This is a genomic window from Streptomyces sp. NPDC001108, from assembly GCF_053598535.1.
Genome location: NZ_JBSFKL010000003.1, coordinates 281,389 through 512,074 on the forward strand (window position 1 = coordinate 281,389; position 230,686 = coordinate 512,074).

Genomic DNA, 230,686 nt, shown 5'->3' on the forward strand with positions numbered 1-230,686 from the left:
ACATCGGCACGTTCACCCCGGAGGGCACCTTCGACGCCGCGGCGGCCCGGCTCGGGCACCTCGCCGAACTGGGTGTCACCCATGTGTCGCTGATGCCGGTCTGCCCCTTCCCCGGCACCCACGGATGGGGGTACGACGGGGTGTCGCTCTGGGCCGTGCACGAGCCGTACGGCGGGCCGGAGGGGCTGAAGCGCTTCGTCGACGCGGCGCACGGCCTCGGGCTCGCGGTCCTCCTGGACGTGGTCCACAACCATCTGGGCCCGTCCGGCAATTATCTTCCGGCCTTCGGCCCGTACTTCACCGACACGCACCACACCCCGTGGGGTGCGGCGGTCAACCTCGACGCCCCCGGTTCCGACGAGGTGCGGGCGTATCTGCTGGGCAGCGCGCTCGCCTGGCTGCGCGACTACCGGCTCGACGGGCTCCGGCTCGACGCGGTGCACGCCCTGGCCGACGGACGGGCGCTGACCTATCTGGAGGAGCTGTCCGCGGCCGTGGACGCGCTCGCCGCCGAGCTGGGCCACCCCCTCCCGCTGATCGCCGAGTCCGACCGCAACGACCCCGGGGACACCGCCCCGCGCCCGCAGGGCGGCATCGGGCTGCACGCGCAGTGGAACGACGACTTCCACCACGCCCTGCACACCGCGCTGACCGGTGAGTCGCAGGGCTACTACGCGGACTTCGCGCGGGCCCCGCTGGCCGCCCTCGCCCACACCATGACCGGGGTGTTCTTCCACGACGGGACGTACTCCGCCTTCCGGGGCCGCACCCACGGGCGCCCCGTCGACACCGCCCGCACCCCCGCCCACCGCTTCGTCGGCTACGCCCAGACGCACGACCAGATCGGCAACCGGGCCCGGGGCGACCGGCTCGCCGCCGCCCTCTCCCCCGGGCTGCTGGCGTGCGCCGCGGCGCTCGTGCTGACCGGGCCGTTCACCCCGATGCTGTTCATGGGCGAGGAGTGGGGGGCGCGCACCCCCTGGCAGTACTTCACCGACCACACCGACCCGCGATTGGCCGAGGCGGTGCGCGAGGGACGGCGGCGGGAGTTCGCGGCGCACGGCTGGACGGCGGAGCAGGTGCCCGACCCGCAGGACCGGGCCACCCGGGACCGCTCCTGCCTGGACTGGGACGAGGCGGCCCGCGAGCCGCACGCCCGGCTGCACGCCTGGTACCGCGAGCTGATCGCGCTCCGCCGCGCCCTGCCCGACCTGCGCGACCCGGACCTGGCGTCGGTGCGCACCGCCCACGACGAGCGGGCGCGCTGGCTGCTGTACCGCAGGGGCGAGCTGCGGATCGCGGTCAACCTCGGCGGGGAGCCGGCCGACATCCCGCTGGGCGGCGGCCGGGGCCGGGTGGCCGCCGCCTGGGAGCCGGTGGCGGCCCCGGGCGGCGACGGGCTGCTGCGGCTGCCGCCGGAGTCGTGCGTCGTACTGGCCGACGGCTGACCGGGCGAACCGCTCCCCCAGAGCTGACCCGTCATCCCCGGCGGGCGGGCGGCCAGGGATGGCAGGACAGCCCCTACTCGACGACCGCCAGTTCCCGGGCGGTGGTGTTGAGGCGCCGGCCGCCGTCCTCGGTGACGGTCACGATGTCCTCGATCCGCACGCCGAACCGGCCCGGCAGGTAGATGCCCGGCTCCACCGAGAAGCACATCCCGGGCACCAGCGGCAGCTCCTCGCCCTCGATCATGTAGGGCGGTTCGTGGGTGGTGACGCCGATGCCGTGGCCGGTGCGGTGGATGAAGCGTTCGCCGTAGCCGAACTCGGTGATGACGGCGCGGGCGGCGCGATCGATCTCCTGGCAGGCGACGCCCGGCCGGACCGCGTCGCACCCCGCCCGCTGGGCCTCGCGGACGATGTCGTGGACCCGCTGCTCCTCGGCGGTGGGTTCGCCGACGTGGACGGTGCGGGAGGTGTCCGAGCCGTAACCGTGCTTGAGACCGCCGAAGTCGAGGACGACCATGTCGCCGTGCTCGATGGTGCGGTCGCCCGCCTCGTGGTGCGGGTTGGCGCCGTTGGGGCCGGAGCCGACGACCGTGAAGTCGACCTGGGAGTGGCCGAACCTCCTGAGCAGGTCGGCCAGTTCGGCGGCGATGTCGGTCTCCTTGCGGCCGGAGAACCGCACCTTGAGGATCTCTCCGTAGGTGGCGTCGGCGGCGGCCCCGGCGGCGGCGAGCCGCTCCAGCTCGTGGGCGTCCTTCACCGCGCGCAGCATCGGCAGGGCGTCGGTGAGCGAGACGTAGGAGCTGTCCGGCAGGGTGCGCTGGAGGCCGAGCAGATGCATCGCCCAGGCGTTGTCGCTGACCGCGAACCGGCCCCGCCCGTCGAGCAGCGGGGCGGCGACTGCGTACGGGTCCGTGCCGTCGGTCCAGTCGCGCAGGGTGAGGGCGGGGGCGCCGACGGCCGCCCCGGCGTCCGGGGCCTCCAGCGTCGGGACGACGAGCACCGGGTCCTGCCCGGCCCGGAGGACCAGCAGGGTGAGGCGTTCGGTGTTCACCGGCTGGTAGCCGGTGAGGTGGACGAGGTCGGGGCCGGGCGCGACGAGCACCCCGGCGAGCCCGGCCCCGGCGGCGGCGTCGGCCGCCCGCTCCATTCGGGCCCGGTAGTCGTCGGCGGTGAACGGTACGGGCTGGCTCTGGCTGGACATGCGGGGACCTACCTCCTGGCGCTACGGCACACGGCGTACAGCATCCTGCCCGTCCGGGCGGGCGGACGCGAGCGGACCGGGCCGCCGCCCGGCAGGCGCTCAGGCGCCCCTGCCTTCCAGGTAGGCGAGCACCGCCAGGACCCGGCGGTGCACCGTGCCGTCGTCGGGCTCCAGGCCGAGCTTGGCGAAGATCGAGCCGATGTGCTTGCTCACCGCCCGCTCCGTCACGACGAGTTCGGCGGCGATGGTGCCGTTCGCCTTGCCCTGGGCCATCAGCTCCAGCACCTCGCGTTCGCGCGGGGTGAGGCTGCGCAGCGGGGTGGCGGTCGATTTGCGGGTGAGGAGCTGGGTCACCACCTCGGGGTCGAGCGCGGTGCCCCCGGTCGCGACCCGGTCCAGGGCCTGGAGGAACTGGTCGACGCGGCCGATCCGGTCCTTCAGGAGGTAGCCGATGCCCTGGGCGCCCTGGGCGAGCAGTTCGGCGGCGTACGTCTCCTCGACGTACTGGGAGAGGACCAGGATCGGCAGTTCGGGCAGCTTCTCCCGGGCGGCGAGCGCGGCGCGCAGCCCCTCGTCGCGGAAGGTGGGCGGCAGCCGTACGTCGAGGACGGCGGCGTCCGGGCGGTGTTCCAGGAGGGCGGGCAGCACCTCGGGCCCGGTCGCGGCATCGGCCACCACCTCGTGGCCGGCACTCGTGAGCAGCAGGATCAGCCCCTCCCGCAGCAACGCGTTGTCCTCGGCGATCACGATCCGCACGGCAGCTCCACCTCGATCTCCGTCGGCCCCCCGACGGGGCTGCTGATGCGGGTGGTTCCGTCCAGGGCGGCGATCCGCCGCCGGATGCCGGCCAGCCCGCTGCCGGAACCGCCCAGGTGGGCGCCCCCGGTGGCGGGCCGCTCCGGTGTCGTGCCGTACCGTTCCGCCGCGCCGCCGCGCCCATTGTCGCCGATGGTCACGCGCAGGGTGCCGGGGGTGCGCCGCAGGCGCACGGTGGCGGCGGTCGCCCCGCTGTGCTTGCCGATGTTGGTGAGCGCCTCGGCGATGACGTAGTACGCGGCGGCCTCGATGGCGGCCGGGAGTCTGCGCCCGTCCTCGACCCCGTCCAGTTCGGCGGCGACCGGTACGCCCGCGTCGGCGGCCAGGGCCCGGACCGCGCCGCCCAGTCCCCGGTCGGTGAGGACCGGGGGGTGGATGCCGCGCACCACGTGGCGCAGTTCGGCGAGGGCGGCCTCCGCCCCGTCCTGCGCCTCGTCCAGCCGGACCCGGGCGGCGGCCGGGTCGTGGTCCAGGAGCTGCCGGGCCAGGCCGATGCGGAGGGACAGGGCGACGATCCGGGCCTGGGCGCCGTCGTGGAGGTCGCGTTCGATGCGGCGCAGTTCGGCGCCGTGCGCCTCGACCGCGCCCGCCCGGCTCTCGGTCAGCTGGGCGATCCGTTCGGCGAGCGCGCCCGACGGCGAGGTGGTCAGCAGCGACCGGGTCCAGCTCGCCGACAGGTCCGCGAGGACCCCGTGCCAGCGCAGCACCCAGCCGGTCCGCGGGGGCGGCGGGGTGCCGTACTCGTCGGCGCCCCGCCGGTCCAGCAGGTGCAGGACCGTCAGCCCTGCCCCGTCCACCAGCAGCCCCACCGGCCACAGCACCATCGCGAGATAGCCGAGGGCGTTGCCCATGAGGGCCTGGACGGGCAGCCAGAGGGCGTCGCGCCAGACGGTCGGGTCGGTGAGCACCCGCCGGACCCGTTCGGAGAGTTCGTCGCTGTCCAGCGGCGGATACGAGGTGGGGACGAACGCGAGGCCCAGCCGGGCCGCCGCCCGGCGCCGCTCCCACTCCGCGCACCGGCGCAGCACCTTGGCGGCCTCCGGCAGCGCGGGCAGCCCGATCAGCACGGCGGCGAAGATCATCACGGCCACCACCAGGAACGTCCCCACATAGGCGAGCAGCGCGACGCCGATCCCGATGCCCAGATAGCGCGAGGCGTCCCAGGAACGCCGGACGGCGGCGGCCAGCGGGGTGGCGGGGGAAGTGGCACTGCTCATGACATGCCAGGTTACGGGGGTCCGCGGTACGCCGGAGGGGTACCCGCTCCCCGGCCGTGGTGGAGCGGGCTGTACCCCCGTTCCGGGTATCCGCTCTCTCGTCCCACTCCGCCGCTGTTCCTAGCGTTGACGCAGGTCACAGGGTGTGCCGAGCGAAGGAGCCGGGGTAGTGGCGGAGACGATGACGGCGGTGCGGGGGGCCGCGCTGCGCCTGGAGGCGGTGAGCCGGCGCCATGGTGGGCCGGGCCGGGGGACGGTGGCGCTGGACGCGGTCAGCTGTGTGGTCCCGGCGGGGAGCTTCACCGCGGTGGTGGGCCCCTCGGGCTCGGGGAAGAGCACGTTCCTCCGGTGTGCGGCGGGGTTGGACCGGCCGACGTCGGGGACGGTGCGGATCGGGTCGACCGATCTCGGCCCGTTGTCGGAGGCGGCGCTGACCCGGTTCCGGCGGGACCGGATCGGGTTCGTCTTCCCATCGCACGCCCTGAATCTGGTGCCGTCGCTGAACGTCGAGGAGAACGTCGTGCTGCCGCTGGTGCTGGCGGGCGCCGGCCCGGCGGACGAGCGGGTGCTGGCCCGGGGACGGGAGCTGCTGGCCCGGGTCGGTCTGGCGGGGCGCGGCGGGCAGGACCCGGCGGCGTTCTCCGGCGGGGAGAAGCAACGGATCGCGGTGGCACGGGCGTTGGTGACCGCCCCCGAGGTGGTCTTCGCGGACGAGCCGACCGCCGCCCTGGACCCCGCGTCGGCGGAGCTGGTGCTCGGGCTGCTGGAGGACGCGGTGCGGATCGACGGCCGTACGGTCGTGATGGTCACCCATGACCCGGTGGCGGCGGCCCGGGCGGAGACCGTGCTGACCATGGACGGCGGCCGGCTGCGATGAGAGTGCGGGAGAAGGAGGCGGCCGGGGTTTCGGGGGCCGAGGCACGGGCCGGGATGCGGCGGGCCTCGGAGTTCCTCGCCCGGCGTTCGCTGGCGGCGCGGCGCCGGTCCTGGGCGCCGGTGTTCGCGGCGACGGCGGCGGCAGCCGCGCTGGTCGGCGCGTTCGCGCTGGTCGTGGGCGTACTGCTGGTGGTGGAGCCGCCGGTGGGACGGTACGCGGGGGCCGACGCGGTGGTGGTGGCCGAACAGCGGGTGACGTACACCGCGAAGCCGTGGGGCAGCGAGCCGAGGACGGTGACGACGTATCTGCCGGAACGGGTGCGGCTGGAGCGCTCCGTGGTCGCGCGGGCCGCCGCCACGCCCGGGGTGGCGCGGGCCGTCGCGGACGACACGGTCCCGGTGACGGCGGCCGGGTCGCGGGGCGCGGCCCCGGCACTCGGCCGTTCCTGGGCGGCCGCCGCGCTCGCCCCGTACCGGCTGACGGCGGGCCGCCCGCCCCGGTCGGACGCGGAGGTGGTCCTGGACGGGGCGCTGTCGGCGGCCACCGGGGGCCGGACCGGGGACCGGGTGACCCTCCAGACGGGCGGGGCGCCCCGAACGTACACCGTCAGCGGGATCGCCGACGGCGGCGGCCGGTCCGGGGGCTCCCCCGCCGCCTTCCTGACCGGACGCCACCTCACCGCCCTGGCCAGGCACCCGGGAACGGTCGACGCGGTCGGGGTGCTGGCGAGGCCTGGGGTGTCGTCGGACGCGTTGCGGGCGTCGCTGGAACGGGCCTGGGCGGGCCGGGACTCCGGCGCCCCGGCGGTCCGGGTGCTGACCGGTGCGGAGCGCGGGCGGGCCGGGCAGCCGGACGCGCTCGCCGCCCGGGACGAGCTGCTTCCGCTGCTCGCCTCGGTCACCGGGACGGTCTTCATGGTGGCGCTCCTGGTGATCGCCACCGCCATCGCCCAGGCGGTCCACCAGCGCTCCGGCGAACTGGCACTGCTGCGGGCGGTCGGGGCGACACCCCGTCAGCTGCGGTCGGCGGTGGGCCGCGAGGTGGGCCGGGTCGCCGTCGCGGCGGCGGTGGTGGGCGGTGTCGGGGCGATCCCGCTGGGGCTGTGGATGCGGTCGCTGCTGGCCACGGACGCACTGCCGTTGCCGGTGCCGTGGTGGCTGCCGCCGGTCGCGGCGGTGGTGGGCGGAGCGGTGGTCGCGCTCGCGGCCCGCCCGGTCGCGGTGCTCGCGGCCCGGTCCGGCACCTCGGCCCGGCCCGCCGCCGCGCCGGGTACGGCCGGGGCTTCGGAGCCGGGCGCGCCGGGGAAGGTCCGGACGGCCGCCGGGGCGGTGCTGGCGGTGTCGGGGCTGGGTGCGGCCGGGGCGGCCACGGCACAGGGCGGCCAGGCGGCCGCGGTGGCCGCCTCGGGGGCGGCGACCTCGCTGGTCGTCGCGGTGGCGCTGCTCGGGCCGTGGATCGCGCGCGGGGCGGTGCGGGTGGGCGGTCCGCCGGTGCGGTGGCTGGGCGGGGCGCCCGGGTTCCTGGCCGCGCGGTCGGCCGCGGCGCACCACCGTCGGCTGGGTGCGGCGCTCACCCCGATCGTGCTGGCCGTCGCGTTCGTCTGCGTCCAGCTGGCGGCGGGCGCGACGCTGGAACGGGCCGCCGACCGGCAGGCCGCCGCCGCGCTGCGGGCCGGTCTGGTGGTGACGAGCCCGGCCGCCGGGCTGCCGGACGGGGCGGTCCGGGCCGTATGCGAAACGCCGGGGGTGGTGGCGGCGACCGGGGTGCTGCGCTCCACCGTCGTCCTCGCCCATCAGGAACTGGGTGACCCGAAGATCGACCGGTTCCCGGTGCTCGGGGTGGCGGCGGACGGACTGTCCGGCACCCTCGACCCCGGGGTCGTCTCGGGCGACCTGGCGGACCTCACCGGCCGGGACACCGTGGCCGTCGGCACCGACCGGGCCGGGGACCTCGGCGTCGGCCCCGGCGACACCGTACGGCTCCGGCTCGGCGACGGCGCCCAGGTCCGGCTCCGGGTGGTGGCACTGTACGAACGGGCACTGGGGATCGGCGAGTTCCTGCTGCCGCGCGAGGCGCTGGCCGGCCATGTAGACGTCCCCCGCGACCGCTCGGTGCTGGTCCGCACGGCGGACGACACCCCCTCGGCCGCCACGGCCGCCGCGCTCCGGCGGGCGCTCGCCCCGTACACCGGGGTGACGGTCGGGACCGCGACCGCCGACGACGTCCGGATCGCCCCGCCGGTACCGGCCGGGGACGACGCGGTCACCGTGGTGGGGGTCTGGGTGATCGGCGGGTTCGCACTGTTCGCGGTGGTGAGCACGTTGTCCCTGATCACGGTGGGGCGCCGGGCCGAGCTCCGGCTGCTGCGGACCGCCGGGGCGGGGCGCGGACAGCTGCTCCGGACGCTGGTGCTGGAGACCGGGCTGGTGACGGTGGCCGGGCTGGTGGTCGGCACGGTGGTCGCGGCGGTCCCCCTGACAGCGTTCGCGGTGTCCGCGGCCGGTTCTCCCCCGTATCTGCCGCCGGCGGAGTACGGGCTGCTCGCCCTGGCCGTGACGGCCGCGGCGGCCGCGGGGACGCTCGGGCCCCTCCTGGTACGCCGACGGGGCTGAGGCGCGCCGTCCGGGGCGGCAACTCGACCGCCGTCGCAGCTCGCGGACGCACGACGGCGCCCGGCCCCGAACGGTTCGTTTCCGGGGTCGGGCGCCGTCGTGGCGACGATCGGAGCGGGTCGGCGTCCGATCAGACGACGCTGCCGGTCCAGTGCTTGACAGGCGCCTTCATCCCGGTACCGGTGCTGGTGAACAGCGAGGAGACCCGGCCGGTTCCGGAGGTGCCCCCGTCGTAGAAGATCGCGACATCGTCCCTGCCGTCCTTGTTGAAGTCCGCGTACACGACCGGGCTCTTCCCTGGCAGAGCGTGGACCTGCTGGACCTAGTCGACGATGTCGTCCAGACCTGTCTCCACAGCGCTGGAGCGCGTCTCGTCCGACCAGAGACAGCCGGCCTGCCACGACGCGCTGTGCACTGCGGCGAGTTCGACGCCGCCGTCCTTCTCGCGCGGCGCGGGGCCGCCGACGTCGCCCTCGCAGATGCTGCCGCCGTCCCGGTCGATGCCCACGGTGGTGGCGCCGACCTCCGTCACCGTGTCACGGGCCGGTGTGCAGCCGGTCGGACACCCAGATGTCCTCGCCGGATTCAGCGCCTTGTACAATGCCAAGGCCCATGTATGGGGGAGTTCTGATTTCGTGGGTTCCGTGGCCGGTATCGCTCTCACCATCGGCCTGGGGAGGTGTAGGCAGCCTGGCGGCCTCCCAGATGGTGCGCAACGTGGGGAAGGCCGCGATCAGGAGGTCCACGACACAGTTCCCTCTGTTTTGGGGCGGTTCACCGCATAACCGGCGACCGGCAGGGGGCGGCGATGACATCTCACCGCCTTTCCTATCAGTGAGGAAAAGCGAATGGCATTGCAGAATTCGCCGCTGTGGTGGCTCTTCTCGGCGGCCTGCGTCGCGATCTGGTTCGCTGTCGTACTTCCAGCCATGCCGACCAGGAACCACAGAATATTCGTCTCGCTCGGCCCACTGATAATATTCGCGGCGATCACGGGATACTGCGTTGAATTCGGTGAAGCCTTCACGGAAATTCTCCCCGTGTATTGCGGGCTGGTCCTCACGGTCCCCGTCGGGGTTCTGGGACACCGCAAGGCACTGCGCGACATGCTGAGCGATCCGGACGTGCCCTACGAAGAGGCGTCCGGCCCCTGGACCTTGCAGGGGACCGTCGCACTGGCGGTGTTTCTCGGGCTCTCCCTCTTCTATGTGAGCCGTTGACGCAGCCGGTTCGGTGAGTTGCCAGTCCCTCCGGGTCGAACGGGCCGACAAGATTCCGGGCACTCTGCCGCTGCCCGGCTCACGGCGACGCGGGCAGCGGCAGGGCCCCTTCCCGTACCGCGGCGGCGGCCAGGGCGTCGAGCACCGGGGCGATCAGCGGGTGGCCCGCCGCGCCCTGCCGTACCGCGGCGAAGACCCGGCGGGTCGGCGCGTTGCCCTCGACCGGGCGCACCACCACCCCGCCCAACTCCATCCCGAGCAGCGCGGAGCGCGGCACCAGGGCCACCCCGGCGCCCGCCCCGGCGAGCGCGACCACGGCCCGGAAGTCGTCCGAGGAGTGCTCCATCCTGGGCTGGAACCCGGCGAACTCGCAGGACAGGACCACCACGTCGTGACAGGGGTTGCCGGGGTACGGGCCGATCCAGGCGTCCTTCTCCAGGTCGGCGATGGCCACCTGGTCCCGGCCCGCCAGCGCGTGGCCGAGCGGCAGCACCGCGTCGAACGGCTCGGAGTAGAGCGGCACCCGGGTCAGCCGCCGGTCGTCGTCGCCGGGGGCGCCCCGGTACTCCACGGCCACCGCCACGTCGACCTGCCGGTCCAGGACCATCGGGACGCTCGCGTCGCCCTCCGCGTCCTGGACCCGGACCCGGATGCCGGGGGCGGTGCGGCCCAGCTCGGCGATGGCAGGGGCGAGGACGAGGCCGATGCCGGTGGCGAACGCGGCGACGGTGACCGTGCCGGCGTCCCCCGCGCTGTAGGCGGCCAGCTCCGCCTCGGCCCGCTCCAGCTGGGCGAGGACCGCGTTGGTGTGGGTGAGCAGGATCTCCCCGGCGGAGGTCAGCCGGGCGCCGCGCGCGCCCCGCTCGACCAGCCGGTGCCCGGTCTCCTGCTCCAGCGCGGCGAGCTGCTGGGAGACCGCGGAGGGGGTGAGGTAGAGCGCGGCGGCGGCCGCGGTCACCGTGCGGTGGTCGGCCACCGCACGGAGGACACGCAGCCGCCGTACATCGATCATGCACCCATTGTCCCAGGTCACGACGGATGCCCCGACCTGGACGGGGGCTACTCCCCCAGAGCGGCCCGCGCGTCGACGAAGGCGTCGACGGCCCGGTTCACGTCCTCGGTGGAGTGCGCCGCGGAGAGCTGGACGCGGATGCGGGCCGCGCCCTGCGGGACGACGGGGTACGAGAAGCCGATCACGTAGACCCCGCGCTCCAGGAGCAGTTCCGCCATCCGGCCCGCCTCAGCCGCGTCCCCGATCATGACTGGGGCGATGGCGTGGTCGCCGGGCAGGATGTCGAAGCCCTCGGCGGTCATCCGGGTGCGGAACAGCTCGGTGTTGGCGTTGAGCCGCTCGCGCAGGTCCCCGGCGCTCTCCAGCAGGTCGATGACCTTCAGCGAGGCCGCCGCGATGACCGGGGCGAGGGAGTTGGAGAAGAGGTACGGGCGGGAGCGCTGGCGCAGCAGGGCGACGATCTCGGCGCGGGCCGCGACGTAGCCGCCGGAGGCGCCGCCGAGCGCCTTGCCGAGGGTGCCGGTGATGATGTCGACCCGGTCCATCACGCCGTGCAGCTCGGGGGTGCCGCGGCCGCCGGGGCCGACGAAGCCCACGGCGTGCGAGTCGTCGACCATGACCATGGCGTCGTAGCGCTCGGCCAGATCGCAGATCTCGCGCAGCGGTGCGACGTATCCGTCCATGGAGAAGACGCCGTCGGTGACGACGAGCCGGCGGCGGGCGCCGGACGCCTCCTTGAGCTGGGTCTCCAGGTCGGCCATGTCACGGTTGGCGTAGCGGTACCGCTTGGCCTTGGAGAGGCGGATGCCGTCGATGATGGAGGCGTGGTTGAGGGCGTCGGAGATGACCGCGTCCTCCGGGCCGAGCAGGGTCTCGAAGACACCGCCGTTGGCGTCGAAGCAGGAGGAGTAGAGGATCGTGTCCTCCTGGCCGAGGAACGCGGAGAGGCGCTGCTCCAGCTCCTTGTGGACCTCCTGGGTGCCGCAGATGAAGCGGACCGAGGCCATGCCGTAGCCCCAGCGGTCCAGCGCCTCGTGGGCGGCGGCGATCACCTCGGGGTGGTCGGCTAGGCCCAGGTAGTTGTTGGCACAGAAGTTGAGCACCTCGCCGGGGCGGCCGCCCGCGGTGACGGCGACCGACGCGGACTGCGGGGTGCCGATGACGCGCTCGGGCTTGTGGAGACCGGCGGCCCGGATCTCGTCGAGGGTGGTGCGCAGGTCGTCGCGGACGGAGTCGAACATGAGGGGTGTCTCCCGGCTCGTGGGCTGGATACGGGTGGTCAGGAGGTCCAGTCGAGGATGACCTTGCCGCCGCGGCCGCTCGCCGCGTCGTCGAAGGCCGCCTCGAAGTCGCGGTAGCCGTACCGGCCGGTGATGACGGGGGCGAGGTCGAGGCCGCCCTCCAGCATGACGGACATGGCGTACCAGGTCTCGTACATCTCGCGGCCGTAGATGCCCTTGATGGTGATCATCGAGGTGACGATGCGGGACCAGTCGACGGCGAACTCCTCGGACGGCAGTCCCAGCATGGCGACCTTCCCGCCGTGCGTCAGGTTCGCGATCATGTCGCGCATCGCCTCGGGGCGGCCGGACATCTCCAGGCCGACGTCGAAGCCCTCGCGCAGTCCGAGCCGCTTCTGGCCGTCGGCGATGGTCTCCTCGGCGACGTTCAGGGCGAGGCTCACTCCGAGCTTGCGGGCCAGTTCGAGGCGGGCCTCGCTGACGTCGGTGATGACGACGTGGCGGGCGCCGGCGTGCCGGGCGACGGCGGCGGCCATGATGCCGATCGGTCCGGCGCCGGTGATCAGGACGTCCTCGCCGACCAGCGGGAAGGACAGCGCGGTGTGCACGGCGTTGCCGAACGGGTCGAAGATCGCGGCCACGTCGAGGTCGACGGGGGTGCGGTGCACCCAGACGTTGGACGCGGGCAGGGCGACGTACTCGGCGAAGGCGCCGTCCCGCCCGACGCCGAGGCCGAGCGTGGAGCGGCACAGGTGGCGGCGGCCGGCCAGGCAGTTGCGGCACTTGCCGCAGACGAGGTGGCCCTCGCCGCTGACCAGGTCGCCGACGGCGATGTCGACGACGTCCGCGCCGGTCGCGGCGACCTCGCCGACGAACTCGTGACCGAGGACGAGCGGGGTGCGGACGGCCTGCTGCGCCCAGCCGTCGTAGTTGCGGATGTGCAGGTCGGTTCCGCAGATGCCGGTGCGGAGCACCTTGATCAGTACGTCCGAGGGGCCGATCTCCGGCTCCGGCACGTCCATCAGCCAGAGTCCCGGCTCGGCCTTCTGCTTGACGAGTGCCTTCACGGCGGTGACTCCCTGTGCTGGTGCGGCGTTGAGCACCCCGGGCCGGGGGCATGCCTGAAGGAAGCCTGCGGCCCGGGGAAGACAATGGGGACGGGACACATGCGGCAGCGCGCGTCGATCGGCTGCCGCGCACCATCCTCGGCCGTCACGGAGAAATCTGCCGCACCCCGCGCCACAGGTCCATCGAGGTTTTCTTAAGCGCGCCCGAAGATCCGCTTCATGCCACGCGACCTCCACCCGTCCGGCCCATCCGGGTCCTCCTCGCCCTCGTCCGTCCGAACGGACCGCTCAGGCGTCGGCGAGGGGCGTACGGAGATAGCGGGCGCGGCCCTTCTCGATCCGGTGGAGGAAGAGGCCCGTCCGGTAGTCGACCGACCGGGTCGGGGCGAACTTCAGGGTGCGGCTGATGCCCTGGTGGGTGGTGAGGAAGAGGCGCTGGGTGATGCCCTCGCGCGGGACCCGGGTGGCGCTGGTGGTGCGGGCGGCGTCGGCGATCAGCCCGACCGCGTCGTACGCCTCGGCGGCCCAGGGGGCGGGGGCGGTGCCGAAGCGCTCGCGGTGGGCGGCGGTGAACGCCTTGGCCGCGGGCATCGCGGAGGGGTCGCTGTACGCCTCGGCGAACACCCAGCCCTCGGCGGCCTTCCCGGCCCCGTCGAGGAAGGCGGGCCCGAGGACCGGGCCGGTGGAGGCGCGGGCGCCGGTGAACCCCGCGGCGGCCAGGGCCACGGCGCAGCGGGCGCCCCGGGTGGGCGAGCTCCCGGCGAGGACCACGGTGTCCGCGCCCGCGTCGAGGACCGCGCGGGCCGCCGGGCCGAAGTCGTCGACGCCCCTCTTGACCTGGTGCACGGTCAACGCCGTGCTCCTGGGCGTGATCTCCGTGAGGATGCTTCCGATGGCCCAGGCGCCCGTGGGGTCGGCACCGTCCTCCACGACCACCATCCGCTTCGCCCGGCGGGTTCTGATCAGGTAGTCCGGGAGGCCGTTGGCCAGGCCGTCGTCCAGGACGCGGAGCAGGCAGAGGTTCCGGGTGGCGGTCGTGTCGACGGTGGTGGACCCGGCCGAGACGACGAGCTGGGCGAGGCCGGTGCGTTCGTAGCGCTGGACGACGGCCGCGTCGAGAACGTCGTGGGTGGGGCCGACGACGGCGAGCACGTCCGGGTCGGCGGCGATCCGGGCGGCGACGCGCAGCGCCCGGGTGGCGTCCCCGGCGTCGTCCTCGGTGCGCAGGGCCAAACGGAAGGGGGCGTCGGGGCGGGCGTTGTGGTCGTCGACGGCGAGCCTCATGCCGCGCTGGTGGGCGAGGCCGAGTGCCCGGCCGGGTCCGGTGAGGTCGGCGTGCAGGGCGACGGTGTGGGTGGGGACGGTACGAGGGGGTTTCCGGGCCCCGGTGCCGCGCCGTCGGTCCGCCGCCGTCCAGGCCGCGACCGTGCCACCCGCCAGCAGGACGGCCCCGGCCCCGGCGGTCAGCACGGTGCGCCGGGAGGGGCCGCGCGGGGCGGGTTCCCCGGCGGCGGTGGGCGGCTCGGGGGGCGGTTCCGGGGCGGGGATGTCGAGGGCTTCGGCCGAGCGGGCGGCGATCAGGGCGGAGAGGCCGGGCGGCGCCCAGGCGGCCGGGTCCTCGCCGGGCGGCGCGGCCAGCCGCCGGGCCGCTTCCCGGGCGGTGGGCCGGTCGGCCGGCTCCTTGGCGAGGCACGCCTCGACGAGCGGGCGCAGGGCGGGCGGCAGCCCGTCCAGGTCCGGTGGTTCGTGCACGGTGCGGAAGAGCACGGACGCGGCCCCGTCGTCCCCGAACGGGCGGCGCCCGGTCGCCGTGTACGCGAGGACGCAGCCCAGCGCGAAGAGGTCGCAGGCGGGTCCGGCCGGTCTCCCCGAAGCCTGTTCGGGGGCGAGGTAGCCGGGCGTGCCGATCAGCGCGTCCGGCTCGGTGAGGGTGGTGGCGCCCTCGTGCCGGGCGATGCCGAAGTCGATGAGCCGGGGCCCGTCCAGTGTGAGGAGCACATTGGCGGGTTTCACGTCGCGGTGGACGAGCCCGGCCGTGTGGACCGCGTCGAGCGCTTCGGCGAGCCGGGCCCCGAGCGCCCGTACCGTCGCGGGTGGGAGGCGGCCCTCGGCGGCGACGGCCTCGGCGAGCGAGGGGCCGGGCACGAACACGGTGGTGAGCCAGGGCTCGTGGGCCTCCGTGTCGGCGTCCGTCACCGGCACCGCCCAGCGGCCGTCGACCCGGCGGGCGGCCTCGGCCTCGCGCCGGAACCGGGCCCGGAAGCCGGGGTCGGCGGCGTGCTCGGCCCGGATCACCTTGACGGCGACGAGCTGCCCGCCGCCCGTGCGGGCCAGGTAGACGACGCCCATGCCGCCGGCGCCGAGCCGGGCCAGGAGCCGGTTGCCGCCGATGCTCCGGGGGTCTTCGGGGAGGAGCGGTCGCATGCCGGATCAGCTTGTCTTCGTGGGGGCCGGGCCCAGGTAGCGGAAGGCGCCGTCGCGGACGCCGTGGAGGTGGCCGTCGAAGTTCTTCAGCCGGAGTTCCTCTCCGAACGCGTAGGTGCGGGAGATGCCCCGGTACGTGGACGAGGCGATCTTCGCGACCAGCGCGGACCGGGCGGGCGGCCGGTTCTTCCGGGCGAGCGCGGTGACGGCTTCGAGGACCATCCGGGTCGCGTCGTACGCCTCGACGGCCCAGGGGGCGGGGCCGGTGCCGTACTTCGCGCGGTGGGCGGCGGCGAACTCCTTCACGGCGGGCGCGGTGGTGCCGATCCAGGGCGCGACGAACTCCCAGCCCTCGGCGGCGTCCCCGGCCTCCTTCAGGAAGCGGTCGCCGATGGCCGTGTGCATGGCCATGCGCGGGCCCCGGTAGGAGGTGGCGGCGAGCGCCCGCGCGGTGCGGGCGGCCCCGGCCGGGTCCCCGGCGTGGAAGAAGGCGTCGCTGCGGTGCGTGAGCATGTCGTCCACGACCGGGGCGAGGTCGCGGATTCCGGCGGGCACCACGCGCGGGTAGGTGGTGCCGTTCGTGGTGGTGGCGATGGCCTGGTTGAGGTAGAAGCCCGCCAGGTAGGCGGACTGGCCACCGGCCCGGTCGACGAGCACTCCGAGCCGTTGGACGTCGGGCCGGAGCACCAGCCGGTCGCGGATCGGGTAGGCGAGCGCGGGGTCGGGCGGGACGGCCTGGAAGAACGACCTCATCGACCGCACGGCGAAGGTGACCTGCTGGGAGGAGACGGTGACGATCGGCAGCAGCGCCTCGTCGTAGGTGCTGAGCACGGCGGTGGTGACGGGGTCGTCGGTGGGGCCGATGACGGCGAGCACGTCGCGGTCCCGGACGAACCGCTCGGCGGCCCGCTTGCCCTCGGCGGTCCGGCTCCGGTCGTCGGCGGCCTCCACCCGCAGCGCGAACGGCTTGTCCGTACGGGCGTTGAACCGGTCGACGGCGAGCCGCACCCCGCGTTCCTGGGCGCGGCCGATCGCCGCCCGGGGCCCGGACAGGTCGGCCTGTACGCCGATGGCCCAGGTGCGGGGGCCGCTCGCGCCGGAGGCCCCGGTGTCGTCGTCGCGCAACCATTCACGTACGGCGAGGACGCCGCCGCCCGCGACGGCCACCGCTCCGGCACCCGCGAGGAGGATCAGCCCGCGCCGGGACGGGGCGGGGGCGTCCGGGGTGTCGACGCGGGTGGCCTCGATGCCGGGCAGGGCGAGGATCTCGGCCGACCGTTCGGCGATCAGCCGTACGACGTCCTCGGGCAGCCAGTCGACCGAGCCGCCCGGGGCGTCCTCGGTGATCCGCCCGTCGAGCGCGGCGGCGGTGGGGCGGGCGGCCGGGTCCTTGGCGAGCAGATCGGCCAGCAGGGAACGGAGTTCGGGGTCGTCGATCCCGCCGAGGTCGGGTTCCTCGTGGACGGTCCGGTAGAGCAGGGCGTCCACGGCGCCGCTCCCGAACGGCGGCCGCCCGGTCGCGGCGTACGCGAGGAGGCAGCCCAGCGAGAAGACGTCACCGGCGGGCCCGACCGCCGAGGCACCCCGGGCGGCCTGTTCGGGGGCGAGGAAACCGGGCGTTCCCACCACCAGGTCGGCCGCCGTCAGCGCGGTGGCGTCGGTGACCCGGGCGACGCCGAAGTCGATGAGGCGGGGCCCGTCGGCGGCGAGGAGCACGTTGCCGGGTTTGACGTCGCGGTGGACGAGTCCCGCCGCGTGCACCGACGCCAGGGCGCGGGCCAGCAGCCGGCCGAGGACCCGGACGCTGCGGGCGGGCAGCGGGCCGCAGCGGGCGACCGTCTCGGAGAGGGCGGGTCCGGGGACGAACTCGGTGGCCAGCCAGGGCCGTTCCTCCTCCGTGCCGGAGCCGGTCACCTGGACCGCCCAGGGGCTGTCGACCCGGCGGGCGGCCCCGGCCTCGCGGCGGAACCGGAGCCGGAAGTCGGCGTCCCCGGCGTGTTCGGGAAGGATGACCTTGACGGCGGCCAGCGCGCCCCGGGCGTCACGGCCGAGGTAGACGACGCCCATGCCGCCGGCGCCGAGCCGCCCGAGCAGCCGGTGTCCGCCGATCCAGGACGGGTCCGAGGCCCGTAGCTCGTCCATGCCCCTCAGCCCTTCTTCGTGAGGGCGTCGCCCAGCCGGATGAGCATCGCGCTCTGTCCCCGCACCCCGATGTCCATGATCGTGCCCTGCGTCCACCCCTTGGCGCCCTTGGCGGTCACGGCGAAGGTGAACCGGAGGATCCGGTCCTGTTCCCAGAAGTACGGGTGGGGGCCGCCGAGTTCGCTGCTCCGGTACTGCCCGGACTCCATCAGCGTGTCGTCCGAGCTGTTCTGATTGCCCTCGCCCTGGGCCAAGGCGCTCGCGCCGAGTCCGCCGATGAACTCGCCCTGCCGGAGCTGCTGCGTGGGGCAGCGCATCGTCTCCTCCAGCGATTCGGCCATCTCCCACCGGGCGCCGTCGTCGGCGCGGTGGACGGTCATGATCGCGGCGAGCCGCAGCGTCCCCTTGTCCTTGGTCGCGGGTAACTCGAAGGAGCGGGTGAGGGTGGCGAGGATCCCGCGCCCCGGTGGCTGCTGCTGCCATACGCAGTCGGTGTCGAGTACCGGCCAGGTGTCGGGTCCGGACTCGTACGGGGTGCGGGCGACGACGCCGGGGCCGAATTCCTCGGGGCCGGCGATGACCTTCCGGATGAGGGCGAGGGCCGCTTTCCGGGTGGTGGGCAGGCGCGCCGGGTCGGCGTCGACGGCCGGCCCGTCCGTGGCATCGGGCGCCGCCTCCCCGGCGGCGGTCGCGGTGGCACCGGCGGCGGACGGGGACTTCTTCGCACCCCCACCTGCGCCGCCTCCTCCGCACGCGGTCACCAGCAGCAGCACCGCCAGCACCCCGTACCGGCGCCGTCCGCCCCGTCCGCGTCCCGGACCGCCGCGCACCACGATCGACCACCCCCGTATCCCCGAAGTCGCGTCGATCCTATGAGTACGGAAGGGGCGCGACCGGTTCCCGACGGATATGTCGTTCCGTCAAATCCCTTACGGGCGGGGGTCCTTGGCGAGACGGGCGTGCAGGTGCTCATCGTGGTACTCGCCGTCACCGAAGCGGTAGGACTCGCGGAGCACCCCTTCGAAGAGGTAGCCGCAGCGGTCGGCCACCCCGCAGGACGCCGCGTTGCCGACGGCATGGGCGATCTCGACCCGTCGGACGTCGGCGGTGTCGAAGCCCCAGTCCGTGATCGCGGTGACCGCCCGGGTGACGACGCCCCGGCCCCGGGCGGCGGGCAGCAGCAGATAGCCGATCATCGCGAGCCCGTCGGCGCGGTCGGCCCAGCGCAGGGTGGCGCTGCCGAGCACCGCGCCGTCCGTGGCGTCCAGGATGGCGAAGGAGGCGGCCGTGCCCTTCTCCCACCCGTCGTCGCGCGCCTCCACCCAGGTGCGGGCGGCGTCCCGGTCGGTCGCCCGGATGGGGTTCCAGAGGGCGACCATCGGATCGGCGGCGGCGGTCACCAGCGCGTCCAGCACGGCCTCCGATCCGGCGTCCGCCCGGGTCCAGGGGCGCAGCACCACGTCCCCGAGATCGAATGCGGTACGGACGAAGGTCTTGGGGTCGGCGGGGCTCTCGACGGGAGCGGCGTTGTCGGGGCTGTCGGGGCTGTCGGGGCTGTCGGAGGAAGGAGTGGCGTCGGGGAGCTCGGCGGGAACGGCGGAGGAGGCAGTCATGCCCCTCTTCCTACCGAACCATCACCCACCTGACCAGCGATTTTCCGGGGCGCCCACAGGTACGGCCACCGGCGGCGCGACACCGCGCCGCACACCGAAGTCGGCACCGGTGTGCGGCGTGGTGGTGGTCCCGCCGTGCGGGCGCGGGGCTCAGGAGAGCGCCAGCTCCGTCACGTTGTCCGCCTCAAGGACCCAGGTGGCGCTGAGGCCGCCCTCCTTCACCCGGGCGTCGCCGTCGCCCTTGAGGACGCCGATCCGCTTGCCGGAGAGGGCGATCTGGATGGCGTGGTCGTACACGTGCACCCAGGTGGCGCTGAGCCCGCCCTCCTTCACGTGCGCCGTGCCGTCGTCCTTGAGGACGCCGATGCGGTCGCCGGAGAGTTCGAGCTGGGTGACGTCGTCGGCCTCCCGCACCCAGGGGGCACTGAGCCCGCCCTCCTTGACCCAGGCGACCCCGTTGCCGACCAGGACACCGATGCGGTTGCCCGCCAGGTCGATGCCGATGGCGTTCTCCGACTCGCGCACCCAGGAGGCGCTGAGTCCGCCTTCCTTGACCCAGGCGACGCCGTCCCCGGTGATGACGCCGATCCGGTCGCCGGAGAGTTCGAGGTCCTTGACCTTGACGGACTCCTTGACCCAGGCGGCGGAGAGCCCGCCCTCCTTCACGTAGACCTCGCCGTTGTCCTTGAGGACGCCGATCCGCTTGCCGGAGAGGGCGATCCGCTTGACGTCGGTGGCCTCCTTGACCCAGGTGGCGCTGAGGCCCCCCTCCTTGACCCAGGCGACGCCGTCCCCGGTGACGACGCCGATCCGGTCGCCGGAGAGGGTGAGCTGCTTGATGCTCCCCGACTCCTTGACCCAGGCGGCGCTCAGCCCGCCCTCCTTCACCTCGGCGTCACCGTCGACCCGCAGGACGCCGATGCGGTTGCCGCCGTCCCCGGAGACCGTGCCGGGCACCGCACCGGCGGCCGTGGACGAACCGACGAGTCCGGTCGTCGCCAGGACGGCGGTGGCAGCCACGGCGGCGAGAGCATTGCGCTTCATTGGAGCAACTCCTCTGCTCGGATGGCCCCCTTGGGACCGACGAGCGGTGCCCTCGGGGAATGTGAACAATCCGAGACGATCAACGACTGCCGGACCCCGCCGGTACGTGCGCCATTGAGGTGAGCCGGGAGCGCGGGCCCGGCGGCGGTGCGCCGCCGGTGCCGCCGCTCCGCAGCCGGGCCCGCGCCGAACGGGTCAGCCGATGAACCGTACGGCGAGGAACAGCAGGGCGAGTGCGCCGCAGGCCACGGCGGCGATCTGCCAGGACCTCCGCCGCGAGGGGAGCAGGAGTACGTAGGGGGCCCGCGCGGTGGGGACGACGTAGTAGACGCGGTGCGGCTGCGCCGTGACGACGACGCGCGCGAGGGGCAGATAGCGCAGGTCGGCGCGGCGCGCGATCTCCTGGTCGCGCTTCACGAGCTTCGGACGCAGCTCCCGGCCGAGGAGCTTGGCCTGCCGGTCGGGCAGGGGCTTGTCGTCCGTCAGGTCCGTCCGGACCCAGGCGCCCTTCTCGCGCGCGCTCTGCCGGGCGAGGTAGGGGACTCCGAACTCGGGCAGCCTGACCTTGTCGGTGTCCGGACGCCGGGTGATGACGCCCTCCGTCCAGGTCACCGTCCGGCCCTTTCCCTCGCAGCGCCGGTGGGGCACCGTCCCGGCCCGGTCGCAGTCGGGGCAGGCCCGCAGCCCCGCGCCCCGGCAGGTCGGGCACTCCACCGCCCCACGCCCTCGGCACACTCCGCACGCGGCGCCCAGGGCTCCGCAGAGCCTGCACGTGACGCGCTCGTCCTGCTCCCGGGCGGCCCGGCCCTCCGGCGCGCCGGAGCGTTTGCCGGTGCCGTCGCAGCGCAGGCAGCTGTCGTTCCCCTTGCACCCGGTGCAGGGAGTGCGCGGCTCGCAGCGCAGGTCGCCCGCCCCCGAGCAGCGCGGGCACGCGACGGACCCGTTGCCGCAGTCGCAGGACCGGTCGTCGACCGACCCACGGCGGACCAGCCTGAAGGTCTTCTCCTGGGACGGGTCCTGCGGCGGCGGGACGTGGTGGGCGTCGATGGCGGTCTCGAACACCGGCCTGCCCGAGAGGTCCAGGGGCCCGGCGTGGAACCGCTCCTTCTCCGTGCGGCTCTCCACGCAGCGCACGATCTCGCCCTCCAGCAGGCAGTACCAGGTGATCTCGGCCGCGCCGGGCAGTGCGGCGGGAAACTCCTCACCCCGCCCCTTGGTCAACTCCCGCACCGCTCGCAGGACTTCCTCGTCACTCAGCACGTGCCTCTCCGATCCCTTCCACCAGGGCCGCACACCGCGGGCAGCGCAGCTCCGCAAGACCGTACCCACGACCCCACCGGACGGACACACCGAACGGAAAGGCCGCAGGACCGTTCGTACGGATCAGGCCAACACCCGCCCACCAAAGGTTGGTTAAGCAACCTCTTGACTATCCGGGAATCCGTTCCATAGTTAAGAACATGCCTAACCAACAGGTCGATCTGGACCGGGTCTTCCAGGCTCTGGCGGACGCCACCCGCCGGGACATGGTCCAACGCCTGGTCGGGGCCCCGGCCTCGGTCAGCGCGCTGGCCCGGCCCTACGCCATGTCGCTGCCCGCGGTGATGCAGCATCTCCAGGTGCTGGAGGAGTGCGGCCTGGTGCGCTCGGAGAAGGTCGGCCGGGTCCGCACCTGCCGTATCGAGCCGGCCGCGCTGCGCGCCGCGGAGGAGTGGCTCGCCGCCCGGCGCACCGTCTGGGAGCAGCGCCTGGACCGGCTCGGCGACCAGCTGGCCACCGACCCCGCAGCCGACAGCCCCGCCGGCCCCACCGTTCCCGCCGATCCCGCCGACTCCGTACAAGGGACGAGGACATGACCGAACACCGGACCACCCACTCCACCTTCAGCCTCGAACGCCACTACCCGGCCCCGCCCGCCCGTGTGTTCGCCGCCTGGTCCGACCCCCGGTCCAAGGCCGGCTGGTTCTCCGGCGCCGATGCCACGCACGAGCTGGACTTCCGGGTCGGCGGACGCGAGGTCAACCGGGCCCGCCGCGCCGACGGCCGGGAGCTGGTCTTCGAGTCGTGCTACCACGACATCGTCCCGGACCGGCGGCTCGTCTACACCTCCACCCTCAGCGTCGGCGACGAGCTCGCGACGGTGTCCCTGACCACGGTGGAGTTCCACCCCGAGGGCACCGGCACCCGCCTGGTCCTGACCGAGCAGGGCGCCTTCCTGGGCGGCGACGAGGAGCCGGACTGGCGCGAACGGGGAACCGCCACATGGCTCGACGCGTTGGGCACCTTCCTCCGGACCCACGGGCCCGCCGGGGCGGGAGCCGGAACCGGAACCGGAGCCGCGAGCACCCACGGAACACCGGACACACCCGACGGACCTGCGGAGGAAGCACCGTGACGATCCACCGGCTGCTCGCCCAGATGACCGTCACCGACCTGGACGCGGCGACCGCCTGGTACACCGCGCTGCTGGGGCGGGGGCCCGACGCCCGGCCGATGCGCGGCCTGATCGAGTGGCACCTGTCCGACACCTACGGCATCCAGGTCTGGGCCGAGCCCGACCGCGCCGGACACTCGACCGTGGTCCTGGACGAGTCCGATCTGGACGGACGCCTCACCCGGCTCGCGCACGCGGGCATCCGCCACGACGGACCCCGGACCACCGACACCTCGCGCGTCCTGACCCTCACCGACCCGGACGGCAACCGAACCGTATTCGTCGCCCCTCCCGCCCCCGGCGACCACTGATCCCCGGCCTACCGGCCGCACGCGGGCTCCGTGCCCCTCCCGCGCGCGGCCGCCCGTCACCGTTACTGGCGTGAGCCGCACCCCGGGCAGAACGCGGAGCCCTGGGGCACGGCGGCGTGGCACGAGGCGCACTGCGGGGTCTGGGCGAGCCGGTGGCCGCACCCGGGGCAGAAGGCGCCGCCATGGGTCTCGGCGCGGCACTGCGGGCAGACCAACTGCCGGGCCGCGCGGGTGTCGTAGCCCTGCCCGGCGTTCTGTCCGACGGCGTAGGCACTGTCCGAGACGGAGTCGTTGAGCCCCCGGCGGCGGGCGGCCTCCGCCTCGGCGGCGGTGTCGGGGGCGCACTGGAGGCAGAGCCCCAGCTCGGCGTTCCAGCACCGCCCGCAGTCGTACGAGGTGCAGCGGGGGCAGCGGTTGAAGTGCCCGTGGGCGTTGTCGATCGCCCGCCGGAACGCCGCGTCCCGCGAACTTCCCCAGGTCGCACCGGCGAGGCCGTCGGCCGCGTTGTTGATCGTGTTGGCGCCGCTGCCGAGCAGGCTGAAGGCGGCGCTGACGCCCTTGCCTATCCAGCCGGCCGCCTGGCCCGATCTGAACGGTTCGAAGGGTGAGCGCCAGGTGTCCGAACACCGCTGGCACCGGAACTCGAACTGGAAGCCCGCGCCGGTGCCGTGCTGCTGCGACAGGTCGCTGTAGTTGTTGCTGAAGTAGATTTCGTCGGCCACGTCTTGAACCTCTGAGCCCTCGCGTCGGTGGGTCGTCCTCAGAGGTCATGATGGCAACCGTCGATCGCGGTGGGACACCTGTCGGGTCATGGTTCGGTAAATGCGACCGGCCCGCGACCGCCGCCGGGTCCGCCCCCGGCCGGGACACCGGAGCCGACCGGGGGCGGCGGTCACACCGGCCCCCGTCCCCTACCGAACCTTCCGCACCCGCGTGGTCCCGGTGCTGAGAGGGGTGCCGTCGGCGCCGGTCGCCGTGACCTCCGGAACCGGGGCGCCGTGCTCGTCGACCAGGGTGGAGCGGGGCTCGCCGGGAGCGAAGGCGTGGCGTTCGCCCCACTGCCGCAGCGCGAGGACGACGAGGAAGAGGTCGTGCCCGGCATCGGTGAGCACGTACTCCTGACGACGGCCCGACGCCGCCGTGCGCTGGGCGAGGACTCCGTGAGCGGTGAGCTTGCGGAGGCGGTCGGTGAGGATGTTGCGGGCCACGCCGGTGCGCCGGTGGAACTCGGTGAACGAGCGGGCCCCGTCCATCGCGTCCCGGACGACGAGCAGGCTCCACCGGTCCCCGACGAGATCGAGCGCGCGGGCGACCGGACATTCGGGGTCGGTCCAGTCGGGCCGAGCCCCATCCGGCCCGCCGGCCCGGTCCGATTCCAGGCCCGGAGCGCGGTCCGGGTTCGCGGCAGGCGTACTGCTGGCGCGCGACATGACACCTCCCGTTTGGTTGCGAATCAAAACCATCATGCCGTACGGTCCGATCGGTTGCATTTCACTACCGATCGGGGTTGAGGCGTGATGGGCACAGGACGGCGCATGCTGTTGGCGCTGGTGTGCGGGGTCGCCGTGGCGAGCATCTACGCGGCGCAGCCGGTACTGGAACAGATGGGGCACGACCTGGGCGTTCCGGCGGAGCTCACCGGGTGGATCGTGGCGACCGGCCAGTTCGGTTATCTGGCCGGGCTGGTGCTGCTGGTTCCGCTCGGCGACGTGGTCGACCGGCGGCGGCTGATCGCCGCGCATCTGGCGGTCACGGCCGCGGGCCTGCTCCTGACGGCCTCGGCGTGGGGGGCCTGGCCGGCCTTCGCCGGGCTGGCGGTGTCGGGGCTGTTCGCGGTGGTGGTGCAGACCACGGTGGCGTACGCCGCGTCGGTCTCGTCACCCGCCGAACGCGGGCGCACCATCGGGACGGTGACGTCGGGCGTCGTCATCGGCATCCTGGGCGCCCGGGTGGTCACCGGGGCGCTGGCCCAGCTCTGGAGCTGGCGGTACGTGTACGTCGTGCTCGCGGCCCTGTCGCTCGGGCTCGCCGCGCTCGTCCTCGCCGTACTGCCGCCGGAGCGGCGCGGGCACCGGCCCACGGGGTACCGCCGGGCGGTCGGTTCGCTCGGCGGGCTGGTCCGGCAGCGCGTCTTCCTGACCCGGGGGCTCATCGCGTTCTTCCTGTTCGCCTCGTTCGGGACGCTGTGGAGCGGGCTCGCGCTGCCACTGGCGGGCGCGCCGTGGCAGTTGGGCGAGAGCCGGATCGGGCTGTTCGGCCTGGTGGGGCTCGTCGGCGCGCTCGGCGCGGCACGCGCGGGGCGGTGGGCGGACAGCGGGCGGGCGGGGCGGGTCACGGGGATCGCGCTCGCCCTGCTGATCGTCTCGTGGGCCGCGATCGGGCAGTTGGCGTGGACGCTGTGGCTGCCGGTCGTCGGGATCGTGCTTCTCGACTTCGCGGTCCAGGCCGTGCACGTGAGCAACCAGCATCTGCTCACCACCGCGCATCCGGACCGGATCAGCGGTGTCATCGGCAGCTACATGGTCTTCTACTCGCTCGGCTCCGCCCTCGGCGCCGCCGCGACCACCGCCGTCTTCACCGCCCACGGCTGGGCGGCGTCCAGCCTCCTCGGCGCCGGGTTCGCGGCCTGCGCCCTGGCCGTCTGGGCGGCCGACCGACGACGCCCCCTCGGGGAGCCGTCACCGGCCTCGGCGTGACCGGAACACACGAGTGGTACGCCGGGAGATCACCGCCCGCCGCCCACCACCGCGGCGGGCAGGTACGGGTCGATGTTGCGCCGGGCGCGCTCGACGTACTCCTCCTTCTCGCCGACCGGGGCGACGTAGTGCAGCGCGTCCCGGGCGGCCTCGTCGCCCTTGAGGCGGGCGATGATCCAGGCGGCGAGGTAGTGCGAGGCCAGGCAGCCACCGGCGGTCGCGATATTGCCCTCGGCGTGGAAGGGCTGGTCGAGCACTTCGACACCGGCGGCGACCACCCAGGGCCGGGTGGTCAGGTCGGTGCAGGCCGGGATGGAGCCGAGCAGACCGAGCCGGGCCAGCACGAGCGCGCCGGAGCACTGCGCCGCGACGAGTTGGCGCGAGGGGTCCAGTCCGCGCAGGACGTCCATGATCGCCGGGTCCTCGACGACCTCGCGGGTGGCGATGCCGCTGCCGACCACGACGGCGTCGGCGGCACACGCCTCCTCAAGGCTGGACATCTGCTCGACGACCACGCCGTTCATCGAGGTCACCTTCGGGCTCGGGGTGGCGAGGGTGACGCGCCAGTCGTCGGCCTTGACCCGGTTGAGCACTCCGAGCGCGATCAGGGAGTCGAGTTCGTTGTAGCCCTCGAAGGTGAGGATGGCGATGTGCACGGCGGCTGCCCTTCCTGGCGGACGGTTCCCGGATCGGACGGACCCCGGGGCGGGGGTGTGTCCCGAGCCCCGACCGTAGGGCCCCGCACGCAGGACAGTCGAAGAATTGTCCTGCATACAATCCGGCACATGACAGCTTCGCGGTACAAATCGCTGGTCGACGCGTTCGCCCGCGAGATCCGGGCCGGGCGGCTCGCCGCAGGGGCACGGTTGCCGACCCATCGCGCCCTCGCCGCCCGCGAGGGCATCGCCGTGGTGACCGCGACCCGGGTCTACGCGGAGCTGGAGGCCATGGGCCTGGTGAGCCGGGAGCAGGGCCGGGGCACGTTCGTCCGCGACATCGCGGTCCCCGCCGGTCACGGCATCGACCAGCAGGTGGTCGCCACGGACGCGGTCGACCTCAACTTCAACTACCCGTCGCTGCCCGGCCAGGCCGACCTCCTCCGGCAGGCGCTGCGCGAGGTGGCCACCTCCGGCGATCTCGAATCGCTGCTCCGCTACCAGCCGCACGCCGGGCGCCCCCAGGACAGGGCCTCGATCGCCCGGCATCTGGGGCGCCGTGGCATCACCACGGACGCGGACCGCGTCCTCCTCACCAACGGCGCGCAGCACGGCCTGGCCGTCACCGTCATGGCCGCGCTCGACGCGGGTGACGTCGTCGCGGTCGACGCCCTCACCTACCCGGGGTTCAAGGTGCTCGCCCACGCCCTCCGCCTCGACCTGGCGCCCGTCCCCGTCACCGCCGAAGGGCCGGATCTCGACGCCCTCGAAGAGCTGTGCGCGTCACGCCCGGTCCGCGCGGTGTACACCATGCCCACCCTGCACAACCCGCTGGGCTGGGTCATGCCGTCGCCGGACCGGGCCCGCCTGGCCGAGATCGCCCGGCGGTACGGTCCGCTGCTGATCGAGGACGCCTCGTACGCCTATCTGGTGGCGGACCCGCCACCGCCCCTGGCCGCGCTCGCCCCGGACGTCACGGTCCACGTCTCGGGGCTGTCCAAGAGCGTCGCCACCGGTCTCCGGGTCGGTTTCGTCGTGTCCCCGCCCGCCCTGGTGCCCGCGCTCGAACGCGCGATCCGGGCGACCACCTGGAACACCCCCGCCCTCACCACCGCGATCGTCGGCCGCTGGCTCGACGACGGCACGGTGGACCGCCTGGAGGCGCTGAAACGGGACGACGCCCGGACCCGCCAGGCCATCGCCCGGCGGGAGTTGGCCGGCCTCCCCCTCGTCGGCCACCCCTCGTCCTACTTCGTCTGGCTGCCGCTGCCCGACGACGCGCGCGCCGACCGCCTCACCGCCGCCCTCGCCCGTCAGCACATCTCGGTGTCCACGGCCGAACCGTTCACCACCTCGACGCACCCGCCCCAGGCGATCCGCCTCGCCCTGGGCTCGACCGATCCGGACAGCCTCCGGTCCACCCTGCGCACGGTGCGGCGCATGGCCGTCGAGGACGCCTTCGGCTGACCCGGCGGGCCGAGCCCGAGGGCGCCCCCGCGCCACCTCCTCAGTGCGCGACGTCCAGCTCCACGCGGACCGTCTTGCCCGGCTTCCGGTCCAGCACGGTCCAGCGGTCGGCGAGCGCGTCGACGAGGACGAGCCCCCGCCCACTGTCCGCGTCGACCGCCGGCGGGACCAACCCCACCGGCCCCGGAGGACGTTCCTCGCCCCGGGTGTCGCTGACCTCGATCCGCAGAACTCCCCGCGCGCCGCCGACCGCCGGGGAGTGGCGCAGCCTCAGTTCGAAACCCCGTCCGGCCACCCGGCCGTGGGTCGCCGCGTTGGCCGCGAGCTCGGCGACGATCAGTTCGGCCGCATCCGAAGCGTGACTGCGGTACGGGATGCCCCAGTCGTGCAGCACGTTCAAGGCGAGCCGGCGGGCGAGCCTCGCCCCGCGCGGCGTGGAGCTGAAGGGTTGCACGAACACACGTACGGTGATGGGGTGTTCGGAGTTGGCGAGTGCTTCCATGCCCCCACCCTGACCCCCGGCACCCCTCCGGACCAGCCACGGAACTCGTACGCTCCGTCAGCGTACGAGTACATACGGTGGACAGTAGGGGTAACGTTCCGTGACCATGGGCGAGTTGTCTGCCGGTAGCGGCACGGAGTACGACGAGCACGGAGGTGGCCGGGGCATGACGGACGGCATCGAAATGGCGGACGGGGCGGCGGGTACGGGTCCGGAGCCGGAGCTCTCCACGAGGTCGGGCTCCGAGCCCGAGCCCTCGGAGAGCCTGAGGATCTTCGGCACGGTGGTCAAGGGCTTCCGCAAGAGGGCCGGGCTGACCCAGGAGGAGTACGCGCCGATGGTGCGGTACTCGAAACCGACCGTCTCCTCCATCGAACAGGGCCGCAGATTCCCGCCGTTGCCCTATGTCGAGCGCTCCGAGAACCTGCTGGACGCACGCGGCATCATCAGGGCGGCCGCGGCCCAGCTGACCCGGCGGCCGGGCATCGCCAACTGGTTCCGGCAGTGGGCGATGCTGGAGACGGAGGCGATCAACCTCTACACGTACGAATGCCGCCTGATCCCGGGGCTGCTCCAGTCCGAGACGTACGCGCGGACGCTGTTCCTCAACCAGCTCCCGATGCTCGGAGAGGAGCAGATCGAACGGCAGTTGACGGCTCGGATGGAGCGTCAGCAACTGCTGCGCGAGCGGATCGGCACCAACTACTGCTTCATCCTCGAAGAGCACATCTTTCTGCGCCGCCTGGGCGGCACGCGGGTACTCCGGGAGGCGATCGACCATGTGCTCGACCTCGCCGAGCTGCGCAATGTGGAGATCCAGATCATCCCGCAGGCCCGCGAGAGCCACGCGGGCCTGGACGGACCGATCCAGCTGCTGGAGACGCCGGACCACAAGTGGTTCGGCTACGGCGAGGGACAGAAGTCCAGCCAGCTCCACGTCGACCCGTCGGTGGTCAGCGTGCTCCAGATGCGGTATGCCAAGATGCGATCACAGTCCCACACCCCCGAAGAATCCGTGGGTCTGCTGCGGCAGATGCGAGGAGCGCTATGAGCACCACCACCTCAGATCTTTCCTGGTTCAAGAGCAGCTACAGCGGCGGCGACGGCGACTCCTGCGTCGAAGTCGCGCTCGCCTGGCACAAGTCCAGCTACAGCGGCGGGTCCGGCGACGACTGCGTGGAGGTCGCCACCTGCCCCACCACCGTCCACGTCCGGGACTCCAAGGTCGAGCAGGGCCCCGAGCTCGCCCTGTCCCCCGCCGCTTGGACCGGCTTCGTGACGTACGCGACCGGAGCCGCGCTCGTCTGACGCACCATCGGCGCACCGTGCCGCGTACCGGACCTGTTCCGGTGCGCGGCACAGCCGTTCCCTGGTTCTCCTGGGGCGCGCGGAGGGGGCGTACGCCTTGATAGCGTCGCCCCCACGACTGCGGTTCGTGCTTCCCGCCGGGGTCGGTCGCCGTGCGCCTACGGTCCGCCCCTGGGGGCACGGGGAAGTCTGCGGCAAGGACGAAAAAAGGGCCCGACGCATGAGTCTCGCGCAGCTCCACTACACCTCTTCCCCTGCTGTTCCTTCCGCTCCTTCCGCAGACGACGGGGGCGGCAGCGGCGCACACTTCACCGCCGTCAGCGCCGGACTGCCCACGCCGGTACTGGCCGAGGCCGAACAGCTCCTCGGCTACGAGCCGCCCGCCGGCACCCCGCCCCGACCCAGCTCCGACCAACTCCGCTCCCTGCCCGAGGCGTTGAGCTTCAGCGTGCTGGTCGACGGCGGGCACCTGCTGGCCCGTACGGTCGCGTACACCGGTCCCGGGACAGTCGGTTCCGGGACCACTGGTTCCGGGTCAACCGGTTCCGGGGGCATCGGCTCCGGGGGCATCGGCTTCCACGCGCACGCGGTGCACCTCCCGGCCGGTACGCGACTGCCGGGCGGCGCGCTGCCGATCACCGCATGGCGTTCGCCGGGCTGGGCCTCCACCCCGCCCCGGGGCGGGGTCCCCGAGCGAATATCCGCGCTGCCCGCCTCCGCCGCCTCCGGACCGGAGGCGCTGAACGACTTCGCCGTCTCCCGGAGCCCCTGGCTCGCGGCGGTCTTCGCCGACCTGCGGCGGGTCTGCTCCGGCGGGCCGGACGCCGGGCGGCTGGTGCTGGTGGAGCGGCACAGTGCGGACGTGGCCCGGTGGATCGCCCTCGCCTCGGCCGTGCTGCCGCCGGACGACGCGCACCGGCTGACGTTCACGACGTACACCCGCCACCCGGCGCAGGCCCCGCACCAGGTCGTCGGCGTCCTGCCCGAGGACGCGCCGGGGAGCGGCGGTTCGCCGTCCCTGCTGGTGCACGACTGCGCCGGTGCCCGGCCCGCCGCGCCGGTGGACGACGCCTGGGCCGAGACCTGCGCCCGGATCTGGCGCAACCGCTCCCCCGAGCTGTTCCGGACGGCGGCCGAACTGCCCGGCGGCCCCTTCGCCGCCGGTCCGCTCGCCGTGACGGCGCTCTGCGCGGGCGTCCCCCTCGGATCGGCCGAACGGGCAGCGGCGGCGACCTGGGCGGCGGAACGGCCGTACGCACTCGACGAGGAACGCACCCACCGCCTCACCGACGCGCTGACCGACCCCGAAATCGACCGCACCCCGGCCGAACTCACCGCCGTGGCAAGCCTGTTGACCGCACTCGACGGCCGCGCCCCGGCCGGGGTGACGGCTTCCCTGGGCGCCCTGCTGGTGACGGAAGCGGTCTACGGGAACGGGCTCACCGTCACACCCCCGGGGCGCTCGGTCTTCACCGGGCCGGGCGGGGAACCCGTCGCGGCGGCCCTCGTCGAGGCGGTCGGCGACGACCTCCGCACCGAACTGGCCACCGGCGCGGCGCTCACCGCCCCGGCCGCAGCCCCCGGGCACGGCGTGGGCCGCACCGTGCAACTCCTGCGCATCGCCCGGCTGCTCGACGTCGACTGCGCCGACCTGCTCCCCGGGGTCGTACGCCGACTGGCGCGGGCGCTGCGGGACGGGGGCGCGGGCGACTGCGGGCAGGTGCTGCTGGACCTGCTGGACGAGCAGTTCGACATCCGCACCGCGCTCCTCGGCGAACTGGACCGGATCACCACGGAGCACCCGACCGCGACCGAACGGCTCCTCACCGAGGTCGCCCTGCCGTTCACCGGAGCCCAGGCCCTCCCCCACCTGCGGATGTGCGCGGCGGCGGCCGAGGCACGGACGCGCGGCGGCGACGACCGGGTCAAGGCGCTGAACTCCGTACTCCGCGCGGGTGGCATGTCCCCGTTCACCGAGCCGCTGGTGCTGCGTACGGCGATGGGGCTGGTCTGGGACGGGTCCGCACCCACGGCGGCCGAGGCCCGGCAACTCCTGGCCGCGAGCACCTCCGACGCCCACCGCACGGCCGGCACCTGGTCCGCGCTCGTCGCGGCGGCCCTCGGCGCCCCCGCCGACGACCCGGACGCCCCGGAACTGGCCCCGGACCTGCTGCGCGGCTTCCCCCAGGAGATCGACGCCCGCACCCGCCACGCCCTGCAACTCCTGGATTTCGCCCGCAACCTCCGGTCGGGGTCGGCGGACCCGGGCTGGACGGAGGAGGCGCTGCGCCTCTCCGCCGCAGCGGACCCGGTGGAACCCGGCGTACGGGAACAGGCATACGGTGCCCTGGCCGAGCGCCTACTCGCCCCGGACCGCCCCGAGGCCGAGCTGTACGCCTTCGTCCACACCGCGACCCCGGACCTCGTCGCAGCCTACGGCCGAGCCGCCCGCCGGCCCACGATCTCCGCCCGTCTGCGCTCCGAACCCGCCTACACCGCCGACTGCTTCACCGTCTGGACCTCCCACCCCCACGCGGGCGACGCCTGGACCACGACCAGAACGGCCCTCTTGGAGGAGGTGCTGCGCCCGGTCGTCCGCACCCTGCCCCCGGAAGAACTCGCGGCAGTCGAAGAGGCCGCCACCCACGCGGGCAGCACCCGCACAGCGGAAGCCTTCCGCTCCTGGAACAAGTCGACCGGCAGCCTCCGCAGGCGCATCGGCAACCGGATCGCGGCCCGGGTGCGGCGGGTTTCTTCCTGAGGACCGCCCCGAGGACGTCCTCCTTCGCCTCTTGGGGTCACCACGACGTGCACCGGCGCCCGACCGGCTCACCCGTTCACGAAGAAGCCCATGACCACCACGTTCGCCCCCCTGGGGATGGGGGCGCCACGCGAACCCGCTGTGACGTGGGGCACATATTCCTTTGTGATAGTTGCGCGATTCCCGGCTTTTGTTGATCTTGGCAAATTGGCTGCGGGCCCACAAAACTGTCGACCCGTCGCAGCCACGAGGCCCGGCATATCCGTGTGACCCAGGGGGGACACCAACATGAGGTTCGGCAAGGTAATCGGCAGAGCCGCCGCGGCGGCCACCGCGCTCATCGCACTCCAGACCGGCTTCGCGGGCAACGCCGGCGCGGCCACTCTCACCTACGACGGCCAGGACCCCATCGCCGCGGGGTGCGCCGGTGACGCGATCACCGCCAAGAAGGTCACGCTCACCACGGGAACCGACTGGTCGTTCGCGGAGCTGCGCTACAGCCCGTCCTGCCGGACCGCCTGGGGCCGGGTTCAGGTGGCACGCCTCACCGGCCTCGAATTCGGCTGGGCCTATGTGGAGCGCCAGAGCGACGGCAACTCGTACCGATGCGAATCGGTGTCCTGGAGCGCGACCCTCGGTTCGTACACCTGCTACACCCCCATGATCAACGACGCCGGTCAGCTCGCGCGGGCCTACGGCTACGCGAAGTGGAACGGACACGTCTTCAGCGGCGTGTCCGACTGGTACTGACGACACCCCCCGGGGCCTCACGGCAGTGCGGCCCCGGGTGACCGAACCCGACACTCCGTGACGGCCCGCCGATTCCCTTCGGCGGGCCGTCACGCGTGGGGCGGAGTCCACCGAACTCCTCGCCCGGTTCCGTGGCCCCTGTCGCCGCGCCCCACGTCTCCGCCCGGCCCATGGACCAGCCCCGGTCGTCCGTCGCCCGGAGCCGGAGCGAGATGGAGTTGATGCAGTACCGCTGGCCGGCGGCGGTCGGGTGGCCCCTCGCCCCAACCTGATTCGAGAAGGCCCCCGGCACCAGCCACCCCACATGCGCGGCGGGGACCACCAGTACAACGCGCTCGCCCTGTCCCCGACTGCCTGGTTGAGGGGACCACCCCCGCGTGCGCGGGGACCACCCCGAGCCGGTGGTCGAGCCGGAGTCGGTCCCGGGACCACCCCCGCGTGCGCGGGGACCACCGGCCGGGCGTGACCGGGCGGATCAAGGCCACGGGACCACCCCCGCGTGCGCGGGGACCACCGGGGACGTCTACCAGCCCTCCCGTGGCGGGTGGGGACCACCCCCGCGTGCGCGGGGACCACCGCCCGCGCGCTGAACCGCTCGACCGGCTGCGGGGACCACCCCCGCGTGCGCGGGGACCACTGAGCTACGCGGATGGCCCGTATGGCCGGTCCGGGACCACCCCCGCGTGCGCGGGGACCACAAGGCGTGGAACGCCTGGTGCGGGACGACCCCGGGACCACCCCCGCGTGCGCGGGGACCACGGTGATCTCGATGCCGGCCACCCCGTAGGCGCGGGACCACCCCCGCGTGCGCGGGGACCACGTGAGGGGCGTTGCGGGCGTACTCCCTGCGGAGGGACCACCCCCGCGTGCGCGGGGACCACCTTCAACGTGCTGATCCCGGTGCTGTGCGGGGCGGGACCACCCCCGCGTGCGCGGGGACCACCTTCAGTCGTCCGGCGCGGATCATCTTCGCTCGGGACCACCCCCGCGTGCGCGGGGACCACTGCTGCTCCAGCTGTTCCAGAGAGGTGTGGGAGGGACCACCCCCGCGTGCGCGGGGACCACCGTTGCGGTTGCGGACATGTCGTCCCCTTTGGGGGACCACCCCCGCGTGCGCGGGGACCACCAGTACAGTCCTTCTGGCGTGTTCCAGTCCGGGGGACCACCCCCGCGTGCGCGGGGACCACCAGTACAGTCCTTCTGGCGTGTTCCAGTCCGGGGGACCACCCCCGCGTGCGCGGGGACCACTTTCCTTCGAGCCAGACCGTGTGCCAGGCGCCGGGGACCACCCCCGCGTGCGCGGGGACCACGAGGTAGCACGGCGTTCTCCTCGGGGTTGGGAGGGACCACCCCCGCGTGCGCGGGGACCACTCGCCATCCCCCCTTGACCTGGAGGTCGATCATGGGACCACCCCCGCGTGCGCGGGGACCACTCTGCGGTGTCCGCGGTGAAGTAGCCACACCGGGGACCACCCCCGCGTGCGCGGGGACCACACGAAACCCCATGTCACCTGTCCGACCGGGCAGGGACCACCCCCGCGTGCGCGGGGACCACTTCGCGTGTCGTCAGGCGCTCGGCGTGCGCCAGGGACCACCCCCGCGTGCGCGGGGACCACACGATGTACCCGAGCTGCATTTCGCCATCGCTGGGACCACCCCCGCGTGCGCGGGGACCACAGCACGGCGGGACGAGCGCATGAAGCTCGCGCGGGACCACCCCCGCGTGCGCGGGGACCACACCCCGTCGTACGCCGGGAAGCCCTCGGGAACGGGACCACCCCCGCGTGCGCGGGGACCACCCCGACATGAAGGCGCTGCTCCGCTCCGCCGGGGGACCACCCCCGCGTGCGCGGGGACCACATCCCCGTACCCGCCTTTTCGAGCCCGCGCCAGGGACCACCCCCGCGTGCGCGGGGACCACGGCATCCGGGACGCTGGCACCGAGGTGGCGGTGGGACCACCCCCGCGTGCGCGGGGACCACATCCTGAACGACTTGCCCCGCGGGGCCGACGGGGGACCACCCCCGCGTGCGCGGGGACCACTACAGCCACCTGGGATCTCGCGGCATCACGCCGGGACCACCCCCGCGTGCGCGGGGACCACAACAAGCCGATGATCGTCGTGCCCAACCACCTGGGGACCACCCCCGCGTGCGCGGGGACCACCGAAGACGCCGACCAGTAAGGCACAGAGGGCCGGGACCACCCCCGCGTGCGCGGGGACCACGAGGGGTGGGACCAGTCCGAGCTCAAGGCCGCGGGACCACCCCCGCGTGCGCGGGGACCACATTCCGCGGATGAAATCAAGAATCCCTTTTCCGGGACCACCCCCGCGTGCGCGGGGACCACGGATGCATCGTCGGCAGCAGCGGCCGGGACTGGGGACCACCCCCGCGTGCGCGGGGACCACGTAGGGAACCTTGCCGCCGGAACGCTGGCGGAGGGACCACCCCCGCGTGCGCGGGGACCACGCCCTGGCCGTCGCCGCCGTGCTCGGCGTGTGGGGACCACCCCCGCGTGCGCGGGGACCACAGAACCTCGCCGGGCTCCAGGTCCTCCACAGGGGGACCACCCCCGCGTGCGCGGGGACCACTCGGCCGCGACCGACTCCGGCTTGTCGTCGCCGGGACCACCCCCGCGTGCGCGGGGACCACTCTTCGTGACCTGCGTCTTTATCCGGGCCAGGTGCTGTTTCCGTCCAACTTCACTGAGTCCGACATTCGTGATGTACACCCCATAACGACATTGAAGCGTTCAGTAAGACCACCTCAGAGCGGCCGCCCGCCCCACCCCCACCGGAGCAGACGGGCGGGCACCCGAGGCGCGCGTCAGGCGTCCGGCGTCAGGCGGAGCGAGATGGAGTTGATGCAGTACCGCTGGTCGGTGGGGGTCGGGTAGCCCTCGCCCTCGAAGACGTGGCCGAGGTGCGAGCCGCAGCGGGCGCAGCGGACCTCGGTGCGGACCATGCCGTGGCTGCGGTCCTGGATCAGTTCGACGGCGTCGGTGTCCTTCGGGTCGTAGAAGGACGGCCAGCCGCAGTGCGACTCGAACTTGGTGTCCGAGCGGAACAGCTCCGCGCCGCAGGCGCGGCAGGAGTAGACACCCTCGGTCTTGGTGTCGGTGTACTCACCGACGAAGGCGGGTTCGGTGCCGGCCTGGCGCAGCACGGCGTACTCGGCCGGGGACAGCTCGGCCCGCCACTGCTCGTCCGGCTTCTCGATCTCGTACGACACGTCGCTCCCTCAGCTCGTCAGGTGGTCCAGGATGCGCGGACCGAGGTCGGTGACGTCGCCCGCGCCCATGGTGAGAACGAGATCGCCGGGCTTCGCCATTCCCGCGATCGCGGCGGGGACCGCGTCCTTGTCGTGGACGGCGGTGACGTCGGCGCCGGCGGTGCGGGCGGCGTGGATGATCAGCTCGCTGGTGATGCCGGGGATCGGGTCCTCGCGGGCCGGGTAGATGTCCAGGACCACGGAGGCGTCGGCGAGGGCGAGGGCCTGCCCCATCTCCGTACCGAGCTCCTGGGTGCGGGAGAAGAGGTGCGGCTGGAAGACCACGAGGATGCGGGCGTCGGCCGCGGCGCCGCGCATCGCCTCCAGGTCGGCGGTCATCTCGGTGGGGTGGTGCGCGTACGAGTCGATGACCTGGATGCCCGACGCCTCGCCCTTGAGCTGGAGGCGGCGCTTGACGCCGGTGTACGTGCCGAGCGCCGAGGCCAGGTTGTGGGCGGGGATGCCGAGGGCGACGCCGGCGGCGAGGGCGGCGACGGCGTTGAGCGCGTAGTGGCGGCCGGGCACGGAGACCGTGAACGTGAGGAACTTCCCGTTCAGCAGGATCGTGACCTCGCTGGTCAGTCCGCGCGGGGTGATGCGGTGGACGCGTACGTCGGCGGATTCGGCCTCGCCGTAGGTGACGACGTTCAGCCCCTCGCGGCCGCGGACCCGCCCGGTCAGCTCGACGGCGCCGGGCTGGTCGGCGGAGATCACCAGCGTGCCGCCGGGGACGATCTTGGCGGTGAACGCCTCGAAGGACTCGTAGATCTCGTCCATCGAGGCGTAGTTCGCGTGGTGGTCCAGCTCGACGTTGAGGACGATCGCGACCTCGGGGTCGTACTTCTGGAAGCTGCGGTCGCTCTCGTCGGCCTCGGCGACGAAGATCGCGCCCTCGCCGTGGGTGGCGTTGGTGCCGGGCCCGGCGAGGTCGCCGCCGATCGCGTACGAGGGGGCGAGGTCCAGCCCGGTCAGGGCGACGGCCAGCATCGACGTGGTGGTCGTCTTGCCGTGCGTACCGGCCACCGCGATGGCGCGCAGGCCGTTCATCAGCGAGGCGAGCGCGTCGGAGCGGTGGACGACCGGGATCGACAGCTCGGCGGCGCGCACCAGCTCCGGGTTGTCGGCGCGGATGGCGCTGGAGACGACCACGCACGAGGCGTCGTCCGCCAGATGTGCGGCGGAGTGCCCGATGTGGACGGTCGCCCCCAGCGCCCGCAGCGCCTCGGCCGTACCCGATTCCTTGGCGTCGCTGCCCGCGACCTTGGCGCCGCGCTGGGCGAGGATCTTCGCGATGCCCGACATTCCGGCGCCGCCGATGCCGATGAAGTGCGGGCGTTCCATGGCGGCGGGGATACCGGGTGTCATGTGCGTCCTCCGGGAGCTGAGCGGGTTCTTTCGGTCGCGGGGAGGTACCACCCTCGACCGCCCGCCCAGCCTATTCGCTGTGCGCGAAGAGCTTGAGCACCGGGACGCCGACCTTGTGCCGGGCGCGGGAGGCCCAGTCCCGGTGGAAGAACTCCTCGACGTAGTGCGGCGCGGTCAGCACGATCACCTCGTCCGCCTCCGCGTCCTCGACCACGGACTTCAGCAGGTCGAGCGGATGGTCCTCGACGACCTGGCCGACCGCCTCGGAACCGGCCTGGCGCAGCGCCTCCAGCGACACTTCGAGTGCCAGTTCGGCGGACTGTCTGGCGTTCTCGCCCTCCGGTTCCTCGCTCTCCTGGGCGGCCGCCTTCAGTTCGCCCATCGCCAGGTCGTCGATGGCCCGCAGGAGCACGTCCGCCTGGTCACCGCGCGGCTGGAGAAGCACGACGAACGAGATCTGCTCCTCCCCGTGCAAAGTGGTGACGAAGTCGACGTCCTCCGAGGTGAGGGGCTTCTCGATCATCAAAACGCTGGTGAACACCACGGGCGCCCTTCTGCTTCAGTGACCGTCCCAGGTCACTGCTGAAACCATCCTTCCCCGTGCTGGCACGGGGGTTGCGGAGGTAATTGTGCCCACCGGAAGCCAACCGGAACGGCTAATTCCGCTCTTTTCAGCCCTGACGGTACCGGGTGAAGAGAAAACCGTCCTCTTCCAGCATGGATGCCAGGACGAATCGTTTCGGCACGGCGACGCCCGCACCGCCCGCGATCCGCTGCGCGTCCCCGGCGGTCAGCAGCGGCGCGAGCGTCAGGCAGAGCTCGTCCAGGACCCCGGCGGCCACGAACTGGCCCAGCAGCCTCGGGCCGCCCTCGGTCAGCAACCGGGCGTGCCCCCGGTCCGCCAGCTCCGCCACGGCCCTGGCGGGGTCCACCCGGGTGCCCTCCCCGGCGAAGACCACCTCGGCGCCCGCGGCGCGCGCCTGCTCGACGCGCTGGGCGGGGACCGCGGCGCCGGTCAGCAGCAGGGTCGGCACCAGCGGCTCGGTGAAGAGCGGCATCGAGAAGTCCAGGTCCAGGCTGCCGCTGACCACGGCGATCGCGGGCGCGGGCCCCTGGCCGGCGGCGGCCCGGCGGGCGGCGAACGCCTCGCGCGCCCGGGCGGGGCGGTAGCCCTCCAGGCGGACCGTCTCCGCGCCCACCACGATCGCGTCGGCCAGACCGCGCAGGGTTCCGAAGATCCGCATGTCGGCCGCGCAGGAGATCGGCTGCGAGCGGCCGTCGTGCTGGGCGGCCCCGTCGAGGGTGGACACCATGTTGGCGCGGAGCCAGGGGCCGTCCTGCTCCGGGTAGGCGTAGGCGTCGGCCAGGGCGTCCAGGCCCCACTCCCCCGAGGCGTCCGCTGCGGCCTCCTTCGGGGCCCCGCGGGACGGCACGGAGGAGGTGGCGGCGGGTGTCGGGTCGGTCACAGGGAACAGGCGTCGCATGCTCCGCAGTCTTCCACGCTGCCCGAACGCTTAAAGTGGAGAGTTGTGTCGTCCTCCACAGCCCTTCCCGGGCAGAGCCCCATATCCGAAACAGCTCCGCTGTCCCTGTGCGCCCGCGAGCCCCGCGTGCCGGCCGACCGGCTGGTCGCCGAGATGGTGCCGCCGCCGCGCTTCGACTCCGTACGCTTCGATACCTATGTGCCCGACCCGAACCAGCCGAGCCAGACGGAGGCGGTCCAGGTCCTGAGCGGCTTCGCGGCCGGGCTGGGCGGCGCGCACGCCTCCGGTGCGGGCAAGGCCGGAAGAGCGCGCAGCGCATCCTCTGGTGGGTGGTGGCGGGCGACGGGAGGGCGGTTCAGCCGTAAGCCCGCGACCGCGTCCGCCCCGCTCGGGGTGTACCTCGACGGCGGCTACGGCGTCGGCAAGACCCACCTGCTCGCCTCGCTCTGGCACGCCACGCCCGCCGAGCCCGCGCTGAAGGCGTTCGGCACGTTCGTGGAGCTGACCAACCTGGTCGGCGCGCTGGGCTTCCAGCAGACCGTGCAGACGCTGAGCGAGCACCGGCTCCTGTGCATCGACGAGTTCGAACTGGACGACCCGGGCGACACGGTACTGGTGTCCTCGCTGCTCAGCAGGCTGGTCGAGGCGGGGGTCGCGCTCGCCGCCACCTCCAACACGCTGCCCGGCAAGCTCGGCGAGGGCCGGTTCGCCGCCGCCGACTTCCTGCGGGAGATCCAGGGGCTGTCCGCCCACTTCCGCCCGCTGCGCATCGACGGCGAGGACTACCGCCACCGCGGCCTGCCCGAGGCCCCGCCCCCGTACTCCGAGGACCAGGTAACCCGCGCCGCGTACGCCACCCAGGGGGCCAGCCTGGACGACTTCCCCGGGCTGCTCGACCACCTCGCCCGGGTCCACCCGAGCCGCTACGGCGCGCTGACGGACGGGGTGCGGGCGGTCTGCCTCACCGAGGTCCAGCCGGTCCCCGACCAGTCGACCGCGCTGCGGCTCGTCGTCCTCGCCGACCGCCTGTACGACCGGGAGGTCCCGGTGCTCGCCTCCGGGGTGCCGTTCGACCGGCTGTTCAGTGACGACATGCTGAACGGCGGGTACCGGAAGAAGTACTTCCGGGCGATCTCCCGGCTGACGGCGCTGGCACGGGACGCGAAGGGCCTGGTGGGGCAGTAGGTTCGGGGGCGTACCACCGGGACGTCCACGGATGCCCCGGTGTTCCCGTACCGACCGCGCACATCGTTCGAAGGGATTCCGCATGGCTACCGTCCGACACGCCCACACGGTCTGGGAAGGCAACCTGACCGAGGGCAAGGGGGTCGTCACCCTCGACTCCTCCGGCATCGGCTCGTACGACGTCTCCTGGCCGTCCCGCGCCGAGCAGGCCAACGGGAAGACCTCGCCCGAGGAGCTCATCGCGGCGGCCCACTCCAGCTGCTTCTCGATGGCACTCTCCCACGGCCTGACCGGGGCCGGTACGCCGCCGACCCGGCTGGAGACCAAGGCCGACGTGACCTTCCAGCCCGGCACCGGCATCACCGGCATCCACCTCACCGTGGTGGGCGAGGTGCCCGGCCTCGACGAGTCGGCCTTCGTCGCGGCCGCCGAGGACGCCAAGGCGAACTGCCCGGTCAGCCAGGCGCTGTCCGGCACGTCGATCACGCTCTCCGCCTCGCTGGGCTGACGGCTCGCGGACGCCGCGGACGTCGGCGTCAGCACCTGGGCCGACGTCCGCGGCGGCCTCCGCGCCCGCGTCGGCGTCCCCGTCCGGGGTGCTGTCATGGGCGCGTCGGGCATTTTGGCGTCACAGCCGTCACCGGCATCACAGGAGTCACAGGGGCCACTCCCGGACCGGGACACGGTGACCCGCATGGTTTCCGCGCGGCGATGCGCGTGCTACACACATGCGGGTCACTTTTCCTGTCCGCCAGCAGGGAGTCACCTCATGTCATCAGAATCGTCACGCCCGGCCGACGCCACGACGCCGCGCCCGGCGACCAGCCGCCGCCAAGTCCTGGCCGGTACGGGTGCGGCCCTCGCCTCCGTCGCCTTCACGGGGGCGTTCTCCGAGCTCTTCGCGGGGACCGCCGCCGCCCGGGGCCACGCCGGGTACGGGCCGCTCGTGCCCGACCCCGACGGGCTGCTCGACCTTCCGAAGGGCTTCCGCTACCGGGTGCTGTCCCGGGAGGGCGGCCCGCTCCGCTCCGGCCAGGGACTCGTCCCCAGCAACCACGACGGGATGGCCGCCTTCGCGGGCCGCCACGGCCACGTCCACCTGGTCCGCAACCACGAGAACCGGGTCACCGCGCGCATCCCGGTCCCGGTCGTCGAGGGCCTCACCTACGACCCGATGGGCAAGGGCGGCTGTACGGCCCTGGAGCTGGACGGCCGCAACAACGTCCTGGGCGAGCGCGTCGCCATCGCCGGGACGGCGGTGAACTGCGCGGGCGGCCGGACCCCCTGGAACACCTGGCTGACCTGCGAGGAGACCGAGGACCGCGCGGGCACCAACGGCTACACCAAGGACCACGGCTTCATCTTCGAGGTGGACGGCGCCGACCCGCGCCGCACCGGGGCCGTCCCGCTCACCGCGATGGGCCGGTTCCAGCACGAGGCCGTCGCGATCGACCCGGGGAACGGGATCGTCTACGAGACGGAGGACGCCTTCGACAAGCCCTTCGGGCTCTTCTACCGCTTCCTCCCGAACAAGCCGCTCGGCGGCACCGGCTCGCTGCGGGCCGGCGGGCGGCTGGAGGCCATGCGGGTGCCGGGCGTCCCGGACCTCTCCCTCGTCCAGGAGACCGGGACGGCCTTCGAGGGCATCGAGTGGGTGCCCGTACCCGACCCGCTGGCGGACGGCACCCCGATCCGGTTCCAGGACTTCGGGCCCCGGGGCATCACGCACGCCCAGAAGCTGGAGGGCTGCTACTGGGGCGGCTCCTCGGTGTACTTCGTGTCCAGCTTCGCCCGCAGCGGCGAGGGCTCGGCCGCCGACCACCACGGCCAGGTGTGGCGGTACGAGCCGAAGCGCCGCCGCCTCACGCTCGTGATCGTCTTCGGCGCCGGGAAGGATGTGGACCTGCCCGGCGAGTCCCCGGACAACATCTGCCTCGCCCCGGACGGCGGGCTGATGGTGTGCGAGGACGGCGACGGCGCGCAGCACGTGTTCGGCCTGACGCGGGGCGGCGAGGTCTACGCGATGGCGCGCGGGCGGCAGAACATCGGTACGCCGGAGAAGCCCGAGTGGGGCGAGTTCGCCGGGGTCACCTTCGCCCCGGACGGCTCGACGATGTACGTGAACTGCTACACCCCGGGGACGACGTTCGCGGTGACGGGGCCCTGGCGGTGAACGACCGGCCGGGCGGGCGGTGATCCCGTTTTAGGGGCCGGGTCCACGGGCTGGTTCGACAGGCCGGTTCCGTGAACCAGTTCCACGGGCCGGTTCGACGGGCCGGGTGAATCCGGGGACGGTTCCGGACGCCGGGCGGCACCGTACGCACCGATTAGTCGGATAACTGGATAGTTTCCGCTGGTGACTGGTTACCGACGGAAAATGACAGCTCTTGCCATTCTCGGGATGCTGCTCGGCGGTCTCACCGGCTGCGGGGGCGGCGACGGCGCGTCCGTCATCGCCCCCGCGGCCACGGAGCGCTCCCCCGCGGCCACGGAGCGCTCCCCCGCGCCGGTCCGCTCGCCGTCGCACGCGGCCCCGGCCGCGCCGCCGACCCTGGCCCCCGGGCCGGGCGGGCTGACGCCGGTCTTCAGCCATGGCCCCCGGACCGGCGGGAAGGTGGTGGCGCTCTCCTTCGACGCCGACATGACGGCCGCCGAGGGGCCGCGCGCGGCGGCGGGCGAGCACTTCGACAACCCCGCGCTGATCGCGCTGCTCCGGGAACGGAAGGTGCCCGCGACGGTCTTCATGACGGGGCGCTGGGCCGAGGAGTACCCGGACCAGGCCCGGTCCATCGGCACCGATCCGCTCTTCGAGGTCGCCAACCACTCGTACAGCCACTACGCCTTCACGGCCCCCTGCTACGGGCTCCCCACGGTGGCGCGGCAGGACATGCGCGCCGATGTCGCGCGCGCCACCGCCGCGTTCCGGAAGGCCGGGTTGCGCGACACCGTGCCGTACTTCCGCTTCCCGGGCGGCTGCTACGACGGCACCGTGCTGCGGGCGCTCGCACCCGAGCGGATGACGGCGGTGCAGTGGGACGTGGTCGGCGGCGACGCCTTCGCGACGGACGCGGACGCGGTGGCCGCCCAGGTACTGGCCGGGGTACGGCCGGGCTCCCTGGTCGTCCTGCACTGCACCCGCAGCGCCGCACCGGCCACGGTGGAGGCGGTGCGCCAGGTCGTCCCCGAACTGCGCAGGCGCGGCTACCGCCTCGTGAAGGTCTCCGACCTGATTCGGGCGACGACGACGGCCTGAGCGGCCCCGAACCGCGCCCCGCGTATCAGGCCGCCGCCCTCGAGCAGGCGAGCGCCGCCACCGCGACGGCGAGGACGGTGGCCACAGCAGCACCCATGGCCCCCGAAGGCCGCAGGGCGTGTCCGGCGGATCACGCCCAACGTCGGCCCACACCGGACAGCCTCAGTTGGCCGTCGCCTTCTCGGGCTTGGCCTCGCTGGGCCGTACGATCACGAAGCCCTCGCCGTCCAGGCGCAGCTGCACGGCCTCGCCGGAGCCGCCCCGGATCATCGAGCCGAAGCTCTGCGAACGGTGCAGCGAGGTGGTCAGGTTGGCGCTCCAGCCGACCACCGCGTCGGTGTCGACGAAGACCGGCTGCTGGGGGCTGACGGGGATCACGATGGGGTGGCCCTCACACATCAGGCCGAGCTTTCCGTAGCCGGTGAAGACGCTGTTGAAGAGCCCGCCGCCGACCATCCCGGCACCCTTCACCGTCTTGATCTCGTAGGCGAGCGTGGGGTCGAAGCAGAGCACGTTGCGCCCGTTGATCGTGAGAACGTCGCCGTGCTCCATCTCCACGATGAAACAGTTGGCGGCCTCGTGCGCGAACCACGCCTCGCCCTGGCCCCGGACCGCCATCAGCGGCAGCCCCTCGCCGGTGACGGCGCGCTTGAGCAGGCCGCCTATGCCCTGGCTCTTGTGCTCGAACTGGAGATTGCCCCGGAAAGCGATCATCGCGCCCTGGCGGGCGTGCATCTCGCCGTTGACGGCGTACTTGATGGACTTGGCGTTCTGCAGGGTCATCCCCGGGGCCGTCGCCGGCTGTGCCATGTGCTCGGTGGAAAAGAGATCGCTCTTCATGCGGTGCATCCTCACCCGGAGACTCCGATTCCGCCAAGAGTCTTCTTTCCCGGGGCTGGCAGACTGGTACGGATGAGCAGCGAAGAATCCCCCGCATCCCCGTTCGTGTCCGAGACCACCCCTCGTGACGAGGCGCCGCAGTACGTGCTGCCGCTGGTCGTGCACATCGAGAAGACGGCTCCCCCGGCCCGGACCGACGCGCTGCGGACGGCCGCCCGCGCGGTGCTCGTGATGCTCTCCGACGAGCGCTCGGAGGGCGAGGGCGAGTGGGCGCGGGCGATGCGCGACTGGCAGGACGCCCGGATCCGGAAGGTGGTGCGGCGGGCGCGCGGCGCGGAGTGGCGCAAGGCGTCCGCGCTGCCCGGCATCACGGTCACCGGCGAGAGCGCCGAGGTGCGGGTCTTCCCGCCGGTGCCGCTGGACGGCTGGCCGAAGGAGCTGGCCAAGCTCCAGGTGTCGGGCACGGACCTGGACGACCCCGAGCCGCCCGCCGCCCCCGACCTCGGGGGCCCGGTGCTCTGGCTCAACCCGGAGCTGGACATGTCGGCGGGCAAGGCCATGGCGCAGGCCGGGCACGGGGCGCAGCTCGCCTGGTGGGAGCTGTCGGACACGGAGCGCAAGGCGTGGCGCGAGGCGGGCTTCCCGCTCTCGGTGGCCACCGCCGCGCCGGAGCGGTGGCGGGAACTGACGACCGGTGGGCTGCCGGTGGTGCGGGACGCCGGGTTCACCGAGATCGCCCCCGGTTCGTGCACGGTGGTCGCCGACCATCCGGCGCTGCGCCGGGGCTGAGCGGCCGGAAGCCGGTGTGCGTCCCCGGGCGGCGGGCACCTGCCCGCCGCCCGGCCGATCAAACGTGACATCAATCTGATTCCGGGCGCCGCATAGCCTTACCGGTGAACGAATACCCTTTCAGGATCATGGAGGCAGCGGCCCGTCCGCGCGGCCGCGCCGTGCCGGATGGGCCCTGATGAGAGGGGTCGTGATGTCCGGGAGACCCAGGGCGCTTCGTTCGGACCGTGCCGTGCCGTCGGGGGGCCGGTCCGGTGGCGTGGATCGTACGGCGGACGACGACGCGGCGGGGCGCGATGCCAGGGCGCAGGGGCCCGGCACGATCCGGCCGAGCGGTCCCGGCCGTCCGTCGCCGTACCAGGCCCTCGCGGCGGTCCGGGCCTTCGCCACCGGGTCGGGGAGCGGCCCCGCGCCGGGGATGTCGCGTCCGACCGCGCCGGTGCACGCGGCGCGCATCCAGCAGCGCGCCCGGCGTGAAGTGCTGTACTTCGACGCGCCTCCCTACTGGTCCGTGGACAACACGGTCCAGCTCGACCGGTTGTCGGACGGAGTCTCGTACCGCACGGTCTACGGCGAGCAGGCGATCGAGTACCCGGGGGCGATGACCCGCATCGACCAGTGCCTGGCGGCCGGGGAGCAGGCGCGGGTGACGGCGCGGCTCCCGATGAAGATGATGATCATCGACCGGGAGACCGCCTTCACATGCGCCTTCGGGGAGAACGACCCGGCGGGGAGCCCCGGCGGCCTCGTGATCGTGGACTCCGGGCCGTTGCTCGACGGTCTGGTCGAGCTGTTCGAGCGGGTCTGGGCCGACAGCGCCCCCTTCGACCACGGCACCCCGGAGCCCCGCGCCGAGCACGACGAACTGGACGCCGCGGAGAAGCGGTTGCTGACCCTGCTCCTCGGCGGGCTGACCGACGACGCCATCGCCCGGCACCTGGGCGTCGGCCGCCGCACCGTGCTGCGCCGCGCCCGTGGGCTGATGGACCGGGCCGGGGTCGCGACCCGGATGCAGCTCGGCTGGTACGCGGCCCGCCGGGGCTGGGTGGACGTGTCGTGCGGCACGCCGGACCCCGGGGCGGCGCGGGGATAGCGGCGGGCGCACCGGGTCCAGGACCAGCGCCGGAGGGGCGTCGGCGCGACGGTGCGGCCTCCGTTTCCCGGAGGCCCCGGCCTCGACAACTGGCGCACATGCGCCACGCATTGGCCTTCAGCACATGCTCCGACGGGCTATAGCCTCCGGGTGCGCCGCTCGTCCGGGCCCGCTTCCCTCCCGTTCCCCTCCCCTTGCTCCGCCCCGCCCTGCCCGGACTCCGGCGTGCGCTCCTTGCCCGTTCCGTTCCTTTCATCCGAGGAGAAGTACGTGCCGACACCCTCCAGCGGCATACGCACAAGACGGCTGATCGCCGTCACGGCGGTGCTCGCCACCGGCATGCTGATACCCGGGTTCAGTCCCGGGACAGCCGTCGGAGCACCCGCCGGCAGCAACCCCGCGGGCGGTCTTTCACCCAAGGCCGCGCAGCGGGCGAAGCCCTCCCTGGTCACCCTCATCACCGGGGACACCGTTTCCGTCACCAAGTCCGGCGGCCGCACCTCCGTGACCGTCACCCCGGCGCCCGGCAACGCGGCGACGTTCCAGACCGTCACCGACCCCGACGGCGACCTGTACGTGTACCCGACCGAGGCGCTGGCCCCGCTCGCCGCCCGCACCCTGGACCGGCGGCTGTTCAACGTCACCCGGCTGATCAGGGACGGGCACGGGGACGCCAAGGACAAGACGCTGCCCGTGATCGTCTCGTACGACGACAAGCCCTCCCGCACCGAGCTGGGCGCACGTGCGCGGAAGCTCCCCTCCGGCAAGCCGGGCGTCCTGCTGCGCCGGATGGGCATGGCCGCCGTCCACGTCGAGAAGACCGGGGCGGCCTCCTTCTGGAAGGCGGCCCGCCCCGACCGGGCCGCCGGGAAGCAGCGGACCGCCGCCGGTTCCCAGGTCGCCAAGATCTGGTACGACGCCCCCGCCAAGGTGACGCTGGACCAGAGCGTTCCGCAGATCCACGCACCCGAGGCCTGGGCCAAGGGGTACGACGGGACCGGCGTGAAGGTCGCGGTCCTGGACACCGGGGTCGACCTCGGCCACCCCGACGTCAAGGACCGGGTCGTCACGTCGAAGAGCTTCGTCGCCGGTGCCTCCACCGTGCAGGACGGCCACGGCCACGGCACCCATGTCGCGTCCACCGTCGCGGGCAGCGGCGCCGCCTCGGGCGGCCGGTACAAGGGGGTGGCCCCCGGGGCCGACCTGCTGATCGGCAAGGTCCTCGGCGACGACGGCTCGGGCCCGGATTCCGGCGTGATGGCGGGCATGGAGTGGGCGGTCGACCAGGGCGCCGACATCATCAGCATGAGCCTGGGCTCCGCCGGTGACGCCGAGGACGACCCGTCCACGGAGGCGGTCAACCGGCTGAGCGCCTCCAGCGACTCCCTGTTCGTGATCGCCGCCGGGAACGACGGCCCGGGAGAGTCGACCCTCGGCAGCCCCGGCGCCGCGGACGCGGCCCTGACCGTCGGCGCCGTCGACAAGTCCGACCGGATGGCGGAGTTCTCCAGCCGGGGCCCGCGCACCTGGGACCACGGCATCAAGCCCGACGTCACCGCGCCCGGCGTCGGCATCGTCGCCGCCCGCGCGGCCGGTACCGCCATGGGCAGTGTCGTCGACGACAACTACACGGCGGCGAACGGTACGTCGATGGCCACCCCGCACGTCGCGGGCGCCGCCGCCATCCTGGCGCAGCGGCACCCGGACTGGCCGGGCGAGCGGCTGAAGGCCACGCTGACCTCGCACACCGACCGGTCCGCCGACGCCACCGTCTTCGAGCAGGGCAGCGGCCGGGTGAACGTCGCCGCCTCCCTCGACGCCCGGCTCGACCTCTCCGGCCCGGTGGACTTCGGAATGACCTGGTACGAGGGCAAGGACGCCACGTACGAGAAGCGGACCCGCACCCTCACCGTCAGCAACCCCTCCGGCGCGGCCCAGACGGTGAAGCTCGCCGCCCGCCTCGCGCAGGGTTCCCCGGCCGACGGCTCGCTGACCTTCGGCCGGGACGAGGTGACCGTTCCGGCGGGCGGCAGCGTCGACGTCCCCGTCGTCCTCGACCCGAACCTCCTCGACGACGGCTCGTACACGGGTGAGGTCACCGCGACCGCCGCGGACGGCGCCACCGCCCACGCCGCCCTCGGCTTCGCCAAGGAGCCGCCGAGCTACGGCATGAACATCGAGCTCAAGGGCCGCGACGGCAAGACCCCCGACCGGGGCCTGGTCGTCGTCATGGGACTCGACAGCGCCTACTACGAGACGTTCCCCGTGAACAAGCTGGCCACCCTCCGGCTGCGCGTCCCCACCGGGCGGTACGCGGTCTTCGGCGGGATCACCACCGGCGACCTCGGCTACCGGGGCGGCTACGCCGACGCCCTGGACCTGTTCAGCCTGCCGGAGGTGACGGTCGCCGACGCACCGGTCACCACGACCGTCGACGCCACCCGGGCCGAGGACTTCCGGCTGGACGTCACCGGGGAGCGGCGGCCCCTCGAAGCCTCCACCTTCGCCTACCAGTTGCGGCGGACCGCCCCCGACGGACGCTCCTCGGGCGTCAGCGTGACCGGTGACGCCTCCCCCACCACCGGGCACTTCGGCGCGATCCCCGCGGCGAAGCCCCGTACGGGCACCCTGTCCTCGACCTTCTACCAGCGTGAACGGCAGCCGCTGTTCACCGCCGAGGCGACCGGCCCCAAGGGCTTCGCGCTGACCCTGCGGTCCCCCAGCAACCTCGCCCGCTTCGACGGCACCAGGAAGCTCCCGCTCGTCGACGTCGGCGGCGGCAGCCCCGAGGAGCTGGCCGGGAAGGACGTCCGCGGCAAGGCCGTGCTCGTGCACAACGACTTCCCCGTTGTCGCCGGTCCGCTGGCGGGTGAGCTGGAGGAGGCCGGCGCCGCCGCGGTGCTCGTCGCCCGGGTCACCGACCGCAGCGTCTTCACCGCGATCGGCGACGGGCTGAACATCCCGTTCGCCGGAATCACCCAGCGGGACGGGAAGGAGCTGGCCGCCCGGATCGCGGCGGGCGGGAAGAAGGCCGTCACCGTCACCCTGCACGGCCGGAAGGAGTCGGCCTACGCCTACTCCGGGCAGTGGACCTACGACGGCATCCCCGCCGACCTCCGCGCCACGGCCCGGCGCGGCGACTTCGCCTCCGTCACCAACGTCTTCCACGGGTACGGGGAGGAGCAGGCCACCGAGTACCTGCAGGACGTGTGGGGCCCGAAGGAGACGAACACCGTCTCGGTGCGGACGCCGGAGACCGTCTACCGGGGCCAGCGGCGTGAGGACTTCGTCTACGCGAAGGGCGGCCTGACCTACCAGCAGCACGTGGCCGTGCAGCGGTTCGGCGCCCAGATGCACGGACGGGTCGAGACCCCGCGGGCCGGAAGCTCCGTCGTGGAGGACTGGTTCGGTCCCGCCCTCCACGCGGCGCCGCTGGGCAGCTGGCCGTCGTGCAACTTCTGCAGCACCGACGCCGGTCTCGTCCCGCTGCCGGGCAGTGGCGCCGACTCCGACCCCGCGCACTACATGGACTGGGGTCCCATGCCCGCCATGGCCTTCTACCGCAACGGGAAGCCCATCGACGACGACGGTACGTGGACCATCAAGGGCAAGGCCGACTACCGGCTGGACATCGAGCTCCCCTTCGGCGAGACGGACGGGGACCAGTTCGGCACCTCGGGAACCGCCCGCGCCCAGTACTCGTTCACGGCGGACGCCCCGAGCGGTTTCTCCGAGGAGGCGTGCAAGGACTTCGTCGGCCAGGTCACGACGTGCGAGCCCCTGCCCGTCATCACCACCCACTACGGCATGACGGCCGACCTGCTCAACCGGGTCAAGGCGAACTCCGCCTACTCCTTCACCCTGGACGGCTACCGGGCCACGGGCTGGAAGGGCTCGACGAAGGTGGCCGGGGCGAAGGTCTCCGTCAGCTACGACGGCGGCAGGACCTGGAAGGCGGCCACCGTCACGCGCGAGGACGCGGACTCCTTCCGGGTCTCCTACCGGCACCCGAAGCTCGCCGCGACCAACGGGTACGTGACCGTCCGGGCCGAGCTGTGGGACGGAGCGGGCAGCCGCACGGTCGAGACCATCGAACGGGCATACCGCCTCAAGTAGAACAAGCAGGACAGAAGCGGGCGTCGCACCGGAATCCCCTCCGGTGCGGCGCCCGCCGCCGTCCGGCCGGAAGCCGGAACCTCAGACGAAGCTCTGAACGTCCCTCTGTTCGGATTCGCCGCCCCCGTCCGGGGCCATGAGCCCGGTACGAAATGCTGGACGCGCAGGCGGAGCCGGAAGGGGGCGGGCATGAAGCTGGGGATCGGGATCGGCTGGCGGCCGGAGATCGCGGACGCCGTGGAGGCGCTGCCCGGGATCGACTGGGTGGAGGCCGTGGCGGAGAACCTCTGCCCCGGCCATCTGCCGGATTCACTGGTACGGCTCCGGGAGCGCGGGGTCACGGTCGTGCCGCACGGGGTCTCGCTCGGGCTCGGCGGTGCCGAGCGGCCCGACCCGGGGCGCCTCGCCGACCTCGCCGCCCGCGCCGAACTGCTGGGCGCGCCGCTGGTGACCGAGCACATCGCCTTCGTACGGGCCGGGGGGCCGCGTGCCGGGGCGCCGGGGCTGGAGGCGGGCCATCTGCTGCCCGTGCCCCGGACCAGGGACGCGCTGGACGTGCTGTGCGAGAACGTGCGCATCGCGCAGGACGCGCTGCCGGTGCCGCTGGCCCTGGAGAACATCGCGGCGCTGGTCTCCTGGCCCGGCGAGGAGCTGACCGAGGGCCGGTTCCTGGCAGAGCTGGTCGAGCGCACCGGGGTCCGGCTCCTGATCGACGTCGCCAATCTGCACACCAACCACGTCAACCGGGGCGAGGACCCGGCCACCGCGCTCGACGAACTGCCGGTGGAGGCCATCGCGTACGTGCACGTGGCGGGCGGCGTGGAGAAGGACGGCGTCTGGCACGACACCCACGCGCACCCGGTGACTGCGCCGGTCCTGGACGTACTCGCCGAGCTGCGCTCCCGGGTCGACCCGCCGGGCGTCCTGCTGGAGCGCGACGACGCCTTCCCCCCGGCCGGGGAGCTGGCGGGCGAACTGGACCTGATCCGGGCCACCCTGGACCGGGCGGCCGGCCCCCCGCGCCGTGTCCCGGCGGCCCGTACACCCGCCCGGGCCGTCCCGGTCGAGCCCTCCGGGACGACCGCTTCGGAGACCGCCGGGGAGACCGCGGCCCGGGACCGGCTCGCCGCCGGCCAGCACGGGCTGCTCTCCGCGCTGGTCGCCGGCGGCCCCGTCCCGGCGGGCTTCGACCGGGAGCGGCTGGCGGTCCAGAGCCGCGCCCTGGCCGCCAAACGGGCCGGGGTCGTCGCCAAGGTGGCGCCCGAGCTGCCGGAGATCCTGGGCACCGGCTACCGGAGCGCCTTCCTGGCGTACGCCGCGGCCCGCCCGATGTCCGCCGGATACCGCCGGGACGCGCTGGACTTCGCCGAGTCCCTGCTGCTCGCGGACCTTCCCGCCGACGCCGCGGCCCGGCGGCGGCTGACCCACTGGTGGCAGGACCGGGCGGGCGCCCGTCCGCCCCGTCGTACCACTCTGCTGCTCCGCGCGGCCCGCGCGGCCCTGACCGGAAGGTGACCGGCGTGAACGCCCTGGCCCTGGCGATACAGATCGCCGTCCTGCTCTCCTCCGTCCTGCTCGTCACCGGGCTGGTCCGCGCCCGCCGCGGCGCCGCGCGCCCCGGCGGCCCCGTGCACGACCGCTACGAGGCGGCGTTCCTCGGCGGCGGTCCGGGCAGGGTGGTGGACACCGCGCTCACCGCGATGGCGACGGACGGGCGGCTCACCGTCGGCGGCCCCGGCATCGTCGCCGTCCAGCGCGACGAGTCCCGTGACCTGGTGGAGCGCGCCGTCCTCCAGGAGCTGGCGCAGGCACCCAACGGATCGCTGCACGGCCTGCGCACGGCGGTGATGCGGCATCCGGCGGTCCAGGAGATCGGCGACGGGCTCGCGGCCCGGGGGCTGCTGGTCGTGCCCGGCACGGGGCGGGGATGGCGGCGCTGGGGCCTCGCCCAGGGGCTGGTCTGCCTGCTGGCCGTCCCGCTGACCGTCGTGCTGACCGCCCAGGACGCCCTGAGCGACGAGCTGGCCCCGGCCGGCGCCGTACCGTTCCCCATCCGGGTGATCCCGGCGCTGCTCGTGGGCGTCGTCGTCGGCTTCGCCTGCGCCTCCCGCGCCCGGGGGCGCGTCACCCGGGCCGGGCAGCGGGCCGCCCGGGAGTACCGCACCGCGCACGCCCTCGTCCCCGACGCGGCCCTCCTGGTCGCCACGCAGGGACCGCGGGCCCTGCCCGACCCGGAGCTGCGGGCCCAGCTGACCACGGCGGCCCGGACGGACCCGCAGGGCCGGGCGCACGCGGCGGCCGTCGCGACCGGCGCCTCCGCGCTGCTGCTCGCCCCCGCCGTGTGGTGCGCCGGTGACTCCGGTTCCGGCGGCGGCTGCGGCAGCTCCGGCGACGGGGGCGGGGACAGCGGCGGGGACGGCGGCGGGTCCGGCTGCGGTGGCGGTGGCGGGGACAGCGGTTCCAGTTGCGGCGGCGGATCGAGCTGCGGCGGAGGCGGCGGGGACTGAGCGGTCGGGCGGTGCCGCGCGTCCGCATCATGGAAAAGGGCTTGGCATCCGCGTCCGCACCCCGTAGAAAGCGCCCATGGTCTGGGTTGTCCTCCTGCTGGTCGCGTGGGGCGCGGCGGTCGTTTCGTGCGTCCGGCTCTGTCTGGTCTCGGCCCGCGCGGGTCTGCTGTGGAGCACGTCCGAGGGGGCCGACGACACCGTCCCGGATCCCGGCACCGACCGTGAACTGACCCTGTACGAGACCGCGTTCCTTGCCGGGGGCCCGCACCGGGTGGTCGAACTGACCCTGGTCGCCATGCATCTGCGGCGCCGGCTGCTGCTCGCCCACACCGGCTGGGCGACCGTCGTCGACCCGGAGGGCCGGGACGAGATGGAGCGGACGGTGATACGGGCGATCGGGCCGCAGGGCCAGTCGCCGATACCGCCCCTGCGGCGCGCGGCGGCCGCCGCCGAGGCGGTGCGCGCCCTGGCCGACCGGCTCGTCGCCGCGGGGCTGGCGCTGCCCGGAGGCGCCGGAGGGGAGGTCGCCGCGGCGGTGCGGGCGGTGCGCGGGGCGGCGCTGCTGATCACGGCGATGGGCGCGGTGACGTTGTTGATGCCCGGTCAGGAGCACGGGCCGGGCGGGCCGGTGGTGTCGCTGCTCGTGTGGTTCGGGCTGCCGCTGGCTCTGACGGTGGGGTGCCTGGCCATAGCGCGGATGGAGATCCATCCGTACGACTCGTGGGCCTCACCGGCCGGTTGGCGGCTGCTGGCCGCGCACGGGGCGGCACGGGGCGGGGTCCTGGCGGCGCTCGCGGTGGACGGCGTGCGGGCCGTGGACGATCCGGCGCTGCGGGCCGCGCTCGGCGGCGGGGTGTCCCGGTAGCCGGGACGGGGTGGAAAGACGCCGGTGCGGCGCGCTGTCCGCGCGCCGCACCCGGAGCCGAACCCGGTGTCGCTGGAACGACGGGCGGCGCCGGAGCGCCGGTGCCCGCCTTCTGACCTTCCGGGTTGGGGTGGTCGTGCCCGCTCGCTACGCGAGCCCGGCCACCAGGTCTGCGACCGCCTTCCGGCGGCCGGTGAAGAACGGGACCTCCTCGCGGACGTGCATCCGCGCCTCGGAGCCCCGCAGATGGCGCATCAGGTCGACGATCCGGTGCAGTTCGTCCGCCTCGAAGGCGAGGACCCACTCGTAGTCGCCGAGCGAGAAGGAGGCGACGGTGTTGGCCCGGACGTCCGGGTAGCCGCGGGCCATCTTGCCGTGGTCGGCGAGCATCCGGCGGCGGTCCTCGTCGGGCAGCAGGTACCAGTCGTAGGAGCGGACGAAGGGGTAGACGCTGATGTAGTCGCGCGGCGTCTCGTCGGCGAGGAACGCCGGGATGTGCGACTTGTTGAACTCGGCGGGGCGGTGCAGCGCCATGTTCGACCAGACCGGCTCCAGCGCCCGGCCCAGCTTGGTGCGCCGGAAGAGGTTGTACGCGTCCTGCAGCTCGTCGGCGGTCTCGGCGTGCCACCAGATCATGACGTCGGCGTCGGCGCGCAGGCCGGAGAGGTCGTAGGTGCCGCGGACGGTGACGTCCTTGGCCGCGAGCTGGTCGAACAGCTCCTGGACCTCGTCGGCGTAGCCGGTCCGGTCCTCGGGCAGGGCGTCGCGCAGCTTGAAGACGGACCACAGCGTGTAGCGGATGACCTCGTTGAGGTCCTTGGCCTTCTTGCCGGCGTTGGCAATCTTCTCGGTCGCACTCATAGGGCTATTGTCCCGCCTCGCTCCCTGTGCCCTGAACCGGGGTCGGCGTGGCGATGATCTCTTCCGCGGTCCCTTCCGCCAGTTCGGTGACGATCTCGTCGGCGGCGCGGTGGGCGCTGGCGACGCAGGCCGGGATGCCGACCCCGTCGTAGACGGCTCCGCAGACCCGCAGGGCGGGCAGTTTCGCGACCTGTTCGCGGATCCGGGCGACCCGGGCGAGGTGGCCCACCGGGTACTGGGGCAGTCCGCCGATCCAGCGGGTGACCTCGGTGTCCACGGGCCTGACGGCCAGTCCGGTGGCCTCGGCGAGGTCGCGCAGCGACACGTCGACGAGTTCGTGGTCCTCGCGGTGGAGGTACTCCTCCTCGCCGTACCGGCCGACGGAGGTGCGCAGGACGAAGAGGTCGGGGGCGGCGTCGGCGACCCAGTTCCACTTGTGGGTGGAGAAGGTGGACGCCTTGATCGTGCGGCCGTCGACCGGGGGGACGAGGAAGCCGGAGCGGCCCGCCAGGGGCTCGGTGGCGGCGACGTCGGAGCGGCGGAAGGCCATGGTGACCAGCGCCATCGAGGCGTACTCGACCCCGGCCAGCTCGGCGGAGGCCGCCGGGGACTCGGCGGCGAGCAGGGTGGAGGCGGACCAGGCGGGGGCGGCGAGGACGACGCCGTCGGCGGCGATCGTGCGGTCCTCGGTGCGGACGGCCCAGCCGTCGGTGCCCCGGGTCAGGCCGAGGACCCGGGTGCGGGTGAGGATCTCCCCGCCGGCCGCCCGGACGGCGTCGGCGACCGCGCCGGGCAGGGTGCCGATGCCGCCCTCGATGCCCTGGAAGACCGGGCCGGTGAGCTGCCGGGCGGCGGCGCGTTCCTGGGCGCGGCGGACGCCGTCGAGCAGCGAGCCGCCCTCCCGGGCCACCTCGAAGAGCTGGGGTACGGCGGCCCGCATCGAGATCCGGTACGCGTCGCCCGCGTACACCCCGCCGAGCAGCGGTTCCACGAGCCGGTCGACGACCTCGCGGCCGAGCCGGTCGGCGACGTACGCGCCGACCGCGACGTCCTCGCCGACCGGGGTGGGGGCGAGGTCGCGCTCCCCGGCGATCCGGGCGAGGCCCTCGGGCGTGAGGAGTCCGGCGAGCGCCGAGGGGTCGCCGGGGACGCCCATCAGATGGCCCTTGGGCATGGGGCGCAGGGCGTCGCGCGTCCAGACCGAGGCGGTGGCCGTGGCGGGCGGCTGGAGGCGGTCGCCGAGCCCGACCTCGCGGGCCAGGCCGACCGCCTCGGGGCGGCGGGCGAGCATCGACTCGGCGCCCAGGTCGACCCGGGCCCCGGCGACCTCACCGGTCATCAGCTTCCCGCCGAGCCGCTCGGCGGCCTCCAGCAGGGTGACCCGCAGTCCGGCTCCCAGGAGGCGGTGGGCGGCGGCGAGACCGGCGATGCCTCCGCCGATGACGACGACGTGTCCGGTGCCCGGGTCCGCGCGGTGTGGTGAACGCTGCATGCCCCCACTCTCTCAAACGCGGCCCGGCGCCCGGCCGGGTCCCCCACGTCGTAGCGTGGGCCCGCGGGCACGGCCCGGATCACGGCGGAGGGAGAACCGGACATGGCGGCGGAGCGACTGGTGGTCATCGGCGGCGACGCGGCGGGCATGTCCGCCGCGTCGCAGGCCCGCAGGCTGAAGGGGCCCGGGGAGCTGGAGATCGTCGCCTTCGAGCGGGGCGGCTTCACCTCGTACTCCGCCTGCGGCATCCCGTACTGGGTGGGCGGCGACGTCGCGGGGCCGGACGCGCTGATCGCGCGTACCCCCGAGGAGCACCGGGCCCGCTCCATCGATCTGCGGATGCGCACCGAGGTCACCGGGGTCGATGTCGCCGGGCGGCGGGTGCGGGCGGTGGACCTGGGCAGCGGCGAGGCGTACTGGACGGGGTACGACCGGCTGGTGATCGCGACCGGGGCCCGTCCGGTGCGTCCGGCGCTGCCCGGGATGGACGCGCCGGGGGTGCACGGGGTGCAGACCCTGGACGACGGGCAGGGTCTGCTGGAGACGCTGGACCGGGCGCCGGGCGACCGGCGGGCGGTCGTCGTCGGGGCGGGCTACATCGGTGTGGAGATGGCGGAGGCGCTGTTGAAGCACGGTTTCGCGGTGACCGTGCTCAACCGGGGCGAGCAGCCGATGGCGACGCTCGACCCGGACATGGGGCGGCTGGTGCACGAGGCGATGGACGGTCTCGGCATCACCACGGTGAACCGGGCCGGGGTCACCGCGATCCGCACCGGCCCGGACGGGCGGGTCTCCGCGGTCGTGGCGGGCGGGACGGAGTATCCGGCGGACGTGGTGGTGCTCGGCATCGGGGTGGAGCCGGAGACGGAGCTGGCGCGGGCGGCGGGCCTCCCGCTGGGCCCGCACGGCGGGCTGCTGACGGACCTGTCGATGCGGGTGGTCGGCCGGGACGACATCTGGGCGGGCGGCGACTGCGTCGAGGTGCTCGACCTGGTGGCGGGCCGTACCCGGCACATCGCGCTGGGCACCCACGCCAACAAGCACGGCCAGGTCATCGGGTCCAACGTCGCGGGCGGCTACGGGACGTTCCCGGGGGTGGTCGGGACGGCGGTGAGCAAGGTGTGCGATCTGGAGATCGCCCGCACCGGTCTGCGGGAGAAGGACGCCCGCGCGGTGGGGCTGCGGTTCGTGACGGCGACGATCGAGTCGACGGGCCGGGCGGGGTACTACCCGGGGGCGCGGCCGATGACGGTGAAGATGCTCGCGGAGTACCGCACGGGGCGGCTGCTCGGGGTGCAGATCGTGGGCCGGGAAGGGGCGGCCAAGCGGGTGGACGTCGCGGCCGTGGCGCTCACGGCGGGGATGACGGTGGAGCAGCTCACCGCCCTGGACCTGGGGTACGCGCCGCCGTTCTCCCCGGTGTGGGACCCGGTGCTGGTGGCGGCCCGCAAGGCGGTGACGGCGGTGCGCCGGGCGGGCACCGCCTGAACGGCGGGGCCCGCGTCCGGCGGCGGGTCAGCGCTCGGTGCTGGTGTGGACGAAGTCGACGAGCCGGGTCAGCGCGTCCGGGTCCATCGACGGCATCACGCCGTGGCCCAGGTTGAAGATGTGGCCCTCCAGACCGGCGGCGGCGTCCAGCACCTCGCGGGTCTTGGCCTCCACGGCCTCGGTCGGCGCGAACAGCACGGCGGGGTCGAGGTTGCCCTGGAGCGCCTTGCCGGGGCCGACCCGGCGCGCGGCCTCGTCCAGCGGGACGCGCCAGTCGACGCCGACCACGTCCGCACCGGCCTCGCCGAGCAGGCCGAGGAGTTCGCCGGTGCCGACGCCGAAGTGGATGCGGGGGACGCCGTAGTCGGCGACCGCGTCGAAGACCTTCGCGGAGGCGGGGAGCACCGAGCGCCGGTAGTCGGCGGGGGACAGCGCGCCCACCCAGGAGTCGAAGAGCTGCACGGCCGAGGCGCCCGCCTCGATCTGCACCTTGAGGAAGGCGCCGGTGATCTCGGCGAGCCGGTCCAGCAGGTCGGCCCAGAGCTCCGGGTCGCCGTACATCAGGGCCTTGGTGTGCTCGTGGTTGCGGGACGGGCCGCCCTCCACGAGGTAGCTGGCCAGGGTGAACGGCGCCCCGGCGAAGCCGATGAGGGGGGTGGCGCCCAGCTCGGCGGTGAGCAGGCCGACGGCCTCGGTGACGTACGAGACGTCCTCGGGCGTCAGGTCGCGCAGCCGGGCCAGGTCGGCGCGGGTGCGGATCGGGTCGGCGATGACCGGGCCGACGCCGGGCTTGATGTCGAGGTCGATCCCGACGGCCTTGAGGGGGACGACGATGTCGCTGAAGTAGATCGCGGCGTCGACCTTGTGGCGGCGGACGGGCTGCATCGTGATCTCGGCGACCAGCTCCGGCATCGTGCAGGAGTCGAGCATCGGGATGCCCTCGCGGACCTTCAGGTACTCGGGGAGCGAGCGGCCCGCCTGGCGCATGAACCAGACCGGCGTGTGCGGGACCGGCTCGCGGCGGCACGCCTTCAGGAACGCCGACTCATGGGTGGCGGGGGTCTTCGGCTGCTGGCCCATGGGGCGATCGTTGGCACTCACACCAGGAATCTTCGCACGGCGGCCCCGGCGGCCGGGCACGTGTATGTGTCCCTCCCTGCGCGAAGCGCCTCTTCCGCCTACTCTTCCCCGCATGGCTCCGGCGCAGGGACACTTCTCCGATCGAACCGACGACGCTGACGGCAAGGACAGCGAGGAGGGCGGTTTCGTCCCGCCCGCGTTCCGGTCGGCGGTGGACGCCCTGCACGCGGCGCGGCTCCGCCCCGAGCTGGAGGTGGAACCGACCCGGCCGCCCCGGCGGCTGGCCCCGTTCGCGCACGCGCTGGAGGCGGCGGTCGTCGACGGCGAGGACGATCTGGCCGACGGCCGTCTGGTGCTGCTCCACGACCCGGCCGGGCACGATGCCTGGCAGGGCGCCTTCCGGCTGGTCACGCTGGTGCGGGCCGAGCTGGAGCCGGAGATGGCCGCCGATCCGCTGCTGCCCGAGGTGTGCTGGTCCTGGCTGACCGGTGCGCTGGAGGCGCGCGGCCTGTCGTACGGGGAGGCCGGGGGGACGGTGACCCGGGCGGGTTCGCACTACTTCGGCACGCTGGAGGCGCGGCGTCCGGCGACCCAGATCGAGATCCGGGCGTCCTGGACGCCGAGGGAGGGCCGGGGCGGGGTCCCGGACGCCGCCGCGCACCTGATGGCCTGGGGCGATCTGCTCTGCCAGATCGCCGGTCTGCCGCCCTCGGGGCCGGTGGACGCGGCGGTGGTGACGCTCCCCCAGCGGCGCGGCCCCCAGGTCTCCTGAAAGCCCGCACCCCCGAACCGCACAATCTTCCGAATGGCCGAAAACGGGCTGTGCCGGTCACCGCGCGTCACCCATGTCGCCCAGTCACCGGCACTTTTTTCGTACAATCGATCGTGCGCCCGATTTGCCCGAATTGTTACGCATCAAATCGCGATCATCCCCTAAAGGAGCAGGGTCCTGCTGCCGAAGAGGTCAATGACCCTTCAAGCACGGTTCGCCCCGGCCCACCACTGAGCCGGCCCGTCCCGCCACTCCCCAGGAGGCCTGGTGTCCGTTCTCCTAGAGCAGCCCGCAAGCCTGGTCGCCTACCGCCCGAACAAGCCGACGGCCATGGTCGTCGTGGCCGACCCGCGCGTCCGTTCCACCGTCACCCGCCATCTGTGGGCACTCGGAGTACGTGACGTCATCGAGGCGTCGTCCATCGCGGAGGCCCGTCCCCGCGTCGGCAACCCGCGCGACATCTGCGTAGCCGACGTCCACCTGCCCGACGGTTCCGGGCTGACCCTGCTGTCCGAGACCCGGGCGGCCGGCTGGCCGAACGGCCTCGCCCTGTCCGCCGCCGACGACATCGGCGCCGTCCGCAACGCCCTCGCGGGCGGCGTGAAGGGCTATGTCGTCACCGGAACACGAACCAATATCGGCCACCCCGCCCGCCCCGGCGTCGCGCCCATCGGCGCCAACGCCGCCCGTATGCACCGACGCCCGCCGGGCGCCCCCGGCCACCCCGGCGGCTACCGCGAACTGTCCGGCCGCGAGGTGGAGGTCCTCCGGCTGGTCGCCGAGGGCCAGTCCAACAAGGCCATCGGCGTCTCGATGGGCCTGTCCGCGCTCACCGTCAAGAGCCACCTCGCCCGGATCGCCCGCAAGCTCGGCACCGGCGACCGCGCGGGCATGGTCGCCGTCGCGCTGCGTACCGGGATCATCCACTGACACCCGCACCGGACCGCGCGCACGGCCACGGCCCGGCTGGTTTGTGCTCATCGGTGCCCGTCGGCGGAACGTTCCGTCGACGGGCTCCGTGCATACACGGATACCCTTGACACGTGACCGACGCCCAAGAGACCGCAGCAGACAGTTCACTGCGAACCACCGGGGGCGCTCCCCCGGACGACGTCGCCCCGGCGCCGATCCCCTTGCTCGAACCGCGCGAGGGCATTCCCCCGGTGGTGGCGTCCGAGGACGCGCTGGCCCGGGTGGTCGCCGCCTTCGCCCGCGGGTCGGGGCCGGTGGCCGTCGACGCCGAACGGGCCTCGGGTTACCGCTACGGCCAGCGCGCCTATCTGGTGCAGCTGCGCCGGGAGGGCGCCGGCAGTGCGCTGATCGACCCGGTCGGCTGCCCCGACCTGTCCGGACTCGGCGAGGTCCTGACCGGCAGCGAGTGGATCCTGCACGCCGCCACCCAGGACCTGCCGTGTCTGCGCGAGATAGGGATGACCCCCACCGGGCTCTTCGACACCGAGCTGGCCGGCCGGCTGGCCGGCTTCCCGCGCGTCGGCCTCGGCGCCATGGTGGAGAACGTGCTCGGCTTCTCCCTGGAGAAGGGGCACTCCGCCGTCGACTGGTCGACCCGTCCACTGCCCGACCCCTGGCTGCGCTACGCGGCGCTCGACGTCGAGCTGCTGATCGACCTGCGCGACGCCCTGGAGGACGAGCTCGACCGGCAGGGCAAGCTGGAGTGGGCGCGCGAGGAGTTCGACGCGATCGCCGCCGCCCCGCCCGCTCCCCCGCGCAAGGATCCCTGGCGCCGCACCTCCGGCATGCACAAGGTCCGCCGCCGCCGCCAGATGGCGGCGGTCCGGGAGCTGTGGACCGCGCGCGACCAGGTCGCCCGGCGGCGCGACGTCTCCCCGGGCAAGGTGCTGGGCGACGCCGCGATCATCGAGGCGGCCCTCGCGCTCCCGCCGAACGTCCAGGCCCTGACCGCGCTCCCCGGCTTCGGCCACCGCATGGGGCGGCGCCAGCTGGAGCAGTGGCAGGCGGCCGTCGACCGGGCCAAGGCGCTGCCGGAGTCCGAACTGCCGCAGCCCGGCCAGGCGCTCACCGGCCCGCCGCCGCCCCGCGCCTGGGCGGACAAGGACCCCGCGGCGGCGGCCCGGCTCTCGGCCGCCCGCACCGCGGTGTCGGAGCTCGCCGAGCGGCTGCACATGCCGCAGGAGAACCTGATCACCCCGGACACGGTGCGCCGGCTCTGCTGGGAGCCGCCCAAGCACCCGACGCCGGACGCGGTGGAGACCGCGCTCGCCGGGTACGGGGCGCGCCGCTGGCAGATCGAGCAGGTGGCCCCGCTGCTGCTGCGCGCGCTGTCGTCGGCCGCCTGAGCCGGCCGCACCGGGGGCGTAATCGCGCCAGGTTCCCGACCCTTACGCGCCCGAACGCCGGACGGACCGATTCCGGTCCGTCCGGCGTTCGGCGTTCCCCGGGCCGGGACCGGGGCCGGGACCGTGTGACCTTCGCCGCTCCCGGCGCAGGGGGTGGGCAGTCTGGTTACTCGCAAGTAGCATGTGGGGAGCAGCACGCTTCCGGGCGTGCCGCGCAGCAGTGCCATCCCGCACCCTGGAGGAGAGCCACCGTGCCTCGTACCATCCGGGACGTCGTCTTCGTCGACGGCGTCCGTACCCCGTTCGGCAAAGCGGGCCCGAAGGGCATCTACCACGAGACCCGCGCCGACGATCTCGTCGTGAAGGCCATCCGGGAGCTGCTGCGCCGCAACCCGGATCTGGACCCCGCGCGGATCGACGAGGTCGCCATCGCCGCGACCACCCAGATCGGTGACCAGGGTCTGACCCTGGGCCGCACGGCGGGCATCCTGGCGGGTCTGCCGCAGTCCGTGCCCGGCTACTCGATCGACCGCATGTGCGCGGGCGCCCTGACCGCCGTCACCACGACGGCCGGTTCGATCGCCTTCGGCGCGTACGACGTCGTGGTCGCCGGTGGTGTCGAGCACATGGGCCGCCACCCGATGGGCGAGGGCGTGGACCCGAACCCGCGCTTCGTCTCGGAGAAGCTGGTCGACGAGTCCGCCCTCTTCATGGGGATGACCGCGGAGAACCTGCACGACCGCTACCCGCAGATCACCAAGGCCCGCGCCGACGAGTACGCGGTGCGCTCGCAGGAGAAGGCCGCCAAGGCGTACGCCGACGGCAAGATCCAGCAGGACCTGGTGCCGATCTCGGTCCGCCGCACCAACGCCGAGGCCGGGGAGACCGGCTGGGGCCTGGTCACCGCCGACGAGCCGATGCGCCCGGGGACGACCCTGGAGTCGCTCGCCGGTCTGAAGACCCCGTTCCGTCCGCACGGCCGGGTCACCGCCGGTAACGCCGCCGGGCTCAACGACGGCGCCACCGCCTCGCTGCTCGCCGCCGAGGACGTCGCCCGCGAGCTGGGCCTCCCGGTCAAGATGCGGCTGGTCAGCTACGCCTTCGCCGGTGTCGAGCCGGAGGTCATGGGCTACGGCCCGATCCCCGCGACCGAGAAGGCCCTGGCCCAGGCCGGTCTGACGATCGACGACATCGGTCTGTTCGAGATCAACGAGGCGTTCGCCGTCCAGGTGCTCGCCTTCCTCGACCACTACGGCATCGCCGACGACGACCCGCGGGTCAACCAGTACGGCGGCGCCATCGCCTACGGTCACCCGCTGGCCTCCTCGGGCGTGCGTCTGATGACCCAGCTGGCCCGGCAGTTCGAGGAGCAGCCCGAGGTCCGCTACGGCATCACCACCATGTGCGTCGGCTTCGGCATGGGCGCGACGGTCGTCTGGGAGAACCCGAACTTCAACGGAGGCAACAAGTGAGCTCCACCGCTGAGCTTCTGAAGGGTGCGGCCGAGCTGTTCCCCGACGAGGTCGTCACCCAGGCGCACGTACGCCACCTGGACCTCCCGGCCGGTGCGGGCCGCTTCGCCCTCATCACGCTGGACAACGGCCTGGACCACACCAAGCCGACCACCTTCGGACCGCAGTCGCTGGCGAACCTGAACGCCGCGATCGACCAGGTCGAGAAGGAGGCCGCCGAGGGTGCGATCACCGGGGTCGGTATCACCGGCAAGCCGTTCATCTTCGCCGTCGGCGCCGACCTCAAGGGCGTCGAGCTGCTGAAGAACCACGACGACGCGCTGGCCATCGGCAAGGGCGGCCACGACGTGTTCCGCCGCCTGTCCGGCCTCGCGGTCCCGACGTTCGCGTACTACAACGGCGCGGCGATGGGCGGCGGGGTCGAGGTCGGGCTGCACTGCTCGTACCGGACCGTCTCCAAGGCGCTGCCCGCCTTCTCGCTGCCCGAGGTCTTCCTCGGTCTGGTCCCGGGCTGGGGCGGCTGCGCGCTGCTTCCCAACCTGATCGGTGCCGACCGCGCGGTCTCGGTCATCATCGAGAACTCGCTGAACCAGAACCGTCAGCTCAGGGGCAAGCAGGTCTTCGAGCTCGGCATCGCCGACGCGCTCTTCGAGGGCGCGGACTTCCTGGAGCGGTCGCTGGTCTGGACGGCGGACGTGCTGAACGGCACGGTCACCGTGGAGCGTCCCGAGGTCGACCGCGGCGAGGCCTGGGACGAGGCCGTCGCGCGCGGCCGGGCCATCGCCGACTCCAAGGTGCACGGTGCGGCCCCGGCCGCGTACCGCGCGCTGGAGATCATCGAGGCGGCCAAGGACGGCGACCTGGGCGCCGGCTTCGACGCCGAGGACCGGGCCCTCGCGGACCTGATCATGGGCGGCGAGCTGCGCTCGGGGATCTACTCCTTCAACCTGGTCCAGAAGCGCGCCAAGCGCCCGGCCGGTGCCCCGGACAAGAACCTGGCCCGCCCGGTCACCAAGGTCGGTGTCGTCGGTGCCGGTCTGATGGCCTCGCAGCTGGCGCTGCTCTTCCTGCGCCGCCTGGAGGTGCCGGTCGTGCTGACCGACATCGACCAGGAGCGGGTCGACAAGGGCGTGGGCTACGTCCACTCCGAGATCGAGAAGCTGCTCGGCAAGGGCCGGATCAACCAGGACAAGGCCAACCGCCTGAAGGCCCTGGTCACGGGCGTGCTGGACAAGGCGGAGGGTTTCTCCGACGCCGACTTCATCATCGAGGCCGTCTTCGAGGAGATCGGCGTCAAGCAGCAGGTGTTCGCGGAGGTCGAGGCGGTCGCCCCGGCGCACGCGATCCTCGCCACCAACACCTCCTCGCTCTCGGTCACCGAGATGGCGTCGAAGCTGAAGCACCCCGAGCGGGTCGTCGGCTTCCACTTCTTCAACCCGGTCGCGATCCTGCCGCTGCTGGAGATCGTCCGCGGCGAGCGGACCGACGACGCCTCGCTGGCCACGGCCTTCGGTGTGGCGCGGAAGCTGAAGAAGACCGCGGTGCTGGTGAAGGACGCCCCGGCGTTCGTCGTCAACCGCATCCTCACCCGCTTCATGGGCGAGATCCAGAACGTCATCGACGAGGGCACCCCGGTCGCCGTCGCCGAGCGGGCCGTCGAGCCGCTGGGTCTGCCGATGTCGCCGCTGGTGCTGCTGGAGCTGGTCGGCCCGGCCATCGGTCTGCATGTCTCGGAGACCCTGAACCGCGCCTTCCCGGACCGGTTCACCGTCTCGGAGAACCTCGCGGCCGTCGTCAAGGCCGGCAAGCGCGGCTTCTACGTCTACGACTCCGGGAAGCCGGAGCTGGACCCGGAGGTCGCCGCCCTCCTCAAGCAGGGCGACGTCGTCCTGTCCGAGGAGCAGGTGCGCGACCGGGTGCTGGACGCGGTGGCGCAGGAGATCGGTCTGATGCTGGACGAGGGCGTCGTCGCCGAGGCCCAGGACATCGACCTCTGCCTGATCACCGGCGCCGGCTGGCCCTTCCACCTGGGCGGCATCACGCCGTACCTGGACCGTGAGGGCGTCTCGGAGCGGGTGAACGGGAAGAAGTTCCTCGCGCAGGGCGTGGCCAGCGTTCCCGCGTAACCACCCTTCGCCGACGCGACGGCGGGCCGCACGGAGATCGTTCCGTGCGGCCCGTTCCGCTGTCCGGGGGCCGTCTCACCAGGCGGGGAGCGCCGGATAGTGCGCGCAGTCCGGGCCGCAGGAGGCGCGCGCGGACATCGAGGTGTGCAGCCAGCTGTCCTCGGGAACGCCGTGCACCTTCAGCTCCAGCCGTGCCGGGGGCGAGTGGATGGCGCTGAACACGGCGACGAACTCCACCTCGTAGGTGCCCGGCCGCCAGTCGTGGGGGTGGGTGACCCGCCAGCTCCCGTCGTCCTGGACCGGGGCCTCGGCGATCAGCCGCCCCTGCTCCAGCACCATGACCTTGTCGGTGCCGCGCGCGGCCGTGCCCGAGAACCGGGGGCGGGGGCCGCTCCAGGCACCCTTGCGCGGGCCGATCACCTCGGGCGCCGCCAGCCGGTCGACGACCTCGAACTCGGTCTCCGCCGCGGTGGACACCCCCGGGCCGACGAGGGCGACCGCGGTCACCTTGTGCCGCCCGGCGGGCCATCGCACGGCGCGCCGCCACTGCCACCCCCCGTCCCCGTCGGTGCGGGTGCCGCCGAGGTACTCCCCCTCCTCGAAGAGGAGTACGTAGTCGGCGCCCTCGGGAGCCGTGCCGGTCAGTTTGCGCGCGGCACCGACCGGTTCGCCGAAGGACGGTGACGTCACGGCCGGGGCGGCGGACGTCACGGGCGGGGAGGTCAGCGCGAGCTGCGGCTGCTGCACGGTGAACTCGGTCTGCACGGGCGGCAGTTGTCCGGGCGCCAGGCTCTGGACGTCCACCAGGCCGGGCGGCAGCCCCGGGACGGCGGCCAGTCCGGCCGCCACCAGCCGCGCCGCCTCCCGGGCCCCCTCGTGGTTGAAGTGCGAGGCGTCGACGATGCCCTTCGGGTGCGCCGGGTGCTCCCCCGGGTCCAGCCACCGGAACAGGCCCCGGGCCCGCGTGGGTCCCAGCTCGGTGAGGAGCCCGGTGGTGGCGGCGTTCATGTCTACGACCGGGCAGCCAGTCTCCGCCGCGGCCTCCAGGGTCAGCCGGGCGTATCCGTCGTGGCTGTCCACCACGGCGCCCCGGGCGTCGAAGACGCAGCGGGCCGCCGGGGTCACCAGGACCGGCACGGCTCCCTCGGCCCTCAGCGCCTCGACGTACAGCCGCAGGTACTCCTTGTACTCCCGCGGGCCGTGGTACCGGTTGAGCTGGTTGATCCGCTGCTCGACGTGACCGAAGGCGATGAGGACGAGGTCACCGGGGCCGACGAGGGTGAGCAGCGCGGCGAACCGGCCCGTGAAGTAGTCCCGCAGCGTCATGGCGTCGCGCGCGTAGTTGCGGATGTCGCAGTCGGGGCCCAGGAACTCCCCGAGGTACTGGCCCCAGCCCGCGAGCGGGGACTCCTCCTCGGTGCGGGAGGCGGCCACCGAGTTGCCGATGACGCAGATCTTTCGCATGGTCTCTTCTTCTCGTGTCCGTGGTCGGGTGGTCCGGGCCGGGGTCAGGCCGCGTGCCAGGGGCCGAACCCGGGGTCCGGCCAGGACGTGTCCTGCCTCGTCCAGTGCAGCCGTCCGTCCGTGCCGAACACGGCGACGACCGCCCGGCCGTGCGCGTCGGCGGCGACCGCCGGTGCCCCGGTCATGACGATCTCGTGGTGTTCCCAGTCGGGCGGCGCGGTGGTCCGCCCGTCCGTGGGGAGCACGGTCACCGCGGGCCTGCTCCGCTCGTCGCGGCGGGCGACGACCAGGAGGTCCCGCTCCGGGGTGAGCAGCCGGGCGGCGGCGACCGCCCCGGTGCCGCCGTCGTCGCTGAGCCGGTCCACCCGCTGCTCCCACGTCCCGTTGGGGCGCTGCCGGTGGCGCATCACCGCTCCGGAGTCCTCCTCCCGGTAGAACAGCGCGACACGGTTGCGGCCGACCTGTACGGGGGTGAGGCCGGAGGCCGGGCGCCAGCTCTCCGGCACCCCGGTGACCAGCTGGTCCTCCAGCTTGAACGGTCCGTAGACGGCCTCCTGCCGCCACCGCACCCCGCCGGTGCGGTTGGTGGCGTACATGTCGATGCGGCCGGTGGAGCGCGCCACCGCGGTCAGGGAGTCCTGCATCCAGCGCCCGCCGAGCACCTCCCAGCCGGTGAGCCCCTCCGGCGTCTCGCGGCGCATGCTGACGCCCACGGAGAAGTTCCGTACGAAGACATGGAGGTGACCGGCCGGGTCGACCACGGCGGCGGGGACTCCGGCCTCGCGGCACCGCCGCCAGTCCCCGGTGGCCTCGTCGGGGTTGCCGAGGGACTCCCAGGGCAGCACGGAACCGGTGTGCCCCTGGCGCCACATGCGGACCACGTCGACATCGGCCCGGCCCTCGGGGCCCTGGACGCGCCGCAGTCCGACGAGGTGGACGCCCCCGGTGCGGTCGGGGGCGACGGCGAGGCACGGCAGGAGGTCACCGCCCGGCAGCAGCAGCGGCCCCTCGAAGTGTCCGCCGCCCGCCTCGGTCTCCGTCCACACGGCGGCCTGGTCGCCGAGGACGGTGTACGCGGCGAGCCGGCCGTCGCCCTGCCGGTGCAGCCACTGGGTGCCCTGGGGGTAGCGGCTGCGGGTGCTCCAGCCGTAGCGGCGGATGTCGGCCCCGTCGCCGAGCTGGAGGTCGCCGCAGTGGCGGTGCGCGCACGGGTGGCCGTCGGCGCCCGCGTACACGTCGATCAGGGACTTCTTGAGCGCGTGGGAGCGTTCGCTGAGGTTGCTCGGCCAGTTCTTGTTGCCGTAGCCGGTGAAGTGCTCGGTCAGCGGCGGGCGGCTTCCGGCGCGCAGGTGGCGGCGGAGCGCCTCGCGGGCGAACTGGGCGGTGGCGGTGTGGTCGGCGTGGTCGCTGGAGGTGATGCCGCGGCCCTCGTCGTACGACTCGTGCAGCGGGTCCGGGTCCATGGTCCACAGCAGCGTGGGCCGGGCGTAGGAGAGGAGCTGGGTGAGCGCGGCGACGACGTCCTCGCGGCCGAGTTCCTGCGGCTGGTGCAGTGCGGACCCGGCGGCGAGGAGGGTGGGCTGGCGGGCGGCGCGCCCGTCCCACAGGCTGGTCAGCCGGGCCTGCGGCCGGTCCGCGGGGAAGCCGTGCGCGGTGTCCGCCATCCGCAGCCCCAGGAAGAAGAGCTGCACGTGCGGCGCCTGCTCCAGGTAGAACCGCTCGGCGGCCACGCCCGGAACGAGCTCGACCGGCTCCCGGGTCCAGGGGGCCTCCCGGTCGCCGAGGACCATGGTGGCGTAGGCGGCGCACAGACCGTTCTGACGGGCCTCCATGTAGCCGGCGAAGTCGACCGGGGCCTGGTCCCGCAGCGGGTCGCGGGTGTCCACGTTGCGTCCGTCGGCCTCACCGGCCGTGAGGTAGACGCTGGTGACGCGGTGGCCCGCGGCCAGCACCCGGTACAGGTCGGGGTTGACGAAGTAGAGGTCGTCGTCGGCGTGGGCGAACACCTGGAACAGGGAGGTGGAGCTCGCCTCGGGGGGCTGGGTCATGGTCGGTCGGTGCTCCGATCGGGCGCGGCGGGCGGACGGCGGGCGGCGTGGGGCGCGCTCACAGCGGCCACTGCGGCAGTTGTCCGGCGTGGAAGCGCTGGTTGCGCGGGGAGCCGGCCTCGAACTGGCTGGCGACCGGGAAGTACGAGGGCAGGAACGCCGCCAGGACGGCGTCCTGCTCGTCCTCGGTGACATCGCCGTCGTGGTAGTCGTTCAGGCAGAAGACGTCGTGCGGGCGGTTGAGCTGAAGGCGGGAGAGCCGCTGCTTGTGCTCGCTCAGTCCCACGTTGACGAAGCCGCAGTTGATGCTGCCCGGCGCCGAACGCTGGGTGTGGAAGCCGTAGTAGTGGTGCAGCGAGGAGGCGATCGCCAGGTCGGAGTGGCTGCGGAACCGGCCGGCGGCGGTCGCCGCGACGGCCTGCGGGTAGGAGCGTTCGATGTCGGCGAGGACGCTGCGGCGCAGCGGGTGCGGCGCGTGCAGGAAGGAGTGCGCGAGGAACTGCCCGAAGGTGTCGGCTATCAGGGCGCGGTTGTTCTTGGCGGCGCTCATGTTGAACTCGTCGGTGCCCTCGGTCGGCCCCATGGGCACGGTCGTGGGGGACATGAAGTGCTTGGCGACGCCGTTGCTGTGGAAGAACATGCCCGGCTGGAGCACCCGGCCGATGAACACGTCGTCGTTGAAGTACAGGAAGTGCTCGGACAGCCCGTCGATGCGGTGCAGCTGGCTCTCGATGGCGTGCGAGTTGTACGTGGGCAGCACCGACGGGTCGGCGAAGATCTCCCGGTGGTCGACGACGCGGACCCTCGGGTGGTCCAGGTCGAGCCAGTCCGGGACCTGCTGGTCGGTGACCAGGTGGATGGTGCGGATCCACGGGGCGTACATGTCGATGGAGCGCAGCGAGTAGCGCAGTTCGTCGCGGTCGCGGAAGCGGGCGGCGCTGCTCGCGGAGTCCTCGGTCTCCATGCCGAGGGCGCGCATCACCGCGTTCTTCCGCTCCAGCCAGGCGACGTCGCCGCCGTCGACCCAGGTGTACACGGCGTCGACGGGGAAGTCGACGTCCCCGTGGACGGTGCGGGCGTACGGCTCGATGGTGGGGTAGGTCCGTCCGCCGAGCACCGTGTGGGTCTGGTTCATGGTCCGGGTGGGCACCTTGTCGCCGACCACGGTGCGGACCGGGGAGACCATCATCCGTGGGTCCTCGGGGTCCTCCTCCCAGAAGTTGATCGTGCAGCCGTAGACCCCGGCGAGGCGGAGGGTGCGGGCGGGGCTGACGGTGTTCTGGTAGACGCGGACGGCCGGGCAGGCGGTCTGGGCGTGGCGTTCGGCGAAGGCGGCGAGGACCGTGGCGGTCGGGCTCTGGCGTTCGTTGAGCAGCGCCACGTAGACGGCGCTGCTGCCGTGGGTCGCGGTGAGCGCCTTGAGGACGAGCTCCCGGTTGGAGCTGTGGACGGCGACGGCGTGCCGGACGTTGGTGTCCCGGGTGACGAAGTACGGGATCCGGGCCTGTTCCAGGGCCGTGGCGACCAGCGCCAGGTTGTGCTGGACGACGTCCCAGGGCGATTCGGCGGTCATCCGGCGGCACAGCTGTCCGCCGTCGCGTACGAGGCCCCGGTCGGACCGGAGCAGCCGGTCCTCCAGGGCGCGCTGCTCCTTGGTGTCGACCGTGGTGGCGGGGGCCGGGGCGGCCGGGCGGAGGATTCCCTCCTGGCCGCTCATCAGGGAGTGCAGGGCCTGTCGCTCCGCCTTGCGGGCCTCGCGCTGTCCGGAGGCCCGTTCGCTCTCCAGTCCGGCGAAGACGTCCTCCCACATCGCGGTCACCACGGGCGGGGCGAGCCGGGCCACGGATTCGGCGGCCGCGCGCCCCATGCCGTGCCGCAGCGGGGCGTCCTCGATGAGCCGGATGAGCGCCCGGGCGGCGGCGTCGGTGTCGTTGGCCGGGACGAGGATGCCGGTCCGTCCGTCGAGGACGACCTCGCGGGGGCCGTTGGGGCAGTCGTAGGAGACGACGGGGACACCGGCGGCCTGGGCCTCGGTCAGCACGAGGGGGAACGCCTCGTTGCGGGAGGTCATCAGGGCGATGCTGGCCTTGGCCCATTCCTCGGCCAGGTGCGGGGAGTTGCCGTTGAGCTGGACGCTGTCGTGCAGGCCGAGCACGTCGATCTGGCGCCGCAGGGCGCCGCTGAGCGGGCCGTCGCCGAAGATGCGCAGGGTCCAGGTGGGGTGGTGGCGGGCCACGGTGTGCCAGATGGTGATGGCGTGGTCGATCTGCTTCTCGCCGACCAGCCGGCCCGCGATGACGACGGTCCGGGTCTCCAGGGTGGAGCGCGGCCGGAAGCCGCGCGGCAGGGCGTTGGGGACGACGTCGATGCGCGGTGCGCTGTGGCCGAGGGTCTCGGCGAACCAGTCGCGGGTGCGGTTGCTGAGTACGGCGAGGGCGTCCAGGCGGGAGGCGTAGCGCAGCAGCGGTTCGGCGCTGGGGCCGCGCAGTTCGGAGACCCGGTGCTCCTGGTGGAGCGTCATCACGTGCGGGGGCGCGAGCTGCACCGCGAGCGCCATGAGCGCCGGTGTGGTGGTGATGAGGAGATCGGTGTCGGTGTGCTGGAGCGCGTACTCGAGTTCCAGGTCGGTCAGCCGGTTGAAGGCCGCTTCCCAGGCGGGGTCCACCAGGGTGCTCGGCCGGTCGGCCACCTGCGCCCACGCCTCGTCGGCCAGGCCGGTGGGGCGGACCGGGACGGGGGTGGGCCCGGTCCGGTCGATGAGGTAGTCGACGCGGACGCGCTCGTCGATCGGGAAGAACAGCTCCGTCCGGGTCCTGAGGATGCTCAGGACCCGGACGTCGTGGTTGCCGGCGAGTTCGGCCGCCTGGTTGAACACGGCCCGTTCGGTGCCGCCGACGGCGTCCGCGGTGAGCAGGAGAAAGGTGATCTTCATGGGGTTCTCGGTTACGCGGCTTCCGTCATCGGGCTGCACTGGATGCGGAAGTTACCCGCGGGTGTGTAGCGGGGCAGTACGAGCATGGGGGGCCGGCCGGCCGGGGTGACCGCGGTCTGCCGGTAGGCGAAGACCCGTCCGGGGTTGCGTACGTCGTGCAGACGCCGTCCCAGTCGCATGTCGCGCAGGTTGTCCGAGCACAGGACCAGGTCCCACTGCTCGGCGCGGTCCCGGCGGGGCGCCATGAGGTGCAGCGGTGCGGTGACCTGCCACAGGCCTTCCGCGGTCCGGTCGATGTCGGCCTCCAGCCGGCGCCCGGAGGCGACGAACTCGGCCCAGGGGGCTTCGGGCTCCCCTCCGACCACGCGGAAGGCGACCTCGACGTGGCTGTGGCTGACCTGGACGCGCACCACCTCCGCCGAGGGCTGGGAGGGGCTGAACGTCACCCGGGCGTTCCCGGTGACGCTCCGGCCGAGCCGGTAGCGGGCCCCGGTCGCCGCGGACGCCTCCATGGGCCGGGTCGGGCCGCCGTACGGCACGGGGAGGTCGACGAGGAGCAGGGGCAGTGTGCGGCGCAGCCCCTGGGAGAGGCGGAGCCGGATCTTCCAGCGGCCGGGGGTCAGGGGAAGCCCGTGCACGTCCTGGCCGAGCAGGACCGCGGCGTCCATGGCGACGCCTCCGTCGTGGTCGGTGTAGACCCGGGCGTCGGTGGTGAACCTGCGGCCCCGGCGCCTGAGCTCGATCCGGGCGCCCTCGTCCGGGCGCACCCGGCGCGGCAGCCGGGCGTGCAGGTTGACGGTCTGTCCGTCGAGCACGGCGGCATAGCGGAGTACGGCGGCCCGGCCCTCGCGTCGCGGCAGGAAGACCCGGCGCAGCAGCACCGACCGGACGCGGGTGATCTGCCGGCCTGTCCGGCGGCGCAGGGCGCGCAGAGGTCGTCGGCGCTTCATCGGGCGGCTCCGTCGGCGAGGCCGTGGTGGGAGGGGCCCGCGTCCAGGCTCGGCCGGAGGACGCGGCGGTCGGTGAGCCGGGTGGGTGCGCTGGTCCCGGCGGGCAGCTCGTACCGGCTGGGTACGGGGAAGTAGTGCGCGAGGAAGGAGCGGACCATGCGGTCCTGGGCCTCGGGGTCGGGGTGGACGACGGTGTCGTTGAGGCAGAAGGTGTCGAAGTCGCGTCGGGCGAGCAGCGAGTTGAGCCGGCGGGGTGCCTGGTCGGCGGCGAGGTCGACGTAGACGTAGCGCAGGTTGCCGACGGTCGCCCGGCCGGTGTGGAAGCCGTAGTAGTGGTGCAGGGACGAGGTGATCGGGACGTCCTGGGGCGAGCGGAAGCGGGAGTGCTGGGTGCGGCGGTGCTCCTCCGCGTAGACCCGCTCGATGTCGGAGAGGACGCTGCGGCGCAGGGCGTGCGGGGTGTGCTTCATCTTCTGCGCGATCCGGGTGCCGAAGGACCGCTCGATGAGGTCCCTGCTGTTCTTGCCGGCCGCGTTCACCGGCAGGTCGCCGGGGCCCGCGGAGCCGGTCGGCACGAGCGCCTTGGACTGGAAGAACTTGCTGAGTCCGTTGGCGTGGAAGAAGTGTCCGGGGGTGAGCGGCCGGCCGAGGAACACGTCGTCGTTGAGGTACAGGAAGTGCTCGGACAGGCCGTCGATCCGGTGGAGCTGGCTCTCGATGGCGTGGGAGTTGAAGGTCGGCAGCGCGGCGGGGTCGGAGAAGATCTCCCGGTGGTCGACGACCTCCAGGCCCGGTACGTCGGTGTCGAGCCAGGCGGGCACCTGACCTGCGGTGACCAGGTAGACGTTGCGCACCCAGGGCGCGTACTGGTGCAGCGACCGCAGCGAGTAGCGCAGTTCGTCGCGGCTGGTGAACCGGGCGTCGTTGGCGGCCTGGTCGTGCAGGGCCGCGGCGGGGGCGCCGGGGCGTCCGGAGCGGGCGGAGTCCCGTTCCGCGGCCCACACCGGGTCGGAGTCGTCGACCCAGGTGTAGACGACGTCGATGGGGAAGAGGTGGTCGTCCGGCAGGGGCTGGGTGAACTCCGGCAGGGTCCGTGCGACCCCGGTGGTGTAGGCGCCGGGTACGAGGGCGAAGAGCGCCTGCGGGGCGGCCGGCCTCGGGGTGTCCGTCGGGACCTGGTCGACCACGCGGTTGGGGCGGGGGGCTTCGTAGTGGCCGTCGCGTTCCGCCCAGAACTCCAGGTCGCAGCCCTGGTCGATGCCGAAGACGAGGTGCTGCGTGGGGTCGGTGACGTACCAGGCGACCCGGAGGGCGTCGTGCTTGCGCAGCTGCCGCCAGGACCTGACGTCCTCGCCGGGGCGTACGCCCGACTCCGCCGTGGTGGCCGCGCCGATGTAGCCCGGGGCCTCCTCGAAGGCGAGCCGGAGCAGTTCCTCGACGGTCTCGCGGAGCGCGCCGGGCACCGCGACCGTCGGGACGTCCTTCGCGGTGCCGCGGATGCAGAAGTACTCGATGCCCTCGGCCTCCAGCACGGAGGTGAGGATGTGCAGATTGCGCGCCCGGGCCGCCCACGCCGTGGCGCCCTCGACGAGGAGGGCGCGCATGTGCCGGCCCCCGAGGCGGACCACCCGCTGCGCGTAGGCCGCGCTGTGCCGGGGGGTCCTGCGCCGGCCGCCCATCGCCCAGACGACCGTCGCCGACCGGACGGCGTCGACGGAGGTGAACGAGGACTTGACGGCGGAGCGCAGCGGGGCGGGCACTTTGCGGACGATGCCCCTGCGCGCGCCCATGGGTATGACGGACCGGTAGGCCGAGACCAACGATCCCGCCTCCGGATTGCCGGAACCGGCCACGAGGCATCCACCACCCACGCCACTGCGGCCCAGCGCCTGCCGCGGCCGGACACCACCTCGTGCCCGGACGACGAACGGAATGAGACCGAAAGCTGTCATTCACCATGCCGAACGTCTCGCCGGACGGTCGACCCCGCTCACCCACGAGCAAGTCACAGAACCTTCACATAAGGAAGCGATCAATGTCCAACCAAAAAAGCGCACATGTACGACAAAAAGGCGTGAGGAATCCCACCGGGAAATTCGTACAACCTTTTACGAGTCCACGGGAACGTCACATGAACGCGGGAAGGCGAACCGGTGTCGCCCGGCGCCCCCGGGCCCCGGCGGGGACGGCGCCGGATCAGATCCGGTGCCAGTGCGGCGGGAGCGTGAGCCCCGGCCCGTCCTCCTGCCGGGCGAGGGACACGCCCCCGTCCGGTTCGCACACGGCCACGACGACCCGGCCGTGCCCGTCGAGCGCGAGGGCGGGGTCGCCGGAGCACTCCTTGGTGGTGTCCGACCACCAGACACCACTCTGCTCCGCCTCGGTGCCGCAGACCCCGATCAGCAGGGTGCCGCCCGCCCCGCGCTGCGCGAGAACCGTGCAGTCGTAGCCGTCGAGCGGGGTGCGCAGCGCCACGACGGCGCCGTCCCCCGGCTGCCCGCCCGCCGCCAGCGGCCAGGCGCCCGCCCGGTGGGCGACGACCCCGGCCGTGTTCGCGTCGGTCCAGTAGTAGGTGAGGCGGTCGGGGGCCGTCTCCACCGCGGTCGCGGAACCCGCCAACGCGTAGAACTGCGCGGGCCGGGCGGCCGTCAGCGGGCCGTCCGGGGCGTCCTGACGCCACTGCTGCACCCCGCTGTCGCTGGGCGCGAAGACCTCCACGAGCCCGCCCGACGTCGCCGAGGCCACCACCTCCGCGGCGAGCCCGACGCCCTTGAGGTCCTGCCAGGCCCCCCACTTCCCGGTCTTTCCCTCGCGGCGCATCTGGAGTCCGCGCCCCGCGTTGCGCGCGAAGACGAAGACCGTTCCCTTCGCGTCGACGGCCCCGGCCGGCGCACCGGCCTTCAGGCCCTCCTCGCGGTCGCGGTGGAAGTTGCCCAGGGAACGCCACGCGGTGACGGGACGGCCGGTCTGGTACTGGACGGCGTGGACGAAGTCCACCTTCGGGCCGTCGGCACCGGTGCGCTCGCGCCGGCCGAGAAAGTGCACGTAGGAGTTGGCGCCCTGAACGACGGTCACGTCCGTCAGGCCCGCGACCGGCAGGAACTCCGGCCCGTCCCACCGGTCCCCGCCGGGGCTCCGCTGCGTCCAGCGCAGCAGACCGCCCTCCGTGCGGGCGTAGAGCGTGAGCCTGCCGTCCTTGCCGAGCGGCAACCAGCGGCCACGCGGCGTCCCGAGGACCCGGCGGTGGCCGGACGGCGGGTCGAGCGGGCGGGGGCCGCTCGCGGAGTCCGACGCTCTTCTCCGCATGGCCCGCAACACCTTCTCCGCTTCACCGGTTCTTCAACCCGCCCGTACGTGGCCGACACATCATATGCTCAGCCTCCGACCGGGCTTCGGGGCACGTCCTCGGCAGGTACGCGGGGTGTGACGCTTCCCACCCTCGCCGTCGCGGGGCCGGACACCTCCCGGCTCCCCGGAGGGCGGGCACCCTCCCGCCCGCTCGGAAAATCTGCCTATAGTGCTCCAGCGTCCGATCCGTCGGCGCCTGCGCGGTCGGCGACGCCCGCCGTGACCCTGCCCAGCGCGCGCCCCATGAGCCGCGGGCGGGTGTTCCGTACGATCCCCCCTTCCGTCCCCGGTCCCTCGTGGCCGGGCCGCGACGGGAGGTCCCGCCTCGCCTCAGTGGTCCCCCACCGGCCCAGGGGCCCAGACGATGACGAGCTGCATGCATGTCTGACGAATCCGATCCGTCCTCCCGCCGCAAGTCCAGGGGCCGCAAGGTCCGTACCCGCGGTCAGCGCATCAGGCGCGCCGTGCTCGTCACGCTGCTGGTGCTCGTGGTCGCCGGTGGCGCCACCACGTACTGGCTGTACAGCAGGCTCGACGGGAACATCACCGGCGTCGACATCGACAAGGCGCTCGGCGAGGACCGCCCCGAGAAGCTCCCGACCAGCGGACAGAACCTGCTCGTCCTCGGCTCCGACTCACGGGACGGCGCCGAGAACAAGGAGCTGGGCGGTGGCGGCGCCGTCAGCGGCGCGCGCTCCGACACCGCCATGGTGGTGCACATCCCCGAGGGCCGGAGCAGGGCCGTCGCGGTCTCCATACCGCGCGACACGCTGGTGACCCGGCCCGAGTGCACCAAGGCCGACGGCACGGCGGTGCCGACGGCGAACCGTGTGATGTTCAACTCGGTGTACTCCCAGGTCGGCCCGGCCTGTGTGGTCAAGACCGTGGAGAAGATGTCCGGGGTCCGCATCGACCACTACCTGGAGATCAACTTCGCCGGTTTCAAGGACCTCGTCGACGCCATCGGCGGAGTCACCGTCGACGTCGAGAAGCCCATCCACGACAAGTCCTCCGGGCTCGACCTGACCGCCGGTACGCACCGGCTCGACGGCACCCAGTCCCTCGCCTACGTCCGGACCCGGCACGGCATCGGCGACGGCAGCGACCTCGGCCGCATCGGCCTCCAGCAGCAGTTCCTGCTGGCCCTGCTGAGCGAGGTCAAGTCGCAGGACCTGCTGGGCAGTCCGGCGAAGACCTACAAGGTGGCCAACTCCGCGACCAAGTCGCTGACCACCGACTCCGGGCTGGCCTCGCTGACCTCCCTGGCGGAGTTCGCCCGGTCGATGAACGGTGTCGACCCGGGCACGATGGAGACCATCATGCTGCCGGTCGCGTACGACAAGGTGGACCCGAACCGGGTCGTCGCGGCCCGGCCCCAGGCCGACACGCTCTGGAAGGCGATCCGCGAGGACTCCACCATCCCCGAGTCCGCGAAGAAGTCGCCGGCGACCGGCGGCTGACCGGGCCGGACCAGCCGTACGGCGATGCCCCGGAACCGCGTGGTTCCTGGGCATCGCCGTGGGCCGGAGCGCGTCAGCGCCGCGCCTCGGGGTGGTACAGGCACCAGCCCTCCCAGGCCGATTCGACCATCGCGCGCACCCCGTGCCGCGCCGTCCACTCCAGCTCGGAGCGCATCAGGTCGGAAGCGGCCACCACCCGGGCCGGGTCGCCGGGGCGACGGGGCCGCACCACCGGCTCGGCCGCCGGTCCGTAGCCGGTGACCTCGCCGATCAGGGCGATCATCTCCCGCACCGAGACGCCCTCGCCCCGGCCGATGTTGACCGTCAGGTCGGTGCCGTCGCCACGGGCCGCGAGCGCCCCGGCCACGGCGACATGGGCCGTGGCGAGGTCGGCGACATGGATGAAGTCGCGGATGCAGGTGCCGTCCGGGGTGGCGTAGTCGTCGCCGAAGACCAGCGGGGCCTCGCCCGCCGTGAGCCGCTCGAAGACCATCGGGACCAGGTTGTGGACCCCCGTGTCGGCGAGGTCCGCCGAGGCCGCGCCGGCCACGTTGAAGTAGCGGAGCGAGGCCGTCGCCATGCCGTGCGCCGCGCCCGCCGCGCGGACCATCCACTCGCCCGCCAGCTTCGTCTCGCCGTAGGGGTTGATGGGCGCGCAGGGCGTGGCCTCGGTGACCAGGTCCACGTCCGGCAGACCGTAGACGGCGGCCGACGAGGAGAACAGGAAGCGGCGGGCGCCCGCCGAGGTGACGGCCTCCAGCAGGGTCTGGAGCCCGTACACGTTCTCCCGGTAGTAGTGCAGCGGACGGGCCACGGACTCGGCCACCTGCTTCTTGGCCGCCAGATGGACGACGCCGTCGACACCGTGCCCGGCGATCGCCCGGTCCAGCGCCTCCCGGTCGAGCGTGGAGCCCTTGACGAAGGGCACCCCGTCGGGGATCCGGGCCGGGTCACCGGTCGACAGGTCGTCGTACACGACCACCCGCTCGCCCGCGTCGAGCATCGCCCGTACGACATGCGCCCCGATGAAACCCGCGCCACCCGTGATCAACCAAGTCATATGGGCATCCTATGACCCCTGCCCGGGGCGCCCCTTCCGCCCGCGGCCGGACCGGCCGCCGTCACCCGCGGTCCGCCGCCCGTGCAGTCGGCTGTGCGCACGCCCGTAGGTGAAGTAGATGACCACGCCGATGGCCATCCAGATACCGAACCGCAGCCAGGTCTCCGCCGGGAGGTTGAGCATCAGCCACACCGAGGCGGCCACCGACGCGATGGGGACGAACGGCACCCACGGGGTACGGAACGCGCGGTGCAGGTCGGGGCGGGTGCGGCGCAGCACCAGCACCCCGAGGGCGACCACGACGAAGGCGAAGAGCGTACCGATGTTCACCAGCGCCGCCAGCTCGTTGATGCTGGTGAACCCGGCGACGACGGCGATGACCACGCCGAGCAGGATGGTCGGGCGGTACGGGGTGCGGAACTTCGGGTGGGTCTTGGAGAAGAACCTGGGGAGCAGCCCGTCGCGGCTCATCGCGAAGAAGACCCGGGTCTGCCCCAGCAGCAGGATGAGGCAGACGGTGGTGAGGCCGATCGCGGCCCCGAAGCTGATCAGCCCGGCGTAGACGGGGTGGCCGACGGCCTTGAAGGCATCGGCGAGCGGGGCCTCCACCGACAGGTCGGAGTAGTGCTCCATGCCGGTCACCACCAGCGAGACGGCCACGTAGAGCACGGTGCAGACGAAGAGCGAGGCGAGGATGCCGCGCGGCATGTCGCGCTGCGGCACCTTGGTCTCCTCGGCGGCGGTGGCCACCACGTCGAAGCCGATGAAGGCGAAGAAGACGATGGAGGCGGCGGTGAAGATGCCCATGACGCCGAAGTTGGTGGGCGCGTAGCCGAACATCAGCTGGACCAGGGGTTCGGTCAGGCCGGAGCCCCCGGTCTGCGGCCGCGCCTTGGGGATGAACGGCGAGTAGTTGGCCGCCTTCACGAAGAAGCTCCCGGCGATGATCACGATCAGGACCACCACGACCTTGATGGCGACGACCACGGTCGTGACCCGGGCGGAGAGCTTCATCCCGAGCACCAGCACCACGGTCAGCACGAGCACCAGGAAGAACGCCAGGATGTCGAAGCCGAAACCTTTTGCCGCGTCCGTTCCGGAGAGCGCGTCGGGGACGTGCCAGCCGAAGTTCTCCAGCAGCGAGCGGACGTACCCGGACCAGCCGACCGCCACCACCGCCGTACCCAGCGCGAACTCCAGCACCAGGTCCCAGCCGATGATCCAGGCGACCAGCTCGCCCAGCGAGGCGTACGCGAAGGTGTACGCCGAACCGGCGACCGGGACGGTCGAGGCGAACTCGGCGTAGCAGAGCGCGGCCAGCGCGCAGACGACCCCCGCGACGACGAAGGCGATCGCGGTGGCGGGCCCCGCCGTCTCCTTGGCCACCTTGCCGGTGAGGACGAAGATGCCGGTGCCGATGATGACGCCCACGCCGAAGACCGTGAGGTCCAGGGCGGAGAGGGACTTCCGCAGCGCGTGCTCCGGCTCCTCGGTGTCGCGGATGGACTCCTCGACCGTCTTGGTCCGGAACAGTCCGTCACCGCTGGGTGGTGTGTCCTGCTGGGCAGTCACCTGCGTACCTCCGCGCATTCGTCGTGTACGCCATGATTCGGGCCCGGCGCGACGAACCAGGGTGACAAATCGGGCGATTTCACACGAATGGGCCGGTCGGACCACCCGTACAGGGTGACCCGACCGGCCCATTGCCGTGCGGCGGCGGTCCGGCCCGCTCGGGGCCGCGGCGGCGTCAGTCGCGGGCGGGCTCGATCACCGCACCGGCCTCGGTGCCGCTCCCGAAACGGCCGTCCAGCTTGGCGACCAGGCCGGTGACCTGGCGGGCGATGTCCGGCGCGGTCAGCCCGATCTCGGCCATGACCTCCTTGCGGGAGGCGTGGTCGAGGAAGCGCGGCGGGATGCCGAAGTCCCGCAGCGGTACGTCGACCCCGGCGTCGCGCAGGGCCTGGGAGACGGCGGAGCCGACCCCGCCGGCCCGGCTGTTGTCCTCGACGGTGACGACGACCCGGTGCCGCTCGGCGAGCGGGGCCATGGCCTCGTCGACCGGCTTGACCCACCGCGGGTCGACGACGGTCGTCGAGATGCCCTGGGCCTCCAGCAGGTCGGCGATCTCCAGGCACATCGGGGCGAGCGCGCCGACCGAGACCAGCAGTACGTCCGGCCGGGTGGCGCCGGGCTCGCGGAGCACGTCCATCCCGCCGACCCGGCCGACGGCCTTGACCGCCGGGCCGACCGCGCCCTTGGAGAAACGGACCACGGTCGGCGCGTCGTCGACCTCGACGGCCTCGCGGAGCTGGGCCCGGACCTGGTCGGCGTCGCGCGGGGCGGCGATCCGGAGGGAGGGCACGCACTGCAGGATCGACATGTCCCACATGCCGTTGTGCGAGGCGCCGTCGGTGCCGGTGATCCCGGCCCGGTCCAGGACGAAGGTCACACCGCACCTGTGCAGCGCGACATCCATCAGGACCTGGTCGAAGGCGCGGTTGAGGAAGGTGGCGTACACCGCGAAGACGGGGTGCAGACCGCCGGTGGCGAGACCGGCCGCGGAGACCGCGCCGTGCTGCTCGGCGATGCCGACGTCGTAGATCCGGTCCGGGAACTCCTTCTCGAACCTGGTCAGCCCGACCGGCTGGAGCATGGCCGCGGTGATCGCGACGATGTCCTCGCGCTCCCTGCCGAGCTTGACCATCTCCTCGCCGAAGACGGAGGTCCAGTCGAGGCCGGAGGAGGCGATGGGCAGCCCGGTGTCCGGGTGGATCTTGCCGACCGCGTGGAAGCGGTCCGCCTCGTCCTGGAGCGCCGGGGTGTAGCCGCGGCCCTTCTCGGTGATGCAGTGCACGATGACCGGGCCGCCGAAGCGCTTGGCCCGCTGGAGCGCGGACTCCAGCGCCTCGATGTCGTGGCCGTCGATCGGGCCGACGTACTTCAGGCCGAGGTCCTCGAACATGCCCTGCGGGGCGATGAAGTCCTTGAGGCCCTTCTTCGCGCCGTGCAGCGTCTCGTACAGCGGCCTGCCGACGACGGGGGTGCGCTCCAGGATGTCCTTGCCCCGGGCCAGGAAGCGCTCGTAGCCGTCGGTGGTGCGCAGGGTGGCGAGGTGGTTGGCGAGGCCGCCGATGGTCGGCGCGTAGGAGCGCTCGTTGTCGTTGACGACGATGACCAGCGGGCGGTCCTTGGCGGCGGCGATGTTGTTCAGCGCCTCCCAGGCCATACCGCCGGTGAGCGCGCCGTCACCGATGACCGCGACGACGTGGTCGTTCCTGCGGAGCACCTCGTTGGCCTTGGCGAGGCCGTCGGCCCAGCCGAGGACGGTCGAGGCGTGCGAGTTCTCGATCACGTCGTGCTCGGACTCGGCCCGGGAGGGGTAGCCGGAGAGGCCGCCCTTGCTCTTGAGCTTCGAGAAGTCCTGGCGGCCGGTGAGGAGCTTGTGGACATAGCTCTGGTGCCCGGTGTCGAACAGCACCTTGTCCCGCGGCGAGTCGAAGACCCGGTGCAGGGCGATGGTCAGCTCGACGACGCCCAGGTTGGGGCCGAGGTGGCCGCCGGTCTTGGACACCGCGTCGACGAGGAAGGTCCGGATCTCCTCGGCGAGCTGCTCCAGCTGCTCGGGCGTGAGCCGGTCCAGGTCACGCGGTCCACCGATGCGGGTCAGCAGGGCCACCCGTGCCTCCTTGCGTCTTGAGCTGGTCGAGCATGCCGGTCCGATGAGTCTAATGTTCCGGTCGCGCCGGGGGGCATCGGGCGGTCCGTTCGGTACGTACTCCGTACATATGGTCCGGAAAATACGGCCGCGTCCGCCTGCCCGGGGTACGCCTCGGGCGGGCGGACGCGGCGGTGCCCCCGGGCTACGCGCGGCCCGCGGTCTTCTGCGTGCGGCGGGAGACCGAGTCGATGACCACGGCGGCCAGCAGCACCGCGCCGGTGATCATGTACTGGATGGCGTTGGCCATCCCGATCATGTTCAGGCCCTGTTGGATCGACTGGATCACGACCATGCCGAGCAGCGCGGACCAGACCTTGCCCCGGCCGCCGAAAAGGCTGGTGCCGCCGATCACGGCCGCCGCGATGACCAGCATCAGGGTGTTGCCGCCGCCGACGCTCTTGGTGGCGCCGCCGGAGAGGCTGGCGATGAAGAGGCCGCCGAAGGCGCCGAGCATGCCGGAGAGCGCGAAGACGGTGATCCGGACCCGGTCGACGCTGATACCGGCGCGGCGCGCGGCCTCCGGGTTGCCGCCCACCGCGAAGACCTGGCGGCCGAAGCTGGTGCGCCGGGCGACGAAGTCCGCGACGACCAGCACCGCGAGGAAGAGCACCAGGGCCAGCGGCAGGCCGCGGGCGCCGGAGGGCTCGTTCAGTACGAACGCGACGGCGAGGCACAGCACGGCGACGACGCCGGTGCGGAGCAGGACCTCGCTGATCGGGCGGGCGGGCAGACCGGCGGCCCGGCGCCGGCTGCTGTCCATGAGGAGCGAGGCCGCGTACGCGAGGACGGCGACCACGGCGAGCCCGTAGCCGGCCGCCTTGTCCTCGAAGAAGTAGTTGGTGAGGTTCTCCACGAAGCTGCCGGACGGGGTGTTGATCGAGCCCTCACCGCCCATCATCCACTCCTGGAGACCGCTCCAGCCGAGGAAGCCGGCCAGGGTGACGACGAAGGCGGGTACCCCGATCTTGGCGAAGAAGAAGCCGTGCAGCGCGCCGAGCACCAGCCCGCCGCCCACCGCCACCAGCACCGCGGCCCATTCGGGCCAGCCGTGGTTGACGTTGAGCACGGCCCAGGTGGCCGCGCCGACCCCGGCGACCGAGCCGACCGACAGGTCGATCTCGCCGAGCAGCAGGACGAAGACGATGCCGACCGCCATGATGCCGAGGCCGGAGCTGTAGACGGCGATGTTGGCGATGGAGCTGGCGGAGAGGAAGTTCTCGTTCTGGATCTGGAAGACGACCGCGATGACGATCAGTCCGACCAGGACCGGCAGCGAGCCGAGCTCGCCGCCGCGCACCTTGCGGGTGAACTCCGACCAGTAGCCCCTGAAGCCCTCCTCGCGCACGAGCAGACGCGGGTCGACGGCGGGGGCGGCCGCCCCGGGGGCCGCTTCGACGGCGGCTCCCTCTGCGGTTCCGGGGGCCCGGGAGGTCTCGGACGTCTCGGGGGACTTGGGGGACTTGGGGGTCTTGGCGAGGTCGCTCACTTGGCGTCCTCCTTCGTCGCTGTGCGGGCCTGACGGCGCGTGACGGCGTTGTCCGTGGCACCGGTGATCGCGGAGATGATCTCCTCGTGGGAGGTGGTGGCCACGTCGAAGACCCCGTTGTTGCGGCCCAGCCGCAGCACCGCCACCCGGTCGGCGACGGCGCGTACGTCGGCCATGTTGTGGCTGATCAGGATGACGCCGTGGCCGCGCTCGCGCAGCCGCTCGACCAGGTCGAGGACCTGGGCGGTCTGCTCGACGCCCAGGGCGGCGGTCGGCTCGTCCAGGATGACGATCTTGGGGTCGCCGATCAGCGCGCGGGCGATGGCCACCACCTGGCGCTGCCCGCCGGAGAGTGAGGCGACCGGGATACGGACGCTGGGGATCCGGATGGACAGGGTGTCCAGCAGTTCCTTGGCGCGCTTCTCCATGGCGATCTCGTCGAGAACGGACGCCCGGCGCAGCTCGCTGCCGAGGAAGAGGTTGGCGACGACGTCGAGATTGTCGCAGAGCGCCAGGTCCTGGTAGACGGTGGCGACGCCGAGGTCCTGGGCGTCGTTGGGCCGGTTGATCCGGACCGTGCCGCCCTCCCACTCGATGGCGCCTTCGTCGATCGGGTGGACGCCCGAGATGGTCTTGACGAGGGTCGACTTGCCGGCGCCGTTGTCGCCGACCAGGGCGACCACCTCGCCGGAGTGGATCTCCAGGTCCACATCGGTGAGCGCCTGGACGGCGCCGAACCGCTTGGAGATCCCGCGCAACGCCAGCACGGGCGTAGCGGACACGTGAATCATCTCCTTCGCCGCCTGACCGGCGGTGGGGGGTGGTGCCGGGCACCGGGGGGAAGTCGGTGCCCGGGCCGGCGAAACAGTCCGGCACCCGCCCCCTGCTGCGGGGCATGGACGGGGCGGGTGCCGGACCGGACCGGGGAGCTCCGGGATCCCGCCGTCCGGTCGCGGACGCGGAACTCCCGTGCGGTGGTGGTTACTTGATCCCGGCGGCGGCGCAGGCCGCCTTGTACTGGGCGGTGCAGATCTGCTCGACCGTGTACACCTTGTCGGCGACGATGGTGGAGGCGACGTTCTCCTTGGTCACGATCGAGGCGTCGTACAGCTTCGACGGGGTGGCCTTGAACTCGCCGGAGAGGCTGTCGACCTTGACCGGGGCCAGGTCGTCGATCTTGTCGCCCTTGAGCAGGCGGACGGCGATCTCGGCGGTGGTCTCGGCCTCCGGCTTGATCTGCTTGTAGATCGAGAAGGCCTGCTCGCCCGTCAGGATGCGCTGGATTCCCGCGAGTTCGGAGTCCTGGCCGCCGACCGGGACCTTGATGTCCTGCTTCTTCAGGGCCGTGATGATGCCGCCCGCCATGCCGTCGTTGGCGGAGTAGACGCCCTGGAAGCCCGTCTTGCCCAGCGAGTCGATGGCGGCACCCATCTTCTTGTTGGCCTCGTCCGGCGACCAGTCCGGGATGTCCTGCTCGTACACGACCTTCTTGACCTGCTGATCGAGGACGCTGTGGGCGCCCTTCTTGAAGAAGGGGGCGTTGGGGTCGGTCGGCGAGCCGTTGATCATGACAACGTTGCTCTCCTTGGCCTTGGCGCCCAGCGCCTTGACCAGCGCCTCGCCCTGGAGCTGGCCGATCTTCTCGTTGTCGTACGACACATAGGCGGAGATCGGGCCCTCGGCGAGGCGGTCGTACGCGACGACCTTGACGTCCTTCTTGGCGGCCTGCTGGACCCAGGACTTGGCGGCCTTGTAGTCGACGGTGTCCAGGATGATGACCTTCACACCCTGGGTGACCAGCGCGTCGAACTGCTTCTTCTGGGTCTCGCTGTCACCGGCGGCGTTGTTGTACTTGATCTCGCAGTCGCCGCAGAGCGCCTTGACCTTCGCCTCGATGATGGGGCGGTCGAACGTCTCGTAACGCGTGGTCTTGTTCTCCGGCAGCAGCAGGCCGATGGTCTTGCCGTCACCCCCGCCGGAGCCCTTGTCGTCACCGGCCTTGCCACAGGCGGCGAGGGAGAGGGCCATGGAGACCGCGGCCGTTCCTATGACAATGCGTCGCGTCGTTGCGTTCATTACGGGTTGCCTCCCTGACGAGGCCGCGACGTCGCGGCCGAGGTGGCTGGCAGTCAACTCGGCTACGACGACAGCGTCAAGGAGTAAATCCTTAACGAGATGACAACGGTGCCATCCGTTATCTAAGTGAAGGCAGGAGTGGCTTTCGGCAAGGTACTTTCCAAAAGGGTCGAATCCCCCATCTCGCTGAGCACCAGGGCCAGGGCGCCCAGCACCTCGGCCCGTCCGCCCAGCGCCCCGGGGAGTACCGAGAGCTGCCGGGCGGCGCTCGGGATGGCGTAGCGGGAGACCGAGTCGCGGATCGGCCCGAGCACCAACTCGCCCGCCTCCGCGAGCGATCCGCCGAGCACCACCCGGCTGGGGTTGAGCAGATTGCAGAGGTTGGCGACACCGCTGCCGATGTGCCGTCCCACGTCGGCGATGACCCGGCGGCACCCCGGATCGCCCTCGCGGGCCAGCTGGACCACCCGTTCCATCGTCAGATCCGGTCCGTGGCTGGGCTGGAGGAGCGGCAGCACGTAGCGGGCGGCCGTGAAGGTCTCCAGGCAGCCGCGGTTGCCGCAGCGGCAGACTGGACCGGACTCGTCGAGCGTGATGTGGCCGATCTCGCCGGCCGTGCCGCCCGGGCCCCGGTAGATCCGCCCGTCGATGACCAGGCCGGCGCCGACCCCGCTGGCCACCTTGATGTAGGCGAGGTCCTTCACCCCCCGGCCGCTCCCCCAGACCAGTTCGCCGAGCGCGCCGAGGTTGGCGTCGTTGTCGACGTAGACCGGCACACCGAGCCGGCCGGACAGCTCCTTGCTGGGGTTGATGCCCGTCCAGCCCGGCAGGATCGACGTGGAACCCAGCGTGCCGGACTCCACGTCGATCGGGCCGGGAACACCGAGCCCCACGCCGATCACCTTGTCCGGGCCGACCCCGGTCGCTTCGATCAGCCGCCGGACCAGTGCCTCCGCCCGCCCGAAGCCCTCCGCCGACGAGGCGTCGACGTCCAGCGGCTCGGACTCCTCGGCGAGGACCTGATGGGCGAGGTTGCCGACCGCCACCCGCAGGTGGGTGTGGCCGAAATCGACCCCTATCACGATGCCCGCGTCACCGCTGAGCGAGACGCTGCGGGCCCGGCGGCCGCCCGCCGAGGTGGGGGTGACCTCGACCGTGCCGCTCTCCTTCAGTTCACGAACGATATTGGAGACGGTGGCCGCTGAGAGGCCGGTGCTCCGTGCGATCTCCGCCTGAGTGAGCGAGCCCGCCATACGTACCGCGCGCACGACCCGCTCAAGGTTGGCGCGATGCAGAGATGTCTGCGACCCCGGAGTCTCCATCGACTCTCTCACTCCTACCGTTTTCTCCAACATGTGAACCCCAAGCTGACCGTTTTGCGGCACTCCCCGTCAAGACCTTGAGCAATCGAAGCCTCCGATGAGCGGCATGTATCAGCCGCGTACGCACGCGAACCGCCCGCCGGCGCGGGCCGGCGGGCGGTTCGGGAAGAGGCTCTGCGGGCGGCTACTTCACCGCGCCCGCGGTGAGCCCGGCCACCACCTGGCGCTGGAAGACGATGTAGGCCCCGAGGACCGGCAGCATCGCCATCACCAGACCGGCGAAGAGGCCGGACCAGTCCCCCTTGTAGCCCTGGCTGTTGGCGAGTTCCACCAGCCCCTGGGAGAGCACCCGCTGGTCCGGATCGGTGTTGAGGACGGTCGGCAGCATGTACTGGTTCCACTGGCCGAGGAAGTTGAAGATCCCGACGCTGATCAGGCCCGGCTTCGCCATCGGCAGCATCACCTGGAAGAACGTCCGGGTGTGCGAGGCCCCGTCGAGCATCGCCGCCTCCGCCACCGAGGTCGGCAGCGTCCGGAAGAAGGAGGTGAGGAAGAAGACGGTGAACGGCAGCGAGTACGCGATGTACACCATGATCAGCCCGTGCCGGGTGTTCAGCAGGGCCATGTTGTTCATCACGAAGAAGAGCGGGACCAGCGCCAGGATGATCGGGAAGCTCATCCCGCCGATGAACAGGAAGTAGATGAAGCGGTTGCCCGGGAAGTCGAACCGCGCCAGTACGTAGGCCGCCATCGAGCCGAGCAGCAGGGTGCCGACGAGCGAGCAGCCGACCACCACGATGGTGTTGAAGAAGTAGTCGCTCATGTGCGCCTGGCTCCAGGCGCGCGACCAGTTCTCGAAGTGCAGCTTGTCGGGGAGCGACAGCGGCGTCGACAGGATCGAGTCGTCCGTCTTGAAGGACGACATCACCGCCCAGAGCAGCGGCAGGACCACCAGGATCGCCCAGATGATCAGCACACCGTGCGAGAACACGTTGAGGACGTGGCCCTCGCTGCTCTTCTCCTTGGGTGCCGCGGCGGGCTGCTTCGCCACCGGGGCCGGGTCGGCGGCCGGTGCCGCGGGAGGGGTGTCAGTCGTCTTCACGCGTACTCACCTCGTACTGTCGAGCCGGACACGGAGGCCGACCTGTGGTGCTTGTGGTGCCTGCCGGATATCCGGGCACCGTCTCCTGTCGGTCGCGGCATCAGAACTCCAGCCGCTCGCGCCGGCCCAGCCGCATCACGATGGCGGCGAAGGCCATGGTGACGACGAGCAGTCCGACACCGATCGTCGTCGCGTAGCCGGCCTGTCCGTCGCGGAAGGCCGTCTGGTACACGTACAGCGGCAGGACCGTGGTCGAGTAGTCGGGGCCGCCGGGGCCCACGGTCATGACCTGTACGGCGGTGAACGCCTCCACGCCGAGCGCCAGGATGCCCATGTAGACCCAGCCCGACTGCACCGTGTCCCAGAGCAGCGGAAGGGTGATCTTGAAGAAGGTGGTGAAACGGTTCGCCCCGTCGAGCAGCGCCGCCTCGTAGAAGTCCTTCGGGATGGACGCCATTCCGGCGGAGAAGAGAACGACGAAGAAACCGACCGTCGACCAGATCAGCACCGTCATGACACAGATCAGCGCGAGGTTCGGGTCACCCAGCCAGTCCGGATGGACCGAGCCCAGACCGATCGCCTTGAGCGCCGAATTGAACACCCCGCCGGCCGGGTTGTACGCGAACTGGAACAGCAGGGCCACGATGACGATCGAGAGCACCTGCGGGAAGAAATAGGCGATCTTGTAGAAACTCGACCCGCGCACGCCGGAGACCGTGGCGTTCTTCCGCCGACGGCCTCCGACATTGAGCATGAAGGCGAAGAAGAGTGCCAGGCCGAGCGTCACCAGCGGCAGCAGCAGCACGAGCAACACGCTGTGTTGCAAGGACTTCCAGAAGATGTCGTCCTTGAGCATCCTCGTGTAGTTGTCGAACCCGACCATCTTGAAATCCGGGCTCAGGCCGGTCCAGTCCGTGAACGAGTAGTAGATGGACTGGATGAACGGCCAGATGACGAAGACCGCGTACAACGCCAAGGGGACTGTCAAGAACCCCACGATGAAACGGTACTTGCCGTGCTGCATCGTTTACCGACCCCGATCTTTCCGCGGGTGCCGCCGCTGGTGACGGTTGCTCACTGGTGCTTGTAGTGCTTGATGGACTGGTCCTTGGCCGCCGCGTCCGCGAAGGCCTGGATCTTCTTGATGGCCTCGGCCGGGGTCGCACGGCCGGCCATCATCTCGCCGATGCCGGCGACGCCGATCTGCTCCTTCTGGAGCTTCACGTACCAGTCCTGGAGGCGCGGGTTCACCACGTTGTCGCCGGCCTTCTTCAGGGCGTCGACACCGGACTGCATGGCGGTGGACAGGGTGAGGCCGTCCGTGCCGCCGTTGAACGCGCTGAGCGACTTGACCTGCTTGGTGAAGTTCTTCGAGGACTCCTCGGAGAGCATGATGCGCAGCTGCTCCATGCCGCCCTCGGGGTTCTTCGCGTTGGCCGGGACGATGAAGGGCTCACCGCCGGACGCCCAGATGGTGCCGAACGGCAACTTGTCGGACGAGTCCAGGCTGGACGGCGCCGAGACCATCATCTTGAAGTCCTTGGGCGTGGTCGGCGCCGCCTCGTTCTCCACCCACGAACCGTTGGGGAGGAAGAGCGCCTTGCCCTTGGTCCACTCGGTCTGCGACTGGATGTGGGTCAGACCGGGGGTGCCCTGAAGGATGTAGCCCTTCTTGTACAGCTCGTAGTACGCCTCGAAGGCCGCCTTGACAGCGGGGTCCTTCCACGCGTTCGGCTCCAGGTTGTCGATCTTGTCGAGAACCTCCCGGCCACCGATCTTGCCGATGAACGGGTAGAGCGAGAACGGCAGGTAGTACGGGTACTTACCGGCGTACGTCCAGCCCGCGATGCCCTTCTTCTTCGCCTTCGCGCAGAGGGCGAGCATGGCGTCCCAGTCCTCGGGGTACTCCGCGTCCAGCTTCTCCAGCGCGGTCTGCGAGTACCAGACGCCGTACACGGTGTACGCGTAGTACATGATCCAGACGGGGTCGCCGTCGAACTGGCCCATCTCCAGCACACCGGGGCGCAGCGTGTCGCGGACCTTCTTGCTGGGGTCGTCGATGGACGGGGCGTCCATCAGCGGCGTCAGGTCGAGCAGCTGCTTCTTGCCGACCAGGACGCCCATGTCCATCTGCTCGGCACCGGAGTTGTCGATCAGGTCCGGCGGGGTGCCGCCGTTGAAGCGGGGCTGGAGCTGCGACTGGATCTTCTGGGTCGCGACGTGCTTGACCTTCGGGGCCTTCGGGAACGCCTCGTTGTACTTCTTCTCCGCGTCGATCGCGTACTGCTGACCGAAGCCGCCGTCGAAGATGACCACCTCGAGCGGGGCCGTCTCGTTGACGCCGAGCGGGTTGGTCTTGGAGACCTTGCCCTTCTCGACCTTCTTGTCGCCGCCGCTGTCGCCGCTCGCGCAGGACGACAGGAAGCCCATCGCGGGAACGCTGATCAGGCCGAGTGCGGCCGATCGCTTGATCACATCGCGACGGCCAAGGCCCTCGTTGTTGTGGGCGGAGGTGGATCCCATGCTCAAGTCCTCGCCTTCTCCAGGACTCAGGCGGTGTGTACCGGTCGCCCGTCGAAATTCGCCTCAGGCGAAGGGCCCCGCCACCGCGGTCAATTGCGCTTGGGTGGTGCTGATTTAAGGCTAACCATGTGCGGTGGGGGTACCGGAGAGCCCGGTTGTCGGAGGCACCCGTCGTGCCGTCCTCGACCTCTTCCCCTCGTCCCCCACGCCCGCGTCACCGGAGCGGTGGTGCGGACGTGCGACAGGTATAGTCCACTCACGGCCGACTGAGCAAGATCGAATGCGAGTTTGAACAGCAGTCTTTCCCGAGTTGAGACCTCGCGGATACATGGCCCCCGCATGCTCCCGGCTCCGGCGCGAAGATTTCCGCATTCGGGCCGACACGGCCCGGCATTCGCCTCCAACGCCCTTGACACATCGCCACACTTGGCTACCTACTGGACGTCGCACAGCTCCTGTGACTGACGTCCGGGCCAGTGGCTGAGGGGTGCGGGCGCGCTCTTCGACGCCACCTCCGCCCCCGCGGCCCGGGTCGCCACGGTGGAGCTGCCGGTCCCCTCGGCGGCGGGCGCAGTGCGCTGCGCACACCGGGCTCGTACGCGCACTACCGCCGGGTGTGCGCGGGTGATGGGGAGCGGCTCGCGGAGGTGGAGTTGACCGCCTGACGGCCGTTCCCCGCCCGCCCCCGACCGGTGCCGGTCACGGGCGGGCGGCGGTCTCCGGTCCGGTCCCGGGGATCAGGTTCTCCGGCAGGGCCACGTTCCACGCGGTGATCACCGGGTTGCCGTGCTCGGTGCCGAGCCGTGAGACCGCCCCCGTCGCGAGCTGGAAGAGGGTGCCCTCGGCCGGGGTCAGGCCGAGGTAGCGGGCGGTGAGGACGCGCAGGAAGTGGGAGTGCGCGACGAGCGCGATGTCCTCGTCCCCGGAGCGCCCGGCGGCCGCCGCCGCGACGGCGGCGAGCACCCGGTCGGCGCGGGCGCCGACCTCGGCGGGCGTCTCCCCGGGGTGGTCCGCGGGGCCGGCGGCCACCCCGTCGGTCCAGAGGTTCCAGTCGGGGCGGGTGCGGCGGATCTCGTCGGTGGTCACCCCTTCGTAGCCGCCGTAGTCCCACTCGACCAGGTCGGGGGTGACGACCGGGTCGGGCAGCCAGGCGAGTTCGGCGGTGCGCCGGGCGCGCAGGGCGGGGCTGACCAGGGTGACGGCGATGTTCCGCCCGGCGAGCAGCGGTGCCAGCGCGCGGGCCTGCCGTTCCCCGTACGGGGTCAGCGGCAGGTCGGTGTGGCTCGTGTGCTGCCCGGACCGCGACCATTCCGTCTCGCCGTGCCGGACCAGGATCAGCTCGCCCATGATGCTTCCGCTCTCTCCGTACGATGCCGTGTGCGCCGTGCGCCGTCACCGGGTGAACCCGCCGGTACACGATCGCATTCCGCCGGGGGCGCCCCGGTCCGGGACACCCGCGCGGAGGCCCGGTACGGAAAAAGGGGCCGCCCCCTCCGCGGTGCTGCGGAGGGGGCGGCCCGGTGCCCTGCCGGACCCGCTGTTACTTGCGGATCAGGCTGCGGAGCACGTACTGCATGATGCCGCCGTTGCGGTAGTAGTCCGCCTCGCCGGGGGTGTCGATGCGGACGACCGCGTCGAACTCCACACCGGTGTCGGTGGACACCTTGACCGTGCGCGGCGTGGTGCCGTCGTTCAGCTCGGTCACGCCGGTGAAGGAGAAGGTCTCCTCGCCGGTCAGGCCGAGGGACTCGGCGCTCGCGCCCTCGGGGAACTGGAGCGGGAGGACGCCCATGCCGATGAGGTTCGAGCGGTGGATGCGCTCGTAGGACTCGGCGACGACGGCCTTGACGCCGAGGAGCGCGGTGCCCTTGGCGGCCCAGTCGCGGGACGAGCCGGAGCCGTACTCCTTGCCCGCCAGGATGACCAGCGGGGTGCCGGCGGCCTGGTAGTTCTGCGAGGCGTCGTAGATGAACGAGACCGGCGCGCCGTCCTGGGTGAAGTCGCGGGTGAAGCCACCCTCGGTGCCCGGGGCGATCTGGTTGCGCAGGCGGATGTTGGCGAACGTGCCGCGGATCATGACCTCGTGGTTGCCTCGGCGCGAGCCGTAGGAGTTGAAGTCACGGCGCTCGACGCCGTGCTCCGTGAGGTACTGGCCGGCCGGGGTGTCGGCCTTGATCGCACCGGCCGGGGAGATGTGGTCGGTGGTGACCGAGTCGCCCAGCTTGGCGAGGACGCGGGCGCCGGTGATGTCGGCGACCGGGGTCGTCTCCATCGTCATGCCCTCGAAGTACGGGGGCTTGCGCACGTAGGTGGACTCGGCGTCCCACTCGAAGGTGTTGCCGGTCGGGATCGACAGCGCCTGCCACTGGGCGTCGCCCGCGAAGACGTCCTGGTAGGACTTGTTGAACATGTCCTCGCCGATGGAGTTGGCGACGACGTCGTTCACCTCGGCCTCGGAGGGCCAGATGTCCGCCAGGTAGACCGGCTTGCCGTCCTGGTCGATGCCCAGGGCGTCCTTGGTGATGTCCACCTTCATCGAACCGGCGATGGCGTACGCGACGACCAGCGGCGGGGACGCCAGGTAGTTCATCTTGACGTCGGGGTTGATCCGGCCCTCGAAGTTGCGGTTGCCGGAGAGCACCGAGGTCACGGCCAGGTCGTGGTCGTTGACCGCCTTGGAGACCTCCTCCGGCAGCGGGCCGGAGTTGCCGATGCAGGTGGTGCAGCCGTAGCCGACGAGGTTGAAGCCGACCTTGTCGAGGTACGGGGTCAGACCCGCCTTGTCGAAGTAGTCGGTGACGACCTTCGAGCCCGGGGCGAGGGTGGTCTTGACCCACGGCTTGCGGGACAGGCCCTTCTCGACCGCCTTCTTCGCCACGAGCGCCGCGGCGACCATGACGTACGGGTTCGAGGTGTTGGTGCAGGAGGTGATCGCGGCGACGGTGACGGCGCCGTGGTCGATCTCGTACGTCGAGCCGTCGGGGGCGGTCACGGTGACCGGGTTCGACGGGGTGCCGTTGGTGGCGGCCGGGGCGTCGGAGGCCGGGAAGGACTCCTTGCCCGCCTCGTCGGCGGTGGAGACGTAGTTGAGGACGTCGCTCTTGAACTGCTCGGCGGCGTTGGCGAGGACGATGCGGTCCTGCGGGCGCTTCGGGCCGGCGATCGACGGGACGACCGTCGAGAGGTCCAGCTCCAGCTTCTCGGAGAAGTCCGGCTCGGCGGCCGGGTCCAGCCAGAGGCCCTGCTCCTTGGCGTACGCCTCGACGAGCGCGACCTGCTGCTCGTCACGGCCGGTCAGGCGCAGGTACTTCAGCGTCTCGTCGTCGATCGGGAAGATCGCGGCGGTGGAGCCGAACTCCGGCGACATGTTGCCGATGGTGGCGCGGTTGGCGAGCGAGGTGGCGGCGACGCCCTCACCGTAGAACTCGACGAACTTGCCGACGACACCGTGCTTGCGGAGCATCTCGGTGATGGTCAGCACCAGGTCGGTGGCGGTGGTGCCGGCCGGGAGCTCGCCGGTCAGCTTGAAGCCGACGACGCGCGGGATGAGCATGGAGACCGGCTGGCCCAGCATCGCGGCCTCGGCCTCGATGCCGCCGACGCCCCAGCCCAGCACACCGAGGCCGTTGACCATGGTGGTGTGCGAGTCGGTGCCGACCAGGGTGTCCGGGTAGGCCTGGCCGTTGCGGACCATGACCGTACGGGCCAGCTTCTCGATGTTGACCTGGTGGACGATGCCGGTGCCCGGGGGGACGACCTTGAACTCGTCGAAGGCGGTCTGGCCCCAGCGCAGGAACTGGTAGCGCTCCTTGTTGCGGCCGTACTCCAGCTCGACGTTCTGCGCGAACGCGTCGTTGGTGCCGAACTTGTCGGCGATGACGGAGTGGTCGATGACCAGCTCGGCCGGGGCGAGCGGGTTGATCTTGGCCGGGTCGCCGCCCAGCTCCTTGACGGCCTCACGCATGGTGGCGAGGTCCACGACACACGGCACACCGGTGAAGTCCTGCATGATCACGCGGGCCGGCGTGAACTGGATCTCCTGGCTGGGCTGCGCCTGCGAGTCCCAGCCACCGAGCGCCCGGATGTGGTCGGCGGTGATGTTCGCGCCGTCCTCGGTGCGGAGCAGGTTCTCCAGCAGCACCTTCAGGCTGTAGGGGAGGCGCGCGGAGCCCTCGACCTTGTCCAGCCTGAAGATCTCGTACGACTCGTCGCCCACGCGCAGCGTGCTGCGGGCGTCGAAGCTGTTCGCCGACACGACAGTCTCCTTCATCAATGTGCGCGTACTCCGCGCCGCGCCTTGTCACGCCAGGCGCCGCGTGGTGCCGCCTACGGCCCCTCGACCGTCCGCTAGAGTGAGGATTGGTTAGGTAACCCTTACTTCCCGCGGACCGCGCTGCGCCTTCGGCATATATCTCGATGTCGAGATAACTCTAGTACATCACCCCGTCGCGGTCATGCGCGGGCACCGTCGGCCCGCCGCGGCGAAGCCCGGACCCGGCCGACGGCCCGACCGCCTCCGACGGAACGACCCGGACAGAACCAGGATGGCCGCGACCCCGCGACCCGAAACCCCGCCGGACCCGGGGCGCAGGATCCAGAACTCAGGACTCGGGGCGGTCGACGAGGGCCTGGACGCCGTCGAGGATGCGCGAGAGCCCGAACTCGAACGGATCGGCGTCCGCCCCTACAGCGGCATCCGGCGCGAAGACACCGGCACCGATGGCACCCGTGAGCGCCGGGAATCGGTCGGCGTGACGCGTGAGCAGCTCACCGGTCAGGTCGAGCCACTGCCGCTCGTACTCCGCGTCGAAGTCGGCGGCCTGCTGGGCGAGGCTGCGCACATGGCCCATGACCAGCAGGAAGACCTGGTGCCGCTGGGGCGCGGGCAGGCCGGTGGGCTCCAGGATCCCGAGGGCGGCGTCGAGCCAGGCGAGCTGGTGGGGGCCCATGAGCCGGCGGCGCATCATCGTGGCGGCCAGCAGCCAAGGGTGGGCCCGGTACACCTCCCGGCAGGAGCGGGCCCAGGCGGTCAGCCGCGACCGCCAGTCCGGAGCCTCGGCCGCGAGGTCGGGGGCATCCCTCAGCACGGCCTCCACCATCAGCTCCACGAGCTCGGCCTTGCCGGGGACGTAGCCGTACAGGGCCATCGCGGAGACGTCGAAGGCGGCGGCGACCTTGTTCATCGAGACGGCGTCCAGGCCCTCGGCATCCGCGAGCCCGACGGCCGCCTCGGCGATCCGCTGCGGGGTGAGGCTGGGCTTGGGGCCGCGCGTGGGCCGGTCCCGCTCGCCCCACAGCAGCGCGACCCCGGTCCGCAGATCACGCGCCTTCTTCTCCCCGGCTCCGGTTCAGGCCATGGCTCGCGCCAACTCCTTCGGCACGGTGCTGTCGCCTCGCCCGCAGCCACCCCGAGCTGTACTCCGCGTACGTCGGCACCGACCAGAACATCGCCGAGGGCGGCCGCGACACCTCCGCCTACAAGAAGGGGATGACCTTCTCCGAGCGGCTCGCGCCGGAGGCGGTGACCATCGACGAATGGCGCGAGGGCACCTCCTTCGCCCTCCCCTTCTTCGTCTTCCAGGGCGCGCGGGAGGTCCTCACCCCGCCCGGGCCCGCCCGGCGGTTCTTCGACGACGTCGACGCGCCGGTGAAGGGCTTCGCCCTGATCCCCGACGCCGGCCACTTCGCCGCCTTTCGGCACCCCGGGGCGTTCCTCGACCTGATGCTCACCAAGGTCCGCCCGGTCCTCGACCACTCGTCGGCACCCCGTCCGTGAACCGGTCCGGTGGATCACGGTGTTCTGGAGACGAGCCTCTTCTCCGACCTGAGCGGGGTAGGTGGCCGGGCGACGGGTCCCCCGGGCACGACGAAGGGCCGCCCCGCCCACGAACTGGGGGACGACCCTTGTGCCGGCGCCTCACGAAGGCGGCCGGTGTCGGACTTCCAGCCGATCGAATCAGCGGACGGCCATGTCATCGGCGTCATCGGCGCCGAGTGGCTCCGGGAGCCGGCCGTTCGTGTCGGCGCCCGCGCACGACCGCACCCCCGCGCCCTGCCGGCCGACCCGGTGCAGCACATGACGGGACGCCGAACGGGCCTGGCCGCCCAGGACCTTCCCGCCCGCACGCGCCACCGGCCTGGCGTCGCGCCCCTGGTGCCCGAGGACGACGACGTCCACGCCGTTCCCGTGGCCCGGGGCATCGGGCCTTCCGTTCTCGACGGCCCCGGGCAGCGGCCCACGTTCCGGGACGACGCGCCGCCCGTCCGCTCCACCGTCACCGCCGCGACGGGCCTTCAGCCGCATGCCGAGGAAGAAGGTGCCGACGCAGGCGACGAGCACACCCACGGCGAGCAGCACGAACTCCCTGACGCCGAGGCCGGTGGCCGGGGCCCCACGGGCGATCACGGGCTCGGCCGAGCCCTGGGCCACCGGGGTGGGGCTGATCGCGGCCGCGGGGCCGGAAGCCTCCGGATCCAGCGTGCCGGACGTGGGCGCGCCACCCGCCGCCGGCGTGGCCGGTTTCGGAACGTCGGCGGTCACGGGTCCGGTCGTCCGCCCGGATCCGGTGGACGGCCCCGAACCGGACGTCCGCCTCGGAGGAGCGGATGCCGCCGTTCCGGCACCCGGGTGCGAGGCGGGCGGCTTCGTACCGGTCGTCGGCCGCGGAGCGGTGGAGGCCCCGGAGCCCGGCTTCGTGATGTCGAAGGACTTCACGAAGTTGCTGCTGTTGGCGTTCAGGGTGCACGGCGCATCGGCCCAGGCCTGCGCCGACCCGTTCGTGGCGACGAGATGGAGGGCGAGGTCGCCGGCGGTGACCGTGCCCTTGCCCGGCCGGCTGAAGGTGGGCGTGGTGACGCTGGCGGTCGCGGCGACCTTGAACGAACCGGACGCCGGAACCTTCGTCCTGGCCATGCGGAACGGAACCTTCATGTCGAAGTCGGTCTGGGGCCCGTCGACATGGGCCGTCGCGTTCGCGGTGCCCTCAAGGGTCTGCGCGCCGATCCTGGTGAGCCAGTCGGTGACCCCCGCGCTCACCGTCGCCACCGCGTCGACGGAGATGGTCCTGCCGGGCTCGCCGACCTTGATCGAATCCGGGATGTTCGATTCGATCTTCACCCTGGTCGGCTGAGCGCCGGTCACGGGGGACGAGCATGTGTAGTCGAATGTGCGGGCGAATGGTTGCGCGGCAGCCGTTCCGGCACCGACGATGCCCACGACTCCGTTCACCGCCGCCAAAGTTGTCGCGGCCCCAAGGATCAACCCTGCCCTTGGCCCGCCGCATTTGGTGATCATGAATTGACCCCCGTCTGTTGCTCAGGGTGTTCGATTGCGGAATGACTCTCATTCCTGGTGTTTCTCCAGGCCGCACACCTGTACCGGATTCGCGAATCCCGGACGATCTCGACCGGCGGGATCCGCGACGTCACTGGAAAGACACCGCCCGGGCGGCTCCGGTTCCGAGAGGAACGTGGCGTACTCCCAGGAAGGCGGTCGGCCTTTGAGTGATGCCTCTCGCGGCACACACACCGTGCCCGTACGACGGAACGTCGCAACGCCGGGCACGAGGGGCGACCACGGCGACACCGCCTTCGACCGAAGGCATCGCCATTCCTTCAAATTGACTGTACATCAGGTATTCAGCACCCCTGGTCGACCTCGCACTCCGCTCCGGATTCCTCTCCCGCGGGTGATCTTTCACGAAGCCCGCACAACAACAACTTCCGGTACGGTACGGCGATGACGACCGACTCGCCCTACCCCACTCAGGGTCGGAACCCGCCCCCGTGCGCCCCCGTCACCAGGCAGAGACTCGCACTCGCCCCCACCAAGATCCAGATCGGCTTCCGTTCACGGACCACCCCGGCCCACCACTCCATCGGCAAGATCGAATAAGTCCGGGAAAGGGAACAACAGGTCGGGCCTGCCGACCGGTTCACCACGGGGACTGGAATCAGCAGGATCACTTGTCGCCACCCCTCCCCCACCGCACAGTCGACGAGGAGCATCCATGACGACCATCGGGCTGGCCGCAGCCATCGAGGAGCTGCGGCAGGAGCTCTACCAGGCCCAGGCCCAGGGATCCCAGCAGCAGTTCGCCTTCCGGATCGAGGAGGCCCAGCTCGAACTGCTGCTGGAACTGCGTGACGACGCCAAGGGCGAGGGGAAGTTGCAGTTCGGGGTGGCCACCGCGGGCGGGTCCGGATCCCATTCCACTTCCCGCTCGCACAAGCTGACTCTGAAACTGCAGGTGAGGGACCGGGCCGCAGGAGGTAACAGCCCCGAGATCAGTTTCCAGCCGTTCGATTCCGGGGATGACGAGGGCTGAGTTGGAACGCCAGAGACTGGCCCTGGTCCGCGTCAGCGAAGCTGCCCGGGTCCGCCGCGTCGGCACTGGCTATCTCATCGCTCCCGGCCTGGTGTTGACAGCCGGACACGTCGTCCGCGAGAGCATCGGTTCGGCGTCCCATGAGATCCATGTGGGCGTGGGGCACCCCAAGGACACCGGCCGGGACCGCCCGTTCCTTCCCGGAAAGGTGTGCTGGATCGGCCCGGACGGACTCGATGTCGCCCTGCTGCGGCTGAAGGACGAGACGGACATCCGCGGGACGGTGCGCTGGGGGCGCGCCGTAGGCAACGCCATCGTGCGCTACGACGGTCTCGCGTTCCCCTTCGCGGTCTACAAGGAGGGGCAGCACAATGTGGAACACCTGAGGGGGGAGCTCCCTCCCTTGTCCGGCGGTTACGGCTCCCAGGATCTGTACTCCCTGAACCAGTACGTCGCGCCGCGCATACCCCCGAACGACACGCAGGCGTGGGCCGGGGCCTCCGGCGCCGCGGTCTTCTGCCAGGACCACCTCGTCGGCGTCGTCATCCACAACGACGAGGAGTTCGACAACCGCTGCCTGCGTGCCCTTCCGGCCCGGAGGTTCGCCACCGAACCCACCTTCGTCGAGGCCCTGCGGAAATGCGGCGTCGCGCCGCCCGCGCTCGCCAACGTCTCAGCGCCACCCGCCACCCGTACGGACGACCCCACGCCGAGCCGCCCGGACCCGCGGATCGCGAAGCTCCATGACCTCAAGGACATCCTCCTCGCCGAACTGGAGCGGGACCCGGTGCAGAGGGAAGTGCGGATCGGACGTCCGCTGCCCGTGCACTGCAAGGCCGCGCCCGAGGAATTCACCGGCAGGAAGAGCGATACCAGGAGGATCTCGGAATCCCTGGCGTCCACTCCCCGACCGGGCCAGGAACAGTTGCTGAATGACATCGCGGCTGTCTACCTGGAGAAGAAACGCAGCAAATTAATGGTATTGGGCCAGGCCGGTTCGGGGAAGTCCGTCCTGATCCGGCGCTTCGCCCAGGCGCGGCTGGAGGACGTCGGCTGGATCGAACAGGGACCGGTTCCGGTGATCTTCAGCCTGGGATCATGGAATCCTGACATTCGGCTCGGCGACTGGCTGACCGAACGTTTGGAACGGGATCACTCCTTCCTGGCCGGGCAGCACCACAGTAAACAGAGGACATGGGCCGCCGAACTGATCGAGAACGGTGACGTCCTCGCGATTCTGGACGGGTTCGACGAGATGGCGAAGGAGCTCTACAAACCCGCGCTGGACAAGCTCAAGGACTCAAAACTTCCGATACTGCTGACAAGCCGCCCCGAGGCGCTCGTCAGCGTCCAGGAAGACGGAGGGCTCTTCCCGGGGATCGAGCTGACGGGCCTCACTCTCGCCGACTACAACGACCAGTTGGGTGAGTTGGGAGCGTGGGAAGGCGTCCTGAAGAAATTGAACGACCAGGACAGTGGCGACGCCGCCGTCGCCCGGCTCGCCGACGTACTGTCCACTCCCCTGATGTTCACCATGGCCGAGCACTTCCGTAGATCCGGCGGCAGGCCCGCGGACCTGCTGGAGCTCGCCAAGCACGACTCTCCGACCGCTCTGCAGGGGCACCTTCTCGACTCCTTCCTCAGCCGGGCGTACAGCAGCCAGCACAACCCGGACGCCCCGAGGCGTCAGCGCTGGAGCGCCGACAACGCGAAGAAATGGCTCGGCTACCTCGCCACGCATCTTACGGTGCTGAGCGCACGACAGCAGAGCGAGGAAGAGCGGCGCAGGGAAAAGCAGCGCCGCGAGCAACAGCGGCGCCAGGAACAACAGCCCGAGAAGCACCCGCACCCGGAACGGCAACCCGGGAGGCAACAGCCCAGGAGGCAGTGGCCCGATCAACAGCAGTGGGACGCCCAGGACATCGCCTGGTGGCAACTGGGCACGGCCATGAGCCTGCCCATGCGCATGATCGTCTCCGGATCACTGTGCGGGCTCGTGTCAGGAACCGTGTGCGTCCTCGTCGGCTTCTTGGCGCAAGCCCCCTTGTCGGTGTCCCTGACCTTGCTCATGAACGGCCTGGGCATCGGGGTGGGCTTCGGGCTCGTACACGGAATCGCGTCGAAGATCGACGTCGGCAGCCCGTTCAAACCGTCCCGCATGCAGATCGCGATAGGCAGCGAGACGAGACAGAGGCGGTGGGAAAGGGTGCGTAAGAGCTTCCTCCCCAGAGCCGGCAGTGGGCTGGCCGGCGGAGTCGTCTTCGGGATCGTCTACGGTGGCGCGATCGCGGTCTACGCGAAGGCCCTCGCGTACCCCTGGCTCGCGGTCGCCCTGATCCTCGGAAACTGGATAGTGGCCGGGCCACTGATCGGACTGGGAATCGGGATCGTCCTCACACTGACGGCCTGGTTCGAGAGAGAGCCCGAGCCGAACGAATCGACCGACGCGGCGGACCGCTTGCGCACGAACCGCACCATTGTGCTCGTCCAGGCATCCGCGGCGGGGCTGGCCCTCGCCCTCGGATACGGAGCCGCGGTCACGCATTTCAACGGCCGCGCCCTCGGCCTGCAGCACGCGGTCTCGGCCGGACTCGTCGGCGCACTCGGGGTCATCACCCTGACCGCGTGGGGCCGGTGGTTGGTCCTGGTCCGTCTCTGGCTGCCGCTGCTGGGGCACCTGCCCTGGCGGGTGAACGCCTTCCTGGACGAAGCCTGGGACCGGGGCGTCCTGCGCCGGACCGGTGCGGTCTACCAGTTCCGCCACGCACAACTGCGGGACCACCTCGCCAAGCCTCCCAAGGAGCCCGGCCGGGGCAGCGGCCCGGCCGACGCGGATGACGACGGGCCCCGGACCGTGGCCGGCCCCCGCACCACACCGCACCGATCCGCACCGGACGACGGAGGAACATGAACGACGCGAACGAGTTCACGGACATCTCCCCGACCACCCTCGCCGACCTCCTGGGGCGCGGGCAGGTCATGGACATCGGCATCCGGCCCCTGTGGACGCCGTCCCCCCGGATCGCCGGACCGGCGTTCACGGTCCGGTGCCCGCCCGGCGACAACCTCATGCTGCACGCGGCCATCCACCGCGCGGAGCCCGGCTCCGTCATCGTCGTCGAGTCGGGTGACGTCGACTTCGCGCTCGCCGGCGGCAACGTGTGCGCCGTGGCCCAACGCCGGGGCATAGCCGCCTTCGTGGCCGACGGGGTGATCCGCGACCTCGCCGAGGTCCGCGCGATGGGCTTCCCGGTCTTCGCCAGGGGGGTCATCCCCATCCCGGGAACGAAGAAGGCGGTGGAGCCGCTCAACCATCCCGTGCGGTGCGGCGGGGTCGACGTGGCCGCCGGTGACATCGTGGTGGCCGACGAGGAGGGTGTCGTGGTCGTCCCGCGCTCCGGCGCCGGGCAGGTCCTCCTGGACGCGCGGGCGAAGGCGGCCAAGGAGGCCGCGGAGAGCCTGGACGACTGGGAGACGGCCCACCGCACCCGTATCGACGCGATCCTGCGCGGCGCGGGCTTCGAGGGCTGACCCCGCCACGAGTGCGGATCCCGGGCAGGCGTCCGGGGACCGCACTCCGCCGTTCCCGCTGCTCCGTTCCCGCGCTCCCCCGGTACGGACGCCTCCCGGCTGCCCCGTACGGACGCGCAACGCGGGCGGCCGCGACCGGCCGGGCGGAACATGGAAGGCGACAACGCCCCGGACGGCGCTCGCCCACGCCCCGGGGCCGCAACTGCCGCGCCGACACGCCCATGCGTCACCCGAATGGCGCACCCCGCCGATCGGCTCATCTCATATCTGAGATAACCTTTCGCCATGTCAGACGACTACCTCGTACGCATCGGCAAGCTCATACGCGACGCCCGCCAGCACCGGGGCTGGACGCAGAGCCAGCTCGCCGAGGCGCTCGGCACCAGCCAGAGCGCGGTCAACCGCATCGAGCGCGGCAATCAGAACATCAGCCTTGAGATGATCGCGCGCATCGGTGAGGCGCTCGACAGTGAGATCGTGTCCCTCGGATACGCCGGACCGATGCACCTGCGCGTGGTCGGCGGCCGCCGGCTCTCCGGCGCCATCGACGTCAAGACGAGCAAGAACGCGTGCGTGGCACTGCTCTGCGCCTCGCTCCTCAACAAGGGCCGTACGGTGCTCCGCCGGGTCGCCCGCATCGAGGAGGTCTACCGCCTCCTGGAGGTGCTGAGCTCCATCGGCGTACGGACCCGCTGGATCAACGACGGGACCGACCTGGAGATCGTCCCGCCCGCCAGCCTCGACATGGACGCGATCGACGCGGACGCCGCCCGCCGGACCCGTTCCATCATCATGTTCCTCGGCCCGCTGCTGCACCGCATGGACCGCTTCAAGCTCCCGTACGCGGGCGGCTGCGACCTCGGCACCCGCACGATCGAACCGCACATGATCGCGCTGCGCCGCTTCGGCCTGGAGATAGCCGCGACCGAGGGCATCTACCACGCCCAGGTCGACCACACGGTCACCCCCGGCCGCCCCATCGTGCTGACCGAGCGCGGCGACACCGTGACCGAGAACGCCCTGCTGGCCGCCGCCCGGCACGACGGCACGACCGTCATCCGCAACGCCTCCTCCAACTACATGGTCCAGGACCTCTGCTTCTTCCTGGAGGCCCTGGGCGTACGCGTCGACGGCATCGGCACGACGACCCTGACCGTGCACGGCGTCCCGCACATCGACGTGGACGTCGACTACTCCCCCTCCGAGGACCCGGTCGAGGCGATGAGCCTCCTCGCCGCCGCCGTGGTGACGGAGTCCGAGCTGACGATCCGCCGGGTACCGATCGAGTTCCTGGAGATCGAGCTCGCGGTGCTGGAGGAGATGGGCGTCGACTGCGACCGCACGGTGGAGTACGTCGCCGACAACGGCCGCACCCGCCTCGTCGACCTGACGGTCCGCCCCTCCAAACTGGAGGCGCCGATCGACAAGATCCACCCCATGCCCTTCCCCGGGCTGAACATCGACAACGTGCCGTTCTTCGCGGCGATCGCCGCCTCGGCCCACGGCCAGACCCTGATCCACGACTGGGTCTACGACAACCGCGCCATCTACCTCACCGACCTGAACCGCCTCGGCGGCAGGCTCCAACTCCTCGACCCGCACCGGGTGTTGGTGGACGGCCCGACCCGCTGGCGCGCCGCCGAGATGATGTGCCCGCCCGCCCTGCGCCCGGCGGTGGTGGTCCTGCTCGCCATGATGGCGGCCGAGGGCACGTCCGTCCTGCGCAACGTGTACGTCATCAACCGGGGGTACGAGGAGCTGGCGGAACGGCTCAACTCCGTGGGCGCCCAGATCGAAATCTTCCGGGACATCTGACCGGCGGGGTGTCGTGCCCCTTGGCGGCAAGGGGCATGACACCTCACTATGCCAGCTGACCTGCGGATACCTACCTTCACGGCCTTTCGCTGATCTCTGTCATTTTTCAGCACCTTGTGCAACGCATGTGCAAGATGATCTTGAATGATTGACGGAACGTCAGAAAGGACTGAGTAACCGTCAGCCTTTACGGAGGGTTACCGCCGAAGCGGCCTCGCAACATCCGATGTCGGTCGCGTCGCGCCGACCGCGTCTGGGCGACGAGGCGAACCGCCATCCGCTCGACGTCTCCGGCCTCACGACGCAGCCTGGGTAGACCGCGCATCCGAGTCCTCCGGCTGACCACTTCGCCACGCAGAAAGGACCCGCACCACGCAGGCGCGTCCTCTGTCGTAGACGGGCGCCGTGTCACGGTCTGAGCCTGCGCCCACCTCGTGGGAGCACCCGCTGCGACGTCCGGGCCGACGGGGTGTCGGGCCGCCCTACGATGAGCAGCGTGACAAGTCTCCGCGCCCCAGGCTCTGGCCCTCAGCACATAGCCGTGGGGACGGCCGAGACCGACCGCCAGCTGACCGACTCCACCCGCCTGATGTCTTCCGCCGACATGGCCGCCTTCACTGCCTGGTGCGCGAGCGTCGGTCGGCGGCCGCTGCCTGCTACCCCGGAGACTGTCACCGAGTACGTGGCGCACTTGACCGAAACCCCGTCGCCGAAGACCGGCCGCCCGCTCGCCCCTGGGTCCATCAATCGCGTCCTGACAGCATCTATGTCGACTACTTTCCGGGCGAGGTGGACGAGATCACCGTTTGGCAGGATGCCAAACTGCCCGAGGCGATCGCCCGTGATGCCGCCCCGGTGGACGATGCCGGCAAGGCGTACGCCGAACTGATCGCCCATTTCACCCCGGAAGGCGCGACCGGCACGACGCTGACCGACACGTTCCAGCCGGGCCACCGCCGGAACCAGGACACCAGCCCCGCCTCGCCCAGCGTCAGATGCCCGGCCGCCTTCCGTAGCGCGCCGGTGTTCCCCAGCGCCTCCTCCGCCCGCTTTACGAACGACTCATCGGGCATCCGCCTCCCCAGCTCAACTGATTCCACCGTGTGTTTGGAGAACTGGACCCCCGCCCCCAAGTCCACCCGACTGAGCCCCGCGTGCTCACGCAAGGCCTGGACGACGGCGCCGAAGGTCCGCAGACTGTCGGAAGGGGCGGGCTCGCGCTCCCTGGCGCAAGCTGTCACGTCGCTGCTCTCCGCCATACGCGGCCACCTCCAGGTGCGTACGTCCTCAGCGGTTTCTCCGCGATCGACAGCACCCAGAGTGATGGAAAGATCCCCCTACAATCCACAGAAAGTGCACGTACGCTGACGCACCGTACGTGCCGCACTGCTGGAACGCATCCCCGTCCGACCGCCACGGTTGCCCCATGCACACCACGACGCCCCAGCCTTGCGCCACCATACGCACGTTCGCGCAGCAGCTCTTCCACCCGCCGCGGCGCCCGTCTGGCCCGGCTCCTGGCCATGGAACGGCTGACCGCCTGGGACCTGTCACCCCGGGTCATCGAGCGGGCCGAACACGTCGTCGCGGAGCTGGCGGCGAACGCGGCGCTGCACGGCCGCGTCCAGGGGCGCGACTTCCTGCTGGCGCTGACGCTGGACCACGCGGCCGGCACCCTGCGTATCGCGGTGAGCGACACGAAGGGCGAGCGCCGCCCCGAAATCCCCTCGGAGCCAGGGCCGGACCACGAGTCGGGCCGCGGTCTGCTCCTGGTCGAGGCCCTGGCCGACCGCTGGGGCACCGAGCCCCGCCCGCCCTCCGGCAAGACTGTCTGGGCGGAGATCGCCGAGCACGGCGAGGAGCCGCCGACTACATCCGGCCAATCCGGTGGCCAATGCCGTTGAGGACGGCCGAACGCTTTGAGTGACGGCATCCGGTCGGCCTACGCTCCGTCAGCGGTTCGTGGCGTTCCCGGCAACGCCAACGCCACCGCGAACCACCACTCAAAGGAGTGCCTCCCTTGCCCTTCCCGCCCAGCGACATGGTTGCCGCCTTCGCTCGACACATGCACTTCAAGAGCCTGGAGCAGGCCCTGTGCGACCGTCATCCCGAGCTGACCGACCGGGTGCGGTTCGACGACGCGAACCTTCTGATGCATCTGAAGGTCACACTGTCCGGTCAGCGCTCGGTCGCCCTGGCGCAGGTACGCATGGGGTACTCGATCGTCTGGGCGGTGATGGATCCCGTACTGAACAGTGCGCCGTCCGTCTGGCCGCTAGACACGCCCGACGAGGTGCTCGTCGACGCCCTGCACGCCGTGGCCTCGGCGCACCTCACCGGCGTACCGGTTCCCTCACCGTGGCGCTGGAACGAGAGCGAGCCGTCCGACATGACCGAGCTGGCCGACCTCCTGGACGCCCGCGGTGTGCGAGTGCGGCGCGTGGCGGCGGGGAATGGCTACCTCCCGTACGGCCCCCGCCACTCGCCGAAACTCGACATCGTGGGCGGACGCGACGGCTGCTTCGTCGAGGCCGAGCTCTCCGACGCGTTCGTCCGCGTTTCGCTGAAGCCTGCCCTCGGCTGGCTGGTGGATGTGTACCTCGAGGAATGCGAGGCGTGGGGCCGTGTCGATCTGGGCTGGCATCTGTGGCGCAGCACGCGGCCGGGACCAGGAGTACCCCGTGCGCAGGCCTCGGTGGCGGACGTCGCCGACGTGCTCGGCAAGGGGCTCAAGGCCTGGGACGTCGAAGTGCCGTGCGTGCCGACCGATCGCGGGGAACCGGCTCCTGCCGGGTACCGATCCGCATTGCAGGAGTCCCTCTTCGCGGGTGAAGCTACTCCGCCCGAGTGGCCGAGGGACGTCGGCCTCGATATCGATCAGCTCTATGAGGAAGCCGAGCCAAGGACGTCGCCGCGCTCGCCCAGCCCCCGGCACATCACCGAAACGGTTCTCGACCAGTTGGTGGCATTCGGCTTCGGGGACGTCGAAGAGGGGGACGCCGAAGTCCCCATCCGGTCCGACGCGTTCCACATCGAGTGGCACAGCCGTGCCAAGAGTCTGTCCACGTCCGAGGTGCAGCGGCTGAACGGCCTTGCCGCGGCGGCCGGCGATGACGTACCAAAGCGGCTCATCGTGATCACGACATCCGGCATCAGCCGCCCGGCAGCGGCCTTCGCCGACTCGGCCAAGGCGTTCGTCTTCTTCGTCGACCGCAGCGCTGACAAGCTGATGGCATTGAACACCCGTGCTCAGGAAGCACTTTTCCCCCACGCAAAACCAGCCGATCGTGAGCTGGAGCCCTGGTAACCGTCCCGTCAGAGACCGGCCCTCGCCAGCAGAGACTTCAGCGCTCCCGGCTCGACCTTCTGCACGGACCGCACCTGGCCGAGTTCCAGCTCGTCCCAGCTCACCGGGTTGGCGTACAGGGCATCCGTGGGGCCGGGCAGGAGGGTCACGTCCACCCGATAGGAGAAGTCGGGGTCGTCGGGGTCGTCTTCCGGCTCTCCGTCGACCTCGGCCACTGCGGCGACCGCCGACTGGGGCTGGCTGAAGAAGAACCACAGACGGCCCCCCGGGTTCATGCGGTTGCGTCGGCTGAGCCAGAGGTCGAGTTCGGGGTCCTGATGCGCGAGGCGGCGCACGGTCTCCTTGTCGGACGCTCCCCGTCGAGGGTGTCCTTATTCGGATTCAGGATGTAGATCCAGTCCTGCACGGTCTCTCCTGTCGCCGTCGTGCACGCCGCCCGAGATCCGGCCTCGCGGTGCTGGCCCATCGTGCCAGCCCCCGTGGCGCACACGCAGGCGGTCGACCGACTTTTCCGGACGCGGAGACCACTGTGTCGCCGTCCGGCATCATGACCCCCATGACCAACGGGGTGGACGTGCGCACGGCTGCGGCCGAGTTCGACCGGAGCGCCGTGGCGGACGCCGCGTCGGCTGCCGAGGAGGAGCGCAAGCAGGTGCTGTCCCAGTTTCCGCTGGAGGACTGGGCGGAGCTGCCGCTGGAGCGCTACGCCCTCGGACAGGCCGCGCCGCCCGGAGCGGGGCCGACATACTGCCGGCTAATGGAGTTCGGCACTCGGCACCTGGGCAGCATCAAGGGCGGAAGTGCCGCGAAGCACATCATGTACCACCACGTCTCCGGGGAGTGGCGGCTGGCCGCACCCCTGCGTGGGATGGACCCACAGGACGCCTGGGCGGAACTGCGCGGACAGTTCGTCAGGGCTTTCGACGCCCTCGAGTCAGGGGACTTCGAGGCGCTGGACGACCTCGAAGTACTGCGGTACGGACCGACGTTGGTGACGAAGTCGCTGGCCACCTACTTCCCGCAGCACTTCCTGCCCATCTACGCGGGAGAGCACCTGCGCCGGTTCGTCACCCTGCTGGGCGGTTCGACGCAAGGTGATGTTCCTGCCTGGGGGAGCAATCGTCGGCTGCTGGAACTGATCCGCTCTCGCGCGGAGTTCGAGGGCTGGACCAGGCACGAAGTGATGCATTTCCTCTACGCGCACTTCGATCCGCGGTCCAAGCAGCGCACCGTCTGGAAGATCGCGCCCGGCGAGCGCGGCCGGCTGTGGGAGGAGTGCCGCGCGGAAGGAGTCATCCGGGTCGGATGGGACCAGCTCGGAGACCTCGGCCTCTACCGGAGCGACACCGATCTCAAGCAGGCCCTGGACAGGAACTGGCCCCGTAGGAGCGGGGGCAGCCTGACCCTCGCACGCCGACTGATGGCCTTCCGTGACCTGGAGGATGGCGACCGGATCGTGGCCAACCGAGGTACGGACGAGGTCCTGGCCATCGGCACGGTCAACGGGAGTTACCGCTTCGAAGCGGACCGGCCCGAGTTCCAGCACGTCGTCTCCGTGGACTGGGATCTCTCGCACGCGCGGAAGCTGTCGGAACCGAAGCAGTGGCGGTCCACCTTCGCCAAGGTCGACCCGGCCCTCTTCGCGAGGCTCATCGCACCCCAGGGCGCTTCGGGTGTGGACGTGATCCGAGCACCGCAGACCACGCCGGTCGCGCTGCCCGAGGACGTACAGGCCGTGCTGGACGCTCTGGAGCGCAAGGGGCAAGTGATTCTCCACGGGCCGCCCGGTACGGGCAAGACACGCCTCGCACTCGGCGTCGCCCTCGCCCTGGACGGCCGCGCGGACGCGCTCGGTGCCGACGCCCGTCACCGTGGCCTTACACAAGCCGAGATGTTGCACGGCGACCGGGTCAGCATGGTCACCTTCCATCCCTCCTACGGTTACGAGGACTTCGTCGAGGGATTCAAACCGGACCTGAGCGCCACCGGCCCGGGACTCACCCTCGCGCTCACGGACGGCCTGTTCCACAGCCTGTGCAGCCGTGCCGCCGCCCATCCCGACCAGACGTTCCTGCTGGTCATCGACGAGATCAACCGCGGTGACCTACCGCGTATCTTCGGCGAGTTGATCACACTCCTCGAACTCGACAAGCGCAACCTTCCGGTCGCTCTGCCCGTCAGCAAGCGACGCTTCTCCGTCCCGCCGAACGTCCGGATCATCGGCACCATGAACACCGCCGACCGGAGCATCAGCCACCTGGACGCCGCGGTCCGCCGCCGCTTCGCCTTCCTGCCCGTAGGACCGGACCCGGACGCCGTCTCCGGAACGGTCGGCCCCCTGGACCTGGCCGCGTTCTTCGAGTCCCTCAACGGCCGTATCGCCCGTGATCTCGACGCGGACCACCAGATCGGGCATGCCTACCTGCTGCGCGACGGTGCGCCCATCGCCACCGAGGAAGACCTGGCCGCGGCCTTCCATCACGAGGTGGTCCCGCTCCTGGAGGACTACTGCCTCGGCCGGGCGGAACTGCTGCACCTCATCCTCGGCGACCTGGTCGACGCCGACACCGGGCGTGCCCGCCTCATGTCCCCGCAGGATCTGCCGGACGCGCTGGCGACCGAGTTCACCAGCGGCGCTCCCGGCCCGGATGCCTGACCGCCTCCCGGTTCCTCTCGGTGAGTACGAGTCCGCCCCGCTGGAGCCCGGCCAACTCACTCCGCGGGACATAGACCGTCTGCAGGCCCTTCAGGCACGCGGCTGCCTCACCCTGAGCAGGGAGCGCACCGGCTGGCGCCTCAAGGCCGACGCGACCGTCGGCGTCCTGGTCCTGGACCGCGTCCGCGTGGTCATCTCCCCCAAGTTCGCCATTCCGGGAGAGCAGCTCATGAGCTGGCTCGCCTACGCCCTCGTTACGCCCGTCCCGGCGACGGCGAGGCGCTGGGCCACCGGCCCCGACGGTTACGCCGACCTGATTGCCGCCGCCCTGCTCGAACAGTGCGAGCGGCTGCTGCGGGAGGGCCTGCGCCGGGACTACGTACGCCGCCGGAGCGTCGACTCGGTGCTCCGGGGGCGCCTGGACGTCGCCGCCCAGGCCACCCGGCGCTACGGGCAGCTGGACCAGCTACACATGCGCACCTTCGACCGGGAGGCGGACATCTGGGACAACCGCGTTCTGGGGAGCGCGCTGAAGGCGGCACTCGGTCCGACCACCAGCCCGGACCTGGCGCGCGCCCTGCACGACATCGCTGGCGCCTTCCCCGAGGCGCCGACCCCCGCAGCGGCGCTCCGCGCCCTGGACTGCACCCACTACACCCGCCTCAATGCTCGTTACCGCCACGCCCACACCTGGGCCCGCCTGCTGCTGCGCGGCGGGGGCGTGAGCGACCTGCTCGCCGACCAGGGCGCCACGGCGGACGGCCTCCTGCTCAGGATGCCCGCGCTCTGGGAAGCCGTCGTACGCCGTCTCGGCACCGAGGCCGTCGGCCCTCGCGGCGGCCACGCCTTACCCGGCGGAAACGGCGCCGGCATCATCGTCCGCGGAGACCTGGGCAACACCTCGACGTTCCGGCCCGACCTTCTGCTCAGCCTCCCGGCACGCGGCACGGCACACCGCAGATTGCTGCCGGTGGACGCCAAGTACAAGCGCTACGACCGGCACGGGGTGAGCGCGGACGACGTCCACCAGCTCCTTACCTACGGCGGCGGTTACGGGCCTGCCGAAGACCCGATCGCCATCATCGTCCACCCCCGGACGGGCGGCAACGCCCAGCGCATCCTCCGGGTGCGGGGCCCCAACGGCCTGTTGGGCACCGTCCATGTCCTCGGCGTCGACACCCGCACCACGCCGGAGCAGGCGACGGACTGGATCAGTTCAGTACTGCGCTGAACACCCCTATTGACCGTGTGGCTCCCGCACCACGATGTCCGCCTTTTCGTCCCGGACAGCCTCCACAAAGCCAATGAGCGTAAACGGAGTTGTGGGCGAAGAGCCCCTCACCGGAGCGATAGCGCCACCGGTCCTCACGTCATGGGCTCCCCTCCATACAGGAACTTTCTCGATGGCCACACGTCTCGAGATGCGTACGCAAATTCGAACTTCAACAGTTCCACAACTTTGTTGACACTGCTAACGCATTCTTGCCATGATCGATTATGGCAACATGGCTCCCCACCCATGCGCCACGCACCTTCGTCGCGCCCGGCACCAAGGAAACGAACATAAGCGACTGGTCTCTTCCGGGACATCTGACCGGCGATGAGGTGTCGTGCCCTCCTGGAGGCAAGAGGGCACGACACCTCAGCACGCCTGCTGACCTGCGAGGTGGCTGGGAGGGTGTCCCTGTCGGCGATCTCGGCAGGACACGAGCAAGGGTCCCCTCCTGGAAGTCCCGCGCCTGATTGTGGGCGACCGCGTCGTTCCCGTTCCTGGAGACCTGCTGATCCCTCTCTCACTCCTCAGGTGTTGAGCGACGGCCCAAGAACACTTCGGTCACCCGCTCGGCGAGATCGTCTTCGGTCATCGTGGTGTCAGCCTCGATGGCACGCAGCCCGAGACGCTTCGTTTCCTCGTGGAGATGTTTCACGAAGGCGTGATCGCGTTCTGCGATGTTGCGGCCGGCCTGCTCCGGATCACTGGTCTTCCAGATGAACCCTTCTCCGGGCGTGGCCCGACTCTGGATCGCGGCCTGGCGGAACTCCGGGGTGGGGAGGAGCCAAATCGCCTGACTGGAAACGGAGAGCAGCGGCTTCACGAGGTGTGGCAACAGTCGGAAGCCCTCGACGAGGACACAGGGTTCCGATGGCAGCCGAAGGAGATCGTCGATGATCAGCCGGAAGCCTTCACCACGGAACCAGTGGAAGGTCTCGAGCATGGTGTCCGGAGACCGGTTCACCCATCGCTCGTCCATATCCATGGCCATGAACCGGTGCAGGAACGGGGCCTCTTCGGGTGTGGTCCGGTCCGCGTGCTCCGACATCACGTCGTCGGTCGCGTAGAGCTGCCACCCGTATTGATCCGCCAGGCGGCGAGCAATCGTCGACTTGCCCGCCCCACTTCCGCCGCCGATCCAGTAAACATGCCGCAGCTGTTCACGCAGCGCGACGGTATCGGCAGCCGATCCGTATCGCTCGGGTCGCATTCTTCTCCTGTCAGAATGGCTTCGTCACACGACGTTAAGCCGTGTCCGCCCGTCCACCGCTCCGGACAGCGGACGACCGGCATCACCCTGCGCGTGACCGGCGCCGCCGACCGACAAGGCCCCGCTCCACAGATCGGTGTTCGGCCCTCGTGAACATCGTCCACACCGACGAACGAGGCCCTATAGCACACGGCCGCACGCACCCCGCCAACCGTCGAGCGCCGGACACACTGCCCTCGCACCGGCCCGAACGGGTATGCCGTCACCGTCCGCTTCGCTCCGGGCATCCGCACCGCCGCCATCGGGAGGCCCAGCCCAGGGAACGGACACATCCCGCGTTCGCGGCAACGGGCCGCAGGTTTCGCGCTGTTCGGGAGCGGGGTCCGGTACGGCCGGAACAGGTCGATGCTCGAACAAACATCATGCGGGCACGATCATCGTATCGAGTTAATGTCAGCGGCTTTCCTTGCCCCGGAGGGCGAAGCGGCTATTAGTGTTCCCCTGGATCTGGACGGGTTCCCATCCAGATACCCCCTTTTCCCTCCAGTTACCCAGTGACGTCCGCATACGTGCGTGTCGCCGACCTCAGCAAGGGGAGCTTGCCCGATGACGGTTGCATCGAGCCCGGAAGTACGGCCGGAGCTGCCCCGGCAGTCCAGTCTGGGGACGGCGGCTGCCCGCAATCTCGCCACCACGACGAAGTCCGCCCCGCAGATGCAGGAGATCTCCTCCCGCTGGCTGCTGCGGATGCTCCCCTGGGTGGAAGCCAAGGGCGGGACGTACCGGGTCAACCGTCGTCTGAGCCACACGGTCGGCGACGGGACCATCGAGTTCGTCCAGGAGGGCGCCCGCGTCCGGGTGATCCCCCGCGAGCTCGGTGAACTGGCCCTGCTGCGCGGCTTCGACGACGTGGAGGCGCTGACTGCGCTCGCCGACCGGTGCGTCCAGCGCGACTTCCGGGCGGGCGAGACGCTGGTCGAGGACGGTGCCCCCGCCGACCGGATCCATCTGATCGCGCACGGCCGCCTCCGGCAGACCGCTGTCGGCGCGTACGACGACGCGGTCGTCCTGGACGTACTCGCCGACGGCGACCGGTTCGGGGAGAAGGCCCTGCTGGACGAGGACGCCCGGTGGGAGCAGACCGTCGTCGCCGAGACGTCGGGCACCCTGCTCACCCTGTCCCGCGCCGACTTCGCGGCCGTGCGGTCCATGGCGCCGAGCCTCCACGGCCACCTCGAAGCGGTCTCCGCCCGCTCCCGTCAGCGGCAGAACCACCGGGGCGAGGCGGAGATCGCGATGTCGGCCGGCCACGCGGGCGAGCACGAACTGCCCGGCGCCTTCGTCGACTACGAGCTGAACCCGCGCGAGTACGAACTCTCTGTCGCCCAGACCGTGCTGCGGGTCCACACGAGGGTCGCCGACCTCTACAACGGGCCGATGAACCAGACCGAGGAACAGCTCAGGCTCACCATCGAGGCGCTGCGCGAGCGCCAGGAGCACGAGCTGGTCAACAACCGGGAGTTCGGCCTGCTCCACAACGCCGACTTCAAGCAGCGCATCCAGCCCCATGCCGGTCCACCGACCCCGGACGACCTGGACGAACTGCTCTGCCGACGCCGGAGTTCCAAGTTCTTCCTCGCGCACCCCCGGACGATCGCGGCGATCGGACGCGAGTTCAACGCCCGTGGGATCTACCCGGACCACATCGACCTCGACGGTCAGCGGGTCACGGCCTGGCGCGGGGTTCCGATCCTGCCCTGCGACAAGATCCCGATCACGCCGGAGAAGACCAGCTCGATCCTCGTGATGCGCACCGGCGAGGAGAAGCAGGGCGTCGTCGGCCTGCATCAGACCGGGCTGCCGGACGAGTACCGGCCGGGCCTGTCGGTCCGTTTCATGGGCGTCGACGAGAAGGCCATGACGTCCTATCTCGTCAGCGCCTACTACTCCGCCGCGATCCTCGTGCCCGACGCGGTCGGCGTGCTGGAGAACGTGCAGATCGCCCACTGGCCCAAGTAGCGGCCCCGGGCCCGAACCTCGCGCGAAACCCCGGGTTCCCGGGGCGGTCGCGCATGCCCCGGGGCCGGGAACAGCCGTCCTCACCCACCGAAGGAGCCAAGGAGCCACCGATGCCCGCGCCCGAGCTGCCACCGCCCCAGTCGAGTCTGCCCGAGGCCGCTTCCCAGTTCGGGGAGCGGGTGCTCGCCGCCGTCGTCGCCCATGCCCGCGATGTGAAGGCCGCCATCGGTCCGGTCTCCGCGCCGCCCGTTCCCGCCTCGTCCTCCTCTTTCTCGCTTGCCGCCACACCGTCCCTGCCGGCCGCACCGTCGCTGCCCGTGGCGCCCTCCCTTCCCGTCGTACCCGCTCCTTCGGTACCGGCGGCGGAGGCTCCGCGGCCGGCCGCCGGCCCGGGGTCGGCGCTGCGCGGCCCGAGCGGGCTGGGCACGGCGGGCCTGCGCCTGACCCTGCGGGAGGAACCGCCGACGCCCGCACCGGGTACGGGTGCGGGCGAGGGCACCCCGGTTCCGGGCCTCTACCACCACCCGCTGCCCGAGCCCGACCCGGTACGGGTCGAGGAGGTCAGCCGGAGGATCAAGTCCTGGGCGCTGGACGAGGTCTCGCTCTATCCCGACGACTGGGAGGAGGAGTTCGACGGCTTCTCCGTGGGCCGCTACATGGTCGGCTGCCACCCGGACGCGCCCAGCATCGACCATCTGATGCTCGCCACCCGGCTGATGGTGGCCGAGAACGCGGTGGACGACTGCTACTGCGAGGACCACGGCGGCTCCCCCGACGGTCTCGGGGAACGGCTGCTGCTCGCGCACACCGCCCTCGACCATCTGCACACGACGGAGGAGTACCAGCCGCAGTGGGCGAAGTCGCTCCACTCGGACGCGCCCCGCCGCGCCTACCGCTCCGCCATGGAGTACTTCGTCCGGGCGGCCAGCCCCTCCCAGGCGGACCGGTTCCGGCACGACATGGCCCGGCTGCACATGGGGTACCTCGCCGAAGCGGCCTGGGCCCAGATGGACCACGTACCGGAGGTGTGGGAGTACCTGGCGATGCGCCAGTTCAACAACTTCCGCCCCTGCCCGACCATCACCGACACGGTCGGCGGCTACGAACTCCCCGCCGACCTGCATGCCCACCCCGCCATGCAGAAGGTCATCGCGCTCGCGGGCAACGCGACGACCATCGTGAACGACCTGTACTCCTACACCAAGGAGCTCAACACCCCCGGTCGCCACCTGAACCTGCCGGTGGTGATCGCCGAGCGCGAGGGGCTCTCCGACCGGGCGGCCTATCTGAAGGCGATCGAGGTCCACAACGACCTGATGCACGCCTTCGAGCGCGAAGCCGCCGCCCTGACCGCCGACTGCCCCGTACCGCAGGTGCAGCGGTTCCTGCGGGGGGTGGCCGCCTGGGTCGACGGAAACCACCACTGGCACCAGTCCAACACCTACCGCTACAGCCTGCCCGATTTCTGGTAAAGAGAATGGATTCACCTGTGACCAACACCGAACTCACCACCGCTCCCCTGAGCATCCCCAACCCGGCGACGCCGTACCAGGGGGACATCGCCCGCTACTGGGACGGGGAGGCCCGGCCCGTGAACCTGCGGCTGGGCGCCGTGGACGGCCTGTACCACCACCACTACGGCATCGGTGAGATCGACCACGCCGCGCTCGGCACCCCCGAGGACAGCGAGCGCGAGAAGAAGCTGATCACCGAGCTCCACCGGCTGGAGTCGGCGCAGGCCGACTTCCTGCTGGCGAACCTCGGCGAGATCGGGCGGGACGACACCGTGGTGGACGCCGGCTGCGGCCGCGGCGGTTCGATGGTGATGGCGCACCAGCGCTTCGGATGCAAGGTCGAAGGTGTCACGCTCTCGGCCAAGCAGGCCGACTTCGCCAACGGCCGCGCGCGTGAACTCGGCCTCCAGGACCACGTCCGCGCCCAGGTCTGCAACATGCTCGACATGCCCTTCGAGACCGGTTCGGCCGCGGCGTCGTGGAACAACGAGTCGAGCATGTACGTCGATCTGCAGGACCTGTTCGCCGAGCACTCCCGCGTGCTCTCGGTCGGCGGCCGCTACGTGACCATCACCGGCTGCTGGAACCCGCGGTACGGCCAGCCCTCGAAGTGGGTCTCGCAGATCAACGCGCACTTCGAGTGCAACATCCACTCGCGCCGGGAGTACCTGCGCGCCATGGCCGACAACCGCCTCGTGCCGCAGGCCGTCATCGACCTCACCCCCGACACGCTTCCCTACTGGGAGCTGCGGGCCACGTCCTCGCTGGTCACGGGCATCGAGGAGGCGTTCATCAACTCGTACCGGGACGGGTCCTTCCAGTACGTCCTCATCGCGGCCGACCGCGTGTGACCTTCCGCGGAACCACGAGGGCCCGCCCCCGGACGCCACGCGCGGTGTCCGGGGGCGGGCCCTTCCCCGTGGCCGTGCGGCCGTTACGGGCCGCCCGGCCGGAAGGGGCAGGTGAGGGGGAGGATCCGTTCGGAGAGCTGCCCGGTGAGGTGGGTGTCGGTGAAGGCGGCGTCGGTGAGCCAGTCGACGGTGGTCAGCCGGTCGACCAGGGGCTCGAACTCGGCGGGGTCGACCGGAACCTGGGCGGTCAGCACGTCGAGGGCGATGCCCTGGCCGTCCCGGCCCAGGCGGCCGGACGCGTCGGTCCGGCTGGCCAGGGTCAGGGCGAACAGCCGGGCCTCGGCGGGCGGCTTGGACTTGCGGAGCTTCTTCTCCGAGACGACCCGCTGGGCCCAGCCGGAGAGCTTGGGCCGCATCTTCCTGCCGAATCCGAACGGCTGCGTCCCGTCCTCCTCGGGGACCAGCGAGGGGACGGTGATGGGGGTGGCGTTCTCCGGCCGGGAGGCGAGGAGGTCGGCGACCGTGCCGGGTAGCTCCAGCCAGCCGCAGCCGGTCAGTCGCTCGACCAGCTCCCCCGGGTCGGCCAGGCCCAGCCCGGTGAGGTCCTGGCCGACGAGGTTGCCGGTGCCGGTGTGCGCGGTGCGCAGGGTCAGCATCAGGACCAGCAGGCGCGCCTCCGGTCCGGGCAGCGGGGCGTGACCGGCCACATGGGCGAGCACGGAGCGCGCGTTCTCCCACTGCGCCGGTACGGGCAGCACCCGGTCCACCGGGGGCCCGCCGCCCGGGGCGCCTCCGGTGCGGTGCTGGTGCTGGAGATCGGCGGCCGCGGCGGCCTGCTCGGCCCGCTCCGCCTCCAGCCGCAGGCGGATGTCGCCGGTGGCGTCGGCCCAGGCCACGAAGGCCCTCGCCTTACGGCTGTGCAGCTCGGCCAGGAGCGCCAGATCGGGCTCGTCGCGCTCCTGGTAGGAGCGGAAGAGGTCGCCCAGCTCGATGAGTTCGTCCCGCAGGGTGAGGGGGCGCAGGTCGTACGGGATGATCCGCTGGGCGATCTTCGGCAGGGGGCGCCGTCGGCGCGGCCGCCTGGGGCGGGGGGCCGGGACCGGGCCCGCGGCGGCGGTCTGCTGATCGGAGAAGTGCGGGGCACCGGTGGCCGCGGGCACCGGCCGGCCGCCGGTCCGGGGCGCGGGCGCCTGGCCCACGGTCCTGGCCCCGGGGGTGGCCGCCGCACACCGTGAGCAGCACTCCAGCGCCTGCCACCAGCGCCCTTCCCGGTCGGTGAGGACGGCCAGGACGATCGGCCCGCCGCACCGCCAGGGTTCGGTACGCACCGGCCGGCCGGTGTCGGGGATGTGGGCCCGGCAGCCGTCGGTCCGGCAGGCGCAGTAGGCCTCGGGGCGGGGTGCGGGGGCGGCGCGGAGATGGGCCTTGAGGTGGGCGACCGCGGCCGCCCGGCCGGCCGCCGCGGTCGGCAGCCGCTGCTCGGCGCAGGCGGGGCGGCTGCACGAGACGCGCACCGCCGCACCGCCCCGGTCGGCGGCGTCCAGACGCACCGTCCACCGGCGCCCCGGGACCCGTTCGTCCAGCTCACTCACCACGGCCTGCGTCATTCCGATCTTCCTTCACGTCCCGAACCGCCCGATGCCCGCCACCGTCTCCCACCGTGTCGGGCGGGTTACGCGCAGCGATCCCACCGTATGCGGCACCGGAGTGAATTCCGGCGGGATTAACCCGTTCGGGCTACGCACGGCTCATGAGGAAGGGGCGGTAGGCCGGGGCCGCGCGGAGGGCTGCTCATTCCTCCTCCGTCAGTTGTGCGTCCAGATCGTCGAAGAGGAGTTCGCCGTGGTCGATCTGGCCGGTGCGGTAGGCGGAGCGGGCGACCAGGTGGGCGGCGACCGGGCTGGTCATCAGCTGGAAGAAGCCGATCAGGGCGAGGGTGGCGAGGTCCATGCCGCTGCGCAGCCGCAGGGCGACCCCGGCGAGGACCAGGAGCATGCCGAGGGTCTGGGGCTTGGTGGCGGCGTGGCTGCGGGAGAGGACGTCGGGGAGGCGGAGCATGCCGACCACGCCGAGCAGGCAGATCGCCGCGCCGATGAGGACCAGGACCGCGCCGGCCAGGTCGGCGGCCTGGAGCCAGGGGTTCATCGCGGCTCCCCCTCGGTGCCGCCCGCCGGGGTGCGGCGCGGGGGGCGGTCGCGTACGGCGATGAAGCGGGCGATGCCGACCGAGCCGGTGAAGCCGAGGAAGGCCAGCACCAGCATGATCGGGAAGTAGAACGAGTCGCGGGCGAAGGCGGACTTGGCGCCGAGGCCCGCGATGATCAGGGCGGCGCAGACGTCCAGTGCGAGAGCCCGGTCCAGCATGGAGGGGCCTCGTCCGATGCGGGCGAGGAGCGCCGCCCCGGCGATGAGGATCAGGACGACGGCCGCGATGAGCAGGGCCCGGTCGATGGTTTCCGGTGTGCTCATGACCGGGTCTCCTTGTCGGGTGGGACCAGTGGGTACGGCCCGGCGACGCGGTCGATCTCGTCGGCGGTGCCGAAGGCGCGGACGGTCAGCCGTTCCAGGCGCCAGACGGAGCGGCGGGCGGCGTCCAGGACGGCGGGCCGGTCCGCGTCCAGGACGTGCAGGAAGAGGGTGGCCGTGGCGCGGCGCACCTCGACGACCGATCCGCCGGGGACGTTGGACACGGCGACGGCGGTGGCCGTGAGCATCAGGTCGGAGCGGCAGCGCAGGGGTACGGCGATGACGGCGGCCCGGTGCGGGTGGTCGACGAAGATCTGCCGGGTGACGCGTACGCCGGAGGTGTACATGTCGTAGAGCAGGTATCCGGCGAGCAGCAGGATCCCCCAGGGGTGCAGGCGGAGGCCGAGGTCGACGCGGGGCAGCGGGAAGGCCAGGCAGACGGCCACGGCGACGACCGCGCCGGTGAGGATGTTGGCCCAGTTCATGCTGGACCACAGGAGCACCCAGATGAAGGTGAGCCAGGCGATCAGGGGGAGGTCGAGGACCCGGCCGTGCTTGCCGAACTCGCAGGCGAAGGGCGGGAGTTCCTTGTTGGTGAAGGAGAACGTGAACCGGCGTCTCATCGGCCGAGCACCGCCTCGACGTAGGGGGCGCGGGCGAGGAGTTCGACGGCGGCGCGGTCGGTGTACGAGGTCAGGGGTCCGGCGAAGACGGTGAAGGCGAGGCCGAGCGCGACGGTCGCGGCGGTGGCCCAGGTCATCGGTCTGGGGAGCCGGGTCGTGGTGGTGACGGCGTGGCCGTGCAGGGTGGCGGCGACCGCGCGTCCGGCGGGCTGGTGGCGGGGGCGTACGGGTTCGTCGCCGGTGCCGGGGACGCGGTCCGGGCCGGGTTCGTCGGTGTCGGAGTCGTCCTCGTCGGAGTCGGCCTCCAGGAGGGTGCCGTCGGCGGCCTGTCCGGGCGGGGCGGCCCGCCAGAAGGCCAGGTTCCAGACCTTGGCGGTGACGTACAGGGTGAGCAGGCTGGTGACGGCCGAGCCGGCGACCAGGGTCCAGGCCCAGGCGCCGCCGTCGGCGACCCCGGCGCGCATCAGGGCGAGTTTGCCGATGAAGCCGGAGAGCGGCGGGATGCCGGCCAGGTTCATGGCGGGCACGAAGAAGAGGACGGCGAGCAGCGGGGCGGCGCGGGCGAGGCCGCCGATGCGGGTGAGTTCGGTGGTGCCGGAGCGGCGTTCGATCATCCCGGTCACCAGGAAGAGCGTGGTCTGGACGGTGATGTGGTGGGCGACGTAGACGATCGCGCCGCCGTAGGCGTCCCGGGTGGCGAGGCCGATCCCGAACACCATGTAGCCGATGTGGCTGATGAGGGTGAAGGAGAGCAGCCGTTTGAGGTCGGTCTGGGCGACGGCGCCGAGGATGCCGATGACCATCGAGGCGAGGGCGGCGGCCATCAGCAGGTCGCCGAGGCGGTTGCCGGGGAAGAGCAGGGTCTCGGTGCGCAGCATGCAGTAGACGCCGACCTTGGTGAGGAGTCCGGCGAAGACGGCGGTGACCGGGGCGGGGGCGGTCGGGTAGGAGTCGGGGAGCCAGGCTGCGAGCGGGAAGACCGCGGCCTTGACGGCGAAGACGGTGAGCAGCATCGCCTGGATCATGGTCTGGACGCCGAGCGGGAGGGCGGCCAGGCGGACCGCGAGCTGGGCGAAGTTGGCGGTGCCGGTCGCCGCGTAGGTCATGGCGATGGCGGTGAGGAAGAGCATCGACGAGAAGAGCGAGATGATCACGTAGGTGGAGCCGGCGCGGATGCGGGGGCCGGTGCCGCCGAGGGTGAGCAGGACGAAGCTGGCGACCAGCATGATCTCGAAGCCGACGTACAGGTTGACCAGGTCTCCGGCGAGGAAGGTGCAGGAGACCCCGGCGACCAGGATCAGGTAGGCGGGGTGGAAGACCGCGACGGGGGTCTCCTCCTCCCGGTCGGCCATGCCCTGGCCGAGGGAGTAGACCAGTACGCAGAGGGTGACGGCCGAGGAGACGGTGAGCATCAGCCCGGAGAGCCGGTCGGCGACCAGGGTGATGCCGAGCGGCGGGGCGAAGTCGCCGAGGTGGACGGTGAGCGGGCCGTGGCTGTCGGCGGCGATCATCAGGGTGACGGAGAGTCCGAGTACGGCGGTGAGCACGGCGACGCTGACCAGGCGCTGGACCTCTTTGAGCCGGGTGCCGAAGGCGAGGCTGAGGCCGGTGGCGCAGAGCGGCAGCAGCACCGGCAGGGGGACGAGCGCGTTCATCCGGTGGCTCCCGGGTCGGTGTCTTCCGCGGGTGCGGACGGTGGTGCGTAGTCCTCGGGGTCGGCGCCCAGGACGTCGTGCCAGAGGTCGCCGGTGGCGTAGCGGCCGCGGGCCTGGAGGGCGCGGTCGGCGCGCAGGCGGGCCCGCAGGCGGTGGCGTTCGGCGCGGTAGCGGGCGCGTTCCTCGGGGGTGGTGCCGGAGGTGGCGCGGTAGCGCTCGCGGAGTTCGGCGCGTTCGCCGAGCACTTCGGCGCGCAGGATGATGCGGCGGTCCTCCTGGTCGTCGTGGACCTCGTCGGTGCCGGTCAGCTGGCTGCTCCGGTAGGCCATGGCGAGCAGGAAGGCGGTGGTGGCGAGGGTGATGACGATGGCGGTGAGGGCGATCGCCTGCGGGAGCGGGTCGGTGACCCGGCCGAGCGGGACTCCGTAGAGGAGGGGTTCGGCGCCGGCCCGGCCGCCGGCGGCGATGACGAAGAGGTTGATGCCGTTGCCCGCGATCACCGCGCCGAGCAGGATGCGGGTGAGGGGCCGGGTGAGCATGAGGATGCCGCCGACCGCGCAGAGTACCGAGGCGGTGGCCAGGAGGCTGGCGCTGGTGGTCATCCGGGGGCCCCTTCCGTGCCGGGTTCGCCGGGTGGCGGCGGGCCGTTGCCCGCGGCGGCCGCCTGCTCGGCCGCCGCGCGTTCGGTCTGGCGGTCGATCTTGGCGCCGAGCGCGCGGACGATGTCCAGCACCACGCCCAGGACGAGGAGGTAGACCCCGAAGTCGAAGAGGATGGGGGTGCCGAGGTGGTACGCGCCGATCAGGGGGAGCCGGCCGTGGTGGGTCCAGGCGTGCAGGACCGTTCCGTCGGCGAGGCCGAGCAGGGCGACGCCGGTGGAGACGAAGAGTCCGAGGCCGGTGAAGAGTCCGGGCTGGAGCGGTGCTGCCCGGGCCAGTTCGAAGCGTCCGCCGGCCAGGTAGCGGGTGATCAGGGCGAGTCCGGCGACGAGTCCGGCGACGAAGCCGCCGCCCGGCATGTTCTCGGCGCAGAACAGCAGGTAGAGCGAGAGCACCAGGACCGGGTGGAAGATCAGCCGGGCCACCACCTCGAAGACGACGGAGCGGTGTTCGGGCGCCAGGGTGGATCCGGCGGCGAGCCAGTCGCGTTCCGGGGCGCCTTCGTCGCCGTGCGGGAGTCCGGCCATCGCGGGGGTCGCCAGCGACCAGGCGGTGCGGCCCCCGGACGGCCCGGGCGGTGGGGCGGGTTCGGTGCGGCGGTGCAGGTAGAGGAGGCTGGTGACGCCGATCGCGGCGGCGGCGAGAACGGCGGACTCGCCCATGGTGTCCCAGGAGCGCAGGTCGACGAGGATGGTGGCGACGACGTCCTTGAGTCCGTGGTGGGCGACCTCCTCCACCATGGCCGCGCCCGCCGGGGACGCCGTACGGGCGGCCGCCGCGACCCACACCACCACGCCGAGCGTCGCCGCGGCGGCCAGGGCCACCGGGATGCGCGCGGCCCGCCGCCAGGGGCTGACCGTCTCCTGGAAGTGCACCGGCATCCGCCGCAGCACCAGCACGAACACGATCATCGACACGGTCTCCATGCAGAACTGGGTGAGCGCCAGGTCCGGGCCGCCCTGGACGACGAAGAGCAGCGCCGCGCCGTAACCGGTGAGCCCGGCCAGGACGACGGCCTTCATCCGGCGGCGCACGGTGAGGCACATGAGCGCGGCGGCGCAGGTCAGTACGGCGACGGCGCCCTGGAGCGGGACGTCCCAGAGCCGGGGGGCGAGGGCCTGGCGCCAGGGCTGGTCCACGCCGAGGACGGTGAGCTGGCCGGCCAGCATCACCAGCAGGGTGGTGGCGAGATAGACGGAGAGCGAGCCGCGCTGGACGAATCCGGTGAGCTGGAGGGAGAACCGCTCCAGTCCGAGCAGCAGGTGGCCGAAGACGTTGTCGGCGGTCGGCCAGGCGATGCGCCGGGAGAGCCGGGTGACGGTGGTGCGGCCCAGGAAGAGCAGTGCACCGGCCGCGAGGGCGACGGCGGAGAGCAGCAGCGCGGTCTCGAAGCCGTGCCAGAGCGCGAGGTGGTACAGGTGGGCCGCCGGTCCGAAGGCGTCGGCGCAGGCGGCGAACAGCGGGTCGAGCCATCCGATGCCCGGCCCGAACACCAGCCCGCAGAGCGCGAGCAGGGCGGGCGGTGCGAGGAAGGCCGGGCCGACCCGGTGGACCGGGGTGTCGTCGACCCCGGGCTTGCGGGCGAAGGCGCCCCAGACGAACCGGACGGTGTACGCGACGGTCAGCGCCGAGCCCGCGACGGTGAAGCCGAGCGCCCACCGGTCGGCGGTGGTGCCCTCCAGCAGGGCGGTGAAGGCGGCCTCCTTGGCCGCGAAGCCGAGCAGCGGGGGCAGCGCGGCCATGGAGGCGGCGGCGAGCACCGCGACCACGCAGACGTGCGGCAGGGACCGGCCGACGCCGGAGAGCCGGCGCAGGTCGCGGGTGCCCGCCGCGTGGTCGACGATGCCGGTGACGAGGAAGAGCGGGGCCTTGAACAGCGCGTGACCCAGGATCATGGCGGCGGCGGCCAGCGCGGTGTTGCGGTCGCCGGCCCCGGCGAGCAGGGTGAGGAAGCCGAGCTGGCTGACGGTGCCGTAGGCGAGGACGAGCTTGAGGTCGTGCAGGCGCAGCGCCCGCCAGCCGCCGAGCAGCATGGTCGCGGCGCCGAGCACGAGCACGACGGGCCGCCAGACGGGCACGTCCGCGAAGCCGGGGGCGAGCCGGGCGACCAGGTAGACCCCGGCCTTCACCATCGCGGCGGCGTGCAGATAGGCGCTGACGGGGGTGGGCGCGGCCATCGCGTTCGGCAGCCAGAGGCTGAACGGCCAGATCGCCGATTTCGACAGGGCCCCGCACAGGATCAGCACCACCGCGACGGAGACGGTCCAGGTCGCCGCGGGCGGGTGGGTGAGGATCGCGGAGATGCGGTACGTGCCCGTCGCCCGACCGATCATCAGGAAGCCGACGAGCATCGCGAGGCCGCCGAGGGTGGTGACGGTGAGGGCCTGGAGCGCGGATCGGCGGCTGTGCTTGCGCTCGCTGTCGTAGCCGATCAGCAGGTAGGAGAAGACCGTGGTCAACTCCCAGAACACATAGAGCGAGATCAGGTCGTCGGCGAGGACCAGCGCGAGCATGGCGCCCGCGAACGCCAGGAGGTTTCCGGCGAATCCGGCCAGTCGCGGGGTGGTGTCGGTGAAGTAGGAGGCGCAGTAGAGCAGGACGAGCGTGCCGACCCCGGCCGCGAGGAGCACCATCAGCTCGCCGAGGGCGTCGAGCCGCAGTACCACGGTGACGTCGTACGCGGGCATCCAGCGCCAGGACCAGGTGACCGCGGAGCCGGAGACCGCGGTGTCCCACTGGGTGGCCGCCCACACGGTGGTCGCGGCGGGCGGCAGCGCGAGGACGACGAAGGCGCGCCTGCCCAGCGCCCGTACCAGCGGGCGCGCGAAGCCGGCCAGGACGAAGTGGCAGACGATGAGCGCGGTCATACGGCCCCGAGAGGCGTTCCGCGCCCGTCCGGGGCGCAGGACCGGGGCCGTGGTGACACAGAACGGACGAAGAGCACCGAATAGAGATATATCCCTTGCCGTGCTCCATCCGTACGGCACGCCGCGTCCGTCGGCACCTACTGGATCCGGTCACGCCCAAGGCCCGGCCCGCGCCGGTTCCGTGACCGTCCCGCACCGGCTCCGCGGTCTGTACGCCCAGGATGTGACGAGGATGTACATGACCAGTGATGCACTGGTGAGCCCGGATTCTTTTCATTTTTTCACTGTGACTAAAATCTATCTGTCGAAGTTCTCAACGGATTTGACCAGTCCCGAGGCTGGCATCATCAAGGAGCACGCCCTGCGCACGCGCGCCTCACGGCGGACCGAGTCGACCCCCATGTCGCTGCGGACAGCCCTGCTCGTTCTGGCCATCGTTCCCGGTGTCGCCCTGGCCGCCCTCTGGGCCGTGACCAGTGGCCAGACCCTGCTGGACTTCCAACGCATGGCGGCCCAGGGGCAGTTGGCCCAGAAGGCCGGTCAGCCGTCCAACATCGTGTACTACAACCTCCAGCAGGAGCGCCGGCTCAGCGCCGAGGCGCTCGCCCGGCACAAGGGCGTCACCGAGGAGCTGCGTCAACAGCGCACGAAGACCGACGAGGCCGTCAAGAGCTTCCAGTCGCTCTCCGACGTGGCCACCGACGACGCTCCCGACGAGGTCCGCGACGCGGTCACCAAGGCCCGGGAGGCCATCAACCAGCTCCCCGCACAGCGCGCCCTCGTCGACGACGGCGGCAGCGAGCAGCAGAAGGCCGTGTACCGCTACTACACGGACCTGATCTCGGTGGACCTCGAACTCTTCGCGGCACTCAGCCACGTCGACAACGGCCGGATCACCACCATCTCGCAGCCGCTGGTCGACCTGTTCTGGACCAAGGAGATGATCTCCCGTTCGGACGCCCTGCTGGCGCGCGGCTGGCCCGCGGGGAAGCTGGGCACCGCGGACCTGAAGCAGGTCCGCGAGGCGGTTTCCGGCCAGGAACTGCGTTACTCCACCAGGGTCGTTCCGCTGCTGTCCGAGGACGAGCGGGCCATGTGGCAGACGATCGTCCGCGGTGAGGCGTGGAAGACCAAGACCCGGCTGGAGGACCAGATCCTGCGTCCGGCCGAGGCCGACTCGGACGGATTCGTCACGCTCGGCGCCAAGGAGAAGACCTGGCGCACGGCGATGGACGACCTCGACCCGCAGATCGAGAAGCTGCTGGAGAAGCGCACCGCCTCCGTGGTCGACGAGGGTCTGGGCAGCACGATGTCGCTGCTGTTCAGGATGGTGCTCACCACGGTCGTCGGCCTGATCGCGGTCATCGCGGTGATCTGGACCACCTGGCGCCTCACCCGTAACCTCCGTCGCCGGATCAGCGGCCTCCAGGAGCGCGCCGAAGCCCTGGAGAAGTCCCTGCCGGACGTCGTCGAACGGCTCGCCCAGGGCGAGCGGATCGACGTCGAGGCCGAGGCCGGCGCCATCCAGAACGACGCCAAGGGCGGCGGCGACGAGCTGACCCGACTCGGCGACGCGCTGAACCTGGCACGCACCAGCGCCCTGGCGGCCGCCGTCAAACAGGCCGACCAGCACCGCGGCTTCGAGCGGCTGCTCCAGCGGATCGCCCGCCGCACCCAGCAGTTGATCGGCCAGCAGCTCAAGAAGCTGGACGAGCTGGAGCGCAGGCACGAGGACCCCGAGCTGCTCGACGGTCTCTTCGACCTCGACCACCTCACCGCGCGCCTGCGGCGGTACGAGGAGAACCTGGTGATCCTCGCCGGCGGCTCCCCGCACCGGCGCTGGCGCAAGCCGGTCCCGCTGCTGGACGTGATGCGGTCCGCCCAGGGCGAGGTGCAGGACTACCGGCGGGTCGTGCTGGACCTGGACGGCAGCCCCTGGCTGTCCGAACGGGCCGTCGGCCCCGTCTCCCATGTGCTCGCCGAGCTGATCGAGAACGCGCTCAGCTTCTCCCGGCCGCCCGCACCGGTGGAGGTCCGGGCCGCCAAGGTGAGCCGCGGCCTGGCCATCGAGGTCGAGGACCGGGGCCTGGGGATGGACGAGGAGCAGCTCGCCGCGGCCAACGAGCTGATGACCAGCCCGCCCCGGATGGACGTGCTCGCCCACTCCGACGACATCCGGCTCGGCCTGTACGTGATCGCGCGCCTCGCGGACCAGCACGGTCTGCGGGTGGAGTTCCGCTCCTCGGCGTACGGCGGTACCCGCGTGGTGCTGCTCGTCCCGGACGAGCTGACCGTGCCCGAGCCGCGGACCGGCCCGGCCGGCGTGCCGGACCCGGCGCCCGCCCCGGCCGCGCCCGCCCCGCAGGAGGCCCCGCCCGTCGTCCCCGCCGCCACCGGCCCGGGGGAGGCGCTGCCCACCCGCGTACAGGGCCGGGCCCTCGCCGGGGTCACCGCGCTGAACGCGGCCGGCGCCCCGTACGCCACCCCGGCACCGGAGCAGGACCCCTCGCCGTACCAGGCCCCCGCCGAGCCGTACCCGGCCCAGGAGCAGCCGTACCCGGCGCCCGGACAGCCCGACGGGACGTTCGGCGCGCCCGAGACCCCGTACGGGACCGCCGAGCAGCCGTACATGACGGCCGCCGGGCAGTACCCCGTGGGCGGTCCGCCCTACCTGGGCCAGGAGACGTACCCGGGCCAGGAGGCGTACGGGCAGGCCCCGGCCGCGTACGCGGACCCGGTGTCCCCGCCGGTCCCCGCCGCGCTGCCGGTGTCCGAGCCCGACCACCCCGCGCCCCCGGACCCGGGCGCGGCACTCGCCCACGACTCCGGCCACGGTGCCGGGCAGCCCACCGCCCCCGGCACGGAGCCCCCGCTGCCGCGCCGGGTCCGGCAGGCCAGCCTGGCCGACGAACTCCGGCTCGACCCGCTGGCCGCCCGGCCCGCCGCCCCGCAGCCGCCGAGCCGTCCGGAGCCCCCGACCCCCCGCACGGAGCCCCGCCGGGCCGGTGCCGCGATCGGCGCGTTCCAGCGCCGGTCCCGGGCCGCACGCGCGAGTGACGAAGCACCGGCACGGCCCGTACCGCCCTCCATCCCCCTGCCCACGAGAGAAGAACGGCCATGACACGCACTACCGCCACCCACCAGGACCTCGACTGGCTGCTCGACGGCCTGGTGGACTCGGTGGCCGAGACCCGGAACGCCGTCCTGCTGTCCGACGACGGGCTCGTGGTGAGCCATTCGCGGACCATCAGCCGCCCCGACGCGGAGCGGCTGGCCGCCATCTGCACCGGCCAGCAGAGCCTGGCCCGAGGGGTCGGCCAGCTCTTCGACGGCGGCGGCGTGCACCAGGTGATCGTCGAGCTGAACGAGCTCTGGCTCTTCATCATCGCGGCCGCCCAGGGCACCCACCTCGCGGTGATCGCCTCCCAGGAGGTGGACGCCGAGATCATGTCGCTCGCCATGCACAACCTCGTCCAGCAGGTCGGCCAGAAGCTGACCACGCCGGTCCGCGGCGAGTTCGACGCCTTCGGCACCGGGGACGGGCAGCGCGCGTGACCCCGCACTGGGAGGACGAGCCCGAGGAGGACGCGGCGGGCACGATGGTGCGTCCGTACACCATCACCCGGGGCCGGACCGCTCCCGAGCGGGACGACTTCAGCCTGATCACGGTGGTGACGACCGCGCAGGACCCACGCGACGAGCACGGCGCGCCGGTCCGGCCCGGACGGCTCCAGCCGGAGCACCGGATGATCCTGGAGCGGTGCCGCGCCTCGGCGGCGGTCGCCGAGGTCGCCTCCGACCTCGGCCTCCCGGTGTCGGTGACCAAGATCCTGCTGGCCGACCTCGTCGCCCAGGGCCTGCTGCTGGCCCGCGCCCCGCTCTCGGTGGCGCGGGTGGCGGGCGGGGCCAACATGGGCATGCTCGCCGCCGTTCGTGACGGACTCCGGAGACTCTGAACCAATATGACAAGCAGTCAGGCGGCGCCCGCCGCCGTAAAGATCCTCATCGCCGGCGGCTTCGGCGTCGGCAAGACCACCTTGGTGGGCGCGGTCAGCGAGGTCGCTCCGCTGCGCACCGAGGAGTACCTGACCAAGGCCAGCGTCGGCGTCGACGACCTGGCCGGGGTCGGCCAGAAGGACACCACCACCGTGGCGCTGGACTTCGGCCGCATCACGGTCAGCCCCGAGCTGGTGGTCTACCTGTTCGGCACCCCTGGGCAGGAACGTTTCTGGTTCATGTGGAACGACCTGGTCAACGGGGCGCTCGGCGGTGTGGTGATCGCCGACACCCGCAGGCTGGAGACGAGCTTCGCCTCGATCGACTTCTACGAGAGCCGCAACATCCCCTTCGTGGTGGCGATCAACTGCTTCCACGGCCACAACACCCGTACCCCGGACGAGATCAGGGCCGCCCTCGACCTCGATCCGCACGTACCGCTGCTCGTCGGCGACGTCCGCGAGCGGCCCTTCGGCCGGGACGTCCTGCTGGCCCTGGTGGACCACCTGATGAGCCTGCCCGCGGCGACCGGCTGACCGCCGCCCGCCCCGACCCTTTCGCACCCCTTCCCGTTCTGGAGACATCTGAGATGGCAACACCCCTGCGTGTCCTGATTCACGGCGGCGGCATCGGCGGGCTCACCCTCGCCACCGCACTGGCCCGGCGCGGTCACACCGTCGAGGTCGCCGAGCTCCGTGACGAGGTGGACGCGCTCGGCGTCGGCATCATCCAGCCGTCCAACGCCCTCCATGTGATGCGGGAGATCGGGGTCCTCGACGACTGCCTGGAGGCGGGGTTCGAGTGGGAGGTGCTGACCATCGCCGACCCGGCAGGCAACACCCTCGCCGAGATACCCCAGCCCCGGATGGGCGACGCCCCGGCCAACAACGGCATCCCGCGCCCCGCGCTGGCCCGGGTGCTGAACTCCGCCGCCACCGCCGCGGGCGCGAAGATCCGCTTCGGCACCACGATCACCGGGCTGGCCGACGACGGCTCGGGCGTGGACGTCACCCTGTCCGACGGCTCCGCCGGGCGCTGGGACCTGGTGGTCGGCTTCGACGGGATCGGCTCCCCGCTGCGCACCCGGCTCTACGGCGACCGGTACACCCCCGAGTACACCGGCTTCGCCAACTGGCGGGTGACGGTGCCCCGTCAGCCGCAGGTGCGCGGTGTGGTGATGGGCACCGCGGGCCAGGCCGCCAAGGCGCTCCTCACCCCGATCACCGAGGAACTGATGTACCTGGGCGCGGTGTTCGCCGAGGCCGAGGAGTTCCGGCCGGACCCGGAGCGGGCGCACGAGCAACTCGTGGAGCGGCTGCCGATGTTCTCCGGCCCGGTGGCCGAGGCGCTGGCCACCGTCACCGACCCGGCCTCGGTGGTGTACTCGCGGATCTCCCAGGTGACCGTCGAGGAGCCGTGGCACGTCGGGCGGGTCGTTCTCGCCGGTGACGCCGCGCACGCCTCCACCCCGCATCTCGCGCAGGGCGCGGCGATGGCCGTGGAGGACGCGCTGGTGCTGGCCGAGTCGCTGGACGCCGAGGACGGCGTGGACGCGGCGCTCGACGCGTGGGAGGCCCGCCGCCGCCCCCGGGCGATGTGGGTGCAGGCCCTGTCCCGTGCGGTGCTGAAGCAGGAGACCGGCAGTGCGACGACCCCGGAGGAGGACGAGCTGCTGAAGGTCGGCGTCCCGGGCGCCGCCCATGTGCTGGTCAAGCCGTACTGACCGGCAGCGGCACCGAGGGACCGTGCGGGCCCGGGAGGATGCTCCCCGGCCCGCACGGCGCGTTTCACGGCAGGACGGCCACCCCGTCGATCTCCACCAGGGCCTGTTCGTCCCAGAGCCGGCTGATCCCGACGACCGCCATCGCCGGATAGTCGCGACCGGCCAACTGCCGCCAGGTGCGGCCCAGTTCGGCGGCGTGCTTGCGGTAGTCGGCGACGTCGGTGGCGTACACCGTGACGCGGGCGAGGTCGGTCGGGGCGCCGCCCGCCGCGCGGAGCGCGGTCAGCAGGTTGGCGAGCGCCGTGGCGAACTGGTCGGTGAGGCAGTCGCCCACTATCTTTCCGCGCTCGTCGAGGGCGGTCTGCCCGGCCAGGAAGACCAGTTGGCTCCCGGTGACGGTGACGGCATGGGAGAACCCCGTCGGCGGGGCGAGGTCGACGGGGTTGATCCGGTGTACCGGACTCATGCGGAAGCCTCCCGGCTCACGTACAACTCTTTGGCGATGATGGTGCGCTGGACCTCGCTGGCGCCCTCGTAGATCCGTGGCGCGCGGACCTCCCGGTAGAGGTGTTCCAGGAGGTGGCCGCGGCGCAGGGCGCGGGCGCCGTGCAGTTGGACGGCGGTGTCGACGACGTACTGGGCGGTCTCGGTGGCGTACAGCTTGGCCATGGCGGCCCGGCCCGGCACCCCGGGCTCCCCCGCGTCGTACGCGGCGGCCGCCGCGTAGACCAGGAGCCGGGCCGCCTCGGTCCGGGTGGCCATCTCGGCGACCTGGTGGGAGACGGCCTGGAGGTCCTTGAGGACCCCGCCGAACGCGGTACGGGCGGCGGTGTGCGCCACCGTGGCGTCGAGCGCGGCGCTGGCCATGCCCACGGCGAAGGCGCCGACGCTGGGACGGAAGAGGTTGAGGGTCTCCATGGCCACCCGGAAGCCCCGGTCCGGCACACCTAGCACATCGTCCTCGGTGACCGGGACGCCGTCGAACTCCAGGGCCCCGATGGGGTGCGGCGAGAGCATGTCGAGGGCGGTGCCGGTCAGCCCCGGGCGGTCGGCGGGGACCAGGAAGGCGGTGACGCCCCGGGATCCCGTGCCGGGGGCGGTGCGCGCGAAGACGGTGTAGAAATCGGCCTCCGGCGCGTTGGAGATCCAGCACTTCTCGCCGGTCAGCCGCCACCCCCGGCCGTCGGGCCCGGCCTCGGGTTCGGCCGCCAGGGCGAGGGCCGCCGCGTCCGAGCCCGCGCCCGGCTCGCTGAGCGCGAAGGCGGCCACGGCGCGGCCCGCCCGCACCTCGGGAAGCCAGCGGGCGCGGTGGGCGGGGGTGCCGGAGCGGACCAACGGGTGGGTGCCGAGCCCCTGGAGGGCCAGCGCCGTCTCGGCCTCCGTGCAGCCGCGGGCCAGGGACTCGCGGAGCAGACAGAGGTCGAAGGCACCGGAGTCCAGCATCCGGTCGAGGAGGCCCGCCTCGCCGAGCGCGGCGATCAGCGGGCGGTTGACATGTCCGGGGGTTCCCTGTTCGGCGAGCGGGCGCAGGCACCGCTCCGCCAGGCTTCTCAGCTCCTCGCACCAGGCGCTCTGCTCCGGTTCGAGTGAGAATGCCGTCATACCAGCACCCCTCTTGTTCTGTTCTGTCGGTTTCCCGTACCCGTTCTTCGCATCCGCGCTCCGGCCTGTCGTCCAGTCCATTCCGTGCTCGTCTGCCCAGTCGTACGATTTCCAGTCCACTCGCCTTATCGCGGACCGTTGACTACCGTCATCCGAACGATACGCTCCAGAGGCGACAAGGGGGCGATCCGTCATGGACCCGAAGACCTCAGCGCACCTCGACACCTTCGCCAGGGAGCATCTGCCGCCCCGGGACGAGTGGCCGGACCTCCTCTTCGGCCTGCCCGCCCTGCGCTATCCCGACCGGCTCAACTGCGCCGTGGAGCTGCTGGACCGGACGGCGGAACGGTTCGGCCCGGACCGCCCGGCCCTCCGCTCCGGGGACGGCGCGGTCTGGAGCTACCGGGAACTGCGCGAGCGGGTCGACCGGATCGCCCATGTCCTCACCTCCGACCTGGGCGTCGTACCCGGCAACCGCGTCCTGCTGCGCGGCCCCACCGGCCCCCGGCTGGCCGCCTGCTGGCTCGCGGTCCTGAAGGCCGGCGCCATCGCCGTCACGGTGCTGGACCGGCAGCGGCCCGGCGAGCTGTCCACCATCTGCTCACTGGCCCGGATCGGCCACGCGCTCTGCGACGCCCGCTCGGTCGACGACCTGCTGAGGGCCCGGGTTCCGGGGCTGCGGACCACGGTGTACGGGGGCGGCGCCCCGGACGACCTGCTGCGGCTGGCCGAGGCCTACCCGGACCCGTACCGGGCGGTGGACACCGCGGCCGACGACGTCGCGCTGATCGCCTTCACCTCGGGCACCACCGGACGGCCCAAGGGCTGCGTGCACTTCCACCGGGACCTGCTGGCCATCGCCGACACCTTCTCGGCCCAGGTGCTGCGTCCCACCCCGGACGACGTGTTCGCGGGCAGTCCGCCGCTCGGTTTCACCTTCGGGCTGGGCGGTCTGCTGGTCTTCCCGCTGCGGGCCGGCGCCAGCACGCTCCTGCTCGAACAGGCCGGTCCGGCCCAGCTCCTGCCCGCGCTCGCCGCACACCGGGTCTCGGTGCTGTTCACCGCGCCGACCGCCTACCGGGTGATGCTCGACCGGCTCGACGGCCACGACCTGGGCGCGCTGCGCCGGTGCGTCTCGGCCGGCGAGAACCTCCCCGGGGCCACCTGGCGGGCCTGGTACGAGCGGACGGGGCTGCGGATCATCAACGGCATCGGCGCCACCGAGCTGCTGCACATCTTCATCTCGGCGGCCGACGACGCGATCCGCCCGGGCACCACCGGCCTTCCGGTGCCCGGCTGGCAGGCCCGGGTGCAGGACCGGGAGGGCCACCCGCTGCCGGACGGGGAGCCGGGGCTCCTCGCCGTGCGCGGCCCGGTCGGCTGCCGCTACCTCGCCGACCCGCGCCAGCGGGAGTACGTCGCGAACGGCTGGAACCTGACTGGTGACACGTATGTACGCGACCCGGACGGCTATTTCCGCTATGTGGCCCGTGCCGACGACATGATCATCTCCTCCGGCTACAACATCGCGGGCCCCGAGGTCGAGGAGGCCCTGCTGCACCATCCGGCGGTGGCGGAGGCGGCGGTGGTGGGCCGGGCGGACGGGCTGCGCGGCCAGATCGTGGCGGCGTACGTGGTGGTGCGCGAGGGCGCGGCGGTGACCGCCGACGAGCTGCGCGCGTACCTGAAGGAGGAGCTGGCGCCGTACAAGTGCCCGCGCGTGGTCGAGTTCCGGGACGCGCTCCCCCGTACCGCCACCGGCAAGCTCCAGCGCTTCCGGCTGCGGGAGGGCTGATATCCCGGTGAAGGGGCCGCCGGGTGCGCGGCAGGATGAGGCATGACCTGGACCTTCACCGCCGACGTCGGTGCCTTCCTCGACGCGGCCGGCTCCTCGCTGGCCGCCCGTCCCGTCGAGAACACCCTGATCCTGACCATCACCGACACCCTGCGCCGGCACGGCCCGCACGCCTACGGGGCCGGTGTCCCGCTGCTCGGCTGGTGGCGCGGGGCGGACGGGGAGGTCGCGGGGACGCTGGTCGGGACGCCGCCGTATCCGCCCGTGCTGGGGACCGTCGCCCCGGAGGCGGTGGCCCCGCTGGCCGCCGCGCTCCGGCTGACCCGGCTCAGCGCGGACCGGGCGACGGCCGAGGCGCTCGCCGCCTCCTGGCCCGGCCACCGGATCGAGGAGGAGCAGCGGCTCTACCGGCTGGACACATTGGTGGAGCCCTCCCCCGCCCCGACCGGCCGGGCCCGCGAGGCCGCACCGGCCGACCGGGAGCTGCTGGTGGGCTGGCACGTCGCCTTCGCCGAGGAGGTCGATACGGCGATCGACCACGCCGAGCGGCTGGTGGACGAGCGGACGGCCTCGGGCGCGCTGACGGTCTGGGAGGACGGCGGGGTCCCGGTGTCGATGGCCGGCGTCTCCCCGCTGCTCGCGGGCACCGTCCGGGTGTCGTCGGTCTACACCCCGCCGGAGCACCGCGGGCTGGGGTACGCGGCGGCGGTGACCGCCGAGGTGAGCGGGGCAGCAAAAGCGGCGGGCGCGCGGGAGGTGCTGCTCTTCACCGACCTCACCAACCCCACCAGTAACGGGGTGTACCGCCGGATCGGGTACCGCCCGGTCGCGGACCGGCTGCTGATCGGCGTGGCGGAGCCATGAGCGGGGCGGGGCCGGAGCCGGTCAGTCGAGGGTGAGCCGGGGTTTCGGGGCGTCGGTGCGGCCGGTCGGCGGGGTGCGGCTGCCCGCCCGGTACGGGGCCGGCCAGGGCGCGCCCGGTCCGGTGTACCCCTGCTCGGCCGCCGCGTGCAGCGTCCACTGCGGGTCGTAGAGGTGCGGGCGGGCCAGGGCGCAGAGGTCGGCCCGGCCCGCGAGCAGCAGGGAGTTGACGTCGTCCCAGGAGGAGATCGCGCCGACCGCGACGACGGGCACGCACAGGGTGTTCCGTATCCGGTCGGCGTACGGGGTCTGGTAGGAACGGCCGAACTCGGGGCGCTCCTCGGGCACCACCTGGCCGGTGGAGACGTCGATGGCGTCGGCCCCGTGGGCGACGAAGGCGCGGGAGATCTCCACGGCGTCGTCGGCTGTGGTGCCGCCCCCGGCCCAGTCGGTGGCGGAGATCCGGACGGTCATGGGCCGGTCGTCGGGCCATACGGCGCGGACCGCGTCGAAGACTTCGAGGGGGAAGCGGAGCCGGTCCGGCAGGGAGCCGCCGTAGGCGTCGGTGCGGTGGTTGGTGAGCGGCGAGAGGAAGCCGGAGAGCAGATAGCCGTGGGCGCAGTGCAGTTCGAGCAGGTCGAAGCCGCAGGCGCCGGCGCGGCGGGCCGCGGCGACGAACTGCTCGCGCACGGTGTCGAGCCCCGCCCGGTCCAGGGCGTGCGGGACCTGGCTGACCCCGGCGGCGTACGGGATCGGGGAGGCGGCGACCAGCGGCCAGTTGCCGTCCGGCAGGGGCTGGTCGATGCCCTCCCACATGAGCCGGGTGGAGCCCTTGCGCCCGGAGTGGCCGAGCTGGACGCCGATGGCGGTGCCGGGGGCGTCGGCGTGGACGAAGTCGGTGATCCGGGTCCAGGCGGCGGCCTGCTCGTCGGTGTAGAGGCCGGTGCAGCCGGGGGTGATGCGGCCCTCGGCGCTGACGCACACCATCTCCGTCATGACGAGCCCGGCGCCGCCGAGCGCGCGGGCGCCGAGGTGGACGAGGTGGAAGTCGCCGGGGACGCCGTCCTCGGCCCGGTACATGTCCATGGAGGAGACGACGACGCGGTTGCGGAGTTCGAGGCCGCGCAGCCGCAGCGGGGTGAACATCGGCGGGACGCCCGGGAGGCAGCCGAACTCCTCCTCGACGGCGGCGGTGAAGGCGGGGTCGCGCAGCCGCAGGTTGTCGTGGGTGACGCGGCGGCTGCGGGTGAGGAGGTTGAAGGCGAACTGGCGGGGCGGCTGGTCGACGTAGGTGCCCAGCTCCTCGAACCAGCGCAGGCTGGCGGCGGCGGCCCGCTGGGTGGAGGCGACGACCGGCCGGCGCTCGGCCTCGTAGGCGGTCAGCGCGCTCGGCAGGTCGGGCTGTTCCTCGACGCAGGCGGCCAGCGCGAGGGCGTCCTCGACGGCGAGCTTGGTGCCGGAGCCGATGGAGAAGTGCGCGGTGTGGGCGGCGTCGCCGATGAGGACGATGTTGCCGTGGGACCAGTGGTCGTTGACGACGGTGCGGAAGGTGAGCCAGGCCGAGTTGTTGGAGCGCAGTTTCCGGCCGCCGAGTGCCCGGTGGAAGATCTCGGCGCAGCTCAGGGTGGAGTGCTCGACCGCGCGGCTGTCGAATCCGGCGGCCCGCCAGACCTCCTCGCGCATCTCGACGATGACGGTGGAGGCGTCGGCGGCGAAGGGGTAGGCGTGCAGCTGCATCACCCCGTACGGGGTCTCGGCGATCTCGAAGTGGAAGGCGTCGAAGGCGAAGTCGGCGGCGAGCCAGATGTAGCGGCAGCGGTGGCCGGTGATCCGGGGGCCGAAGGCGTCGGCGTGGGCGCTGCGGGTCCGGCTGTGCACCCCGTCGGCGGCGATCACCAGGTCGTGGTCGGCGGCCAGCTCGGCGGCGGGCGGCGCCCCGGTGGAGAAGCGGAGGCGGACGCCGAGCGAGGCGCAGCGCTCCCGCAGGACGCCCAGCAGTCGGCGTCGGCCGAGCGCGGCGAAGCCGTGGCCGCCGGAGGTGTGGGTGACGCCCCGGTGGACGATGTCGATGTTGTCCCACCGTACGAACTCCTCGCGGAGGGCCCGGTGGACGACGGGGTCGGCGTGCTCGATGCCGCCGAGGGTCTCGTCGGAGAGGACGACGCCGAAACCGAAGGTCTCCTCGGGGGCGTTGCGTTCCCAGACGGTGATCTCGCGGTCCGGGTCGAGCCGCTTGAGCAGGGCGGCGGCGTAGAGCCCGCCGGGTCCGCCGCCGATGACCGCGACGCGCCGTACGGGGGGCCGGGCGGGCATCGCTAGCGGCCCCGCCACTTGGGGGGCCGCTTCTCGGTGAAGGCGGCGTGGAACTCGGCGTAGTCCTCGCCGTGCATCAGCAGGGCCTGGGTGGCGGCGTCCATCTCGACGGCGGCGGCGAGCGGGAGGTCGAGCTCGGCGGTGAGGAGGGCCTTGGTCTGGGCGAGGGCGAGGGCCGGTCCGTCGGCCAGGCGGCGGGCGAGCGCGGCGGCGTGCTCGTCGGCGCTCCCCTCGTCGACCAGTTCGCTGATCAGCCCGATCCGCTCGGCCTCGGGGGCGCGGACGGGCTCGCCGAGCATCAGCAGCCGGGTGGCGTGGCCCAGTCCGACGACCCTGGGAAGCAGGTAGGCGGCACCCATGTCGCCGCCGGAGAGGCCGACCTTGGTGAAGAGGAAGGCGAAGCGGGCGGTGGGGTCGGCGACCCGGAAGTCGGCGGCCAGCGCGAGCACCGCTCCCGCGCCGGCGGCCACCCCGTGCACGGCGGCGACGACCGGGAAGGGCGCTTCCCTGAGAGCCCGTACGACCTGGCCGGTCATCCGGTTGAAGTCCAGCAGTTGGGCGGTGTCCATGGCGAGGGTGGCGCCGATGATCTCGTCGACGTCGCCGCCGGAGCAGAAACCGCGGCCCTCCCCCGCGAGTACCAGGGCGCGCACGGCGCGTTCGCGGGACAGTTCGGCGAGCAGGTCGCGCAGGTCGGCGTAGGCGCCGAAGGTGAGCGCGTTGAGCTTCTCGGGTCTGGCGAGGGTGACGGTCGCGACCCCGTCCTCCCTGGTCAGCCGCAGGTGGCGCCAGTCGTCCGTGCGCGGCGCGGAGCTGGGAAACGGGCTCATCGAGGGGGCTCCCCTTCGGCCGTCGGGCTGCTGCCTGGAGCCGAATTTATCACCCGTACGTGACTCCCGTCATGAGTGCGCGATAGGGCTGCGCGGGGAAAAAAGAGTGTCCAACGTCCCTTTCATACCGGTCGGCAGTCCCTTGTCTCTCTCGTTGCGGTTCGTAAGGTTGAAAACAGGAAGTACTGAACTCCACACAGGCCCCGCACCCCCTGGGACCCGGTCCAGGAACGGAAACCATGCCGTGCTCCCCGACACCTCCGACGCCCTTCCCCCCGCCTCCTGGCGGATCACGCTGCCGCACTCGACGGCGGCCGTCCCGATCGCCCGTGCCCTGATCCGTACCGCGCTCGCGGACATCGACGCGCCGGCCGACACCGACACGGCCGAGCTCCTCACCGCGGAGCTGGTGGCCAACGCCGTGGAGCACACCCGCAGCGGTGAGCCGATCGAGCTGGTGGTGGAGCTCCTGCCCACCGGCTGCCAGGTCGAGGTGCACGACCGCTCCCCCGCCCCACCGGGCGGCCTCGACTTCCCGCACCCCGGCAGCGAGCCGGACCCCTGGCAGGAGCACGGCCGGGGCCTGCTGCTGATCCGGGCCCTCAGCTCCTCCTGCGGCCACCGCCCCACGGAGCACGGCAAGGCGGTCTGGTTCACACTCCCGCCGCGCGCGCCGCTCGCGCCCTAGCCGGTTCCGGCGGCCAGCCGCGAGCGGGAGCGGCCGTAGCAGGCGTACACCGCCGAGCCGACGAGGAGGAAGACCGCGAACTGGAGCCAGGTCGCCCAGCCGGTCCCGTACATCAGGTAGAGGCAGAAGACGATGCCCAGGAGGGGGCCCAGCGGGTGGAGGGGGGCCCGGAAGGGGCCCCGTACGTCCGGGTTGCGGCGGCGGAGCACGATCACCGCCGCGTTCACCGCGACCATGGTGGCCAGCGCGCCGATGGTGGTCAGGTTCACCACCATGCCGAGGGAGGAGAAGGCCGCCGGGACCGCGAAGACCACGGCCACGATCCAGGTGTTGGCGACCGGGGTCGCGGTGCGGGGCGAGACCCGTTCGAAGATCCGGGGGATCAGTCCGTCCCGGGACATCGACATCAGGATGCGGGTCTGGCCGTACATCACCGCGAGGACGACGGAGGCGATGGCGACGACCGCGCCGAAGGCGACGATCCCGCCGCCGGCGGACGAGCCGGTGACCCGGTCGACGACGATCGACAGCGCCGCGGGCCGGTCGGCGACCTCCTCGGGGCCCAGCGCGCCGATCGCGCCGAGCGCGACCGCGCAGTAGAGCAGGGTGACCAGGCCGATGCAGATCATGATCGCGAGCGGGATGTTCCGCCGGGGGTCGCGGACCTCCTCGCCCGCGGTGGTGATGGCGTCGAAGCCGATGTACGAGAAGAAGGCCAGCGAGGCCCCGGCGGTGATCCCGCCCGCGCCCTCGGCGAAGAACGGCGTGAGGTTGTCGTGCTCGAAGGCGGTGAAGGCGACGGCGCAGAAGGCGACCAGGATGGTGATCTTGAGGATCGCCATCGCGGCGGTGGCCCCGGCGCTCTCCCGGACGCCGCGCACCAGCAGGGTGGCGGCCATCATGACCACCAGCACCGCGGGCAGGTTGATCACCCCGCCGTCGCCGGGTCCGGCCGAGAGGGCCTCGGGGAGCCGGAGCCCGGCCAGGCTGTCCAGCAGTTCGTTGACGTACTGGCTCCAGCCGACGGCGACCGCGGAGACCGAGACGCCGTACTCCAGCAGGAGGCACCAGCCGACGAGGAACGCGACGCGCTCGCCGAGGGTGGCGTAGGCGAAGGAGTAGGAGCTGCCGGAGACCGGGATGGCGCTGCCCAGCTCGGCGAAGGAGAACGCGGTGAAGACGCAGGTGACCGCCGCGAGCACGAAGGAGAGGACGACGGCGGGGCCCGCCTGGGCGACGCTGTCGGAGAGGCCGACGAAGATCCCCGTCCCGACGACGGCGCCGATGCCGAAGCAGACCAGCTGGAAGAGGCCCATGGTGCGCTTGAGGCCATGCCCCTCCAGGTCCGCGCCGGATTCGGCGAGCAGCTGGTGGGGGCTCTTGATGCGCGGCCCGGACGGGCGCAGCGGACTCACGGGGACGGGCTCTTCTCTGGTGGTGCGCGGAACGAGAACGGGGTTCGAGCCTGCGAGCCCGAACCCCGTCGAAGAGCACCATAATAGCCACTTCTCCGCATATTCACCCAATGGAGTGAATGATCATGCGGTGCGCGGCGGGTGGCTTCAGCCGGCCGCCGGGGACGCCATCGTCGCGACCAGGACGGCCTTGATGGTGTGCATCCGGTTCTCCGCCTCGTCGAAGACGAGGGAGTGGGCGGACTCGAAGACCTCGTCGGTGACCTCCAGTTCCGCCATCCCGTACTCGGCCTCGATGGAGCGCGCGACGGCGGTCCCGAGGTCGTGGAAGGCCGGGAGGCAGTGCAGGAACTTCACGTCGGCGTTGCCGGTGGCGCGGAGCACGTCCATGGTCACGGCGTAGGGCGCCAGCGCCGCGATGCGCTCGGCCCAGACCTCCTTGGGTTCGCCCATGGAGACCCAGACGTCGGTGGCGACGAAGTCGGCGCCCTTGACGCCCTCGGCGACGTTCTCGGTGAGGGTGAGGGTCGCGCCACTGGCGGAGGCGAGCCGGTGGGCCTCGGCGACGACGTGGTCGGCCGGCCAGTACGCCTTCGGTGCGACGATCCGGACGTCCATGCCGAGCAGGGCGCCGGTGACCAGGTAGGAGTTGCCCATGTTGAAGCGGGCGTCGCCGAGGTAGGCGAAGGAGATCCGCTCCAGGGGCTTGTCGCTGTGCTCGGTGATGGTGAGGAGGTCGGCGAGCATCTGGGTCGGGTGCCAGTCGTCGGTGAGCCCGTTGAAGACCGGCACGCCGCCGTGGGCGGCCAGCTCCTCGACGGCCGCCTGGCTGTCGCCCCGGTACTCGATGCCGTCGAACATCCGGCCGAGCACGCGCGCGGTGTCCTTCACCGACTCCTTGTGCCCCATCTGCGAGCCGGAAGGGTCCAGATAGGTCGTGGCGGCGCCCTGGTCGGCGGCGGCCACCTCGAAGGCGCAGCGCGTGCGGGTGGAGGTCTTCTCGAAGATCAGCGCGATGTTCTTGCCGCGCAGCCGCTGGGTCTCGGTCCCCGACTTCTTGGCCGCCTTGAGCTCGGCCGCCAGCTCGATCAGGCCGTGGAACTCCTCGGCCGTGAAGTCCAGCTCCTTGAGGAAATGGCGGCCTGCAAGGTCTATGGCCATGATTCGGCTCCTGGGTCGGGCGAGGGTCGCGCGTACGGTATCCCTGGAAGTCTATACGACCCTCTGCATCGCTATACGGAAAGGTCGGGCCCTCCGCGCGCCCGCCCGGGCCTCCCCCGCGCTCCGCCCGGCTCCGCGGCCCGTTCCGCCGCCCCGTCACACCGCGTCGCGCACCACCGGGCAGCTCATGCAGCGCGGGCCGCCCCGGCCCCGGCCGAGTTCGCTGCCCGGGATCTCGATGACCTCGATGCCCTCCTTGCGCAGGAAGGTGTTGGTGGTGGCGTTGCGCTCGTACGCGACGACGACGCCCGGCTCGACGGCCAGCACGTTGCAGCCGTCGTCCCACTGTTCGCGCTCGGCGGCGTGCACGTCCTGGGTGGCGGTGAGCACCCGGATCGCGTCCAGCCCCAGGGCGCGCGCGATCGCCCGGTGCATCTGCTCGGGCGGATGGTCGGTGACCTTCAGGTCGCGCGGGCCGTCACCGGGCTCGATGGTGTACGAGCGGAGCATGCCCAGTCCGGCGTACTGGGTGAAGGTGTCGCCGTCGATCATCGTCATCACCGTGTCGAGGTGCATGAACGCCCGTCGCTTGGGCATGTCGAGCGCCACGATCGTGTGGGCCGAACCAGCGTCGAAGAGGCCCCGGGCCAGCATCTCGACCGTCTGGGGCGCGGTGCGTTCGCTCATCCCGATGAGCACCGCGCCGTGCCCGATGACCAGGACGTCCCCGCCCTCGATGGTGGACGGGTAGTCGTCCAGCCCCTCCGACCAGTGGTGGAAGGGGCCCGCCTCGGGGCCGGTGAAGAGCGGATGGTGACGGTAGATCGCCTCGAAGTGGACGGTCTCGCGCTGCCGGGCCGGCCACCGCATCGCGTTGATGGAGACCCCGTCGTATATCCAGGCCGAGGTGTCCCGGGTGAAGAGGTGGTTCGGCAGCGGGTGCAGCAGGAAGTCGTCCAGGTCCATCACATGGAAGCGGACGGAGGTCGGCTCGCGGTGCCCGGCCAGGAACTCCCGTTTGGTCATGCCGCCGACCAGCGCGTCGGCCAGCTCCGCGCTGGGCAGTTCCTCGAAGGCGGCCCGCAGGTGCTCGGTGGCGAGCGGGCCGTACTCCTTCTCCTCGAAGACCCGGTCCAGAACGAGCCGTCTGGCCACCGGGATCTCCAGCGACTCGCGGAGCAGGTCCCCGAAGAGGTGCACCTCCACGCCCCGGTCGCGCAGCACGTCCGCGAAGCCGTCGTGCTCCTGGCGGGCGCGGCGCACCCAGAGCACGTCGTCGAAGAGGAGCGCGTCCTTGTTGCTGGGGGTGAGCCGCTTCAGTTCCAGATCGGGGCGGTGCAGGATGACGCGGCGCAGCCGCCCGGCCTCGGAGTCGACGTGGAATCCCATGTCTCCATCCTCACCGGGGACGGCCCCGTTCACTCCCGCGAATCACCGGCGGTCCACGGACCGCCGTCCCCCGGGCACCGGTCGCTGCGGCCCGTGGACCGCCGCGACCGGTGCCGGAGCGGCTCACCGGCCGGGGTCAGAGCCTCGGGTCGACCGGTTCCGACTCCAGGGCCAGCACGGCGAACACCGCTTCGTGGACCCGCCACAGCGGCTCCCCCTCGGCCAGCCGGTCCAGCGCTTCGAGCCCCAGCGCGTACTCCCGCAGCGCCAGCGACCGCTTGTGGCCGAGGAACCGGTCGCGCAGCCGCTCCAGGTTCTCCGGGCGGGTGTACTCGGGGCCGTAGATGATCCGGAGGTACTCCCGGCCGCGCACCTTGACGCCCGGCTGGACGAGCCGGTTCTTCCCGTCCCGGACCAGCGCGTCGAGCGGTTTGACGACCATGCCCTCGCCGCCGGCGCCGGTCATCTCCAGCCACCAGTCGATGCCGGCGCGCACCGACGCCTCGTCCCCGGTGTCGACGACGAGCCGGCCGGTGGCCCGCAGCAGCCCGGTCGGGTCGTGCGCGACCAGGCGGTCGAGCCAGGCCAGCTGCTCGTCGTGGGCCACCGCGGCCAGCGAACGGCCCCGCACGGCGAGGACCTGGAACGGCGCGAACCGCACACCGTCCAGCCCCTGGGTGCTCCAGCAGTACCGGCGGTACGCCTCGGTGAACGCGGCGGCGTCCTCGGTCCGGCCCCGCTGGCGTCCGGCCAGCGCGCCGACGTCCACGCCCCGGGCCGCCGCCGCGGCCAGGGCCGCGTTGGCCTCCGGGAGGACCGCGCCGGACACGGCGCCGACCGCGGCGTACTGCGAGCGCAGCAGCCCGGCCGCCTTCAGGGACCAGGGCAGCAGCTCGGCGTCGAACAGCACCCAGTCGGTGTCCCACTCCTCCCAGAGCCCGGCCGCGGTGACTGCGGCGCGCAGCCGGCCGAGGATCTCCTCGGTCAGCGCCCCGTCGTCGAGGAACGGCCGTCCGGTACGGGTGTACAGCGCCCCGGTCGGGCCGCCGGCGGTGCCGGACGCGTCCGGGTCGCCGCCCACGCCGAACCTCTCCCGGGCGGCCGCCGCGTCCCGGCAGACCAGGGCCACCGCGCGCGAGCCCATGTGCTTCTCCTCGCACACCACCCGGGCGACCCCGTCCGCCCGGTACTGCGCGAAGGCCTCGGCCGGGTGCTCCAGATAGCCGTCCTCGCGCGAGGTGGCGGTGGGCGCCATGGTCGGGGGCAGGTACCCGAGCAGCCGCGGGTCGACGGCGAACCGGCTCATCACTTCGAGCGCGGCGGCGGCGTTCTCCTCGCGGACCGCGATCCGGCCCATGTGCCGGGTCTCCACGATCCGCCGGCCCCGGACGTCGTCGAGGTCGAGCGGCCGGCCCTCCCGGCCGCCGGGCGCCTCGGTGGTCAGCGGCCGGACCGGCTCGTACCAGACCTTCTCGGCCGGTACGTCGACCAGTTCCCGCTCCGGCCAGCGCAGCGCGGTCATCTTCCCGCCGAAGACGACCCCGGTGTCCAGGCAGATCGTGTTGTTGACCCAGGAGGCGTTGGGGACCGGGGTGTGCCCGTAGACCACGGCGGCCCGGCCCCGGTAGTCCTCCGCCCACGGGTAGCGCACCGGCAGGCCGAACTCGTCGGTCTCGCCGGTGGTCTCCCCGTACAGCGCGTGCGAGCGGACCCGGCCCGAGGTGCGGCCGTGGTACTTCTCGGGGAGCCCGGCGTGGCAGACGACGAGCGCGCCGCCGTCGAGGACGTAGTGGCTGACGAGCCCCTCGATGAACTCCCGCACCCGCTCCCGGAAGGCCGGGTCCTTCTCGTCCTCCCGGTCCAACTGCTCGATGGTCTCAGCGAGACCGTGGGTGTGCTGGACCGTGCGGCCCTTCAGGTAGCGGCCGAGCTTGTTCTCGTGGTTGCCCGGTACGCACAGGGCGTCGCCCGAGGCCACCATGGACATGACCCGGCGCAGGACGCCCGGGCTGTCGGGGCCCCGGTCGACCAGGTCGCCGACGAAGACCGCGGTGCGCCCCTCGGGGTGCGTGCCGTCGACGTAGCCGAGCCTGCCGAGCAGGGTCTCCAGCTCGGAGCTGCACCCGTGGATGTCACCGATGATGTCGAAGGGGCCGGTGAGGTGGCGCAGGTCGTTGTAGCGGCGCTCCAGCACCACTTCGGCGTGGGCGGCCTCCTCCTCGGTGCGCAGGACGTGCACCTTGCGGAAGCCCTCGCGCTCCAGGCCGCGCAGCGAGCGGCGCAGTTCGCGGCGGTGGCGCTGGATGACGTGGCGGGGCAGGCCGGCGCGGTCGGGGCGGGTCGCGTTGCGTGCGGCGCAGACCTCCTCGGGCAGGTCGAGGACGATCGCGATGGGCAGCACGTCGTGGCTCCGGGCAAGCCGGACCAGCTGTTTGCGGCTCTCGGACTGCACGTTGGTCGCGTCCACGACGGTCAGCCGGCCGGCCGCCAGCCGCTTGCCGACGATGTAGTGGAGCACGTCGAAGGCGTCCGAGCTGGCGCTCTGGTCGTTCTCGTCGTCGGCGACCAGGCCGCGGCAGAAGTCCGAGGAGACGATCTCCGTGGGCTTGAAGTGGTCGCGGGCGAAGGTGGACTTGCCGGAGCCGGTGGCCCCGACGAGGACCACCAGGGAGAGGTCGGTCACCGGGAGGGCGCGCGGGGTACTGGTCATGCGGCGTTCGCCTCCTTCTCGGGGGTGGTCGCGGTGGCTCCGGTGTCGGTGGTTCCGGTCGCGGTTGCTCCGGTGGCGGTGGTTCCGGTCGGGGCCGTGGTCTCCTCCACCGTGCCCCGGGTGAAGACGGCCATCTGGGTGGGCGGTCCCACCTCCGGGTCGTCGGTCCCCACGGGCACGAAGGCGACCCGGTAGCCGTGGCGCCGCGCCACTTCCGCGGCCCAGGACCGGAATTCGGCCCTGGTCCACTCGAAGCGGTGGTCGCCGTGGCGCACATGCCCGGCGGGGAGGGTCTCCCAGCGGACGTTGTACTCGACGTTCGGCGTGGTCACGAGGACGGTCCGGGGGCGGGCCGCGCCGAAGACGGCGTACTCCAGCGCGGGCAGCCTCGGCAGGTCGAGGTGTTCGATCACCTCGCTGAGAACGGCCGCGTCATAGCCCTTGAGCCGCTTGTCGGTGTACGTGAGCGAGCCCTGCAGGAGCTCCACCCGGTCGGCCTGCCGCTCCCCCATCCGCTCCAGCTTCAGCCGCCGGGCCGCGATGGTGAGGGCGCGCACGGACACGTCGACGCCGACGATCTCCTTGAACGCCGGGTCCTTGAGCAGGGCCTGCACCAACTGGCCCTGACCACAGCCCAGGTCGAGGACGCGGCTCGCGCCGGCGGCGCGCAGCGCGCCGAGGATCGCGGCGCGCCGCTGCTCGGCGAGCGGGACCGGCTTCTCCTCGGTGTCGGCCGTCTCGTCCACGGCGTTGTCGAGGGCGTCCACGTCGAGGTCGTCCGACTCGGCGAGCCGCACCAGTTCGAGCTGCTGCATCGCCTGCCGGGTCAGCCCCCAGCGGCGGGAGAGATAGCGGCTGGTGATCAGCTTCTGCTCGGGGTGGGCGGCGAGCCAGCCCTCACCCGCCCGCAGCAGCTTGTCGACCTCGTCGGGGGCGACCCAGTAGTGCTTGGCGTCGTCCAGCACCGGCAGCAGCACGTACAGCTGCCGCAGCGCGTCGGCCAGCCGCAGCTCGCCTTCGAGCACCACCCGCACGTACCGCGAGTCGCCCCACTCCGGGAACTTCTCGTCCAGCGGTACGGCGACGGCGTCCACCTTCGTCCAGCCCAGCGGGGCGAAGAGCTTGCGCACCAGCTCCGCGCCGCCCCGGGCGGGCAGCGCGGGCACCTCGATCCGCAACGGCATCGGCGCCTGCGCCCGCTCGGGCAGCGCCCGGCACACCCCCTTGAGCGCGGACTTGAAGACCGTGCTCACGGCGACGGACATCAGCGAGGAGGCCGCGTACGGGCGGTCGTTGACGTACTGCGCGAGCGCCGCGTCGGGAGCGCCGCCCCGGCCCTTGCCCCGGCCCCGGCGCACCAGGGCGACGGGATCGACCTCCAGCAGGAGCGCCGCTGTGCAGCGCTCTTCGGACGCCTCGGGGTAGAAGACATGGGCGATGCCATGGGAGGTGGAGAACGCCTGCGCCTTCTCGGGGTGCTTGTGCAGCAGATAGCCGAGATCGGTCGCCGGACGCTCCGGATGGCCGGTGGTACTGATCGTCAGGAACACGTGTCCGAGTATGAGTCGCCCGTTCTGCCCCCACCAGGCATTTTCCCCTGCCCGGCCGCCCGGCCCGGGCCCTTTCCCCCGCCCGCGCCCCCGTCCCGCCGCTGGTCACGTTCCGGCCCCGAGCACACCGGCCAGCTCCGCGACGGTCCCCGGGCCGACCCGGCAGCAGCCGCCGATCAGCCGGGCCCCGGCGGCCGCCCAGCGGCCCGCCTCCGCCGCGGTGAACGTGGGGGCGCCGGCCCAGCCCCGGCCGCCCGGCTCCCACCGCTCGCCGCTGTTCGGATAGACGACGACCGGCTTTCCGCTCACCTCGGCGGCCACCTCCACCGCCCGGCCCGCCTCCGCCGGATCGCAGCAGTTCACCCCCACGGCCAGCACGTCGTCGCGCCCCCGGACCAGGCCGAACGCCGTCTCCAGCGACTGCCCCGCCCTGGTCCGGCCGCCCGCCACGCTGTACGAGAGCCAGACGGACAGCCCGCACCCCTCGACCGCCCGCAGCAGGGCCTCGGCCTCCTCGGTGTCCGGCACCGTCTCCAGCGCCAGCACATCGGGCCCGGCCGCAGCCAGCGCCTCGATCCGGGGCCGGTGGAAGCGCTCCAGCGCAGCGACGGAGAGCCCGTACCGGCCCCGGTACTCGCTGCCGTCCGCCAGCATCGCCCCGTACGGGCCGACCGAACCGGCGACCCAGACGTCCCGCTCCACCGCCCCGGCCGCCCGGCGCGCCAGCCGGACGCTGCGGGCGAACAGCTCCGCCGCGTCCGCCCGGCCGATCCCGCGCCGGGCGAACCCCTCGAACGTGGCCTGGTACCCGGCCGTGGTGAGCACCTGCGCCCCGGCCCGCGCGTAGGCGGTGTGCGCCGCCTCGATCCGGTCCGGCCCGTCGATCAGCAGGCGGGCCGACCACAGGGCGTCTGACAGCTCGCAGCCCTGCGCCTCCAACTGGTTGGAGAGCCCGCCGTCGAGGAGGACCGGCCCCGCCGCCAGGGCCCGCCCGAGCGGACGGACCGGTGCGGCGCCGCTCCGGCGGGGCTCCCCTCCGGAGCCCGACGGACGGGCGGGAGCCGAGGGACCGACGGGGCCCGTCGCGCCGGTGGGGCCGGCGGGACCGGTAGGGGCGGGGGACATGGGGCGGCCTCCTCGGGACTCAGCCCAGCTGGGACATGACCTGCGAGGAGATCAGCTCCAGGTGGTCCAGATCGTCCAGGTCCAGGACCTGGAGGTAGATCCGGGACGAGCCGATCGCACCGTACTGACCGATCTTGTCGACCACCTCGGCGGGCGAGCCCGCGAGCCCGTTCGCCTTCAGCTCCTCGACCTCGCGCCCGATGACGGCGGCACGCCGCGCGACCTCCGCGTCGTTCTTGCCGACGCAGACCACCAGGGCGTTGGAGTACACCAGGTCGTCCGGGGCACGGCCGGCCGCCTTCGCCGCGTCCCGCACCCGGCCGAACTGCTTCTCGCTGTCCTCCAGCGAGGCGAACGGGATGTTGAACTCGTCGGCGTAGCGGGCGGCCAGCCTCGGGGTCCGGGTGGCTCCGTGACCGCCGATCAGCACCGGCACCTTGGCCTGGGCCGGCTTGGGCAGCGCGGGCGAGTCGGTGAGCTGGTAGTAGGTGCCGTCGAAGCTGTACGTCTGGCCGACCTCGGTCGCCCAGAGCCCCGTGACGATCTCCAGCTGCTCCTCCAGCCTGCCGAACTTCTCCTTGGGGAACGGAATCCCGTACGCCTTGTGCTCCTCCTCGAACCAGCCCGCGCCGAGGCCGAGTTCGACCCGGCCGCCGGACATCTGGTCGACCTGCGCGACCTGGATGGCAAGCACGCCGGGGAGCCGGAAGGTCCCCGCCGTCATCAGCGTGCCGAGCCTGATCCGGCTGGTCTCGCGGGCCAGCCCGGCCAGGGTGATCCAGGCGTCGGTCGGGCCGGGCAGCCCGTCCCCAGGCCCCATGCGCAGGTAGTGGTCGGAACGGTAGAAGGCGTCGAAGCCGAGGTCCTCGGTCGCCTTGGCGACGGTGAGCAGGGTGTCGTAGCTCGCCCCTTGCTGGGGCTCGGTGAAGATGCGGAGATCCATGCCTCCATCCTGCACCTCCGGTCACCCTCCACCGCGCTCCGGCCTCCCCCGGGCGATGTCACCCCCGGAATCCCGGGCCGCAGCGGCCCCAGGACCGGACGGACTCGCGGCCGCTCCCGGAGCGGCCGCCCCCTGAGCCTGTCACCGCAGGTCCGGTCACTCCCGGAGCCGGGCACGGCCCCGCCCGGCGGTGGTCGCGCCCGTGGGACGGACGACCGCTCCGTACGATCCGTACGGGCCGTCGCGCTCCCGGCCGCGCTCCAGATCCTGCTGCCGCTCCCGGTCCCGCTCGTCGAGACGGCGGAGCATCCCGTGGACCCGGTCCATCGACTCGTCGGCCGCGTCGATCGCCTCCATGCACTGCCAGTAGAGCCCCTGCTCGTCGGTCTCGCAGGCCACCCCGACCAGGGCCATCCCGACCTCACCGAGCAGGGTGCACAGCTCCGTCAGCACCGCCCGGGGGTCGGAGAGCGCGGAGAGCTGCGCCGCCCGCGCCACCCCGGCCCGCGCCGCGGGATGCTCCAGCGTCCCGCCGCTGCGGCCGCCGATCTCGCTCAGACCGCACGCCTCACCCTGTAAATCCTTGGGCCCGTCGACCGCCAGGCGGCTGCCGATCGCCTGGGCCAGCGCCTGCGCCTGCCAGGCCTCGGCGATGATGTCCGGCGTCCCCCTGCTCTGCGCCAGGGCACGCCGGCTGACCGCCACCAACCGTTCCGCTTCCATGCGTTCCCCCGTCCGTGCGAAAACCCGCTCACCTCATCCATTACCCACAGTGAGGTCAGCAGCACCGAAAAGCCAGAGGAATTCGGAAATCTATGGACACTAAATCGATTGTGGACAAGTCGATCACTCCGAAGAGTGACGATCGCCGGATTCGGGTGGGTTCCGGCGCCCCGGCGCGGGGAACCGGGACTCGTTCCGGTCGATCTTCTCCGACAGCGCCACGAGGGCGTCGATCCCCAGCACCTCGCAGAACTGGAGGAGGTACGCGAGCACGTCCGCGACCTCGTCCGCGACCCGGTGCGCCGTCTCCGGCCGCTCCATCACCCGGGCCGACTGCTCCGGTGTCAGCCACTGGAAGATCTCCAGCAGTTCGGCGGCCTCGACGCTGAGCGCCGCCGCCAGGTTCTTCGGTGTGTGGTAGGGCTCCCAGTCCCGTGCGGCCGCGAAGGCGGCGAGCCGTCGTTGCAGTGTCTGTACGTCGAGTTCGGTCACGGGCCCAGGTCTACCACCGTCACTCCGGGCGCCTCCCGGGCCCGTGACGCTCCCGGTTCGCTGACCGTGCCGACCAGCCGGAGATGCCCGGCGGCGCCGATCGACGCGGCCAGGGCGAGCAGTTCGCGCAGCTGCCGCCCGTCCAGGTCCCGGTCCAGCCCGTCGGTCAGCACCGTGAGGGTCTGCATCGCCGGCGGCACCTCGCGCACCGAGTCCACCGCCAGCACCCCCGGGTCGGTGAGGAGCACCAGGGCGAGGGCCAGATACCGCAACTCGCCGTCCCCGAGGCGGCCGACCGGGGTGACCGCTCCCCCGTCCCGGCCCAGGGTCGCCCGCAGCGACCCGTTCGCGAGCCGCTCCACGCCCAGGGCCGTCACCGGACCGGCGCACCCGGCGCGGGCCGCCGCGACCAGCCGGGCATGCCGACGCCCGCACCGGGTGTGGCGGTCCAGCGCCGCCGCGAGGTTGTCGCAGCCGCGCCGCAGCCTGCCGTCACCGGCCGCCACGGGGGCCCGCATCCGCTGCGGCTGCGGTTCGCACGCGAAGACCGAGCGGAGCGCCACCACCGTCTGTTCGGCGGCGGCCAGGACCCGTAACTGCCCCTCCGTCCGGCCCGCGACGCGCAGCGGCAGCAGGGCCGTGCCGAGCCGGTCGTCGGGGAGCGGCGCCCTGGTCACCGGTACCGTGCCCGCGGTGTGCCAGGCCGCCTGGACCATGGAGCGGCCCGGGTCGCGCAGCGCGGTGCTGAGCAGCGTCTCGCCGCCGCCGGTGAGCCGTTCGCCGACGATCCGCAGGGCGGGTTCGGCCTGGACGGCGATGTCGAGCCGCACCGGTCCCGCCGGGCCGTCCGTCGTGCACCCGATCCGGAAGCCGCGCCTCCCCTGCGCGTCGGCCGCCGCCCGCTCGGGCACGCACCCCGCCGGGTCCGGGAACACCTCCGCCAGCGGCTCCCCGCCGCCGAGGCGGGCCAGTGCCTCGTACGCCCGCAGCGCGCTCGTCTTGCCGCTGCCCCCGGGCCCGCCGAAGAGGGTGACCGGGCCGATCGGGAAGACGGCGCCCCGGTGCGCGGCGAAGGCGGACAGCCGCAGCTCGGTGACGACGGGTCCGGCGGAGCGCCGCGCGGCCTCCGGGCCGGCCGGGCGACGCGTGGCGGCGGGCGGGCGGCCGGGCCCGGAGGGGCAGGCGGGCGATGACGGGGTGACCCCCGGTCGGAGTGCGGTCATGGGCGGGACGGTAGGCGGACCACGGTCCGGCGAACCGTTCCTCCTGAACGACCTTCCTACGATCGGGGTACTGAGGCGTCCAGCCCCGCCGGACGGCGCCCCGGTCGGCTAAGGACGCACCACCCGGACCTGGACCGACCGGATCAGGACGGCCACATCAGGCCAACCGGCTCACAGCCACCGGATTCGGGCCGGCCGGTTCAGGCCGACGTCCGGGCCGACCGGGTTCAGGGGCCGGTCAGCCCCGCCGCCGTCACCCCGTCGACCTCCATGCCGACCGGGGAGAGCAGGAAGACGTTGCGGTCGACCCGGTGCATCCCGCTGCCGAGGCCGAAGACCACCCCGCTGGTGAAGTCCAGGATCCGCTTGGCCACGTCGGACTCGGCACTGGTCAGGTCCAGCAGCACCGGGACCTGCGCGACCAGGTACTCGGCCACTTCCCGGGCGTCCGCGAAGACCTGGACGCGCAGCACGACGAGGCGCCGCTGCCCGGCGGCCGGGCTCTCCTCGGGGACCGCGCGGTGGTCCACCCGGGACGGCCACTCGTTGCGGCCCCGCAAGGGCACGACCTGGGCAAGCCCCTCCCACTGCTCGTCCGTGACGTCGTACCTGTCGTACCTGCTCACCGGTCCACCCCGTCTGTGCTTCGGTTGGCGTTGCGCCGGCTGCGCTCGCTGTTCATCGGGCAATTCTCTCGCCACTCACCCGTTCGGCGTAACACCGACACGGTTCAAGGGCCGGTCGACACCGCCGGGGGCTCGTCCGCCGCGTCTCCGGCGGTCCTGAGCCGGTACGCCTCCGCGCTCATGTCGACGGGGGTGAACCGTACAGGAAGGCGGACCAGGGCGCGGTGGAACGGTCCCGGGCGCCAGGACAGTCCGCTCACCGGAACGGCCAGTTCCGCGTCGCAGAGCTGACTGGTGATCTGCTCGACGGCGGTCATCGCGATGAGGAGGGCGGGCTGTTTGGCCGGGCACCGGTGCGGCCCCGCCGACCAGGCGAGGTGGGCGCCCGCCCCGGAGCGCACCGTCCGGTCCCGGTGTTCCGGGCCCGCCGGCCCCGACCGCTCCGGAACCCCCGCCTCCGAGCGGCTGTTCGCGGCGGCGTACGAGACCAGGACGAGCTGTCCCGCGCGCAGCCGCACACCGTGGAACTCCGTGTCGTGCCGCGGGTAGTGGGCGGCGAGGTTGGCCAGCGGCGGGTCCTGCCAGAGGACTTCGTCGATCGCCTCGTGGGCCGTCATCGCACCGCCGTGCAGCGAACCGGCGTAGCGGGGGTCGGTGAGCATGTGGAGCAGCGCGTTGCCGATCAGATTCGTTGTCGGATCGTGTCCCGCGCTCATGATCAGGGTGATCTGACGCACGGTCTCGTCGTTGTCGAGACCGGCCGGATGGCCGAGGAGGTACGAGGTGAGGTCGCGGCGCGGTCGTCGGCGGCGGGCGGCGACCAGTTCGGTGACGACCTCGACGAGATCGGCGTAGGCGCTCGCGGCGTTGGCGCCCGAGCCGAACATCCCGGCGACGCCCTCGACGATCCGGTCGGCTTCGCCGGGCGGTACGCCGAAGGAGGTGACGAGTACATGGAGCGGGAGGAGGCGGGCGTACTGGGCGATGAGGTCGCCACTGCCGGTGGCGGAGAAGGTGCCGATGAGCCGCTGGGCGACCCGGGCGACCTCGGCCCGCAGGGCGTGCGGTTCGATCAGGGCGAGGCTGTCGTTGATGGCGGCGCGGTAGCGGGCGTGCACCTCGCCGTCGCTGAAGAGCGCGGTGGGCCGGTAGCCGAGCATCGGCAGGACCGGCGAGTCCTCGGGGACGGTGGCCTGCCAGGCGCGCGGGTCCTTGGTGAAGGTGTGGGTGTCGCGCAGCAGGTCGACGGCGGCCTGGTAGTCGACGACCAGCAGGGCGTCGATGCCGGGGGCGAGCCGGACGGGTGCGAGCGGACCGTGCTCGCGCAGCCGCCGGTAGTGGCCGCGCGGATCGGCGGCGAACTCCGGTCCGTACAGGGCGAGGGGCTGCGGGGGCGGTGCGTACGGCGTCATGACGGGTCCTCGGGGCGGGGCATCCCGGTGAGCACGTGCTCGGCCAGGGCGATCAGGGCGTCGATGCTGCCCCGCCGCTCGCGGGCGTCGCACTGGACCAGCGGGGTCTCGGGAGCGAGGTCGAGGTGGCGGCGCAGGACCTCGTCGGTGTGGACGGGGGCGTCGGTGAAGCGGTTCACGGCGACCGCGTACGGCAGCCCCTGCTCCTCGACCATGTCCATGACGGCGAAGGAGTCGGCGAGCCTGCGGGTGTCGACGAGGACGAGTGCGCCGAGCGCGCCGCGCGCGATGTCCTCCCAGAGCGGCAGGAAGCGCTGCTGGCCGGGGGTGCCGAACAGGTAGAGCACCAGGTCGTCCAGGACGGTGAGCCGGCCGAAGTCGACGGCGACCGTGGTGGTGGTCTTGTCCGGCAGTCCGGCGGTGTCGTCGAAGCGGATGCTGGACCGGGTCATCGCCTCTTCGGTGTGGAGCGTGGCGATCTCCGACAGCGTGCGGATCAGGGTGGTCTTGCCGACGCCGAACGGGCCCGTGACGACGATCTTCATCAGGGTCCGCGCGGCGGTCGGCAGATAGCCGACACCGGTGCGGTCAGTGGAGGGAACGGAGTCCAACGAGCAGCCTCTCGACGATCGACCGGTCGATCTCCCCGGCGCTGGGGACGGGCGGTCGGGTGTGCAGATGTCCGGCGGCCGCGAGGTCCGTGGCCAGGAAGACGGTGGCGCTGACCGGCAGCTCCAGGTGGGCCGCGCACTCGACGACGGTGAGCGCCCCCGGTTCCAGCAGCTCGCACAGCCTGCGCTGTTCCGAGCCGGTGTCCGGGGGCAGTTCGGTGTCCGTGCGCACGAGGACGTCGAGCCGGTCGAGCGCGGGACCGGCGGGCCGGGTCCGGCCGCCGGTGACCAGATAGGCGGGTATCAGGCGGCGCCCCGGGCCGGCGGTCATGGCCGGTCGTCGGTGTCCGGGCGGCGGGCGGGCGCGTTCATCGCCCGGTTCAGGGCGCTGACCTGCACCTGCATCTGGTACGCGATGTCGCCGAGCTTGGCGCCGGGTTCCGCGAACAGGGCGAGGGTGGTGTTGTTCCCGGCCGGTACGACGATCGCGAAGCCCTGGTCGGACTCGACGACCGTCTGGGCCAGCAGCGGCGCCTCGACGTCGGTGAAGGCGGTGGTGAACGCGCGGGCCGCGGCGTGCAGGGTGGCGGTCATGGCGGCTACCCGTTCGCCGGAGGCCCGGTCGAGGCCGGGCGAGGCGCCCTCGACGAGGCCGTCGCCGGTGGCGACCACGGCGTGCTGGACGCCGGGCAGTTCCAGCAGCGGGGTCAGCACCCATGCGAGGTCGCCGTTGGTGGAAGTGGGGGCGCTCACGTCTGGTCGTCTCCTTGCTCGTCCCGGTCGTCCGGGTGGTCGTGGTCCTCCGGTGCCGGTGCGGCCGGCCGCCCGGCGACGCTCCGGCCGTTGAGGGTGCCCTGCTGGAGCGCCGCCCACGAGGCCCCGGCCTGCTCGGGCGTACGGGACGGCCGGGCGCGGTCGGCGGCTTCGGCGGCGGACGGGGCGCGGGCGGGGGCCGGGCGCGGGGTACGGCGGCGCCGGCTGGGCAGGGCGGCCGGCTGCTGTCCGCCGACGGGATGCGGCACGGGGGCGGTCTCCTGCTCGGTCGGGGCGGGAGGGGCGGCCGTCGCGGGCTTGCCCACCGGCTTCGGGGCGAGCGCGGAGAGGGTTTGCTCCTCGTCCAGCACGGTCAGCAGATGGGCGGGGACGCGCAGGATGGTACGCATGCCGCCGAAGGGCGACGCCTCGATGTGGCAGTCGAAGCCGTACTGCGCGATCAGCCGGCCCACCACGGCGAATCCGGTGCGCGGCGGGTCGCCCAGCTCGGTCAGGAGGACTTCCGGCGGGCCCGCCAGCAGCGTCCGTGCCCGGTCGAGGGCGTCGTCGTCCATGCCGATGCCCGCGTCGTCGACGGCCAGGAACGCTCCCCGGCCGCCGCTCTGCTGCAGGGTGATCTGGACGTCGGTGTCGGGGTGCGAGTACGCGGTGGCGTTGGCCAGCAGCTCGGCCAGGGCGATGGCGAGGGGTTCGGCGGCGCGGGCGACCACCGCCAGCCGTTCCTGGCGCAGGTGGTTGGAGACCTTGACGCGTTCGTACCCGGCGACGCGGGACTGGGCGCCGAGCACGATCTCGACGAGCGGCGAGTTCTGGCGGGCCAGCCCCGGCCAGGCGTCGCAGAGCACGGCGGTGGCCTGGGTGCGCCGCAGCGCGAGTTCGTTGCGGAAGTCCAGTTGCAGGATGCGCGGGTCGTCGTACTCGTGCTGGAGCTCGTGCAGCAGTTGCTGGGACTGGTTGAGCAGGGACTGGATCTTGGCGGAGGTGCCGCGCATCGCCGCGCGGGCCGCCGCGTCGACCCGGCCGCGCTCCTCCAGGACGGCGTCGCGGGCCGCCTGCACCGCCTCGGTGAGCAGCCGGGCCGCGTCGCCGTCGACCTCGGACGCCTCACGCAGGCCGGGGACCCGGGCGGTGGGGTGCGTGAGGGCGATCGCGGCGGCGGGGATGCGGTTGCGGGCAAGCTGGCGGATCTCGTCGGTGAGCGCCGCGGTACGGGTGTTGGCGGCCTTCGCCTGGCGTTCGGCCAGCTCGGCGCGGGCCACCGCGAGGTTCTCGGCGCGCGCCGAGTTCTGCGCGCGGACCGCCGTCGCCACGGCCGCGGCGACGGCGATCACCGCCACTATCCAACCCATGCCGTCACCGTGCCTCTGTGGCTTCTGTCGTCGGGGTTCCCCTGCGGCCGGGAGCGGCGGCGCACGTTACCGCTCCGCCGGTCCGGCCGGTCCGGACCGCCGCTCCAGCTCCTGGGCGACGGTGGCGACCTCGCTCATCACCTGCAGTACGCCGGGCAGTTCGGATCCGTCCAGGTCGCGGTACTCGCTGCCGATCGTCACCACCAGCCGCTCGGGCAGGCCCAGCTCCGGGTAGCGCCGCTCGGCGATCACCCGGCGGGCGGCCTCGACGGCGGGGATCCCGGCGGTGTGGAAGGCGTGGGCGCGCTCGCGCACGTACTCCAGGTAGACGATGTGGTCGCGCACCCCGGCCCGGTCGAGGATCGGGCCGTGGCCCGGGACGACGGTGGTGGCGCCGGTCTCCAGCACGCGCTCGCAGGCCGTGATCAGGTTGCTCAGCGGTCCGGCCCAGTGCACCGGGTGGTCGCCGGGCCGCTCCGGGGTGCTGGAGAAGATGATGTCGCCGGTGAACACCGCCTCCTGGGCGGGCAGATGGACCATCAGGTCGCCGGTGGTGTGGGCGGGCGGCAGCGAGGAGATCCGGACCGGGTGGTCGCCCAGGGTCAGTTCGAGCTCGCCGGTGAAGTAGGTGGTCGGCACGGGCGGCTCGGTCCGCGACCAGTCGAAGGGGCCGAAGTGGCGGGCCAGGTAGGCGCCGAGCGGGGTGGCCGGATCGGCGGAGGTGACCAGGGCGTGCTGCTGCTGCGGCGTGGGGTCGTAGTGGATGTGCTCGCGGGCCTCGCGGGTGGCGATGATCTCCGCGTCCGGCAGCACCCCCGCACCCCAGTAGTGGTCACCGTTGGCGTGGGTGACGACGATCCGGTCGACGTTGACGCCGTCGGGCAGCCGCTTGGTCGTCTCGGCCAGGAACTGACCGGCGAGGACGGTGTCGTACGGGGTGTCGATCCAGAGCGCGCCGCGGGGCGAGACGAGCAGTCCGCAGTTGGCCAGCCCCCAGCCCCGTTTCGGCGGGAGCCATACGTGAAGGCCCCGTCCCAGGTCTACGACATCCCCACCCGTGATCGACATGGACGCGATTATGCCGACCGGATTCCGGCCACGCGTTCGAACTCGTTCATCCATCAACCTCGCTGGCTCAAAAGCATCGCTCACATGGCTCGACGACGCGGCATCGGTAACCCTGCGAGACCGACACAACCCGCCCCCGCCCCCCATCTTCCGGACATACCGCGACTATTCAGCCCGGGACACCGCTCTCCGCGACGAACCGGAGTCGGACGGCCGTCAAACGGGATCAGGCCGATTACCCACCGAGCATGGCCGAAAATGGTTGTCTGCCACGGAGTCGACGGCGGCCCGCTCACACTGCGACGACGGTGACCCCGGCCTCCGTGAAACGGGCGGCCGCCTCCGGGGGGATGCCCCGGTCCGTGACCAGGAAGTCGACCTGCGCCAGGTCGCAGACCCGGGCGAAGGCCCGCATGCCGATCTTCGAGGAGTCGGCGGCCACCACCACCCGCTGCGCCCGCTCGGCGAGCAGCCGGTTGATGCTGGCCTCGCCCTCGTGGTGGACGTACGCGCCCCGCTCCGTGTCGATCGCGTTGACCCCCAGCACGGCGACGTCCAGCGTGATCTCGCCCAGCACCCCGCTGGCCAGCGGACCGGTGAGTTCGTACGACTGGGGGCGGGCCACCCCGCCGGTCACCACGATCTTGATCTGCGGCCGGATCACCAGCTCGTTGGCGATGTTGAGGGCGTTGGTGACCACGGTCAGCCCCGGCTGGCCGCCCGCCGCGGCCGCGTTCTCGCCGACGACGTCGGGGCGCACCGCGAGCGAGCGGGCCACCTCGGTCACGGTGGTGCCGCCGGTCAGCCCCACCACCTCGCCCACCGCGACCAGTTCGGAGACCGCGCGGCCGATGGCCTGCTTCTCCGGGGCGTGCCGGCCGGTCTTGTAGCGCAGCGCCAGTTCGTAGGCGACGCCGTGCGCCACCGCGCCGCCACGGGTACGGGTGAGCAGTTGCTGCTCGGCGAGCTGGTCCAGGTCTCGGCGGATGGTCGCGGCCGAGACGTCCAGCGCCGTGGCGGCGCCCTCGACGTCGACGCGGCCGTTCTTGCCGACCAGCTCCAGCAGCGCGTTCCACCGGGCATCCCTGGACAAGACAACTCTCCTCACCGGCCCGGCCGTCGGGCGCTCGTTCCCCGGGTACGGTCACCGGACACGCGCAAGCGTCGCACAGGGCCCCGCTCGGTCGAGCCGACCGCACGGGCCCTGCTTGATAATGCTCGAAGAGCGCGTATAGCGTGCACAAACGAGCATCCATGAGCGGGCTTCGCCCTGCGCCGCACGTCTCTTCACGGGCTTCTTCGCGAGCCCCACCACGAGTTCGGAGTGCACAGTGTCATTTGTCGAGATCGAGACGGCCAGTCAGCCGGAGTGCTGGCGCCGCGCCGCCGAACTGGCCGGGACGCAGTCGGCCGCCCTGCCCACCGCCGGTGAGCGCGTCGCGGTCGTCGGCTGCGGCACCTCGTTCTACATGGCCCAGGCGTACGCCGCGCTCCGCGAGGGTTCCGGCCAGGGTGAGACCGACGCCTTCGCCGCCTCGGAGTTCCCGTTCGGCCGGACGTACGACCGGGTCGTCGCGCTCACCCGGTCCGGGACCACGACCGAAGTGCTCGACCTGCTCGGCCGGGTGCGCGGCACCACCCGCACCGTGGCGATCACCGCCGACCCCGAAACGCCCGTCATGGCGGCGGCCGACGACGTCGTGGTGCTCGACTTCGCCGACGAGAAGTCCGTGGTGCAGACCCGGTTCGCCACCACGCTGCTGACCCTGCTCCGCGCCCACCTCGGGCTGCACACCGAGTCCGTGGTGCGCGACGCGGAGGCCGCGCTCGCCGAGCCGCTGCCCGAGGGGCTGGTGGGCTGCGCGCAGTTCACCTTCCTGGGGCGCGGCTGGACGGTGGGGCTCGCCAACGAGGCGGCGCTCAAGATGAAGGAGGCGTCGCTCTCCTGGACCGAGTCGTACCCCGCGATGGAGTACCGCCACGGCCCGATCAGCATCGCCACCGACTCCACCGCGACCTGGATGTTCGGCACCGCCCCCGAGGGACTGGCCGATCAGGTGCTGGCGACCGGCGCCCGCTGGGTGGAGAGCGGCCTCGACCCGCTCGCCGAGCTGGTACGCGTCCAGCGCCTGGCGATCGCCCGCGCCGCCGACCGCGGCCTCGACCCGGACAGCCCGCGCCACCTGACCCGCTCGGTCGTCCTCACCGACGACTGACCGGACCGGACGCGGCCGGGCCGGCGGTCGTCAGGTGCCCGCCGGCCCGTCCGTGTCCATGAGGTGCGTGTACACGGACGGGGTCAGGACTCCTCGAAGTAGGCGTCCAGGACCGCGTCCATCTCCTCCGCCCATTCCTTGAGGCGGCTCTTGGCCGGTGCGTCGACCTCCGCGTTGTACCAGCGGCGGTTCGCCATGTGGACGACGACGGTGAACCGGCGGCCGAACCGGGGCAGTCTCACCTCGACCGCGGCGACCTCGTCCCAACGGAACTCGGCCTCCTGGTCGTCCAGCCGGAAGCGGACGCCCTCGTGGTCGGCCGCGATCGAGCCGCGCCGGTCGCTCGCCTCGAACGCCGGCCCGTCCTTCGCCTCCTTCCGGGCCGCCGGGGGTTCGGGCGCCCCGTCGCCGGCGGCGTCGGAGACCTCGGGGGCGTCGGGGACGGGTTCCGCCGCGGGTTCCGGCTCCGGTTCCGGTTCCGGGACGGCCCGTTGCGGGCTCGTCGCCGGTCCGGCGGCCGGTGCGGGGACCGTGAGACCGGGGACGTACGCCGGATCTGTCCCCGCGGCGTATCCGGGCTGAGTGTTCGGATCTATGCGCTGCTCCACGGCGGGCAGTATGGCCGACGAAGCTGTGCCGGGCCAACGACCCCCGCCCCCGTCGGCCTCGCCGGGGCCGGTTTCGCCCCGCTCGTCCGGCGGGGCGGTCAGCGCAGGGCCCGGGTCATCCCCAGCGCCGCGGTGCGCACCGCGGTGCCGAGCTGGGCCGGGAACCAGCGCGCCACCGGAACGGCCACCGAGACGGCGGCGACCACCGTCCCGTCGGCGGCGAAGACCGGGGACGCCACGCAGTTCACCCCGGCCACGGCCTCCTGCTCCTCGTAGGCGAGACCCGCCAGCCGGGCCTGGTCCAGCATCACGCGCAGCCGGGCCGGATCGGTCACCGAGTGCGGGGTGAGCCGGGGCAGGGGCCCGGCCAGCAGCTCCTCGGCGGCCTCGCGCGGCGAGAAGGCGAGCAGCGCCTTGCCGACCCCGGTGCAGCTCAGGGGCAGGGCGCCGCCCACCCGGGAGGGCAGGGGCAGCCGCTCGTGGCCGTGGATGCGTTCGAGGTAGACCACGGACCCGTTCTCCCGGACGCCCAGGTGGACCGTCTCGCGGGTCGCCTCGTACAGGTCCTGGAGGAACGGCAGGGCCACCTCGCGCAGGTCCTGGCGGCGCGGCACCAGGGAGCCCAGGTCGAAGAGGAGGCCGCCCAGCTGGTACTCCTGCCCGACCCGTTCGAGCAGTCCGAGGCGGACCAGGTCGGCGGCGAGCCGGTGCGCCGTGCTCCGGGGCAGGCCGGTGCCGGCGGCCAGCTCGGCCAGGCGGCGCCTGCCCCCGTCGGGGCGGAAGCAGTCCAGCAGCCCCACGGCGCGTTCCAGCATGCTGCCGTCCCGTACCGGCTCCTCGTTCCTCGTCACGGCTCCAGACTGCCACGGAAGGGCTGGTCCGGGCCGTTGTGTTCCATGTGGCGGAACGTTCCTTGGATCCGGCCGGGGCGGCGTCTATACCTGCCTCATCGCCCCACCCGCTCTCCCTCCCCACTCCCGTTCCGGAGGTTGTCCGCCATGAACTCCCCCGCGGTCCGCGAGGCCGCCGACCTGCTGACCGAGGCCGCCCGGACCGGCAGCCCGGTCCCCCCGGTACGCGGCCTGATCCCCGCCGACGACGCCGACGCCGCCTACGCGGTGCAGCGGATCAACGTGGAGCGGAGGCTGGCCGCCGGGCGCCGGATCGTGGGCCGCAAGATCGGTCTCACCTCCCCCGCCGTCCAGGCCCAGCTGGGCGTGGACCGGCCGGACTTCGGCGCCCTGCTCTCCGACATGGCCGTACCGGACGGCGGCACCGTCCCGGCCGGGCGGCTGCTCCAGCCGAAGGTGGAGGCGGAGGTCGCGCTGGTCCTCGGCGCCGATCTCGACCTGGCCGAACCCACCGTCGCCGACGTCATCCGCGCCACCGACTTCGCCCTGCCCGCCCTGGAGATCGTCGACAGCCGGATCGCCGACTGGGACATCACGTTCGCCGACACCGTCGCCGACAACGCCTCCAGCGGGCTCTTCGTCCTCGGCACCACCCCCGTGCCGCTCACCGCCGTCGACCTGCACGCCGTCACCATGGAGCTGCTGCGCGGCGAGGAGCGGGTCAGCACCGGCACCGGTGCCGACTGCCTCGACGGCCCGCTGAACGCCGCGGTGTGGCTGGCCGGCACGCTGGCCGGGATGGGGGACCCGCTCCGGGCGGGCGACGTCGTCCTCACCGGCGCCCTCGGCCCGATGGTCCCGGCCGCGCCCGGGGACCGGTTCGAGGCCCGTATCGCCGGACTCGGTTCCGTCCGTGTCCGCTTCGCACCCGAAGGAGCCGCCCAGTGACCACCAAGGTCGCCGTCATCGGCTCCGGCAACATCGGCACCGACCTCATGATCAAGGTGCTGCGGCTGTCGGAGACCCTGGACATCGTCGCCATGGCCGGTATCGACCCCGCCTCGGACGGGCTCGCCCGCGCCCGCCGGCTCAAGGTCGCCACCACCCACGAGGGGATCGACGGACTCGTGCGGATGCCCGAGTTCGAGGACGTCGAGATCGTCTTCGACGCGACCTCCGCCGGTGCCCACCGGCGCCACGAGGAGGTCCTGCGCCCGCTGGGCCGCACCCTGGTCGACCTCACCCCGGCGGCCGTCGGCCCCTACGTGGTGCCCACGGTCAACGGCACCGAGCACCTCGCCGCGCCCAACGTGAACATGGTCACCTGCGGCGGCCAGGCGACCATCCCGATGGTCGCCGCCGTCCGCTCGGTCACCCCGGTCCACTACGGGGAGATCGTCGCCTCGATCTCCTCGCGGTCCGCCGGGCCCGGCACCCGCGCCAACATCGACGAGTTCACCGAGACCACCTCCGCCGCCATCGAGAAGGTGGGCGGCGCGACGCGCGGCAAGGCGATCATCGTCCTCAACCCGGCCGAGCCCCCGCTCATCATGCGGGACACGGTCTACTGCCTCGTCTCCGACTGCGACACCGACCGGGTCCGCGACGCGGTCCTCGCGATGGAGCGCGCCGTCCAGGAGTACGTGCCCGGCTACCGGCTCAAGCAGGACGTCCAGTTCGACCGGGTCCCGGCCGACGACCCCCAGCGCAACCTCCTCCCCGAGGGCGAGCGCTCCGGCACCGCCTGGAAGGTCTCCGTCTTCCTGGAGGTCGAGGGCGCCGCCCACTACCTCCCCGCCTACGCGGGCAACCTCGACATCATGACCTCCGCCGCCCTGCGCACCGCCGAGCGCATCGCGGCCCACCGCCGGCAGGAGGCACCGACCGCATGACCAGCGATCTCTACATCCAGGACGTGACCCTGCGGGACGGCATGCACGCCGTCCGGCACCGCTACTCCGTCGAACAGGCCCGCTCAATCGCCGCCGCGCTGGACGCGGCGGGCGTCGCCGCGATCGAGATCGCGCACGGCGACGGCCTGTCCGGCTCCTCCCTCACCTACGGCGTCGGCGCGCACACCGACTGGGAGTGGATCGAGGCCGTCACCGACGCGGCCCGGCAGGCGGTCCCCACCACCCTGCTGCTGCCCGGCATAGGCACCGTCCACGACCTGAAGCAGGCGCACCGGCTCGGCATCCGCTCCGTGCGGATCGCCACCCACTGCACCGAGGCCGACATCTCCGCCCAGCACATCGCGGCCGCCCGCGAACTCGGCATGGACGTCGCCGGGTTCCTGATGATGTCCCACATGGCCGAGCCCGCCGAACTGGCCCGCCAGGCCAAGCTGATGGAGTCCTACGGCGCCACGTGCGTCTACGTCACCGACTCCGGCGGCCGGCTGACCATGGACGACGTCCGCGCCCGGTTCCGCGCCTACCGCGACGTCCTCGCCCCGGAGACGGGGATGGGCATCCACGCCCATCACAACCTCGCCCTCGGCGTCGCGAACAGCGTCGTCGCCGTGGAGAGCGGCGCCGTCCGGGTCGACGCCTCCCTCGCCGGCCAGGGCGCGGGCGCCGGTAACTGCCCGCTGGAGGCCTTCGTCGCCGTGGCGGACATCCAGGGCTGGCACCACGGCTGCGAGCTGTTCCCGCTGATGGACGCCGCCGACGACCTCGTACGGCCGCTCCAGGACCGGGAGGTGCGGGTCGACCGCGAGACGCTCACCCTGGGCTACGCGGGTGTCTACTCCAGCTTCCTGCGGCACGCCGAGATAGCGGCCGAGCGGTACGGGCTCGACACCCGCTCGATCCTCGTGGAGGTGGGGCGCCGCAAGATGGTCGGCGGCCAGGAGGACATGATCACTGACATCGCCCTGGACCTCGCCCGGCGGTCCGCCCCGGCCGCCTGACCGGTGCCCCCGCCGGACCAGTGCCCGGCGGGGGCGCCCGTCACGACAACGCGCCCCGCGCCGAGAGGAGTTCGCGCACCCGGTCCAGCGGGAGCGCCGGTACGTGGTGTCCGGCCCGCCCGGTCATCGGCCGGGCCCCGGTCAGCACATTGAGCACCGCCTCCTCCACCGACTCCACGACCGCCTCGTAGAACGGGTCCATCCGGCCCCAGGGCACGAAGCGCATCGACTCGTACGGGGCGCTGCCGTCGTCCTGGGGGAACGTGCTGTTCAGGGCGGACGGGTTGGCGGTGGAGAAGGCCAGGAACAGGTCTCCGGAGAAGTGGCTGCCGGTGGTGCCGGTGCGGGCGAGGCCCAGCGTCACCCGGCGGGCCAGCGCCTTGCACTGCCCCGGCAGCAGCGGGGCGTCGGTCGCCACCACCACGATCACCGATCCGGCGCCGGGAGGCACCGGCCGCTCCCCCTCGGCCGGTGCCGGGACCGGCGCCGGGTCGGGCAGTTCGCGCCCGACCGGCACCCCGGCCACCACGAGTTCGCGCCGGGCGCCGAAGTTGGCCTGGACGAAGGCGCCGACCGTGTACCGGTCCTCGCCGTACTCCACCACGCGGGAGGCGGTGCCCGAGCCGCCCTTGAAGCCGTAGCAGCGCATCCCCGTACCGCCGCCGACGCATCCCTCCTCGACCGGGCCGGACGCCGCCGCCTCGATGGCCTCGGCGGCGTGCCGCGCCTCCACGGCCCGGCCGTGGATGTCGTTGAGATGGCCGTCCCAGGTCTCGGTGACGACCGGCAGCAGCCATTCCGGGGCCATGCCCCGGCAGTTGGCCCGCACCCACTCGACGACGCCCCGGTGCACCGGGCCGACCGCGTAGGTGTTGGTGATGACCACGGGGACCGCGAGCGAGCCGGTCTCCTCGATCCAGGTGGTCCCGGTCATCTCGCCGTTGCCGTTGAAGGAGTGCCAGCCGGCCGCGCAGGGGGTGCCCACGCCGCCCCGGCCGCGCGGCAGCAGCGCGGTGACCCCGGTGCGTACGTCGTCGCCCCCGACCAGGGTGACGTAGCCGACCTCCACACCGGGTACGTCCGTGATCGCGTTCCACGGCCCCGGCCGACCGGTCAGCGGGATGCCCAACTCACGTGCGCGGACGCGCTCTTCGCTCAGGTGATCGTCGCTCATGCGGTCAGAGCGTACGGGAGCCCTCCCGCACCGGGTCCACGGCGGCGGCCACCGTGACGGCGGTCAGCAGCAGGCCCCGTCCGCAGAGCCAGCGGCCGTGCAGGCGCCGGGGGACCGCCGGGCCCGCCGCACCGTCCGCCGTCCGCAGGTCGGTGGTGAGGAGCTCCGCGGTGAAGCCGCCGTCCGGGCGGAGTTCGATGTCGGCCTCCTCGAACCCCAGCCACCGGCGGGTGAGCGGGAACCACGTCTTGTAGACGGCCTCCTTCGCGCAGAACAGCAGCCGGTCCCAGTGGATCCCGGGCTGTTCCAGCTCCAGTACGCGCCCGCGCCACCGCTCCGCCGCCAGCGCGATGCTCTCGTGGACGCCCTCGGGGAGCGGTGCGTTCTCCTCGGCGTCTATGCCGACGCTCGCCAGCTCCGTCGCGCGGGCCACGGCGGCGGCCCGGTATCCGTTGCAGTGGGTGAGGCTCCCGGCCACTTCCCCGGGCCAGATCGGGGCGCCGCGCTCGCCCTTGAGGATCGGCACGGGGGCGAATCCCAGGGAGCCCAGCGCCTGGCGGGCGCAGTGCCGCACGGTGGTGAACTCGTTGCGCCGCTTCGCCACGAAGCCGCGGGCCAGCGCGGCCTCCTCAGGCAGGAGCACGGCCTCGGGCGGATCGGAGAAGGCCTCCGCCACCGCCACCCCGGACGGCAGGATTTTCTCGATCATGGTCTCCCCCACTGGCTGGACTGCCCATCCTGCCCGGTATCCCGGACAGTCCCAACCAGTGGGTGACACGAGCGGCGACTTATCGGTGTTGCGTCGGCCACAGAGCGGCGTCAGCCGACCGCCACGGCCTCCCCCTCGTCCCGGGAACCGGCCGACGGTCCGGGCCAGTCGATCCGGGTGGCGCAGAGCGACACCAGGACCGCGGAGACGGCCACCGCGCCCATCCCCCAGACCAGACCGCCGCCTTCGGCGATGAAGCCGATCACCGCCGGACCGGCCAGCAGCCCCGTCGTCCCCATGGCCGCGACCAGGGCCAGCGCGTCCGGTCCCCGGCCCGCCGCCGCCACGTAGACGCACGGGGTCACCGCCGCGACTCCCAGCCCGACGCAGGCGAACCCGAGGAGCGCCGGTACGACGCCCCCGGCCAGCAGGGCGAGCGCGAGGCCGGCTCCGGCCACCACGCTGCCGGTCCGGACGACCAGCCCGTCGCCCCAGCGGCTGCGCCAGCCGTCGGCGAAGAGCCGGGCCACCACCATCATCACCGAGACCACCGCGATGCCCAGCGGGGCCACTTCGGCGCCCGCGCCGGCGACGTCCTTCATGTAGAGCGCGGACCAGTCGTTCATGGCGCCCTCGGTGACCGTGCCGAACACCATCGCCAGACCCATCCAGATCGTCACCCGGGACGGCAGGCTGAGCCCGCGGCCCTTCTTCTTCCCGTCCGTGGCCGGGGCGGGCGCCCCGTCCGCCGGGGCCGGGGCGGGGTCGTCCGGCAGCAGGCCCGCGCGGGTCGTCACGAGCAGCAGGAGCAGCAGGGCGGCGGCGATGCCGAAGTGGGTGGCCAGCTCCGTGGTCACCAGGTTCACCCCGGACGCGAGGAGCGCGGCAAGGAGCGATCCGGCGCTGAACGTGGCGTGCAGCCTGGCCATCGCGGTCCGCCCGTGGGCGGCTTCGAGCGCGGCCCCCTGGGCGTTCATCGCCACGTTCAGGGCGCCGACGGCGACCCCGTCGCAGGCGACGACGAGCAGCGCCACCGGGTAGTTGGGGGCGACCGGCAGGGCGAGCAGGACCAGGCCCAGGCAGACCGCCGCCACCACAGCGAGACGGCGCGAGCCCAGGCGCCGCATCGCCACCGCGACGAGTGGGAAGGAGGCCGCCGCGCCCGCCCCGCAGGCCATCAGCAGCAGCCCCAGCTCCGCCTCGGAGAGGTCGAGCCGCGTCTTCAGCGCGGGCAGCCGGGAGGCCCAGGTGGCGTACTGGAAGCCGAGGAAGCAGAAGAGCGCCGCGATGGCGAACAGCCCCCGCCGGAAGGGGTCACGGACACCGGACACAGGTCATCAGCCCACTTCGTCGTTGATCGGTGCCTGATGCGCGGGCGCATCGGCGAGTTCGGTCCGGCCGGTACGGGTGTCCGGCACCGGCCGGGACATGTACACCGCGTCGGTGCCGTATCCGGCCGGGGGTGTGATCCCCCGGTGGGCGCGGAATCCCTGCGCCGCCCAGAAGGTGTCGCTGCCGCCGACGGCGACCAGCGAGACCGTCGCGTAGCCCTTGGCGGCCGCCACCGTCAGGAGGCGGCCCAGCAGGATCCCGGCCAGGCCCCGGCGGCGCAGGTCCTCGGCGACGACCAGGTCGTGCAGATGGAGGTTGCGGGAGTGGAAGACGACGTCCTCGGTCCGGTCGAGGTCCGGACAGGTGAACATCGGGTAGGGCAGGGCCAGCAGGTAGCCCGCGGTGCGGTTGCCGTGGTCCAGCACGAAGCAGGTGGCGGGCGAGGCCGCCGCCCGGGACTCCAGCGCCGCGCGCCCCTCGGTCAGTCCGGCGGCGCCGTACGCGGCGGACTCCAGCGCCACCACGGCGTCCCAGTCCCCGCCGCGCACCGCTCGTACGGTTACGCGCATGTCATGGCCTTTCCGTTCGTCGCTGCCCGTCGTCCACGCAGAGGTGCGGGAGCGGGTCGAAGCCGTTGAAGCCCCGCGTGGTGTAGCCGGTGGCGTAGGCGCCGCTGGAGAGGATCCAGACGGGGTCGCCGGAGGCGGCGGTGGCGGGCACCTCGACCCGGTTGTGCCGGTGGGCGTAGGCGTCGTCGCTGTCGCAGGTGGGGCCCGCGACGACGGCCGGTACGCCGTCCGCGCCGGCACGGGTGGGAAAGTGCAGCCGGTACTGCAACTGGTCCATCTCGTACAGGCCGTTGAACTTCCCGCAGCTGAGGTAGAGCCAGTGCTCGGGGGCGCCCCCGTCCGGGCTGCGGGTGGAGAGCCGGGAGACATGGGCCCGGACGGCTCCGTGGTCGGCGACGAGGTGGCGCCCCGGTTCCATGACGAAGTCCAGCGGGACCTCCGAGACGGCCCTCAGGTGCTCCATGCCCTCCCGGATCACCGCGAAGATCTTGTCGACCGGCGGGTCCAGGACCTCGCCCCGGCTGTCGAGGTAGCCGAGCGCGGGCAGGCCGCCGCCGAGGTTGATCCGGTCCGGGTGGATGCCGCGCCGGCCCAGCCGCGCGAGCACGTCGGCGAGGCGGTCGACGGCGTCCCGCCAGGCGTCCGCCGTCATCTGCTGCGAGCCGACGTGCACGGAGAGGCCGGAGGGGATCAGCCCGGCGCCGCGGGCCTCCTCCATGACCCGCACCGCGTCGTCGCCGGAGCAGCCGAACTTCCCGCTGAGCCCCCACAGCGCGCCCTCGCCGCTGGTGGCCAGCCGGCAGAAGACCCGGGCGCCGGGGGCGTGCGCCGCTATCGCGGCCACGTCCTCGGGGCTGTCGGTCGCGAACTCCCGTACGCCGAGGCGGTGGGCGGCGGCGATGTTCGCGTCGGACTTGATGGTGTTGCCGTAGTGGACACGGTCGGCCGGCACCCCGGTGCGGAGCGCCTGGGCGATCTCGTTGGGGCTCGCCGCGTCGAAGCCCGAGCCCTTCGCCGCGAGCCGGGCGAGGACCTCGTCCACCGGGCACGCCTTCATGGCGAAGCGAACGGCGATGCCGGGCAGTTCGTCCAGCAGCGTGTCGTACTGCGCCTCGATGCCCGCGAGGTCGAAGACGATCGTGTCCTCCCCGGCGGCTTCCAGCGCGGCGCGCAGCGGGGTGCTCAGCGGCGGGTGCGGGGGTGTGTGCAGCCGTGTCACGACGTGTGCCCGCCCGGTGTTGTGCCGGGGAGGCCGGCGGCCCGGCTCGCGGCCATCAGCGGCTGCCAGACCTCGGTGAGCAGGGCGAAGTCCTCGATGTCGGCCCGTGCCTCGTCGAGGAGGTGCGGGCCGCGCTCCGCGAGGACGTCCGCGAACTCCGCGTAGCGGCCGCCCAGCCGCCGGTAGGAGCGGTGGAGGACGTCGAGCCGGTGCAGGTTGTCCGTACGGTCCGCCCCGGCGCTCCACCGGGCCAGTTCGGCCACCTTCTCCGGCCGGAGGAGGAACGCGTCGTCGAGGAGCGCGGGGCCCTCGGCGGCCATCCGGTCGTAGATGAGGTTGAAGTACAGCATCGACAGGAAGAACTTCGTCAGCCGCAGCTGGTAGGCCGTGAACCCGGCGTCGGTACGGCGTTCGGGCGTGTAGTAGTTCACGATGGTGCGGTTGTGCAGGACGCCGGGCAGGGTCCCGTCGTGCACCAGGTGCAGCAGGAAGTAGTCGCTGCCGATGGTGTCGGTGGCGGGCGGCAGCGGCACCCGCTCGTACACCTGGTCCAGGAAGCCGATGTTGCACATGTCCACCCGCATCGGGTCGACGTGGGTGAGCACCGTGTGGTCGCCGGTGAACGGCTCGGTGCCCGCGCCCCGGAACGACTCGTCGACCAGTTCCCGCTTCCGCTCCTCGGGCCAGTCGGCGGGGGCCCACAGGCCGACCATGTCGTGGTAGACGTCCGGGTCCGTGCGGAGGATCTCGCCGATGTCCACCGACAGCTCGCCGATGAACGAACTGCCCACCATCGCGACGGGTTTGGCCGCGTCGTCGGCGCCGAGCAGGTTCTCGTCCACGCCGTCGGCCGCGTCGGCGGCGGTCTTCCCCAGCGAGGCCAGCTCGTGGTGGACCGGGAAGACGGTCTCGCCGTCCAGGACCTGGTAGCGGCTGTCGGAGTCCCGGCGGTGCACCGACCGGCAGCCGAGCGCGGCGGCGATCAGGAACGCGCGGTTGGTGCAGGCACCGTAGGAGACCTTGGCGGGCAGCATGAGGTCGAGGACCGCCTCGGGCTTCACGGTCCCGGAGTCGGCGATCACCCGGCGCAGGAAGTCCCGCTGCCGGTCCTCGCCGAGATGGTGGACGACCACGTTCCGGTGGTGTCCGGCGGCCTCGGCGGCCCGCGCGTGCCCGGCGCGGACCGGTCCCTCGGTGGAGTCCAGGATCAGCAGGTGCGCCTCGACGCCGAAGCGGTCGGCGGCGTAGGCGGCCTCCTCGCCCATGGCGGTGATCGTGTCGGCGCAGGCCCGGTTGGTCGGGAGGGTCAGGCAGATACGGCGCATGCCGGCTCCTCCGTCGACCGCTCGGTGGCGGGCTCGTGCCAGGACTTCAGGCCCAGCAGGCGTTCGCCGAGGTCGTTCAGTGCGGCGGGGCCGTAGCGCAGGGACTCGTGCTTCGTGACGTCGCCGACCAGCGTCCTGTTCCAGTCCGGTGTGGCGAGGCTGCGCCAGGACTCGACCCGCGAGCGGCGCAGCTCCTCGTGCGATTCGAGCGCGGGCATCATGGAGAGGTACTGGACCGCGCGCACCCCGTCCCGCGAGGTGTTGCGGGCCACGCCGTGGGCGAGCAGCCCGTTCCAGATCAGCAGGTCCCCGGCGCGCAGTTCGGGCCGGACGACGGGGAATTCGTCCCGGTCGACGTCCGGCCGGATCGGGTCGCGGTCCGCGCTCTGGCCGGTCTTCCACGGCTCGAACCGGTGGAACAGCTCGGGCGAGCACTGGAATCCGCCCAGTTCGGGCCGGGTGTCGTTGAGCGCGATGATGCCCTGGACGCGCTGCGGCAGCACCCCGAGCGTGGTGTCGACGTCCCAGTGCAGCTCGATGTCGAAGCCCTTGTCGGTGGGGGCGATGAGCGCGCGGTCACGGTTCTTCACGTTGGGCGGGTTGAGGTTGAGCCGGTCCAGGGTGACCCACAGCTCCTCGCAGTCCCAGACGTCGACGAAGGCGTCGTAGACCCGTCGGGTCTGCCGGCTGTCCCAGATGAGCTGGTGGTGGTACGCCTCGACGAAGCCGTAGACGTGCAGTTCCCGGTCCAGGTCGTCGCGGAACGGCCGGTCCTCGTACCAGGTGTCGGGGCGGGCCGGGTCGAGCCCCTGGAAGTCCCAGGTGAAGTCGAGGAGCCGGCGCGCGGCCTCGGCGGGGATCGCCTCGCGGACGACGACGTAGCCGTAGTCCTGCCAGAACGCGAAGTCCTCCTCGGAGAGCACCCGGAGCTCCCGCGTCTTGCGGATCTCCCGCAGCGGTGTGCGTGCCAGGTACGCCTCGCCGTCCGAGCTGAAGTACGGGCGTTCGGAGGGGGCTCGGTACAGATACGGTTCGGGCGTCGGCAAGGCAATCACTCCAGGTTCTGCGTCTTCGTGCTCCCGGGCACCGGGGAGCGGCCGCGGGCGCGCTCGTCCTCGTCGACGACGGCCGCGGGTGCGGGTGGGAGTGCTTCGGGACCGGGCGGGGGCCGTGGCTCGGCTCCTCGCGCCTCTCGGTCTCTCGGCTGACGACCGGCTCGCCGCCGGTCTCGCGTGTGGCGTCGCGCCGGCCTCCGGCCGGGTGGCTCCGCCGTTCAGACTCTGCTGGACGGCCGTCCGGGCCGACAAGCCTTTCGGTGTGTGCCGAATCGCCCCGACCGCAGGTGGGAGGTGGTGCCGCACACCGAACGGACGGTCATCCGCTGGTCAGGCACTGTGTCAGTTCCAGCCCGGATCGGTTGAGTTCGTACAGGACGCGGGTGCCCGCCCGGTGGCGCTGCACCACGCCCGCCGAGACGAGGGCCGCGAGGTGCTGGGAGACGGTGCTGGCGGCCAGTCCGAGCTGGTCGGCGAGGGCGGAGGTGGTGGTGGGCGCGGCCAGTTGGCGGACGACGGAGGCGCGCCCCCGGCCCAGCAGGATCGCCAGCCGGTCCTCGCGCGAGGGCCGCCCACCGCCGTCCCGGTCCGGTTCGGCGCGCAGGAGCCCCGCCCCGCGCGCCGGGAAGGAGACCACGGTCCGCCCGCCCGCCACCGACCACCAGCAGGTGCCGTCCGCGAACATCATGGGCACGGCGGTCACCCGGTCGGCGCCCTCGGTGCGCTCGTACGGGACGCGCAGGTCGCGCAGGAGTTCCGCCCCGCCGCCCATCGCCAGGGCGCGGGAGCGGAAGAGGATCTCCTCCTCCAGCGAGCGGGCCAGCCCGGCCGCGCGGGGTTCGATCGCCGACCGCCAGAACCGGGACAGCTCGACGGCCAGGTAGCCGAGTTGGGCCTCCGGGTCGCGGACCAGGGCGGCGATCAGCGGGTCGGCGAAGCCCTGCGGGTACTCCCGGGCCAGCTCGTCGCGGACGAGTCCGGCCGACACCCGCCCCATGCCGTCGAGTTCGGCGGCGAACCCCCTGGCCCGGGAGGTGGCGCCCGCGGTGAGGAACGACGGGATGCGCCCCCTCGCCCGGGCGAGGGCGACCAGCGACCTGAGGCGCGGGGTGAGCAGCCCGTGCGCCTCGCGGGCCCAGGAGGCGTGCGGCCAGGGGACGTCGGGGCCGTACCGGACCAGCAGGGCGGCGGCGCCGAACGCCTGCCACGACTCGCACAGCGCCAGCCGTACGTCGGAAGGGTGGCGTCGCATCACACCGCCCGGCCGGCGCGCGGGTACCCCGGACCGGCGGCGGCGCGTCCCGCCCCGATCGCCGCCAACTCTCTCGATCTGCGTCGGAGTTCGAGGAGCGATCGGAGTACGTCCACGGCAGAAGCATGCGACGGCTTGAACACGAACCCCGCCCATCCCTAGTGGTCCAGACCAATGCTGCTTGAGCTTTCGGCACCCGTCCGGCAACTGTCAAGGATCTCGTGGCCCAGGTCACACGACCATCACGTACGGCGGGGTAACTCGTACGCCAGGTGATCAAATATGGGCAGGTGCATGACAAACACCTCCCGTCGAACCGACCGCCCCGGACCCTGCGAAACCCGCCCCCACCAGGCGATTCGTCATACGGAACGAATGAGTCCGACCGCTCCCCTTCGCCGGTCCGTAACCCCGGTACGGTACGTCCGGATCAGCTTCCGGCCCCCGTCGGCGCGCCGCCGAGCGCGGTGTCGAGCACGGTGCCGAGCGCGGTGTCGACGGCCTCCAGGACCTCGACGGGGCGCACCAGGTCCGGGTAGTCGATCGGCGGCCGCCCGGTGCGCGCCATCGCCAGGAAGGCCCGGAGTCCGGGCAGGCAGTAGTCGGGGCCGGGGACGAGGGTCCGCTCCGTCATGCCCTCCCGGGTGAACGCCATGGCGTGGAACGGGATCTGCTCCGTACGGCCGGGGCGGACGAGGTTCACGACCACCCGGGTGGGGCCCGCGGTGAACGAGGCGACGACCGTGGAGCCGGTGGTGTCGACGCGGACGGCCGAGAGGGGGCCGGGGGCGAGCCGGAGCGCGATGTCGACGGCATGGATGCCGTAGAAGAAGATCCCGCCGTGGTCGCCGTCCGGGTCGGCGGGGCCGGAGACGACGACCAGCTCCGGCGCCCCCGCCCGCGCCGAACGGGCGGCCAGCTCCTCGGTGTCGGGGATCCAGCGGAGCGCCGAGGAGGAGGTGAGCGGGGCACCGTGGACGCGGGCGGCGTCGGTCAGGGCGCGGGCGTCCCCGGCGGTGCGGGCGAGCGGTTTGTCGACGAAGACGGGAAGGCCCTCGGCCAGGAAGGGCATCGCCTGATCGCGGTGACGGGCACCGTCCCGGTCCGCGACGACGACCGCGTCGACCAGGCCCAGCAGGTCGGCGGGGGTCTCGACGACCTCCGCGATGCCCCCGGCGGCCGCCAGGGCGTCGTTGCGCGGGGTGCGCCCGCCGACGAGGGCCACCACGCGCGCGTCGCCGCAGGCCGCGTCGGTGTTGAGGTGGCGGACGATCTGGTCGACATGGCTGTTGTCCGTGCCGACGATCCCGATGCGCATCCGGAGAGTTTCCCTTCGAGCCGGTGGGCCCGTGAGCCGCCCCGGGCCCCACTGCCGCCGATCCTCCCACGTCCGGACGGCTTCCGAACGCATCCCCCATTTTCCTATACCCTTTAGGCAGCTACTTAATGGCTTTCGCTGAACGGGAGAGTGAGCATGGTGAGAGCGGGACTGACCCCGGAGCGTCTGACCCTGGCGGGGGCGGAGCTGGCCGACGAGGTCGGTTTCGGCCAGCTGACCGTCTCGGCGCTCGCCCGGCGGTTCGACGTGAAGGTCGCGAGTCTGTACTCGCATCTGGGGAGCTCCCAGGAGCTGAAGACCAGGATCGCCCTGTTCGCCCTGGAGGAGCTGGCCGACCGGGTCGCCGAGGCCCTGGCCGGGCGGGCCGGGAAGGACGCCCTGGCCGCCTGCGCGAACGCCTACCGCGACTACGCCCGCGAGCATCCCGGCCGCTACGAGGCCGCCCGCCTCCGGCTCGACCCCGAGACGGCGGCCGCCAGCGCCGGGGTGCGGCACGCGCAGATGATGCGGGCCCTCCTGCGCGGCTACGACCTGCCGGAGCCGGACCAGACGCACGCGGTCCGGATGCTGGGCAGCGTCTTCCACGGCTACGCGAGCCTGGAGCTGGCCGGGGGCTTCGAGCACTCCGCCCCCGGGGCGGAGGAGTCCTGGGCCTGGGTCGTGGACTCCCTCGACACCCTGCTGCGGACCCTCGCCCCGCGCTGACCCGGCGGGGCCGCCCCGCCGGTCCCGGCCAGGCATCCGCCCGACCCACTCCCGACCCCCGCCGACGAACCTCCCGAACGAACCCGAGGCAACACAACACGATGAACACCGAGCCCGACTGGATCACCACCCCCGTCACCGAGAACCTCCTCCGCGGCCACCTCGATCTGGAGGCGACGGCCCACGGCCTGCTGCCGCACCGGCTGCCCGCCCGGGCCCGCCGCCAGATCCCCGACCAGCAACTGGCCGAGGCCGAGGCCCAGCCGTCCGGGGTGCGGCTGGTCTTCCGTACGAGGGCCACGGCCGTCGCCCTGGACACGCTGCCCACCAAGCGGGCCTACCGGGGACTGCCGCCCCGGCCCGACGGCGTGTACGACCTGGTGGTGGACGGCGCTCCCGCCGCCCGGGCCACGGTGTCCGGCGGGAACGTGCGCACGGTCACCGACCTGGTCGCCCAGACCTCCGAGCTGACCGAGGGACCGGTCGGCACCGCCCTGTTCACCGGGCTGCCCGCGCACGACAAGGACATCGAGATCTGGCTCCCGCACACGGAGACCACCGAGCTGGTCGCGCTGCGCACCGACGCCCCCGTCGAGCCGGCGCCGGACCGGGGGCGCCGGGTGTGGCTGCACCACGGCAGCTCCATCAGCCACGGCTCGAACGCCACGCGTCCGACCGGTATTTGGCCGGCGCTGGCGGCCGCCCGGGGCGGGGTGGAGCTGGTGAACCTGGGGTTCGGCGGCGGCGCGCTGCTCGACCCGTTCACCGCCCGCGCGATGCGGGACACCCCCGCCGACCTGATCAGCGTGAAGATCGGCATCAACGTCGTCAACAGCGACCTGATGCGGCTGCGGGCCTTCGGCCCGGCGGTGCACGGCTTCCTCGACACCCTCCGCGAAGGCCATCCGGCCACGCCGCTGCTGGTCGTGTCGCCGCTGCTCTGCCCGGTCCAGGAGGACACCCCGGGTCCGCTCATGCCCGACTTCTCCGACGGGACGCTGCGATTCCGGGCGACGGGCGATCCGGCCGAGCGCGCCGCCGGACGCCTGACGCTCACCGTCGTCCGGGAGGAGCTGGCCCGGATCGTCGAGCGGCGCGCGGCCGACGACCCGGCCCTGTACTACCTGGACGGCCGGGAGCTGTACGGCGAGCGGGAGTACGCCGAACTCCCGCTGCCCGACGGCATCCACCCCGACGCCGCCGCCCACCGCCGGATCGGCGAGAGCTTCGGGCGGCTCGTGTTCGGCGAGGGCGGCCCGTTCGCCGCGGAACCCCGCTGAACCCCGGGGCCACGGCACCGTGAGCGCCGGACCGCCGCCCGTCGCACCGGAAGAGGTGGACGGACGGCGGTCGGGGCGAACAGTCGATCGGCGGCGGCGCCGCGTCAGACCAGCGCTTCCCAGTCGATGAGCCCTTCCGCGAGGTCGCGCACGGCGGCGAGGAGGCCCAGCCGGTTGGCCCGCACCCGCGGGTCGTCGGCCATCACCAGGACGTCGTCGAAGAAGGTGTTGACTGCGGCGACCAGTTCACCGGTCTCCGCGCTGAAGCGCACCAGCGAGCCCTCCCCGGCGAGAACGGCCCGGCTCTTGCTCAGCGCGTCGTGCAGGCCCTGCTCGGCGGGCTCCCAGAACAGCGTCCGGTCGTAGCCCGCCGTCACGTCGGCCGGGACGATGCGCCGGATCCGCTGGAAGGCGGCCACGACGGTGGCGAACCGCTCGTCGCCGCGCAGGCTCTCCAGCTCCTCCAGGACCCGCGCGGCCAGCAGCGGCGCGTCGGCCCGGACCAGCACCGCCCGGACGTCCACGGTGGCGTGGCCCGTCTCGATGAGCTGCTGCTCGAAGCGGCGCACCACGAACTGCTGGGCGGCGTCGACCGTCTCGGGGGCAACGGGGACGGCCTGGTGCCCGGCCGCGATGGCCAGGCCCTGGTGGACGGTGAGCCCGGCCAGGTCGCCCCGGCTGAGCAGGATGTTGACCACGCCGAGCGCGGAGCGCCGCAGCCCGAACGGGTCGGAGCTGCCCGAGGGCTCCGCGCCGATCGCGAAGAGCCCGGCCAGCAGGTCGAAGCGGTCCGCCAGCGCCAGCAGGGCGCCGGGCAGGGTGCCGGGCAGCAGGTCACCGGCGGAGCGGGGCAGCTCGTTCTCGAAGAGCGCCTGGGCCACCGCCTCGCTCTCCCCGGCCCGGTAGGCGTACTCGCGGGCCATGACGCCCGCGAGGCTGGAGAGTTCGGTGACCATCTGCGAGCCGAGGTCGAACTTGGTGAGCGACGCGGCGCGCTCCAGGGTCTCGCGGTCGGTGCCGGAGATCCCGACGCTCTCGCCCAGCCGGAGGGCCACGGCCGAGATGCGGTCGGCGCGGTCCGCCATGGAGCCGAGCCGCTCCTCGAAGGTGAGGAGGCGGGTCTTCTCCTTCATGTCGGCCAGCGGGGTCTCCAGGTCCGCCTTCCAGAAGAAGGAGGCGTCCTCGTACCGGGCGCGGAGCACGGCCTCGTTGCCGCGCCGGACCACGTCGTGGTCGCAGGACCCGTTGGCGACGGCGACGAAGTACGGCAGCATCTCGCCGCGCTCGCCCACCACCGGCAGGTAGCGCTGGTGCTTGCGCATGACCGTGACGAGGATGTCGGAGGGCAGCGAGAGGTACTTGGCCTCGAAGCCGCCGAGGATCGGGGTAGGCGCCTCGACGAGGTTGGTGATCTCGTCGATGAGGCCGGTGTGCCGCTCCGTGTCGATGTATCCGCCGACCTCGGCGGCGAGCCGGACCGCCCCGTCCACGACGAGCCGCCGCCGCTCCTCGGCGTCGGCGAGGATGCCGTGGTGCTCCAGGAAGGAGAGGTATCCGTCGGCGGTCGGCACCTCCACGATCGGCCGGGCCGCGTCGCGGTGCACCTGCGTGGTGCGCCCCGACTCCAGCGTGGAGACGGTGAAGGGGACGACCTCGGCACCGAGGAGCGCGAGGATCCAGCGGATCGGGCGGGTGAACGCGAGCTTCGGGACGTTCCACCGCATGTTCTTCTCGGCGCGCAGCCCGGTCACGATCTCCGGGAGGAGGGCGGACAGCACCTCCTGCGCCGGGCGTCCGGCGACCTGGCGGGTGAGCGCCACGTGCTCGTTGTTGCCGAAGACGACCCGGCCCAGCTCGGCGGGGTCGGCGCCGTTGCTCCGGGCGAAGCCCAGGACGGCCTTGGTGGGGTTGCCCTCGGCGTCGAACGCGGCGGAGACCTTCGGGCCGCGCACGGTCTGCTCGTAGTCCGTCTCGCGGGGCTGCACCCCGTCGACGACGGCGACGACGCGGCGCGGGCCGGCGACGACGCTGATCGCGCCGTGGCCGAGCCGGGTGGCGGCCAGCTTCTCGGTCAGCGCATCGCGCACCGCCCGCGTGGTCCGGGTGACCTCGGCCGGGGGCATCTCCTCGACGCCGATCTCCAGCACCAGCGTGGCCGGACCGGCCTCGACGGGAGCGGCCACGGGCTCGGCGATGGCCACCGGCTCGGCAGGAGCGACGGGCCCGGGGGCCACCGGCTCGGCGGGGGCGGCGGCGACGGGCTCAGCGACCGCGGGGGCCGCGGGGGCGGCTGGTTCCGCCTCCGCGGGGGCCTGCTCCGGCTCCTGCCGCTGCTCCGCCGGGGCGGCGGCCTCCGAGTCGGTGCCGCGCTCGGCGGCGGCCTGGGCCTTCAGCGCGGCGGCGGTCCCCGGGACGGTGCCCAGCGGGAAGCCCAGCTCCTCGCGGCGGGCGACCCACAGCGCGGCGACCTCGTGGGCCAGTCCGCGCATCCGGGCGAAGGACCGCGCCCGCTCGGTGGTGGAGATGGCACCGCGCGCGTCGAGCACGTTGAAGGTGTGCGAGCACTTGAGCACGTACGAGTACGCGGGCACCGGCAGCCGCGCGTCGAGCAGGCGGCGCGCCTCGCCCGCGTACGCCTCGAAGAGGGTCCGCTGGGTGTCCAGGTCGGCCTCGTCGAGGTAGTAGCGGCTCATCTCGTACTCGGCCTGGCCGAAGGCCTCGCCGTAGGTGACGCCGGGCGCGTACTGGAGGTCCTTGAAGTGGTTGACGCCCTGGAGCGCCATCAGGATGCGCTCGATGCCGTAGGTGATCTCCACGGACACCGGGTCGAGCGTGATGCCGCCCGCCTGCTGGAAGTAGGTGAACTGGGTGATCTCCAGTCCGTCCAGCCACACTTCCCAGCCCAGGCCCCAGGCGCCGAGCGCCGGGGAGGCCCAGTTGTCCTCGACGAAGCGGATGTCGTGGGCGTCGGTGTCGATGCCGAGGGCGCGGAGGCTGCCGAGGAAGAGTTCCTGGGCGTTGCCCGGCTCCGGCTTCAGGATGACCTGGTACTGGGTGTGGGTCTGGAGGCGGTTGGGGTTCTCCCCGTACCGGGAGTCGTCGGGGCGGACGCTCGGCTCCACGTACGCCACCCGCCAGGGCTCCGGGCCCTGGACGCGCAGGAACGTGGAGGGGTTGAGCGTGCCCGCGCCGACCTCAGTGTTCATGGGCTGAACGTTCAGACAGCCTTGTTCGGCCCAGTAGGTGTTCAGCACCTGGAGAGCTTCTTGCATCGTCAACACTGAGATCATTCCTTCACGGACGCGGCGCGCGGACTTCGGAGCACTTCCCGGCCGGAGCACAGGAGACCCTGAGTCCGGCGAGTCTATCGAGCGGGAAGGAGCCCCCTGGTCGCCGAATGCGGGGTCAGGCCAGCGCGACCTCGCACCACACGGTCTTGGTGTGCGGATCACCACCGGTGGTCCCCCACCGCCGCGACAGGGCCTCGACCAGGAGCAGGCCCCGGCCGCTCGTGTCGAGGTCGCCGGAGGGCGCCCGGACCGCGCCGGGGGCGGGCGGGGTGCGGTCGGGGCTCGCGTCCGTCACCTCGACGAGCAGTTCCGGGTCCCTGCCCTGGAGGGTGAGCCGCAGCCGGAAGTCCCGGCCGGGCACCCGGCCGTGCCGTACGGCGTTGGAGGCCAGCTCGGCCACCAGCAGTGACGCCGTCCGGTTCGCCTCGCTCCCGTGCGGCCAGCCCCAGCGATGGATCTCCTCGGCCGCGAGACGGCGGGCGAGCCGGGCACCACGCGGGGTGGCCGAGAGCTGGATGCCGAAGTGGCGGGCGGGGGAGGGGAGTTGTCCGGCGCCGGGGCGGGACTCCGGAGTGGGGGAGGTTTCGCGATTCATGTCACTCAGCGTGTCCACCCGGATCTACGGTGACCAGTAGCGACACCCGTACAGGGCGTGACTGTCCGGGTCTTGTCCGGGTCTGTCCGGGCTGTGTGGCGTTACCGGTTTGTCCACCGCGGAGTTGAGCATGTACGGATCGGATGTGGAGGTGTGCGCACGTGAGTCTGACGGGGCATTCGGTACAGGTCGGTGACGGGATGGAACCGCACGACGCCGTTGACGAGGAGTCGACCCTCGTCCTGCGGATGATCGGCCGGACCATCAAGCGCTGGCGCGACCGGCTGAACATGACCCAGGCCGAACTGGGGGCGGCCATCGGCTACAGCGAGGAGCAGGTCTCCTCGGTGGAACGGGGACGGCGCGCCCCGAGCGCGGCGTTCCTGGAGCGGGCGGACGAGGTGCTCGGGGCGGACGGCATGATCGCCGCCCTGCGCAAGGAGGCCGAGGAGGCCCGGTTCCCGAAGAAGGTGCGGGACCTGGCGAAGCTGGAGGACCAGGCGATCGAGATCTGCGCCTATGACAACTCCGTCGTCAACGGGCTGCTCCAGACCCAGGAGTACGCCAGGGCGCTGTACGGGATGCGGCGCCCGGCCTTCAGTGAGGAGGAGATCGAGCGGCTCGTCGCGGCGCGGATGGCGCGCCAGGAGATCTTCGACCAACAGCCCGCCCGTGTCTTCACTTTCGTCATGGAAGAGGTGACGCTCCGACGCCCGCTCGGGGGCAGAATGGTGATGCGGAAGCAGCTCGAACACCTGCTGGAAATCGGCCGGCGGCGGGGCGTGGAGATCCAGGTGATGCCCACGAACCGCGAGGAACACGCGGGGCTCGCGGGATCGTTCAAACTGCTGCGGCTTGAGAAGGGGGAGACCGTGGGACACAGCGAGGCCCACTTCGTCAGTCGGCTGTTCTCGCATCCCAAGGAGGTCCAGCTCTTCGACATCCACTGTGGCATCATCCGGGCGCAGGCCCTCACCCCGCGTGAGTCGCTGGCCTTCATCGAGAAAGTGCTGGGAGAGACGTAATGACCAACCCCTCGACAGCGAACAGTCCCGTGCTGAAGTGGTTCAAGAGCAGCTACAGCACGAATGAGGGCCCGGACTGCGTGGAGGTAGCCGTCGTCCCCGAGACCGTCCACGTACGCGACTCCAAGCAGGCCCACGGCCCCCAGCTCGCCTTCGGGCCCCAGCAGTGGACCGCCTTCGTCTCGTACGCCACCCACCACTGACGTACGCGCGCGACGGACGCACCCGCGCCCCGCATCCGGCCTCCCGTCGGGTGCGGGGCGTCGTTGTGTTGTGGCGGCCGGTACGGGTGGGGCCGTGGGGTGGGCCGTGCAGCTGGAGGCGAACGGGACGTCCGTCATCCAGGTCGACGAGCCCGCGCTGCGCGAGGCGCTGCCGCTGCGCGCCGCCGACCGGCCCGGCTACCTCGCCCGGGCGACGGAGGCGTTCCGGATCAGCACCAGCGGGGTACCGGCCGGACACCCAGATCCACACGCACATGTGCTACGCCGAGTTCGGTGACATCGTGCGGGCCATCGACGACCTCGACGCCGACGTCATCAGCCTGGAGGCAGCCCGCTCACACATGCAGGTCGCCCGCGAACTCGCCGCCCACGGCTACCCGCGCGAGGCCGGACCCGGGGTGTACGACATCCACTCGCCCCGCGTCCCGAGCGTCACGGAGGCGGCCGGGCTGCTGCGCGCCGGGCTCGAAGCGATTCCGGCCGAGCGGCTCTGGGGCAACCCCGACTGCGGCCTGAAGACCCGCGGCTGGCCCGAGGCGAAGGCGTCCCTGGAGAACCTGGTCGCCGCCGCCTGCACCGTACGCGAGGGACTGGCCGCGAACGGGTCCTGAGCCCCGCCGCACCGGCCACCGGGCCGGGAGCGCTCCGGCGCTCCCGGCCCGTCACCCCGTCAGGAACCGGGACGGCAAGCGCGTCGCACCGCACCGGCGGTGCTCGCTACCACGCGTCGAAGAGCGTCCGGAAGTAGACGCACAGGACGAGCAGGAACAACCAGGGCACAAGGCAGAGGAGGTATACGGTCCTGGGATTCCGCACCGCTCCGTCCGCTTTCACCTTGGGCAGGAACAGAGCGAGAAGGAGACTGTCGAGCCCCAGAGCGCTCTGGGTCCAGAGAAGCACCGACTGTGCCGTACTCATGATGCTCGGCCTTTCCTGTGGAGAGTTCTACGAAGATTCGGGATTCGAGGACAAGAGGTTCAAGAGGGGGCCGGCAGGGCCTCGTCGAGCGGTGTCCGGGCTCGCCCCGGCCCTGCCGGCATTCTTCCGGACGGGCCTACCGCCTCCGCTTCCCGGTGGGCTTCCACCACTTGGCCAGGCGCTTCGCCCCGGCACGGAGGGCTACGCCCTTGAACGCGCCCAGTCCTGCGGCACTCGCGCCCGCGTACGCGGCTCTCGCGTAGCCGTCAGCCGTCGTTCGCCGGTTCCCCCACCGCTTGGCAGCCATTCCGGCCGCGGCTCCCGCGACGAGGACGCAACCGCCGGCCAGGGCCACCGAGGCGATGAGCGCGGTGCAGGCGACGCCTGCGGTGAATCCCGCGATCGCCACGCGGTGACGCTTGACGAATCCCTTCGCCCTCTTCCACCAGCTCTTCTTGCCGTCGAGGTCGTAGCGGTTCAACGGGTCGGCGTTCGCGTACTCGTAGGCGTTCGCGTTTCCGCCGTAGACCGGGTCCAACGAGAGGAAGCGTCCGGTGGCGGGGTTGTAGAGGCGGACGCCCATGAGAGTGAGACCGGTGACGGTCTCGGTGGAGCGCTGCTTGGCACCGAGCCAGTTGTAGCGGGTGGCCTCCTGGCCGGTGCGCGGGTTGCCGTACTCGTCCGAGTCCAGGGCGACCGGCGCCTTGCCCGCGTCCAGCGGGAGCTGGAGGGCGATGTCCCCGTGGATGGTGGTGAGTTGCAGGACCGTGTCGCCGGTCTTGCCGGTGGTGGCGGCGAGGTCGCCGGTGGCGGAGGCGACGTTGCGGGTCAGGGATCCGGTGGCCGTGTCCTCCATGACCCAGCGCGGGTTGTCCCCGTCGCCCGCGTAGTGGTTGACCTTGGAGCCGGTACGGGTCCAGGTGGTGCCGCCGCCGGTCTCGGTCACGAAGGAACGGAACCGGAGGTTGGCATCGAGCTGCCAGGTCTGCCGCTTGCCACCCGACGTCTGCTGGTGGGCGAGGTCGTTGGCGTAGTAGCCGATGGTGCTGCCCGGCAGGGCGGTGGTGCGGCCGAAGGCGTCGTAGGTGTAGCCGGTGTCGACGAGGCGGTCGGCGCTGTCGTAGGTGTGGTTGGTGGCGGTGCCCCCGCTCGTCGGGCAGTCCGCGCCGGGGGTGCCGGTCGCGGTGGTCAGGGACTTGCGGTTCGAGCGTGCGTCGAAGGCGTACGCACGGCGGGTGCAGACGGTCTCGGAGGTGTCCTCGACCGTGGTGAGCCGCCCGGTCGCGTCGTACTGGTATGCCTGGTCGGACCATCCGGCGTGCGCGGTGACCTGTCCGTGGACGGATTCGGACACCGTGTCGGAGTAGACGATCGTCCCGTCGCTGTCACGGGTGTACGTGCGGTCGGTGGCCGAACCGGTCGGGTCCTGGGTCTGCTTGACGGTGTAGCCGCCGGGCAGTTTCTCCCCGCTGACCGATCCGTCGGCGTCGTAGGTGGCCTGGAAGACCCCGGCGACGGAGTCGGTGGTCTTCGTGGCGAGACCTCGCGGCTCGGTGGCGTGGTCGTAGGTGTAGGTGACGGTCGAGGGAACGCTGTCGGTGACCTTGACCTGTCGGTCGAGCAGGTCGTACTCGGTGGTGGTCACACCGCCGTCGGCGTCGGTGTAGGAGATCTGGCGGCCGAGCTTGTCGTACGCCTTGGTGATCGTGCCGCCGGTCGGGGAGGTCGTCTTCGTCTCACGGCCGGTGGCCGGGTCGTACTGGGTGGTGGTCGAGGGGACGGTCTGTCCGAGGCCACCGGTGAGGGTGGTCCCGACCTGGCGGCCCGCGTTGTCGTGGGCGTTCGTGGTGGTCCGGGTGGTGCCGTTCGCGGTGTCGACGACCTTGGCCGTGTTGCCCCACCAGTCGTACTCGGTGGTGGTGGTCGGCAGCTGCGAGGGGTTCGAGCCGCCTCCCGTGATGGCACCGGCCGGGCCCGTGGAGCATTCCAGGTCGGCCCACTCCGGGCGGCCCTGGCAGGTGCCGGTGCCGGTGGCGGACCAGTAGGTGGTCACCCGCGTCGCCGCGTCGGTGCCGGTGGCGCCGGGCAGTCGTTGCTTGGTGACGCGCCCCTGGGCGTCGTACTCGGTGGTCTCGGTGATCTTGAGGCCGACCGGGTCCTTGATCGTCTGGGTGGGCAGGCCCTTGACCCAGTCGTAGACGGTCTGCACGACACGGGTGTCGCCCTGGACGGCAGGGTGCTCACGGACCTGGGCGCCGGTGGTGACCCTGGTGACCTGGTCCTTGACCTTGGCGGTGCCGTCCGTGGGGCGACCGGCGTCGTACTCGTTGACCGTCCAGGACCGGGCGGTGACCGACGTGCCGGCCGCGACCAGGACCGTGGTCCCGGACTTGAGGTCCGCCGCCAGCTCGACGCGGTGCAGCGGGCCGAACTTCTCCAGTTCCCGGGTCCCGGTCTCGTTGTGGACCGAGGTGGTGGCGAGCAGGTTGGCGCGTTCGGTGCTGGGGAGCTGTGCGATCCCGAGGTCCGCCTGGACGGCCTTGGCGTCGGCCGTCGTACCGAGGGCCACGGCACGGTTGGCGGCGGTCAGCTCGCGCACCGTGTTGCCGAAGCGGTCGTACTCGGTGGTGGTGGTGTGCCCGCCCGGGGTGACGCTGTTGACCGGACGTCCGGAGACGCCCAGGTAGGTGAGCGTGGCGCGGCCGTAGGAGCCTGCGCCAAGGCCGCTTCCGGCGTGCGAGGCCGGGACGGAGTCGGCGGGGAAGACGGCGGTCGCGTCGGTCGGGGCGTCGGTCTGGCCCCATGCCTTCACGTCCGGGGCGCCCATCCGGTAGGGGGCCGTAGTTCCGGTCAGCGGCACGTCGTAGACGACCGAGGTGGTGGCCGTACCCTCCTCGACGTCCTTCGTGCCCTGCTTCAGGGCCGCGCGGGACGTCTTCAGGAGCATGCCGTCACCGGCGGTGGCGGCATTGCCCGCCTTTCCGTAGGCGAAGCTCCAGGGCAGTTCTCCGGCGGGCGTCAGGCTGGTGACCCGGCCGGCCGCGTCGTAGCCGTACTCGGTCTTCAGCGCCGGGGAGATGCGCGGGTTCCACGCCTCGCGGAGACGGCCCGTGCTGTCGTAGCGGTAGACCTGGACGGTCTTGTACTCGGCGGCGGTGGCACCGGGTTCGGTCGACCACAGCCGGATCGAAGTGACCTGACCGGTGTAGTCGCCGAACGCGGTGGCGGTGGCCGTGGTGGAGGTCGCGTAGACGTACTCCAGGGCCCGGCACCCGACGGTGGCCAGGCTCGCCGTGCAGGCGGCGGCCGAAGCCGCGGTGGTCGGCGCGATCACCCGCTTGGGCCGCGCCAGCTTCTTGCCGTCCACGGTCACTGTCTCGGAGACGACGGTGGTGGTGCTGTTGGTGAGGCCGTCCAGCAGCACGCTGGAGACCTGCCAGGTGGTGGCGGCCGCGTCGGGCTTGGTGAACTGGGTGACCGTGCCCTCGGTGTCGGTGAGGGTGAACGATCCACCCACGCTTCCGGCCAGGGTGAGGTCCTCGGACCCCGTCTCGGGGATCCAGCCGTTCTTCGCCGCGTTGGCGGTGAAGTGCGTCTCGTCGCCCTCGGAGTCCACGACCGCGACGGCGGTGTCCGTGATCCGGCGGAGGTGGGAGTAGTCCGACTCCGCCTCCTCGGCCGCCGTGCCGGAGACCCATTCCTTACCGAAGATCGGCGCCTGGCCCTCCTGCTTGGCCCCCTTGTCCGGCGTACGGGACGAGGCCGTCCGGGACGCCGAAAGACCGAAGGCGGAGGCGTCGTCGGCGGACAGGGTGAAGTCACCGGTGAGGAGGTTGACCGAACCCGGGCCGACCTCGCTGGTCGCCGCGCCGGAGGCATTGCGGTCGACGACGACGGAGAGCGGTTCGGTGGCCCCCGTGCCGCCGGGGCCGGTGAAGTCGGCCTTGATCTGGACGGTGCCGTCGGGGTCGACGGTGTCGGTGGCGTTCCAGACCAGCGGCGCGTTCCTGCCGTTCGTCATCGGGGCGGGCCAGGCGCTCAGCGCGGTGCCGCCCGACGTCACGTGCCCGGCGGGGATCCTCACCCAGGGGTCGGCCTCGGAGCGGCGCCAGGAGAAGGACACCTTGTCGTACTTGGACCCGTCGGCCTCCGCGACCAGCGGAAGGCGCCGCGCGGTCCGCTCACCCTCGCTGGGCTGGACGAAGCCGCCGGGGCCCGCGTGGAAGGTGTACTCGATCGCCTCGGACTTGTTGTCGGCCTTGTCGACCGCACGCACCTGGAGGGTGTGCGTGCCGTCCTTCGGCGGGGCGACGGACAGAGCCTTGGCGGCGCTGGAGCCGCCGGTGGCGACCTTCGTCCAGGTCATTCCGTCCAGTGACCATTCGAGCCAGTTGTGGTCGGTGCCGGGCGGGGTGACGGTGAACGTGCCCGACTGGCCCGCGCCCTTGACCCACTTGTCCGAGGGGTAGTCCGTCGACGTGATCTTCGTCGGGGCGGACGGGGCCCTGGTGTCGACGGTGAACGTCTTCCACGCCGACCAGCCGGTGTTGTAGTGCGTCCCGTCGTACGGACTGCTACGGAACTTGTACGTCCTGCCCTCGGCCAGCACACCGGCCTTCACCGTCACCGGGGCTGGCTGCCCGGAGGGCACGAACGCCGAGCGCAGCACGTCGCCGACCTGGGTGTCGGTGGCGGAGTCGAAGATCTGGTAGGCGCCCTGGACCTTGTCCCCGTTGGGGTCGACGAAGGTGTCGCGCAGGGTCGGGGTCAGCGTGTTGACCATGTAGGCGCCGCCGTAGGAGAAGAACGGCGGACCGGCCTCCTGCTTGGTGCCGGTACGCGGCCGGTAGTTGTAGTTGACGACCAGCTTCGGCGGGTTGGACGCCGCGTTCGCGGAGTTGACCCGCTTCCACTGCGCGACGACGGACTCGCTGGAGGCACGTATGCCCATGTGACCGCGGGTGGCCTTGGCCGAGGCCCACTCCTGCGCGAGCGTCGTCACATCGGCGTTGATCCAGCCGTCGGGCTGCGAGGCGCAGTCGGCGTTGCCACGGGTCTCGGTGGAGGTGGCCCGCTTCGCCGTCATCGTCGGACGGTTCGTCCACCGGCTGGCGGTGGACGCCGCGGGCGAAGCCCACACCTCCCACGGGTAGGGCTTGCAGTCCGTGTTGGCGGAGTGGAAGTTCCACAGGGAGAGCTTCGCGTTCAGGACCAGCGCGTCCTGGATGGGGGTGGTGTTCCAGGAGATGAAGCTCTCCGCCGTGCGCGGGGTGCCGTTGGCGTTCTTGGTGCCGGGGTTGCCCCAGTCCAGCTCCTTGTCGGTGGACCAGTCGACGGTCTCGCCCTGCTGCACGTATGTGTCGAAGACGTTGCCCAGCGATCCCGTGGACGGGTCCACGGTCACCGGGTACACGGTGTCGGGTGAGGCGAGGAAGTCCGCGTCCGGGGTGATGACGAGGTCGACACCGCCCTTGGTCCGGACGACCTTCATGCCGACCCTGGCCCGGTTGGTGTGCTCCCCGGAGACCTTGTCGACGGAGGCGTCCCACATCACCGGGGCGGGCATCACGGCGCTCTTTCGGGACTTCCTGTCCGTGAAGAGGATGCTGCCGTCCGCCTGTTCGCTGACCTTCAGCCCCTTGGTGAGCAGCGGCAGCGTGTAGGAGAAGCCGCGCCCGGGACGGGACTTGACCTCCACGAACTGCTCGAAGCCGGTGCGGGTGGCTTCCACGACCACGTCCGCGCCCGGGACGGCGTTCTCGTACGTGGCCCGGGTCCCGTCCAGCTTCGGCGCGGGCAGGCCGCCCCGCCACTGCAGGGTGATCTCCTCGTCACCGCTGCCGAGCGTGACCAGGTCGGTGGCCGGGGCGGACTGGGCGGCGCGGAGCGACGTTGCCCGGGTGCCGGACTTGCCCGCGAGGCGCAGTCCGCGCGGATGGGCCCGGGACACCACCGAACCGTCGTCCTCGGCGGCCAGTTCGACATCGACGGTGCGCCAGTCACCCGTGTCCGGATCCTGGAACCGGACCGGGCCGGCGGCCAACTCCGTAGTGAGGGAACCGTCCTTGTTCACCCAGGTCGTCGACGTCTCCGTCCGTTCGGACAACGCCTCGACCCGCTTGCCGGACAACCGCGCGGCCACGCGTGCGGACGCGATGTCCGCCGCCTGCGCGACCGCGGCCTTCTTCGGTGCCGCAACGGGTGCGGACGGGGCCGCCGTTGCGGGGCTCACGCCGTCGAGCAGGGTGACGGACAGGACCGTGGCAAGCCCGCACGCCACGTAGCGCAGGCTCCTTGCCGACCAGATCCGCCCGCCCTGCTGCGGCAGAGGCACATGACTCTTCATCATTCCTCAGCTTCTTGATCGCAACTTCACCACATGCGTGATGACTTCGTGAACATAGCGAGGAGGGAAAGGGCAGGAACGGAACAACTGTGCGCACGCGCGCCAATTCAGACAGCAACCACAAGGGATCTTGATCGTTTCGCAATGAAAAGTTAAAGCACGTGCCAAGATCCGAGCGGAACACACAGGTGCGGGCAACCAGCCGTAGGTGGCACTACGAGGTCGGCTGCGCGACCGAGGAGTGGCGACGCGCCCGATCCCCGTACCCCCCGCACGGGGGGGGGACCGGTCGGGCCGGAACGGAAGGAAAGGGCGTGCTGTGGGCGTCTACATCTCGATCAGGGGGTGGCTGGAGTGCGACGGGACACAACTCTCGGCCGTCGAAGGGGTCATCTCGTCCCACGCGGATGGTCACTACTCCCACGGGTGGAGCATGCCCCGGCAGCAGGTCAACTGGACCCACTACGTCTTCTACGGCGCCGACATCCGCGCATCGGCCCTGAGCTGGTTCATGGACCAGCTCAGGGAGATCGCCCGGATTCCGGCCTCCGACGACGACGGGGACCTCGTCCGGGGCATGTTCCTCGCGAGCCACGAGATCGACGGTGCGACCGAGTGGCAGGTCCGTGACGGTCGCGTCCTCGTCCTGCCCGGTGAAGACAGGTACCGGTACCTCGACGAATGACCACGCCCTCCGAAGCGGCCCGCCCGCCGCAGTGCAGCGGCCCGAACCCCTCCGCGGCGGTCGCGGTCAGCGGACCGGCGCTCCCGGCCCGGTCGGGGCGAAGACCGGGAAGACCGCGAGGCACCACACCACTTCGAGCCACTTCGGCGGCGCCTGCCCACCAGGCAGCCAGGTCGAACCCACACACAACGCCCCGACCCCGGCGAACACCAACGCCAACCAGAAGTGCGCCTTGTGGCTGCCTCGCAGCTCCGCCACACCGCCCCCGTACGTCGAACCCCCGGTCGATGAACCATAGACCGCACCCCGTCGCGGGGAGGACCGACCGGTGCGCTCAGGCGGGCTGGCGGAGTGCGCCGACCAGTGCGCGCGGGTCGTCGGCGTGGAAGCGGATGGTCCGGGCCTCTCCCGTCGCGCCGAGCGGGCGGGTGAAAGGGAGGGGCCGGTTCAGCTCCAGGGTCACCGTGGTCTGGCTGCCCACGATCAGGTCGAGAACCCCGTCCTCGGAGAGGGTGATCAGGCGGCCCTCGGGATAGCGCCGGTCCACCCGGACCGAGGCGACCGCGTCCGGTGGTACGGCCAGGTCGAAGAGGGCTCCGTAGCGGATCCGCAGCGAGCCGTCGGGGCGCACGACGTGCGGCCGGGTGACGCAGGAGGCGTGCAGGGCCAGCACCAGGACGACGCCGTACAGGTCGAGTACCAGGATCACCCGGTGGACCACCGGCCACGGGATGAGCAGGGCCAGGCCCACCGTCTCGATCACCATGACGAAGAGCAGGCCGTACATCGTCGCGGTCTGAGGTCCGGTGTACGCGGCGGCGAGGTCCCCGGGGCGAACCCCGTGCGTACGGCGCCGAACCCACCGTCCCAGGGAGGCGAGGGCGCGCAGCTCGTGGAGGACCAGGCGGCGGACCTTCACCGGCACCGCCTCCTGTACGGCGGCCCGCCGCGCCGCCCCGCGGTCCGCGCCACGGGCGCGCGCGGCTACGTACAGCGAGCGCAGCACCCAGGTCTCCAGCAGCAGCACGGCGAACACCAGCGCCTCGGCGCCCGCCAGCGCCCACCCGGGCGGCCGGACCCCGGCCACCAGGCAGACCACCAGGGCCAGTTCGCCCGGCAGCACGGTGGCCACCGCGACCCGGGCCACCCGTACACCCCTTGACCGGTCGCTCATCCCCGTCCCCTTTCGATGAAAGCGCCCGGGCGGCGAACCCCACGAGCGCGGCGATCCCTCCGATGCGCATGCCGCCAGTAGAAACCGTGCCGTCGCGTCAAGGTCAAGCGAGGTGGAGCGACAGCGGCCCGGGACGTCGAGGCCGCGGTGGCCGATCGGAGTCCGGCGGGCGGCACGGTGACGGATCATGGCGGCGACAGGTCGTTCGTGTCCCCGCGCAGGGACACGTCGGTACTTCAGAAGGGACCCTTCCGTGCCTCCAACGCCTGAATTCCGCAACTACGTCGAGATCATCCTCGACGGGCTCGACAGCACCCCGGGGCAGCGGATCGTCGTGGGTGAGGAGCGTGCCTTCACCGCGGTCGAGTTCCGCTCCTTGGTCCACCGCCTGGCGCGCGCCCTGCGGGAGCGCGGGGTCGGTCCGGGCAGGACGGTCACGCTGCTGTGCGGGAATCTCCCGGAGACGATCGCCGTGCGGTACGCGGTCAACCTGCTGGGCGCGCACTTCAACCACCTCTACAACCGGCTCTCCGCCGAGGTGCAGGCGCTGATGATGGCCGATGTCGACACCTACGCGTTCATCGTCGATCCGCGCCTGGCCACCCGGGGCGCCGAACTCGTCCGGGCCGTTCCACCCATGCGGCACGTCCTGGTGCTCGGTGGGGACCCCGGCCCCGGACCGCAGGGGACCGACCGGGCGGAGGGCCTGGGCGAGGACCTTCTCGCTCTCGCCGCCGAGCAGCCGGACACTCCGGTCACCAGTGCCGCCCGGCCCGAGGATCTGTGCTTCATCCGGCACTCGGGAGGGACCACCGGTCATCCCAAGGGGGTACGCAGCACGTTCGCCAGGATGCACGAAGGGATCGCGCGGACCAGGGAACTGTTCAGCGGGACGGGGCGGCGCGACCTGGTGTGCACTCCGCTGTCGCATGCCGCCGGATTCATCGCGGACGGCACGCTCTCCTCGGGCGGCACCGTCTTCCTGCACTACGCCTTCGACCCGGGAGAGGTACTGGCCACGATCGCCCGTGAGCGGATCACGAACATGATGCTGCTGCCTCCGCTGCTCTACCAGGTCCTCGACCACCCCGACGCCGGGCGCACCGACACCTCCAGCCTCCAGCAGATCACCTACGGCGGCACACCGTCCTCCCCGACCCGCATCGCCCAGGCGGTACGACGTCTGGGGCGGGTGCTGCAGCAGGGGTACGGGCAGTTCGAGGCGGGAGCGGTGAGCGTACTGCCCGCCGCCGAGCACGATCCCGACCGCCTCGACATCCTGCGCACCGCGGGACGTCCGGTGCCCGGCGTCGAGGTCGAGATCCGCGACCCGGACCACGGCACACCACTGCCCGTCGGCGAGGTCGGGGAAATCTGTGTGCGCAGCGCGGACGGAATGATGGAGGGGTACTGGAAGAACCCCGAACTCACCGCGCAGGTCCTGCGGGACGGTTGGGTGCACACCGGCGACCTCGGCCTACTGGACAGCCAGGGCTACCTGACCGTGGTCGACCGGATCAAGGACATGATCGCGGTGGTCGGTGGCCACGTGTACACCACCGAACTGGAGGACTTCCTCCACACCCACCCCGCCGTTCGGCAGAGCGCCGTCTACGGCGTGAAGGGCGAGGGCGGCTACGAGCGCGTCCACGCCACCGTCGTCACCGCCCCCGGCGTTCCCGTATCCGTGGCGGAACTCCGCGCCTGGGTCCGGGAGGGGCGGGGAGCGATGTACGAGCCCGACCGCATCGATCTCGCCGACGCCCTGCCGCTGACCGACGCGGGCAAGCCCGACAAGAAGCTCCTGCGGTCCCGCGGCACGGGCATCCCCGCCCCGTCGGCCGACTGACGCGGCGTGGGTGCGCCGGCCGCTTCCGTTCGAAGGGGCCGGCGTCCGACCTTGCCCGTCCGCCCGGTCTCCGGCGTTCTCACCGACCGTCCAGTCGCCCGGTCAAGGTGTCGAGCGTCGGCCAGGGCGGCCCCGCGCGCAGGGACCGCAGCATCTCCTCCCCGAATCGCCTCCCGTTGGGGAACTGGTCGCCACGTTCCCAACGCCACGCGGCGACCATCGCGATGACGAGCTGCCGGCACTCGTCCAGCAGCGCCCGGTCCACACCCGGGTAGTGCGCGCAGACCGCCTCGGGAGCATGGGCGAGATCGAACTCGACGGGGCCGCGGCAGCACGTCTCCAGGTCGATGAAGAGCGGGCCGTCCCCCGTGCTGAGCACATTGCCCGGATGCGGCTCGCCGTGGAGCAACTGCTCCACGGCGCCCCGGTCGTCGATCGCCCGTCGCAGGCCCGCCAGCCTGTCACCGAGGAACAGGCGGTCCGCGTCGGTGAGTTCCGGTGAGCGGTGCGGGTCGGCGACCACGTCCTCCGCCTCCGTGATCCGGTCCGTGAACCTCGGGCTCTCCACACCGATGCCGCGCATTCCGGCGTGCAGCCGCTCCAGCGCCCCGGCGTAGTCGGCCGGTGGGGTGTGCGGTGTCACGGGCTCGTAGTAGGTCCACAACGTCACGGCGAAGCCGTCGCGCCCGTACACGCGCGGCTCCACCCGAGGCTCCAGGGGACACACCGGGCACCCGGCCCCGGTGAGCCGCTGGGCGAGATCGACTTCGAACCGCGCGACCTCCTGCCCCACCGGGGCGACCCGAGCGAAGACGTCGCACGGCGTCAGCCGCAGCGCCAGCTTGTTCGAGTTGTGGAGGACGGTCGCGTCGTCGACCGGCAGGCCGAGCGATGCGGCGACCGAGGTCGCGGCAGCGATGGCACGCGTCACGTCGGGCTTGTCCATCCTCGAAGCCTGCCATGGACGCGCGGGCGGTGGGGGCGATGTCGGCGGACGCGGCGGACACGCCCGGGTGCCGGGCCCCGGCCCGCCCACCGGCGTCGGCCACGCACCGGGACGCGAGGGCTGTCCCGTAGGCTCGACGAAGTCGATGTTCTCCAGCTCCGGGAGGATGGCCCGTGACCGTGCACGTGACCGTGTGGGACGACCGCGACCCGGCCGGAGGTGCCCCCGCCCCGGCGGACGCCGCCCCCGCCCTCTTCGTTCACAACATCTTCAGCTGGGGCAGCGACCCCGCGTACGGATTCGCCGGACAACGGCCCCTCGCGGACGGTCGGCGGCTCCTCCTCTTGGACCGTCGGGGATACGGCGACAGCCCGGACACCGCGCGCAGCGACTTCGACGTCGACGCCGAGGACGTCCTGGAGATCCTCGAAGGCGAGGCCGTCACCGCCGCAGGGCCCGGCGGCGCCCACCTCGTGGGGCACGGGAACGGCGCCGTCGCCGCGCTCATCGCCGCCGCGCGCCGGCCCGACCTCGTCCGCTCCCTCGCCCTCGTCCAGCCGTCCGCCTTCACCGCAGCCGCGCACCATCCGGTCGTCGCCGCCCTCCTCGGCCGGGTGCGCGACGGCGCCCCCGGCATCCCGGACAGCGTCACACCGGAGCAGTATCTGCGGGCGTCCACCGAGGGGTTGGGGATGGCCATGCCCGATCCCACCCCGCGCCGGCTCCGCGCCGTCGCCACCTCCATGCGTGAACGGCCCATCTGGGAGGCGGAGATCCCGCTGGAGCCGATCCGGGCCGCCGCCCCGCCGGTCCTGGTGATCTGCGGCACCTGGGAGGACGCGCCGGACGCGTACCGCGAGCACGTGGGGCTCCCCCTCATGGCCGTGGCCGAGTCCCTCACGGACTCCCTCGGGGGCCGCCTCCTGCGGGTGCCCGGGTACTACCCGCACACCCAGGAAGCCACCGCCGTCAACGCCGCCCTGCGGGAGTTCTGGGGCTGACCCTGGTTCCACAACACTGGGCACCGGTTCGTTGCGTCGGGCGGGCCCGCATGGCGCGCGCGGCCCGGGCCGGCCCGGCGGGAGGACATATCCGAGTTCCGCGATCTCGCCCTCCAGGCCCAGGAGTTGGCATCCCGCCCGATACTCTGGCCGCTCCTCGCCATTTTCCAGAGAGACGACCAGACTCCATGCTGAAAGCGGTTTTTCACCATCAGGAACCTTTCCTCGCCTTCCTCATAGCCATCTCACTCATCAGCGGGTTGTCGGCCCACCGGCTCACCCGTAGTCGTGATTCACGTTCCTGGGCAGTCGCTGCGTTCGTCTTATTTCTGGTCATGGCCCTGGGGGTTACCGTCTTCCTGCCGGGCGGGGGCGTGGCAAGCGGGACCTGCACCGTCAACAGGGACTTCACCGAGCCGTTCAAGACGGAACAGGGCCTACTCAATGCCGCCATGTGCGTGCCTCTTGGGTTCTCCTCGATCCTGGCATTCCGGCGCCTCCTTCCCGTCGTCGTGTACGGGGTTCTGACGCCAGTCATCGTGGAGTTGACACAGGCGACCATTCCCTGGATCGGCCGTACCTGCGACAGCAGCGACGCTGAAATGAACGTCATCGGAGCACTTCTGGGAGCGGGCCTGGGGTGCGCACTGCTGAAACTTCGGGGTTCGAGCATCGAACCGTGGCGCCAGGGCGCGAAGCGGACAGCCGTCGCCGGTATCGGCACACTGACCGTCTGCGCGTGTATCTGGAATTTCGCCATCACGCCCATCGCCGTGGATGCCACCAGCCTTCGGTTCGCGAACGCCCGGGAGAAGGACGCTGCGCGAGCGGCACTCAAGGAGGCGTTCGGCGATCGGTATTCTCCGGTGAATGTGCAGGTCCAGCCCGGCTACGACGGCGGACCCGAAACGCTGCTCATTACTCTTCCCCACAGCTCGGCGTCACTGAGCTGGCCCGACAGGGCGAACTTCAGCGTCGAATTGGAAGCATTCCGCGCACCGAATCCGGACAGTTTCCCGGTGGACGGCGCATCCGGCAATCCGGAGAAAGCCGATGCCGCGTACGCGATCGCGCATCGCTACGCGATCGCACACTACGGATGGATCCTCAAGGGAATCGATCACGAGTCGACCCCTGTCGGGGACGGGGCGGAGTCCGGCTGGCTCATCAGTTGGCGGAACATCGAGGACGGCGTGGTCATGCCTCGGCGGCTCGACGTCCAGATCGATCGCGCCGGCCGGGTCTCGCGGCTGAACGTTCAGCGTGGTCCGCTGTCCGTGGCGCTCCCTCCTCGCCGGGTGGACCGTGCCCAGGCGGAATCCATCGTCACCGACACGTTCCTGAAGGATTCCAAGGCGGAAGTCGAGGCAGGCAGACTCATCGCGGTCATGGAGAAGGGCGAGTGGCGCGCCCGGTGGACCGTATCCGTGGCCTTCGACGCATCGGACGTTTCCGAGATGTACGTGGACGCCGAGACCGGCGAGGTTGGCCCCTGAGCACTGTTCCGCCGGGGCCGGGCCTGCGGCCGACCGTTCCGACGCCGAAACGCCAAATCGCCCTGTAGTCCGGCGACTTGCTCGATGAAACCGGACCGAATCCCACAGGCCCCCACGCAGTGCACATGCCACTCATTGTGTTTTCATGTGCGGCATGAAAACGAGGCATCGATGAACACCACTCGGTTCCCCGCGTTGGCCGGGGTCGTCTGCGCGGCCGTCCTCTGCGTCGGCTGCGGCTCGTCGGCGTCGGAGGAGCCGCAGGCCGACGGTCCGGCCGCGACGGCCGCCGTCGACAGCCCGTCGCCGTCGGCGCCCGCGGCGCCGACCGCGGACCCGGACGTGGTGCCGGGGTCGGTCCTGAAGACCTATCTGCCGACCAACCGCACCCTGCCCAAGGGGTGGAAGGTCTCCACCACGTTCACCGAGCACGACAGCGGGCCGAAGCCGGTGGCGCCGTCCGCCAACCCCGGCGCGGCGGCGAACTTCGGCTGCGATCAACTGTCCGAGCACGGCACGGAAGGGGCTCTCGGCGGCTGGGGCGCGTACGCCAACCTGGGGGTCACCGACCCGCACGCCCATGAGGTCGGGGTCATGGTGCGCGCCTACTCCGCCGGTCAGGCGTCGGAGGCGTTCGGGAACCTGAGGTCGCTGGAGGGGCTCTGCGGAACGACCTACGAGCCGAATTCGGCGGGACTGCTGAACAACCCGGTCACCATCACCGTCATCGCCGTCGACGGCATCGGGGACGAGGGCGTGCGCATCACGATCGACCGGAAGGCGTACGTCGGCCGGGAGACCGTCGTCACACGGGTCGGTGACCGGCTGCTGTCCGTGTCCTCCGACAACGACGGCGGGAAGTTCGCCGACGTCATGAAGTTGGCGAAGACCCTCACACCCCGGGTGAAGTAGGCCGCCCGGCTCAGCGGGTGGCCGGGGGTGTCCCGTACGGCCGCGTCTCCCCGGCGGCCCTCGGGCGGATCCGTCCGGGGCCGCCCCCGCCCCGGCCGTGGGGGCGGCAGCCTGGATAGACTCGCCCGTATGACCCGATCATCCCGTAATGGCACGAGTGCGGGGATGTGGCGGCGCGAGACGGGCACCGTGGTGCGCAGGGCGGTGGCAGCCGGGCACACGGGGAGCCCCTTCGCGATTCTCGCCGGGTCGCAGGTCCCGTCCGTACCCACGGAGTGGGTGCCGCACGCGCACGACCTGCACGAACTGGTCTGGGTGCGCGGGGGAACTCTGACATCCCGGGTGGAGGACCGCGTCCTCACCGTGTCCGAGGGGCACGGGCTGTGGATGCCGGCCGGGGTGGTGCACGGTGGGCGGACCACGGCGGGGGTCGAGTTCCACAGCGCCTTCTTCGCACCCGACCGCACCCCGGTCGCGTTCGGCTCCCCGACCGCGATCACGATGACGCCGGTCCTGGAGTCCCTGCTGACCCATCTGGCCCGCACGGACCTCGACGCCGGGGCCAGGGCACGGGCGGAGGCGGTCGTCTTCGACGTACTGCGGCCCTCGGAACGGCAGTTCGCCCTGCGGCTGCCCGGCGATCCCCGGATCGACCCCATCGCCGAGACCCTGCTGGACGACCCCGCCGACCCCCGCTCGCTGGACGGGTGGGCGCGGACGCTGGGGATCAGCGACCGTACGATCGCCCGCGCCTTCCGCCGGACGACCGGGCTCTCCTTCGCGCAGTGGCGGCAGATGCTGCGCGCCCATCACGCACTGACCCTGCTCTCCGAGGGTCTCGACGTGCGGGACGTCTCCGATTCCCTGGGGTACGCGCAGCCCAGCACTTTCATCGCCGCCTTCCGGCGCGTCATGGGCACGACCCCGGGCGCCTTCTTCGACGAACCGGGCGAAGCGGCCGGAACGGTCGGAGCGGCCGGAGCCGGCCGGGCCGGTGGCGCCCCGGACGGTGTCCGGAATCCCGCATCGGGTGTCCAGAACTCCTGATTGCCGCCACGACAAGCGGAAGATAGGGTTCCCTTAGTTAGGTAACCCTTAGTTGCCGCTGTCCGCTCCAGTCACCCGGATCCCTCGATGCTCACTCGCTCCTCCCGACGCACCGCCGCGCGCGCCGCCACCCCCGCCTCCGGCCCCGCCGACGCCCCCGCCCGTTCGGCGCCGGTCCCCCTCGGCGGCCACGACCTGGTCCTGCGTTACGGCAGGGCGCCGGTGGTCCACGGCGTCTCACTGACCCTGGAACCGGGGCGCGCCACCGCGCTGGTGGGGCCGAACGGCAGTGGGAAGTCGACGCTGCTGCGGGCGCTCGCCCGGCTCCACCCGGCCGACGGCGGCCGGGTGACGCTCGGCGGCCGCGACGGAGCCCCCGAGCGCGCGGCGGCGCTGCTGAGCGCGCGCCGGTTCGCGCGGGAGGTCACGCTGTTCTCCCAGTCGAGGCCCGCGCCGCAGGGGCTGACGGTCGCGGAGGTCGTGGCCTTCGGGCGCCATCCCTACCGGCGCGGCTTCGGCGGGCCGACCGGCGACGACCGCGACGCCGTCCGGCGCGCCATGGGCGTCACCGGGGTCGGGCACATGGCCGGGCGGCCGGTCGGCGAGCTCTCCGGCGGGGAGATGCAGCGCGTCTGGCTCGCGGCCTGCCTGGCCCAGGACACCGGGGTCGTCCTGCTGGACGAGCCGACGAACCACCTGGATCTGCGCTACCAGATCGAGACGCTCGACCTGGTGCGCGATCTGGTCGAGGAGCACGGCGTCGCGGTCGGGATCGTGCTGCACGACCTCGACCACGCCTCCCGCGTCGCGGACACCGTCGTCCTGATGGGCGCCGGCCGGGTGCACGCGGTGGGCGCCCCCGTCGACGTCCTCACCGCGCGGAACATCGGCGCGGTCTACGACATCCGCGTCGAGGTCGCGGTGGAACCCCGTACCGGCCGGCTCCGTATCGACCCGCTCGGGCGGCACTCCGCCCGCACCGCCGCCACCACCTGAACCACCCCTCATCCCCAGCACCTTGAGCACCTCGCGTGCTCGCCCTTCTGAACCATCCGAAAGAGGAACTGCCATGAACCGTGCCCGTCGCCTGGCGGCATCGGCCGCCACCGGCCTCGCCGTCGTACTCTCCGCGACGGCCTGCGGCACGACCAGCGTCGACACGGCGGACCAGGCCGCCGGTGCCACGCCGCCCGGGTCGCCCGGGTCGAAGAGCTGCGCCGACGACAGGACGGCCACGTCGACCGGACCGGTGTCGTTCAAGGACGGCGTCGGCCGTCAGGTGACGCTCGACAAGCCCGCCGAGCGGATCGCGGTCCTGGAGTGGCAGCAGATCGAGGACGCGCTCACCCTGTGCGTCACGCCGGTCGCGGTCTCCGACGCCAAGGGCTACCGCACCTGGGTCAGCGCGGAGAAGCTGCCCGGCAAGGTGACCGACATCGGCACCCGCGAGGAACCCGACCTGGACACCCTCGCCGCGGCCAAGCCCGACCTCGTCGTCGTCGAGGCGTTCAAGGCCGACGACGAGATCGTCAAGAAGCTGGAGAAGCGCGGCGTGCCGGTGATGGTCACGAAGGGCGCGGACCCGGCCGACCCGATCGGCAACATGCGGAACGTGTTCGGCATGATCGGCAAGGCCACCGGGCGCACCGAACGGTCCGACCAGGTGCTGAAGGAGTTCGACGTGCACCTCGCCACGGCGAAGCAGAAGGTGGCCGACGCCGACCTGCCGACGAAGGACTTCCTCTTCTTCGACGGCTGGCTCCAGGGCGGCAACCTCACCGTCCGCCCCTACGGCAAGGGCGCCCTGTTCACCGCGATAGGCGAGGAACTCGGCATGACCCCCGCGTGGACCGACGCGGTCGACAAGGCCCACGGGAGCGGCGGCGTCGACCCCTCGTACGGGCTGGCGCAGACCGACGTCGAGGGGCTGACCGCGGTCGGGAAGGCCAACCTCTTCTACGCCAACGACGAGGGCGCGGGCGGCTACGTCGCGGCTCTGGCGAAGAACCCGATCTGGAAGTCGATCCCGGCCGTGAAGGAGGGCCGCGCGCACGCCTTCCCGGCCCGGGTCTGGGGTGCGGGCGGCCCGCGCTCCTGCGCGCAGGCGATCGACGCGTACGTCGACGTGCTCGACAGGAACACCGCCGCGGACGCCGACGAGAACACCGGCGAGAAGTGAGCGCACCGGATACGACGGCCCCCGGCCGGGGCGGACTGCGGGCCGGGGCGGCCGTCCTGGCGGCCCTGCTCGTCGCGGTCTTCGCGGTGGGCCTGTGGCATCTGACGCAGGGAACGTCCGGGCTGGGCGCCCGGGATCTGCTGCGCCACCTCGCCGGGGAGCGCGGGGGCCCGGACGGCGCGCGGGTCGGGGAGATCTTCACCGGCTCGCGGCTGCCCCGGCTGCTCGCGGGGGTGGCGGTGGGGTTCGCGCTCGGCTGCGCCGGTGCGCTCCTCCAGTCCGTCACGCGCAACGCCCTCGCCTCCCCGGACACCCTCGCGGTCACCGCCGGGGCCTACTTCACGCTCTCGGCCGTCGCCGCCTTCGGTATCGCCGTCCCGCTGTGGGCGTCGGGCGCGGTCGCCTTCACCGGGGGGCTGCTCGCGGCGGCGCTGGTGCTGGCGCTCACCGGCCGGGCCGCGGGCACCTCGGGCACCCGTCTCGTCCTCGCCGGGTCGGCGACGGCGATGGCCCTGGACTCGGCGACCGGGATGCTGCTCGTCCTGTTCCAGAAGAACACGACCGGCCTCTACGCCTGGGGCAGCGGTTCGCTGGCCCAGCTGAACATCGACGCGTCGGTGCGCGCCCTCCCGCTCCTGGCCGTGGTGGCGTGCGTCGCCCTGGTCCTCTCCCGGAGGCTGGACGTGCTGGGGCTCGGCGACGACACGGCCGCCTCCCTCGGGGTGCCGGTCCGTGCCACCCGGGTGGCCGCCGTGCTCTGCGCGGTGTTGCTGACCAGTACGGCGGTGACGCTCGCGGGCCCGATCGCCTTCGTCGGGCTCGGCGCCCCCGTCCTGGCCCGGCTGCTGGCGGGACGGGTCCGGGCACTGCGCCGGCACCTCTTTCTGGTGCCCGCCGCCGGGCTGCTCGGCGCCCTGCTGATCCTCCTCGCGGACGCGGGACTGCGCGCGGTGCAGGGGGCCGGGGAGGCCGCCGCGATCCCGACCGGGGTGCCGACCGCGCTGCTCGGCGCCGTCGTGATCGTGGTCCTCGCGCTCCGGCTGCGGGACACCGGCGGGGCCGGACGGGCGGCGGGCGGCCGGGTCGCCGCGCGGTCGCGCCGCTCGTACCTCCTCGTCGTGGCCGGGGCGGTGGCGCTGCTGGCGGCGGCGGTGCTCGTCGCGGTCCTCGCGGGCAGCCTCTGGCTGCGTACGGGTGACCTCGCGCTCTGGGCCCGGGGAGCCGCCCCGGACCTGATCGGCCAGGCACTCGACGACCGGGTGCCGAGGGTGGTCGCCGCGGTGCTCGCGGGGGCGGCGCTGGGGCTGGCCGGATGCGTGGTGCAGAGTTCCGTCCGCAATCCGCTGGCCGAGCCGGGGGTGCTCGGCATCACGGCGGGCGCCGGGCTGGGCGCGGCGGCCGTCGCGACCTCGGGGCTGTCCGGCGGGCACCCGCTGCTCGTCGTGGCGGCGGTGGCGACCGGGCTCGCCACGTTCGCGCTGATCGCCGTGCTCGCCCGGCGCGGCGGCTTCCTGCCCGACCGGTTCGTCCTGATCGGCATCGGCTGCGGGTACGGCCTCAGCTCCGTCACCACCTTCCTGCTGCTGCGCGCGGACCCGTGGAACACGCCCCGGATCTTCACCTGGCTCTCCGGGACGACCTACGGGCGCACCCTGCCCGATGTCGTACCGGTCGCGGTGGCGGTGGCCGTGGCGCTGCCCGTGCTGCTCGCCATGCGGCACCGGCTCGATCTGCTCGCCGTCGACGAGGACACGCCCCGGGTGGTCGGCGTCCGGCCGGAACGCACCCGGTTCGCCGCGCTGACGATCGCCGCGGTGCTCGCGGCGCTGAGCGTGCTCGCCGTCGGTGTCGTCGGGTTCGTGGGGCTCGTCGCCCCGCATCTCGCCCGGTCGTTGGTGGGCGCCCGGCACGGCCGGGTGATCCCGGTGGCGATGCTGCTCGGCGCGCTGCTGGTCTGCGTGGCCGACGCGCTGGGCCGCACGCTCGTCGCCCCGGCCCAGCTGCCCGCGGGGCTGATGATCTCGCTGGTCGGAGCCCCCTACTTCATCTGGATGCTCGGGAGGTCCCGCGCATGACGTTCCGTTGCCCCGTCCGTACGAGCGGAGGAGTCCGCCCGTGAACAGCGGCGCCGTTGTCGTCGTCCCGTTCGATCCCGCCGCTCCCCCGGCCGCGCTGGCCCGGCTCGGCGATGTGCCGGGGCGCTGGCGGGACGTCGACCGTTCCGCCCATGCCCCGCGTCTGGTGGCCGTCGCCCGGGAGGACGGCGCGGGCTGGGCGGCCGCCGCGCTCGTGACGGCCCGTCCGGAAACCGCCTACCTGAAGATCGTCGACGCGGTCGGCGACGTGACGGCGGCCGCCGGGGCGGTGGTCGGCCACGCACGCCGCCGGGGGCTCGTCCAGATCAAATGGGAAGGGTGGACGGTGGACCCGGAGGCCGCCCTCGCCGCCGGATTCGCGCCGCTGCGCGCCCCGTTGACGGCGACCGGGCCGGACGCCCCGCCCACCGGATACGTGCGCTGGCTGCCCGGCCCGGAGGCGGCCGTCCCGGAGCCCGCGTACTACGGGCAGACCACCCACTTCACCTGCGGCGCGGTCACCGCCCTGGTCGCGCGGGCCCATGCGGGGGCCGTGCCATGGGCCTCGCTCGACCGTACGGCGGAGCTGACGCTCTGGCGGGAGGCGACGAACTTCCCCGCGTGCGAACCCGTCGGCCTGGGCGTCGCCGTCCGCCGCGCGTGGCCCTCGGCCCCGGTCACCGTCCACCTCGACACCGACCGGCCGGTGCTGCTCGACCACTGCACCCAGGAGGAACGGGACTGGCGCGCCGTGCTCCAGCACGCGTCACGGGAGGAGGCGGGACGGACCGGGCTGCCGGTCGAGCCCTCCCACCTGCCCGTAACCGCGATCCGGGACGCGGTCGCCCGGCGGGGCCATGTGCTGCTCCTGGTCTCGCTCGCCGCGATGCAGGGCTTCGACGTACCGCACTGGGTGCTCTGCCACGGAGCCGCGCCCGGCGCCCTCGTGATCGAGGACCCCTGGTCACAGACCGCCTCGGGCGACACCTGGGTCGACGCCCATCTGCTGCCGGTGCCCGATCCGTCGCTGGACGCGATGTCGCTGATCCCCGGGGAGGCTCCATTCCGCGGCGCCGTGGTCGTGGGCGCCCCGTAGGGCACTTCGGGCAGCCTCGAAAACCTTTTGGATACGGAACCGTATGCGAATACAGTCCTGTATCCGAAAGCACGTCACCTGACGGGACGGCACAGCACAGGAGGGAGGCGGTCCCCATCACCGAGCGGCTCACCCGGCAGCAGAGCCGGCAGCTCACCCGCGAACGGCTCCTGGAAGCGGCGGCCCGGCTCTTCGCCGACCAGGGGGTCGGCGGAACGTCGGTCGAGCAGATCGTGGAGGCCGCCGGCTACACCCGGGGCGCCTTCTACGGCAACTTCGACGGTAAGCACGAGCTCGTCCTGGCCCTGCTGGAGGAGCGGACGCGGCACGAACTGGCCGAGGTCCGGGCGATGGACGTCGGGGCGGACGGCTTCGAGGAGACCCTCGACCGGCTCCGCGCCTGGCACCGCCGCCGCGACGAGAACCTCGCCGGCTGGCTCGCCCTGCGCACCGAACTCTGGCTCTACGCACTGCGCGACCCGGAGCTGCGGCCCGTGCTGGCGGAGCGCGAGCGCCGCTCCCGGGAGACCATAGCCCGCTCGCTGGAGCAGGGGTTCGCCGAACGCGGCATCGCCCTGCCGGCCCCGGTGGAACAACTCGCACTGATCGTGCACGCGTTGGACGACGGGCTGTCCATCCAGCGGGTGCTCGCCCCCACCGGCGGCGGATCGGAATCCGTCGTGGACGCGGTGGAGCTCCTGCTCGCCTCCTGGGCCGCGCTCGCCCGCACCTCCCCGCCCGCCGTGACCCGCCCGGAGGACCCTGCCCCCGGAGTGGCGGCGGCATCGACGGAACAGGAAGAGGAGAAACCATGACATCCCGCGAACCCGCCTTCACCCCCGACGAGTTCACCCTCGCGCTGGCCGACCCGGCATCGCGCCGCGTCTTCGGCGCGGTCGCCCTCGGATCGTCCACCCCGTCCGCGATCCTCGCGGCCACGGGGCTCGACGCCCCGGTGGCGGCCAAGGCCATCGGCCGGCTGACCCGGGCGGGACTGCTCGTGGCCGGGGGAAACGGCCGGCTCGCCGTCGACGAGACCGCCGTGGCGCGGGCCGCGGAGTCCGCCGGGCGCCGTCGGGAGGAGGAGGCCGCCGCCGAGCAGCCCGACGCCCGGCTCCGCGGCTTCGTACGCGGCCGGGCCCTGCTGCGGCTCCCCGAGGAGACGGCCCCCGAGGCGCGCGAGGCGGTGCTGCGGCACGTGGCCGCGGCCGCCTTCGCGCCCTCGGACGAGGAGTACGACGAACGCGCGGTGACGGAGCGTCTGGAGCCGTGGTGCCAGGCCGGGGCCACGGACGCGGTGTCGCTGCGCCGGGCCCTGGTCGACCTCGGGGTGCTGCACCGCGAGGCGGGGCGGTACCGCCTCATCACCGGCCGGTAGCCGGCGGACGCGCCGCGGCGCTCCGCCCGGCCGCGTATCCTCCGATCCCCAGGCCGAGCCCGATCACGGCAAGCACTCCGCCGAACGCACCGAGCCCCAGGAGCAGCACCGGTGCGACGACGTCGCCCCGTACCCGCCCGAGCACCCCGGAGGCCGCCACACTGCCCGACCGCTCGTCGAGGAAGAACCGCGAGTCGTTCGCGTCGCCCCGGTTGTCGCCCAGCAGGAACAGCCGCCCCTGCGGCACCGTCACGTCGTACGGATCCAGGGGTGCCGTGCCGCGTCGCACATAGGGTTCGTCGGCCGGCTTCCCGTTCACCGTGACCCGGTCGCCGTCGGACACCACACGGTCGCCGCCCCTCCCGATGACACGCTGGAGGACCGGCTGGTCCCCGTAGCGGCCGGGCACCCGGACGAGTACGACGTCGCCCCGGCGGATCGCGTCGGCGTCCACCCGCTCGGCCACCAGCCGGTCGCCCCTGCGGTACGTGGGCTCCATCGCCGAGCCGACGACGGTGATTCCCCGGTAGGCCGTGAAGAAGTACCCCGCGCCCACCGCCGTCAGGACCAGCCCGAGCGGCACCAGCACCCGGGCCGCCACCCTCAGTCCGTGTCCCGCTCTCCGCCGCCGCATGAACCCCACCCCTCCCGGGACCGCCCGGGACCGGACGGACCAGCAGAGGATAGGAGGGCGGGGGACGCGGACGGGCCCCGGGGGTCCCGGTCTTCTTCCTCCCTCAGCCTTCCGTGCCCAGGCGCACGCAGCGGCGGGCGATGTCGAGGGAGCGCTCCAGGTCCGCACGGCCCCAGGTCCGGGCGGAGCCCTCGCCCCGGCGGGCGTCGAGCACCCGGGCGAGGTGCGGGCGGAACTCCGCGAAGAGCTCGGCGGCCAGCTCGCCGCCCTCCGACTTCGAGACGATCCGCCCCGTGCGGACCGTCGCCAGGAGGCGGGCCGGGCCCAGCGACATCCATTCGACCTCGAAGGCGGAGACCGGCCGGGTCGCCCCCTCGGCCAGGTGGAACCGCTCCGACAGATCGGCCCGGCCCCGCCAGTACTGGTCGAGATTGGCGCGGGAGAAGCCGACCGCCCCGTCCCGCGCGGCCCCCTCCTCGATCGGGAATCCGGCACTTCCCGCCGCGACCGCGCTCAACGCGCCGTCCCCGGCGAGCGGGACGCGCACCCCGCACTGCACGATGTTGAGCCAGGTCGGCCAGTTCATCGGCCCGTCCGTCGACTGGGGGTGCAGGACCCCGGCGACCGTCGCCACCACCGACCGGAGGGCATCGGGGCCCTTGGCCAGCCCGTCCCTCGTCACGTACATCGCGTCGACGGTGTGGCCGTACTCCTCCCGGGACCGCTCGTGCAGCGGCGCGACCGCCTCCCGGGCCGGGGCGTCGAGCTCCCGCTCCACCACGCAGACGAGGTCGACATCGCTCTCCGCCCGCCAGTCGCCGAGCGAAGCGGACCCCACCACCACGACATCGCGGAGGGTGTCCCCCAGGACATCGGCGAGCCGGTGCGTGAAACGCCGGGCGAGAACCCAGGGTTCCCGGCCGGGGTCGATCGGGGTTGAAGAAGTCAACACGACGCCTTTCTTCATATTTTTCTTCCCGCATTTCTTTGTGCTTTTCATCGTACTAGCGCAATGGCGCTTATTCCGGCGACATCGAACAGATCGGCGCACGAGGTCAAGCGATTGGTCGCCCCCTATCAATGACAGTGATATTTCACCAGCGGCAGTATGGGACGGACTGCTTCTGGAGGCCATGGACCCGGTTATTCACTAGAACGGGAGTTTGGAAATGCGGCACAGCGGTGAGACGGTGCCGTTGGGCGGTGCCGTCCGGCGGGGGGACCGGTGGAGGCCCGAAGGGGCCGTGTGGGCGCCATGGGCGGGGCGGGCCGGTGACCCCGGGCGCCGGGAGCCGGCGCTCCGCGGGCTCCGCCCGGTGCTGCGGACCACGGAGCTGGGCAGCGTCACGGCCCACCGGATCACGTTCCGGGGCGCCGGTTGCGTCCCCCATGCGCTGGAGGCCGATCCCGGGCGGCACGCGCTGGTGCTCAGCTCGTTCGGGGGGATCGGGGTGGCGCGGGCCGGGTGCGAACTCGTCGTGCGGGACGCGGCGGTGGCGCTCTGCGACACCCTGCTCCCCCTGGGCATCGGCCCGGCGCCGGAGAACCGGGCGGCGGCGGAGGCGGTCGTGATGGTCTTCCCGGGCTCCGCGATGCCGACGGTTCCGCCGGACGCCGCCGCGGCGCAGCTCCGGGTCCGCGAGGCGGCCGGTTCCGGGCCGCTGCTCCGTTCGTTCCTGGTCGAGGCGGCGGGCCGGGCGGCCGGGCTGGGCGCGCCCGAGGTGGCCCGGTTCGGCGACGCGGCCCTGCATCTGGCGGCGGCGGTGCTGGAGCGGCATTTCGTCGAGGCCGACGAGGTGTGCCCGCAGACCCAGCAGTACGAACTGATAACACGTATCCGGGGATTCATCGACCGCAATCTCGGCGACTGCGGCCTCACTCCGGGCCTGGTCGCCTCGGCCCATCACATCTCCCTGCGCTATCTGCAACGGCTGTTCAAGACGGAGGGAAGCACGCCGTCGGACTGGATCCGGCAGCGGAGGCTGGAGAACAGCCGCCGAGAACTCTGCGACGCCCGGCTGCGATCGGTTTCGGTCCGCGAGATCGGCCTGCGGAACGGATTCACCCAGCCGTCCGACTTCAGCCGGGTATTCCGGGCCCGGTACGGGCTGCCGCCGGGCAGGTTCCGGGACGACTGGTTCCGGCAGGACGCGATCGGCCAATCAGGTGGTCGCGTCTCGGCAATGACAGACCCTGCGACTGCAAGAAAAATCTAGTAGAGGCAGAAGAGCGGGAAAGCGAGAACCGGTTCGCCGTCGGCGGGCCCGGCCGATCCGTTTCACGGAAGGATTCACCCCGTGACCGTGCTGACGTCCAGGACCGATCTCGATATCGACCCCGATGAGCTCCGCGCCTCGGTGGAAAGCCTCTTGGAAAGGCATCCACTGGTCTTCGAGGGAACGCGGCAGCTCGCTCTCCAGCACCGGCCGCAGGCGTCGGACCCGTGGTACGAGGGGTGCCTGCGCCAGTCGCTGATCTCCTCGGACACGGATTTCACCGAGGTCCACGCCGAGTTGCGCGACAGCTATCTGGGCGAGGTCTTCGACCGGCTGCCGTTCACCCCCGTCCGCACCCGGATCATGGCGCTGGACGCGAAGCACTGCTATTCCGTGCACCGCGACCCGACACCCCGCTACCACCTCGCCGTCACCACCAGCGAGCACGCGCGCTTCGTGTTCGTCGAGCACGACAGAGTGGTGAACATTCCGGCCGACGGCCATCTGTACTACGTCGACACCCGGCAGTTGCACAGCGCGTTCAACGGGGGCGACGACCTGCGCATCCACATCGTTTTCGGAACGGACAACGAGCGGGAATAGCGGCCGGAGGAGTCGGGTGTGACGAATTTGGTGGCGCATTGGGACCACCGCGCCGAGAACTACGACGAGACACCGGGCAACGCGCTGACCGCCGAACAGGCGGCGGCGTGGAAATCGATGCTGGCGGAGGCGTTTCCCGCCCGTTCGGGGCGGCTGCTCGACATCGGCTGCGGGACGGGCACCTACACCCTGCTCTGCGCGGAGCTGGGCTTCGACGTCCACGGGGTGGACACCTCGGAGCGGATGCTCGCCCGGGCCCGGCGGAAGGCCCTCGAACGGCGCACCGGGGACGTCGGCCCGGCCGTCACGTTCGCGCGGCTCGACGCGGGGAACGCCGAGGGGCTCGGCGGCCCGTACGACGCGGTGTTCTCGCGGAACGTGCTGTGGACCGTGGCGGACCCCGGCCGGCTGGCGGCGGCGGTGGCGGCGCACCTGGCGCGGGACGCCGTGTGGATCGCCGTCGAGACGATCTGGGACGGCCGGCCGAACGGTGACTTCCGGGAGGTGGGCGGGGAGTTGCCGGGGTTCGGCGGCTGGCACCCCAACGTCCTGCGCGACATCTTCGCCCGGCACGGCTTCGCCCGTACCAGCTGGTCGAGCATCTCCCACCGGCCGGAGCTGGCGACGGCGGACCAGGACCTCCACGTGATGTTCCGGGTGAGCCGATGATCACTGTCGTCACGGGCCCCTGGGCGCTGCCGAGGATGGAGATCGCCCAGGCCGTCGCCGCCCGGCTCGGCACCCGGCCGGGCGGAGGGCAGGGCGAAAGGCCGGGCGGCCGGAGCGGTGTCGAGGTCGTCGACGGGGAGCAACTGGGCTTCGCGCTCATGGAGTTCCGTCCCGGCCTGCCGGACGACTTCCAGGAGGACCCCGTCTGGCAGGCGCTCTTCACCACCCTGTGCGTCCACACCGCCCGGCACAGCGCCGACGGCCGCGTCCTGGCGCCGATGAACATCCACTGCGGTGAGCGGCTGGCCCGCTTACGGGCCGGTCTCACGGCCCGGGGAGCGGCGGTCTCGGTGATCGGCCTGCGGGCGTCCCGGGAGTACTGCGAGGAGCTGGCCGACACCTACGCGTTCTTCGAACGGGGCTCGGCGGACTACCACCGGGTGCGGAGCTGGCAACTGGCTCGGCTCGACGCGTACCTGGCGTTCGCGGCCGCCTCCGGGACACCGGTCGACGACTGGGTGGAGCTGCTGCCCGGCATGTCGTCGGAGCAGGTGGTCTCCTCGCTCGTCCGGGCGATGACGGCCGGGGGGTGCCCATGACGGTCTGTCCGAAGGAGGCCTCGGCACCGGCCCGGGACCCCGGACACGCGGACGCGGAGTGCGTGGTCGCCTACCGGCGCCTGCGGCACGGGGTGTCCACCCCGCACCAGATCGGATACGGCCGCAACATGTACCCGGCCGCCCCGGAGCTCGTGGCGCGGGTCCGTTCCCTGGTCACGGTGCTGTTCGAGCAGCAGCGCATGACGGACTACTCGACCGGGTTCGACGGCTCCGACCGGGAGTTGATCAGCGCGCTCACCGCGCACTGGCTGGGCCGACCCGACATCGGACCGGGCGATGTGTTCGTCATGTCCGGGTCGACGGAGGCGATCAGTGTGGTCACCGGCTACCTCGCCGCGCGGGGGTACGCGTACGTGCTGCCGCTGCCCTGCTACTACGCCTTCGAGCAGTCCGCCCGCCGCCGGCGCATGCCGGTCGCCGCCCACTACAACGGGGACGGCCTGCTGTACCGGAGCCGGTCGCCCCGAGCCCGGTCCGGCGCGCCCCGGGCCCTGGTCGACATCGTGCCGAACGGGGTGACCGGCCGGCGCTTCCGGCTTCCCGGCGCCGCGGCAGGCGACTTCCGCGTCCTCGACTCGGTCTTCCAGGTCTCCGCGGCCCCGGGCGGGGAGGGCGGGGTGGACGACGGCCATCTGCTCGAGGCCGTCCGGGACCTCGACCTCGGCCGCGGCTGCGTGATGCTCACCGCGAGCAAGGACCTGTCGGTGCCCGGACTCCGCGCGGGCCTGCTGATCACCCGCGACCCCGGGCTGCGGCGGTACCTGGAGGCGGACCGGTTCGAGCGCTGCTACGCGCTGAGCCCGTTGTCCACCGCGGTCGTCGCGCTCTACGTCGCGCTGATGTGCGCCCGAGCCGCGCGGCGCGACGGCACGGTACCGGCGCGGCCCCGGCTGCTTCCCCCCGAGGTCGCGCCGGTCCGGCCGGGCGGCGACGACCCGCTCGTGCGGATGCTGTGGCGGTCGCCGGTCGTCGACGTCCTCGACCGGTACCTGCGCGGCATGGCCCGGCACTACGCCACCGTCCTCGCGGCCTACCGGAGCCGGCTCGTGCCCCTGGGCGTCGATCCGGTCCCCCGGTACCCGGAGACCGGCTACTCGATGTTCCTGCCGCTGCCGGTCCGGGTCGACGGCCCGGAGGGGGCGGTCGGCTGGTGCAACCGGGTCGGCCGGGAGGCCGGACTCAAGCTCAACCCGGCGGCGGTCTTCGGCGGCGGCGACGAGCCGTGGGCCGCCCTGTACGACTGCACCCGCCCCTGGGTGCGGTTCAACTGCTCGGTAACGGAGCCGGATGCCGTGCACACCGTGGGCATCCTCGAAACGGCGTTGGGGTGATGAGGTGACGCAGGGAACGGGCGGACGGACACCGAAGGGCACCACCGACCCACTGGCGCTGGGCAGGGCGATAGCCGAGGCCGACCGGCGGGCCGCGCACGCCCTCAACCTCGTGCCCAGCGAGAACCGCGTCTCGCCCCTGGCCTCGGTGCCGCTGGGCTCCGACTTCGCCAACCGGTACTTCTTCAACACCGCGGGCGACCCTCTGTTCTGGGAGTTCCGGGGCGGCGAGGACATCGCGCACATCGAGGCGCTCGGGGCCGGGGCGCTGCGGCGGATGGCCTCGGCGCGGTACTGCAACCTGCGGCCGGTCTCCGGGATGAGCGCGATGATCCTGACCATCGCCGCGCTCTCCGCGCCGGGCTCGGCCGTGGTCAGCGTCGACCAGGACTCCGGCGGCCACTACGCCACCCCGGCGCTGCTCGGCAGGCTGGGCCGCCGGTCCCGGCTGCTCGGCTGCCCGGGCGGCCGGGTCGACACCGAGGGGCTGGCCCGGGCGCTCGCCCCGGGCGACGTGGACCTGGTCTACGTGGACGTGCAGAACTGCGTCCGGGTGCCGGACTTCGCGGCGATGGCGGACGTCGTGCGGAGGGTGAGCCCGGCCACCCGGCTGTACGTGGACGCCAGCCACTATCTCGGGCTCGTGCTGGGCGGACTGGTGGAGAACCCCCTGCGGTGCGGGGCCGACGCCTTCGGCGGATCCACCCACAAGTCGTTCCCCGGGCCGCACAAGGGCGTGGTCTTCACCGAGGGGAAGGAGATCGACGAGAGTCTGCGCGCCGCCCAGTTCGACCTGGTCAGCAGTCACCACTTCGCGCAGACCCTGGCGTTGTCCCTGGCCGCGCTGGAGATCGAGCCCCGGATCGCGGAGTACGCCCGGACCACCCGCGACAACGCGCGACGGCTCGCCACCGCCCTGGCCGACGCCGGGTTCCGGGTCCACGGCGACCGGGGCGCCGGCTACACCGACACCCACCAGGTGTGGGTGGCGATGGACTCCCCGGCGGCCGCGTACACCCTGTCGAACCGGCTGGCCGAGGCGGGCATCCGGGTCAACCTCCAGTCGTCGATGCCCCGGATGCCCGGGGTGAACCTGCGCCTCGGGGCGAACGAGATCACCTTCCAGGGCGCCGGTCCACGGGCGATCGAGGAACTGGCAGCCGCCCTGGCCACGGCGCGGGAGAGACCGCTCGGGCCCCGGACCGCGAGCGGTATCCGCGCCCGGTTCGGTGCGCCCTTCTACACCGATCCCGAGAAGCTGGGAGTGGAGGCCGGGCTGTGTACGTGCTGACCGGAGGACCCCGCGGTGCCGGGCCGTCCCTCGCGGATCCCGCTGGACCCGCGGGCCCCGGGGTGCGGGGGCGCGTGGCATGCGACTGATGACGTCCGACTACACGGAGCTCTCCACGCCCGGCCACGGCTACGTGACCGGTCCGCTGCGCCCCGACATGACCCACGACCTGCTGGAACGCTACGGCTTCGCGGTGGTCCGCGGCCCGTCCGGCGCGGTGTCCGCCGAGGACGCCCACCGCGGGATGGCGGCGGTGCGGGCCGGCCTCGGTCTCGGGGAGCCCTATGTCCCGCTCCTCTACCGCGACCGGGGCGCGCCACCCGTGACGGAGGTGACGCGGAAGGTCGACTCGGACCATCCGACGTTCCACACCGGCGCGGCGCAGGGCTGGCACACCGACGGCCTCCTGGAGGACATCGGGACCATCCGGACGACCCTGCTGTACTGCGTACGCCCGGCGCGCGTGGGCGGCCGGACCTTCCTGCTCAACGCGGGGCGGGTCTTCGCGGAGCTGCGGGACCGGGACCCGGAGGCGGCCGAGGTCCTGCTGCGGGGCACCATCCTCGGCCGGCGGTCGACGATCCCGGGGGCGGTCCGCGAGGCCGTCGGGCCGGTGTTCGCCGCGCTCGGCGACGGCCACTACGCGACCCGGTACGGCGAGGGCCGGGTCGAGCGCTGGTATCCGAGGGACGCCGAGGAGCAGCGGTGCCTGGCCCGCGCGCTCCGCTACTTCAAGGACCGCCGGGACGATCCCGACGTCCGGATCGATCTGCTCCTGCGGGCCGGGCAGTGCCTGGTCTTCCGCAACGACGTACTGGCCCACGGCCGGGAGCACTTCACCGACGACCCCCGCCGTCCGCGCCTGCTGCTGCGGAGCCTGCACACCGATGCCCCGGAGCGTGTGTCATGAGGGACTCCGTGATCATCCCGATGGCCGGGCGGGGGACGCGTTTCGGGGCCCCGTACCCGAAGGAGCTGCACGTCGTGGCGGCGCACCGCACCGTGCTGCACTGCTGCCTCGGGCCGCTGACCGCGCTCGGCCCGGAGCGGCTGCGGGTCGTCTGCGTGGTCGGCCCGGACCGGGCCCGGTCCATGGACGTGGTCGCCGAGGAGCTGGGCGGGCGCGGCGCCGACGTGGTCTTCACCGTGCAGAACCGGCGGCGGCACGGGGCCGATCTGGGCGGTGCCGTCCGCGCCGGGCTGCCGTACTGCGAGGGGGTGACCGCCCTGGTGCTCCCCGACCAGATCTTCACCACCCGGGAGCCGGGCGACTTCGCGGTGGCGATGGACCTGGCGCGCCGGCACGGCCGTTCGGCCCTGGTCCACCCGACCACGGACCCCGGGGCGCTGCGCGCCGACGGCGCGGTGGCGTACGACCGGGAGTCCGGTCTCATCACGGCGTGCGAGGAGAAACCGGAGCGGGATCTCGGCCGGTTCGACGGGCTGTGGGTGGTCCCGATGGCCGGCCCCGACCACCGGGAGCTGCTGCCCTCGGTGGCGACGGACCCGGCGCGCGTCCTGACCGGGGCCGCCTGTGTCGAGGTCGGGAGCTACGTCAATGTGACGCGGCCGTCGGACGTGTGGGGGCTTCGATGTCCGACGTACTGATGGACTGCACCGGTCACCGGGTCGACTGGACGTCACTCGGCGGGATCGGGCTGCGGGCGCGGGAGCTGGCCGCGGAGATCGCCCGGGTCGCCGGGGTGACGGTCTTCTCCCCCGGTTCGCTGCCCGAGCGGCTCGGCCCCGGGGTCCGGCTGGTGACCCGGGAATCCGCCTGGGCCGCCGAGCTGCGCCGGAGCGACATCGTCTACTCCTTCGACTCGCCGTCCCCGGAGCGGCTGGCGTCGGTGGCCGACAGCGGTCTGCCGATGATCGTGGAGAACGCCCCGCCGCTCGAACACGCCCTGTACCCCTCGCTGGCGCGGCGCGCGGACCGCGAGAGCCGGTACCGGGAGACGGTGGAGGCGTACCGGCGGCAGTTGGCGGGCGGGGCGTTCTTCACCTGCCGGTCGGCCGTGGAGCGGGCGACGCTGGTGGCGAACCTCTGTCTCACCGGCCGGGTGACGGTGGAGGCGATGCGGGCGTCGGGCGCGTTGGACGGGCTGGTCACCACCATCCCCGTCGGGTTCTCGGAGTCCGCCGCCGAGGCGGCCCGGCGCCGGCTGGCCGAGGCCGGCCGGGAGAGGTCGTCCCGGGAGGGGCCGTTCCGGGTGGTCTGGTCGGGCGGTCTGTGGACGTATCTGGACCCGCTGTTCGCGCTGGAGTCCGTACGGATCGCCCGGAGCCGCGGGGTCCCCGTGGAGCTGGTGTTCCTGTACGGGCGGGAGAACCCGGACAACGCGGCGGTCCTGTCCGGACTGCTCGGTGCCGTCGAACGGTACGGCTGCGGCGGATACGTGACGATCCGTCAGGCGCCGCTGGGCCGGGCGGAGTACTTCCGGGTGCTGGCCGGGGCGTCCGCGCTGCTCTGCGTCGGGCGGCGCGGCGTCGAGAACGACACCTGTGTGCGGCTGCGGATCAGGGACTCCCGGCTGTTCGGCCTGCCCACCGTGGTGGACCGGCACGGGCCGACCTTCGACGAGCTGGCCAGGGACGGGCTGGCCCACGGTGCGGACGACCCGGAGGAGGGGGCCGCCGCCCTGGCGGTGCTCCACCGGCGGCGCGGCGAACGCGCGCCGCTCGACGCGTACGCGTACCGCCGTACCGCGCGCGACCTGTGCGCATGGATCGAGAAGCGGAAGGGGGAACGATGAGTTCCGAGGACGAGAGGGCGGAACGGGGCGGGAGGGGGGCGGCCGTCTCGGCGCTGGGACGTCCCTGGCGGGCTCCCCGCGACCACTCCGGGCCGACGTTCGTCGCCGGGCGGGGCGCCTGGCTGACCGACCGGACCGGGCACCGGGTGATCGACGCGACGTCCGGCGCGCTGAACGTGTTCTGCGGGCACGGGGTCGAGCCGGTGGTCGACGCCTACCTGGCGCAGCTGAGGAAGCTGGCCCATGTCGACATGGCACAGGGGCTCGCCGGACCGGCGCACCGGCTCGCGGACGCGCTGCGGGACGTCCGGGGCCACGGCGGCGAGCGGTTCTTCTTCGCCAACAGCGGTTCGGAGGCGATCGAGCTGGCCGTGGGGCTCGCCTCCCGGTACTGGGCGGCGGTCGACGGGCGGCGTACGGACCTCGTCGCCTTCGAGCGCGGCTACCACGGCTCGACCGCGCTGTGCCAGGCGCTGTCCGGGCTGCCGCAGACCGGTGACGCCCCGGGCCGGGACGCGGTCCGCGTCCACCGTCTGACCTTCGGCGGGTTCATCGGCGCCGGGCAGCGGTCGGAGGCGGCGCGGGCGTACATCACCGCGCGGCTGCGGTCGCTGCTGGCCCGTACGGCGGCGGGCACGGTGCTGATCGAGCCGTTCCTGAACGTCGGGGGCGGCATCCGGCTCCCCGAGGGGCTGCTCGGCGACGTCCGCCGGATCTGCGACGAGCACGGGGCGCTGCTGGTGCTGGACGAGGTGTTCACCGGGATGGGGCGGACCGGGGCGTGGTTCGCGCACGACCATCCGGGGGTGCGCCCCGATCTCACCGCGTTCAGCAAGGGGCTGACCAACGGGGTGTGCGCGCTGTCCGCCGTCGCGGCCGACCGCCGGGTCCTGGACCGGCTGCCCGCCGGGAGCATCGTGCCCTACGGCCACACCATGTCGGCCTCGGCGGCGGCCTGCGCGGCGGCGCACGCGACGCTGGAGCACCTGCGCGGCACCGGGGCCGTGGCGGCGGCCCGGGCCTCCGGTGCCCGGCTGCTCGACGCGCTGGAGCGGGAGTTGCGCGGTACGGACGGTGTGCTCGACGTCCGGGGGCACGGTCTGGCGCTCAGTGTCGAGCTCGACGGCGCCGACTGCGCCGGGAGCGTGCAGCGGGTGGTCTACGACCTCGGGGCCTACACCCGGCAGCAGGGCTCCACGGTCCTGCTCGCACCGCCCGCCTGTCTGAGCGGCGCGGAGGAGGAGCGGCTCGTCGACCATCTGGTCACCGGGGTCCGCAAAGTGGTCGCAGCGCGGTGAGGAGCCGACGATGACGGACATGATCGGCGTCGACGACGCCCTGGAGCACATCGAGCGGCTGCGCCACGGCGAGGCGCTCACCACCGAACGGGCCTCGGCGGTCCTCGCCCTCCACCGGGCGGGCCGCCTCGCCGACTACCAGCTCTCCGCCTGGCTGGCGACGATCGCGGCTCGCGGGCTGCGGTTCACCGAGACGGTGGCCCTGACCAGGGCGTATCTCGGCCCGGTCCGGCCCGGGGCGGCGATGGGCGGCGGCCGGCGGCCGGTGGTGGACAAGCACAGCACGGGAGGCATCGGCGACAAGACGACGCTGGTGGTGGTGCCGCTGGTGGCCGCGCTCGGGGTCCGGGTCTGCAAGCTGAGCGGGCGGGGGCTCGGGATCGCCGGGGGCACGATCGACAAGCTGGAGAGCGTGCCCGGGCTGCGGCTCGAGTTCACCGAGGCGGAGCTGGCCGCCCGGCTCGCCGCCGACGACGCCGTCATCGGGTCGTTCTCCGGTGAGCTGGTGCCCGGTGACACGGCGACGTACGGGCTGCGGTCGGTGAGCGGCTGCGTGCGGTCGGCGCCGCTGATCGCCGCGAGCATCGTCAGCAAGAAGGTGGCGGTCGGCGCCGACGCGGTGGTGTTCGACGTGCGGTACGGGGCCGGTTCGCTGGTGCCCGACCACGGGGCGGCGCGGCGGCTGGCGGGGCTTCTGGTGCGGCTCGGCGGCGAGTTCGGGCTGCGCTGCCGGGCGGTGCTCAGCGACGGATCCGTTCCGCTGGGCCTGGCCGTCGGCAACGCGGCGGAGGTCGACGAGGCGGTGGACTTCCTGCGCGGGCGGGGGGACCGGGGGCTGGCGGCGGAGTGCGAGGCCCTGGCCGTGCAGATGGTGCGGGTGGCCGAGCCGGACGAGCCGGAGGGCAGGATCCGGGAGCGGCTGCGGTCGGCGCTGGGTTCCGGGGCGGCGCTGTCGGTCTTCGTCCGGATGCTGACGGCGCAGGGCGGTGACACCGCGCCGGTCCTGCGCGGCGACGGGTACTGCCGGCCGGGGGTGCGCGGACTCGTCCGGGCCCGGCGGGCCGGGTGGGTCACGGACGTCTCGGCACTCGACATCGGCCGGGCCGCGTTGAAGCTGGGCGCGGGCAAGGTGTTCGCGGGCGATGTCATCGACCCGCACGCCGGGATCCGGCTCGCCCACCCCCTGGGCGGGCGGGTCGCGGAGGGGGACGTCCTGGCCGAGGTGTTCCACCGGGAGGGGCTCGACGCCGGGGCGGCGGTGGAGCTGGTGGCCGGGGCGGTCCGGGTCGGCCCCCGGGAGGACTGCCGGGCGCCGCGCGCGCCGGAGCCGCTGTCCGGGACCGACGCCTGCGCGGACGTACCGGCCCATGTCTCCACGGGCGTCTTCGCGGACGCCGCCACGCACGGAACGGGAACGGGGACGGTCCATGTCTGATCCGACGACGGGCCCGGTCGCCGCCCCCGCCGCCGAGCCGGAGCTGCGGGAGTACCTGACGGCGATGCTGCGCTGGCACTTCGGCGAGGAGACCGGCTCCCGGTTCTGGGTCGACCACCGCGCCGCCCTGCCGTTCGACCCGGTCGCCGACATCCACACCTTCGACGACCTGCGCCGCTTCCCGTCCCGGGTCAACGAGTTGCGCGAGGCCCGGGTCGAGGACCTGGTCCCCCGGGGCCTGGCCGACGAGCCCCCGCCCTACGTGGTGGAGTCCGGCGGCACGACCGGCAGGCCCAAGCGCGCCGTGCTGTCGCTCTCCCGGATCGAGCAACTGGTCGACCTGTACTGCGCGTACGTGCCGGAGGCCGCGGGGCACACCATGCTGTCGCTGTTCCCGACCGGCCCCCATCTCGCGGGGAACTGGCAGCGGCGGTGGGCCCGGCGGCTGCGCGTGCCCTACCTCCAGGTGGACATCGACCCGCGGTGGGTGAAGTCCGGGATCGGGGCGGACGTGCGGCGGCGGTACGTCGAGCACGTACTGGCCCAGGCCCTGGACGTGCTCCGCACCCAGCACGTCGGGCATCTGCTGGTGACCCCGCCCCTGCTGCGCGCCCTGGCCCGCTCGGAGGAGCTGGCGGACCGGGTGCGGGCCACGGTGCGGGTCGTCACCTGGGGCGGGGCCCGGATGACGCGCGAGGAGGTGTACGAGTACGCGCGGCTGGTCTTCCCGGACGCCGTCTTCGTCGCCACGTACGCGAGTTCGATCACGGGGACGCGGGCGCTGCTCCGGCGGACGACGTCGTACGACGACCATCCGGTGTTCGACCCGGCCGGCCCGGAGCTGTTCGTCCGCGTCGTCGATCCGGGCACCCGCGCGCCGGTGCCGTACGGGGCCCGGGGCCAGGTGCTGATGCACACGGTCACCCGGGACATGTTCCTGCCGAACAACCTGGAGCGGGACCTGGCGGTGCGGACGGCCGGGACCGGGGGCGAGGAGTGGCGGGGCGACTCGGTCGCGGACGTCGTCCCGATGGCGGAGTTCGAGGGCAGCCGGATCGTCGAGGGGATCTACTGATGGGCGGTACGCGTCAGGGTCGGCGGGTCCCCGTCGTGCGGGAGACCGCCGCGGGCCGGGTCGGCGGGGTGCTCGACCGGCCCTCCGGCTCCGCCCGGTGGCGGGGCGTCCCGTACGGCACGGTCCGGGCGGACGGCGGCCGGTTCGCCGGGGCGGTGCGGCCGGAGCCGTGGGAGGGGGTGCGTCCGGCGCTGCGGCCCGGCCGGGTGTCCTGGCAGCTCCCGCCGGTCCACGACCGGGCGTCCGACACGCTGCGGCACTTCGGCTTCCCGCACACCGGCGGGACGGAGCACGAGGACTGTCTGAACCTCGACGTGCACACCCCGGACCCGGGTGGGGCGGGGCTTCCCGTGCTCGTCTGGTTCCACCCGGGCATGCAGGTCGCGGGGGCGGGGAGCATGCCCGGCAGGCGTCCGGAGGTGCTGAGCCGCACCCACGGCGTCGTGGTGGTGACGATCAACTTCCGGCTGGGGTGCTGGGGCCATCTCTTCCTGGACGAGCTGACCGGCCCGTCGGGCCCGGCCCGGCGGGACACGGCCAACCTCCGGCTGCGGGACCAGGTCCTCGCCCTGACCTGGGTGAAGGAGAACATCGCGGCCTTCGGCGGCGACGCGGGCAACGTCACCCTGTTCGGGGAGTCCGCGGGGGCCCACAACATCGGCTCGGTCCTGGGGTGCGCCGCCGCCGAGGGGCTCTTCGAGCGGGCCGCCCTGTACAGCGGCGGCTGCGAGAACGCGGTGCCGAGGGACGAGGCGACCGCCCTCGCCCGGGAGTTCCTGGAGTGCGCGGGGCTCGCCGGCGCGCCCGAGCGGCTGGCCACCGTACCGAACGTGCATCTGAAGGTGGCGCACGAACGCCTGCTGGGGCGCCACGAGATCGTGTACTACCGCGATGTCGTGGACGGTACGCACCTGACGCGTCCGCCGATCGCGGCGATCGCGGCGGGGGCGTCGGCCGGGGTCGACCTCCTGGTCTCCAACACGGCGGACGAGGCCGGGCTCTGGGACCACCTGATGCCGGGCGGGGCGCGGGTGGTGGCGCGGGGCGCGCGGAGCGCCGTACCGGCCGCACGGTACGGGGCGGACCACGAGGCGTTCATCGAGGCGGAGTTGTTCCTGCGCCCCTCGCGCGACCTGCTGCGGGCGAAGTCAGCGTCGGGCAGCGGCCGGTGCTGGTACCAGGTCTACGACCACGTCCCCTCGGACCACGGGCTGGCCGGGGCCGGGCGCGCGGTGCACGGCATGGACCTGGCGTCGCTCTTCTTCGATCCCGCCTCCCCCGGTACCGCGTCGGAGGCGGACGTCATGGTGGCCCGCCATGTCCAGGGGGCGCTGGTGGAGTTCGCGCACGGGAGGGGGCCGTCGGCCGGCGGCGTCCGCTGGCCGGTGTACGACCGCGCGGCGGAGCGGCTGGTCCGGATCGGGCGGGAGCCCCGGGTGGAGAGCGCCGTGTGGCCGCTGGACGACGACCACGCGGCAGCCGGCCGGTAGCGGGGGCGGGGGGACGGGGAGTGGGTACGGAATCCCGGGCGGCGCCGTCGTGGGCGGTGCGGCTGCTCGTGGCCTGGGCCGCGGAGCGGCGGACGGCGGTCTGCGCCGTGGCGCTGGCGCTGGCCGGGGCGGGGATCGACCTGGCGACGCCGCTGGTCGTCGGGTCCGTGGTCGACGGGCTGGCCGCCGGCCGGGCGGTCGCCCTCGGCACGCTCGTCCTGCTGGCCGTCGCCGCCGTGCTCAGGTTCGTCGTCCGGTTCGGCCAGCGCGCCTCCGCGAGCCGGCCGGCGACCCGGGTCCAGCACGAGCTGCGGGTGGCGTTGCTGGCCTCGCTGTGCCGCCACTCCGGCGAACAGCAGGACGCGTTACGGCGGGGCGAGGTGGTCTCGCGGTCGGTCACCGACCTCCAGGTGGTGCAGTCGCTGCTGACCCTGGCCCCGCAGGCGGCCGCGGCGGTCTGCCATGTCGCGGTCCAGGTCGTGATCATGTTCGTGCTCTCCCCGGTGCTGGCGGCGGCGACGCTCGTCGCCCTGCCGGTCGCGGGGGCGGTGGTGGTCCGGTCCCGGCGGCGGCTCCACGCGGCCACCTGGCTGTCCCAGCAGGCCGCCGCCGACCTCACCTCGTTCACCGGCGAGGCCGTCGCCGGGCTGCCCGTCACCAAGGTCTTCCAGCGGGAGGAGCTGGTCGAGGGCCGCTTCCGGGCCCTGGCCGCCGAGCTGTTCGGCCGCCGCCAGCGGGTCGCCCGGCTGAACGCCGTGTTCACGCCCGTCCTGGCCACGCTGCCGCAGGGCGCGCTCGTCCTGGTCGTCGGGGTCGGCGGGGCGATGGCCCTGCGGGGCGACCTCGGCGTCGGCACCTTCGTGGTGTTCGCGACGTATCTGCTCACCATGACCGGGCTGGTACGGCTGCTGGCCGGGGCGGTCTCCGCGGTCGCGCTCGCCCGGTCCTCGGCCGAGCGCGTCCACGCGGTCATCGACAGCGGCGGCCCCGGGCCGGACCCGGAGGCCGGACCCAGTGCAGAAGGCAACGGGGACGGGGTCGGAGTGGTGCTGTCCGGCGTCGGGCTGCGGCTCGGGCCGGAGCGGCGGCACGTCCTGCGGGATCTGAGCCTGACCGTCGCCCCCGGGGAGTGCCTGGGTGTCGCGGGCCGGACCGGCTCCGGGAAGTCGGTGCTGGGGCTGCTGCTGTCGGGGCAGTACCGGCCCACCTACGGGCGGCTGGAGTTCACCGACCGTACCGGGCGCGTCCGGGCATCGGCGCCCGGCGGCCCCGGTGCCGTGCTGGTGACGGAGGAGCCGTTCCTGTTCTCCGGCACGGTCCGGGACAACATCCTGCTGGGCCGGGAGTTCCACGGCGGCCGGTACGCCTCGGCGGTCGCGGACGCCGCCGTGGACACGATGCTGGACCGGCTGCCGGACGGCGACCTGACCCGTGCCGGTGAGGACGGGGCCCGGCTCTCCGGCGGCGAGCGGCAGCGGATCGCCCTCGCCCGGGCCCTGTACGGCGCGCCGGGGCTGCTGCTGCTCGACGACGCGACGTCCGCCCTGGACACCCTGACGGAAGCGCGGGTGCTCACCGCGCTGCGGCGGCGGCTCGGGGACGGGTGCACCGTCGTCATGACCGGGCGGCGGCGCGCGGTGCTGGCGCTGGCCGACCGGATCGCGGTCGTCGAGGGCGGCCGGGTGGTCGAACACGGCGCCGCCGGGGAGCTGATGGGACGTTCCGTACGGCTGAGGGCCCTGATGGGCGAGGCCGCCGGGACGCCGACGCTGGGCGCCGACGGGCCGGCGGCCGGACCGGCGGCGGACGGCCCCCCGCCCGGCCGGGCCCGCGCCGGCACCAGGGAGGACCCGGCCGGTGCGTACGCCGTCCGGCTGCCCGGGGTGGTGGACGCACCTGTGCCGGCGGATCTGGAGAGCGGACGGCAGGGCGGCCCGTTCACCCTCCGGGCGGCGCTGCGGCCGGTACGCGGCCCCGCCCTCGCGGCCCTCGTCTGCATCGCCGCCGAGGTCGCCGCGGCCGTGGCGCTCCCGGCGGTGGCCCGGTCCGTACTCGCGGCCGCGGCGGACGGCGACGCGGCGGCGGTCGGGGCGCTGTTCGCCCTGGGGTTGGCCGTCATGGCGGTGGGCTGGGCCGCCGGGTGGGGCACCATCCGTACGACCGCGCGGGTCTGCGACCGGGTGCTGTTCGCCGTACGCCTGCGGTGCTTCCGGCACGTCCAGCGGCTTCCGCTCCCGTACGTGGACCGGGTGCGGTCGGGCGGGCTGCTGACCCGGCTGACGTCGGACATCGACTCGCTCTCCGCGTTCGTGCAGACGGGGCTGGTGTCCCTGGCGGTCAATCTGCCGCTGGTGGGCGGGGTCGTCCTGGCCGTGGTCTGGATCGCGCCGGACCGCTGGCCCGTCCTGGCGGGGGCGGCGGCCGCGGTGCTGGCCGGGGCGACCGCGTTCCGGCGTGTCGTCTCCCGTTCGTACCCCAGGGCGCGGGACCTGCTCGCGGCGGTCAACACCGACCTGCACGAGAAGGCGCACGGCATCCGTACGGCGCAGATCTTCCGCTGCACGGGGCGGATCGTCGCGGAGTTCGCGGAGCGGTCGGCGGCGTACCGCGACGAACGCCTGCGCGGGCAGACGGCGGTGGCGTGGTTCTTCCCCCTGGTCGCGCTCGCCGTCGACCTCACGCTGGTCTGCCTGCTGCTGCCCGCCGCGACGGACGGGCCGCCCGGGGCCGGTGTCCTCGACGGCGGGACCGCCGCCGCCCTCGTCCTGTACCTCTCGCTGCTCTCCTACCCGATCCAGCAGATCGCGACGGTCTACGACGGCGCCCAGCAGGCCCGGGTGGGTCTGCGGCGCGTCAACGGCCTGCTGTCCGAACCGACGGAGGAAGCGGTGGAGGGGCTGGTTGAGGAGCCGACTGGGGGGTCGGCAGGGCCTGCACCGGTGCCTCCCGTGCCGGAGCGACCGGCGGGAGCGGGCATCCGGTTCGACCGGGTCGGCTTCCGGTACCGGGAGGACGCCCCGTACTCGCTCCAGGACGTCGTGCTCGACATCCCTCCGGGGGCGTCGCTCGCCGTCGTCGGCCCGACCGGGGCCGGCAAGTCGACCATCATCAAGCTGCTGGCGCGGTTCTACCACCCGCAGTACGGGACGCTCCGCCTGGACGGTGTGGACGTCGGCCTGATCCCGCTGCGCGACTACCGGCTGCGGACCGCCATCGTGCCGCAGGAGGCCCACCTGTTCAGCGGTTCCGTCGGCGAGAACATCGCCTTCGGGCGGCCCGATGTCTCCCGTGCGGAGATCACGGCGGTCCTGCGGTCGCTCGGCGCGGCGGAACTGATCGACGCCCTGCCCGGCGGGCTGGACCACGACGTCGGCCCCCGGGGAGCCGCCCTGTCCGCCGGGCAGCGGCAGGTGGTCGCCGTGACACGGGCGCTGGTCTCCCGCCCCCGGCTTTTGTTGCTGGACGAGGCCACCGGAGCGCTGGACGCGGAGGCGGAACGCACCGTCGTCCACGCCCTGCGCGGCGACCGGAGCGGGCGGAAGACCGTCCTGGTCGCCCACCGGCTCGCCACCGCCGCGCAGGCGGACGCCATCGCCGTCGTCGAACGGGGACGGCTGCTGGAGGTCGGCGGGCACGCGTCCCTGCTCCGGTCGGGCGGGCTCTACGCGGACCTCTGGGCGGCTTCCGCCGCCGACGCACCACCACACCGCGACCGGGGACGAGGGCCGGTCCGGGACCGAGGACAAGGACGAGGAGCGAGGACATGAGGTCACTGACCTGCGGTGAGGAGTTCCGGTTCAACGGGGCGGTGTCGTTGCAGCGGGGCGAGGGCTGGGTGGCGCCGTGGCGGGTGCCCTTCGACCGGGCCCGGCTGTACTTCCCCGAGGGCGGCATCGGGCGGGCGGGGATGCCGTCCGGGGTCGCCGTCGTGCTGACGACGGACACGGACCGCCTGGAACTCGACTACCTGTGCTCGCGGTGCCCGGACAACATCGTCGAACTCGCCGAGGACATCGAGCAGTTGGAGTCGGTCGACGTCGTCGTGGACGGGGTACGGCGTGGCCGGCGCGCCCTGTCCGCCTCCCGGAGCACCGAGACGCTGCGGCTGGACCTCGGCGGCGCGGTGGGCGGTGCGGAAGGCGGTGCCGGCGCGGGGCCCCTGCGACAGGTCGAGCTGTGGCTGCCGCTCTACGCCCAGTTCCGCCTGATCGACCTCCGGATCGACGCGGGGGCGACGGCCTCCGTACCGGCGCCGAACCCGAACCGGTGGGTGCACTACGGCGGTTCGCTCTCACAGGGCATGGGCGCGGACTCGCCGCTGACCAACTACGTGCAGTCGAGCCGGTGGCGCGACGATCTCGACCTGGTGTCGCTGGCCCGGGGCAAGGGCACGCATCTGGAGCCGGTCTTCGCGGATCTGATCGCCGAACTGCGGCCGCGCTATCTGACGATGGCGGTCGGCGGCATGGTCTATCTCACCGGCTCGCTGAACCCGTACACGTATCTGACGAACATGCTCGGTTTCGTGAAACGCGTCGTGGACACCGTGCCCGACTGCGAGGTGGTCGTCGTCCTGGCTCCGGCGAGCCCCCGGTTCCGCGACCGCAAGGGGCCGGGCGGGCTGACCGCGACGGAGTGGGCGACGGTGCACGACGCCGTGGTGGCGGCGGTCATGGAGTGGGGCGACGGCCGGGTCCACCCGGTGCGCCAGTGGGCGGACGTCGACGAGTCCGACTTCCTCGCCGACGGCATCCACCTGACATCGGACGCGCACCGCAGGTACGGGGCGTATCTGGCGGAGCGGATCCGCGCCCGCCTGGGGTAGGGCCGGTCCGTCCCGGACCGGATCGAATCCGACGAGGAGGAAATGACGTGCAGGACGCCGAGCAGACCCACGACGACGAGCAACAGCAACAGCAACAACACGAAGGAACGGTGGCGGCCGGGGCCGGGGCCGGTCCCGCCGAGGCGGACGCCGACTGGTTCGACGACGTTCCCGAGGAGAACGTCGGGTCCGTGCTCGCGCTGGACGAACTGGCCCCGTACCCGGGGATCTAGAGAACGGTGAGGAGCATCGTGGAACCGTCGCACCGCGCCACCGGGCACGTCACCGACCATGCCCGGCACCCCGACACCGGCCCGCTTCGCGCCCGGCGGCGGGAGGTACTCGACTGGTACGCGTCCCGACCGGCCGGGACGGACGCCGGACCGGACGCCGGACGGGGCGCCGGGCGGGCGTGGCCCGAGGGGGCGGTGGTCGTCGTGGGGCGCGGCCCGCACCCGCACGGAGCCGATCTGGCGGCCCTCGGCTGCCGCATGGCCGCGCACGTCCCGCTCGACGCCTGGCGGCGGGGCACCGGTGCGGGGGCCGGGGCCGTCGAGCGGGCCGTCCCGTCGTCGGCGGGATACGTCCTGGTGACCGTCGCCAGGGACGCGTTCGACCTCCGGTTCGCCCGGGACGTCGTGGCCCTCGGGCACCGGACCGGGCTCCCGGTGGGGACACTGCCCGCGCGCTCCGCCGGGGAGCTGGGCTTCATGCTCCGGCGCATGGCCCTGGCCAGAAGGGCGCGGGCCGGGGCCCACGTCTTCGTGGACGCGGCCGATTCCTCGTCCGTGGTGGGCGACGCGGCGGAGCTGGCCGCGCCCGGTCCCGAGGGCGTGCGCACCGTCTCGGTGTACGGCCACGGCAACGAGTCCCATGTGAAGATCGGCAACCGGTTCGTCTGCGCGCACAGCACCAGCGGCTTCCCCGGGCAGGACTGCGCGTGCGCCCCGAACGGCCTGCGGCTCTGCCGGCTCGACGACATCCGTTGCGGCTGGATCCACCTGGGGTCGTGCGGGGCGCTGATCCCCGACTGGCGGCGCAGTCGGCCCGCGACCAACTTCGTCGACGCCTTCGCGAGTTCCTACGCGGCGACCCTGTGCGGCTCGCTCTACCGCATGCCGACGTCGCGCCGGGCGATCCTCGTCCATGAGCTGGCCCAGCTCGGCGGCGCCGCTCCGGGCGGGGACGACCGGTCGGCGGGGACGCTCTGCCTGGGCGATCCGGTGCTGCTGCGCCACCGCTCCGACGCGCCGGACCGGAAGGCGGCCCTGGCGTCGCTGGGCGGTGAACTCGGCGAGATCGAGGCGGGTTCGGCGCGTCTGGCCGAGGACCGGGCCCGGCTGCTGGCCCTGACCCGGGCCGTCGACGACGCCCGGGGTCTGCTCGTCGCCCTGCGCCTGGCGGTGGGCCCTGCCGGACGCGGGGTGCCGGCCGCCTGCGCGCGGGGGATCGACGGGGCCCGGGGCTGGGCGGTACGGGCAGCGGCGGTGCTGTCGGCGGCGAGCGGGCGGACCGTGTACGGCGAGCCCGTCCGGGCCGAGTTCGCCCGCTGTGTCGCCGGAATGGAGTCCCTCGGCGAACGGTTCGAACGGGATCTGGTCGCCTTCCTGGCGAACGTTCCGGAAGACGCACGGGCGGAGGTTGCCGAAGGTGCACGGGCGGAGGTTGCCGAAGGTGCACGGGCGGAGGTTGCCGGAGGCGCGGGCGTTCCGGCGGGCCCGCCGGGGAGTGTTCCGGTGGTCGGTGCCCGCGCCGTCGAGCGCGCCATGAGGTCCGGGCTGCTCTTCGGACCGCCCGGCCCCGACGTGCTGTGCGCCTGCCACCTGTGCGGGCTCCCGGTCCGGGTCGGCGCGGCCCGGGGCGCGGCGGACGACCGGGAATGCCACTGGGCGCGGTGCGACGTCTGCGGGGACCTGGCGCGGTCGCCGGACGGGGAACGGTTCCCGCTGGTCACCGTGGCGGGGCCGGGCGCGGTCGGCGTGCGGTTCTTCGGCACGGACCCCCGCCCCGGCGGTGCCCGGCCGGAACCGGCCGCCCGGGTGGTCGTGGACGTCGACGACGGGTCCGGGGGCCTGCGTACCAGGAGCGCGCACGTTCTCGCGCCGGGCGGAGCGGTGCGGGTGCGGTGCGACACGGGCGGCGCGGGGCCCTCGCTGCGGGTGCGGGCCCTGGTGGTGTCCGGGTTCGCGATCTGGTTCGCGCGGGCGACCGTGCCGTCCGCCGAACTGCTCGGCGCCCCGCCCCCGTCCGGTTCCCCCCGACACGAAGGAGGCCGAGGCCGTATGCGCGGCACCGCTGCCGGCCGGCCCGAGGGCGAGGGCTCATGAAGGCCGTGTTCGCCACCGCCCCCGACCCCGACGACCCGCTGTCCACCGTCGTCGTCGGGGACCGCCCCGACCCGGAGGTGCCCCCGGGCTGGGTCCGGGTGGCGGTCCGGGCGGCCTCCCTCAACCACAAGGACCTCTGGACCCTGCGCGGCGTCGGGATCAACCGGGACCAGTACCCCCGCATCCTCGGCTGCGAGGCGGCGGGGATTCGGCCGGACGGGGCGCGCGTGGTGCTCTATCCGCTCCTCGACTCCCCGCCTGGCCTCGCCGACGAGACTCTGGCGATGCCCGCGGCGCAGCTCGTCGGTGCCCGGCCGGGCACCCTCGCCGAGTTCTTCGCCGCTCCCCCGGAGAGCCTGCTGCCCGTCCCGGACCATCTGTCGTGGGAGGAGGCGGCCTGCCTGGTGTGCACCTGGCTTCCCGCGTACCGGATGCTGTTCACCAAGGCGGCGCTGCGTCCCGGGGACACCGTGCTCGTCCAGGGCGCGGCAGGCGGCCTGTCCACCGCGCTGACCAGCCTGGCGTCGGCGAGCGGGGTGCGCACCTGGGTGACCGGCCGGTCCGCCGCCAAGCGGGCCCTGGCCCGGCGGCTGGGCGCGAGCGCCACGTTCGAGCCGGGGGCCGAACTGCCCGCACCGGTCGACGCGGTGATCGACAGTGTGGGCCGGGCGACCTGGACGCACACCCTGCGCAGCGTCCGGCACGGCGGCACGGTGGTGGTCGCGGGCGCGACGACCGGCGACGTCCCGCCCGCCCGGCTGCACCGGATCTACTTCCACCAGATCAATGTCGTCGGTTCGTTCAGCGGGACCCGGGAGGAGTACGCGCGGATGGTGACCCTGATGCGCACCACCGGCATCCGGCCGCTGGTGGACGACGTGCTGCCGGCGCAGGAGGCGCGCGCGGCGCTCAAGCGGCTCGCGGACGGGGACGTACGCGGCAATCTCGTCCTGACCTGGCCGGACCTCCCCTCGCCGGCCGGCGGAGGGGAGGTCCGGTGAGCGCCGCGGCCGAGGTGCTGCGCGAGGCGGGCGAGGGCGGTGCCGTGCCGCCGTGCGACCGCCGGTTCCACTACGTCCCGCCGTGGCGGGCGGCGACGCTGACGGCGCTCGCGCGGCAGGTCCTGCCCCCGGTCGCCGAGGTCGCGGCCCGGTACGCCGCCGCCCGACCGGACGCCGAGGCCACCGCCGAGGAGACGGCGACGCTGCTCGCGGCCTGCGCGTACGTACGGCTGCGGGGCGCGCCGGACGGCTGCGTCCTCGCGTTCGGCGGGCTGCCGCCGGAGCTGGTGGAGCACGCCTGTACGGAACGGATGACGGTACGGGCGGCGCGGGAGTGCGTCGGCTGGTTCGACGCCAACCAGCGCCCGCTCACCCGGGTGGACCTCCCCGGGGCGGGCACGTGCGACGGCGCGCTCTACGGGCCGGAGCTGGCCCGGCGGTACGCCCCGGCCCGGCCGGTGACGGAGCGGTTCAACGCCGTGCTGCGCGGCTTCGCCCGGGATTTCCTCGGTTCGCTCCGGGTCCTGGAGCTGGGTACGGGCACCGGCAGGCTGGCCCGTAACGTGGCGCCCTTCGCGGGCTCGTACACCGGGATCGAGGCATCGCGCGCGATGATCGAGGCGGGGTGCCGGGACGGCCTGGACGTGCGGCACGGCGACATGATGGCGATGCCGTTCGCCACCGGATCGTTCGACGCGGTCGTCGAGCACGAGAGCATCGACTTCTGCACGGAGCCGCTGCTGGCGGCCACCGAGGTGGAACGCGTACTGGCGCTGGGCGGCCGGTTCTACCGCGTCGAGTTGGAGACCGCGCCCGCCGCGGGGGTCGGCCGCCTCCAGGAGGCGGTCACCGCGCGGCTGGCGGAGGTGGCCGGCGGGGTCTTCCCGTACTGGACGAAGGGGCAGCGGCAGCGGCTGCACGGCTGGCTGCTGCGCCGCGGCTTCGTGCACCGCAGGATCGAGCTGGCCCGCTGGGACGAGACCCGGACGCTCCGCGACTGGCTCCAGGGCCTGGTCAACGCCAGTTATCCGTCCTTCTCCGGCATCGACGAACACACCGCGCGGTCCGTCTGCGCGGAACTGGCCCGCGCCGCCGCGCTGGGATCGCTCGACACCCGGTGGCCGGGGCGCGCCGGGGTGATCCTGCACATGTACGAGCCCGTCGACCGCTGCTGTCCGAAGCACCTCCCGTGACCCCTTCCCGTGTCCCCTTCCCGTGACCCCTGTCCCGTGACCCTGGAGAGAGCCATGCTGGTCTGGATCAACGGCGCCTTCGGCGCGGGCAAGTCGAGCGTCACGGAGCAGCTGACGCGGATCGTGGAGAGGATCATCGTCTTCGACCCGGAGGAGGCCGGATTCCATCTGCGGGCCTGGGTGCCGATGCCGGATTCCGGGAACTTCCAGGACCTGGCGTGCTGGCGCGAGGTCGTGGCCCGCTCGTGTGCGGCGTTCGTGCGGCACTATCCGGACCACCTCCTCGTCGTCCCGATGACCGTGGTGAACGACGCGTACCGGCGGGAGATCTTCGACATCGTCCGCGAGGAGGGCGACGGCCTGCTGCACGTCTGGCTGTCGGCCGACCGCACCCTGCTGACCCGGCGCATCACCGCCCAGGTGATCCATCCGGACGACCCGGTGCGGGACGCGGACGTACGGACCTGGCGGCTCGGCCGGATCGACGCCGCGCTGGCCTGCGAGGACCGGCTCGACACGGACACCCTCGTCCTGCCGACCGGCACGGCGAGCCCCCGGCAACTGGCCGAACGGATCGCGACCCGCGCCGGAGTCACCGGTTGAGGCACCCGGGGATCTTCCGCCGCATATGGGAGGATCGGGCGCTGTGAGGACGCTTCCCGTTCGGCCCACCGCACCCGTCCCTCCCGCTCCCCGATGACCGGCGAGAACACCGCGCGCGCGATCGACGCGGACCGGTTGCCCGAGGACGTCCTTGCCCTCGTCGACGCCCTCGGCCCCGGCGAGGAGCTGGTGATCACCCGGGGCGGCGCGCCGTTCGCCCGGATCACCCCCGTCACCAGGACCGTCCTCGTCGGCACGCTCGTCGCCCCGCCGAAGACTTCCGACACCTCGGGGACCTCCGGGACCCCCGGGACCCCCGAGGAGGAACCGCACCCCCCGGACGGGTCCGTCACGGTCGTCGCCACGGCCATGGAGCTGTCGGACACGGCCCGCACCGCACTCTCCGACCGGCTCGGCCCCGACTACATCGTCCTCGACATGCGCTCCGCCCCCCGCTCGGCCGACGTCCTGCTGGTCCCCCCGGTCAGCCCGCAGCTGATCGGGTCCTTGCGCTCGTCCTTCCCCGACGCCCGGCTCGTCGTCACCGAGATCGAGGACCCCGAGCTGGGCGTCGACTACCAGGGCCCCGTCCGCCGCCTCCTCGACGCCGGAGCCGAGCTCTACCTCCCCCCGGCCACCCTCCCCCGCCTGGCCGACCAACTGGCCCACGCCCTCACCCGCCCCCCGGGCCCCGCCCTGGA

General features: G+C 72.6%; 189 protein-coding genes, 2 pseudogenes and 1 CRISPR repeat array (2 of these 192 running past the window's edge). Of the genes and pseudogenes, 93 read left to right on the forward strand and 98 right to left on the reverse strand.

All coding sequences use genetic code 11. From position 1 onward, the window contains the following. Positions 1-1,448: the 3' portion of a malto-oligosyltrehalose trehalohydrolase gene (treZ, locus tag ACWC97_RS09810; protein WP_450648478.1), read on the forward strand. 319 nt of this gene lie to the left of the window's left edge; only the last 1,448 of its 1,767 coding nucleotides appear in the window; the start codon falls outside the window, past its left edge; it ends in the stop codon at positions 1,446-1,448. A gap of 73 nt (positions 1,449-1,521) precedes the next feature. Here treZ and ACWC97_RS09815 read toward each other — a convergent pair whose 3' ends face one another. The 3 genes from ACWC97_RS09815 to ACWC97_RS09825 form a co-directional block, all read right to left on the reverse strand. Beyond that, positions 1,522-2,649: an aminopeptidase P family protein gene (locus ACWC97_RS09815; protein ID WP_352273021.1), complete on the reverse strand. Its 1,128-nt coding sequence runs from the start codon at positions 2,647-2,649 to the stop codon at positions 1,522-1,524. 99 nt (positions 2,650-2,748) lie between these two features. Next, positions 2,749-3,405, reverse strand: a complete 657-nt coding sequence (locus ACWC97_RS09820) for a response regulator transcription factor (RefSeq protein WP_352273022.1) — start codon at positions 3,403-3,405, stop codon at positions 2,749-2,751. After that, entirely contained in the window at positions 3,393-4,682 is a 1,290-nt protein-coding gene (locus ACWC97_RS09825; protein WP_352273023.1) for a sensor histidine kinase, read from the reverse strand. The genes ACWC97_RS09820 and ACWC97_RS09825 overlap by 13 nt, the downstream gene beginning before the upstream one ends. A gap of 181 nt (positions 4,683-4,863) precedes the next feature. Here ACWC97_RS09825 and ACWC97_RS09830 point away from each other — a divergent pair, with 181 nt between their 5' ends. Both ACWC97_RS09830 and ACWC97_RS09835 read left to right on the forward strand, forming a co-directional pair. After that, the gene (locus ACWC97_RS09830) at positions 4,864-5,559 is read left to right on the forward strand and encodes an ABC transporter ATP-binding protein (protein ID WP_450648800.1); all 696 of its coding nucleotides are present in this window, start codon (positions 4,864-4,866) and stop codon (positions 5,557-5,559) included. Continuing rightward, positions 5,556-8,171 (forward strand): FtsX-like permease family protein, encoded by a 2,616-nt coding sequence (locus ACWC97_RS09835; protein ID WP_450648481.1) that lies wholly within the window; start codon positions 5,556-5,558, stop codon positions 8,169-8,171. Before ACWC97_RS09830 ends, ACWC97_RS09835 begins: the two co-directional genes overlap by 4 nt. Positions 8,172-8,301: 130 nt before the next feature. On the opposite strand, the gene ACWC97_RS09840 is transcribed toward ACWC97_RS09835, so the two are convergent. Genes ACWC97_RS09840 through ACWC97_RS09850 form a run of 3 tightly spaced genes read right to left on the reverse strand, consistent with a single transcriptional unit; the run spans position 8,302 to position 8,917 of the window. Then, positions 8,302-8,454 carry a hypothetical protein gene (locus ACWC97_RS09840; RefSeq protein ID WP_450648483.1) on the reverse strand — a complete coding sequence of 51 codons (153 nt, stop codon included), beginning with the start codon at positions 8,452-8,454 and terminating at the stop codon, positions 8,302-8,304. Positions 8,455-8,493: 39 nt separating this feature from the next. Next, positions 8,494-8,703, reverse strand: a complete 210-nt coding sequence (locus ACWC97_RS09845; RefSeq protein WP_450648485.1) for a hypothetical protein — start codon at positions 8,701-8,703, stop codon at positions 8,494-8,496. Between the two features lie 4 nt (positions 8,704-8,707). Further along, the gene (locus ACWC97_RS09850) at positions 8,708-8,917 is read right to left on the reverse strand and encodes a hypothetical protein (RefSeq protein WP_450648487.1); all 210 of its coding nucleotides are present in this window, start codon (positions 8,915-8,917) and stop codon (positions 8,708-8,710) included. Between the two features lie 102 nt (positions 8,918-9,019). On the opposite strand from ACWC97_RS09850, the gene ACWC97_RS09855 reads away from it, so the two are divergent. After that, positions 9,020-9,391: a hypothetical protein gene (locus tag ACWC97_RS09855; protein WP_450648489.1), complete on the forward strand. Its 372-nt coding sequence runs from the start codon at positions 9,020-9,022 to the stop codon at positions 9,389-9,391. Between the two features lie 79 nt (positions 9,392-9,470). On the opposite strand, the gene ACWC97_RS09860 is transcribed toward ACWC97_RS09855, so the two are convergent. From ACWC97_RS09860 to ACWC97_RS09900, 9 genes are all read right to left on the reverse strand, one after another. Then, the gene (locus ACWC97_RS09860; protein WP_352273029.1) at positions 9,471-10,403 is read right to left on the reverse strand and encodes a LysR family transcriptional regulator; all 933 of its coding nucleotides are present in this window, start codon (positions 10,401-10,403) and stop codon (positions 9,471-9,473) included. Positions 10,404-10,450: 47 nt separating this feature from the next. Continuing rightward, positions 10,451-11,644, reverse strand: a complete 1,194-nt coding sequence (locus tag ACWC97_RS09865) for a glycine C-acetyltransferase (RefSeq protein WP_352273030.1) — start codon at positions 11,642-11,644, stop codon at positions 10,451-10,453. A 38-nt stretch (positions 11,645-11,682) separates the two neighbouring features. Beyond that, on the reverse strand, positions 11,683-12,711 hold the full coding sequence (gene tdh, locus ACWC97_RS09870) for an L-threonine 3-dehydrogenase (RefSeq protein ID WP_450648491.1): 1,029 nt from the start codon (positions 12,709-12,711) through the stop codon (positions 11,683-11,685). Positions 12,712-12,999: 288 nt separating this feature from the next. After that, positions 13,000-15,135 (reverse strand): bifunctional serine/threonine-protein kinase/ABC transporter substrate-binding protein, encoded by a 2,136-nt coding sequence (locus tag ACWC97_RS09875; RefSeq protein ID WP_450648493.1) that lies wholly within the window; start codon positions 15,133-15,135, stop codon positions 13,000-13,002. A 6-nt stretch (positions 15,136-15,141) separates the two neighbouring features. Next, positions 15,142-17,277, reverse strand: a complete 2,136-nt coding sequence (locus ACWC97_RS09880) for a bifunctional serine/threonine-protein kinase/ABC transporter substrate-binding protein (protein WP_450648494.1) — start codon at positions 17,275-17,277, stop codon at positions 15,142-15,144. A gap of 5 nt (positions 17,278-17,282) precedes the next feature. Further along, complete coding sequence (locus tag ACWC97_RS09885) at positions 17,283-18,110, reverse strand: hypothetical protein (RefSeq protein ID WP_450648496.1); 828 nt, start codon at positions 18,108-18,110, stop codon at positions 17,283-17,285. Between the two features lie 96 nt (positions 18,111-18,206). Continuing rightward, the gene (locus ACWC97_RS09890) at positions 18,207-18,890 is read right to left on the reverse strand and encodes a GNAT family N-acetyltransferase (protein ID WP_352273035.1); all 684 of its coding nucleotides are present in this window, start codon (positions 18,888-18,890) and stop codon (positions 18,207-18,209) included. A 150-nt stretch (positions 18,891-19,040) separates the two neighbouring features. Next, positions 19,041-19,934: a peptidase S1 gene (locus ACWC97_RS09895; protein WP_450648498.1), complete on the reverse strand. Its 894-nt coding sequence runs from the start codon at positions 19,932-19,934 to the stop codon at positions 19,041-19,043. Positions 19,935-20,129: 195 nt separating this feature from the next. Next, positions 20,130-21,194: a hypothetical protein gene (locus ACWC97_RS09900; RefSeq protein ID WP_352273037.1), complete on the reverse strand. Its 1,065-nt coding sequence runs from the start codon at positions 21,192-21,194 to the stop codon at positions 20,130-20,132. Between the two features lie 200 nt (positions 21,195-21,394). On the opposite strand from ACWC97_RS09900, the gene ACWC97_RS09905 reads away from it, so the two are divergent. Genes ACWC97_RS09905 through ACWC97_RS09915 form a run of 3 tightly spaced genes read left to right on the forward strand, consistent with a single transcriptional unit; the run spans position 21,395 to position 22,679 of the window. Then, the gene (locus ACWC97_RS09905; protein ID WP_450648500.1) at positions 21,395-21,790 is read left to right on the forward strand and encodes an ArsR/SmtB family transcription factor; all 396 of its coding nucleotides are present in this window, start codon (positions 21,395-21,397) and stop codon (positions 21,788-21,790) included. After that, on the forward strand, positions 21,787-22,329 hold the full coding sequence (locus tag ACWC97_RS09910; RefSeq protein ID WP_450648502.1) for an SRPBCC family protein: 543 nt from the start codon (positions 21,787-21,789) through the stop codon (positions 22,327-22,329). The genes ACWC97_RS09905 and ACWC97_RS09910 overlap by 4 nt, the downstream gene beginning before the upstream one ends. Next, a complete protein-coding gene (locus ACWC97_RS09915) occupies positions 22,326-22,679 on the forward strand; it encodes a VOC family protein (protein WP_450648504.1) in 354 nt (117 codons plus the stop codon). Before ACWC97_RS09910 ends, ACWC97_RS09915 begins: the two co-directional genes overlap by 4 nt. Before the next feature lie 62 nt (positions 22,680-22,741). Here ACWC97_RS09915 and ACWC97_RS09920 read toward each other — a convergent pair whose 3' ends face one another. Beyond that, a complete protein-coding gene (locus ACWC97_RS09920; RefSeq protein ID WP_352273041.1) occupies positions 22,742-23,401 on the reverse strand; it encodes a double zinc ribbon domain-containing protein in 660 nt (219 codons plus the stop codon). Between the two features lie 189 nt (positions 23,402-23,590). Continuing rightward, a complete protein-coding gene (locus ACWC97_RS09925) occupies positions 23,591-24,109 on the reverse strand; it encodes a winged helix-turn-helix transcriptional regulator (protein ID WP_450648506.1) in 519 nt (172 codons plus the stop codon). A gap of 87 nt (positions 24,110-24,196) precedes the next feature. Between ACWC97_RS09925 and ACWC97_RS09930 the strand changes: the two genes are divergently transcribed. Next, entirely contained in the window at positions 24,197-25,375 is a 1,179-nt protein-coding gene (locus tag ACWC97_RS09930; protein WP_450648508.1) for an MFS transporter, read from the forward strand. A gap of 29 nt (positions 25,376-25,404) precedes the next feature. On the opposite strand, the gene ACWC97_RS09935 is transcribed toward ACWC97_RS09930, so the two are convergent. Then, positions 25,405-26,031 carry a DJ-1/PfpI family protein gene (locus ACWC97_RS09935; protein WP_450648510.1) on the reverse strand — a complete coding sequence of 209 codons (627 nt, stop codon included), beginning with the start codon at positions 26,029-26,031 and terminating at the stop codon, positions 25,405-25,407. A 129-nt stretch (positions 26,032-26,160) separates the two neighbouring features. Here ACWC97_RS09935 and ACWC97_RS09940 point away from each other — a divergent pair, with 129 nt between their 5' ends. Beyond that, the gene (locus ACWC97_RS09940; protein ID WP_450648512.1) at positions 26,161-27,498 is read left to right on the forward strand and encodes an aminotransferase-like domain-containing protein; all 1,338 of its coding nucleotides are present in this window, start codon (positions 26,161-26,163) and stop codon (positions 27,496-27,498) included. A 40-nt stretch (positions 27,499-27,538) separates the two neighbouring features. Here the strand turns inward: ACWC97_RS09940 and ACWC97_RS09945 are convergent, their stop codons facing one another. Then, positions 27,539-28,000: an ATP-binding protein gene (locus tag ACWC97_RS09945; RefSeq protein WP_352273046.1), complete on the reverse strand. Its 462-nt coding sequence runs from the start codon at positions 27,998-28,000 to the stop codon at positions 27,539-27,541. Between the two features lie 166 nt (positions 28,001-28,166). Between ACWC97_RS09945 and ACWC97_RS09950 the strand changes: the two genes are divergently transcribed. The 4 genes from ACWC97_RS09950 to ACWC97_RS09965 all read left to right on the forward strand — a co-directional run bounded on the left by ACWC97_RS09950 (position 28,167) and on the right by ACWC97_RS09965 (position 32,819). Continuing rightward, positions 28,167-29,051: a helix-turn-helix domain-containing protein gene (locus ACWC97_RS09950; protein ID WP_450648802.1), complete on the forward strand. Its 885-nt coding sequence runs from the start codon at positions 28,167-28,169 to the stop codon at positions 29,049-29,051. Beyond that, positions 29,048-29,308, forward strand: coding sequence for a DUF397 domain-containing protein (locus tag ACWC97_RS09955; protein WP_450648514.1), 261 nt, complete (start codon positions 29,048-29,050; stop codon positions 29,306-29,308). The genes ACWC97_RS09950 and ACWC97_RS09955 overlap by 4 nt, the downstream gene beginning before the upstream one ends. A 220-nt stretch (positions 29,309-29,528) precedes the next feature. Continuing rightward, the gene (locus ACWC97_RS09960; RefSeq protein ID WP_450648516.1) at positions 29,529-32,069 is read left to right on the forward strand and encodes a GTPase-associated protein 1-related protein; all 2,541 of its coding nucleotides are present in this window, start codon (positions 29,529-29,531) and stop codon (positions 32,067-32,069) included. 288 nt (positions 32,070-32,357) lie between these two features. Continuing rightward, on the forward strand, positions 32,358-32,819 hold the full coding sequence (locus ACWC97_RS09965) for a DUF2690 domain-containing protein (RefSeq protein ID WP_352273049.1): 462 nt from the start codon (positions 32,358-32,360) through the stop codon (positions 32,817-32,819). A gap of 363 nt (positions 32,820-33,182) precedes the next feature. Next, positions 33,183-35,473: direct repeats of the CRISPR family, unit length 29 nt; unit sequence GGGACCACCCCCGCGTGCGCGGGGACCAC. Positions 35,474-35,647: 174 nt separating this feature from the next. Here the strand turns inward: ACWC97_RS09965 and msrB are convergent. The 4 genes from msrB to ACWC97_RS09985 all read right to left on the reverse strand — a co-directional run bounded on the left by msrB (position 35,648) and on the right by ACWC97_RS09985 (position 38,940). After that, entirely contained in the window at positions 35,648-36,052 is a 405-nt protein-coding gene (gene msrB / locus ACWC97_RS09970) for a peptide-methionine (R)-S-oxide reductase MsrB (RefSeq protein WP_352273050.1), read from the reverse strand. A gap of 9 nt (positions 36,053-36,061) precedes the next feature. Continuing rightward, complete coding sequence (murC, locus tag ACWC97_RS09975) at positions 36,062-37,456, reverse strand: UDP-N-acetylmuramate--L-alanine ligase (RefSeq protein ID WP_352273051.1); 1,395 nt, start codon at positions 37,454-37,456, stop codon at positions 36,062-36,064. A gap of 70 nt (positions 37,457-37,526) precedes the next feature. After that, positions 37,527-37,979, reverse strand: a complete 453-nt coding sequence (locus ACWC97_RS09980) for an indole-3-glycerol phosphate synthase (RefSeq protein WP_352273263.1) — start codon at positions 37,977-37,979, stop codon at positions 37,527-37,529. 148 nt (positions 37,980-38,127) lie between these two features. Continuing rightward, complete coding sequence (locus ACWC97_RS09985; RefSeq protein WP_450648518.1) at positions 38,128-38,940, reverse strand: pyrimidine reductase family protein; 813 nt, start codon at positions 38,938-38,940, stop codon at positions 38,128-38,130. A gap of 45 nt (positions 38,941-38,985) precedes the next feature. Here ACWC97_RS09985 and zapE point away from each other — a divergent pair, with 45 nt between their 5' ends. The 4 genes from zapE (at position 38,986) to ACWC97_RS10005 (ending at position 43,378) form a co-directional block, all read left to right on the forward strand. Continuing rightward, complete coding sequence (gene zapE / locus ACWC97_RS09990; RefSeq protein WP_450648520.1) at positions 38,986-40,125, forward strand: cell division protein ZapE; 1,140 nt, start codon at positions 38,986-38,988, stop codon at positions 40,123-40,125. A gap of 82 nt (positions 40,126-40,207) precedes the next feature. Next, the gene (locus tag ACWC97_RS09995; protein ID WP_450648522.1) at positions 40,208-40,633 is read left to right on the forward strand and encodes an OsmC family protein; all 426 of its coding nucleotides are present in this window, start codon (positions 40,208-40,210) and stop codon (positions 40,631-40,633) included. A 261-nt stretch (positions 40,634-40,894) separates the two neighbouring features. Next, positions 40,895-42,298, forward strand: coding sequence for an alkaline phosphatase PhoX (locus ACWC97_RS10000; protein WP_450648524.1), 1,404 nt, complete (start codon positions 40,895-40,897; stop codon positions 42,296-42,298). Positions 42,299-42,502: 204 nt separating this feature from the next. Then, on the forward strand, positions 42,503-43,378 hold the full coding sequence (locus ACWC97_RS10005; protein WP_450648526.1) for a polysaccharide deacetylase family protein: 876 nt from the start codon (positions 42,503-42,505) through the stop codon (positions 43,376-43,378). A gap of 162 nt (positions 43,379-43,540) precedes the next feature. Here the strand turns inward: ACWC97_RS10005 and ACWC97_RS10010 are convergent, their stop codons facing one another. Further along, positions 43,541-44,218 carry an AIM24 family protein gene (locus ACWC97_RS10010; RefSeq protein WP_352273060.1) on the reverse strand — a complete coding sequence of 226 codons (678 nt, stop codon included), beginning with the start codon at positions 44,216-44,218 and terminating at the stop codon, positions 43,541-43,543. Between the two features lie 72 nt (positions 44,219-44,290). Between ACWC97_RS10010 and ACWC97_RS10015 the strand changes: the two genes are divergently transcribed. From ACWC97_RS10015 to ACWC97_RS10040, 6 genes are all read left to right on the forward strand, one after another. After that, a complete protein-coding gene (locus ACWC97_RS10015) occupies positions 44,291-45,007 on the forward strand; it encodes a peptidyl-tRNA hydrolase (RefSeq protein WP_352273061.1) in 717 nt (238 codons plus the stop codon). Positions 45,008-45,266: 259 nt separating this feature from the next. Next, positions 45,267-46,100: a hypothetical protein gene (locus ACWC97_RS10020; RefSeq protein WP_450648528.1), complete on the forward strand. Its 834-nt coding sequence runs from the start codon at positions 45,267-45,269 to the stop codon at positions 46,098-46,100. Between the two features lie 270 nt (positions 46,101-46,370). Further along, positions 46,371-50,216, forward strand: a complete 3,846-nt coding sequence (locus tag ACWC97_RS10025) for a S8 family serine peptidase (protein WP_450648530.1) — start codon at positions 46,371-46,373, stop codon at positions 50,214-50,216. Positions 50,217-50,405: 189 nt separating this feature from the next. Further along, the gene (locus ACWC97_RS10030) at positions 50,406-51,731 is read left to right on the forward strand and encodes a DUF692 domain-containing protein (RefSeq protein ID WP_450648532.1); all 1,326 of its coding nucleotides are present in this window, start codon (positions 50,406-50,408) and stop codon (positions 51,729-51,731) included. A 5-nt stretch (positions 51,732-51,736) separates the two neighbouring features. Further along, complete coding sequence (locus ACWC97_RS10035) at positions 51,737-52,723, forward strand: TIGR04222 domain-containing membrane protein (RefSeq protein ID WP_450648534.1); 987 nt, start codon at positions 51,737-51,739, stop codon at positions 52,721-52,723. A gap of 76 nt (positions 52,724-52,799) precedes the next feature. Further along, positions 52,800-53,588 carry a TIGR04222 domain-containing membrane protein gene (locus ACWC97_RS10040; RefSeq protein WP_352273066.1) on the forward strand — a complete coding sequence of 263 codons (789 nt, stop codon included), beginning with the start codon at positions 52,800-52,802 and terminating at the stop codon, positions 53,586-53,588. A gap of 147 nt (positions 53,589-53,735) precedes the next feature. Here ACWC97_RS10040 and hemQ read toward each other — a convergent pair whose 3' ends face one another. Then, the gene (gene hemQ / locus ACWC97_RS10045; protein ID WP_385205899.1) at positions 53,736-54,449 is read right to left on the reverse strand and encodes a hydrogen peroxide-dependent heme synthase; all 714 of its coding nucleotides are present in this window, start codon (positions 54,447-54,449) and stop codon (positions 53,736-53,738) included. Between the two features lie 4 nt (positions 54,450-54,453). Then, positions 54,454-55,941 carry a protoporphyrinogen oxidase gene (gene hemG / locus ACWC97_RS10050; RefSeq protein WP_385205896.1) on the reverse strand — a complete coding sequence of 496 codons (1,488 nt, stop codon included), beginning with the start codon at positions 55,939-55,941 and terminating at the stop codon, positions 54,454-54,456. A 102-nt stretch (positions 55,942-56,043) separates the two neighbouring features. Between hemG and ACWC97_RS10055 the strand changes: the two genes are divergently transcribed. Then, entirely contained in the window at positions 56,044-57,429 is a 1,386-nt protein-coding gene (locus ACWC97_RS10055) for an FAD-dependent oxidoreductase (RefSeq protein WP_450648536.1), read from the forward strand. Positions 57,430-57,456: 27 nt separating this feature from the next. Here the strand turns inward: ACWC97_RS10055 and hemE are convergent, their stop codons facing one another. Continuing rightward, entirely contained in the window at positions 57,457-58,530 is a 1,074-nt protein-coding gene (gene hemE / locus ACWC97_RS10060) for a uroporphyrinogen decarboxylase (protein WP_450648538.1), read from the reverse strand. 91 nt (positions 58,531-58,621) lie between these two features. Between hemE and ACWC97_RS10065 the strand changes: the two genes are divergently transcribed. The 5 genes from ACWC97_RS10065 (at position 58,622) to ACWC97_RS10085 (ending at position 65,197) form a co-directional block, all read left to right on the forward strand. Then, a complete protein-coding gene (locus ACWC97_RS10065) occupies positions 58,622-59,281 on the forward strand; it encodes a DUF3000 domain-containing protein (RefSeq protein WP_352273070.1) in 660 nt (219 codons plus the stop codon). Between the two features lie 267 nt (positions 59,282-59,548). Next, complete coding sequence (locus ACWC97_RS10070; protein ID WP_352273071.1) at positions 59,549-60,211, forward strand: response regulator transcription factor; 663 nt, start codon at positions 59,549-59,551, stop codon at positions 60,209-60,211. Between the two features lie 113 nt (positions 60,212-60,324). Further along, positions 60,325-61,599, forward strand: coding sequence for a ribonuclease D (locus tag ACWC97_RS10075; RefSeq protein ID WP_352273072.1), 1,275 nt, complete (start codon positions 60,325-60,327; stop codon positions 61,597-61,599). Positions 61,600-61,850: 251 nt separating this feature from the next. Beyond that, positions 61,851-63,071: a thiolase family protein gene (locus ACWC97_RS10080; protein ID WP_352273073.1), complete on the forward strand. Its 1,221-nt coding sequence runs from the start codon at positions 61,851-61,853 to the stop codon at positions 63,069-63,071. Beyond that, the gene (locus ACWC97_RS10085) at positions 63,068-65,197 is read left to right on the forward strand and encodes a 3-hydroxyacyl-CoA dehydrogenase NAD-binding domain-containing protein (protein ID WP_385205881.1); all 2,130 of its coding nucleotides are present in this window, start codon (positions 63,068-63,070) and stop codon (positions 65,195-65,197) included. The genes ACWC97_RS10080 and ACWC97_RS10085 overlap by 4 nt, the downstream gene beginning before the upstream one ends. Before the next feature lie 75 nt (positions 65,198-65,272). Here ACWC97_RS10085 and ACWC97_RS10090 read toward each other — a convergent pair whose 3' ends face one another. The 6 genes from ACWC97_RS10090 to ACWC97_RS10115 all read right to left on the reverse strand — a co-directional run bounded on the left by ACWC97_RS10090 (position 65,273) and on the right by ACWC97_RS10115 (position 75,897). Beyond that, complete coding sequence (locus tag ACWC97_RS10090; RefSeq protein ID WP_450648541.1) at positions 65,273-66,661, reverse strand: GDSL-type esterase/lipase family protein; 1,389 nt, start codon at positions 66,659-66,661, stop codon at positions 65,273-65,275. Positions 66,662-66,705: 44 nt separating this feature from the next. Next, the gene (locus tag ACWC97_RS10095; RefSeq protein ID WP_450648543.1) at positions 66,706-68,709 is read right to left on the reverse strand and encodes a PIG-L family deacetylase; all 2,004 of its coding nucleotides are present in this window, start codon (positions 68,707-68,709) and stop codon (positions 66,706-66,708) included. Positions 68,710-68,767: 58 nt separating this feature from the next. Continuing rightward, a complete protein-coding gene (locus ACWC97_RS10100; RefSeq protein WP_450648544.1) occupies positions 68,768-71,641 on the reverse strand; it encodes a stealth conserved region 3 domain-containing protein in 2,874 nt (957 codons plus the stop codon). An 11-nt stretch (positions 71,642-71,652) separates the two neighbouring features. Next, positions 71,653-72,591 (reverse strand): hypothetical protein, encoded by a 939-nt coding sequence (locus ACWC97_RS10105; RefSeq protein ID WP_450648546.1) that lies wholly within the window; start codon positions 72,589-72,591, stop codon positions 71,653-71,655. After that, positions 72,588-74,381 carry a stealth family protein gene (locus ACWC97_RS10110; RefSeq protein ID WP_352273079.1) on the reverse strand — a complete coding sequence of 598 codons (1,794 nt, stop codon included), beginning with the start codon at positions 74,379-74,381 and terminating at the stop codon, positions 72,588-72,590. Before ACWC97_RS10110 ends, ACWC97_RS10105 begins: the two co-directional genes overlap by 4 nt. A 406-nt stretch (positions 74,382-74,787) precedes the next feature. Continuing rightward, the gene (locus ACWC97_RS10115) at positions 74,788-75,897 is read right to left on the reverse strand and encodes a hypothetical protein (RefSeq protein WP_450648548.1); all 1,110 of its coding nucleotides are present in this window, start codon (positions 75,895-75,897) and stop codon (positions 74,788-74,790) included. Positions 75,898-76,319: 422 nt separating this feature from the next. Between ACWC97_RS10115 and ACWC97_RS10120 the strand changes: the two genes are divergently transcribed. Next, positions 76,320-77,399 carry an LCP family protein gene (locus tag ACWC97_RS10120; RefSeq protein WP_352273081.1) on the forward strand — a complete coding sequence of 360 codons (1,080 nt, stop codon included), beginning with the start codon at positions 76,320-76,322 and terminating at the stop codon, positions 77,397-77,399. A gap of 73 nt (positions 77,400-77,472) precedes the next feature. Here the strand turns inward: ACWC97_RS10120 and galE are convergent, their stop codons facing one another. The 13 genes from galE to ACWC97_RS10185 form a co-directional block, all read right to left on the reverse strand. Then, entirely contained in the window at positions 77,473-78,459 is a 987-nt protein-coding gene (galE, locus tag ACWC97_RS10125; protein ID WP_352273082.1) for a UDP-glucose 4-epimerase GalE, read from the reverse strand. Between the two features lie 9 nt (positions 78,460-78,468). After that, complete coding sequence (locus tag ACWC97_RS10130) at positions 78,469-80,031, reverse strand: amino acid permease (RefSeq protein WP_450648550.1); 1,563 nt, start codon at positions 80,029-80,031, stop codon at positions 78,469-78,471. Between the two features lie 175 nt (positions 80,032-80,206). After that, positions 80,207-82,135, reverse strand: coding sequence for a 1-deoxy-D-xylulose-5-phosphate synthase (gene dxs, locus ACWC97_RS10135; protein WP_352273084.1), 1,929 nt, complete (start codon positions 82,133-82,135; stop codon positions 80,207-80,209). A 184-nt stretch (positions 82,136-82,319) separates the two neighbouring features. Further along, the gene (locus ACWC97_RS10140) at positions 82,320-83,663 is read right to left on the reverse strand and encodes a sugar ABC transporter permease (protein ID WP_352273085.1); all 1,344 of its coding nucleotides are present in this window, start codon (positions 83,661-83,663) and stop codon (positions 82,320-82,322) included. Continuing rightward, complete coding sequence (locus tag ACWC97_RS10145; RefSeq protein ID WP_352273086.1) at positions 83,660-84,454, reverse strand: ATP-binding cassette domain-containing protein; 795 nt, start codon at positions 84,452-84,454, stop codon at positions 83,660-83,662. The genes ACWC97_RS10140 and ACWC97_RS10145 overlap by 4 nt, the downstream gene beginning before the upstream one ends. A gap of 190 nt (positions 84,455-84,644) precedes the next feature. Beyond that, positions 84,645-85,739, reverse strand: coding sequence for a substrate-binding domain-containing protein (locus ACWC97_RS10150; RefSeq protein ID WP_352273087.1), 1,095 nt, complete (start codon positions 85,737-85,739; stop codon positions 84,645-84,647). A gap of 122 nt (positions 85,740-85,861) precedes the next feature. Further along, positions 85,862-87,061, reverse strand: coding sequence for an ROK family transcriptional regulator (locus ACWC97_RS10155; protein ID WP_352273088.1), 1,200 nt, complete (start codon positions 87,059-87,061; stop codon positions 85,862-85,864). Between the two features lie 184 nt (positions 87,062-87,245). After that, positions 87,246-88,163, reverse strand: coding sequence for a carbohydrate ABC transporter permease (locus ACWC97_RS10160; RefSeq protein ID WP_352273089.1), 918 nt, complete (start codon positions 88,161-88,163; stop codon positions 87,246-87,248). Between the two features lie 100 nt (positions 88,164-88,263). Continuing rightward, on the reverse strand, positions 88,264-89,187 hold the full coding sequence (locus tag ACWC97_RS10165) for a carbohydrate ABC transporter permease (protein WP_352273090.1): 924 nt from the start codon (positions 89,185-89,187) through the stop codon (positions 88,264-88,266). 50 nt (positions 89,188-89,237) lie between these two features. Then, positions 89,238-90,686 (reverse strand): N-acetylglucosamine/diacetylchitobiose ABC transporter substrate-binding protein, encoded by a 1,449-nt coding sequence (ngcE, locus tag ACWC97_RS10170; protein WP_352273091.1) that lies wholly within the window; start codon positions 90,684-90,686, stop codon positions 89,238-89,240. A 699-nt stretch (positions 90,687-91,385) separates the two neighbouring features. Further along, positions 91,386-92,033 (reverse strand): histidine phosphatase family protein, encoded by a 648-nt coding sequence (locus ACWC97_RS10175; protein WP_450648555.1) that lies wholly within the window; start codon positions 92,031-92,033, stop codon positions 91,386-91,388. Between the two features lie 193 nt (positions 92,034-92,226). Further along, the gene (gene acnA, locus ACWC97_RS10180) at positions 92,227-94,941 is read right to left on the reverse strand and encodes an aconitate hydratase AcnA (RefSeq protein WP_352273093.1); all 2,715 of its coding nucleotides are present in this window, start codon (positions 94,939-94,941) and stop codon (positions 92,227-92,229) included. A 346-nt stretch (positions 94,942-95,287) separates the two neighbouring features. Beyond that, a complete protein-coding gene (locus tag ACWC97_RS10185; RefSeq protein ID WP_450648803.1) occupies positions 95,288-96,004 on the reverse strand; it encodes a TetR/AcrR family transcriptional regulator in 717 nt (238 codons plus the stop codon). 170 nt (positions 96,005-96,174) lie between these two features. On the opposite strand from ACWC97_RS10185, the gene ACWC97_RS10190 reads away from it, so the two are divergent. Continuing rightward, on the forward strand, positions 96,175-96,462 hold the full coding sequence (locus ACWC97_RS10190; protein WP_450648557.1) for a hypothetical protein: 288 nt from the start codon (positions 96,175-96,177) through the stop codon (positions 96,460-96,462). A 180-nt stretch (positions 96,463-96,642) separates the two neighbouring features. On the opposite strand, the gene ACWC97_RS10195 is transcribed toward ACWC97_RS10190, so the two are convergent. Further along, positions 96,643-97,980 carry a DUF6801 domain-containing protein gene (locus ACWC97_RS10195; RefSeq protein WP_450648559.1) on the reverse strand — a complete coding sequence of 446 codons (1,338 nt, stop codon included), beginning with the start codon at positions 97,978-97,980 and terminating at the stop codon, positions 96,643-96,645. A 444-nt stretch (positions 97,981-98,424) separates the two neighbouring features. Between ACWC97_RS10195 and ACWC97_RS10200 the strand changes: the two genes are divergently transcribed. From ACWC97_RS10200 to ACWC97_RS10220, 5 genes are all read left to right on the forward strand, one after another. After that, positions 98,425-98,580, forward strand: a complete 156-nt coding sequence (locus ACWC97_RS10200; protein WP_450648561.1) for a hypothetical protein — start codon at positions 98,425-98,427, stop codon at positions 98,578-98,580. 115 nt (positions 98,581-98,695) lie between these two features. Next, the gene (locus ACWC97_RS10205; protein WP_352273099.1) at positions 98,696-99,013 is read left to right on the forward strand and encodes a trypco2 family protein; all 318 of its coding nucleotides are present in this window, start codon (positions 98,696-98,698) and stop codon (positions 99,011-99,013) included. Continuing rightward, positions 99,000-101,924, forward strand: a complete 2,925-nt coding sequence (locus ACWC97_RS10210; RefSeq protein ID WP_450648563.1) for a trypsin-like peptidase domain-containing protein — start codon at positions 99,000-99,002, stop codon at positions 101,922-101,924. The genes ACWC97_RS10205 and ACWC97_RS10210 overlap by 14 nt, the downstream gene beginning before the upstream one ends. Beyond that, the gene (locus ACWC97_RS10215; RefSeq protein ID WP_450648565.1) at positions 101,921-102,544 is read left to right on the forward strand and encodes an RraA family protein; all 624 of its coding nucleotides are present in this window, start codon (positions 101,921-101,923) and stop codon (positions 102,542-102,544) included. Before ACWC97_RS10210 ends, ACWC97_RS10215 begins: the two co-directional genes overlap by 4 nt. Positions 102,545-102,829: 285 nt before the next feature. Then, on the forward strand, positions 102,830-104,359 hold the full coding sequence (locus ACWC97_RS10220; protein WP_450648567.1) for a helix-turn-helix domain-containing protein: 1,530 nt from the start codon (positions 102,830-102,832) through the stop codon (positions 104,357-104,359). 950 nt (positions 104,360-105,309) lie between these two features. Here ACWC97_RS10220 and ACWC97_RS10225 read toward each other — a convergent pair. Then, positions 105,310-105,618 (reverse strand): annotated as a pseudogene (locus tag ACWC97_RS10225) (helix-turn-helix domain-containing protein); the annotation flags it as partial. Between the two features lie 264 nt (positions 105,619-105,882). On the opposite strand from ACWC97_RS10225, the gene ACWC97_RS10230 reads away from it, so the two are divergent. Beyond that, a complete protein-coding gene (locus ACWC97_RS10230; protein ID WP_450648569.1) occupies positions 105,883-106,263 on the forward strand; it encodes an ATP-binding protein in 381 nt (126 codons plus the stop codon). 161 nt (positions 106,264-106,424) lie between these two features. Continuing rightward, positions 106,425-107,666, forward strand: a complete 1,242-nt coding sequence (locus ACWC97_RS10235; protein ID WP_450648571.1) for a hypothetical protein — start codon at positions 106,425-106,427, stop codon at positions 107,664-107,666. An 8-nt stretch (positions 107,667-107,674) separates the two neighbouring features. Here ACWC97_RS10235 and ACWC97_RS10240 read toward each other — a convergent pair whose 3' ends face one another. Beyond that, positions 107,675-108,001 (reverse strand): hypothetical protein, encoded by a 327-nt coding sequence (locus tag ACWC97_RS10240; protein WP_450648573.1) that lies wholly within the window; start codon positions 107,999-108,001, stop codon positions 107,675-107,677. Between the two features lie 221 nt (positions 108,002-108,222). Between ACWC97_RS10240 and ACWC97_RS10245 the strand changes: the two genes are divergently transcribed. Then, positions 108,223-110,322, forward strand: a complete 2,100-nt coding sequence (locus ACWC97_RS10245; protein ID WP_450648575.1) for an McrB family protein — start codon at positions 108,223-108,225, stop codon at positions 110,320-110,322. After that, positions 110,315-111,553: an McrC family protein gene (locus ACWC97_RS10250; protein WP_450648577.1), complete on the forward strand. Its 1,239-nt coding sequence runs from the start codon at positions 110,315-110,317 to the stop codon at positions 111,551-111,553. The genes ACWC97_RS10245 and ACWC97_RS10250 overlap by 8 nt, the downstream gene beginning before the upstream one ends. Before the next feature lie 562 nt (positions 111,554-112,115). Here ACWC97_RS10250 and ACWC97_RS10255 read toward each other — a convergent pair. After that, positions 112,116-112,805, reverse strand: a complete 690-nt coding sequence (locus ACWC97_RS10255) for a hypothetical protein (protein WP_450648579.1) — start codon at positions 112,803-112,805, stop codon at positions 112,116-112,118. A gap of 606 nt (positions 112,806-113,411) precedes the next feature. On the opposite strand from ACWC97_RS10255, the gene ACWC97_RS10260 reads away from it, so the two are divergent. From ACWC97_RS10260 to ACWC97_RS10270, 3 genes are all read left to right on the forward strand, one after another. Next, entirely contained in the window at positions 113,412-114,824 is a 1,413-nt protein-coding gene (locus tag ACWC97_RS10260) for a family 2B encapsulin nanocompartment shell protein (RefSeq protein WP_450648581.1), read from the forward strand. 110 nt (positions 114,825-114,934) lie between these two features. Beyond that, positions 114,935-116,296 carry a family 2 encapsulin nanocompartment cargo protein terpene cyclase gene (locus ACWC97_RS10265; protein ID WP_450648582.1) on the forward strand — a complete coding sequence of 454 codons (1,362 nt, stop codon included), beginning with the start codon at positions 114,935-114,937 and terminating at the stop codon, positions 116,294-116,296. 17 nt (positions 116,297-116,313) lie between these two features. Next, the gene (locus ACWC97_RS10270) at positions 116,314-117,189 is read left to right on the forward strand and encodes a geranyl diphosphate 2-C-methyltransferase (RefSeq protein ID WP_352273111.1); all 876 of its coding nucleotides are present in this window, start codon (positions 116,314-116,316) and stop codon (positions 117,187-117,189) included. 83 nt (positions 117,190-117,272) lie between these two features. Here the strand turns inward: ACWC97_RS10270 and ACWC97_RS10275 are convergent, their stop codons facing one another. From ACWC97_RS10275 to ACWC97_RS10305, 7 genes are all read right to left on the reverse strand, one after another. After that, positions 117,273-118,796: a hypothetical protein gene (locus tag ACWC97_RS10275; protein ID WP_450648585.1), complete on the reverse strand. Its 1,524-nt coding sequence runs from the start codon at positions 118,794-118,796 to the stop codon at positions 117,273-117,275. 184 nt (positions 118,797-118,980) lie between these two features. Continuing rightward, a complete protein-coding gene (gene mnhG, locus ACWC97_RS10280) occupies positions 118,981-119,334 on the reverse strand; it encodes a monovalent cation/H(+) antiporter subunit G (RefSeq protein WP_352273113.1) in 354 nt (117 codons plus the stop codon). Beyond that, positions 119,331-119,657: a monovalent cation/H+ antiporter complex subunit F gene (locus tag ACWC97_RS10285; RefSeq protein ID WP_352273114.1), complete on the reverse strand. Its 327-nt coding sequence runs from the start codon at positions 119,655-119,657 to the stop codon at positions 119,331-119,333. The genes mnhG and ACWC97_RS10285 overlap by 4 nt, the downstream gene beginning before the upstream one ends. Next, the gene (locus tag ACWC97_RS10290; protein WP_352273115.1) at positions 119,654-120,277 is read right to left on the reverse strand and encodes a Na+/H+ antiporter subunit E; all 624 of its coding nucleotides are present in this window, start codon (positions 120,275-120,277) and stop codon (positions 119,654-119,656) included. The genes ACWC97_RS10285 and ACWC97_RS10290 overlap by 4 nt, the downstream gene beginning before the upstream one ends. Further along, the gene (locus tag ACWC97_RS10295) at positions 120,274-121,932 is read right to left on the reverse strand and encodes a Na+/H+ antiporter subunit D (RefSeq protein ID WP_352273116.1); all 1,659 of its coding nucleotides are present in this window, start codon (positions 121,930-121,932) and stop codon (positions 120,274-120,276) included. Before ACWC97_RS10295 ends, ACWC97_RS10290 begins: the two co-directional genes overlap by 4 nt. Further along, positions 121,929-122,534, reverse strand: a complete 606-nt coding sequence (locus tag ACWC97_RS10300; RefSeq protein WP_450648588.1) for a Na(+)/H(+) antiporter subunit C — start codon at positions 122,532-122,534, stop codon at positions 121,929-121,931. Before ACWC97_RS10300 ends, ACWC97_RS10295 begins: the two co-directional genes overlap by 4 nt. Beyond that, complete coding sequence (locus ACWC97_RS10305) at positions 122,531-125,458, reverse strand: Na+/H+ antiporter subunit A (RefSeq protein ID WP_450648590.1); 2,928 nt, start codon at positions 125,456-125,458, stop codon at positions 122,531-122,533. The genes ACWC97_RS10300 and ACWC97_RS10305 overlap by 4 nt, the downstream gene beginning before the upstream one ends. Before the next feature lie 322 nt (positions 125,459-125,780). On the opposite strand from ACWC97_RS10305, the gene ACWC97_RS10310 reads away from it, so the two are divergent. The 5 genes from ACWC97_RS10310 to ACWC97_RS10330 are packed head-to-tail and all read left to right on the forward strand — an operon-like array spanning position 125,781 to position 131,177. After that, positions 125,781-128,579 carry a nitrate- and nitrite sensing domain-containing protein gene (locus ACWC97_RS10310; protein WP_450648592.1) on the forward strand — a complete coding sequence of 933 codons (2,799 nt, stop codon included), beginning with the start codon at positions 125,781-125,783 and terminating at the stop codon, positions 128,577-128,579. After that, complete coding sequence (locus tag ACWC97_RS10315) at positions 128,576-129,013, forward strand: roadblock/LC7 domain-containing protein (protein WP_352273120.1); 438 nt, start codon at positions 128,576-128,578, stop codon at positions 129,011-129,013. The genes ACWC97_RS10310 and ACWC97_RS10315 overlap by 4 nt, the downstream gene beginning before the upstream one ends. Next, positions 129,010-129,414, forward strand: a complete 405-nt coding sequence (locus ACWC97_RS10320) for a DUF742 domain-containing protein (protein WP_385205781.1) — start codon at positions 129,010-129,012, stop codon at positions 129,412-129,414. The genes ACWC97_RS10315 and ACWC97_RS10320 overlap by 4 nt, the downstream gene beginning before the upstream one ends. A gap of 6 nt (positions 129,415-129,420) precedes the next feature. Next, positions 129,421-129,990 (forward strand): GTP-binding protein, encoded by a 570-nt coding sequence (locus ACWC97_RS10325; RefSeq protein WP_352273121.1) that lies wholly within the window; start codon positions 129,421-129,423, stop codon positions 129,988-129,990. 53 nt (positions 129,991-130,043) lie between these two features. Further along, positions 130,044-131,177, forward strand: coding sequence for an FAD-dependent monooxygenase (locus ACWC97_RS10330; RefSeq protein WP_352273122.1), 1,134 nt, complete (start codon positions 130,044-130,046; stop codon positions 131,175-131,177). 64 nt (positions 131,178-131,241) lie between these two features. On the opposite strand, the gene ACWC97_RS10335 is transcribed toward ACWC97_RS10330, so the two are convergent. Both ACWC97_RS10335 and ACWC97_RS10340 read right to left on the reverse strand, forming a co-directional pair. Next, positions 131,242-131,643, reverse strand: a complete 402-nt coding sequence (locus ACWC97_RS10335; protein ID WP_385205775.1) for a RidA family protein — start codon at positions 131,641-131,643, stop codon at positions 131,242-131,244. Beyond that, a complete protein-coding gene (locus tag ACWC97_RS10340; protein WP_450648595.1) occupies positions 131,640-132,779 on the reverse strand; it encodes an acyl-CoA dehydrogenase family protein in 1,140 nt (379 codons plus the stop codon). The genes ACWC97_RS10335 and ACWC97_RS10340 overlap by 4 nt, the downstream gene beginning before the upstream one ends. A 193-nt stretch (positions 132,780-132,972) precedes the next feature. Here ACWC97_RS10340 and ACWC97_RS10345 point away from each other — a divergent pair, with 193 nt between their 5' ends. Continuing rightward, positions 132,973-134,574 (forward strand): AMP-binding protein, encoded by a 1,602-nt coding sequence (locus ACWC97_RS10345; protein ID WP_450648597.1) that lies wholly within the window; start codon positions 132,973-132,975, stop codon positions 134,572-134,574. Positions 134,575-134,616: 42 nt separating this feature from the next. Beyond that, on the forward strand, positions 134,617-135,438 hold the full coding sequence (locus ACWC97_RS10350; RefSeq protein ID WP_450648599.1) for a GNAT family N-acetyltransferase: 822 nt from the start codon (positions 134,617-134,619) through the stop codon (positions 135,436-135,438). A gap of 21 nt (positions 135,439-135,459) precedes the next feature. On the opposite strand, the gene ACWC97_RS10355 is transcribed toward ACWC97_RS10350, so the two are convergent. After that, positions 135,460-137,748: a bifunctional salicylyl-CoA 5-hydroxylase/oxidoreductase gene (locus ACWC97_RS10355; protein ID WP_352273127.1), complete on the reverse strand. Its 2,289-nt coding sequence runs from the start codon at positions 137,746-137,748 to the stop codon at positions 135,460-135,462. A gap of 2 nt (positions 137,749-137,750) precedes the next feature. Then, complete coding sequence (locus tag ACWC97_RS10360; RefSeq protein WP_352273128.1) at positions 137,751-138,578, reverse strand: enoyl-CoA hydratase family protein; 828 nt, start codon at positions 138,576-138,578, stop codon at positions 137,751-137,753. 244 nt (positions 138,579-138,822) lie between these two features. Between ACWC97_RS10360 and ACWC97_RS10365 the strand changes: the two genes are divergently transcribed. Then, positions 138,823-139,266: an ATP-binding protein gene (locus ACWC97_RS10365; protein ID WP_352273129.1), complete on the forward strand. Its 444-nt coding sequence runs from the start codon at positions 138,823-138,825 to the stop codon at positions 139,264-139,266. On the opposite strand, the gene ACWC97_RS10370 is transcribed toward ACWC97_RS10365, so the two are convergent. The 18 genes from ACWC97_RS10370 to ACWC97_RS10455 form a co-directional block, all read right to left on the reverse strand. Continuing rightward, a complete protein-coding gene (locus ACWC97_RS10370; protein ID WP_352273130.1) occupies positions 139,263-140,681 on the reverse strand; it encodes an amino acid permease in 1,419 nt (472 codons plus the stop codon). The two genes, ACWC97_RS10365 and ACWC97_RS10370, sit on opposite strands and share 4 nt — an antisense overlap. Positions 140,682-140,828: 147 nt before the next feature. Further along, positions 140,829-141,842: an ornithine carbamoyltransferase gene (gene argF / locus ACWC97_RS10375; protein WP_352273131.1), complete on the reverse strand. Its 1,014-nt coding sequence runs from the start codon at positions 141,840-141,842 to the stop codon at positions 140,829-140,831. A gap of 156 nt (positions 141,843-141,998) precedes the next feature. Then, positions 141,999-143,231 (reverse strand): arginine deiminase, encoded by a 1,233-nt coding sequence (locus tag ACWC97_RS10380; protein WP_352273132.1) that lies wholly within the window; start codon positions 143,229-143,231, stop codon positions 141,999-142,001. Positions 143,232-143,367: 136 nt separating this feature from the next. Then, on the reverse strand, positions 143,368-145,941 hold the full coding sequence (locus tag ACWC97_RS10385) for a polynucleotide kinase-phosphatase (protein ID WP_450648601.1): 2,574 nt from the start codon (positions 145,939-145,941) through the stop codon (positions 143,368-143,370). Beyond that, positions 145,938-147,491, reverse strand: a complete 1,554-nt coding sequence (locus tag ACWC97_RS10390) for a 3' terminal RNA ribose 2'-O-methyltransferase Hen1 (protein ID WP_450648603.1) — start codon at positions 147,489-147,491, stop codon at positions 145,938-145,940. Before ACWC97_RS10390 ends, ACWC97_RS10385 begins: the two co-directional genes overlap by 4 nt. Before the next feature lie 105 nt (positions 147,492-147,596). After that, positions 147,597-148,616: a homocysteine S-methyltransferase gene (mmuM, locus tag ACWC97_RS10395; RefSeq protein WP_352273135.1), complete on the reverse strand. Its 1,020-nt coding sequence runs from the start codon at positions 148,614-148,616 to the stop codon at positions 147,597-147,599. A 19-nt stretch (positions 148,617-148,635) separates the two neighbouring features. After that, a complete protein-coding gene (locus ACWC97_RS10400) occupies positions 148,636-149,559 on the reverse strand; it encodes an LLM class F420-dependent oxidoreductase (RefSeq protein WP_352273136.1) in 924 nt (307 codons plus the stop codon). Between the two features lie 156 nt (positions 149,560-149,715). Beyond that, positions 149,716-150,282 (reverse strand): DUF6099 family protein, encoded by a 567-nt coding sequence (locus tag ACWC97_RS10405; RefSeq protein ID WP_352273137.1) that lies wholly within the window; start codon positions 150,280-150,282, stop codon positions 149,716-149,718. A 123-nt stretch (positions 150,283-150,405) separates the two neighbouring features. Further along, complete coding sequence (locus ACWC97_RS10410; RefSeq protein ID WP_352273138.1) at positions 150,406-150,774, reverse strand: nucleotide pyrophosphohydrolase; 369 nt, start codon at positions 150,772-150,774, stop codon at positions 150,406-150,408. After that, a complete protein-coding gene (locus ACWC97_RS10415) occupies positions 150,771-151,997 on the reverse strand; it encodes an AAA family ATPase (protein ID WP_352273139.1) in 1,227 nt (408 codons plus the stop codon). The genes ACWC97_RS10410 and ACWC97_RS10415 overlap by 4 nt, the downstream gene beginning before the upstream one ends. Before the next feature lie 227 nt (positions 151,998-152,224). Next, positions 152,225-152,623 carry a cell division protein SepF gene (locus ACWC97_RS10420; protein ID WP_385205731.1) on the reverse strand — a complete coding sequence of 133 codons (399 nt, stop codon included), beginning with the start codon at positions 152,621-152,623 and terminating at the stop codon, positions 152,225-152,227. A gap of 104 nt (positions 152,624-152,727) precedes the next feature. Next, on the reverse strand, positions 152,728-154,035 hold the full coding sequence (locus ACWC97_RS10425; protein ID WP_352273141.1) for a cytochrome P450 family protein: 1,308 nt from the start codon (positions 154,033-154,035) through the stop codon (positions 152,728-152,730). After that, positions 154,032-154,646, reverse strand: a complete 615-nt coding sequence (locus tag ACWC97_RS10430) for a GTP-binding protein (protein ID WP_352273142.1) — start codon at positions 154,644-154,646, stop codon at positions 154,032-154,034. The genes ACWC97_RS10425 and ACWC97_RS10430 overlap by 4 nt, the downstream gene beginning before the upstream one ends. After that, positions 154,624-154,977 carry a DUF742 domain-containing protein gene (locus ACWC97_RS10435; protein ID WP_352273143.1) on the reverse strand — a complete coding sequence of 118 codons (354 nt, stop codon included), beginning with the start codon at positions 154,975-154,977 and terminating at the stop codon, positions 154,624-154,626. Before ACWC97_RS10435 ends, ACWC97_RS10430 begins: the two co-directional genes overlap by 23 nt. Continuing rightward, positions 154,974-155,399, reverse strand: a complete 426-nt coding sequence (locus ACWC97_RS10440; RefSeq protein ID WP_352273144.1) for a roadblock/LC7 domain-containing protein — start codon at positions 155,397-155,399, stop codon at positions 154,974-154,976. Before ACWC97_RS10440 ends, ACWC97_RS10435 begins: the two co-directional genes overlap by 4 nt. Further along, positions 155,396-156,769, reverse strand: coding sequence for an ATP-binding protein (locus tag ACWC97_RS10445; RefSeq protein WP_450648608.1), 1,374 nt, complete (start codon positions 156,767-156,769; stop codon positions 155,396-155,398). Before ACWC97_RS10445 ends, ACWC97_RS10440 begins: the two co-directional genes overlap by 4 nt. A gap of 66 nt (positions 156,770-156,835) precedes the next feature. Next, positions 156,836-157,837, reverse strand: a complete 1,002-nt coding sequence (locus tag ACWC97_RS10450) for an MBL fold metallo-hydrolase (protein ID WP_352273146.1) — start codon at positions 157,835-157,837, stop codon at positions 156,836-156,838. 292 nt (positions 157,838-158,129) lie between these two features. Beyond that, a complete protein-coding gene (locus ACWC97_RS10455) occupies positions 158,130-158,930 on the reverse strand; it encodes a DeoR/GlpR family DNA-binding transcription regulator (RefSeq protein ID WP_450648610.1) in 801 nt (266 codons plus the stop codon). A 238-nt stretch (positions 158,931-159,168) separates the two neighbouring features. Here ACWC97_RS10455 and ACWC97_RS10460 point away from each other — a divergent pair, with 238 nt between their 5' ends. Beyond that, positions 159,169-160,053, forward strand: coding sequence for an SIS domain-containing protein (locus tag ACWC97_RS10460; RefSeq protein WP_450648612.1), 885 nt, complete (start codon positions 159,169-159,171; stop codon positions 160,051-160,053). A gap of 83 nt (positions 160,054-160,136) precedes the next feature. Here the strand turns inward: ACWC97_RS10460 and ACWC97_RS10465 are convergent, their stop codons facing one another. Both ACWC97_RS10465 and ACWC97_RS10470 read right to left on the reverse strand, forming a co-directional pair. Further along, positions 160,137-160,661, reverse strand: a complete 525-nt coding sequence (locus ACWC97_RS10465) for a hypothetical protein (RefSeq protein ID WP_450648614.1) — start codon at positions 160,659-160,661, stop codon at positions 160,137-160,139. Positions 160,662-160,759: 98 nt separating this feature from the next. Continuing rightward, complete coding sequence (locus ACWC97_RS10470) at positions 160,760-161,476, reverse strand: IclR family transcriptional regulator (RefSeq protein WP_352273266.1); 717 nt, start codon at positions 161,474-161,476, stop codon at positions 160,760-160,762. A 183-nt stretch (positions 161,477-161,659) separates the two neighbouring features. Between ACWC97_RS10470 and mhpD the strand changes: the two genes are divergently transcribed. The 3 genes from mhpD to dmpG are packed head-to-tail and all read left to right on the forward strand — an operon-like array spanning position 161,660 to position 164,423. Next, a complete protein-coding gene (mhpD, locus tag ACWC97_RS10475) occupies positions 161,660-162,460 on the forward strand; it encodes a 2-keto-4-pentenoate hydratase (protein WP_450648616.1) in 801 nt (266 codons plus the stop codon). After that, on the forward strand, positions 162,457-163,404 hold the full coding sequence (locus tag ACWC97_RS10480; protein WP_352273151.1) for an acetaldehyde dehydrogenase (acetylating): 948 nt from the start codon (positions 162,457-162,459) through the stop codon (positions 163,402-163,404). The genes mhpD and ACWC97_RS10480 overlap by 4 nt, the downstream gene beginning before the upstream one ends. Next, positions 163,401-164,423 (forward strand): 4-hydroxy-2-oxovalerate aldolase, encoded by a 1,023-nt coding sequence (gene dmpG, locus ACWC97_RS10485; protein ID WP_450648618.1) that lies wholly within the window; start codon positions 163,401-163,403, stop codon positions 164,421-164,423. Before ACWC97_RS10480 ends, dmpG begins: the two co-directional genes overlap by 4 nt. A gap of 40 nt (positions 164,424-164,463) precedes the next feature. Here dmpG and ACWC97_RS10490 read toward each other — a convergent pair whose 3' ends face one another. The 9 genes from ACWC97_RS10490 to ACWC97_RS10530 form a co-directional block, all read right to left on the reverse strand. Beyond that, a complete protein-coding gene (locus ACWC97_RS10490; protein ID WP_450648620.1) occupies positions 164,464-165,597 on the reverse strand; it encodes a DmpA family aminopeptidase in 1,134 nt (377 codons plus the stop codon). Between the two features lie 4 nt (positions 165,598-165,601). Then, entirely contained in the window at positions 165,602-166,306 is a 705-nt protein-coding gene (locus ACWC97_RS10495) for a 4'-phosphopantetheinyl transferase family protein (RefSeq protein ID WP_352273154.1), read from the reverse strand. Between the two features lie 110 nt (positions 166,307-166,416). After that, positions 166,417-167,637, reverse strand: coding sequence for an MFS transporter (locus ACWC97_RS10500; protein ID WP_352273155.1), 1,221 nt, complete (start codon positions 167,635-167,637; stop codon positions 166,417-166,419). A 6-nt stretch (positions 167,638-167,643) separates the two neighbouring features. Then, the gene (locus tag ACWC97_RS10505; RefSeq protein WP_392281178.1) at positions 167,644-168,207 is read right to left on the reverse strand and encodes a GNAT family N-acetyltransferase; all 564 of its coding nucleotides are present in this window, start codon (positions 168,205-168,207) and stop codon (positions 167,644-167,646) included. A 1-nt stretch (position 168,208) separates the two neighbouring features. Beyond that, complete coding sequence (locus tag ACWC97_RS10510) at positions 168,209-169,426, reverse strand: type III PLP-dependent enzyme (RefSeq protein WP_450648623.1); 1,218 nt, start codon at positions 169,424-169,426, stop codon at positions 168,209-168,211. After that, the gene (locus ACWC97_RS10515) at positions 169,423-170,751 is read right to left on the reverse strand and encodes a DUF6271 family protein (RefSeq protein WP_450648625.1); all 1,329 of its coding nucleotides are present in this window, start codon (positions 170,749-170,751) and stop codon (positions 169,423-169,425) included. The genes ACWC97_RS10510 and ACWC97_RS10515 overlap by 4 nt, the downstream gene beginning before the upstream one ends. After that, complete coding sequence (locus tag ACWC97_RS10520; RefSeq protein ID WP_352273158.1) at positions 170,733-171,797, reverse strand: phytanoyl-CoA dioxygenase family protein; 1,065 nt, start codon at positions 171,795-171,797, stop codon at positions 170,733-170,735. Before ACWC97_RS10520 ends, ACWC97_RS10515 begins: the two co-directional genes overlap by 19 nt. 328 nt (positions 171,798-172,125) lie before the next feature. Then, complete coding sequence (locus tag ACWC97_RS10525; RefSeq protein WP_450648628.1) at positions 172,126-173,058, reverse strand: ArsR/SmtB family transcription factor; 933 nt, start codon at positions 173,056-173,058, stop codon at positions 172,126-172,128. Between the two features lie 430 nt (positions 173,059-173,488). After that, complete coding sequence (locus ACWC97_RS10530; RefSeq protein ID WP_450648630.1) at positions 173,489-174,376, reverse strand: Gfo/Idh/MocA family protein; 888 nt, start codon at positions 174,374-174,376, stop codon at positions 173,489-173,491. A 156-nt stretch (positions 174,377-174,532) separates the two neighbouring features. On the opposite strand from ACWC97_RS10530, the gene ACWC97_RS10535 reads away from it, so the two are divergent. After that, positions 174,533-175,102: a TetR/AcrR family transcriptional regulator gene (locus ACWC97_RS10535; protein WP_392281182.1), complete on the forward strand. Its 570-nt coding sequence runs from the start codon at positions 174,533-174,535 to the stop codon at positions 175,100-175,102. A 101-nt stretch (positions 175,103-175,203) separates the two neighbouring features. Continuing rightward, entirely contained in the window at positions 175,204-176,382 is a 1,179-nt protein-coding gene (locus tag ACWC97_RS10540; RefSeq protein ID WP_450648633.1) for a GDSL-type esterase/lipase family protein, read from the forward strand. A gap of 104 nt (positions 176,383-176,486) precedes the next feature. Here ACWC97_RS10540 and glyS read toward each other — a convergent pair whose 3' ends face one another. Both glyS and ACWC97_RS10550 read right to left on the reverse strand, forming a co-directional pair. Beyond that, the gene (glyS, locus tag ACWC97_RS10545) at positions 176,487-179,672 is read right to left on the reverse strand and encodes a glycine--tRNA ligase subunit beta (RefSeq protein ID WP_450648635.1); all 3,186 of its coding nucleotides are present in this window, start codon (positions 179,670-179,672) and stop codon (positions 176,487-176,489) included. 115 nt (positions 179,673-179,787) lie between these two features. After that, entirely contained in the window at positions 179,788-180,267 is a 480-nt protein-coding gene (locus tag ACWC97_RS10550) for an ATP-binding protein (protein ID WP_450648637.1), read from the reverse strand. Positions 180,268-180,467: 200 nt separating this feature from the next. On the opposite strand from ACWC97_RS10550, the gene ACWC97_RS10555 reads away from it, so the two are divergent. From ACWC97_RS10555 to ACWC97_RS10565, 3 genes and pseudogenes are all read left to right on the forward strand, one after another. Next, positions 180,468-181,292 (forward strand): helix-turn-helix domain-containing protein, encoded by an 825-nt coding sequence (locus ACWC97_RS10555; protein ID WP_352273268.1) that lies wholly within the window; start codon positions 180,468-180,470, stop codon positions 181,290-181,292. Continuing rightward, positions 181,292-181,495, forward strand: coding sequence for a DUF397 domain-containing protein (locus ACWC97_RS10560; protein WP_352273165.1), 204 nt, complete (start codon positions 181,292-181,294; stop codon positions 181,493-181,495). The genes ACWC97_RS10555 and ACWC97_RS10560 overlap by 1 nt, the downstream gene beginning before the upstream one ends. 112 nt (positions 181,496-181,607) lie before the next feature. Continuing rightward, positions 181,608-182,127 (forward strand): annotated as a pseudogene (locus ACWC97_RS10565) (5-methyltetrahydropteroyltriglutamate--homocysteine S-methyltransferase); the annotation flags it as partial. Between the two features lie 106 nt (positions 182,128-182,233). Here ACWC97_RS10565 and ACWC97_RS10570 read toward each other — a convergent pair. Continuing rightward, entirely contained in the window at positions 182,234-182,434 is a 201-nt protein-coding gene (locus ACWC97_RS10570; RefSeq protein ID WP_402398931.1) for a hypothetical protein, read from the reverse strand. 136 nt (positions 182,435-182,570) lie between these two features. Further along, the gene (locus ACWC97_RS10575) at positions 182,571-188,690 is read right to left on the reverse strand and encodes a DNRLRE domain-containing protein (RefSeq protein ID WP_450648806.1); all 6,120 of its coding nucleotides are present in this window, start codon (positions 188,688-188,690) and stop codon (positions 182,571-182,573) included. 409 nt (positions 188,691-189,099) lie between these two features. On the opposite strand from ACWC97_RS10575, the gene ACWC97_RS10580 reads away from it, so the two are divergent. Next, positions 189,100-189,465, forward strand: coding sequence for a hypothetical protein (locus ACWC97_RS10580; RefSeq protein WP_352273166.1), 366 nt, complete (start codon positions 189,100-189,102; stop codon positions 189,463-189,465). 334 nt (positions 189,466-189,799) lie between these two features. On the opposite strand, the gene ACWC97_RS10585 is transcribed toward ACWC97_RS10580, so the two are convergent. Further along, positions 189,800-190,639: a hypothetical protein gene (locus ACWC97_RS10585; RefSeq protein ID WP_450648640.1), complete on the reverse strand. Its 840-nt coding sequence runs from the start codon at positions 190,637-190,639 to the stop codon at positions 189,800-189,802. Positions 190,640-190,892: 253 nt separating this feature from the next. Between ACWC97_RS10585 and ACWC97_RS10590 the strand changes: the two genes are divergently transcribed. Continuing rightward, positions 190,893-192,488, forward strand: a complete 1,596-nt coding sequence (locus ACWC97_RS10590; protein ID WP_450648642.1) for an AMP-binding protein — start codon at positions 190,893-190,895, stop codon at positions 192,486-192,488. 79 nt (positions 192,489-192,567) lie between these two features. Here the strand turns inward: ACWC97_RS10590 and ACWC97_RS10595 are convergent, their stop codons facing one another. Continuing rightward, entirely contained in the window at positions 192,568-193,434 is an 867-nt protein-coding gene (locus ACWC97_RS10595; protein ID WP_385205644.1) for a phosphotransferase, read from the reverse strand. A 173-nt stretch (positions 193,435-193,607) separates the two neighbouring features. On the opposite strand from ACWC97_RS10595, the gene ACWC97_RS10600 reads away from it, so the two are divergent. The 10 genes from ACWC97_RS10600 (at position 193,608) to ACWC97_RS10645 (ending at position 204,618) form a co-directional block, all read left to right on the forward strand. Then, a complete protein-coding gene (locus tag ACWC97_RS10600; RefSeq protein ID WP_450648644.1) occupies positions 193,608-194,435 on the forward strand; it encodes an alpha/beta fold hydrolase in 828 nt (275 codons plus the stop codon). Positions 194,436-194,623: 188 nt separating this feature from the next. Beyond that, the gene (locus ACWC97_RS10605; protein WP_450648646.1) at positions 194,624-195,931 is read left to right on the forward strand and encodes a VanZ family protein; all 1,308 of its coding nucleotides are present in this window, start codon (positions 194,624-194,626) and stop codon (positions 195,929-195,931) included. A gap of 171 nt (positions 195,932-196,102) precedes the next feature. After that, positions 196,103-196,843, forward strand: a complete 741-nt coding sequence (locus tag ACWC97_RS10610; protein WP_450648648.1) for a hypothetical protein — start codon at positions 196,103-196,105, stop codon at positions 196,841-196,843. Positions 196,844-197,008: 165 nt separating this feature from the next. Then, positions 197,009-197,890: a helix-turn-helix domain-containing protein gene (locus ACWC97_RS10615; protein ID WP_450648808.1), complete on the forward strand. Its 882-nt coding sequence runs from the start codon at positions 197,009-197,011 to the stop codon at positions 197,888-197,890. Positions 197,891-197,977: 87 nt separating this feature from the next. After that, complete coding sequence (locus ACWC97_RS10620; protein ID WP_450648650.1) at positions 197,978-198,886, forward strand: ABC transporter ATP-binding protein; 909 nt, start codon at positions 197,978-197,980, stop codon at positions 198,884-198,886. A 73-nt stretch (positions 198,887-198,959) separates the two neighbouring features. Then, the gene (locus tag ACWC97_RS10625; protein WP_450648652.1) at positions 198,960-200,069 is read left to right on the forward strand and encodes an iron-siderophore ABC transporter substrate-binding protein; all 1,110 of its coding nucleotides are present in this window, start codon (positions 198,960-198,962) and stop codon (positions 200,067-200,069) included. Continuing rightward, positions 200,066-202,144, forward strand: coding sequence for an iron ABC transporter permease (locus ACWC97_RS10630; RefSeq protein ID WP_450648654.1), 2,079 nt, complete (start codon positions 200,066-200,068; stop codon positions 202,142-202,144). The genes ACWC97_RS10625 and ACWC97_RS10630 overlap by 4 nt, the downstream gene beginning before the upstream one ends. 40 nt (positions 202,145-202,184) lie before the next feature. Then, entirely contained in the window at positions 202,185-203,240 is a 1,056-nt protein-coding gene (locus tag ACWC97_RS10635; protein ID WP_450648656.1) for a peptidase C39 family protein, read from the forward strand. A gap of 170 nt (positions 203,241-203,410) precedes the next feature. Next, positions 203,411-204,055 carry a TetR/AcrR family transcriptional regulator gene (locus ACWC97_RS10640; RefSeq protein WP_450648810.1) on the forward strand — a complete coding sequence of 215 codons (645 nt, stop codon included), beginning with the start codon at positions 203,411-203,413 and terminating at the stop codon, positions 204,053-204,055. Next, complete coding sequence (locus ACWC97_RS10645; RefSeq protein WP_450648658.1) at positions 204,052-204,618, forward strand: DUF2087 domain-containing protein; 567 nt, start codon at positions 204,052-204,054, stop codon at positions 204,616-204,618. The genes ACWC97_RS10640 and ACWC97_RS10645 overlap by 4 nt, the downstream gene beginning before the upstream one ends. On the opposite strand, the gene lepB is transcribed toward ACWC97_RS10645, so the two are convergent. Then, positions 204,605-205,252, reverse strand: a complete 648-nt coding sequence (gene lepB, locus ACWC97_RS10650; protein ID WP_450648660.1) for a signal peptidase I — start codon at positions 205,250-205,252, stop codon at positions 204,605-204,607. The genes ACWC97_RS10645 and lepB overlap by 14 nt on opposite strands. Positions 205,253-205,355: 103 nt before the next feature. Further along, positions 205,356-206,204: a nucleotidyltransferase domain-containing protein gene (locus tag ACWC97_RS10655; protein ID WP_352273180.1), complete on the reverse strand. Its 849-nt coding sequence runs from the start codon at positions 206,202-206,204 to the stop codon at positions 205,356-205,358. 364 nt (positions 206,205-206,568) lie between these two features. Between ACWC97_RS10655 and ACWC97_RS10660 the strand changes: the two genes are divergently transcribed. The 21 genes from ACWC97_RS10660 to ACWC97_RS10760 all read left to right on the forward strand — a co-directional run. Then, the gene (locus tag ACWC97_RS10660) at positions 206,569-207,468 is read left to right on the forward strand and encodes a helix-turn-helix transcriptional regulator (RefSeq protein ID WP_352273181.1); all 900 of its coding nucleotides are present in this window, start codon (positions 206,569-206,571) and stop codon (positions 207,466-207,468) included. Between the two features lie 81 nt (positions 207,469-207,549). Next, on the forward strand, positions 207,550-208,071 hold the full coding sequence (locus ACWC97_RS10665) for a hypothetical protein (protein WP_352273182.1): 522 nt from the start codon (positions 207,550-207,552) through the stop codon (positions 208,069-208,071). Between the two features lie 18 nt (positions 208,072-208,089). Continuing rightward, a complete protein-coding gene (locus tag ACWC97_RS10670; RefSeq protein WP_450648662.1) occupies positions 208,090-208,740 on the forward strand; it encodes a class I SAM-dependent DNA methyltransferase in 651 nt (216 codons plus the stop codon). After that, entirely contained in the window at positions 208,737-209,339 is a 603-nt protein-coding gene (locus ACWC97_RS10675) for a hypothetical protein (RefSeq protein ID WP_450648664.1), read from the forward strand. The genes ACWC97_RS10670 and ACWC97_RS10675 overlap by 4 nt, the downstream gene beginning before the upstream one ends. Further along, the gene (locus ACWC97_RS10680; protein ID WP_450648666.1) at positions 209,336-210,691 is read left to right on the forward strand and encodes a hypothetical protein; all 1,356 of its coding nucleotides are present in this window, start codon (positions 209,336-209,338) and stop codon (positions 210,689-210,691) included. The genes ACWC97_RS10675 and ACWC97_RS10680 overlap by 4 nt, the downstream gene beginning before the upstream one ends. A gap of 4 nt (positions 210,692-210,695) precedes the next feature. After that, entirely contained in the window at positions 210,696-211,982 is a 1,287-nt protein-coding gene (locus ACWC97_RS10685) for a hypothetical protein (RefSeq protein WP_450648668.1), read from the forward strand. A 79-nt stretch (positions 211,983-212,061) separates the two neighbouring features. Continuing rightward, entirely contained in the window at positions 212,062-212,892 is an 831-nt protein-coding gene (locus ACWC97_RS10690) for a TauD/TfdA family dioxygenase (RefSeq protein WP_450648670.1), read from the forward strand. Beyond that, entirely contained in the window at positions 212,889-213,590 is a 702-nt protein-coding gene (locus ACWC97_RS10695; protein ID WP_352273188.1) for a glycosyltransferase family protein, read from the forward strand. The genes ACWC97_RS10690 and ACWC97_RS10695 overlap by 4 nt, the downstream gene beginning before the upstream one ends. After that, the gene (locus ACWC97_RS10700; RefSeq protein ID WP_450648672.1) at positions 213,575-214,738 is read left to right on the forward strand and encodes a hypothetical protein; all 1,164 of its coding nucleotides are present in this window, start codon (positions 213,575-213,577) and stop codon (positions 214,736-214,738) included. The genes ACWC97_RS10695 and ACWC97_RS10700 overlap by 16 nt, the downstream gene beginning before the upstream one ends. After that, a complete protein-coding gene (locus ACWC97_RS10705) occupies positions 214,735-216,036 on the forward strand; it encodes an aminotransferase class III-fold pyridoxal phosphate-dependent enzyme (protein WP_450648674.1) in 1,302 nt (433 codons plus the stop codon). The genes ACWC97_RS10700 and ACWC97_RS10705 overlap by 4 nt, the downstream gene beginning before the upstream one ends. Before the next feature lie 10 nt (positions 216,037-216,046). Next, positions 216,047-217,471 carry a thymidine phosphorylase gene (locus ACWC97_RS10710; RefSeq protein ID WP_352273191.1) on the forward strand — a complete coding sequence of 475 codons (1,425 nt, stop codon included), beginning with the start codon at positions 216,047-216,049 and terminating at the stop codon, positions 217,469-217,471. Then, a complete protein-coding gene (locus tag ACWC97_RS10715; protein ID WP_352273192.1) occupies positions 217,464-218,546 on the forward strand; it encodes an acyl-CoA synthetase family protein in 1,083 nt (360 codons plus the stop codon). Before ACWC97_RS10710 ends, ACWC97_RS10715 begins: the two co-directional genes overlap by 8 nt. Continuing rightward, complete coding sequence (locus ACWC97_RS10720) at positions 218,546-220,036, forward strand: carboxylesterase family protein (RefSeq protein WP_450648677.1); 1,491 nt, start codon at positions 218,546-218,548, stop codon at positions 220,034-220,036. Before ACWC97_RS10715 ends, ACWC97_RS10720 begins: the two co-directional genes overlap by 1 nt. A 20-nt stretch (positions 220,037-220,056) precedes the next feature. After that, positions 220,057-223,803: an ABC transporter ATP-binding protein gene (locus ACWC97_RS10725; RefSeq protein ID WP_450648679.1), complete on the forward strand. Its 3,747-nt coding sequence runs from the start codon at positions 220,057-220,059 to the stop codon at positions 223,801-223,803. Next, positions 223,800-224,861 (forward strand): SGNH/GDSL hydrolase family protein, encoded by a 1,062-nt coding sequence (locus ACWC97_RS10730; protein ID WP_352273195.1) that lies wholly within the window; start codon positions 223,800-223,802, stop codon positions 224,859-224,861. Before ACWC97_RS10725 ends, ACWC97_RS10730 begins: the two co-directional genes overlap by 4 nt. Before the next feature lie 47 nt (positions 224,862-224,908). After that, the gene (locus tag ACWC97_RS10735; RefSeq protein ID WP_450648681.1) at positions 224,909-225,094 is read left to right on the forward strand and encodes a hypothetical protein; all 186 of its coding nucleotides are present in this window, start codon (positions 224,909-224,911) and stop codon (positions 225,092-225,094) included. 18 nt (positions 225,095-225,112) lie between these two features. Continuing rightward, the gene (locus ACWC97_RS10740) at positions 225,113-227,188 is read left to right on the forward strand and encodes a hypothetical protein (RefSeq protein WP_450648683.1); all 2,076 of its coding nucleotides are present in this window, start codon (positions 225,113-225,115) and stop codon (positions 227,186-227,188) included. Beyond that, positions 227,185-228,189 (forward strand): zinc-binding dehydrogenase, encoded by a 1,005-nt coding sequence (locus ACWC97_RS10745; RefSeq protein ID WP_352273198.1) that lies wholly within the window; start codon positions 227,185-227,187, stop codon positions 228,187-228,189. Before ACWC97_RS10740 ends, ACWC97_RS10745 begins: the two co-directional genes overlap by 4 nt. Beyond that, entirely contained in the window at positions 228,186-229,382 is a 1,197-nt protein-coding gene (locus tag ACWC97_RS10750) for a class I SAM-dependent methyltransferase (RefSeq protein ID WP_450648685.1), read from the forward strand. The genes ACWC97_RS10745 and ACWC97_RS10750 overlap by 4 nt, the downstream gene beginning before the upstream one ends. 36 nt (positions 229,383-229,418) lie before the next feature. After that, the gene (locus ACWC97_RS10755; RefSeq protein WP_450648686.1) at positions 229,419-229,985 is read left to right on the forward strand and encodes an AAA family ATPase; all 567 of its coding nucleotides are present in this window, start codon (positions 229,419-229,421) and stop codon (positions 229,983-229,985) included. Between the two features lie 93 nt (positions 229,986-230,078). Then, positions 230,079-230,686, forward strand: partial view of a hypothetical protein gene (locus ACWC97_RS10760; protein WP_450648688.1) — the 5' portion only. It continues 43 nt past the right edge of the window; 608 of the gene's 651 nt are visible here — the first part of the coding sequence; it begins with the start codon at positions 230,079-230,081; the stop codon falls past the right edge of the window.

What these genes read in the sequence shown, in the direction of transcription:
- ACWC97_RS10100 (WP_450648544.1), bottom strand. Translation starts at nt 71,641, where the DNA reads ATGAAGATCACCTTTCTCCTGCTCACCGCGGACGCCGTCGGCGGCACC.
- ACWC97_RS10560 (WP_352273165.1), top strand. Translation starts at nt 181,292, where the DNA reads ATGACCAACCCCTCGACAGCGAACAGTCCCGTGCTGAAGTGGTTCAAG.
- ACWC97_RS10350 (WP_450648599.1), top strand. Translation starts at nt 134,617, where the DNA reads ATGACCTGGACCTTCACCGCCGACGTCGGTGCCTTCCTCGACGCGGCC.
- ACWC97_RS10355 (WP_352273127.1), bottom strand. Translation starts at nt 137,748, where the DNA reads ATGCCCGCCCGGCCCCCCGTACGGCGCGTCGCGGTCATCGGCGGCGGA.
- ACWC97_RS10030 (WP_450648532.1), top strand. Translation starts at nt 50,406, where the DNA reads ATGAAGCTGGGGATCGGGATCGGCTGGCGGCCGGAGATCGCGGACGCC.
- ACWC97_RS09860 (WP_352273029.1), bottom strand. Translation starts at nt 10,403, where the DNA reads ATGATCGATGTACGGCGGCTGCGTGTCCTCCGTGCGGTGGCCGACCAC.
- ACWC97_RS10700 (WP_450648672.1), top strand. Translation starts at nt 213,575, where the DNA reads ATGTCCGACGTACTGATGGACTGCACCGGTCACCGGGTCGACTGGACG.
- ACWC97_RS09910 (WP_450648502.1), top strand. Translation starts at nt 21,787, where the DNA reads ATGACCGAACACCGGACCACCCACTCCACCTTCAGCCTCGAACGCCAC.
- galE (WP_352273082.1), bottom strand. Translation starts at nt 78,459, where the DNA reads ATGACTTGGTTGATCACGGGTGGCGCGGGTTTCATCGGGGCGCATGTC.
- ACWC97_RS10555 (WP_352273268.1), top strand. Translation starts at nt 180,468, where the DNA reads ATGGAACCGCACGACGCCGTTGACGAGGAGTCGACCCTCGTCCTGCGG.
- ACWC97_RS09825 (WP_352273023.1), bottom strand. Translation starts at nt 4,682, where the DNA reads ATGAGCAGTGCCACTTCCCCCGCCACCCCGCTGGCCGCCGCCGTCCGG.
- ACWC97_RS10145 (WP_352273086.1), bottom strand. Translation starts at nt 84,454, where the DNA reads ATGATTCACGTGTCCGCTACGCCCGTGCTGGCGTTGCGCGGGATCTCC.
- ACWC97_RS10715 (WP_352273192.1), top strand. Translation starts at nt 217,464, where the DNA reads ATGTCTGATCCGACGACGGGCCCGGTCGCCGCCCCCGCCGCCGAGCCG.
- ACWC97_RS09905 (WP_450648500.1), top strand. Translation starts at nt 21,395, where the DNA reads ATGCCTAACCAACAGGTCGATCTGGACCGGGTCTTCCAGGCTCTGGCG.
- ACWC97_RS10360 (WP_352273128.1), bottom strand. Translation starts at nt 138,578, where the DNA reads ATGAGCCCGTTTCCCAGCTCCGCGCCGCGCACGGACGACTGGCGCCAC.
- ACWC97_RS10680 (WP_450648666.1), top strand. Translation starts at nt 209,336, where the DNA reads ATGACGGTCTGTCCGAAGGAGGCCTCGGCACCGGCCCGGGACCCCGGA.
- ACWC97_RS10110 (WP_352273079.1), bottom strand. Translation starts at nt 74,381, where the DNA reads ATGGGCGCGCGCAGGGGCATCGTCCGCAAAGTGCCCGCCCCGCTGCGC.
- ACWC97_RS10695 (WP_352273188.1), top strand. Translation starts at nt 212,889, where the DNA reads ATGAGGGACTCCGTGATCATCCCGATGGCCGGGCGGGGGACGCGTTTC.
- ACWC97_RS10300 (WP_450648588.1), bottom strand. Translation starts at nt 122,534, where the DNA reads ATGACCACCAGCGCCAGCCTCCTGGCCACCGCCTCGGTACTCTGCGCG.
- ACWC97_RS10235 (WP_450648571.1), top strand. Translation starts at nt 106,425, where the DNA reads ATGCACTTCAAGAGCCTGGAGCAGGCCCTGTGCGACCGTCATCCCGAG.
- ACWC97_RS10325 (WP_352273121.1), top strand. Translation starts at nt 129,421, where the DNA reads ATGACAAGCAGTCAGGCGGCGCCCGCCGCCGTAAAGATCCTCATCGCC.
- ACWC97_RS10215 (WP_450648565.1), top strand. Translation starts at nt 101,921, where the DNA reads ATGAACGACGCGAACGAGTTCACGGACATCTCCCCGACCACCCTCGCC.
- ACWC97_RS10105 (WP_450648546.1), bottom strand. Translation starts at nt 72,591, where the DNA reads ATGAAGCGCCGACGACCTCTGCGCGCCCTGCGCCGCCGGACAGGCCGG.
- hemG (WP_385205896.1), bottom strand. Translation starts at nt 55,941, where the DNA reads ATGCAGCGTTCACCACACCGCGCGGACCCGGGCACCGGACACGTCGTC.
- ACWC97_RS10720 (WP_450648677.1), top strand. Translation starts at nt 218,546, where the DNA reads ATGGGCGGTACGCGTCAGGGTCGGCGGGTCCCCGTCGTGCGGGAGACC.
- ACWC97_RS09815 (WP_352273021.1), bottom strand. Translation starts at nt 2,649, where the DNA reads ATGTCCAGCCAGAGCCAGCCCGTACCGTTCACCGCCGACGACTACCGG.
- ACWC97_RS10230 (WP_450648569.1), top strand. Translation starts at nt 105,883, where the DNA reads ATGGAACGGCTGACCGCCTGGGACCTGTCACCCCGGGTCATCGAGCGG.
- ACWC97_RS10690 (WP_450648670.1), top strand. Translation starts at nt 212,062, where the DNA reads ATGCGACTGATGACGTCCGACTACACGGAGCTCTCCACGCCCGGCCAC.
- ACWC97_RS10505 (WP_392281178.1), bottom strand. Translation starts at nt 168,207, where the DNA reads ATGCGCGTAACCGTACGAGCGGTGCGCGGCGGGGACTGGGACGCCGTG.
- ACWC97_RS09890 (WP_352273035.1), bottom strand. Translation starts at nt 18,890, where the DNA reads ATGACTGCCTCCTCCGCCGTTCCCGCCGAGCTCCCCGACGCCACTCCT.
- ACWC97_RS10220 (WP_450648567.1), top strand. Translation starts at nt 102,830, where the DNA reads ATGTCAGACGACTACCTCGTACGCATCGGCAAGCTCATACGCGACGCC.
- argF (WP_352273131.1), bottom strand. Translation starts at nt 141,842, where the DNA reads ATGGCCATAGACCTTGCAGGCCGCCATTTCCTCAAGGAGCTGGACTTC.
- ACWC97_RS09965 (WP_352273049.1), top strand. Translation starts at nt 32,358, where the DNA reads ATGAGGTTCGGCAAGGTAATCGGCAGAGCCGCCGCGGCGGCCACCGCG.
- mnhG (WP_352273113.1), bottom strand. Translation starts at nt 119,334, where the DNA reads ATGAACCCCTGGCTCCAGGCCGCCGACCTGGCCGGCGCGGTCCTGGTC.
- ACWC97_RS10150 (WP_352273087.1), bottom strand. Translation starts at nt 85,739, where the DNA reads ATGAACGCAACGACGCGACGCATTGTCATAGGAACGGCCGCGGTCTCC.
- ACWC97_RS09960 (WP_450648516.1), top strand. Translation starts at nt 29,529, where the DNA reads ATGAGTCTCGCGCAGCTCCACTACACCTCTTCCCCTGCTGTTCCTTCC.
- ACWC97_RS10000 (WP_450648524.1), top strand. Translation starts at nt 40,895, where the DNA reads ATGTCATCAGAATCGTCACGCCCGGCCGACGCCACGACGCCGCGCCCG.
- ACWC97_RS10010 (WP_352273060.1), bottom strand. Translation starts at nt 44,218, where the DNA reads ATGAAGAGCGATCTCTTTTCCACCGAGCACATGGCACAGCCGGCGACG.
- ACWC97_RS10090 (WP_450648541.1), bottom strand. Translation starts at nt 66,661, where the DNA reads ATGCGAAAGATCTGCGTCATCGGCAACTCGGTGGCCGCCTCCCGCACC.
- mhpD (WP_450648616.1), top strand. Translation starts at nt 161,660, where the DNA reads ATGAACTCCCCCGCGGTCCGCGAGGCCGCCGACCTGCTGACCGAGGCC.
- ACWC97_RS09980 (WP_352273263.1), bottom strand. Translation starts at nt 37,979, where the DNA reads ATGATCGAGAAGCCCCTCACCTCGGAGGACGTCGACTTCGTCACCACT.
- ACWC97_RS10400 (WP_352273136.1), bottom strand. Translation starts at nt 149,559, where the DNA reads ATGGATCTCCGCATCTTCACCGAGCCCCAGCAAGGGGCGAGCTACGAC.
- ACWC97_RS10055 (WP_450648536.1), top strand. Translation starts at nt 56,044, where the DNA reads ATGGCGGCGGAGCGACTGGTGGTCATCGGCGGCGACGCGGCGGGCATG.
- ACWC97_RS10675 (WP_450648664.1), top strand. Translation starts at nt 208,737, where the DNA reads ATGATCACTGTCGTCACGGGCCCCTGGGCGCTGCCGAGGATGGAGATC.
- ACWC97_RS10285 (WP_352273114.1), bottom strand. Translation starts at nt 119,657, where the DNA reads ATGAGCACACCGGAAACCATCGACCGGGCCCTGCTCATCGCGGCCGTC.
- ACWC97_RS10005 (WP_450648526.1), top strand. Translation starts at nt 42,503, where the DNA reads ATGACAGCTCTTGCCATTCTCGGGATGCTGCTCGGCGGTCTCACCGGC.
- ACWC97_RS10290 (WP_352273115.1), bottom strand. Translation starts at nt 120,277, where the DNA reads ATGAGACGCCGGTTCACGTTCTCCTTCACCAACAAGGAACTCCCGCCC.
- ACWC97_RS10585 (WP_450648640.1), bottom strand. Translation starts at nt 190,639, where the DNA reads ATGAGCGACCGGTCAAGGGGTGTACGGGTGGCCCGGGTCGCGGTGGCC.
- ACWC97_RS10595 (WP_385205644.1), bottom strand. Translation starts at nt 193,434, where the DNA reads ATGGACAAGCCCGACGTGACGCGTGCCATCGCTGCCGCGACCTCGGTC.
- ACWC97_RS10615 (WP_450648808.1), top strand. Translation starts at nt 197,009, where the DNA reads ATGTGGCGGCGCGAGACGGGCACCGTGGTGCGCAGGGCGGTGGCAGCC.
- ACWC97_RS09955 (WP_450648514.1), top strand. Translation starts at nt 29,048, where the DNA reads ATGAGCACCACCACCTCAGATCTTTCCTGGTTCAAGAGCAGCTACAGC.
- ACWC97_RS10155 (WP_352273088.1), bottom strand. Translation starts at nt 87,061, where the DNA reads ATGGAGACTCCGGGGTCGCAGACATCTCTGCATCGCGCCAACCTTGAG.
- ACWC97_RS10250 (WP_450648577.1), top strand. Translation starts at nt 110,315, where the DNA reads ATGCCTGACCGCCTCCCGGTTCCTCTCGGTGAGTACGAGTCCGCCCCG.
- ACWC97_RS10530 (WP_450648630.1), bottom strand. Translation starts at nt 174,376, where the DNA reads ATGCGCATCGGGATCGTCGGCACGGACAACAGCCATGTCGACCAGATC.
- ACWC97_RS09995 (WP_450648522.1), top strand. Translation starts at nt 40,208, where the DNA reads ATGGCTACCGTCCGACACGCCCACACGGTCTGGGAAGGCAACCTGACC.
- ACWC97_RS10120 (WP_352273081.1), top strand. Translation starts at nt 76,320, where the DNA reads ATGTCTGACGAATCCGATCCGTCCTCCCGCCGCAAGTCCAGGGGCCGC.
- ACWC97_RS10730 (WP_352273195.1), top strand. Translation starts at nt 223,800, where the DNA reads ATGAGGTCACTGACCTGCGGTGAGGAGTTCCGGTTCAACGGGGCGGTG.
- ACWC97_RS10620 (WP_450648650.1), top strand. Translation starts at nt 197,978, where the DNA reads ATGCTCACTCGCTCCTCCCGACGCACCGCCGCGCGCGCCGCCACCCCC.
- dmpG (WP_450648618.1), top strand. Translation starts at nt 163,401, where the DNA reads ATGACCAGCGATCTCTACATCCAGGACGTGACCCTGCGGGACGGCATG.
- ACWC97_RS09950 (WP_450648802.1), top strand. Translation starts at nt 28,167, where the DNA reads ATGACGGACGGCATCGAAATGGCGGACGGGGCGGCGGGTACGGGTCCG.
- ACWC97_RS10605 (WP_450648646.1), top strand. Translation starts at nt 194,624, where the DNA reads ATGCTGAAAGCGGTTTTTCACCATCAGGAACCTTTCCTCGCCTTCCTC.
- hemQ (WP_385205899.1), bottom strand. Translation starts at nt 54,449, where the DNA reads ATGAGTGCGACCGAGAAGATTGCCAACGCCGGCAAGAAGGCCAAGGAC.
- ACWC97_RS10535 (WP_392281182.1), top strand. Translation starts at nt 174,533, where the DNA reads ATGGTGAGAGCGGGACTGACCCCGGAGCGTCTGACCCTGGCGGGGGCG.
- ACWC97_RS10275 (WP_450648585.1), bottom strand. Translation starts at nt 118,796, where the DNA reads ATGACGCAGGCCGTGGTGAGTGAGCTGGACGAACGGGTCCCGGGGCGC.
- ACWC97_RS10065 (WP_352273070.1), top strand. Translation starts at nt 58,622, where the DNA reads ATGGCTCCGGCGCAGGGACACTTCTCCGATCGAACCGACGACGCTGAC.
- ACWC97_RS10515 (WP_450648625.1), bottom strand. Translation starts at nt 170,751, where the DNA reads ATGCGCCGTATCTGCCTGACCCTCCCGACCAACCGGGCCTGCGCCGAC.
- ACWC97_RS10385 (WP_450648601.1), bottom strand. Translation starts at nt 145,941, where the DNA reads ATGACCAGTACCCCGCGCGCCCTCCCGGTGACCGACCTCTCCCTGGTG.
- ACWC97_RS10345 (WP_450648597.1), top strand. Translation starts at nt 132,973, where the DNA reads ATGGACCCGAAGACCTCAGCGCACCTCGACACCTTCGCCAGGGAGCAT.
- ACWC97_RS09930 (WP_450648508.1), top strand. Translation starts at nt 24,197, where the DNA reads ATGGGCACAGGACGGCGCATGCTGTTGGCGCTGGTGTGCGGGGTCGCC.
- ACWC97_RS10205 (WP_352273099.1), top strand. Translation starts at nt 98,696, where the DNA reads ATGACGACCATCGGGCTGGCCGCAGCCATCGAGGAGCTGCGGCAGGAG.
- ACWC97_RS09925 (WP_450648506.1), bottom strand. Translation starts at nt 24,109, where the DNA reads ATGTCGCGCGCCAGCAGTACGCCTGCCGCGAACCCGGACCGCGCTCCG.
- glyS (WP_450648635.1), bottom strand. Translation starts at nt 179,672, where the DNA reads ATGATCTCAGTGTTGACGATGCAAGAAGCTCTCCAGGTGCTGAACACC.
- ACWC97_RS09895 (WP_450648498.1), bottom strand. Translation starts at nt 19,934, where the DNA reads ATGAAGCGCAATGCTCTCGCCGCCGTGGCTGCCACCGCCGTCCTGGCG.
- ACWC97_RS10710 (WP_352273191.1), top strand. Translation starts at nt 216,047, where the DNA reads ATGACGGACATGATCGGCGTCGACGACGCCCTGGAGCACATCGAGCGG.
- ACWC97_RS10245 (WP_450648575.1), top strand. Translation starts at nt 108,223, where the DNA reads ATGACCAACGGGGTGGACGTGCGCACGGCTGCGGCCGAGTTCGACCGG.
- ACWC97_RS10295 (WP_352273116.1), bottom strand. Translation starts at nt 121,932, where the DNA reads ATGAACGCGCTCGTCCCCCTGCCGGTGCTGCTGCCGCTCTGCGCCACC.
- ACWC97_RS10265 (WP_450648582.1), top strand. Translation starts at nt 114,935, where the DNA reads ATGCCCGCGCCCGAGCTGCCACCGCCCCAGTCGAGTCTGCCCGAGGCC.
- ACWC97_RS09855 (WP_450648489.1), top strand. Translation starts at nt 9,020, where the DNA reads ATGGCATTGCAGAATTCGCCGCTGTGGTGGCTCTTCTCGGCGGCCTGC.
- ACWC97_RS09985 (WP_450648518.1), bottom strand. Translation starts at nt 38,940, where the DNA reads ATGCGACGCCTGTTCCCTGTGACCGACCCGACACCCGCCGCCACCTCC.
- ACWC97_RS10260 (WP_450648581.1), top strand. Translation starts at nt 113,412, where the DNA reads ATGACGGTTGCATCGAGCCCGGAAGTACGGCCGGAGCTGCCCCGGCAG.
- ACWC97_RS10380 (WP_352273132.1), bottom strand. Translation starts at nt 143,231, where the DNA reads ATGGGATTCCACGTCGACTCCGAGGCCGGGCGGCTGCGCCGCGTCATC.
- ACWC97_RS10415 (WP_352273139.1), bottom strand. Translation starts at nt 151,997, where the DNA reads ATGACCGCACTCCGACCGGGGGTCACCCCGTCATCGCCCGCCTGCCCC.
- ACWC97_RS10645 (WP_450648658.1), top strand. Translation starts at nt 204,052, where the DNA reads ATGACATCCCGCGAACCCGCCTTCACCCCCGACGAGTTCACCCTCGCG.
- ACWC97_RS09835 (WP_450648481.1), top strand. Translation starts at nt 5,556, where the DNA reads ATGAGAGTGCGGGAGAAGGAGGCGGCCGGGGTTTCGGGGGCCGAGGCA.
- ACWC97_RS09875 (WP_450648493.1), bottom strand. Translation starts at nt 15,135, where the DNA reads ATGCGACCGCTCCTCCCCGAAGACCCCCGGAGCATCGGCGGCAACCGG.
- ACWC97_RS09945 (WP_352273046.1), bottom strand. Translation starts at nt 28,000, where the DNA reads ATGGAAGCACTCGCCAACTCCGAACACCCCATCACCGTACGTGTGTTC.
- ACWC97_RS10335 (WP_385205775.1), bottom strand. Translation starts at nt 131,643, where the DNA reads ATGAGTCCGGTACACCGGATCAACCCCGTCGACCTCGCCCCGCCGACG.
- ACWC97_RS10450 (WP_352273146.1), bottom strand. Translation starts at nt 157,837, where the DNA reads ATGTCGATCACGGGTGGGGATGTCGTAGACCTGGGACGGGGCCTTCAC.
- ACWC97_RS10745 (WP_352273198.1), top strand. Translation starts at nt 227,185, where the DNA reads ATGAAGGCCGTGTTCGCCACCGCCCCCGACCCCGACGACCCGCTGTCC.
- ACWC97_RS10445 (WP_450648608.1), bottom strand. Translation starts at nt 156,769, where the DNA reads ATGGGTTGGATAGTGGCGGTGATCGCCGTCGCCGCGGCCGTGGCGACG.
- ACWC97_RS10610 (WP_450648648.1), top strand. Translation starts at nt 196,103, where the DNA reads ATGAACACCACTCGGTTCCCCGCGTTGGCCGGGGTCGTCTGCGCGGCC.
- ngcE (WP_352273091.1), bottom strand. Translation starts at nt 90,686, where the DNA reads ATGGGATCCACCTCCGCCCACAACAACGAGGGCCTTGGCCGTCGCGAT.
- ACWC97_RS10340 (WP_450648595.1), bottom strand. Translation starts at nt 132,779, where the DNA reads ATGACGGCATTCTCACTCGAACCGGAGCAGAGCGCCTGGTGCGAGGAG.
- ACWC97_RS09880 (WP_450648494.1), bottom strand. Translation starts at nt 17,277, where the DNA reads ATGGACGAGCTACGGGCCTCGGACCCGTCCTGGATCGGCGGACACCGG.
- ACWC97_RS10195 (WP_450648559.1), bottom strand. Translation starts at nt 97,980, where the DNA reads ATGATCACCAAATGCGGCGGGCCAAGGGCAGGGTTGATCCTTGGGGCC.
- ACWC97_RS10200 (WP_450648561.1), top strand. Translation starts at nt 98,425, where the DNA reads ATGACGACCGACTCGCCCTACCCCACTCAGGGTCGGAACCCGCCCCCG.
- ACWC97_RS10115 (WP_450648548.1), bottom strand. Translation starts at nt 75,897, where the DNA reads ATGCGGAGAAGAGCGTCGGACTCCGCGAGCGGCCCCCGCCCGCTCGAC.
- ACWC97_RS09865 (WP_352273030.1), bottom strand. Translation starts at nt 11,644, where the DNA reads ATGTTCGACTCCGTCCGCGACGACCTGCGCACCACCCTCGACGAGATC.
- ACWC97_RS10470 (WP_352273266.1), bottom strand. Translation starts at nt 161,476, where the DNA reads ATGCTGGAACGCGCCGTGGGGCTGCTGGACTGCTTCCGCCCCGACGGG.
- ACWC97_RS10525 (WP_450648628.1), bottom strand. Translation starts at nt 173,058, where the DNA reads ATGCGACGCCACCCTTCCGACGTACGGCTGGCGCTGTGCGAGTCGTGG.
- ACWC97_RS10330 (WP_352273122.1), top strand. Translation starts at nt 130,044, where the DNA reads ATGGCAACACCCCTGCGTGTCCTGATTCACGGCGGCGGCATCGGCGGG.
- ACWC97_RS10425 (WP_352273141.1), bottom strand. Translation starts at nt 154,035, where the DNA reads ATGACGCCGTACGCACCGCCCCCGCAGCCCCTCGCCCTGTACGGACCG.
- ACWC97_RS10625 (WP_450648652.1), top strand. Translation starts at nt 198,960, where the DNA reads ATGAACCGTGCCCGTCGCCTGGCGGCATCGGCCGCCACCGGCCTCGCC.
- ACWC97_RS09940 (WP_450648512.1), top strand. Translation starts at nt 26,161, where the DNA reads ATGACAGCTTCGCGGTACAAATCGCTGGTCGACGCGTTCGCCCGCGAG.
- ACWC97_RS10570 (WP_402398931.1), bottom strand. Translation starts at nt 182,434, where the DNA reads ATGAGTACGGCACAGTCGGTGCTTCTCTGGACCCAGAGCGCTCTGGGG.
- mmuM (WP_352273135.1), bottom strand. Translation starts at nt 148,616, where the DNA reads ATGTCCCCCGCCCCTACCGGTCCCGCCGGCCCCACCGGCGCGACGGGC.
- ACWC97_RS09830 (WP_450648800.1), top strand. Translation starts at nt 4,864, where the DNA reads ATGACGGCGGTGCGGGGGGCCGCGCTGCGCCTGGAGGCGGTGAGCCGG.
- ACWC97_RS10705 (WP_450648674.1), top strand. Translation starts at nt 214,735, where the DNA reads ATGAGTTCCGAGGACGAGAGGGCGGAACGGGGCGGGAGGGGGGCGGCC.
- lepB (WP_450648660.1), bottom strand. Translation starts at nt 205,252, where the DNA reads ATGCGGCGGCGGAGAGCGGGACACGGACTGAGGGTGGCGGCCCGGGTG.
- ACWC97_RS10490 (WP_450648620.1), bottom strand. Translation starts at nt 165,597, where the DNA reads ATGAGCGACGATCACCTGAGCGAAGAGCGCGTCCGCGCACGTGAGTTG.
- ACWC97_RS10190 (WP_450648557.1), top strand. Translation starts at nt 96,175, where the DNA reads ATGACCTTCTCCGAGCGGCTCGCGCCGGAGGCGGTGACCATCGACGAA.
- ACWC97_RS10210 (WP_450648563.1), top strand. Translation starts at nt 99,000, where the DNA reads ATGACGAGGGCTGAGTTGGAACGCCAGAGACTGGCCCTGGTCCGCGTC.
- ACWC97_RS10175 (WP_450648555.1), bottom strand. Translation starts at nt 92,033, where the DNA reads ATGGGCGAGCTGATCCTGGTCCGGCACGGCGAGACGGAATGGTCGCGG.
- ACWC97_RS10495 (WP_352273154.1), bottom strand. Translation starts at nt 166,306, where the DNA reads ATGATCGAGAAAATCCTGCCGTCCGGGGTGGCGGTGGCGGAGGCCTTC.
- ACWC97_RS10315 (WP_352273120.1), top strand. Translation starts at nt 128,576, where the DNA reads ATGACACGCACTACCGCCACCCACCAGGACCTCGACTGGCTGCTCGAC.
- ACWC97_RS10095 (WP_450648543.1), bottom strand. Translation starts at nt 68,709, where the DNA reads ATGACCCAGCCCCCCGAGGCGAGCTCCACCTCCCTGTTCCAGGTGTTC.
- ACWC97_RS10040 (WP_352273066.1), top strand. Translation starts at nt 52,800, where the DNA reads ATGGTCTGGGTTGTCCTCCTGCTGGTCGCGTGGGGCGCGGCGGTCGTT.
- ACWC97_RS10015 (WP_352273061.1), top strand. Translation starts at nt 44,291, where the DNA reads ATGAGCAGCGAAGAATCCCCCGCATCCCCGTTCGTGTCCGAGACCACC.
- ACWC97_RS10540 (WP_450648633.1), top strand. Translation starts at nt 175,204, where the DNA reads ATGAACACCGAGCCCGACTGGATCACCACCCCCGTCACCGAGAACCTC.
- ACWC97_RS10550 (WP_450648637.1), bottom strand. Translation starts at nt 180,267, where the DNA reads ATGAATCGCGAAACCTCCCCCACTCCGGAGTCCCGCCCCGGCGCCGGA.
- ACWC97_RS10435 (WP_352273143.1), bottom strand. Translation starts at nt 154,977, where the DNA reads ATGACCGCCGGCCCGGGGCGCCGCCTGATACCCGCCTATCTGGTCACC.
- ACWC97_RS10165 (WP_352273090.1), bottom strand. Translation starts at nt 89,187, where the DNA reads ATGCAGCACGGCAAGTACCGTTTCATCGTGGGGTTCTTGACAGTCCCC.
- ACWC97_RS10305 (WP_450648590.1), bottom strand. Translation starts at nt 125,458, where the DNA reads ATGACCGCGCTCATCGTCTGCCACTTCGTCCTGGCCGGCTTCGCGCGC.
- murC (WP_352273051.1), bottom strand. Translation starts at nt 37,456, where the DNA reads ATGACACCCGGTATCCCCGCCGCCATGGAACGCCCGCACTTCATCGGC.
- ACWC97_RS10255 (WP_450648579.1), bottom strand. Translation starts at nt 112,805, where the DNA reads ATGCGACCCGAGCGATACGGATCGGCTGCCGATACCGTCGCGCTGCGT.
- ACWC97_RS10405 (WP_352273137.1), bottom strand. Translation starts at nt 150,282, where the DNA reads ATGGAAGCGGAACGGTTGGTGGCGGTCAGCCGGCGTGCCCTGGCGCAG.